Raw genomic sequence first — 227,467 nt, 5'->3', positions numbered from 1 at the left:
CCACGGTGGTGATGATCATCAATCTACGGTTCTCCAGCAGATCGCCCAGCGGCACCAGGAAGAACAACCCCAGCGCGTAGCCAATTTGCGTCAACGAAACGATGAAGCTGGCCATGGTGCTGGTCAGGCCGATGTCCGGCGCGATCAGGCCAATGATCGGCTGGGCATAGTAAATATTGGCGACGATGGCGCCGCAGCAGAAGGCGAAGAGCAGCACCATGCCTTTGGTCATTGTCGCGGCACCGTGGGGCGCCTGGGTCGTTGGATTCATAACGGGTCTCGCTGGACAAAAGGGAATGCGCGAAGGCTAAGCGGCAAGCCCAAACGGCGGAAGAGAGGTTGAAGTGATAGTAATCATTCCATTGCGGAATGAGTGACGCTGGCCATGTGCTGTTTGCCGATGCACCTTGCGTCCCAAAAAAGTGAGGTCCGATGATACATTCACTTACATCCTGTTCGATAGCGTGCTTATGTTCTCTCTCACGTTTCATAACCGGAAGGCACTGCCATGAATGCGATGATTCGCCACCTGATTCGCGGCGCTTCAGCCCTGACACTGATGACCTTGTTGACCACTGGCCTGGCCGAGGCCGCCGACGCGCCGGGTTTGCGCATCGGTGTTCGCGGCGAGATCACCGGGGTCAGCTCCGACGCGTTGAATGTCCACGCCAACAGTGGGGAAAACGTGGTCATCCACCTGACCAACGACACCAAAATCCGCGCCGTCACTTTGGCTAACATCGAAGACATCAAACCCGGCAGCTACATCGGCTCGGCGGCGATTCCTCAGGAAGATGGGACCCTCAAGGCGCTGGAAGTCCACGTCTTCCCGCCGGAACTGGCCGGCAGTGGCGACGGGCATCGGCCCTTCGACCTGGTCAAGGGCAGCAGCATGACCAATGGCAGCGTCGGTGATCTGGTGGTCAGCAATGGCCGGGTGTTGACGGTTAACTACAAGGGCGGGCAGCAGAAAATCCTGGTGCCGATGGACGTGCCGATTGTGAATCTGGTGCCGGGGGATCGCAGTTTGCTGAAGGTGGGGGTGAAGATCGTGACGTTTGTGACGCAGAGTGCGGACGGGACGCTGACGGCGCAATCGATCTCGGCGGGCAAGGATGGCGTGACACCACCAATGTGAAAGCAAGTCCCAATCCCGGTGAACTTTGGGTTTGTGTCCGGCAAAAAAAGGCGACCTGCTCAGGTCGCCTTTTTCATTTTGCTCAGGAATTACTGACCGGTGTAAATCTGATCAAAGATCCCGCCATCATTGAAGTGGGTCTTCTGCACCGTGCGCCAGTCACCAAAGGTCTTCTCAACCGACAGGAAGTCCACTTTCGGGAAACGATCGGTGTGCTTGGCCAACACCGCCGGGTCACGCGGACGCAGGTAGTTCGCCGCCGCAATTTCCTGACCTTCCGGCGACCACAGGTACTTCAGGTATTCCTCGGCCGCAGCACGAGTGCCTTTCTTGTCGACGACTTTGTCGACCACCGTCACCGGCGGTTCGGCTTCGGCGGAAACGCTCGGGTAGATCACTTCAAACTGGTCACGACCAAACTCGCGGGCAATCATTTCCGCTTCGTTTTCGAAGGTCACCAGCACGTCGCCGATCTGGTTGGTCATGAACGTGGTCGTGGCTGCGCGGCCGCCGGTGTCCAGTACCGGGGCTTGTTTGAACAGCTTGCCAACGAACTCCTTGGCCTTGTTCTCATCACCGCCATTCTTCAGCACATAGCCCCAGGCCGACAGGTAGGTGTAGCGACCGTTGCCCGAGGTTTTCGGGTTCGGCACGATCACCTGAACGCCATCCTTGAGCAGATCCGGCCAGTCTTTCAGGGCTTTCGGGTTGCCTTTACGCACGATGAAAACCGTGGCGGAGGTAAACGGCGCGCTGTTGTTCGGCAGGCGCGTGACCCAGTTGTCCGGCACCAGTTTGCCGTTGTCCGCCAGGGCGTTGATGTCGGTCGCCATGTTCATGGTGATGACGTCAGCCGGCAGACCGTCGATCACCGAGCGCGCCTGTTTGCTGGAACCGCCGAAGGACATCTGCAGGGTGATGTTTTCGTTGTGCTCGGCTTGCCAGTGTTTCTGGAAGGCAGTGTTGTAGTCCTTGTAGAAATCGCGCATCACGTCGTAGGAAACGTTAAGCAGGGTCGGGGCGGCTTGAGCCATGCTGGTCAATGCCAGGCCAGCGGCCAGAAGTGAGGCGCCAAAGAGTTTTTTCACTGCGCAGTCCTTGTTCTAATTTAAAAGTGAGGCAATTTGCCAGCGACTATAGCCGGGCTCGCATAGGCCTTTAAAGATTAAAAAGCTCTTTGCTTATTCCAGTTTCTTGAATAGTGCGTTGCCACATCGCGAGCAGAATGCCGCACCGTGTTCGTGGCTGTTTTTCTTGCACACCGGGCAGTCATGTTGCAGCTGTTCGCCACGCATCGCGTTAGCCAGTTCGGCGGTGAAAATCCCGGTGGGCACGGCGATGATCGAGTAACCGGTGATCATCACCAGTGACGAAATCACCTGGCCCAACGGCGTCTTCGGCACGATGTCGCCGAAGCCCACGGTGGTCAGCGTAACGATCGCCCAATAGATGCCTTTGGGAATGCTGGTGAAGCCGTGTTCCGGACCTTCGATCACGTACATCAAGGTGCCGAACACCGTCACCAGGGTGCAGACGCTGACCAGAAACACCACGATTTTCTGTTTGCTGCCGCGCAGCGCTGACATCAGGTAATTGGCTTGCTTGAGGTACGGGCCGAGCTTGAGCACGCGGAAAATCCGCAGCATCCGAATGATCCGGATGATCAGCAGGTACTGCGCATCGGCGTAATACAGCGCGAGGATGCCGGGCACGATGGCCAGCAAGTCCACCAGCCCATAGAAGCTGAACGCGTAACGCAAAGGCTTGGGCGAGCAGTACAGCCGCAGGATGTATTCGACGGCGAAAACGAAGGTGAAGCCCCACTCGATATACGCCAGCAGATCGGCGTAGTTCTGGTGAACCGCGTCGATGCTGTCGAGCATCACGATGACGATGCTGGCGAGGATGATCAACAGCAGGATGCCGTCGAAGCGTCGCCCCGCCTTGGTGTCGCTCTGGAAAACCATGACGTAAAGCTCTTCACGCCAGTTTTTGCTGCTGTCCATGGATACCGCCTGAACCAATGATCAGCGCAGCCTAGGTTGATTCTCCCCAGGAGCGCAAGGCGCAGTGGTCATCGTGGCTTTGCCGAGCACTTGAACAATCGTACGGATCAGCCAGCAACCGAGGATGAACGGCGCGGTCAGCGTGGGCAGGCCGATCGCGGCAAACACGGGTGTCAGCAGCAACGCGAGTGCAATAGCGAGCGGAGGCAGCCACAGTTGCTGGCGTTGCGAGCTGAAGGCGAGGGCGGCAAGCACGGCGTTATAGCCACCGAGGCCGATCAGGGCGGTGTAGAAGTCATGGTTCAGCAGGCTCCAGCCCATGCCCGCGACAGACGCGAACATCGCCCAGCAAAAAGCGCGGCGGTCAGCAATCAGCAATCCGGCGGCAATCAGCGCACCGGCCAGCGGATGACCGAGGAACATCACCTGGCCGAGGCCTTTGAGGGGGGCGGCGAGCATGTTCAGGGTGTTGATTTCGATCAGGTGCGCCTGGGTCGACGGCGTGGCGAAGCACAGCAGCAACCAGCCCAATCCCACGAAGGGCGCGGTGTAGGCGGGCAGGTATTGGCTGACCCGGGAGCGTTTTAGCCACTGTTGAGTCAGCATCGCGCTCAGGCCACCGCAGGCGATGATCATCAGCGGCAGCAGGGCAGACCAGGGGAAATAGAGGCTCAGCAGCAAGCCGAGCAAGACGCCGTTGTAGCTGAACAGTCCGGCCTGTCGATCCTCTTTGGCGTAGTTGCGACGTTGCGCGGTGAGCAACCCGGCGACACCGCCCAGCAGCGCACCGCCGAGCAGGGTGGGCGCGGTAAACAGAATCGCCAACAGGCACAGCAGGCCGCACAGCGGATTTCGCTGGAGGAAGATCTGACTGAAACCGTTGAGCAGGGCTGTCGCCCAGTCGGGGCAGTGGGTGTTGAAGTGATTGGCAGGCATTTTAAGGGTCATTCAGTGCAGATCGTTCCCACGCTCTGCGCGGGAATGCCTCGATGGACGCTCTGCGTCTGCTCTTGGGACGCAGAGCGTCCCGGGCCGCATTCCCACGCAGAGCGTGGGAACGATCATGGTATGGGGTTAAATCAGGGTTTCGATGCGCAATGAGTTAGTCGACCCCGGCTGCCCAAACGGCACACCCGCAGTGATCAATAACGTGTCGCCCCGCTGAGCCATGCCCTGGGCCTGGGCAATCTCCAGCGCTGTCGAACACACTTCATCCACCTGCCGCAGCCGATCATTGACCACCGAGTGCACGCCCCACGCCACGGTCAGGCGGCGAGCGGTCTGCAGGTTCGGCGTGAGGTTGAGGATCGGCACCGTCGGCCGTTCCCGCGCCGCGCGCAAACTCGAGGTGCCGGACTCGCTGTAGTTCACCAGCACCGCCACTGGCAGCACATTGCTGATTCGACGAATCGCACAGCTGATCGCATCTGAAACCGTCGCCTCGGCTTTCGGCCGGCTCACGTCCAGTTGCGCCTGATAGTCCGGACCGTTTTCCACCTGGCGGATGATCTTGCTCATCATCTGCACCGCTTCCAGCGGGTATTCACCGGAGGCGGTTTCCGCCGACAGCATCACCGCGTCCGCACCTTCAGCCACGGCGTTGGCCACGTCGGTGACCTCGGCGCGGGTCGGGGCCGGGGAGAAGCGCATCGACTCGAGCATCTGCGTCGCCACCACCACCGGTTTGCCGAGCTCACGGCAGAGGGTGATGATGTTTTTCTGAATCTGCGGCACGCTTTCGGCCGGCACTTCCACGCCCAGATCACCGCGAGCGACCATGATCGCGTCGCTCAATTCAGCGATTTCCCGCAGCTGAGTCACCGCCGATGGTTTCTCGATCTTGGCCATCAAAAATGCTTTGTCGCCGATCAACTCGCGGGCTTCGCGGATGTCTTCCGGACGTTGCACAAATGACAGCGCGACCCAATCCACACCCAGCTCCAGGCCGAAGCTCAAATCACGGCGATCCTTGGCGGTCAGCGGGCTCAGTTCCAGCACCGCTTGCGGTACGTTCACGCCTTTGCGGTCCGACAGTTCGCCGCCATTGAGCACGGTGGTGTCGATGGCGTCGGAATACTTGGTCACCACGCGCAGACGCAATTTGCCGTCGTCCAGCAGCAGGTCCATGCCTGGCTCGAGCGCGGCGATGATTTCCGGGTGAGGCAGGTTAACGCGGCGCTCGTCACCCGGCGTCGGGTCCAGGTCCAGGCGCAAGGCCTGACCGCGATGCAGTTGCACCTTGCCTTCGGCGAACTTGCCGACCCGCAGTTTCGGGCCTTGCAGGTCCATCAGAATGCCCAGCGGGTAATTCAGCTGGCGCTCGACTTCACGAATCCAGTGGTAGCGCTGAGCGTGGTCGGCGTGATCACCGTGGCTGAAGTTCAGGCGGAAAATATTGACCCCGGCCTGCACCAGTTCGCGGATGTCGTCGATCCCGTCGATGGCTGGGCCGAGGGTGGCGAGGATCTTAACCTTCTTGTCAGGCGTCATGTTTAGGGCTCTCGAGGATCAGGATGGCGCGGAAGTCGTTGACGTTGGTGCGGGTCGGCTCGGTGACGATCAGTGCGTCCAGCGCCTCGAAATAGCCGTAGCCATTGTTGTTGTCGAGTTCGTCGCTGGCGCTCAAACCGAGGGCGGCGGCGCGGGCGTAGCTGTCCGGGGTCATGATTGCGCCGGCGTTGTCTTCGGAGCCGTCGATGCCGTCGGTGTCCCCGGCCAGGGCGTAGACGCCGGGCAGGCCTTTGAGGCTGTCGGTCAGGCTCAGCAAGAACTCGGCGTTGCGCCCGCCACGGCCATTGCCGCGTACGGTCACGGTGGTTTCACCGCCCGAAAGGATTACGCATGGCGCGGCCAGTGGCTGACCGTGCAGCACGACCTGACGGGCGATGCCGGCGTGGACCTTGGCCACGTCGCGGGATTCGCCTTCCAGATCGCCGAGGATCAGCGGGCTGAAACCGGCCTGCCGCGCTTTCACGGCGGCGGCTTCAAGCGATTGTTGTGGACGGGCGATCAACTGGAAATGACTACGCGCGAGGCTCGGATCTCCGGGTTTGACCGTCTCCGATTCCGGGCTTTGCAGCCAGTTACGCACTGAGGCCGGAACTTCGATGCCATAGCGCTTGAGGATCGCCAGCGCTTCGGCGCAGGTGCTTGGGTCGGCCACGGTCGGGCCGGAAGCGATGACCGTGGCGAGGTCGCCCGGCACATCGGAAATCGCATAGGTATACACAGTGGCCGGCCAGCAGGCTTTGCCGAGACGGCCGCCCTTGATCGCCGAGAGGTGCTTGCGCACGCAGTTCATCTCGCCGATGGTGGCGCCGGATTTGAGCAGGGCTTTGTTGATCGATTGCTTGTCGGCGAGGGTGATACCGGCGGCGGGCAATGCGAGCAGGGCGGAGCCGCCACCCGAGAGCAGGAAGATCACGCGGTCGTCTTCGGTCAGGTTGCTGACCAGCTCAAAGACTCGCTTGGCGACAGCCTGGCCGGCAGCGTCCGGCACCGGATGGGCCGCTTCGACCACTTCGATTTTTTCGCACGGGGCGCCGTGACCGTAACGCGTCACCACCAGACCGGAGACTTCACCCTGCCAGCAACGCTCGACGACTTGCGCCATGGCGGCCGCAGCTTTACCGGCGCCGATGACGATTACCCGACCGCTGCGATCTTTGGGCAAATGGGCTTCGAGGACTTGCTGCGGATGGGCGGCGTCGATGGCTGTGGCGAACAGCTCGCGCAGGAATTGTTGCGGATCGACCGACATGGCGGGCTCCCGGAATTCTTGTTATTGGAGTAGGGCGAAAGCAGGTGTTTCGACTCGGTCCCTGTGGGAGCTGGCTTGCCAGCGATGCAGGCCCGCTCCCACAGGTATTGCGGCGAATGTTACTTATCGCGAATCGAGAAATTCGCCATGTGTTCCAGGCCCTTGATCAATGCCGAGTGGTCCCAGTTGCTGCCACCAATGGCCGCGCAGGTGCTGAACACTTGCTGGGTGTTGGCGGTGTTCGGCAGGTTGATGCCCAGTTCCTTGGCACCTTGCAGGGCCAGGTTCAGATCCTTCTGATGCAGGCTGATGCGGAAGCCCGGATCGAAAGTGCCTTTGATCATGCGCTCGCCGTGTACTTCGAGGATCTTCGACGAAGCGAAACCGCCCATCAGTGCTTCACGAACCTTGGCCGGATCGGCGCCGTTTTTCGAGGCGAACAGCAGGGCTTCTGCGACGGCCTGGATGTTCAGCGCAACGATGATCTGGTTCGCCACTTTCGCGGTTTGACCGTCGCCGTTACCACCGACCAGGGTGATGTTCTTGCCCATGGCCTGGAACAGCGGCAGGGCGCGTTCAAAGGCATCGGCATCGCCGCCGACCATAATGCTCAGGCTCGCCGCCTTGGCGCCGACTTCACCGCCAGACACTGGCGCGTCGAGGTACTGCGCGCCTTTTTCGTTGATCTTGGCCGCGAACGCTTTGGTCGCGGTCGGCGAGATCGAGCTCATGTCGATAACGATTTTGCCTTTGCCCACGCCGGCTGCAACGCCGTTTGCGCGGAACAGCACGTCGTCTACCTGTGGGGTATCCGGCACCATGACGATGATGAATTCGGCTTCTTGCGCGACTTCTTTCGGGTTGGCCAGGGCGACGGCGCCAGCGGCAATCAGGTCGGCAGGCGCGGCGTCGTGGTGCGCCGACAGGAACAGGCTGTGACCGGCTTTCTGCAGGTTCAACGCCATTGGGTGGCCCATGATGCCGGTGCCGATAAATCCGATTTTAGCCATGAGAAAATCCTCGTTTTATTTCGATGCTGCAATGCAGTCTTAGAGACGCAGCAGATTCATTGTGGGAGCTGCGGTGCGACGATTCGACTTGCCAGCGATGGCGGTGGGTCAGGCAAGCTATTTGTTTTGTGTGCTGCCGCCATCGTGGGCAAGCCCGCTCCCACAGAGTTTTGTGTTGTTCGTTCAGATCGCGTTATGGGTTTTCAACCAGCCCAGGCCCGCTTCGGTCGTGGTCAGCGGCTTGTATTCGCAGCCAACCCAACCCTGATAACCGATGCGGTCCAGGTGTTCGAACAGGAAGCGGTAGTTGATTTCACCGGTGCCCGGTTCGTTGCGTCCTGGGTTGTCGGCCAACTGGATATGGTTGATCTCGCCCAGGTGCGCAGCCATGGTGCGGGCCAGGTCGCCCTCCATGATTTGCATGTGGTAGATGTCGTATTGCAGGAACAGGTTGGCGCTGCCCACTTGTTCGCGGATCGACAGGGCTTGCGCCGTGTTGTTCAGGTAGAAGCCCGGGATGTCGCGGGTGTTAATCGCTTCCATCACCAGTTTGATACCCGCCGCTTGCAGCTTGTCGGCCGCGTACTTGAGGTTGGCGACGAAGGTTTTTTCCACGGTGGCATCGTCGACACCTTGTGGACGAATACCGGCCAGGCAGTTGACCTGGGTGTTGCCCAGCACTTGCGCGTAGGCGATAGCCAGGGTGACACCGGCGCGGAATTCTTCAACGCGGTCCGGCAGGCACGCGATACCGCGTTCGCCCTTGGCCCAGTCACCGGCCGGCAGGTTGAACAGCACCTGGGTCAGACCGTTGGCATCGAGCTTGGCCTTGATCTCGGCGGAGCTGAAATCATAAGGGAACAGGTACTCGACACCACTGAAACCGGCCTTGGCGGCCGCTTCAAAACGGGCAAGAAAATCCTGCTCAGTGAACAGCATGGACAGGTTGGCTGCGAAACGCGGCATGGTGGTCTCCCGTAAATATGTGCAGGCCCCTGTGGGTGCGAGCCTGTGTGGCGAGGGAGCTTGCTCCCGCTCGGCTGCGAAGCAGTCGCAAAGCTTTTGGGGCCGCTTCGCGACCCAGCGGGAGCAAGCTCCCTCGCCACACAGGCGCGCTCCCACAGTGGGAACGATCAGCTGTTAATCAAGCAACGAAATCGCCGTCGGTGCGTCGTTGCCGACCAGCGCCAGGTCTTCGAATTCGTTGACGGCGTTGATCTCGGTGCCCATGGAAATGTTGGTCACACGCTCCAGAATAATCTCGACGATCACCGGCACCTTGAACTCCTCGATCAGTTCCTGGGCCTTGCGCAGGGCAGGCTGGATCTGACCCGGTTCAAACACTCGCAATGCCTTGCAGCCGAGGCCTTCGGCGACCGCGACGTGATCGACACCGTAACCATTGAGTTCCGGAGCGTTCAGGTTATCGAAGGACAGCTGCACGCAGTAGTCCATGTCGAAACCGCGCTGGGCCTGACGAATCAGCCCCAGGTACGAATTGTTGACCACAACGTGGATGTACGGCAGCTTGAACTGCGCGCCCACCGCCAACTCTTCGATCATGAACTGAAAATCATAGTCGCCCGACAGCGCCACGACCTTGCGGGTCGGATCAGCCTTGACCACGCCCAGTGCCGCCGGAATGGTCCAGCCCAACGGGCCGGCCTGGCCGCAGTTGATCCAGTGACGCGGCTTGTAGACGTGCAGGAACTGCGCGCCGGCAATCTGCGACAGACCGATGGTGCTGACGTAGCAAGTGTCTTTGCCGAACACCTGGTTCATCTCTTCGTAAACGCGCTGCGGCTTGACCGGCACATTGTCGAAGTGCGTTTTGCGCTGCAGGCTGGCTTTGCGTTGCTGGCAGTCTTGCAGCCAGGCGCTGCGGTTTTTCAGCTTGCCGGCGGCTTGCCATTCACGGGCGACTTCGATGAACACGGTCAGTGCGGCCGCGGCGTCGGAGACGATGCCCAGGTCCGGGTTGAACACGCGGCCGATCTGGGTCGGTTCGATATCAACGTGAATGAACTTGCGGCCTTCGGTGTAGACGTCGATCGAACCGGTGTGACGGTTGGCCCAACGGTTACCCACGCCCAGCACCACGTCGGATTTGAGCATCGTCGCATTGCCGTAGCGGTGCGAGGTTTGCAGGCCGACCATGCCGACCATCAAAGGGTGATCGTCCGGAATGGTGCCCCAGCCCATCAGGGTCGGAATGACGGGGATGCCGGTCAGCTCGGCGAACTCGACCAGCAAGTCGCTGGCGTTGGCATTGATGATGCCACCACCGGCCACCAGCAATGGACGCTCAGCCTGATCGAGCATGGCCAGGGCCTTCTCGATTTGCACGCGGTTAGCGGTGGGTTTGGCCAGCGGCAGCGGTTGGTAAGCGTCGATATCGAATTCGATTTCCGCCATCTGCACGTCGAACGGCAGGTCGATCAGCACCGGGCCTGGGCGGCCGGAGCGCATTTCGTAGAAGGCTTTCTGGAACGCATAAGGCACCTGGCCCGGTTCCATGACGGTGGTTGCCCACTTGGTCACTGGCTTGACGATGGTGGTGATGTCGACGGCCTGGAAGTCTTCCTTGTGCATACGGGCGCGGGGGGCCTGGCCGGTAATGCAGAGAATCGGGATCGAGTCGGCCGAGGCGCTGTAGAGCCCGGTGACCATGTCCGTACCGGCAGGGCCGGAGGTACCGATGCACACGCCGATGTTGCCAGCCTTGGTGCGGGTGTAACCCTCGGCCATGTGCGAGGCGCCTTCAACGTGGCGAGCGAGGACGTGATCGATGCCACCGACCTTCTGCAAGGCGGAGTACAGCGGGTTGATCGCGGCGCCCGGGATGCCAAAAGCGGTATCTACCCCTTCACGGCGCATCACCAGAACGGCGGCTTCGATTGCTCTCATTTTGCTCATGGTTTTGTGCCTCTTACGTTTTGTAATTGTATACAAGTGGCTTTGCGCAGAGTGTATTCACGGCGGACGGCGCAGGTCAATCCATTTTCTCAAGCGACCGTTTCATTCGTCGAAAGCCTTATCTAGTGTGGCTTTTCGTCGCATGTGGCGCTTTTCGATAATTATTGTATACAAAAAAATAACTCATTGTGTTCTATTTGTTGCATCGGCCTGCGGCACAACGGCGCAGCCCAACGCCTTTCCGAAAAACAAAATGAGGACGGCACCATGAGCGCTTTAACCTTGAAAGTTGCAGTCAAACTGGTCAACGAAGCCATCAATGCAGGGCGGGGCATCAACGCCGCGCCGCTGACCGTCGCGGTACTCGATACCGGCGGCCACCTGATTACACTGCAACGCGAAGACGGCGCCAGCCTGCTGCGCCCGAATATCGCCATCGGCAAAGCCTGGGGCGCCATCGCCCTGGGCAAGGGCTCACGCCTTCTGGCACTCGACGCCCAACAACGCCCGGCCTTTATTGCCGCGCTCAATAGCATGGGCCAGGGCAGCGTCGTGCCGGCACCGGGCGGTGTGTTGATTCGGGATCAGGCGGGGAATGTGCTGGGAGCAATCGGGATTAGCGGCGATCTGTCGGATATCGATGAGCAGGTGGCTATTAAGGCGGTGGAGGCGTTGGAGTTGAAGGCGGATGCAGGGGTGGCTTCCTGATTTCTCGCGCCTGATCGATAGTCATCGCCGGCAAGCCAGCTCCCACAAGGTTTTGTGTTGAACAAAGATTTTTGAACGATACCAACCACTGTGGGAGCTGGCTTGCCAGCGATGGTGGCCTGACGGACACATCAAGAAAAAGACCCAACCAGCCAGATGGATCACTGAGGTCTAGCCTTCTGATGAACTCATCGTGAAGGGGCAATGGATTGCCTGATCTTCCCGCATCACATCGCCTGCGAGCCGGCCGCTATGCCGAGCCCAATAGAATCTATCTACTGACCACCAACACACTTGATCGAGACCCGATCTTTGCCGGTTTCGCTTTGGGCAGATTGGTGGCTCATCAATTTCGGCGGGCGCAAGAACTCGAATTAGCGAACTCACTGGCTTGGGTTGTCATGCCTGATCATTTTCACTGGTTGGTCGAACTGGAAAATTGCTCGCTCAAAAAACTGATGCGCGAAACCAAGTCATTGATTGCGCGAGAAGTGAATATTTCCATCAACAGGAAAGGACCGCTTTGGTAGCAGGGTTATCACGACCGGGCACTGCGGCGGGAAGAGGATCTGGTGAAAATGGCGCGATATGTGGTGGCTAACCCATTACGGGCGGGGTTGGTCGAAAAGATTGGCGACTATCCGCTTTGGGATGCCATTTGGATTTGATCTGACACTGAGTTGCCTCCATCGCTGGCAAGCCAGCTCCTACAAGTTTTTGCGTTGGACACAAATAGTGTGAACGACGCAAAACTCTGTGGGAGCTGGCTTGCCAGCGATGGCCGCAGCGCGGTGGTCAGTCCGGCTCACACCCCTTCAACACCAACCGAATGATCGTCTGCGCTGCCGCCTCATAATCGGCCTCATCCAGCTTGGCCTTGCCAGTAATCGCCGTGATTTGCCAGTCAAAGTCGGCATAGGTCTGGGTCGCGGCCCAGATGCTGAACATCAGGTGGTTGGGGTCGATGGCGGCGATCTGGCCGCGGTCGATCCAGGTCTGGATGCAGTCGATGTTGTGCTTGGCCTGGCTGTTGAGCTGTTCCACCAGGTCGGCGCTCAGGTGCGGGGCGCCGTGCATGATTTCGCTGGCGAACACTTTCGAGGCGAACGGCAAGTCGCGGGAGATGCGAATTTTCGAGCGAATGTAGCCGCTCAGTACTTCGCTGGGCTCGCCTTCAGGATTGAACGGTGTCGAGGCCTGCAGAATCGGCTCGATGATACTTTCCAGGACCTCGCGGTAGAGGTTTTCCTTGGATTTGAAGTAGTAGTAGACGTTGGGCTTGGGCAATCCCGCCTTGGCTGCGATGTCACTGGTTTTGGTCGCAGCGAAGCCCTTGTCGGCAAATTCTTCACTGGCGGCACGCAGGATCAGTTCTTTGTTGCGCTCGCGGATAGTGCTCATAAACCAGGGGGTTCCTTGCCTGTTCTGGCGGTTGCGCATGGTATCACCGGCCTCGCGCGGCGCTCAAGAATGCCCCGTGTGGCACTCGGCCGCGCTATGCTGCGCAGCATTCATTCAAGAAGGAAACCTGATTCATGGCAGGAAGCAGTTTGCTGGTGCTGATCGATGACATCGCCGCGGTACTCGACGATGTGGCATTGATGACCAAAATGGCCGCCAAGAAGACCGCCGGTGTGCTCGGCGACGATCTGGCGCTCAACGCCCAGCAGGTCAGCGGCGTGCGGGCCGAGCGGGAAATCCCGGTGGTCTGGGCCGTGGCCAAGGGCTCGTTTCGCAACAAACTGATCCTGGTGCCGTCGGCCTTGGCCATCAGCGCGTTCATTCCGTGGCTGGTGACGCCGTTGTTGATGGTCGGCGGCGCTTACCTGTGTTTCGAAGGTTTCGAGAAGCTCGCGCACAAATTCCTGCACAGCAAGGCTGAAGACCAGGCCGAACATGCGGAACTGGTCGAGGCTGTCGCTGATCCGGCGGTCGATCTGGTGGCGTTCGAACAGGACAAGATCAAAGGCGCGGTACGCACCGATTTCATCCTGTCGGCAGAAATCATCGCCATCACCCTCGGCACCGTGGCAGATGCCTCGCTGACCCAACAAGTGATCGTGCTCTCGGGCATTGCCATTGTCATGACCATCGGCGTGTATGGCCTGGTGGCGGGCATCGTCAAACTCGACGACCTCGGTTTGTGGCTGACCCAAAAGCCTGGGCAGATGGCGAAAAGCATCGGCGGCGGCATTTTGCGAGCCGCGCCTTACATGATGAAAAGCCTGTCGGTGATCGGTACGGCGGCGATGTTCCTGGTCGGTGGCGGGATCCTGACCCACGGCGTGCCGGTGGTTCATCACTGGATCGAAAGCGTCAGCGCCGGGGCGGGCGGTGCCGGGTTTATCGTGCCGACGTTGTTGAACGCGGTGGCGGGGATTGTCGCGGGTGCGGTGGTGTTGGCGGGCGTGATGGTTGCCAGCAAGGTCTGGAAAGCGCTGAAAGGCTAAAGCCAAACGCTGTCCAACTGTAGGAGTGAGCCTGCTCGCGATAGCGCTGGGTCAGTCAGTAGAGATTTTGACTGTGCTGACCTCATCGCGAGCAGGCTCACTCCTACAGGGGATTTGTGGTGTGGCGGGAATGTAAAAAGGCCATTCGACTCGCATCGAATGGCCTTTTTTGTTGCCGCCGGATTTACTCGGCGATCTGCAACTTGCGCGCCTCGGTGTACACGAACCGCACTTTTTCGTACTCGAATGGCGAGTTCAGCTGGCCATAACGGAAGTTGGTCTGGTTGCGTTTATCGATGCCGCGCAGGATCCAGACTTCCGGATGGTTGGAGCTGACTTCAGAGACGTTCAGGTAGTTGATCTCCGACTCGACGGTGAAGTCGACCGCCAGGCCACCGGTGTCGCGGATGTTCGACGGGCCGAGGATCGGCAGGACGAAGTAGGCACCGCCGGGTACACCGTAGAAGCCAAGTGTCTGACCGAAATCTTCGCTCTGGCGCGGCAGGCCCATGGCGGTGGCTGGGTCCCACAGGCCAGCGATGCCGATGGTGGTGTTGAGCAGCAGGCGCGCCGAGGTTTCCATCGAACGCTTGCCCTTGAGCTGCAGCAGGCTGTTCACCAGGTTCGGCACGTCGCCGAGGTTGTTGAAGAAGTTGCTCACGCCGGTACGCAGGAAGCTTGGCGTGACGTAGCGATAGCCATCGACTACGGGCAGGAACACCCATTGGTCGAAGCGGTAGTTGAAGTGGTACACCCGGCGGTTCCATTCTTCCAGCGGGTCATAGACGGCCAGTGCGTTGAGTGTCGAGCGTTCGAACTCGCGCTGGTCCAGCCCCGGGTTGAACTTGAGTTTGCTCAACGGCTCCTTGAAGCCGTCATTGTCGATCACGACGGGGGCGTTGGCCTTGCTGTTGTCGGCATTGGCGACGCCTGCACAGAGTAACGCAGCGATTAGCAGGAGATATTTAGCCACGGAAGAACTCCAGCATGGCGTCGCTGTTGACGCGGTAGTTAAGGTTGCCGCAATGGCCGCCGAGTGGATAAACGGTCAAGCGATCGCCGAAGGTCTTGCGCAGGAAACCGAGGTCGCCAGGGCCCAGGATCACGTCGTCGGCGTTGTGCATCACAGCGATTTTCGGGCTGTCGTGCAGGTAGTCCTTGAGTGCATAAAGACTGACCTGGTCGATCAGTTGCAGCAGGCTGCCGCCGTCGGTGCGGGCGCGCCACATCGGGATGACCTGTTCGGTGATGTAGCAGTCGAAGTCGCACTGCAGCGCACGCTTGAGGAACGGCGTGAGGCTGGTGCCTTCGGTGATCGGGAATTTCGGCGGGGTGATCAGGCCGCGACGGTTGATCAGGTCCGAGGTGAAGGCAATGTCGGCCGCCGAGAAGCGGAACGAGGTGCCGATCAGCATGGCCATCTGTTCGTTGGTCAGGTGCTGCTTGGACTGCTGGAAGTCATAGAGCAGGGCATCGTTGAGGTCGATGTAGCCTTTTTGCTGGAAGTAGCGGGTCAGTTTGTTCAGTACCAGCTCATAGAACGTGGTGCTGCTGGTGATGCCCTTGACCTCGGTCTGGACCAGCTTGTCCAGGTTGGTGATCGAGGTGTACAGGTTCACCGGCGGGTTGAGCAGCAGGACTTTCTTGAAGTTGAAGCTGCGGCGGGTCTCGTCCAGGTGCGCAACGAAGGCTGCGTCCAGTGCACCGAGGCTGTAGCCGGTCAGGTAGTAGTCGGTGACCGGCACTTTCGGGTTTTGTGCCCGCACGGCCTGCATCACCCGGTACATGTCTTCGGCGTCTTCCTTGGTGATGCCCGGTGTGGCGAAGCGTGAAGCGGCGCTGATGAAGTCGAAACTGGTCGGCGACGACAGTTGCACCACGTGGTAGCCGGCCTGGTAGTAGAGCTTTTTCAGGTACTCGTTGAGGCTGCTGTCATAGCGCGCGCCGGTACCGGCAATCAGGAAGATCAGCGGTGCGGCTTTGTCTTGTGTGGCGATGCGATAGGTGAGCTTCTTCACAGGCCAGAAATTGTCTGGCAGTTCGAATGCACGCTCCGGGCGCAGCGTGATGCTGCGGTCGCTCTGATTGATGTCCTCGTCCAGCGGCAATTTCGGACGCAGGTCCGGAGGCGTCGTGGCGATGGTCGCCTCGAACGGATTGCTCAAGGGGTAGCCATAGCTGGCGGCGTCGATATCGACCGCCAGTGCGGACGCACTCAAAATAAGGCCGCCAAAGAGGGCGGCGAAGCGCAAGAAGCGGAGCATGACTAGATCCCTTAGAGGAAGGTGCCGAATGAAGTTCGCAGGCTATGACCATCGGTGTTGCGCCAAAGTGCCACGCAGCGGCACCAAAGAGGCGTATTTCCGGATAATAGTCGCTGGACGATACACTTTGCAGCCATTTCGTTACCAGTTTTCTGTTACCCGCGTTTGCATCCCGCTGGCGGGGGATTAAGCTGGCCGCCGTTTTCGCTTATTGGAGTGTTTCATGTCCCGCCGTCTGCCCGTGGTTTTACTGCTCGTTTTGCTGCCGTTATGGCTGGCCGCCAGTTACGGCGCGCGTTATGGCTTCATGGAGGATGCGCAGTGGGTCGGCATCTGCGTGGACGAGGCGAGCCGTTGGGAATGTGGGGTTCGTTCGAACCTGGGCTTGATGATTCACTTCGCCGTGTTGGGTTGGGCGGCGATTGCGGCGGCGGTGCTCGGCTTCGTCCTTCCGGGCCGGGCCGGGTGGTGGCTGGCGGTGCTGGCGCTGGTGTTCGGGTTTCCGGCGTTGGCGTTGTACAACACGACTTTGGCGGTTTTTGCGGTGGTGATTGCGGGGCTTCGGTTGGTCCGGGCGTCTCGTAGCGCCTGATTAATGGTCATCGCGGGCAAGCCACGCTCCCACAGGGTTCTCCGGCGAATACAGCATTTGTATACGACAGAAAACCCTGTGGAAGCGTGGCTTGCCCGCGATGGGCCAGTAGCTTCTCTGAAGATTAAGCCTTGCGAACCCGCAAGCTGCGCCACAACGCCGCAACCATCAACACACTCACCAGCGCCCAGCCCCGGGCCTGCTGGTTCTGCAAGCCTTCACGGAACAGTTGCGGCGCAATGCCTGCACCAATGATGAAGGTCAGCAATGCAATCTCCCGACGTGGCACGCTCACCGGACGGCACAGGTAAACCAGTGCCGGCAGGATGAATGCCACGCTCGGGAAGCTGCGATAACGCGGATCGAATACCAGTTCCAGCATCATCACCGCTGCGGCGAACCCCGCCGTCGCGAGCAACCAGCCCGCCTGACGTTCCAGCATATTGAATGCCTGCTCACGCCAACCGGTGCGAGCGCTCAACGTCAGCGCGGCGTGGGCCAGCACTAACAGGTTCAACGCCGTCAGCAGCGCCACCCACAACCATTCGCTGGCAAACCGCGTGGTGACGCGAGCCAGGTCACCCCAGGCGCCAATCGAGCACGCCGCCAATGCGCCGAGCAGTGGTAGCACCAGCGCCGCGCGAGTGCTGCGAACGCGGCCACCGAGCATCAGCGTCACGAGAAAGATTACGCCGCCCACGGCCAGCCATTGCGACCAGTACGGCACGTTCGACACCGGCCCTGCCAGCACGCCTTTGTCCTGACGATCCGCGTCAAACAGCCCCCAGTAACCGCCGACCGCACCTTCGCTGGCACGCTTCCACGGCTGGTCAAACGCTTCGATCAAGTTGTAGTGCCAGCCTTGTTGCTCGGCCATGATCACAAAAGAACGAATGAACTTGGCTTCATTGACCCGGCTCGGCAGGGCGGTTTCACGTTGACGGCCTTCGCTCGGCCAGCCGGTTTCGCCAATCATCACGTCCTTGGGCGCGAATTTGTTGCCGAACACCTGACGCACTTCCGCCACATGTTGCAGGGCTGCGTCGATGTTCGAGGGATCATCTTCCCAGTACGGCAGCAAATGGATGGTCAGGAAATCCACTGCCGGGGCGATTTCCGGGTGCTTGAGCCAGAACTCCCAGACGTCGGCGTAAGTGACAGGCTGTTTGACCTGGCTTTTGACCTTGTTAATAAGCTTGGCCAGTTGCGCGCCGGTGACCTCTTTGCGCAGCAAGGTCTCGTTGCCGACGATGACGGCGGTCACCACGTCAGCGTTGGCATTTGCCGAGGCGATCAACAGGTCGACTTCTTTCTCGGTATCGACCGGGTTGCTGTTGACCCAGGCACCGATCATCAACTTCAAACCATGCTTGCGCGCCAGATCAGGCAGCGCCTCCAGGCCGGTCATGGAGTAGGTGCGGATGCATTCGAAGCTTTTCGCCAGCAGTGCGAGGTCGGCGTCCATGCGCTCGGGGCGCAATTTGAACGGCTGGTCGAACGGCGATTGATCCTTGTCGAACGGGGTGTAGGAGGCACATTGCAGCTTGTGCGTCGCGCTGGCCACGTCTGGCAGGATCACCGGTTTGCCGAGGCCGTACCAGAAGCCGCCGAAGGCAAACAACCCCAGAAGACAGGCGAATAGATAAGCAAAAAAAGGAAAGCGTGATGTCGCGGGCATGGTCAGGCCGTCTGGGAGCAAAGCCGCGCATGTTACCTGCATTTGTCCCGGGTCAGGAGACCTGCATAATTTTGACATGCAAAGTTCGGGCGGACTGGCCGGGGCGTTTCCGCCGCTCAAGATTAATGGCGTTCTGATGTCGTTTCTCGATGCCTTGAGGTCGCTGACAGAGCAGGTCGCGGTTGTCGTCAGGTTGATGATCGACGCATCAGTGCACCCATAGATAAATCACGCTGATGGTCGGACGAGTTTGCGGTGGGCGTGATGGGGGCGCTGTGCACCATAACAATACGTTGACGCGACTCGGCATCCGTCGAGCGCAGCACTTTCGGGGAAGTAACGATGAAGATGCGACGACTTTTAGGCGCAGGTGCCGCTCTGGTGCTTGCGATTGGCTCCACCATGGCCAGCGCCGAGAGCAAGACCCTGAGCATCGGTTACGTTGACGGTTGGTCCGACAGCGTCGCGACCACTCACGTAGCGGCCGAAGTGATCAAACAGAAACTCGGTTATGACGTTAAGCTGCAAGCCGTCGCCACCGGGATCATGTGGCAAGGCGTTGCCACCGGCAAACTCGACGCCATGCTGTCGGCCTGGCTGCCAGTGACGCACGGTGAATACTGGGCCAAGAACAAGGACCAGGTCGTCGATTACGGTCCGAACTTCAAAGATGCAAAAATCGGTTTGATCGTGCCTGAGTACGTCAAAGCCAAGACCATCGACGATCTGAAAACCGACGACAGCTTCAAAAAACGCATCGTCGGCATCGACGCCGGTTCAGGCGTGATGCTCAAGACCGAACAGGCCATCAAGGATTACGATCTGACCGGGTATCAACTCAAGGCCAGTTCCGGCGCCGGCATGATTGCCGAGCTGACCCGTGCCGAGAAGAAAAACGAATCCATTGCCGTGACCGGTTGGGTGCCGCACTGGATGTTCGCGAAGTGGAAACTGCGCTTCCTCGACGATCCGAAAGGCGTTTATGGCGCTGCTGAAACTGTAAACAGCATCGGCAGCAAAGAACTCGCCACCAAGGCACCGGAAGTGGCCAAGTTCCTGAAGAACTTCCAGTGGGCGTCGAAAGACGAAATCGGCGAAGTCATGTTGGCGATCCAGGATGGCGCCAAGCCGGAAGCCGCGGCGAAAGATTGGGTAGCCAAACACCCGGAGCGTGTGGCCGAGTGGACCAAATAATTTGAGCTGACGTGTCTGGTCAGCACCTCTGAAGGCCGCTTGGCATCACCGCCAAGCGGCCTTTTGCGTTTCTCTGCGGGCGTGTCTGCTGGAAAATGGCGATTCTGTCATGTCGTTCTAATACTAAGGTCGTCTGGAACCTGTTCCGCAGCCGCATAGAGTGGATAACGTTCCAACTTTAATCTGTGCTGCGAGGATAAAAACAATGAACGACAGCATTTACCTCTCGATTCAAAACAGCCCGCGCTTCAAGGAGCTGGTTAGCAAGCGAGAAAAGTTCGCCTGGATTCTTTCGGCGATCATGCTTGGGCTTTACTCCGGATTCATTCTTTTGATTGCTTACGGGCCGCATGTGCTGGGGGCGAAAATCGGCCCTGAGTCTTCGATTACCTGGGGGATACCGATTGGTGTCGGGCTGATTCTCTCGGCCTTTATCCTGACTGCAATCTACGTACGACGCGCCAATGGCGAATTCGACGACCTGAACAATGCGATTCTCAAGGAGGCTCAGCAATGATCCGGCGTCTGATGGCTCTATTGAGCATTGCGGCGTTTGCGCCGGGTGCGTGGGCGGCTGAAGCCCTGACGGGTGAAGTGCACAAACAACCGCTCAACGTTTCCGCGATCCTGATGTTCGTGGCGTTTGTCGGCTTGACCCTGTGCATCACTTATTGGGCTTCCAAGCGCAACAACTCGGCCGCTGACTACTATGCGGCGGGCGGCAAGATCACCGGTTTCCAGAACGGTCTGGCGATTGCCGGTGACTACATGTCCGCGGCGTCCTTCCTGGGTATTTCCGCCCTGGTGTTCACCTCCGGCTACGATGGCCTGATCTACTCGATCGGCTTCCTGGTGGGCTGGCCGATCATTCTGTTCCTGATCGCCGAACGCCTGCGCAACCTGGGCAAATACACCTTTGCCGACGTGGCGTCCTACCGCCTTGGGCAAACCCAAATCCGCACGCTGTCCGCGTGTGGTTCGCTGGTGGTGGTGGCGTTCTACCTGATTGCGCAAATGGTCGGTGCCGGCAAGCTGATCCAGCTGCTGTTCGGTCTCGACTACTACGTTGCGGTGATCCTGGTCGGTATCCTGATGTGCATGTATGTGTTGTTCGGCGGCATGCTGGCGACCACCTGGGTGCAGATCATCAAGGCTGTGCTGTTGCTGTCCGGTGCCTCGTTCATGGCGCTGATGGTGATGAAGCACGTCAACTTCGACTTCAACATGCTGTTTTCCGAGGCGATCAAGGTTCACCCTAAAGGTGAGGCGATCATGAGCCCCGGCGGTCTGGTGAAAGACCCGATCTCGGCGTTCTCCCTGGGCCTGGCATTGATGTTCGGTACCGCTGGCCTGCCGCACATTCTGATGCGCTTCTTCACCGTGAGTGACGCAAAAGAAGCGCGCAAGAGCGTGCTGTATGCAACCGGCTTCATTGGTTACTTCTACATCCTGACCTTCATCATCGGCTTCGGCGCGATCCTGCTGGTCAGCACCAACCCGGTCTTCAAAGATGCGGCGGGCGCGCTGTTGGGCGGCAACAACATGGCGGCGGTGCACCTGGCGAACGCGGTGGGTGGCAGTATTTTCCTGGGCTTCATCTCGGCGGTCGCGTTTGCAACCATCCTGGCGGTCGTGGCTGGCCTGACGCTGGCAGGTGCTACGGCGGTGTCTCACGACCTGTACGCCAGTGTGATCAAGAAGGGCAAGGCTAACGACAAGGATGAAATCCGCGTTTCGAAGATCACCACCATCGCCCTGGGCGTGTTGGCGATTGGCCTGGGCATTCTGTTCGAAAGCCAGAACATCGCGTTCATGGTGGGCCTGGCGTTCTCCATCGCGGCGAGCTGCAACTTCCCGGTGCTGCTGCTTTCCATGTACTGGAAGAAGCTGACCACTCGCGGTGCGATGATTGGTGGCTGGTTGGGTCTGGTGAGTGCCGTCGGTTTGATGGTGCTCGGGCCAACCATCTGGGTGCAGATCCTGCATCACGAGAAGGCTATCTTCCCGTATGAATACCCGGCGTTGTTCTCAATGGCGATTGCCTTTGTCGGGATCTGGTTCTTCTCGATCACTGACAAGTCGACCGCGGCTGATAACGAGCGCGCGCTGTTCTTCCCTCAGTTTGTGCGTTCGCAGACAGGGTTGGGGTCGAGCGGGGCGGTTTCCCACTAAGGCTTCAGGTTGGGTTATGTAAGTTGCGTTAAACAGAAATGCCCCGGTCGAGAGATCGGGGCATTTTTGTTTGTCCGCAGGTTGGGAGGCGTGGTGTCAGGGCTGACACCTTCGCGAGCAGGCTCGCTCCTACAGGGGATGTGTGTACGACACCTAACTCCTGTAGGAGTGAGCCTGCTCGCGATGGCGATAGTGCAGGCACAAACAAAAACGGCCTCTATATAAATAGAGGCCGTTTCCGGTGCAGCTTAAGACGTTATCGCAAGACGGGTCTTATTTGCGGTCTTCCAGCTTGGTGATGTCACGCGACTCGTAGCCGGTGTACAGCTGGCGCGGGCGGCCAATCTTGTACGGGCTGGAGAGCATTTCTTTCCAGTGGGAGATCCAGCCGACAGTCCGCGCCAGCGCGAAGATCACGGTGAACATGCTGGTTGGAATGCCGATCGCCTTGAGGATGATCCCCGAGTAGAAGTCGACGTTCGGGTACAGCGAGCGTTCGATGAAGTACGGGTCGGTCAGGGCGATCTCTTCCAGGCGCATGGCCAGTTCGAGTTGCTTGTCGTTCTTGATGCCCAGTTCCTTCAACACTTCGTCGCAGGTCTGCTTCATGACGGTAGCGCGTGGATCGCGGTTTTTGTAAACCCGGTGACCGAAGCCCATCAGTTTGAACGGATCGTTCTTGTCCTTGGCCTTGGCGATGTACTTGTCGATGTTCGAGACATCGCCAATTTCATCGAGCATGGTCAGAACGGCTTCGTTCGCACCGCCGTGGGCAGGGCCCCACAGTGCAGCGATGCCGGCGGCGATACAGGCGAACGGGTTGGCACCCGAAGAGCCGGCCAGACGAACGGTAGAGGTCGATGCGTTTTGCTCGTGGTCGGCATGGAGGATGAAGATCCGGTCCATGGCCTTGGCGAGCACCGGGCTGATCGGTTTGATCTCGCACGGGGTGTTGAACATCATGTGCAGGAAGTTTTCCGCGTACGTCAGGTCGTTGCGCGGGTACATCATGGGTTGACCCATGGAGTACTTGTAAACCATCGCTGCCAGGGTCGGCATCTTGGCAACCAGGCGGATCGCGGAGATTTCGCGATGCTGCGGGTTATTGATGTCGAGGGAGTCGTGGTAGAAGGCCGAGAGGGCGCCGACTACGCCGCACATGACGGCCATTGGGTGGGCGTCGCGACGGAAGCCGTTGAAGAAGGTCTTCAGCTGCTCGTGAACCATGGTGTGGTTCTTCACGGTGCTGACGAACTGGGCCTTCTGTTCTGCGGTCGGCAGTTCGCCGTTGAGCAGCAGATAGCAGGTTTCCAGGTAGTCCGACTTTTCAGCCAGCTGTTCGATCGGGTAGCCGCGGTGCAACAGAATGCCGTTGTCGCCGTCGATATAGGTGATCTTCGACTCGCAGGAAGCTGTCGACATGAAACCAGGGTCAAAGGTGAAACGGCCCGTGGCCGTCAGGCCCCGAACATCGATAACATCGGGACCAACGGTGCCGGTTAAAATGGGCAGCTCGACGGGGGCTGCGCCCTCGATGATCAACTGCGCTTTTTTGTCAGCCATGTGGCCTCCTATTTATGCTTGAAATCATCAGACAGACCCCCCACGCAGGGCCCGCACCACTATAGTGAGATAAATTCGAATGTCAATTTGCCTAAAGTCTTGCTCCAGAAGGCTTTAACCGGACTTTTTCCTCGAAATTGACTGCCGTTTACGCCTTTTATCCAACTTGTGCAATCAGCTATTAGGGGAAGGTGAACGCGTTGTCATTAGTAGCCTAACTGTCTATACTCGGCCTCCGACCGCCAGGGGCTTTTGGGCCTGCTTTATTGGGGGTCGCACTCCCTGGGTGGTGGGTACCTGACCAGTGCACTCCCCAACAACTTTGCCCTGATTGTTAGGGGCTCTTCAGTGTGAAAAAAAGCCGTGAATAGCCAACGACCTGTAAACCTAGACCTAAGGACCATCAAACTCCCAGTCACTGCTTACACGTCCATTCTTCACCGAATCTCCGGTGTCATCCTCTTTGTCAGCCTGGCCATCATGCTTTATGCATTGGACAAGTCGCTGAGCTCCGAGGAAGGCTTCGGTCAGGTGAAAGCGTGTCTGACCAGTCCGCTAGCCAAGCTAGTGATTTGGGGAATCCTGTCCGCCTTGCTGTATCACCTGGTAGCCGGTGTGCGCCATTTGATCATGGATATGGGCATCGGCGAGTCGCTTGAAGGCGGCAAACTGGGCTCGAAAATCGTTATCGCCGTTTCCGTGGTGGTAATCGTTCTGGCAGGAGTTTGGATATGGTAACTAACGTCACGAACCTGTCGCGTTCGGGCCTCTATGACTGGATGGCACAACGTGTGTCTGCGGTCGTTCTCGCGGCTTATTTCATTTTCCTGATCGGATACGTCGTTGCCCATCCAGGCATCGGCTACGCCCAATGGCATGAACTGTTCGCAAGCAACTGGATGCGTATTTTCAGTCTCCTGGCCCTCGTTGCCCTTGGCGCTCACGCCTGGGTCGGCATGTGGACCATCGCGACCGACTACCTGACGCCAATGGCGTTCGGCAAGTCCGCGACTGCGATACGTTTCCTCTTCCAGGCAGTATGCGGCGTCGCGATGTTCGCGTACTTCGTCTGGGGTGTGCAGATTCTTTGGGGTATCTGATTCATGTCTACTACAGTTAATACGCTTTCGTTCGACGCCATCATCATTGGCGGCGGCGGTGCTGGCATGCGCGCTGCGCTGCAGCTGGCACAAGGTGGTCACAAGACTGCCGTCGTTACCAAGGTTTTCCCGACTCGTTCGCACACTGTATCCGCCCAGGGTGGCATCACCTGCGCCATCGCCTCGGCAGATCCGAACGATGACTGGCGCTGGCACATGTACGATACCGTCAAGGGTTCCGACTATATCGGTGACCAGGACGCTATCGAATACATGTGTTCCGTAGGCCCGGAAGCGGTGTTCGAGCTCGAGCACATGGGGCTGCCGTTCTCCCGTACCGAACAGGGTCGCATCTATCAGCGTCCGTTCGGCGGTCAGTCGAAAGACTTCGGTAAAGGTGGTCAGGCTGCCCGTACGTGCGCCGCTGCTGACCGTACCGGTCACGCGCTGCTGCACACCCTGTACCAGGCCAACCTGAAGGCCGGCACCGTATTCCTCAACGAATACTACGGCGTCGACCTGGTGAAGAACGAAGACGGTGCCTTTGTCGGCATGATCGTCATCTGCATCGAAACCGGCGAAACCTCTTACGTCCGCGCTAACGCCACCGTTCTGGCGACTGGCGGTGCAGGCCGTATCTACTCGTCCACCACCAACGCCCTGATCAACACCGGTGACGGCGTTGGCATGGCTCTGCGTGCTGGCGTGCCGGTACAAGACATCGAAATGTGGCAGTTCCACCCAACCGGCATCGCCGGCGCCGGTGTACTGGTGACTGAAGGCTGCCGCGGTGAAGGCGGTTACCTGATCAACAAGCACGGCGAGCGTTTCATGGAGCGTTATGCTCCGAACGCCAAAGACCTTGCAGGTCGTGACGTTGTTGCCCGTTCGATGGTTAAAGAAATCATCGCCGGCAACGGTTGCGGTCCGGATGGCGACCACGTAATGCTGAAACTCGATCACCTCGGTGAAGAAGTTCTGCACAGCCGTCTGCCAGGCATCATGGAACTGTCCAAGACCTTCGCCCACGTCGATCCAGCCGTGGCGCCGATTCCGGTCGTTCCAACCTGCCACTATATGATGGGCGGCGTGGCCACCAACATTCATGGCCAGGCAATCACTCAAGACGCTGACGGCAAGGACCAGATCATTCCTGGCCTGTTCGCTGTAGGCGAAGTGGCGTGCGTATCGGTTCACGGTGCCAACCGTCTGGGCGGCAACTCGCTGCTCGACCTGGTGGTATTCGGTCGTGCCGCCGGCCTGTTCCTGGAGCAGACCCTGAAAGAAGGCGTCGACTACGCTCGCCCTCGCCAGTCCGACATCGACGCAGCCCTGGCGCGTCTCGATGGCCTGAACTCGCGTACCGAAGGTGAAGACGTCGCTACCCTGCGTAAAGAACTGCAAAGCTGCATGCAGAACTACTTCGGTGTGTTCCGTACCGGCGAATACATGCAGAAGGGTATCGCCCAGCTCGCTGACCTGCGTGGCCGTATCGCCAACGTCAAGATCAACGACAAGAGCCAGGCGTTCAACACCGCTCGTATCGAAGCGCTGGAACTGCAGAACCTGCTGGAAGTGGCCGAAGCTACTGCCATCGCTGCAGAGATCCGCAAAGAGTCCCGCGGCGCTCACGCCCGTGAAGACTACGAAGACCGCGACGACGAAAACTGGCTGTGCCACACCCTGTACTTCCCGGGTGACAAGCGCGTAACCAAGCGTGCTGTGAACTTCTCGCCGAAGACTGTTCCGACTTTTGAACCTAAGATTCGGACTTATTAAGGGTGGCCGCCATGTTGCAAGTCAGTGTTTATCGCTACAACCCTGATCAGGACGCCGCGCCGTTCATGCAGGAATTCCAGGTCGATACCGGTGGTAAAGACCTGATGGTGCTGGACGTGCTGGCCCTGATCAAAGAGCAGGACGAAGGTTTCTCCTATCGTCGCTCTTGCCGTGAAGGTGTTTGCGGTTCCGACGGCATGAACATCAACGGCAAAAACGGTCTGGCCTGCGTCACGCCGCTGTCTTCTGTCGTAAAAGGTAACAAGCTGATCGTTCGTCCGCTGCCAGGTTTGCCGGTTATCCGTGACCTGGTCGTCGATATGAGCATCTTCTACAAGCAATACGAGAAGGTTAAGCCATACCTGCAGAACGACACGCCGGCTCCGGCCATCGAACGTCTGCAGACCCCAGAAGAGCGTGAAAAGCTTGACGGTCTGTACGAGTGCATCCTGTGCGCTTGCTGCTCGACTTCTTGCCCGTCCTTCTGGTGGAACCCGGACAAGTTCCTGGGTCCAGCTGCTCTGCTGCAAGCGTATCGCTTCCTGGCCGACAGCCGCGACACCAAGACTGCCGAGCGTCTGGCTTCGCTGGATGACCCGTTCAGCGTATTCCGCTGCCGCGGGATCATGAACTGCGTCAACGTCTGTCCGAAAGGCCTGAACCCGACTAAGGCCATCGGTCACGTACGTAACATGCTGCTGCAAAGCGGCGTGTGATTCAGCTGCTGTAACTGCAAGACCGTTGTACCGAAGATGCTACGGCGCAGGCTTCAACCGGCGCCGTAGTCTTAACCTGAGCAGCAGCCCATAAAGCTGCGGCTCTTATTTTGAAGAAATGAGACAAGCAGGGGCATCCGGGCTGGTACCCGGACTATCAGCGTGATCCTAAGTGGCTTGTTTTGGTCGCTGCATTCGGACTTCTGCAAGTTTGCTCGGTGTCGACGCCGGTGGTGTTCCCCTAACCGAGGGTGACCAAGCATGCAAGAAAGCGTGATGCAGCGCATGTGGAACAGCGCCTACCTATCCGGTAGTAACGCTGCCTATGTGGAAGAGCTCTACGAGCTCTACCTGCACGACCCTAACGCTGTGCCAGAAGAGTGGCGCACCTACTTCCAGAAGTTGCCGGCTGACGGCAACACTGCCACCGATGTTTCGCACTCCACAATTCGCGATCATTTCGTCTTGCTGGCAAAGAACCAGCGCCGCGCACAACCGGTTTCCGCCGGCAGCGTGAGCAGTGAGCACGAGAAGAAGCAAGTTGAAGTGCTGCGATTGATCCAGGCCTACCGTATGCGTGGCCACCAGGCAGCCCAGCTTGATCCGCTGGGGCTGTGGCAGCGTCCTGCACCTGCAGACCTGTCAATCAATCATTACGGCTTGACCAATGCCGATCTTGATACGACCTACCGTGCCGGCGACCTGTTCATCGGCAAAGAGGAGGCGAGCCTACGCGAAATTCACGAAGCGTTGCAGCAGACATATTGCCGCACCATCGGCGCTGAATTTACGCATATCACCGATTCCGAGCAGCGCCAGTGGTTCCAGCAGCGTCTGGAAAGCGTACGCGGCCGTCCGACTTACTCCGCCGACATCAAGAGCCACTTGCTCGAGCGCGTCACCGCCGGCGAAGGTCTGGAAAAATACCTGGGCACCAAATACCCGGGTACCAAGCGTTTCGGCCTGGAAGGCGGCGAGAGCCTGATTCCAATGCTCGACGAGTTGATCCAGCGTTCCGGTTCCTACGGCACCAAGGAAATCGTCATCGGCATGGCCCACCGTGGTCGTCTGAACGTATTGGTCAACACCTTCGGCAAGAACCCGCGCGAGCTGTTCGACGAGTTCGAAGGCAAGAAGAAGGTCGAGCTGGGTTCCGGTGACGTTAAATACCACCAGGGCTTCTCGTCCAACGTGATGACCGCCGGCGGTGAAGTTCACCTGGCCATGGCGTTCAACCCGTCCCACCTGGAAATCGTTTCCCCGGTGGTTGAAGGTTCGGTTCGCGCCCGTCAGGATCGTCGTAACGACCCTACCGGTGAGAAGGTTCTGCCGATCTCCATCCACGGTGACGCTGCATTCGCAGGTCAGGGCGTGGTCATGGAAACCTTCCAGATGTCGCAGACCCGTGGTTTCAAGACCGGCGGTACTGTTCACATCGTGATCAACAACCAGGTGGGTTTCACCATCAGCAACCCGCTGGACTCGCGCTCCACCGAGTACGCGACCGACGTTGCGAAAATGATCCAGGCGCCGATCCTCCATGTGAATGGTGATGATCCGGAAGCCGTATTGTTCGTGACCCAGCTGGCCATCGACTACCGCATGCAATTCAAGCGTGACGTGGTGATCGACCTGGTCTGCTACCGTCGTCGTGGCCACAACGAGGCCGACGAGCCAAGTGGCACCCAGCCAATCATGTATCAGCAGATCACCAAACAGCGCACCACCCGTGAGCTGTATGCCGATCGTCTGACCCAGGCCGGCGTGCTGGACGTTGAGCGTGTTCAGGCGAAAGTCGACGAATACCGCAACGCGCTGGACAACGGTCTGCACGTGGTAAAAAGCCTGGTCAAAGAGCCGAACAAAGAGTTGTTCGTGGACTGGCGTCCGTATCTGGGCCACGCCTGGACCGCGCGTCACGACACGCGTTTCGATCTGAAAACCTTGCAGGAACTGTCCGCCAAGCTGCTGGAAATTCCGGAAGGCTTCGTGGTTCAGCGCCAGGTCTCGAAAATCTACGAAGACCGTCAGAAAATGCAAGCCGGCGGCCTGCCGATCAACTGGGGTTACGCCGAAACCATGGCGTACGCGACCCTGGCGTTCGAAGGTCACCCGATTCGCATGACGGGTCAGGACATCGGTCGCGGTACGTTCTCGCACCGTCACGCTGTCTTGCACAACCAGAAAGACGCGGGCACCTACATCCCGCTGCAAAACCTGTACAAGGGCCAGCCACGTTTCGACCTGTACGATTCGTTCCTGTCCGAAGAAGCCGTGCTGGCGTTCGAATACGGTTACTCGACCACCACGCCTGAGGCGCTGGTGATCTGGGAAGCCCAGTTCGGCGACTTCGCCAACGGTGCCCAGGTGGTTATCGACCAGTTCATCACCAGTGGCGAGCACAAGTGGGGCCGTCTCTGCGGTCTGACCATGCTGCTGCCGCACGGTTATGAAGGTCAGGGTCCGGAGCACTCGTCGGCTCGTCTGGAGCGTTACCTGCAACTGTGCGCCGAGCACAACATTCAGGTAGCCGTACCGACCACGCCGGCTCAGATCTACCACTTGCTGCGCCGTCAGGTGATTCGCCCGCTGCGCAAGCCATTGATCGTTCTGACTCCGAAGTCGCTGCTGCGTCACAAACTGGCTATTTCGACCCTGGAAGATCTGGCCGAAGGTTCGTTCCAGACCGTGATCCCGGAAATCGACGCCCTGGACCCGTCCAAGGTCGAGCGCATTGTTCTGTGTAGCGGCAAGGTCTACTACGACCTGCTGGAAAAACGCCGTGCTGAAGGTCGTGACGACATCGCCATCGTGCGTATCGAGCAGCTGTACCCATTCCCTGAGGACGACTTGAAAGAAGTCCTGGCTCCTTACACCAACGCCAAACATGCCGTCTGGTGTCAGGAAGAGCCGATGAACCAGGGTGCCTGGTACTGCAGCCAACACCACTTGCGTCGTAGCATCAGCAATCTCAACAAGTCTCTCGTACTCGAGTACGCGGGCCGTGAGGCTTCTGCTGCACCTGCTTGTGGTTATGCGTCGATGCACGCTGAGCAGCAGGAAAAACTGCTGCAAGACGCCTTTACTGTTTAACGCCTTCGCGCACCTGAAACCGAATTTAAGGACCCACAGATAATGGCTATCGAAATCAAAGCCCCCACCTTCCCGGAATCGGTTGCCGATGGCACCGTTGCCACCTGGCACAAAAAGCCGGGCGACGCTGTAAAGCGTGACGACCTGATCGTCGACATCGAAACCGACAAGGTTGTGCTGGAAGTGTTGGCGACTGCTGACGGCGTACTGGGCGCTATCGTCAAGAACGAAGGCGACACCGTTCTGTCCGACGAGGTCCTGGGCTCCATCGAAGCGGGCGGCGCTGCTGCTGCCCCGGCTGCCGCTGCTGCTCCGGCCGCTGCACAAGCTGCTGCTCCAGCCGCTGAAGGCGAAGACGATCCTGTTGCTGCACCGGCTGCTCGCAAGCTGGCTGAAGAAAACGGCATCAACATCGCTTCCGTTGCCGGTACTGGCAAAGGCGGTCGTGTGACCAAGGAAGACGTGGTTGCAGCGGTTGCTGCCAAGAAAGCCGCTCCGGCTGCCGCGCCAGCCAAGGCTGCTGCACCTGCTGCCGCTGCTCCTGTGTTCGCCGCTGGCGACCGCATCGAGAAGCGCGTTCCGATGACCCGCGTTCGCGCTACCGTGGCCAAGCGCCTGGTAGAAGCTCAGTCGAACATGGCGATGCTGACCACTTTCAACGAAGTCGACATGACCGAAGTCATGGCCCTGCGTTCGAAGTACAAGGACCTGTTCGAGAAGTCCCACAACGGCGTACGCCTGGGCTTCATGTCGTTCTTCGTGAAAGCGGCCACCGAAGCGCTGAAACGCTTCCCGGCTGTCAACGCGTCGATCGACGGTGCTGACATCGTTTACCACGGCTACGCCGACGTTGGTGTTGCTGTTTCCAGCGACCGTGGTCTGGTTGTACCGGTTCTGCGTAACGCCGAACTGATGAGCCTGGCTGAAATCGAAGGCGGCATCGCTACCTTCGGCAAGAAAGCCCGTGATGGCAAACTGTCGATGGACGAAATGACCGGCGGCACGTTCACCATCACCAACGGTGGTACCTTCGGTTCGATGATGTCGACTCCGATCGTCAACCCGCCGCAAGCGGCTATCCTGGGCATGCACAACATTCTGCAGCGTCCGATGGCGATCAACGGTCAGGTCGTTATCCGTCCGATGATGTACCTGGCTCTGTCCTACGATCACCGTCTGATCGATGGCAAAGAAGCTGTGACCTTCCTGGTTACCATCAAGAACCTGCTGGAAGACCCGGCTCGTTTGTTGCTGGATATCTGATAGAAGCAGCCGCGAGCTGCAAGCTTCAAGCTGCAAGAAATGGCAGTTTGGCTTGTAGCTTGCGGCTTGAAGCTTTTCGCTAAAGAGGATTTTTTGAATGTCGCAGAAATTTGACGTAGTAGTGATCGGCGCGGGCCCTGGCGGCTACGTAGCTGCCATCAAAGCAGCTCAGCTGGGTCTCACCACCGCCTGCATCGAGAAGTACACCGACAAAGAGGGCAAACTGGCCCTCGGCGGTACTTGCCTGAACGTCGGCTGCATTCCATCCAAGGCGCTGCTGGACAGCTCCTGGAAGTTCCACGAAGCCCAAGACGGCTTCGCGATCCACGGTATCAACCACGCTGGCGTGACCATGGACGTGCCAGCAATGGTCGGCCGTAAAGCCAACATCGTCAAAGGCCTGACTTCGGGTGTTGCCACCCTGTTCAAGGCTAACGGCGTGACCTCGATCCAGGGCCACGGCAAACTGCTGGCTGGCAAGAAAGTCGAAGTCACCAAGCCTGACGGTTCGGTAGAAATCATTGAAGCCGAGAACGTGATTCTGGCTCCAGGTTCGCGTCCGATCGACATTCCACCCGCTCCGGTTGACCAGAATGTGATCGTCGATTCGACTGGCGCGCTGGAATTCCAGTCCGTACCTAAGCGTCTGGGCGTGATCGGCGCTGGCGTGATCGGTCTGGAACTGGGTTCGGTCTGGTCCCGTCTGGGCGCAGAAGTGACCGTTCTTGAAGCGCTGGACACCTTCCTGATGGCCGCTGACGCTGCCGTTTCCAAGGAAGCGCTGAAAACCCTGACCAAACAGGGTCTGGACATCAAGCTGGGCGCTCGCGTGACCGGTTCCAAAGTGAACGGCGACGAAGTCGTTGTGAACTACACCGATGCCAACGGCGAACAGAACATCACGTTCGACAAGCTGATCGTAGCCGTTGGTCGCCGTCCGGTGACCACTGATCTGCTGTCCGCTGATTGCGGCGTGACCCTGGACGAGCGCGGTTTCGTGCACGTTGATGATCACTGCGCCACCACCGTACCGGGCGTCTACGCCATCGGCGACGTGGTTCGCGGCATGATGCTGGCACACAAGGCCTCGGAAGAGGGCATCATGGTCGTCGAGCGCATCAAGGGCCACAAAGCCCAGATGAACTATGATTTGATCCCTTCGGTTATTTATACTCACCCGGAAATCGCGTGGGTGGGTAAAACCGAGCAGGCCTTGAAGGCTGAAGGCGTTGAAGTTAACGTTGGCACCTTCCCGTTCGCAGCCAGTGGCCGTGCCATGGCAGCCAACGATACCGGCGGTTTCGTCAAAGTCATCGCCGATGCCAAGACTGATCGCGTATTGGGCGTCCACGTGATTGGCCCGAGCGCTGCAGAACTGGTTCAGCAGGGCGCGATCGGTATGGAATTCGGCACCAGCGCTGAAGACCTGGGCATGATGGTTTTCTCCCATCCGACCCTGTCTGAAGCCTTGCACGAAGCTGCTCTGGCAGTGAATGGCGGCGCCATTCACATCGCCAACCGCAAGAAGCGTTAAGACACAATAAGAAACCACGGCGGTATGGCCCGTCGTGAGCCTTGCATGCAAGTCTCACCGCGGAATATCCGCTGGACGCAGTCTTGCGTAGCTGCACCGGTTGTCCGGAAAGGCTACGCAAGCAGCAGTCACAGGTGGTGCGGCACTTGAACAAGTGCAGCACCGAATGCGCAGTACCTAACGAAGACGGTAATAAGCATGAATCTTCACGAGTATCAGGGTAAGCAGCTGTTCGCTGAATACGGCCTGCCAGTTTCCACCGGTTACGCAGTAGACACCCCGGAAGCAGCAGCAGAAGCTTGCGACAAAATCGGCGGCACCGAGTGGGTTGTCAAAGCCCAGGTTCACGCTGGTGGTCGCGGTAAAGCGGGCGGCGTTAAGCTGGTTCGCAGCAAAGAAGACGCTAAGGCATTCGCACAGCAGTGGCTGGGCAAGCGTCTGGTGACTTACCAGACTGACGCCAATGGTCAGCCAGTCACCAAGATCCTGGTTGAATCGTGCACTGATATCGCTAAAGAGCTGTACCTGGGCGCTGTCGTTGACCGTTCGAGCCGTCGTATCGTGTTCATGGCTTCCACCGAAGGTGGCGTGGACATCGAGAAAATCGCTCACGACACTCCAGAAAAAATTCTGAAAGCCACTATCGATCCACTGGTTGGCGCTCAGCCATTCCAGGGTCGCGAGCTGGCATTCCAGTTGGGTCTGGAAGGCAAGCAAGTTGCTCAGTTCGCCAAGATCTTCGTAGGTCTGGCCAAGCTGTTCAAGGATCACGACCTGGCTCTGCTGGAAGTGAACCCGCTGGTGATCAAGGCTGACGGCGATCTGCATTGCCTCGACGCCAAGATCAACATCGACGCCAACGCCATGTACCGTCAGCCTAAGCTGAAGACTTTCCACGATCCGTCGCAAGACGATCCGCGCGAAGCGCACGCTGCCAAGTTCGAACTGAACTACGTAGCACTGGAAGGCAACATCGGTTGCATGGTCAACGGTGCTGGCCTGGCCATGGGTACCATGGACATCGTCAACCTGCATGGCGGCAAACCAGCCAACTTCCTCGACGTGGGCGGCGGTGCTACCAAAGAACGCGTTACCGAAGCGTTCAAGATCATCCTGTCCGACACTAACGTCGCTGCAGTATTGGTCAACATCTTCGGCGGCATCGTTCGTTGCGACATGATTGCCGAAGGCATCATCGGCGCAGTGAAAGAAGTCGGCGTGAAAATCCCGGTTGTTGTTCGCCTTGAAGGCAACAACGCTGAGCTGGGCGCTAAAGTACTGGCAGAAAGCGGTTTGAACATCATCGCTGCTACCAGCCTGACCGACGCTGCTCAACAAGTCGTTAAAGCTGCGGAGGGCAAATAATGAGCGTCCTGATCAATAAAGACACCAAAGTTATCTGCCAGGGTATTACCGGTTCGCAAGGTAGTTTCCACACCCAGCAAGCGCTCGAATACGGCACCAAGATGGTTGGCGGCGTAACTCCGGGCAAAGGCGGCACCGAGCACCTGGGTCTGCCAGTGTTCAACACCGTGAAAGACGCTGTAGCTGCCACTGGCGCCACCGCCAGCGTGATCTACGTTCCGGCTCCTTTCTGCAAAGACTCGATCCTGGAAGCAGCCTTCGGCGGCATCAAGCTGATCGTTTGCATCACTGAAGGCATTCCTACCCTGGACATGCTGGACGCTAAAGTTAAGTGCGACGAGCTGGGCGTAGTCCTGATCGGCCCTAACTGCCCAGGCGTGATCACTCCAGGCGAATGCAAGATCGGCATCATGCCAGGTCACATTCACTTGCCAGGCAAGGTCGGTATCGTTTCCCGTTCCGGCACCCTGACCTACGAAGCTGTTAAGCAGACTACTGACGCCGGTTTCGGTCAGTCGACTTGCGTCGGCATCGGCGGTGACCCGATCCCGGGTTCGAACTTCATCGACATCCTGAAGCTGTTCCAGGAAGACCCGAAGACCGAAGCGATCGTGATGATCGGTGAGATCGGCGGTTCGGCTGAAGAAGAAGCGGCTGCCTACATCAAGGCACACGTGACCAAGCCGGTTGTTTCCTACATCGCTGGTGTGACTGCCCCTGCAGGCAAGCGCATGGGCCATGCTGGCGCAATCATCTCTGGCGGCAAGGGCACTGCAGACGAGAAGTTTGCTGCCCTGGAAGACGCAGGCGTTAAAACCGTGCGTTCGCTGGCAGACATCGGCAAGGCTTTGTCCGAGCTGACCGGTTGGGCGATGAAGTAAGCCTCGCGCTTAATTCACGCTTCACCAAACAAAGGCCACCTTCGGGTGGCCTTTGTCGTTTCCAGATGATCGTTCCTACGCAGAGCGTGGGAGCATCTGTCCTGAAGGATGAAATTTATATACGTAAACGCGACACAGAAACGTCGCGTATCGGATAGTTCGCCCTCTAACAGTGCGTTTTCAAGTCAAATTCGTTAGGCTAGCCGCCATTTTTGCGTGCGCGACCCACAAGGTTGCTACGCGCTAAAGGGTCAGTCTCATACGGACCGACAGCATTTCCCTCACCCCACAGGGAAATCCCTCTCTAAATTCCGATTCAGTAGTGTGGTATTTCCTTAATGAAAGTGTTGAAAGGCCAGGACATCCTGGCACTTGGTTTTATGACGTTTGCCCTGTTTGTCGGGGCTGGCAACATCATCTTCCCGCCTATCGTCGGTTTGCAGTCCGGGCCTAATGTCTGGATGGCGGCGCTGGGCTTTTTGATCACCGCAGTCGGTTTGCCGGTGATCACGGTTGTCGCACTGGCGAAAGTCGGTGGTGCGATGGATGCCCTGAGCAGCCCGATCGGTAAAATCGCCGGGGGCCTGCTGGCTGCCGCGTGCTACCTCGCTGTCGGCCCGCTGTTCGCCACCCCGCGCACCGCGACCGTATCGTTCGAAGTAGGCCTGGCGCCGCTGACCGGCGAGAGCCCATTGGCGCTGTTCCTCTACAGTTCGGTGTACTTCCTGCTGGTGTTCTTCATCTCGCTGTATCCGGGCCGTTTGCTGGATACCGTAGGGCGTTTCCTCGCACCGATGAAGATCATCGCCCTGGCCGCGCTCGGCATCGCCGCGTTCGCGTTGCCGGCCGGTGATATTGGCCAGGCCACGCCTGAGTACGTAGCAGCACCGTTTTCTCAAGGCTTCATTAATGGTTACCTGACCATGGATACCTTGGGCGCCTTGGTGTTCGGCATCGTCATCGTCAACGCGATCCGCTCCCGAGGCGTGGAATCGCCGGTGCTGATTACCCGCTACGCGATCATTGCCGGGCTGATTGCCGGCGTAGGCCTCGCGCTGGTTTACGTCAGCCTGTTCCGTCTCGGTTCGGGTAGCCATGAAGTGGCCGCCGGTGCAACCAACGGTGCGGCGGTATTGCACGCCTACGTTCAACACACCTTCGGTTCGTTGGGCAGCGGTTTCCTTGCGGTATTGATCTCGCTGGCCTGCCTGGTGACGGCGGTCGGTCTGACCTGCGCCTGCGCCGAGTACTTCAGCCGCGTGCTGCCACTGTCCTACAAGACCTTGGTGATCATCCTGGCGGTGTTCTCCTTGTTTGTGTCCAACCTGGGCCTGACCAAGCTGATTGCGTTCTCGATCCCGGTACTGACCGCGATTTACCCGCCCTGCATCGCTCTGGTAGCCCTGAGCTTCTGCAAGGACTTCTGGCACGAGCAGGGCCGCATTGTCGGTCCAGTGATGCTGGTGTCGTTCATCTTCGGCCTGATCGACGCGCTCAAGGGCGCAGGTCTGGCGGACTGGATGCCGACTCAGTTGTCGCACCTGCCGCTGAGCGAGCAGGGCCTGGCATGGCTGGTGCCTTCGGTCATGACCCTGGTGGTCGCGGTGGTTTGCGATCGTCTGCTGGGCAAGCGCGAAGAAGCGCTGGCTTGAGTCGCTGAACGGCCGGTCACAAGCGGGCCATCAAGCTGAAACTGAAATGCCCCGTATCAATCGATACGGGGCATTTTTTATGGGCGTGATGCAGTGTCTTTTCCCTTGAGCTAACGTCGAAGGGTTGCAAGTTTCCAATGTAGGAGTGAGCCTGCTCGCGATGGCGATTTTACGCTCAGCAGAGATGTTGACTGATCTACCGCTATCGCGAGCAGGCTCACGCCTACAAGGTTTCGAGTATTTCGCCCTTACATCACAAGGACCTGCATGTCGTTCATCCACGCCAACCTGATCCACATCCTCGCCGCGCTCTGGTTTGTCATCTGCTGGGGCGGTTACACCCGGTACGCCTCATGGAAGGGTCGCGACACCGCGTGCCTGGCCAGCGTGTTGCACCTGTACCGCGAAGACTGGATGCGCCGCATGCTGCTACGCGACAACCGCATCGCTGACGCCAGTGTGATCGGCAACCTGGAGCGCAACGCCTCGTTTTTCGCTTCCAGCACCTTGATCATCCTGGCTGGCATCCTCACCGTGCTCGGGGCGTCCGAAAGGGCGGTGTCGTTGCTGGCGGACATTCCGATGGTGCAACAGGCGTCCCAAGGGATGTCGGAGATCAAATTGCTGTGCCTGGCGCTGGTGTTTGTCTACGCGTTCTTCACGTTCAGCTGGTGCATGCGCCAGTACAACTTCGCGGCGATTCTGGTGGGCTCCGCGCCGATGGTGGGTGAGCGCCACGTGTCCGAACAGGAACGCAAAGCCTTTGCGGCTCGTGCGGCTCGGGTCATCTCGATGGCGGCCAACCAGTTCAACTTCGGCCTGCGTTCCTATTATTTCGGCATGACCATGTTGGCCTGGTTTGTCAGCCCGTGGCTGTTCATGCTGATGAGTGCCGGCGTCGTGCTGGTGTTGTATCGCCGGGAGTTTCATTCCGACGTTCTCGACGTGATGGTCTATACCCCTACAGAGGCACCCTTGCCCGAGGCGAACAGAGAGGCCGTTTGATGAGTATTCCGTTCTGGTGTGTGTTTATCAGCGCATTGCTGATTTACGTGGCCCGCATACCGGTGGCCAAGGCGATGAAAGAGCAGGGCGGTTACAACAACCACGCCCCGCGCGAGCAACAGGCGCACCTCACGGGCTTCGGCGCCCGTGCCGTGGCCGCGCATCAGAACTGTTTCGAGGCCTTTATATTGTTTGCGGTGGGGGTGTTGATGGCGCACACCACGCAAACGGCGGGGTGGCTGATCGACCTGCTGGCGATCATCTTTGTGATCACGCGCGTTATTTACTTACTGTGTTACTGGGGCGATTTGCCCTGGCAGCGCAGTCTCGTCTGGGTTGTCGGTTTCGTCTGTTCATTGTTGTTGATGATTAGTCCGACTTTTAGAACCGTTTTACTCTAACGGCGCAAATCACAGGCAAAAGAAAACCCGCACTTGGCGGGTTTTCTTTATCACGCTAAAAACTGATTTAGTTTTTAGGTGCTTCTTTTACGGCGGCTTCGTTCGATTCAGCCTGAGCTTTGGCAGCTTCGGCGTTTTCTTTCGCAGCGTCGTTCACTTTATCCTGAGCTTTGCTCATGTCTTGCTGAGCTTGCTCAGCATGTTTAGTCGCATCTTGAGCTTTGTCCTCGGATTTTTTATCGCAGGCAGCGAGACCGAGGGAAGCGGTCAACATCAAGGCAATAGCTAAAGTCTTACGCATGGGGTGTTTCTCCTTATGGATATAACTACTGGCCTTTCGAGCACAGCCCACAGCGTTAAGTTCCTCAATTCGTTCAGATATATAGTTTTGTGATGCGATGGAACTTTTGCCCGCAGACGAGCTACTTTGATCGAGCACTAAGAAGAGTTTTTTGAAATGGCCGAAAACCCCGTTTTTGAGCGTGCGACGCGATTCATATCGGCGTTGCGTCATTGTCAGGTCCTCGGACTGCGAGTTCACAGCGCCAGTAATGACGGACTAACGGTCATCTTGCCCTACAGCCCGCAAATCGTCGGCGACCCGCAAACCGGCGTCATTCATGGCGGTGCGCTGACATCGCTGATGGATACCGCGTGCGGCATGTCGACCCTGTGCGTGCTGCCCGAATTCGAGGTTTGCCCGACCCTTGATTTGCGCATCGATTACATGCACGCCGCCGAGCCACATAAGGACGTCTATGGCTTCGCCCAATGCTATCGAGTGACCACTGACGTGATTTTCGCCCGTGGTTTTGCCTATCAGGACGATCCCGAGCACCCCATCGCCCACGTCGTCGGCACGTTCATGCGCATGGGCAAAGCCATCAAAGGCACCAAAGGCTTTGGCGGCGTCATCGCCGGAGGTGCGCAATGACCTATTCCTTCAAGGAACAACTGCAACAGGCCCACGAGAAGGGCGACTACGCCTCGCTGTTGCACCTGATTCCCTATGCCAAACTGATCGGCGTCGAATGTTCGCGGGTGGGGGATGATCTGCTGTTTCGCCTGCCAGCCAACAAGGACAACATTGGTAACCCTTTACTGCCGGCGATTCATGGCGGTGTGATCGCCGGGTTCATGGAACTCTCGGCGGCGCTGCACCTGCTGATTTTCACCGGTTCACCGGGCGTGCCGAAAATCATCGACTTCTCCCTCGACTACCTGCGCGCCGGGCAGTTTCGCGATACCTGGGCCAAATGTCAGGTGTGCCGCCAGGGGCGCCGGGTCGCCAACGTGGCCGTTACCGCCTGGCAAAGCACCGAAGCCGAGCCCATTGCGACGGCTCGCGCCCATTTCAAAATCGAAGAGCCCTTGAAATCCTGAACACAGCCCCCAACTTTGATGACATCCCGCCGCCGACCCTCAAGGTCGCGGCTTAGCCATCTGATTGGAGTTTGATGACCATGAGTGTGGAAACTCAAAAGGAAACCCTGGGCTTCCAGACCGAGGTGAAGCAATTGCTGCACCTCATGATCCATTCGCTGTATTCCAACAAGGAAATTTTCCTTCGCGAATTGATCTCGAACGCCTCTGACGCTGTCGACAAATTACGTTTCGAAGCCCTGTCCAAGCCTGAGCTGCTGGAAGGCGGCGCCGAACTGAAAATCCGTGTGAGCTTCGACAAGGACGCCAAAACCGTCACCCTCGAAGACAACGGCATTGGCATGAACCGTGAAGAAGCGATCACCCACCTGGGTACCATCGCCAAATCCGGCACTGCCGATTTCATGAAACACCTGTCTGGCGATCAGAAGAAAGATTCGCACCTGATCGGTCAGTTCGGTGTGGGTTTTTATTCTGCATTCATCGTCGCCGACAAAGTCGACGTGTTCAGCCGTCGTGCCGGTGATTCGGCCAGCGAGGGCGTGCACTGGTCGTCCAAGGGCGAAGGCGATTTCGAAGTCGCCACTGTCGAGAAAGCCGAGCGCGGCACTCGCATCGTCCTGCACCTGAAGTCCGGTGAAGACGAATTCGCTGATGGCTGGCGTCTGCGCAACATCATCAAGAAGTACTCCGACCACATTGCCCTGCCGATCGAGTTGCCAAAAGAAGTGGCCGCTGCCGAAGGTGAAGAGCAGCCTGCCGCCGAATGGGAAACCGTCAACCGCGCCAGTGCCCTGTGGACCCGTCCTCGCACCGAAGTGAAGGACGAGGAATACCAGGAGTTCTACAAGCACGTTGCTCACGATTTCGAGAACCCGCTGAGCTGGAGCCACAACAAGGTCGAAGGCAAGCTTGAATACAGCTCGCTGCTGTACGTGCCGGCCCGTGCTCCGTTCGACCTGTACCAGCGTGAAGCGCCGAAAGGCCTGAAGCTGTACGTGCAGCGCGTGTTCGTGATGGACCAGGCCGAGTCGTTCCTGCCGCTGTACCTGCGCTTCATCAAAGGCGTGGTCGATTCCAACGACCTGTCGCTGAACGTGTCGCGCGAAATCCTGCAGAAAGACCCGATCATCGATTCGATGAAGTCGGCGCTGACCAAGCGCGTTCTGGACATGCTGGAAAAACTGGCGAAGAACGAGCCTGAGCAATACAAGAGCTTCTGGAAGAACTTCGGTCAGGTCATGAAAGAAGGCCCGGCAGAAGACTTCGCCAACAAAGAGAAGATCGCTGGCCTGCTGCGTTTCGCATCGACCAACGGCGATGAAGGCGAGCAAGTGGTTGGCCTGGCCGAATACCTGGCTCGCGCCAAGGAAGGTCAGGACAAGATCTACTACCTGACCGGCGAAACCTACGCGCAAGTCAAAAACAGCCCGCACCTGGAAGTCTTCCGCAAGAAAGGCATCGAAGTGCTGCTGCTGACCGATCGTATCGACGAGTGGCTGATGAGCTACCTCAACGATTTCGACGGCAAGAGCTTTGTCGACGTGGCACGGGGTGACCTGGACCTGGGCAATCTGGACTCGGAAGAGGACAAGAAAGCTGCGGAAGAAGTCGCCAAGTCCAAAGAAGGTCTGGTTGAACGTCTGAAAACCGCACTGGGCGACTCGGTGGCTGAAGTACGGGTTTCCCACCGTCTGACCGATTCTCCGGCGATCCTGGCGATCGGCGAGCAGGACCTGGGCCTGCAAATGCGTCAGATCCTGGAAGCCAGTGGCCAGAAGGTTCCGGAGTCGAAGCCGATCTTCGAGTTCAACCCGGCTCACCCGCTGATCGAGAAGCTCGACAACGAGCAGAGCGAAGAGCGTTTCGGCGACCTGTCGCACATTCTCTTCGATCAGGCGGCACTGGCTGCCGGTGACAGCTTGAAGGACCCGGCCGCGTATGTGCGCCGTCTGAATAAGCTGTTGGTTGAACTGTCGGTTTAACTGCGTTGTAAAAAAAACCCGCTTCGGCGGGTTTTTTTCATTCTGGTGTTTTTAAGCAGGAGTGAATCATGAGCCTGCGCACTGGACCTGGCCCGCACGGGTGCGCCGTTGAAAGCGGCAGTGTCGTTCCACGGCACGCTGGATTCACCTGATCCGGCGGACGCCAAAAACATCAAGGGCTCGGTGTTGGTACTGCACGGTGCTTCGCGAGCAGGCGGTGTAAGGTTCACCGAAGAGGCTACGGCAATTCGATCCGCTCACTTTCCCCCGGCACCGTCGGCCAATCCCCGGCCGCCCAGCGCCGCCGCGCCTCATCGATAACCGCCGGATCACTCGCGACAAAATTCCAGTTGATCCGCCGTGGCCCGTCCAGTGGCGCGCCGCCAAACAACACGGCGTGACAGTCGCTCTCGGCAAACAGCGTCATCTCTTCCCCCGCTGGCAACACCACCAGCGCATTCGGTTCCAGCGCCTCGCCATCCAGCTGCGCTTCACCGCTCAAGACATACAACGCGCGTTCTTCATGCTCGGTGGGAATCAGCAGCGTGGTCGCCGTCTGCAGGTTCAATTCCGCGTACAACGTAGGAGAAAGCACCGGCACCGGCGATTCCAGGCAAAAGCCTGACCCGGCAATCATGCGGATCTTCACGCCAAGGTTATCGCTGACCGGCAAGGTGCTCGCCGGATGATGGCTGTAGTGCCCCGGACCCTGTTCATGTTCCTTGGGCGAGGCCAGCCAGATCTGCAAGCCGTGCATCGTAAAGCCACTGCCTTTCAACGCTTCAGGTGTGCGCTCGACATGGGCAATCGCGCTGCCGGCGGTCATCCAGCTGACATCGCCGGCATTGACCACCTGATCGGAACCGAGGCTGTCCTTGTGTTGGATTTGCCCTTCAAACAGATAGGTGAGGGTCGACAGGCCGATGTGCGGATGCTGACGGATGTTCATGCCTTTGCCCGCCGGATAGCGGGTTTGCAGCATGTGGTCGAAGAACACAAAAGGCCCGACACTGCGGCATTTGGCAGACGGCAACGGGCGAAGAATCGGCTGGCCTTCGACATCTTCGGCGCGGGGGCGGATCACGAGCGGAGTGTTCATGCTGCATTCCAGGCTGAGCGGGTGATGCGTGGAGCATAACCCGCTTGCGCAGCCCTTGCCGCTATTGGCTGAATGCACCTTCGGACAGGTGGGTTTCGATGCTGACGTCGGTGGTGGTCATCAGTTTGTGGACCGGGCAGCGGTCGGCTACGCGGTGCAATTCATCGCGCTGCGCATCGGTGAGCACACCCTTGAGGGTCAATTTGACGTGCAGGGCGTATTTGCCTTTCAGCTCTTCGCTGTTGTCGCGTTTGACCTCGACGGTGACACCGGTCAGCGGGATGTCCTTTTTCTTCGCATACAGCTTCAGGGTCAAGGCTTTGCATGCGCCCAGGGCCGCATCGAAATAATCGTGGGGCTCTGGCGCCGAGCCCTCGCCGCCGGATGCGGTCGGCACATCGGCAAACAGTTCGTGGTCATCGATTTGAACGCTGTGGCGAAAACCTTCGGCGGAAACGGTATTGACGGTAACGGTCATGGAAAGCCTCCCAGGCTGGAAAAGTCGTTCGATCAAAAATGACCTTGAAGTTATAGAGCATTCCTCTGCGGTCGCGTTCCACTTTCTTGCGGGCTGATCCTCGTTCGCTGAAGGGGAACCGGATTACCGGCCGGCCGTGCGCGGTTGCGAATGAGGCAATCGCGGCCTATGGTCCAAGCGAGGTATTGCCTGCGACTGTCACACAATGACGCGCCGCAGGTTGGTGTCCATCCAGTGCGAAAACCATAGCAAGGTGAAGACATGCCAAACGACTCCCGCCCCGCCGTACTCGAACTGATTTGCAACACGCCGCTGGTGCGCGTCAGCCGCTTCGATACCGGCCCGTGCACGCTGTTTCTCAAACTTGAATCACAAAACCCCGGCGGTTCGATCAAGGACCGCATCGGCCTGGCGATGATCGACGCCGCCGAGCGCGACGGTCGCCTGCAACCCGGCGGCACCATCGTCGAGGCCACGGCTGGCAACACCGGCCTGGGCCTGGCGTTGGTCGGCCGGGCCAAGGGCTATCGCGTCGTGTTGGTGGTGCCCGACAAGATGTCCACCGAAAAAGTCCTGCACCTCAAGGCGATGGGCGCCGAGGTGCATATCACCCGCTCCGATGTCGGCAAGGGCCATCCCGAGTACTACCAGGATGTCGCCGCGCGGCTGGCCAAGGAAATTCCCGACGCGTTCTTTGCCGATCAATTCAACAACCCGGCCAACCCGCTGGCCCACGAATGCAGCACCGCACCGGAGATCTGGGCGCAAACCCAGCATGATGTCGATGCCATCGTCGTCGGCGTCGGTTCGGCCGGGACGCTGACGGGCTTGACCCGGTTTTTCAAACGCGTGCAGCCGAACCTGGACATGGTCCTGGCCGACCCGGTTGGCTCGGTGATGGCCGAATACAGCCGCAGCGGCACCCTCGGAACGCCCGGTTCGTGGGCAGTGGAAGGCATTGGCGAAGACTTCATTCCCTCGATTGCCGACCTGTCCAGCGTGCGCCACGCGTATTCGATCAGCGACGAAGAAAGCTTCGATCATGCCCGCCAACTGCTGCGCGCCGAGGGCATTCTCGGCGGTTCGTCGACCGGCACCTTGCTGGCGGCGGCGCTGCGCTATTGCCGCGAGCAAACCGAGCCGAAACGGGTTGTGAGTTTTGTCTGCGACACCGGCACCCGCTACCTGTCGAAGGTGTACAACGACCAGTGGATGAACGATCAGGGTCTGCTGCAATACAAACGCTACGGCGATCTTCGCGACCTGATCTCGCGCCGTTTCGAGGATGGCCGGGTGATCAGCGTCGGCCCGGACGACACGTTACTGACCGCTTTCCAGCGCATGCGTCTGGCGGACGTGTCGCAACTGCCGGTGCTGGTGGACGGCCAGCGGTTGGTCGGGGTGATCGACGAGTCCGACATTCTGCTGCGGGTGCATCAGGACGCCTCGCACTTTCGCTTGACGGTGGCCAGCGCGATGACCGACAAACTGCAAACCCTGCCGGCCGCTGCCAGCCTGGCTGAGCTGCAGGCGGAGCTTGATCGTGGGCTGGTGGCGATCATTGCCGATGCCTCGGGCTTCCATGGCCTGATTACCCGCGTCGACCTACTTAATCATCTACGGAGATCTCTGGCATGAGTCACGATAAAGATGCTGCGCCCCATGGCTTCGCCACTCGCGTGATCCATGCCGGGCAGGCGCCGGACCCGTCCACCGGCGCGTTGATGCCGCCGATTTACGCCAACTCCACCTATTTGCAGCAAAGCCCGGGCGTGCACAAAGGCCTCGACTACGGTCGCTCGCACAACCCGACGCGCTTTGCGCTGGAGCGTTGCGTGGCGGATCTTGAAGGCGGCACCCAGGCGTTTGCGTTTGCGTCCGGGCTGGCGGCGATTTCCACGGTGCTCGAACTGCTCGATGCCGATTCGCATATCGTCTCGGGCAATGATTTGTATGGCGGCACATTTCGCCTGTTCGACAAGGTGCGTCGGCGCAGCGCCGGGCACCGCTTCAGCTTTGTCGACCTGACGGACCTTTCGGCCTTCGAAGCGGCGCTGCAGGACGATACGCGCATGGTCTGCGTCGAGACGCCGAGCAATCCGTTGTTGCGCCTCACGGACCTTGCCGCCATCGCGCGCATTTGCCGCCAGCGCGGCATCATCTGCGTGGCCGACAACACCTTCGCCAGCCCGTGGATCCAGCGTCCGCTGGAACTGGGCTTCGATGTCGTGGTGCACTCGACCACCAAGTATTTGAACGGACACTCCGACGTCATCGGCGGCATCGCGGTGGTTGGGCAGAACGCCGAGTTGGCCGAACGCCTGGGCTTTCTGCAAAACGCGGTGGGCGCGATTGCCGGGCCGTTTGACGCGTTCCTCACCCTGCGTGGTGTGAAGACCCTGGCATTGCGCATGGAGCGTCATTGCAGCAACGCATTGGCGCTGGCGCAATGGCTGGAACAGCAGTCGCAGGTCGCGCGGGTCTACTACCCGGGGTTGTCGTCACATCCGCAGCACGAGTTGGCGCGGCAGCAGATGCGCGGTTTCGGCGGGATGATCTCACTCGATCTGAACACTGATCTGGTGGGTGCCAAGCGCTTTCTGGAAGGTGTGCAGATCTTTGCGCTGGCAGAAAGTCTGGGCGGGGTGGAAAGCCTGATTGAGCACCCGGCGATCATGACCCACGCCACGATTCCCGTCGATACCCGTGCGGAGCTCGGCATCGGTGATGCGCTAGTGCGGTTGTCCGTGGGGGTTGAGGACGTCGAAGACTTGCGCGCCGATCTGGCGCAGGCACTGGCGCGGATCTGACGGTTCAGCAGGCAAAAAAAATCCGGAACCCTTAGTGGATTCCGGATTTTCATTTCGATCGCGGATCAGCTGCCTTTGACAGACTTACCGTTGACCGTACCGTCGAGGAGCATGATGTTGTACTCCTTGCCGTCGGTCTCAACCTGTTGCAGGCGGACCAGCAGGTAATCCCAGTCCTTGGCGAACCACAGGACGGTGATGCGCTTGCTTTGTGTCGGGTCGCGCACGCGCTCGACCTTGATCGCATCGATCTGACCGGCCTTGGTGTCGACTTTTTCCGAACCCAGTACGCGGAAGTCATAGGTATCGACTTCACCACCGTCGACAACCTGATAGCTCATGCTTTTTTTGCCAGCGGCAACGTCGTGTTGCAGGGCCAGTTGATACGTGGACTTGTCGACCATGCCACGGTTCAGCGGCACTTTGACCGGGTCACCGCGATCGGTGCCAGTGACCATTTTGGTGGTCCAGTCGAAATCCAGATCAGCCTTTTTCGCTTTACCCAGGCCGCCACGTTCAAAGTGATAGGACTGAGGCAGCAGGGTGTCCTTGTCCAGGGTCAGGGTGCTTTCTTCAGTCAGGCTGGCAATCATCATCGATGCCTTGAAACTGAGTTTCCAGACGCCGTTGGCTTCCTTGGTCAGGCTGCGTTCAGCCGTGCCGCTCATGGGCAGCTGTTTCCAGTCGGCGGTGTAGCTGGCGGAGAAAGGTTGAAGTTCCGAAGCCTGTGCCAGAGGCAAGGCAAACAGAGCGCAAGCGAAGAGCAGGGCGCGACGCATAATATCTCCTAGTTTCGAATCAAGTGGCCGCTGGCCGCGAGTAACTTCCCATCCAGTAAAGCACCTTGTTCGCCGAGTGATAAACGACCTTCGGCAAACCAGCGTACAGCCAACGGGTAGATCAGGTGTTCCTGGGCATGGACTCGCTGCGCCAGACTCTGCGGCGAATCGTGCAACTCTACCGGTATTACTGCCTGTACGACCAGTGGTCCGCCATCGAGTTCCTCGGTGACAAAGTGCACGGAGCAGCCATGCTCGGTGTCACCGGCCTCCAGCGCGCGCTGATGAGTGTGTAACCCTTTGTATTTGGGTAGCAGCGACGGGTGGATATTGAGCAGGCGACCGGCGTAATGGCGCACGAAATCAGCGCTGAGAATGCGCATGAAACCGGCCAGTACCACGAGTTTGGGATTGAAGGCGTCGATCAGTTCGATCAGCGCAGCATCAAAGGCCTCGCGGCCTTCGAAAGCCTTGTGATCCAGGGAGCGGGTGTCGATACCCGCGTCCCTGGCGCGTTGCAGGCCGTAGGCGTCGGCACGGTTGGAAATCACCGCAGCAATGCGGACCGGGCTGTCGCCGGTCCGCGTGCTGTCGATCAAGGCCTGCAAGTTACTGCCGGTGCCGGACAACAGCACCACGACATCACAGGTCTTTGACATCAGTGAGCCTTGAGGTTCTTCAGTTCAACCTGGGCCGCGCCTTCGGCAGCGGTGGCGATCTGACCGATGACCCAAGGCTGCTCGCCCGCTTCACGCAATACATTCAGCGCGGTTTCAACGTGCTCTTGAGCCACGCAGATAACCATGCCGACACCGCAGTTCAGCACGCGGTGCATTTCGTTTTCGTCGACGTTGCCTTTCTCTTGCAGCCAGTCGAACACGGCAGGGCGGTTCCAGCTTGCCACGTCAACCACGGCTTGGGCGCCTTTTGGCAGAACGCGCGGGATGTTGTCCAGCAGGCCACCACCGGTGATGTGAGCCATGGCCTTGACCGCGCCGGTGTCCTTGATCAGCTTGAGCAGCGGCTTCACGTAGATACGGGTCGGGGCCATCAGCAGGTCGGTCAGCGGTTTGCCGTCGAGCTGGATGTTTTCGATGTCGGCACCCGACACTTCGATGATCTTGCGGATCAGCGAGTAGCCGTTGGAGTGCGGGCCGGAAGACGGCAGGGCGAGCAGGGCATCGCCGGCAGCGACTTTCGAACCGTCGATGATTTCGGATTTTTCCACGACGCCAACGCAGAAGCCGGCCAGGTCGTAGTCTTCGCCTTCGTACATGCCAGGCATTTCAGCGGTTTCGCCGCCGACCAGGGAGCAGCCGGACAGTTCGCAGCCCGCGCCGATGCCGGTCACGACCTGGGTCGCGGTTTCGACGTTGAGCTTGCCGGTGGCGTAGTAGTCGAGGAAGAACAGCGGCTCGGCGCCGCAGACCACCAGGTCGTTCACGCACATGGCCACCAGGTCGATGCCGATGCTGTCGTGCTTGTTCAGGTTCAGGGCCAGGCGCAGCTTGGTGCCCACGCCGTCGGTGCCGGAAACCAGCACAGGCTGCTTGTAGCCAGCCGGGATTTCGCAGAGGGCGCCGAAACCGCCCAGGCCGCCCATGACTTCCGGGCGCGCAGTGCGCTTGGCGACGCTCTTGATGCGTTCGACCAATGCTTCACCGGCGTCGATGTCTACACCGGCGTCCTTGTAGCTCAGGGAGGGTTGCTTGCTCATGATCCAGGCCTTTAGGGGGGATTCAGGGGTAACGACCGAGTCCAGCGGGGACGCCGAATTCGACGGGGGCGATTGCCTCACGCGAAATTCGAGCCGCCCGGCTGTTGCCGGTCTGCGAAGGCGCGCGATTTTATCAGGCTTGAGGGGCAGCGGCCATCCTCACGCCGACGGCAGGGGCATATCCCATTAAAAAAATTGATATTGGCCGTGTTAGTGGCCTCTCGCATGGCTGTATAAGGTATCCCGATTAACCGTCTATCGTTATGACAGTGCGAAAACTTATCGCGGCCGTGTGAATGTTTTGCGCAGGGATGTGGTCACAGCCCTGTTCGATCGTCTTCATGCGGTCTGTTCCAGCCGCTCTTGTCGTCAGGAATCTTCCATGCGTTTTCTTTCTAAATTTTTGTGTCTGAGCTGTTTTTCCCTTTTCAGCCTCGCGAGCCATGCCGAGAACGTGAAAGGTCTTTATCAGGTGCGCGAGCCTGTCACCAGTCAGTCGACCGAGGAGCGTGATCAAGCGACCCAGCGGGCACTGGACACGCTGGTGCTGCGCCTGACCGGCGATCCGAAGGCCGCGCAGAGCCCGGGGTTGGCGGCCTTGCGCAAAGATCCTCAGCAGATCATCAGTCAGTACGGCTTTGATGCCGGGCCGCCGGAAGTGTTGAAAGTCGATTTCGACCCGGCCACCACCGAGCAGGCGCTGCGTCGGGCGGGGTTGTCGTTGTGGGGCGTGAATCGGCCGTCGATCCTTGGCTGGTGGTTGAACGACTCCACCGAAGGTTCGAGCCTGGTGGGTGATGGTCAGGCCAGCGCTGCGCCATTGCGTCGTGCGGCGCAGCATCGTGGTTTGCCGTTGCGCTTGCCGCTGGCGGATTTGAGCGAGCAATTGGTGGCGACCGCGCCGACGCTTGAAGGCACGGATGCGACGCCGCTGCACAATGCCTCGGAGCGTTACAACGCTGACGCCTTGCTCGCGGTGCATGCCAAGGAAGAGGGCGGGCAGTGGCAGGCGAAGTGGAATTTGTGGCTGGGCGACAAGAAGGAAGCAGGCAGCGTGCAAGGCGCCGATCAGGCCGCTGTGGCCGATGCTGTGATGCTGGCGGTCAGCGAGCGACTGGCGCCGCGGTTCGTCGTCAAGGCCGGGGCTTCGGGCGAGCAATTGCTGGAAGTGCAGGGCATGAACCTGGAGCGCTACGCGGCGCTGGGGCGCTTGCTCGACCCATTTGGCGCGCGTCTGCAAAGTGTTGACGGTGATCGCATCCTTTATCGGGTGAACGGCAGCGCCGAGCAACTGCGCTCGCAGTTGTCTCTGGCCAAGTTGCAGGAAGTGCCGGCCGGTGAGGCGCCTGCGCCCGTCGCCCCGGTTCAGCCAGCGGCGCAAGGTTCGGCGCCTGTCGTAGCGCCGGCCGTGGCACCGACGCCGCAGTTGCGATTCCGCTGGTAGGGTTTTCTTTCTTTATATAGATGCATATGGAGTGGTACATGGCCGATACGCGCCGTTGGTTCTGGTTGGGTGGAGTGGTTCTGCTCTGCGCGTTTGTCTGGCTGTTGCATCCGATCCTGACGCCATTTCTGGTGGCGCTGCTGCTGGCCTATCTGTTCGATCCGCTGGTGGATCGGCTGGAGAAGGCCGGGCTTTCAAGGACGTGGGGCGTGGTGGCGGTGTTTGCGCTGTTCACCCTGATTTTCACCACGCTGATGCTGGTGTTGGTGCCGCTGCTGGCCAGGCAGTTGTTTCGTTTATATGAGCTGGCACCGCAGATGCTCGACTGGCTGCAGCACACCGCATTGCCGTGGGCACAATCGAAATTCGGGTTGTCCGAGGGCTTCTGGAAGTTCGACAAGCTCAAGGCCGCGATCAGTGAGCACATGGGCCAGACCAGCGACATTGTCGGTGTGGTGTTGAGTCAGGCCACGGCGTCCGGTCTTGCGTTGATTGGCTGGCTGGCGAATCTGGTGTTGATCCCGGTGGTGAGTTTTTACCTGTTGCGGGACTGGGACCTGATGATGGCGAAGATCCGCAGTCTGCTGCCACGTGATCGCGAAGAACGCGTGGTCGAGCTCGCTGGTGAATGTCATGAAGTGCTCGGTGCGTTTGTGCGTGGTCAATTACTGGTGATGGTGGCGCTGGGCGTGATCTACGCGTCGGGCCTGATGCTGGTCGGGTTGGAATTGGGACTGTTGATCGGCCTGATCGCCGGTTTGGCCGCGATCGTGCCGTACATGGGCTTCGTCATCGGGATAGGCGCGGCGCTGATTGCCGGTCTGTTCCAGTTCGGCGGCGACCTTTATCCAATGTTGGGCATTGTCGCGGTGTTCATGGTCGGGCAGGCACTCGAAGGCATGGTGCTGACACCATTGTTGGTCGGGGACCGGATCGGCCTGCACCCGGTGGCGGTGATTTTCGCCATTCTGGCGGGCGGCGAGCTGTTCGGTTTCACCGGCGTGTTGCTGGCGTTGCCGGTGGCGGCCGTAATCATGGTGCTGGTGCGCCATGTGCATGATTTGTATAAAGATTCTGAGATGTACAGTGGTGAGGATGAACCGCAGTTGTAAGGTTCGTTGAAAGGTCGTCTCGGCCAACCCGGATCATTGCCGGGTTGGCCTGCATCCCTCGCATGACTGTCACATGCACCGCCAACAAAACTGTCATAAAACCAGTGCGTTAACGCAAACCTTTGATTTTGCTTGTGGTCTGTCGCATTGTGCGACCAGCGTCACGGGTATAAACTTCGCAAACTTTACACAGAGGCCACTAACGGTTCCTTTGGAACTGTTCAGTCAGCATGAAACCGATTCAGCTGCCCCTAGGTGTGCGTCTGCGTGACGACGCTACCTTTATCAATTACTACCCAGGCGCCAATGCCGCTGCACTCGGCTATGTCGAGCGGCTATGCGAAGCCGACGCCGGATGGACCGAAAGCCTGATTTATCTCTGGGGCAAGGACGGGGTAGGGCGTACGCACTTGTTGCAAGCGGCCTGCCTGCGCTTCGAGCAGTTGGGGGAGCCGGCGGTTTACCTGCCATTGGCCGAACTGCTGGACCGTGGCATCTCGATTCTCGATAACCTCGAACAATACGAACTGGTCTGTCTGGATGATTTGCAGGCGGTTGCCGGCCGGGCGGATTGGGAAGAGGCGCTGTTCCATCTGTTCAATCGCCTGCGCGATAGCGGTCGGCGCCTGCTGATCGCCGCGTCGACCTCGCCGCGTGAACTGCCGGTTAAGCTGGCGGACTTGAAATCGCGCTTGACCCTGGCCCTGATCTTTCAGATGCGGCCGCTCTCCGACGAAGACAAATTACGTGCCTTGCAGTTGCGTGCGTCGCGTCGTGGCCTGCACCTGACCGATGAAGTCGGGCATTTTATTTTGACCCGCGGTACTCGCAGCATGAGTGCGCTGTTCGAGCTGCTTGAACGCCTCGATCAGGCCTCTCTTCAAGCTCAGCGCAAGCTGACCATTCCCTTCCTGAAAGAAACGCTGGGCTGGTAAAACCTAAGCCTGGCAGGGGTTTCGGCATATTTCAGGCGCCAGGAAATGCGCTTTCCTACAGGGTTGCAGGTGACGCAAGCGTCTAAAGTGGGCTTAAGCGCTTAGATGTTAACGAGAAACCGATAAGTCACATAAAGTTCGATTGAATTTGCAAATGAGGATGATAGCGGGCATAGTCTCGACTTCTTTACAACTATCAGCCACGGTCGTGCCCATGCTAAAGCGCTTCGCACCCCTCGTGCCTCTCGCACTCGTCACCCTGTTGTTCGGTTGCGCTGCTCACTCTCCAGTGTCCCAGCAAGAGCAACAACAGCAGGTTAAAAATTCAGTTACCGCGCAATCCTCTTCCGTTCTTTTCCAGGAAGAGCTGGCCACCGATAAAGAACTGGCTGACTTCGCCGACGGCAAGTCGTACCAGCTTCCGGTTCTGGCCGACAGCATCCTCGAACGTGGCATGTCCCTGATCGGTACCCGTTACCGTTTCGGCGGTACCTCTGAAGCCGGTTTCGATTGCAGCGGCTTCATCGGTTATCTGTTCCGTGAAGAGGCGGGCATGAACCTGCCACGCTCCACTCGCGAAATGATCAACGTGGACGCACCTCTGGTAGCTCGCAGCGCGCTGAAGCCGGGCGACCTGCTGTTCTTCGCCACCAACGGTCGTCGTGGTCGCGTCAGTCACGCCGGGATCTACCTGGGTGACAACCAGTTCATCCACTCCAGCAGCCGCAAAAGCGGTGGTGTCCGGGTCGATAGCCTGGGCGACAGCTACTGGAGCAAAACCTTCATCGAGGCCAAGCGCGCTCTTGCAATGGCCCCGACTGTGGTCACCGCTCGCAAGTAAACCTACAACTTGTAAGGTGAAGTTAAAGTCTTACTTGAACTTTGCCGCATAGCCGCTAGAATCCAGATCTAATATTGATGGCAAACCGCCTGCGTCCAACGCAGGCGGTTTTCTTTTCTGTCTTCCTGGCAGAAAAAGCCGCAGCCAGATCAGGATGTTCTGCTTATGACGATGTCGGCCCGCCTCGCACTCATGTTTTTCGCAGCGCTGCTCAGTGCCTGCGCCAGCCGCACACCGCCTCCTGCGCCGGTGGTTCGCGCGCCCATCGTCTTTGGTTCTTCTCAAGCATTCTCGCCCGAAGCGGAAGAGGTATTGTTCCGTGCGTTGGGGCTCGTGGGCACACCTTACCGCTGGGGCGGCAATACCCCCGATTCGGGGTTCGATTGCAGTGGGCTGATCGGTTACGTTTATCGGGATGCCGCCGGCATTTCCCTGCCGCGCACCACGCGCGAAATGATCAGCATGCAAGCGGCCAACGTGGGCAAGGAAGGTTTGCAAACCGGTGACCTGATTTTCTTCGCCACCAATGGCGGCTCTCAGGTCAGCCATGCCGGGATTTACGTCGGCGAAGGGCGCTTCGTTCATGCCCCAGCCACGGGCGGCACGGTGAAGCTCGACAGTCTGTCCAAGGCTTATTGGCAGAAGGCGTACCTGAGCGCCAAGCGCGTTCTGCAGCCTGAGCACCTGGCGCGTAACCCCTGACACACCGCTGTACCTGCTCGCGATAGCGGTGAGTCAGCCAACATCAGCGTGACAGATCCAACGCTATCGCGAGCAGGCTCGCTCCAACGGGGGATTGGGGGTTGCGGTTATTGGGTTGCAGACACGCGCCACACCTTGTTCCCTACATCATCCGCCACCAGCAAGCCTCCCTGCTGATCAATCACCACGCCCACTGGACGGCCCATGGCGTCCTCGTCCTTATTGAGGAATCCCGTCAGCACATCCACCGGTTGCCCGGTCGGTTTGCCACCCGAGAACGGCACGAAAATCACCTTATAGCCACTATGCGGATTGCGATTCCACGAGCCGTGCTGGCCAATGAAGGCGCCTTCCTTGAATTGCGCGGGCAAGGTGTTGCCTTCAGCGAACGTCAGGCCCAGCGAGGCGGTGTGCGGGCCGACCGCGTAGTCCGGTGCAATGGCCTTGGCCACCAGGTCCGGGTTTTGCGGTTCGACGCGAATGTCGACGTGCTGGCCGTAATAGCTGAATGGCCAGCCGTAGAACGCGCCATCCTTGACCGAAGTAATGTAGTCCGGCACCAGGTCGCTGCCGATCTCGTCCCGCTCGTTGACTGCGGTCCACAGCGCGCCGCTGCGAGGCTCCCAAGCCAGGCCGTTGGGGTTGCGAATGCCTGAGGCGAATATCCGGTGATTACCGGTGGCGCGGTCCACTTCCCAGATCGCCGCGCGGCCTTCTTCCTTGTCCAGGCCGTTTTCACCGACGTTGCTGTTTGAGCCCACCGTGACGTACAGCTTGCTGCCGTCCTTGCTGGCGATGACGTTTTTGGTCCAGTGATGATTCAGCGTGCCCCCCGGCAGATCGACCACCTTGATCGGCGGCGACTTGATCGCGGTGTCACCGCTTTCATAGTGAAAGCGCAACAAGCGGTCGGTGTCGGCCACGTACAGGTCACTGCCGACCAGCGTCATGCCGAATGGTGAATTGAGATTTTCCAGGAACACCGTGCGGGTTTCGGCGATGCCGTCATGGTCCTTGTCTCGCAGCAGCGTGATGCGATTCGGGCTGGGGACGGCGGCGCCGGCGCGGCCCATGGTTTTCTTCATGACCCAGCCACGAATCCCTTTGCCGTCATCGGGTTTGGCTGGCGCGTTGGTTTCGGCCACCAGCACGTCACCGTTGGGCAGCACGTAGAGCCAGCGCGGGTGATCGAGGTCTTCAGCGAAGGCCGCCACTTGGGTGCCGGCGGCAGCGGTGGGTTTCGCGCCGGCCGGCCAGCCGACCGCCGGGGCGATGTTCACCGTCGGGATCAGGGTTTTATTCGGTTCGGGCAACTTGGGTGACGGGCCGGTGCCGTCGGAGACTTGCAGGCTGGAGGTTTCACCACAGGCGGCAAGCCCTCCGGCGAGCACGATGACGAGAACGAGCGGGGGGTTGCGCATGCTGGTCTTCCCTATGAATGCAGTGTCTTAATTCATAGAGAAGTTAAACAGAGCGATGGTTCAACCGGTCAGCCGCGAGCTTCCTTGAGCAGCACCGCAATGCCGGGGTGATAGTTGCCGGCTTCATTGCGCAATTTGCGGTAGGCGTAAGGGAAGTACCAGGCCACGGCGCAGCAGTGTTCCTTTTGCAGGTCGTCGACCATGTCCTGAAGTTCTTCTGGGGTCGCGCTCTGCTGGGCTTTTTGTGGAGCCACGAACAGGCAGCCGAGTTTCAGGTCGCTGGCGTAGCTGATGCGTTTGGCATCGCTGGTGATGTCTTGCAGCGCCTGGGTCAGGTTCAGGCTGTTGACCTTGGGCCAGCGTTGAGTGGCCTGAAAGTAGGCGCGCTCTTCAGCAGTTGCAATAAACAGATCGGCACGGGCATTGCGCTCGCCTTCTTCGTTCTGTTTACGCGTCGTTGTATTTTGCAGAGTGACCATTTCCGCCATCCACGCAGCGGCATTGAGCAGGCCAAGGTTAGCCTTTTCGTCATGCCAGTAAGGCGCTTCGTTATCGCCGCGAACCGAGTTGTAGCGGTCGATACAGTCAAACCAGCGTTCCAGCACCGGTCGCAGGAATTCCAGCTTCGGATTGCTGATAATCATGCCTTGCATGTTGCTCACCCTTGTAATTGTGTTGTTGGGTTTGTGGCTCTTTGATATCACTGCTGACCGTGTGGTGCAAGATTGGCGTCAGTAAATTGAGCGGCGGCAGTATATCGCTCGCCGGGGCTTTGTCTTCATTTGACGCTCTACCCCCAACCCTCTAACCTTCGCGGCTTGTTTCAGGTGCTCTGTGGCAGTGGCCGACAGAGTGAAACAGGGAAGCCGGTGAGTGACTATCGTCAAGCGACGAAGCGTCACGATCCCGGCGCTGCCCCCGCAACGGTAAATGAGTGAAGACTGCGCCTTGAGCCACTGTGTCTGTTGTCGACATGGGAAGGCGCGCAGTCCGGCCAAAGCCGCTCATGAGCCCGGAGACCGGCCTGATTCATCCAGCGGCATCACGGTGGGCGATGCCAGGCTTCTTGCCGTCTATTTTTGTGCCTGCCCGCCGTTATCCAGCCTCAACGGAGAGCTCCCCCATGACCGATACCCCAGATCGTGACGAACGCCATTTGGCGCGCATGCAGCGCAAAAAAGCCGTGATCGACGAACGCATTGCCAATTCCCCGAACGAGTGCGGCTTGCTGCTGGTGCTGACGGGCAACGGCAAAGGCAAAAGCAGTTCGGCGTTCGGCATGCTCGCCCGCTCCATGGGTCACGGCATGCAGTGCGGTGTGGTGCAGTTCATCAAGGGCCGCAACAGCACCGGCGAAGAGCTGTTCTTCCGTCGCTTCCCGGAGCAAGTGCGCTTCCATGTCATGGGCGAGGGCTTCACCTGGGAAACCCAGGACCGCCAGCGTGACATTGCCGCCGCCGAAGCCGCTTGGGCGGTGTCCCGTGAATTGCTCAGCGATCCGTCCATCGGCCTGGTGGTGCTGGATGAACTGAACATTGCGCTCAAACACGGCTACCTCGACCTCGATCAAGTGCTCAGCGATTTGCAGGCACGTCCGCCGATGCAGCACGTGGTGGTGACCGGTCGTGGCGCCAAACCGGAAATGATCGAGCTCGCCGACACCGTCACCGAAATGGGTGTGATCAAGCACGCGTTCCAGGCCGGGATCAAAGCGCAAAAAGGCGTCGAGCTGTGAGTCAACCTCGTCATTGCCCGGCGGTACTGATTGCCGCGCCGGCCTCCGGTCAGGGCAAGACCACCGTCACCGCCGCGCTGGCCCGTTTGCATCGCAATCAGGGGCGCAAGGTGCGCGTATTCAAATGCGGCCCGGACTTTCTCGACCCGATGATTCTCGAACGCGCCAGCGGTGCGCCGGTGTATCAACTGGACATGTGGATGGTCGGCGAGCAGGAAAGTCGTCGACTGTTGTGGGAAGCCGCCGCTGAAGCCGACTTGATCCTCATCGAAGGCGTCATGGGCTTGTTCGACGGCACGCCGTCCAGCGCCGACCTGGCACGGCACTTTGGTGTGCCGGTGCTCGCGGTGATCGACGGCACCGCCATGGCGCAGACCTTTGGTGCGTTGGCATTGGGCCTGGCGAAGTATCAGCCGGACTTGCCGTTTGCCGGCGTGTTGGCCAATCGCGTCGGCACGCTGCGTCATGCGCAACTGCTCGAAGGCAGCCTCACCGAAGGCTTGCGCTGGTACGGCGCGTTGTCGCGGGAAACCGGGATCGAATTGCCGAGCCGTCATCTGGGCCTGGTTCAGGCCAGTGAGCTGAATGACCTCGATCTGCGCCTGGATGCGGCGGCCGATGCGTTGGCCAACAGTTGCGAGGTGGCGCTACCACCTGCGGTGGAATTTGCCGCCCCGGATGTGATCCCTGCCGAGCCGTTGCTCGCGGGTGTACGAATTGCCGTGGCCCGTGATGAAGCGTTTGCGTTCACCTACGGCGCGAGCCTGGATTTACTGCGAGCCATGGGCGCCGAGTTGCGGTTTTTCTCGCCGATTCGTGACCGCCAATTACCCGAGGCGGACAGCCTGTATCTGCCGGGCGGTTATCCGGAGTTGCACCATGTCGCACTGTCGCAGAACACCCCGATGCTCGACGCGATCCGCGCGCATCATGCTGCCGGTAAACCGCTGTTGGCCGAGTGTGGCGGCATGTTGTATTTGCTCGACTCGCTGACCGATGTCGACGGCACTCGTGCCGAACTGGTGGGCTTGCTGAAGGGCGATGCGGTGATGCAAAAGCGTCTGGCCGCGTTGGCGTTGCAAGCGGTGGAATTGCCGGAAGGTTCGTTGCGTGGCCACACGTATCACCATTCGCTGACCAGTACCGAGCTTGAGCCGATTGCGCGTGGCCTGAGCCCGAATGGCGGGCGCGGGGCGGAGGCGGTTTATCGTGAGGGGCGGATGACGGCTTCTTATGTGCACTTTTATTTTCCGTCCAATCCATCGGCGGTTGCCGCGCTGTTCGTGCCTGATCATCAGGACGCCATCGCGAGCAGGCCCACTCCTGCATTGGATCACCTCAACCCTGTGGGAGCGAGCTTGCTCGCGAAGAGGCCATGACTGACAACGCATTCTCCGAAGCCGAACGCGCAGCGGTCTACCGCGCCATCGGCGAGCGCCGCGACATGCGTCACTTCAGCGGCGGCACGGTCGAGCCCGAGCTGTTGCGACGCCTGCTCGAAGCCGCGCACCAGGCGCCAAGCGTCGGCCTGATGCAGCCCTGGCGTTTCATTCGCATCAGCGACCGAGCCCTGCGCGGCAAGATCCAGTTGCTGGTGGAGGAGGAACGCATCCGCACCGCCGAAGCCCTCGGCGAGCGCACCGACGAATTCATGAAGCTCAAGGTCGAAGGCATCAACGACTGCGCCGAGGTGCTGGTCGCCGCGCTGATGGATGATCGCGAGCGTCACATCTTCGGCCGTCGCACTTTGCCGGAGATGGACATGGCCTCGTTGTCCTGCGCGATCCAGAACCTCTGGCTGGCCTCCCGCGCCGAAGGTCTGGGCATGGGCTGGGTGTCGCTGTTCGAGCCGCAAGCGCTGGCGGACCTGCTGGGTTTGCCGGCCGGGGCCAAGCCGTTGGCGGTACTTTGCCTGGGCCCGGTCAAGGAATTCTATCCGGTGCCGATGCTGGTACTCGAAGGCTGGGCGCAAGCGCGTCCACTCAGTGAGTTGCTGTACGAAAATTATTGGGGAGTGAGTCAATGAGTGTGGCGTTATTGAGTGTCGCCGCCGTGGCGCTGGACGCGCTGCTGGGTGAACCCAAACGCTGGCATCCGCTGGTGGCGTTCGGTCGTTTTGCCGAGCGCATCGAACAACGTTTCAATGGGGAAGGTCGCGGCTGGCGCAGCCATGGCGTCACCGCGTGGGTGATGGCGGTGGTGCCGCTGACCTTGCTCGCCACGGCATTGTCCTGGGCGCCTTATGTCGGTTGGGTTGTCGAGATCCTCGCGCTGTACTGCGCCCTCGGCATGCGCAGCCTCGGCGAACACATCGAGCCGGTGGCCAAGGCGCTGCGCAGTGATGACCTGGGCGAGGCGCGCAAGCGTGTCGGTTATCTGGTCAGTCGCCAGACCAGCGAACTGGATAAAACCGAAGTCGCCCGCGCGGCCACCGAGTCGGTGCTGGAGAACGGCAGCGATGCCGTGTTCGCCGCACTGTTCTGGTTTGCCGTGGCCGGCGCGCCCGGCGTGGTGCTCTACCGATTGAGCAACACGTTGGATGCGATGTGGGGTTATCGCAACGAACGCTTCGAACGCTTCGGCTGGGCCGCGGCGAAGATCGACGACGTCCTCAATTACATTCCTGCACGGCTGGTGGCGTTGACTTACGCGCTGTTGGGAAAAACCCGGCTGGCGTTGAAATGCTGGCGGACCCAAGGCCCGACCTGGGACAGCCCGAATGCCGGCCCGGTGATGGCGGCAGGCGCCGGTGCATTAGGCGTCGAGTTGGGCGGGGCGGCGATTTATCACGGCGAGCTGCATCAGCGTCCGCAACTGGGCGAAGGTGTGCCGGCGGATGCCGACTCCATTGATCGCGGCTGGCAATTGGTCCAGCGCGGGGTATGGTTATGGTTGCTGATTCTCTGCGTGGGGGCTGAATTCTATGCTTGAGCACGGTGGCCGGTTGCGCAAGGCGGCGCTCGAATACGGCATTGCAGAAGCCGATTGGCTCGACCTGTCCAGCGGCCTGGCGCCCTGGCCATTTCCGGTCCCGGACATCCCGCTGCGCGCCTGGGCACGCTTGCCGGAAACCGATGACGGCCTGGAGCAGGCGGCCTGCGACTATTACAGCGCTGCACAAGTGCTGCCGGTGGCCGGTTCGCAAATGGCCATCCAGTTGCTGCCGCGTTTGCGCCGTGCCGGCAAGGTCGGCGTGCTGTCGCCGTGTTATGCCGAGCACGCCGAAGCCTGGCGGCGCTGCGGCTATATCGTGCGTGAAGTGCTGGAGCAGGAAGTCGACTTCTTTATCGACAGCCTCGACGTGCTGGTGGTGGTCAACCCGAACAACCCGACCGGCCTGAGCCTGACCCCGAGTCGGCTGCTCGACTGGCACACTCGCCTGGCCTCGCGTGGCGGCTGGCTGGTGGTGGACGAGGCGTTCATGGACAACACGCCGCAGTTGAGTGTGGCGCCGTTTACCCATCTGGTCGGCTTGATTGTGTTGCGTTCGTTCGGCAAGTTTTTTGGTCTGGCCGGCGTACGGCTGGGTTTCGTGCTGGCGGAGCGCAAGCTGCTCAAACTGCTCGCCGAGCAAGTCGGGCCGTGGGCGGTCAGTGGGCCGACCCGAGTGATTGGTCGGACCTGCCTGCTGGACACCGAAGGTCACGTCCGCCAACGTCAGCGCAGTGAAGAGGCCAGCGAACGTCTGGCGCGGCTGCTGGAGCAGTTCGGGTTCAAGCCGCAGGGCGGATGTGCCTTGTTCCAGTGGTTGATCACCGATCAAGCCGAGCAGTTGCATGAGTTCATGGCCCGTCAGGGCATCTTGTTGCGCTTGTTCCCACACAACAGCAGCCTGCGTTTGGGTCTGCCCGCTGACGAAGCGGACTGGACTCGCCTGGCGCAAGCCTTTGAAGCCTATGCCAAGGAAGCCCAATGACCACGTTAATGGTGCAGGGCACCACGTCCGATGCCGGCAAAAGCACGCTGGTGACGGCGCTGTGTCGCTGGGTGGTGCGCCAGGGCGTAAACGTCGTGCCGTTCAAACCGCAGAACATGGCGCTCAACAGCGCGGTGACGGCCGATGGTGGTGAGATCGGTCGTGCGCAAGCCGTGCAGGCCCAGGCCGCCAACCTTGAACCGCACACCGACATGAACCCGGTGCTGCTCAAACCCAACAGCGACACCGGCGCCCAAGTGATCATTCACGGGCGCGCGGTCACGACCATGAACGCGGTTGCCTATCACGACTACAAAACCATCGCCATGCAAGCGGTGCTGGCCTCTCACGAACGCTTGAGCGCGGCCTATCCGGTGGTGATGGTCGAAGGCGCGGGCTCACCCGCCGAGATCAATCTGCGGGCCGGCGATATCGCCAACATGGGCTTTGCCGAAGCGGTGGATTGCCCGGTGGTATTGATCGCCGACATCAATCGCGGCGGGGTGTTCGCGCATCTGGTGGGCACGCTGGAGTTGCTGTCGCCGACGGAGCAGGCGCGGATCAAGGGCTTCATCATCAATCGTTTTCGCGGCGATATCGCCTTGCTTCAACCCGGTCTCGACTGGCTCGAAGAGCGCACCGGCAAACCGGTGATCGGTGTCCTGCCGTATGTGATGGATCTGCATCTTGAGGCTGAGGATGGCATCGATCAGCGCCAGACTGACAAGGCCGACCAGGTACTGAAAGTCGTGGTGCCGGTGCTTCCGCGCATCAGCAACCACACCGATTTCGATCCGCTGCGTTTGCATCCGCAAGTCGATCTGCAGTTCATCGGTCCCGGCCAGGCGATCCCGCCGGCCGACCTGATCATCCTGCCCGGCTCGAAGAGCGTACGCAGCGACCTCGCGTATTTGCGGGCCAATGGCTGGGATTCGGCGATCAGTCGTCATCTGCGCTACGGCGGCAAAGTCCTCGGGATTTGCGGCGGTTTGCAAATGCTCGGCGAGCACGTACACGACCCGCTGGGTCTGGAAGGCGCACCGGGCTCAAGCGCTGGTCTGGGGGTGCTGGCGTTTGAAACGCAGCTCGAAGAAGAGAAGCAACTGCGCAATGTGCGCGGTCGTCTGGCATTGGAAGATGCGGCTGTCAGCGGCTACGAAATTCATGCCGGCGTGACCACCGGGCCGGCGTTGGAAAACGCCGCTGTGCAGTTGGACGATGGTCGCTGCGATGGCGCGCAAAGTGTGGATGGGCAGATTTTCGGCACGTACCTGCATGGCTTGTTTGAATCGCCGGCGGCGTGCAGTGCGTTGCTGCGCTGGGCGGGGTTGCAGAATGTACAGGAGGTCGATTACCACGCATTGCGCGAGCGGGATATCGAACGGTTGGCGGATCTGGTGGAGAAACATCTGGATACCGGGCTGCTGCGTCAACTCTGCGGGATTTGAGGTGGCTTAGAGGCCGCCATCGCGGGCAAGCCCACTCCCACAGGGGCCGTATTTGTGCCCAAGACTGTGAACAGTCCCGATCCTTGTGGGAGCGGGCTTGCCCACGATGAGGCAGTCGCCACGCCGACAATTAAAAGGTAATGAACCATGCTCCAACTGATCCTCGGCGGCGCCCGCTCCGGCAAAAGTCGACTCGCCGAAAAACTCGCCACCGACAGCCAGCTGGCCGTGACCTACATCGCCACCAGCCAACCGCTGGACGGCGAAATGGGCGACCGCGTCGCCCATCATCGCGCCCGTCGTCCCGTCGAGTGGGGATTGATCGAAGAACCGATTGAGCTCGCCCGCGTCCTGCGCGCAACCGCCAGTGCCAATCGTTGCCTGCTGGTGGATTGCCTGACGCTGTGGATGACCAATCTGCTGATGCTCGACGATACCGAACGCCTCAACGCTGAACGTGAAGCCCTGCTGGACTGCCTGGCCGCGTTGCCGGGTGAAATCATTTTTGTCAGCAACGAAACCGGAATGGGTGTCGTGCCGCTGGGCGAATTGACTCGCCGCTACGTCGATGAAGCCGGTTGGCTGCATCAAGCCCTGGCCGAGCGCTGCCAACGCGTCGTCCTGACCGTCGCCGGCCTGCCCCTGACTCTGAAAGGAACTGCGTTATGACTCAATCCTGGTGGCTGAACCCGTGCAAGCCGATCGATGCGCAAGCCGTCGAACAGGCGCAGGCGCGTCAACAGCAACTGACCAAACCCGCCGGCTCCCTCGGTCGACTGGAATCGGTGGCGGTGCAATTGGCCGGGTTGCAGGGGCAGGTCAAGCCGAGCCTGGACCATCTGTGGATCGCGATTTTTGCCGGTGACCATGGTGTCGTGGCTGAAGGCGTGTCGGCGTTTCCTCAGGAAGTCACCGGGCAGATGTTGCACAACTTCGTCACTGGCGGCGCAGCGATCAGCGTGTTGGCGCGGCAGTTGGGCGCCTCCCTGGAAGTGGTGGATCTGGGCACGGTGACCCCGACCTTGAATCTACCCGGTGTGCGTCACTTGAACGTTGGCCCCGGCACGACGAATTTCGTCAAAGGCCCGGCCATGACGACGGCCCAGGGCGAACTCGCCTTGCAGGCTGGTCGCGACAGTGTGCAGCGTGCCATCGCCGTCGGGGCGCAGTTGTACATCGGGGGCGAAATGGGCATCGGCAACACCACCGCTGCCAGTGCATTGGCCTGTGCCTTGCTCGATTGTCCGGTGGTGCATCTGGCCGGGCCGGGCACCGGTCTGGATGTGTCGGGTGTCAGCCACAAGGCTCGGGTCATCGAGCGAGCGTTGGCGCTGCACGGTGTTCAGCGCGAGGACGCGTTGCAGACGTTGTTCAATCTGGGTGGTTTTGAAATTGCTGCGCTGGTGGGGGCCTATCTGGCGTGTGCACAAGAAGGCGTGGCGGTGCTGGTCGACGGGTTTATTTGCAGCGTCGCGGCAGTGGTGGCGGTGCGCTTGAATCCTGAATGCCGTGCCTGGCTGCTGTTCGGCCATCGCGGTGCCGAGCCGGGTCATCGTCATGTGCTGGAAACCCTGAACGCGGAGCCGTTGCTGGACCTTGGTTTACGACTGGGCGAGGGCAGCGGTGCCGCATTGGCCGTGCCGTTGTTGCGTCTGGCCTGCGACCTTCACGGGCAGATGGCAACCTTCGCCGAAGCGGCGGTTGCGGACCGTCCGGCATGACGTTGCACTTGGACCTGTTGCGTCATGGCGAGACCGAGCTCGGTGGCGGATTGCGTGGCAGTCTCGATGACGCGCTGACCGAAAAAGGCTGGGCGCAGATGCGCGCGGCGGTGATCGAGCAGGGGCCGTGGGATCGATTGGTCAGTTCGCCGTTGCAGCGTTGTGCGCGTTTCGCTGAAGAGCTCGGTGTGCAACTGGGTTTGCCGGTGCAGTTGGACAAAGACCTGCAAGAACTGCACTTCGGTGCCTGGGAAGGGCAGAGCGCAGCGGCGTTGATGGACACCGATGCCGAGGCATTGGGGCTGTTCTGGGCTGATCCCTATTCGTTTACGCCGCCGGGCGGCGAGCGGGTGGCCGACTTTTCCGTTCGGGTACGGGCGGCCATTGAGCGACTGGTTATTGCTTACGCGGGCGAGCGGGTCCTGTTGATCAGCCATGGTGGGGTCATGCGTTTATTGCTGGCTCAAGCGCGGGGGATGCCGCGTGAGCAGTTGCTCAATGTTGAAGTCGGTCATGGGTCGTTGTTTTCATTGCGTGTCGAACCCGGTGTCATTCTCAAGGAAGCGATTTGACCATGCTGCCATTCTGGATCGCCCTGCAATTTCTGAGCAGTCTGCCGATTCGCCTGCCCGGCATGCCGACGCCTCAGGAGCTGGGCCGGTCGCTGCTGTTTTATCCGCTGGTGGGGCTGCTGTTCGGCGCGATTCTGTGGGCGCTGAATGGGTTTTTACTGGGAACGCCGTTGTTATTGCATACGGCGTTGTTGCTGACGGTTTGGGTCTTGCTCAGCGGCGGGTTGCACCTGGACGGTCTGGCCGATAGCGCCGACGCGTGGCTCGGTGGTTTTGGTGATCGGGAACGCACGCTGACGATCATGAAAGACCCGCGCAGCGGGCCGATTGCCGTGGTGACGCTGGTGTTGGTGTTGTTGCTGAAATTCGCGGCGTTGTTGGCGTTGATCGAGCAGCAGCACGGTATTGTCCTGATCATCGTTCCGTTGATTGGCCGCAGCGCGATGCTGGGCTTGTTCCTGACCACGCCGTATGTGCGTGCAGGCGGGCTGGGGCAGGCGTTGGCGGATCATCTGCCGCGATTGGCGGGTCAGCAGGTGTTGGCGGTCAGTGCGGTGGCGTGTGTGCTGATTGCGGGGCTCAGCGGTGTTTGGGCGGTGGTGCTGGCGGCAGTGGTTTTTGTGTGGTTGCGCCAGGTGATGGTGCGTCGATTGGGCGGGACGACGGGGGACACGGCCGGGGCATTGCTGGAATTGCTGGAGATGGTGGTGCTGGTAGGATTGGCGTTGATCTGATGGCTTTTGTGCAGGATGTGCTGGCCTCTTCTCAAGCAGGCTCACTCCTACAGTTGATCGCATTCCGCTGTAGGAGCGAGCCTGCTCACGATAGCGGTCTTTCAAGCACTGCCATTTCTATATCTATCCATAACTTGATTTAACACAACCGCGGGTATATACACGCACCATGCTCGACTCCCAATGTTTATGTATCAATCTGCGTCGCGCCGCACGTGGCGTCAGCAGGCATTACGACGGCGCTCTCGACGGCTTCGGGATCAACGTTGCCCAGTATTCTTTGCTGTGCAATTTGCAGCGCCTGGATCAACCGAGTATTTCCACCCTCGCCGAAGCCATGGGCCTGGACCGCAGCACCCTCGGACGCAATTTGCGCGTGCTGGAGGGGGAGGGGCTGGTGAAGCTGGTCGAGGGCGAGGACATGCGCAATCGCATTGTCCGCCTGACCGAGGCCGGTGCCGAGCGCTTGGCAGCGGCCCTGCCGGCCTGGGAAGCGGCTCAACAACGGTTGATTGACCGACTGGGCGCCGAAAAACGCGAAACCTTGTTGCGACTGCTGGACGAACTGGCCTGAAGCCGGTTTTTCCGATCTTAAGCGGGTATATACCCGCTACCGGAGAATAAGAAATGACATCGATGTGGCGTACGTGCGGTTGGGTGTTGGTGGGGAGTGCGCTGATCCTCGCGTTGTCGTTGGGCGTGCGCCACGGCTTCGGACTGTTTCTGGCGCCGATGAGTGCCGAGTTCGGCTGGGGGCGTGAGACCTTTGCGTTTGCCATCGCCTTGCAGAATCTGATCTGGGGCCTGGCGCAGCCCTTCACCGGCGCACTGGCCGATCGCTTCGGCGCGGCGAAAGTGGTGCTGGTCGGTGGTGTGCTGTATGCGCTGGGCCTGGCGTTCATGGGACTGTCAGATTCCGCCGTGACGTTGTCGTTGAGCGCCGGCCTGTTGATCGGCATCGGTCTGTCCGGCACTTCGTTCTCGGTGATCCTCGGAGTGGTCGGCCGTGCGGTGCCACCGGAGAAGCGCAGCATGGGCATGGGCATCGCCAGTGCGGCCGGCTCGTTCGGCCAGTTCGCGATGCTGCCGGGCACGTTGGGCTTGATCGGTTGGCTCGGCTGGTCCGCCGCGTTGCTGGTGCTGGGCCTGTTGGTGGCGTTGATCGTGCCGCTGGTGAGCATGCTCAAGGACAAACCGCTGCCGACGCTCGGTCACGAACAAACCCTCTCCGAAGCGCTGCGCGAAGCCTGCTCCCATTCGGGGTTCTGGCTGTTGGCGTTCGGCTTTTTCGTCTGCGGTTTCCAAGTGGTATTCATCGGCGTGCATTTGCCGGCGTATCTGGTGGATCAACACCTTCCGGCCACGGTCGGCACCACGGTGCTGGCGCTGATCGGGTTGTTCAACATCTTCGGCACGTACACCGCCGGATGGCTTGGCGGACGCATGTCCAAACCGCGTTTGCTCACCGGTTTGTACCTGTTGCGGGCGGTGGTGATCGCGCTGTTCCTGTGGGCCCCGGTCACGACGACCACGGCCTACCTGTTCGGTATGGCCATGGGGTTCTTATGGCTGTCGACCGTACCGCTGACCAACGGCACCGTGGCGACCCTGTTCGGTGTGCGCAACCTGTCCATGCTCGGCGGGATTGTGTTCCTGTTTCATCAGCTCGGTTCGTTTCTTGGCGGCTGGCTGGGCGGGGTGGTGTATGACCGGACCGGGAGCTATGACTTGATCTGGCAAGTGGCAATTCTCTTGAGCCTGTTGGCTGCTGCCCTGAACTGGCCGGTGCGTGAGCGGCCGGTGGCGCGCCTGCAAACACAGATGAGTGCGATATGAACAGTCTTTGGCCGCGAATCGCTGTAGCCGCTGTCTGCGCCTTGCTGCTGGCATTGTCATGGTGGGGCTGGCATCAGGGCGGTCTGGCGCTGATGCAATTGGGCATGGGTGCTTGCTAGGGAGCGGCGGGGGCGAGTAACTTCGTTTTTGACGACTTCTCAAGGATGCACCGACATGCTGATGCGCTGGATTGCAGTCCCCGCGTTGCTGATGGCAATGACCGGACTGGCTCAGGCTGAGTGCCCTGAACTGTTACAAGGCTCATTGCAAAAACTGCGGGCCAAGGAATCGATCGACCTGTGCCAACGGTTCGAAGGTAAACCGCTGGTAGTGGTCAATACCGCGAGCCACTGCGGTTTCGCCCCGCAGTTCAAAAGCCTTGAGGCGCTCAATCAGCGTTTCAAGGAAGAGGGGCTGGAGGTGATTGGCGTTCCGTCGAACGATTTCAAGCAAGAATCCAAGGACACCGCCGAGACGGCCAAGGTCTGTTACGTGAATTACGGCGTGACCTTCACCATGACCGAACCGCAAGCAGTGCGAGGTGAGGACGCGACGCACCTGTTCAAGGTCCTGGCCGCGCAGAGCAGCGCACCGAAGTGGAATTTCTACAAATACGTGGTCGATCGCAAAGGCCAGGTGATCGCCAGTTTCTCCAGCCTGACCAAACCCGATGATCCCGAGTTCATTGCCTCGGTGCAGAAAGCCCTGGCTTCCCAACCCTGATTCGCGCCCACCAAAAAGCCCCGCCTCTGTATAAGAGAGCGGGGCTTTTTTTGATTCAGCAGGCGAGCGGTTCAGCCTCGCCTTGAATCATCAGAAGCGGTAGGTCGCGCCGACACCGAAACCGTTCGCCCAGTTTTCATACTTGGCGTTGTAGGTTTGGCCACGGTCGTTGACGTTGTTGACCTTGACCGACTCTTCGTGCAGGTACGAATACGCCACGTCGATGGTCAGGTCGTCTGTCGGGCTCCAGCCAGCGCCCAGGCTGAAAATCTTGCGATCGCCAGTCGGGATGCGTGGGGAACGGTCGGCGTTGTTGGTCGGTGCCTGGTCAAAGGACAAACCGGTACGCAGTACCCATTCCTTGTTCAACTGGTAAGACGCGCCGATGGCGTGAGCCCAGGTGTCGTGCCAGTTCTGTTCTTCGGTGATGGTACCGAACTGACCGTTCAGTACGGCCGGAACACCTTTGCTTTCGACGGTGATGTCTTTCAGGCGGCTCCAGCGAGTCCAGGTACTGCCTGCGTAAAGAGTCCACTTGTCGTCGAGCTGGTGAGTGACCGAGAAGTCCACCGATTCAGGCGTGGTCAGGTCCAGCGACGCGTCGTATTTCTGGCTTGGGTTCTGGCCGATCAGGCCCAGCACGTTGTAGTTGACCTTGGTGTCGCCGTCGAGCTTGTACTTCACTTTCGAGTGGTAGGTCAGGCCGACGCGGGTGCTGTCGGTGGCTTGAACCAGTACGCCGATGTTGTAGCCCAGCGCGGTGTCGTCACCCTTGATCTTGACCTTGCCGTCTGGCGCGGCCTGGGTGATCGACAGGTTCGATTCCAGGGTGCCGTCGATGCGGTTGATGGTCGGGCCGAAACCGATGGACACCTTGTCGTTGAAGGCGTAGCTGACAGTCGGTTGCAGGGTGACGATCTTAACTTCGCTCTTGCTGCCGAAGTAACGACCGGCAAAGCCGTTTTCGTAGTCGGTTACCAGACCGAACGGTGCGTACACACCGATACCGAATGCCCAGTGGTCATCGATTGGCTTGACGTAGTAGCCCATCGGCACGCCCATGAAAGGGACCATGTCACCTTTGTTGGTGCCGCCATTCGGGCTGGAGCTGGCGTTGCTGATGTCAGTGTGTGCGTCGATGAATGCAACACCGCCGGTCACTTGTTCGCGCTTGATGCGGGACATACCGGCAGGGTTACCAACAATAGTGGATGCGTCGTCGGCAGAAGAAGATCGCCCGGCAAAACCTGTTCCCATCCCGCTGATGCTTTGTTCGTTAAGGGCAAAGCCACTTGCAAAGAGCTGGGTGGATGCCAGGGTAACGGCGAGGCTAAGGGTGGTTTTGAGCATTACTTTTTTCATTATTAGAACTCCTGGTGATCACCGGGGCGAAAATTACCAACATTTTCGTCCCAGCGCTATAGGCTGTATGGCTTGAGTTAGAGCGGTTTTGTAGGACAATCCGACCAGGTTCGCGGTCGGATGCACGAACTTGTGAAACCGATGGGTCAGCAGGCGACCTGATTCAGCGGTGAAACACAGGTTTGCCAGGCGCAAGTGAAGTCGCGCAGGCGTCCTTGAGGCTGAAAGGTCTGGCGCCAGATTCGGGCCATGCCCAACACATCATCGGCGGCGGGGAGGGGCGTGTTTTGTTCTTCGACCAGCAGCCAGGCAATGGCGGTGGCGTAACGCAGGTTAACGGTCAATTCCAGATGCGGCCCACTGAGAAACGCATGTTGGCTGGCCAGGCCGCGGACGAGACTTGCCCGTTCCGGGTCCAGCGCCAGATAGTGATCCCAGAGTGCCTGGTGGCGGGGTTCGGCGATTCGGTACAGGCCGTGTCCACGGCGGTCATGCAGGGCGGAACCAAGGGCTGACTGACTGGCGGCGATGCCCAGCAGCAAGGATTCGGCAGTTGCGCTATGGCGTCCCAGGTAGATCAAGGTCGGACGAATCACATAACGGCACAGTTCGCTGGCAGCGATACCCATAAAGCCCTCGAAACACGAAGTGGGCGGCGATACCTGAAGGGGGCCTTGGCAGCGGTGGATCGAATCAGGCTCGCCGGAAGCGGATCAAGCCGCTTGAGTTGAAGTGTAGTGTCATATTCGCGCTGTAAAGGACTGTTTTTAAAATATTTCCAGCTTCGAGTTATAACCGTTATATCGCTTTGTGCTTAACGAGTTGCAGCGAAAAGGGAAATATCAGGCAATAAAAAGCCCCGCTTTTTGAGCAGGGCTTTTGGTTTTTCAGTCTTTCTGGCGTCTCAGGCAATCAATGCCTGGCGGGTACGCTCGATCACGGCCTGCAGCGGCTCTGCGCTGGAGTATTGATCGGGGTACAGGCGTTCGCTGTGACGAGCGATGCCGTGTTCGTTGACCAGAGTGAAACTGAAGCAGCCTTTGCGAGCCGCCATGATCAGGCAGTTCATTGGAGCAAAAGCGTTGGTTAGGGTGCGAATGGCATCCTGAGTGTGGATTTGAGTAGACATAGTGTTGGTGTTCCTACAAGCGACACGGATAAGAGCCGTGCAAAATTTAAACGTTCCAGTGACGACGACCACCATTGGTCGAACGAAGAACCCGACTGGAACAAAGCAGCCAGTTTGAAGCGCTGATAATTGGCGCGCTTGGGCTGGCAGGTAGGTACTTAGGAGGGCAGGCAACACATCAAGGGCAAAGGTTCTGGGCCCGGGGTGAAGATCCTGATCAATTTGCAGGCTGGTTCGGCCAGAGTAAGTGAGCTTCGCGACACCCTTCGCTTTGTTCGAAGGCTGTGTTGGCGCAAGGTTTACCTGGAAACCATCGAGGTGGTCGATCCTGTTTTGTCGGTGGAGGCTTCTCTTGAGGGAAGGCTGACCGCGAGGATTTGTTCGACCAGAATTGACTTTCAGCTTGGTACTAACGCCGCGGATAGTAACGGATTGAATTTTAGAATGGAAGTGTGTTAGCAAAAAAGATCGATGAGCCTGGCCAGCGCACCCCGCAATCGCTCATATTCCGACCGGTGGTGGCTGTCATTCATCGGCTCGCGAACTGCCTGGATCAAGGGTTTTGCCGATTTATCCCCAGAGGTCATGCAAAAACGCGCCGAAAAAGTGCATCCATATAACCGCCGCCAAGGTACTTGTGCACATAAGTTGCGCAGACTGTAACCCACTGTCATCCAGGCCCCACCCGCAGTGGGTGCCTGTATTGAAAATTTAAGTCAATGAAAAACATCGCTTTTTTTTACTGGTGAAAAAATCGTCAGTTTGACTGCGAGCCCCATTCCACAGGGCTTTGCGCGAGTTCAAGGGCGGTTGTCCACTGAGTTATCCACAGCTTCTGTGGATTGTCCCGAGCGCTTGCTCTAGCACGGGCGTGCCGGGTTTTTTTAGGCTTTACCTGTAAGAAAAAAAGAGTACAGTTGCGCGCCTTCCGATCTGTCCCACAGTGCTTTATGAAGTTTCGCTCAGTATCAATCTCCGCTACCTCCACACCTTCACGTGTTACCCCACCCAAGCGTTTTTCGATGCGTGTCGCCGAATGGCTGCTGGACAGTCCGCGTCTTGGGGATAACCCCAACATCAAGCACTTCGCCGGGCGCTTGCTCAAGCAGCCTGCCCGTGAAGGCGTGGTGGCTGCGCAAAGCCGCCTCGGGCAATTGATGTGCCGTGAATGCGGCAATGCCCGTGATCGGCGCATTGGTCAGGACCTGCTGCGTCAGGCCGCGCGAGCAGGGGATACGCGGGCCCAGCAGGAACTGGGTCTGATCGAAGACTGAGCTGTCCAAGTCAGGTGGCCTTGGTTAACCTTCAAGCTTTATCTCATCGGCAGGAATCTTTATGGCTATGGACTTGACCAGCCTATTACTCGGTCTGGCAGGCGCGGGCCTGCCATTGCTGGTACTGGCCTGGCAAATTCAACGCCGTGCGAGCGGCTCGCAAGCCGAGGCGGCTCTGCTGGAAGAGCGCCTGGCCATGGCCCAACTGGCGCAGGACGGCCTGAATGCCCAACTCGACGCCTGTCGCGATGAAATCGGTGACCTGAGCCAGGCCAACGCCGCCAAGCAAGCGGACCTCGCTGCCACGCGCCGTGAAGTCGAACTGCTGCAAATCGAGCGCGACGACGCTCGCGATGCCTCTCACGCCTGGAACCTCGAGCGCGCCGGTAAAGAGGCAGAGCTACGTCGCCTGGACACGCTGGCGGCGTCACTTAACGCCGAGCTACGCGAGCAACAGGAAAGCCATCAGCAACGCCTCAGTGACCTGCAGGGTTCGCGAGACGAGTTGCGAGCGCAGTTCGCCGAACTGGCGGGCAAGATTTTCGACGAGCGTGAGCAGCGCTTCGCCGAAACCAGTCAACAGCGGTTGGGCCAGTTGCTCGATCCGTTGAAAGAGCGCATTCAGTCCTTCGAAAAACGCGTCGAGGAAAGTTATCAGGCCGAAGCGCGCGAGCGTTTCTCGCTGGCCAAGGAACTGGAACGCCTGCAACAGCTGAACCTGCGCCTTAGCGACGAAGCCACCAACCTCACTCGCGCCTTGAAAGGGCAGAAAACCCAGGGCAATTGGGGCGAACTGATTCTCGAGCGAGTGCTTGAACACGCGGGGCTGGAGAAGGGCCGCGAGTACCAGACCCAGGTCACTCTCAAAGGCCCGGATGGCGAGCGCTTCCAGCCGGATGTGATTATTTACCTGCCGGGCGACAAGCAAGTGGTGGTCGACTCCAAGGTCAGCCTGACGGCCTATCAGCAATACGTGGCGGCCGAAGACGACGCCATCGGCCAGATCGCCATCAAGCAACACGTGCTGTCGCTGCGCAATCACGTCAAAGGCCTGTCCGGCAAGGATTACAAACGGCTCGACGGCTTGCACAGCCTGGATTTCGTCTTGCTCTTCGTGCCAATCGAAGCAGCGTTTTCCGCGGCTTTGCAGGCGGAGCCAACGTTGTTCCAGGAAGCCTTCGACCGCAACATCGTGATCGTCAGCCCCACCACGTTGCTGGTGACTTTGCGTGTGATCGACAGCCTGTGGAAGCAAGAGCGCCAGAGCCAGAACGCCCGGGAAATCGCCGAGCGTGCCGGGTGGCTGTACGACAAGTTTGTGTTGTTCATTCAGGATCTGGACGAAGTCGGCAATCGCTTGCAGCAACTGGACAAAGCCTACAGCTCTGCGCGCAACAAGCTGACAGAAGGCCGGGGGAATCTGGTCAGTCGCAGCGAGCAGCTGAAGTTGCTCGGCGCGCGGGCCAGCAAGAGCTTGCCGGCGGACTTGCTGGAGCGGGCGATGACCGATGTGGATGGCTTGGCCGAGTTACCGGAATAACCGGAAAAGCATCGCGAGCAGGCTCACTCCTACAGGAACAGCGCTAAACCCTGTGGGAGCGAGCTTGCTCGCGATGGCGGCAGAAGCCTCCCTGCAAAGCTAAAACCCGCCGCGCTACAACGGCAAATGCCGACTCAACAACGCCCTCAACGCCGCCGGCTTCACCGGCTTGGCCAGATAATCCAGCCCCGCCGCATGCACCTGCGCCACCGTCTCCGGCCGGCCATCGGCGCTGATCACCACCCCCGGCACGGGTTCCCCCAGTTGAGTGCGCAGCCACGCCATCAGCTCGGTCCCGGTTTCGCCATGGTCCAGGTGGTAATCCACCAGCGCCAGTTGCGGACGAACGCCGTCGTTGAGCAGCGCTGCACATTCCTCTCGGTTACGCGCGGTCCAGACCTGACAACCCCAGCGCGTCAGCAGGCTGTTCATGCCGATCAGAATGCTGTCTTCATTGTCGATGCACAGCACCTGTGCGCCGCTCAATACGTGGCCGTTGAGTTCAGCGGTCTTGGGCGCCACCACGGTTTGTGCCCGAGCCAGCGGCACGCTGACGCTGAACACACTGCCGCGCCCCGGCCAGGAGCGAACTTGCAGCGTGTGTCCCAAGACGCGGCACAGCCCATCGGCAATCGCCAGGCCCAATCCCAGGCCTTTCTCCGCGCGGGTCTGATGACTGTCGAGGCGTTTGAATTCTTCGAAGATCACCTGCAGTTTGTCCTGCGCAATGCCCGGCCCGCGGTCCCAGACCTCCAGGCACAATTCATCCTTGCGCCGCCGGACGCCGAGCAGCACCGGCCCCTTGGCATAGCGGAACGCATTGGTCAGGAAATTTTGCAGGATCCGTCGCAGCAGTTTGATGTCGCTGTCGACCCGCAACGTGCTGCTCCGAACCCGGAAGCTCAGCCCTTGTTCCTGAGCCTGCGCCTTGAATTCGGCGCCAAGGGTGTCGAACAATTCGTTGAGTGCGAAGGGCTTCGGGTCGGGGTTGATCTTGCCATTTTCCAGGCGAGAAATATCCAGCAGGTCGCTGATCAAGTCCTCGGCCGAACGCAACGAACTGTCCAGGTGATGGACCAGTTTTTGCGCCTCGCCCGACAGACCATCGTCCTGGTGAGACAACGCGGCGGAGAACAGGCGCGCAGCGTTCAGCGGTTGCATCAAGTCATGGCTGACGGCCGCCAGAAAGCGAGTTTTCGACTGGTTGGCAGATTCGGCAGTGCTCTTGGCTTCTGTCAATGCAACGTTGAGTTGCGACAGCTCGTGGGTGCGCTCTGCCACCCGCTGCTCCAGGCCTTCGTTGGCTTCGGTCAGCGCTTGTTCGGCTTCGCGGAACGCGGTGATGTCGGTGAAACTCATGACGAAACCACCACCGGGCATCGGATTGCCGATCAGCTCGATTACCCGTCCGTTGGGGAACAGTCGTTCCGAGGTGTGGGCGCGGCCCTGACGCATCCAGTGCAGGCGGCGGGCGACGTGCACTTCGGCTTCACCGGGGCCGCACAGGCCGCGTTCGGCATTGTGGCGAATGATATCGGCAATCGGGCGTCCGACGCTGATCAGGCCGTCCGGGTAGTTGAACAGCTCCAGATAACGCCGGTTCCAGGCCACCAGTTTCAGTGACTGGTCGACCACGCTGATGCCCTGGGTGATGTTTTCGATCGCGCCTTGCAGCAGGGCGCGGTTGAACTGCAATACTTCCGACGCTTCGTCGGCGATGCGCACGACGTCTTCCAGCTGCATTTCCCGGCCTTCGATGGCGGCTTTCACCACCGCCCGCGTCGAGGAAGCACCGAGTACACCCGCCAGCAGGCGTTCGGTGTGGGCGATCCATTCACCGTCGGCGTTCTGATTCGGGTTGAAACCTTTGCCTTGGCGGTAGGCGAAACGGATGAAGCTCTGACGCGCCCGTTCTTCGCCGACGAAACGCGCGGCCAGTTGCAGCAAATCATCGATCTGCACGGCGAGCATCGAACGGGCGCTGGGGCGTGCGCTGATTTCCTGGCCGATGAAACGACCCGCCTGCCAGTGCTCGGAAACCCGCGTCCGGGACAACACCGAGACCCAGGCAAACAACGTGAAATTTCCGGCCAGCGACAGCACCACGCCTTGGGTCAGTGGGGTGATCGGCAGGTTCATCGGGTTGCTGTGCAGCCAGGCCAGGCCCGGGAAGCTCTCCAGCGGCCAGCCGAGGCTACGCGCCGCAATCGGCAGGATCAGCGTGTAGAACCACAGGAATGTTCCGGCGGCGAGCCCGGCGAATACGCCGCGACGGTTGGCCTGCTTCCAGTACAGCGCGCCGAGCATGGCTGGGGCCAGTTGCGTCACGGCGGCGAAGGCGATCTGGCCGATGGTTGCCAGGCTGGCGGTCGAGCCCAGCAGGCGATAGCTGACGTAGGCCAGGAGCAAAATCACCACGATGCTCACCCGGCGTACCGAGAGCATCCACTGGCGAAACACTTCGAACGGTCGCTCGGCGTTGTTTCGGCGTAGCAACCACGGCAACAGCATGTCGTTGGACACCATGGTAGACAGCGCCACGCTGGCGACAATCACCATGCCGGTCGCCGCTGAGGCGCCGCCGATAAACGCCAGCAAGGCGAGGGCAGGGTGCGCCTGGGCCAGCGGCAGGCTGATGACGAACGAGTCCGGCAACACCGAACTGGGCAGCATCATCTGACCGGCGAGGGCGATCGGGACGACAAACAGCGCGGCCAATGCCAGGTAGGCCGGAAACACCCATTTGGCCAGACGCAAATCCTGAGGATCAATGTTCTCCACCACCGTCACGTGGAACTGCCGGGGCAGGCAGATGATCGCCATCATCGCGACGCCCGTCTGCACCACCATCGACGGCCAGTTGATGGTTTCCTTCCAGTATTCTTCGAGGCGCGGGGCGAGCATGGCCTGGTTGAACAGGTCGTCGAAACCGTCGTACAGCCCAAAGGTCACGAACGCACCGACGGCGAGAAACGCGAACAGCTTGACCAGTGACTCAAACGCGATGGCCAGCACCATGCCACGGTGGTGTTCTGTGGCATCAAGGTTGCGGGTACCGAAGACAATGGTGAACAGCGCCAGCACCAGCGACACAATCAAGGCGGTGTCCTGGGCGCGAACCCCCATCGCGTCGGCGCCCGCGCCAATCAGCAGGTTTACCCCGAGCACAATGCCCTTGAGCTGCAAGGCGATGTAGGGCAACACGCCGACCAGACAGATCAACGCCACCACAATCGCCAGTGACTGGGATTTACCGTAGCGGGCGGCAATGAAGTCGGCGATGGAGGTGATGTTTTCCTGTTTGCTGATCATCACCATTTTTTGCAGGACCCACGGCGCGCCCACCAGCAGCAGAATCGGTCCGAGGTAGATCGGCAGGAACGACCAGAGCTGTTCCGCCGCCTGGCCCACGGCGCCAAAGAATGTCCAGCTCGTGCAATAGACCGCCAGCGACAGGCTGTACACCCACGCGCGCACGCGCGGTGGCAACGGCGTGCTGCGACGGTCACCGTAGAAGGCAATGGCGAACATGATGGCCATATAGGCCAGGGCGACGGCGGCGATCAGCCCGCTGGACAGCGACATGGGAACTCCCGACGAAAGACACCCGGGACTCCCGCCCGGTCAGACAGTCTCGCACGACCGCCCCGGTTAGTCAGTGTCGACCAAGGTCGTGGCGTGGCGGGGTGTCGCAGGCGGCGTATCAGGCGGATGTTGGTTGTCTGGGCCCTTACTGATTCAACGCAATCCCGATCAACCGATGCAACTCCTCAACCTCCAACGGCGCCTCGGAAAACAGGATGCGAAACACGATAGGCGCCGCCACCATGTTAATCAGCCGATCGACACTCGGTTTTGGCTCATTCGGATAACGATCCAGAATCATCTGCAACTGCCCGCCAATGATCGTGGCGCAATAGCTCGGCTTGAGGCTCGCTTGCACGTCGCGCAGCATGTTGCGGCCGGGTTCGGAACTCATCTCGTCCAGATACTGTTCCGCCCAGGCCTGCACATCACCGCGCAGGCTGCCGGTATCGGCCGATGCGGTTTCCGGCTGCATGCGGGCGAGGGCGACGTCCGCCAACAATGCCGACAAATCACCCCAGCGCCGATAGATCGTCGACGGTGTAACTCCTGCACGCGCAGCGATTTGCGGCACGGTCACGCTGGCGCGCTCCTGCTCTTCGAGCAATTCGCGCACGGCCTTGTGAATCGATTCCTGCACCCGGGCACTGCGGCCGCCGGGACGTAAGGTGGGGCCTGTCATTACCTGTTTCCTGTTCTCGCCGAGACTTGCCGTCAGGCAAACGCCCTGGCTCTAAAAGCCATGCATCGGACCTTAACACAAAGAATTTGCTTTAAGCGCCAGCCAGTAGCACACTCCGCAAAAGCGAAAAATTAGCTTTTGCGGAGTGTGCCGATGTCCAGTTCTCGTTCAAATCGTGCAAGCCTGTGGTTTCTGGCGATCACTTTACTCAGTTTTCTCGCGGCTTCCACGGCGCCGACGCCGTTGTATCGCTTGTACCAAGAGCAGATGCACTTCTCGGCCGCGACCCTGACCCTGATTTTCGGTGTCTACGCCTTCAGCCTGCTGGCGGCGCTGCTGACGGTTGGTTCGCTGTCGGATCACCTTGGGCGCAAGCCGGTGATTTTCACCGCCGTGGTGTTGAATGCCCTGGCGATGTTGCTGTTTATCAATGCTGACAGCGTCGCCTGGCTGATCAGTGCTCGAGTGCTGCAAGGGTTTGCCACCGGCATGGCGACCGCCGTGCTGAGCGCCACACTGCTGGACACCGACCGCCAACAGGGGCCGTTGATCAACAGCGTTGCGCCGCTGCTTGGCATGGCCCTGGGCGGATTGGGCTGTGGTTTGCTGGCCGAATTCGCACCCGCGCCGTTGCACCTGACGTATTGGCTGCTGTTCGTCCTGTTTGCGTTGCAGGCGCTCTATATCTGGCGTTTGCCGGAAAGTGTGTCGCGTCAACCGGGGGCTTGGGCTTCGCTGCGGCCGACCTTGCACGTGCCGGTTCAAGCGCGCTCGACCTTATGGCGGGTACTGCCGCTGAATACGGCAACGTGGGCGCTCGGCGGTTTTTATGCGTCCCTGGCACCCTCGTTGGTGCGCACGGCCACCGGTTCCACCTCGAACCTGATTGCCGGGTCGACCGTCGCGGCGCTGACGGTGACAGGCGCCTTGATGATTTTCACCCTGCGCAATCGTCCCGCTGCTCTGGCGCTGCAGTTGGGAGCAAGCTTGCTGCCAACCGGTATCGTCCTGGTTCTACTGGGCGTGCACAGCGCCAGCCTGCCGTTGTTTTTCCTCGGCACGCTCGTCGCTGGTTGTGGTTTCGGCGCCGGTTTTCTGGGTGCCGTGCGCAGTCTGGTGCCATTGGCTCTACCCCATGAGCGCGCGGGGCTGATGTCGGCGTTTTATGTACTCAGTTACCTGGCGTTCTGTCTGCCATCGCTGTTGGCCGGGAACCTGACGCGAAGCTTCGGCCTGGTCGCGACGACCGACGGCTACAGTGCCGTGCTGATCGTGCTCTCCGTTGGCGCTTTGCTGGCGTTGATCCGTCAGCGCTCGTTGAAAGTCTGTGGCACAGATGTGCGTTGATCGCTAGCCTTGGCCTCTTCATTCATTTCGACGGACCGCCCCATGAAGATCATCCGCAGCAAATCTTTCACCGCTGATCGCGCCTGGGGCGCACTCGACATCGCCAACATGAACGGCATCACCACCCGTTTGCACTGGACCGATCAGCCTTATAAATGGCACGTCAACGATGGCCAGGAAGTGTTCGTGGTGCTGGATGGGCAGGTGCAGATGCGTTATCGCGAAGAGGGCATCGAGAAGCAGGCGCTGTTGGATGTTGGCGACATCTTTTATGCCTCTGTCGGCACCGAGCATGTGGCGCATCCGCAGGGTGCGGCGCGAATTCTGGTGATCGAATCGCAAGGCAGTGTCTGAATCTATATCTGCAAAACAGATAAGTTATAGAGATATTACCCGTTATATAGATATTCGATTCAGTTCTACCATGGGCTCCACCTCACCAGAGGAGAGGAGTTCGCCATGACATGCCCTAACAGCGTCACAACCGGTATCAAACCGTTCAGCCATTTGCAGCACCCGCGTGAGGTCATCCGTCAATTCACGCCCAACTGGTTCGCCGCGACCATGGGCACCGGGGTGCTCGCGCTGGCGCTGGCGCAATTGCCCCTCGCCATTCCCGGTTTGCGCGCGCTCGCCGAAGGGGTGTGGCTGTTCAATATTTTCCTGTTCGCCGTCTTCACCGCCGTGTACACCGCGCGTTGGGTGCTGTTCTTCGACGAAGCGCGGCGAATCTTCGGCCATTCCACGGTCTCAATGTTCTTCGGCACCATTCCCATGGGCCTGGCGACCATCATCAACGGCTTTCTGGTGTTCGGTCTGCCGCGCTGGGGTGACGGCGTGATTCCTATCGCCGAAATGCTCTGGTGGCTGGATGTGGCGATGTCGCTGGCGTGCGGCGTGCTGATTCCCTTCATGATGTTCACCCGTCAGGAACACAGTATCGACCAGATGACCGCCGTCTGGCTGTTGCCGGTGGTGGCCGCGGAAGTCGCGGCGGCCAGCGGTGGCCTGCTGGCGCCGCACCTGGCGGATGCGCATTCGCAACTGGTGGTGCTGGTGACGAGTTACGTGCTCTGGGCGTTTTCCCTGCCGGTGGCCTTCAGCATTCTGACCATCCTGTTGCTGCGTATGGCGCTGCATAAATTGCCCCATGAAAATATGGCCGCTTCGAGCTGGCTCGCGTTGGGTCCGATTGGCACCGGGGCACTGGGCATGTTGCTGCTGGGGGCGGACGCGCCAGCCATCTTCGCCGCCAACGGTCTGCCGGGCATGGGTGAAATCGCCGCCGGCCTGGGGCTGGTAGCCGGGATCACCCTGTGGGGCTTCGGTTTGTGGTGGATGCTGATTGCGGTGCTGATTACCTTGCGTTACCTGCGCGCCGGCATCCCGTTCAACCTCGGCTGGTGGGGGTTTACCTTCCCGTTGGGCGTCTACTCGCTGGCGACGTTGAAACTGGCCAGCACCTTGAACCTGACGTTTTTCAGTGTGTTTGGCTGCGTGCTGGTGGCGTTGCTGGCGATGATGTGGCTGATCGTTGCCCGGCGCACGTTGCAAGGCGCGTGGCGCGGTGAACTGTTTGTCTCGCCGTGCATTGCAGGATTAAAGAAATAACCTGCAAAGATTAGGTAATGTGTGGCCTGGATCGACGTTCGGCATTCCAATAACCGTATCCACGCCACTCGCTACCTAACATCAGGGACACATGGAAGATGAGTCACCCCTCGCAGTTCACCTTGCTCCGCACCCGGCGCTTCCTGCCGTTTTTCGTGACCCAGTCCCTCGGGGCGTTCAACGACAACATCTTCAAGCAGTCGTTGATCCTCGCCATTCTGTACAAATTGACCATCGACGGTGACCGCTCGATCTACGTCAACCTCTGTGCGCTGCTGTTCATCCTGCCGTTCTTTCTGTTCTCGGCGCTGGCCGGACAGTTCGGCGAGAAGTTCGCCAAGGACCGCCTGATCCGCCTGATCAAGCTCGGCGAAATCGTCATCATGGCGGTCGGCGCGGTGGGTTTCGTCTTTGATCATCTGTCGTTGATGCTGGTGGCGCTGTTCGCCATGGGCACACATTCGGCGCTGTTCGGGCCGGTGAAATACTCGATCCTGCCCCAGGCCCTGCGTGAAGAAGAGCTGGTCGGCGGTAACGGGCTGGTGGAAATGGGCACCTTCCTGGCGATTCTCGCCGGGACCATTGGCGCCGGGATCATGATGTCATCCAGTCACTACGCGCCTATCGTTTCCAGCGCGATCATCGGCGTTGCCGTGCTCGGCTACCTGGCCAGTCGCAGCATTCCACGGGCGGCGGCCGCTTCGCCGGAAATGCACCTGAACTGGAACATTTTCAGCCAGTCCTGGGCCACGTTGAAGTTGGGCCTTGGACAGACGCCCGCGGTATCGCGTTCGATCGTCGGTAACTCGTGGTTCTGGTTTGTCGGGGCGATTTACCTGACCCAGATCCCGGCCTATGCCAAAGAGTGGATGCACGGCGACGAAACCGTGGTGACTCTGATTCTGACGGTGTTCTCGGTGGGGATCGCGCTCGGCTCGATGCTCTGTGAAAAGCTCTCCGGACGCAAAGTCGAGATTGGCCTGGTGCCGTTCGGCTCGTTCGGTCTGACGGTGTTTGGCTTGCTGCTGTGGTGGCATTCGGGCGGTATTCCGGACAGCGCGACCGGCCACGGCTGGGTTGAAGTTCTCGGCTTTGGTCACACCTGGCTGGTGTTGATCGACATCCTTGGCCTGGGGATCTTTGGTGGTTTCTACATCGTGCCGCTGTATGCGCTGATCCAGTCGCGCACCGCCGAGAACGAGCGGGCGCGGGTGATTGCCGCCAACAACATTCTCAATGCGTTGTTCATGGTGGTGTCGGCGATTGTCTCGATCATCTTGTTGAGCCTGGTCAAGCTGTCGATTCCGCAGCTGTTCCTGGTGGTGTCGCTGCTGAACATCGGCGTCAACGCCTACATCTTCAAGATCGTCCCCGAATTCAGCATGCGCTTCATGATCTGGCTGCTCAGCCACTCAATGTACCGCGTGGAGCATCGCAATCTGGAGCTGATTCCCGATGAAGGCGCGGCGCTGCTGGTGTGCAATCACGTGTCCTTTGTCGATGCGCTGCTGATTGGCGGCGCGGTGCGTCGGCCGATTCGCTTTGTGATGTACTACAAAATCTACAACCTGCCGGTGCTGAACTTTATCTTTCGCACGGCCGGGACGATTCCGATCGCGGGGCGTCAGGAAGACATTCAAATCTACGAAAGAGCCTTCAAGCGGATTGCGCAGTATCTGAAGGATGGCGAGTTGGTGTGTATCTTTCCGGAAGGCAAATTGACGGCTGACGGGGAGATCAATGAGTTCAAGGGGGGGCTGACGCGAATACTGGAAGAAACGCCGGTGCCGGTGATTCCACTGGCGTTGCAGGGGTTGTGGGGGAGTTTCTTCAGTCGTGATCCGGGCAAGGGGCTGTTTCGCCGGTTGTGGTCGCGGGTAACGTTGGTGGCGGGGCCGGCAGTGGCGGTTGAAGCGGCGGAGCCGGCCAAGTTGCAAGCGCTGGTTGGCGAGTTGCGCGGCACCGTCAGATAGTGGGTGAATGTGCTGGCCGTATCGCGAGCAGGCTTACTCCTACAGGTGATTTGTGACCAACATAGATCACCTGTAGGAGTAAGCCTGCTCGCGATGGCGGTCTAAAGTCAGGCGCTGACTTTGAGCCCAACCAACCCAGCGATGATTAACGCCACACTGGCCAGCCGAAACAGCGCCATCGACTCACCAAACAGAATGATCCCGGCAATCACCGTGCCGACTGCACCCACCCCCGTCCAGATCGCATACGCCGTGCCCAGCGGCAATTCCTTCATCGCAAGGCCCAGCAAGCCAAGGCTGATGGCCATGGCTGCAACAGTCAATGCGGTGGGCAGGGGACGGCTGAAACCGTCGGTGTACTTCAGGCCAACGGCCCAGCCGACTTCGAACAGGCCGGCGAAAAACAGGATGATCCAGGACATGAAAGACCTCCATCGATTGACGGGGTCGTCCCCAGATTAATGACTCGATCGAGCCGCGAGGTCGTCCTCGCGTTGCGCCATAGAGTGCCCATCATTAATCCGGGGATCAAGTTTGCGGCTTATTCGGTGGCCTGTCGCGCAGCGGTTTCCCGGTCTTGTTTCTCGCTCATTCGACGGAAATACGTCGAGAGCAGCGCCCCGGAAATATTGTGCCACACGCTGAACAACGCACTCGGCACCGCCGCCAGCGGCGAGAAGTGGGCACTGGCCAACGCGGCGCCCAGCCCGGAATTCTGCATGCCGACTTCCAGCGCCAGCGATTTGCGTTGGGCCAAAGGCAGCTTGAACAGGCGGCCGGTGAAGTAGCCCAGCAGATAACCGAAGCTGTTGTGCAACATCACCACGGCCATGATCAGCAGGCCGGACTCGGCAATCTTCGCCTGGCTGGCGGCGACCACGGCGGTGACGATGATCACGATGCTCACCACCGAAATCAGTGGCAACACTTCTACCGCGTGGCGAACCTTGGTACCGAGCACGCGTTGCGCCACCACGCCGAGGATGATCGGCAACAGCACCACTTGCAGAATCGACCAGAACAGCTCCATGAACGACACCGGCAACCAGGCCGAGGCCAACAGCCAGATCAGCGCTGGAGTCAGCAGCGGAGCGAGGAGGGTGGTGACGGCGGCGATGGCCACCGACAGGGCCAGATCGCCGCGTGCCAGCCAGGTCATCACGTTCGACGAGGTGCCGCTTGGGCAGCACCCGACCAGAATCACGCCGACGGCAATTTCCGGCGGCAGGTGAAACGCCTGGCAGAGCAACCACGCCACGCCGGGCATGATCACGAAATGGGCAACCACGCCTAACGCAACGCGCCACGGATGGCGGGCGACTTCGGCGAAGTCTTCAAGTTTGAGGGTCAGGCCCATGCCGAACATCACCAACCCGAGCAGTGGCACGATTGCGCCCTTGAGGCCGATGAACCACGCCGGTTGCAGGAAGGCCAGAACCGCGAAAATCAGTACCCAGTAAGCGAAGGTGTTCCCGACAAAACGACTCAATGCTGCCAATGCACGCATGGCTTGATCCTTATTATGAGTAACGATCCCAAGGTGGAATCCAATCAATGTGGGAGCCGGCTTGCCTGCGATGGCGGTGTGTCAGTCAGCTGATCTGTAGACTGACATAGCGCCATCGTCGGAACGCCGCCCGGAGCAAGCCCGGCTCCCACAGTTGATCCGGTTTCTTCAGGGGAAATCGGTTTTGCTTTAGATCCCCTGCGGAGTCTCTTCGCCGCCCAGCGCTTCAACCAGCGCCGGCAGGAAGTCGCCGAAGGTCAGCATCATCAGGGTGAAGCTGGCGTCCAGTTGGCCCAGGGCCTCTTCGCCGCCGTCCTGTTCCGCCTGATCTTGCAGCAGGTCTTCGAACTTCAGACGCTTGACCACCATCTTGTCGTCGAGGACGAAAGACAGTTTGTCTTGCCAGGCCAAGGACAGCTGAGTGACCACTTTGCCGGTGCTCAGGTGCAGCTGGATTTCTTCGCTGGTCAGGTCCTGACGCTTGCATCGCACGATGCCGCCGTCTTCGTGGGTATCACGCAGCTCGCATTCGTCCAGCACAAAGAAGTCGTCTGCGGCTTTCTGGGTGGTGACCCATTCGGTCATGGTGGCGGTTGGCGACATTTTTACGGTCAGTGGACGTACCGGCAGGGTGCCGATCACTTCACGCAGGGTGGACAGCAGGTCTTCGGCACGTTTCGGGCTGGCCGAGTTGACGAGGATCAGGCCTTGTTTCGGCGCAATGGCGGCGAAGGTCGACGAGCGACGAATAAAGGCGCGCGGCAGGAACGCCTGGATGATTTCATCCTTGATCTGGTCGCGTTCTTTCTTATAGACCTTACGCATTTGCTCGGCTTCGATCTCGTCGACCTTTTCCTTTACGGCGTCACGCACGACGCTGCCCGGCAGGATGCGTTCTTCTTTACGCGCAGAAATCAGCAGGAAGTCGCCGCTGACGTGGACCAGCGGTGCATCTTCGCCCTTGCCGAATGGCGCGACGAAACCGTAGGTGGTCAACTCCTGGCTTGCACATGGACGCGCCAGTTTGGTGGCCAGTGCAGTTTCCAACGCCTCGGCATCAACAGGCAGATCTTGGGTCAGGCGATAGATAAGCAGGTTTTTGAACCACATGGGGTAAGTCTCTCCTTATATACAAAGGGGGGCATTATTCTCTTAGCGGCGCCATAGGCCAACCCTTCGCTAAGCCTTTGGAAGGCCTGAGAAAATTATTTAAAAAAGTGCTTGCCAGAGGTGAGGTCGCTCCGTAGAATGCGCGCCACACCGAACGTGAAGGGTGATTAGCTCAGCTGGGAGAGCGTCTGCCTTACAAGCAGAATGTCGGCGGTTCGATCCCGTCATCACCCACCATTCGCATTCAGTGTTACGCGCAGCGGTAGTTCAGTCGGTTAGAATACCGGCCTGTCACGCCGGGGGTCGCGGGTTCGAGTCCCGTCCGCTGCGCCATATTCGGTTACCTGGAACGCTGAACGCCAGGTCACCACGGAAAAGCCCGCTCACGCGGGTTTTTTTCTGTCTGTAGATTGTCCGTTGTTCCTGCAGGTTGCATCGTTTCACCGGTTTTCGGATTTATTTGAAAAATAATTCAATTAAATCAACACTTTACGAAAACCTGTGGCATAATGTGCCCCGCAACGAAGGTAAAGGGTGATTAGCTCAGCTGGGAGAGCGTCTGCCTTACAAGCAGAATGTCGGCGGTTCGATCCCGTCATCACCCACCACTTTCAACGCTACGCGCAGCGGTAGTTCAGTCGGTTAGAATACCGGCCTGTCACGCCGGGGGTCGCGGGTTCGAGTCCCGTCCGCTGCGCCATATTCGGTTACCTGGAACGCTGAACGCCAGGTACCACACAGAAAGCCCGCTTAATGCGGGCTTTTTGCTGTCTGGCGTTTGGCAATTGCGTTTATTGCTCGGCGTTACGACTGTGTCGGTAGTCGCTTACGGCTTCATACACCGCTTTGCGAAGTCGGTTGATGCCGCCAATTGGCCGATGAGCCTCAAGACCAAACCATGGATTGAACGACTGGTTGTCGCATTGGATATTCAATGCCGGCGTGTCGAAATCTTGCGCGGGTACTTTGATTCGCGCCACGGTCTGGAATGGCGCCGCGTTTTCACGCCATTCGATGCTGGTGTCTTCTATGGGCATGTACTGGCTTGGGTCCTGACGCTGAATTTGCAGGACGAAGCAGGCCGGCACCCGGTCGGTCGACAATTGCTGGTTCAGCGCATTGCGCAGGAAGTTTGGCAACTTCTGGTTCTGCGCGGGCAGGGTGTAGGCCGGGCAGCTATCAGGGTCCGGCATCACTCGGAATTTGGCATTGGTGGCACCAAACTTGTAGGGCGAAACCGAAAAGTAAGTGGTCTTCGTCGGACTTTCCGGGGCGGGTGACAGGGTTGCCAAGGCGATAAACAGGTGCCGAACCTGCCAGGTCCGTGGGTCCCAACCCGGGAAAAACGCCATCAGCTTTTTGCCGTCAGCCTGGGCCGCTACATTCTGACGGTACTCGGCGACATCGCTGACGAAGAAATTCGCGTGGCTGAACATCACAAAATCCTGTTCGCCACGAGTCTGTTGATCGGCGAGCAGCTGTTTGCCGGGCACATCGAGCAATTTGATTGCCATGCCCCGGGCGTCTCGAATGCTGTCGAATTGCGGATACGCATTGCCATTGGACAGGCGCATTGTCGCTTGCCAGGTTTTGCCGGGTTGGCTGAACACGCCCTGGCGCAGTTCCTCGGTCAGATCCGCCAGCACTTGAACCTCGGCCTTCACGCAGCCATGGGCCTTGGCATGTGCATCGCGCAGGTAGCGGGTGTTCTCACGGTGTTGATCGACGATGCGCACCGCCGTCTGAATGACGTCCTGAGTCATGGCGGCTTCGCCATCCGGTATCACTTCTTGCGCTGAAACAGGTCCGCTGTGCTGCCAGGCGAACCACGCCATGGCTAGCGCATAACCGAGCACACCCAGGCCGATCAACCACAGGAGGGTCTTGCCAAGAAAAGCGCCAAGGCGCATCCAGAGTCTGCTCATGGCAATTGCGCCTCCAGCGGGCCGCCCAATACCTTCAGATATTCCAGCAGCGCCCAGCGCTCCTGCGGTTGCAGCAAGCGGCCAATCACGCCGTTGCCGCGCTGGCCGGCACGGAACTCGTGGCCGCTGTTGTGATTGCCGGTGATGCGCGTGTCGAACACAAAGCCATTGGTAAAGGCCTCGGTACGATAGCCAAGATGTTGCGGGTCGTACTCGAACGTACCTTTATAGAAGGTCGTTGCGCGTTCATCTTGAGGTGAGAGCAGCTGATAAATGCTCGGTACCGAACCGTTGTGCAGAAACGGCGCAGTGGCCCAGACGCCTGCCAGTGGCCGTGCCTTATAGGCCCGCAGCTCACGCACGCCAATTGGCAGGCCGAAGCCATTCATGGCCGGTTGTTCGGCGGCAGGAATGTTCGCGTCACGGTAAGCGCGGTTTCCGACGAAAGCCGTGATGTATGCCAGCCCCTTGGCCGATGACAGCTGGCTCAAATCCAGCGGTTCAGCGGGTGCTGGCTGCAAGTGCACGTCCAGCTGCTTGAGTTCCGCCAGGTCCCATTGCAAGGCGGAGAGGTCGAAGCGATGGTCGGCAATGTTGTTGGCGGCGCCCGGGTCGGTGCCAATGAAATCGACCGGTAGCATTTTCAAATGTTGCACCCAGCGCCCGTCACTCTCGACTGTGCGTGGCAAATGGCAACCGGCGCAGTTTTCGCGGAACAACTCGCGACCTTTGGCTGCCAACGGCTTGTCGACAGCGCCGAGTAACTCTTCAGGCCATGCGGGTGGTTTGAGCCGTTGCAGGGTTTCCTCGATCTGGTGCAGGTCGCGTAATCGCACACTCGACGGATAACGTCCGTCACCTTTGAGCGGTTGGCCGTTGGCATCGAAGAAACTCAGTGTGGCGCCCACACCCAGGGATTCGCCGATGTTGCGAGCCATGGGTTGTTGCGCCGAACCGTTCCACTGCACCCAGTCGAACGTCCACATGTCCCACAATTGCGGGTAATCCACCGGGGCATTGGCCACACGGTAGTTGTCGGCTGAAATCGCATCACCGAACGTGGCGTTGGCAATGCGTCCGAAGGCGTCGGTACGGCCCGGTCCTTCCTCGGTGGGGTAGAGCCCGCGATGGGTATCGTTCCAGGCAACTTTGACGAAGGTAACGAGGGACGCTTTGAACTCTTCACGCAATTGTGGGTGCCGGGCGTCGTAGTCATCGCCCAGCACGTTGCGGGCGAAGCGTTCGAATTTCCACGGGTTGAGGTAAGTCGAGGTCAGACTGGCGACCAACGCTTGTCCGAAACTGCCCCCTTTCAACGTAGGAACACTGGAAGGCAAAACGTGCTGCGCCGAACCGCCGTCAATGCGGATCGCCTGGCCGTTGAAGCGCAACTCACCGGTGTGGCAAGCGGCGCACGAGATGTCGAGAAATTCGTCCTGACTGCCGGGATTTTGGTGGCGGGCAAAACCTACCGGCAAATTCCCAGGGTTGTCTGGCGTGGCTTTCTGCCCGGGATCGATCAGGAAACCAAAGCGGGCGAGGTACTCGGGCGATGCGAATCGTTGTTGCGAGAAGGGCAGTTCGAGGGCGTTGAACCAGGCATAGCGCAAGCCTTTGACCTGGGTTCCCTGAGGCGTGAAGTAGTAAGTCTGGCGATCTTCGGCGCTCCATTGTTCCAGGTAATGCACCTGTTGCGCGGGCGACCAGGTCGGCAGTTTCGGATTGGCGACGTAATACAGAACCACGGCCAGGCCGAGTCCCAGCAGCACAGCCACCAGCATCAGCAGGCGAAATAAGAGGCGCAAGATAAACATCCTTGTCGAGTTGTGGCTCTCTTATGCCGCAGGGGACGGGGTGCGGCAAGTGGCCATTACGCCAGATGTTGTGGGATATAGGATCAGCTGCTGTAGGTGCCAGATGACAGATGCTTCATGATGCCAATCCTGAAATGCGTTAAAACACCTGAACTTATCAGAAGTTTCCAGCTCTCATGCCGGTAGCCATTGGTCGTGGCCGCCTGATAAGCTCGCGGCTTTACTCGATTGCCCTTTAGGCGCATGAACAAGGAAATAGCATGAAACAGCATCGGTTGGCGGCGGCGGTAGCCCTGGTTAGCCTGGTACTTGCGGGTTGTGATTCGCAGACCAGTGTAGAGCTGAAAACTCCGGCGCAAAAAGCTTCCTACGGCATTGGCCTGAACATGGGCAAAAGCCTGGCTCAGGAAGGCATGGATGACCTGGATTCCAAAGCCGTAGCCCAAGGCATCGAAGATGCCGTTGGCAAGAAAGAGCAGAAGCTCAAAGACGAGGAGCTGGTCGAAGCCTTCGCCGCACTGCAGAAGCGTGCGGAAGAGCGTATGGCCAAGATGAGCGAAGAGTCGGCGGCTGCCGGCAAGAAATTCCTCGAAGAAAACGCCAAGAAAGCCGGCGTAGTGACCACCGCCTCGGGCTTGCAATACGAAGTGGAAAAGAAAGCCGATGGCCCACAGCCTAAGCCGACCGACGTAGTGACTGTTCACTACACCGGCAAGCTGACCAACGGCACCGTCTTCGACAGCTCCGTCGAGCGCGGCAGCCCGATTGATCTGCCGGTCAGCGGTGTGATTCCGGGTTGGGTCGAAGGCCTGCAACTGATGCACGTTGGTGAGAAGTACAAGTTGTACATCCCTAGCGAACTGGCTTATGGCGCCCAAAGCCCAAGCCCGGCGATCCCAGCCAACTCGGTGCTGGTATTCGACCTGGAGCTGCTGGGGATCAAAGATCCAGCCAAAGAAGACGCCGCCAAGTAATCAGCGTCTGCTTTGACAACAACGCCTCGCTTATGCGGGGCGTTGTTGCATCCGGGGTTCGGCGCAGGTAAACAAAGCGAACGGTTGCTGTACGCTGGAGTCATAGCCATTGAAGACGCCCGTGCTAGCCGCGCCGGCGCGCCAAGTCAATGAAATCTTGGGTTTTTTTATGTGAGTAAAAAACGCCCGATCTGAGCCGGACCCTTATGAAACGGGGCTTTCAGCCGTGAAAAGCAGCTCTGTTCACAAGGTTATCCACAATTTGTGTGGATAACATTTCAGTGGGAGGAATGATGAAAGCACCCTGGAATTTCGCTCGATTCTTGCCCCTCGCCGGGCGCCTGCTCGCGCGCGGGCGCTTGCCGACGTTGCTGTTCGCCGTCGCCAGCAAAGGCGCCAGCCAAGGCAATCGCCTGGGCAAGGTCAAAGACGATTTGCGCCTGTTGCAGGCGCTGTGCCTGGCCTACTGGCGTGGGGAGTACCGTGCCGTCAGCCCGAAGGCGTTGGTCTCGGTGGTCGCCGGCCTGATGTATTTCCTCAGCCCGGTGGATGCCATCCCGGATTTCATTCCGGTGTTCGGCATGCTCGATGACATCGCGGTGCTGGCCTGGCTGATGAAAGTCCTCGACGACGAACTCAATGCCTTCCGCGCCTGGCGCAGGCGACAGGTGCCGGAGAAGCTGGCGGTGGTCGAACGCCTGCCCGATACCCCGGAGAAACTTCAGCTCCAGGGCCCCCAAAAAATGCGGGGTGATTGAAGGATGCAGATCAGCCAACCCGTTTTTGCCGCAACGCAATTCCTCTAGCAGCTGGCGCAGCCTGCATTCGGCTGCGCAGCAGTCGTAATATCTGTATTTATGGTCTTTCTGAAACACCGCGTCGCCTGATTTCACGACTGCTACGCAGCCGAACGCAGGCTTCGCCAACTGCTACCGATCGCGTCTTGGCTTGACTCATTGGCATAAGGGCGACTGAGGATCCAATTTATTGATACCCCCGCGCGACCTTGGCCGCTGTTAGGATTACACTTCTAGGGAAAAGTGCCGACTCGCAAAGTGTCGTTGTCCTACGGGGAAGTCATGGATATTCAGATAATCACACGCGAAGGCGAGCCCGAGTATGCAGTTTTACCGTGGGCTCAGTACCAGGCTCTACTGAAAGCAGCAGGCATCAACGAGAAACCGGCGCCAGACGCGCCAGTGCATCGCACGGCAACACCAGACCAGATTCTTCCAGGTCTGGATCAACTACGCAGTTTGCGCGAAGGGAAGGGCATCGCCATCGAGGCGCTGGCCCGCACGGTAGGCATCAGCCCGTCTTATCTGGCCTTGATCGAAAGTGGCGAGCGTCTGCCCGACGCTGCGATTCGCCGCAGCCTGGCCTGGGAATTGACGGTGCCAGGGTGGAGGGATGAATCGTGAGCGTACGCATCAGTCGTCAACATTGGGACGGGTTGCTGGGTGAACTGGATCAGGCGCGTCGTCAGCGTCATCTTCTGACCTATCGAGCGTTGCTGGAGCGTTTGCAATTGCCCACGCCGGCCATGCAAACCCTGACCGCTGCGCTCGAACATCTGGCTGCTCTGGATGCCAGGGCCGAGCAACCGTTGCGCAGCTCGCTGGTGATCAGCCAGGGCGCCAGTCGTTTGCCGCGCACCGGCTTCTTTGAATGTGTCGAGCGTCTGGGGCGTTTCTCCGGGCCATCTGACGGTGTCGCCGCCGCGTCCTGGCATGCTTCGGAAGTGGTGCGTGTGTTCGAATACGAATACCCCGAATCGGCCGAGGCCTGAGTGTTTTTAAAACTCAAGGCCCGGGCTGGTTACTGGCTGGCCCGCCGGTTGTTTCATTGGTCATGGTTCGTGCGCCAACCGCGCGGCTGGAGCTGGCTCGAAGGCCAGTTCGCGCGCATGGCGAATTTGGGTGACGTCGGTGCCCAGAGCTTCTATGGCCACATCCTGACCTTTCGCGGCGTCGGCCTTGGGGCTCGCGAGGAGGGCGTGCGATTGCTGCGCCTGGCGGCGTTGGCGGGGGATGGCAAGGCGGCGTATCAGGTTGGGGTGATCTGTCTGGCAGGAACGCCGAGCAAGGCGCCGGACCTGGTTGAAGCTGCGCGCTGGTGGGGCATGGCCGTGAAGGCGGGGCATCCATTGGCAGAGCTCAAGTTGAAAGAATTGGCGGCTCGGGGTGAGGGGCAATAACCCCAACCTGTGTTGACTGAGCGGACGCTATCGCGAGCCAGAATATTCAGCGCTGCCCTTCCAGCAATGCATTCTCTGCCCCAGACACCGCCAGACTATCAATCACATGCACGCTATACCCCTGCACATTCTTCGCATGGTGTTTAGCCTGCGATGCCATCTCCGCCAACTGGCTCGCATCGAGTTGTCCACAGGCCTGTGGATGCAAATGCACTACGCCGATCGACAATGACAACAACGGAAACTCCTGTCGCACCCCCTGACGGTTCGGCGCGATAAAGCACCCGGCTTCCAGGTGTTCGCTGCGGTAAAAGCGTCGGCATTGGCTCTGGAAGTCGTCCAGCAACTGGTTCAACCGTTTACGCCAGTCTTCCGGGCCGAGCACCAGCAGGAAGTCGTCACCGCCGATATGGCCGACGAAATCACGGGAAGGGTCGACGCGATCATTCAGGCATTGCGCCAGGCAGAGCAGGACTTCATCCCCTCGGCCGTAGCCGTAAATGTCGTTGAAGGGCTTGAAGCTGTCGATGTCGACATAACAGATCACTGACTCCCGTTCCTGTTGCAGCAAACGTGTCAGGCATTGCTGGATCGGTACGTTGCCGGGCAACAGGGTCAACGGGTTGGCGTAGCGGGCCTGCTGGATTTTCAGCTCGGTAATCAGCTTGAGGACATCCATCACCCGACCCAGTCCCAGATAGCTGCCATTGAGGGTGATGATGAAGTCTTCTTCAATGCGTTGGCGCGCGCGGCTGGTGATCAGGCGGCTGACCTGTTGCAGCGACTGGCTCATTTCCACGGCGAGAAAGTCATCGTTCATCAAGCGACTGATCGGTTTGCGGGCGAACAGGTCGGTGGCAAACGGTTTCAGCAGCGCGTCCGACAGCGAATGCCGGTGAACGATGCCACAGGGGTGGCCTTGATTGTCGAGCACTGCCAGGGAGTTCAGATTGGCCTGGCGGCGGAACGCTTCGAGCACGGTGGCGGTCGGTGTGTCGTGCGCAACGGCAGGTTGGTCGTTGAGCAGGGGGCAGAGGTCGCTGCCTTCGTCATTCAGCGCAACGGCGGTGCTGTCGTGTTTGGGCATCAGGGCGCGAGCATCCCGGGGCGGATGTTCCTGAGGACGGCACAGCAGATAGCCCTGGACCAGATCAACGCCCATCTCGGTCAGCACCGCGAGCTCTTCCTGCAATTCAATGCCTTCGGCAATCACTTGAGCTCGTGAGGCTTTGGCAATCTGCAGGATTGAACCGACAAACTCTCGCTTGAGTGCGTCCTGGTGAATACCGTCGATGAAGTGACGATCAATCTTCACGTAATCCGGGCGCAGCTCCGACCACAACCGCAAGCTGGAATATCCCGCCCCCAGATCATCCAGCGCAATGGAAAATCCCATCGCCCGATAGTGATGCAGCGCGTTTTGCAGCAACTGGAAGTCATCGGTCGGGGTTTGTTCGGTGAGTTCGATCACTACCTGGCTCGGCGGAATGCCGAAATCCTGCAGCAGTTGCAGGGTGCGGCCGGGTTGATGGGCCGCTTCAAGCAGGGATTCCGGGGAGACATTGAGGAACAGTTTGCCCGGCAGTTGCTGTTCGTTGAAACGTCGGCAAGCGCTTTCGCGGCAAGCAATTTCCAGCTCGCTCAAGCGACCGGCCTGGCGGGCCACGGAGAACAATGCGATAGGGGAGTGCAGCGGACTGTTGGACGGGCCGCGGGTGAGGGCTTCATAGCCGACAATGCGTCGCTCGGAGAGGGAAATGATCGGCTGGAACAGGCTGTGCAAGCCGCTTTGAGCCAGAATGGAACTCAAGGCACTCAGCTGTTCTGTCGTGGTCATGGCAATCTCGGGGCGATAAAAAAGGACTGGGAGCAGCCTCTTGTCAGAGGCGCTCCCAGTCCTTTATTTCACGACAGAATGATGACTGTTTGATGACGCTCCGGGGAGCGTCAGCATTAAATTGCCATCATGTTGCGTGTCACCACTTAGTGCTTGGCAACCGCGGTGTTGAGTTTCAGGTAGTCCAGCAGAATCCGACCGGTCTCGCTCAGGTAAGCGTCGTCTTCTGGCTTGGTCTTGTCCGGTTCGGCCGCAAGGGCGTCTTCGTCTTCTTTCTTCAGCTCTTTGAGCGGTTCTTCGCCTTTGGCTTTGCGACGGATGTTTTCCATCACCAGCTGCTTGGCTTCGATATCGGTGTGCTGCGCCCGACGGTCGGCTTCATTGAGGCTGACGGTTTTTTCTTCCATCAGTTTCTGCGCCAGGGCCAGCTTGTCGCGGATGAACACGAACTCCGCATCCTTGGACGAGCGCGTATCGTGCTCTGACTTGAGCTGCGCCAGGTACGGTTTGAACGGATCTACCGCAGGCTTGATGGCCGCATGGATGGTGTCCCATGGCATGGCTTCAGGCAGGGCGCTTTCGCCGATTTCCTTGGTGTCGATGATCGACGGGTAATCGATGTCCGGCAGCACGCCCTGATGCTGGGTGCTCTGGCCGGAAACCCGGTAGAACTTGGCCAGGGTCAGTTTCAGTTCGCCGTGGTTCAGCGGCTGAATGGTCTGCACGGTGCCTTTACCGAAGGTCTGGCCGCCGATGATCAGCGCACGGTGGTAGTCCTGCATGGCGCCGGCAAAAATCTCCGAAGCCGAGGCGGACAGGCGGTTGACCAGCAACGCCATCGGGCCTTTGTAGAACGCGCCTGGGTTCTCATCTTCCAGCACATCAACCCGGCCATCAGCGTTACGCACGAGAACGGTAGGGCCCTTGTCGATGAACAGACTGGTCAGCTCGGTGGCTTCCTGCAAGGAGCCGCCGCCGTTGTTGCGCAGGTCGATGACCACGCCGTCGACCTTGTCTTTCTGCAACTCGGTCAGCAGTTTCTTGACGTCACGCGTGGTGCTCTTGTAGTCCGGATCGCCGGCACGGAATGCCTTGAAGTCGAGGTAGAAGGCCGGGATCTCGATGACGCCGAGCTTGTAGTCCTTGCCATCCTGTTTCAGGTTGAGGACCGACTTCTTCACGGCCTGATCTTCAAGCTTCACCGCTTCGCGGGTAATCGGCACGATCTTGGTGGTCTGGTCGTTTGGCGCATTGCTGGCCGGAATCACTTCCAGACGCACCACGGTGCCTTTCGGACCGCGGATCAGCTTGACCACTTCGTCCAGGCGCCAGCCGACCACGTCGACCATCTCTTTGTTGCCTTGGGCAACGCCGATGATCTTGTCGGCCGGTGCAACCTGCTTGGTCTTGTCGGCCGGGCCTGCCGGCACCAGACGCACGACTTTCACCTGGTCGTTATCGCTCTGCAACACGGCGCCGATGCCCTCCAGGGACAGGCTCATGTTGATGTCGAAGTTTTCCGCGTTATCTGGCGACAGATAGTTGGTATGCGGGTCGTAGGACATGGCGAAGGTGTTGATGTACGCCTGGAAGATATCTTCCGCACGGGTCTGGTCCAGGCGCGCCAACTGGTTCTTGTAGCGCTTGGTCAGGGTTTCCTGGATCTGCTTGGAATCCTTGCCCGCGATCTTCTGCCGCAGCACTTCGTCCTTGACGCGTTTGCGCCACAGGTCGTCGAGTTCAGCGGTGGACTTGAGCCAAGGGGCGTCCTTGCGATCGATCAGCAAGGTTTCCTTGGTGGTGAAGTCGATCTTGTCGACGCCTTTGTTCAGCTCGGCAAGGGCGAAGTCCAGACGCGCCTTGACGCGGTCCAGGTAGCGCTTGTAGATGGTGAACCCGGCGTTCAGGTCGCCGCTTTTGAGGAAGTCGTCAAACTGGGTTTTCCACTTGTCGAATTCCGCAATGTCGCTGGCCATGAAGTAGCTGCGCGACGGGTCCAGCAGCTTGAGGTAGCTGTCGTAGATGATCACGGAGCGCGCGTCATCGAGCGGCGGCTTGCTGTAGTGGTGGCGCTTGAGCAATTCGACGACGTTCAGACTGGCGATTACTTCGTCACGATCAGGCTGAAGCTTGTCCCAGCTATTGGCTGCAAACGTATTGGTCGATATCGGTAACAGACCGATACCGATGAAAAGGGCTAGGGCGGTGCCAGGGAAAAAATGCTTCATGCTGATTCGACGCGGGGACAATTGATCACGCATATTAGGCCGTCTTTGAAGTCGCCGGATCCACGAGGGCCGGTCGCATAATGCAAGAAAGCCCGGCGCTACAGCTACGGGCTCAGTCCAGACTCACTATGGAGGCACTGTGAAAGCATTGCAAGGCGTTGAAGGTCAAGTGGAGTGGCTTGAAGAGCCCAGTCCTACATGTGATGTAGGACAAGTTCGTATCCGAGTGGCGGCAGCGGGGCTCAATCGCGCCGATTTATTACAGAAAGCGGGCCTCTATCCGCCACCGCCGGGAGCCAGTCACGTACTGGGTCTTGAGTGTTCAGGGGTGATCAGCGAGGTAGGCGCGGGGTCTTCCTGGCAGGTCGGTGATCGAGTTTGCGCCTTGCTGGCCGGGGGCGGGATGGCCGAAGAGGTAGTTGTCGACGGACGGCATGTGTTGCCGGTTCCTGAAGGTTTGTCGCTGGTCGAGGCGGCAGCGCTGCCGGAAGTGTATGCGACCGTCTGGCTGAATGTGTTTCAACTCGCTGCGCTCAAACCGGGTGAGAAAGTTCTTCTGCACGCCGGAGCAAGTGGAATTGGTTCAGCTGCCATTCAGCTGTGCAAGGCGTTTGGCAACCCGTGCTGGGTCAGCGTCGGTTCCACCGAGCGATTGGCTTACTGTGAAGCTCTGGGCGCGCAGGGTGGGGTGGTGCGAAAGGGCGATCTGGACAGTTTGAATGACCTTGGGCCATTCGATGTGATCCTCGACCCGGTGGGCGGTCAGTACGCCGCGTTGAATCTGAAGTTGCTGGCCCCTGATGGTCGTTGGGTGCTGATCGGCCTGATGGGCGGCCGTGAGGCACAGCTGGACCTGGCGCAGGTGCTGGCCAAGCGCGTGCAGCTATTGGGTTCGACCTTGCGCAGCCGCGACGATCAGTTCAAGGCGGATTTGTTCAGTGATTTGAGCCAGCACGTCTGGCCGCTGTTTGCCGAGGGGCGACTGAGCCCGCAGTTGGCCAGGACGTTCCCGATCAAGGATGCCGAAGCGGCGTTTGCCGAGTTGGCGAGCAATACCGTGGCGGGGAAACTGGTGTTGGTGATTGACGAAAGCCTGATCTGACAACACAAAACCTGTGGGAGCGTGGCTTGCCCGCGATTCAGGCGACGCGGTGTATCAGTCAGACCGCGTCATCGTTCATCGCGGGCAAGCCATGCGCCTACAGGCGCAATGCGTTACTTCCAGAGATGGATCGGCCAGCCGGCCGTTTCGGCGTGCTCAAGCAGCACCGGATCCGGGTTCACCACGTGTGGGAAATCCACCTTCAGCAACAACGGCAGATCATTGCGTGAGTCGGAATAAAAACTCGCGCCTTCGAGGTTTTCCTCTTCCGCATCCAGCCATTCCAGCAACCGGGCAATCTTGCCTTCGCGGTAGGTCAGGGTGCCGACGGTCTGACCGCTATAAACGCCGTGCATCACTTCCAGTTCGATGCCGAGAATCTCGTCGATGCCCAGACGGTCGGCAATCGGCTTGACCAGGTGAGTGCCCGAGGCCGAGATCACCAGAATCCTGTCTCCGGCCTTGCGATGGGCGGCGATGGCTTTGGTGGCGTCACTGAAGATGATCGGCTCGATGAAGTCTTCCACCCAGGGCCCGACCAAATGCTCGATCTCTTCCGGTGTGCGCCCGATCATCGGCTCCAGGCTGAAGGTCATGTACTCCTCCATCCGCAGCTTGCCGTGACTGTAGGCGTCCATCAGTTCGTTGTTCTGACGCATGAACGACTCAGGGTCGACCCAGCCCAGGCGGCCCATTTGCTCGCTCCAGAGGGTGGCGCAGTCGCCGTGGATCAGGGTTTCGTCCAGATCAAAAATTGCCAGGGCCATCAGTGCAGTTCTCTCTTCAACATCAGCAAAGGCATCAGGCTACCTCACAGAGGGCCGTCGGATCGATGGAAAGCGCCAGACGCTGACCATCGGGGTGCAGGTCGGCCGCCGAGCGGTTGAGCACATCCACCACCAATTCCACGCCGCGGGCTTCGACCCGGTAGCGAATCACATTACCCAGCAGGCTGTGACTGCGGATTTGCGCGTCGAGTTGGCCGTTGAGGCTCAGCTCGATGGCTTCCGGGCGAATCGCGATGCGGTGGCTGATCGGCCGTTGCAGCAGCTTCGAAGCGCTGTCGGCGTCCAGCAGGTTGTAGTTGCCGATAAAACCGGCGGCAAACACGTCGACTGGCGCGGTATACAGGGTTTCGGCGTCGCCACTCTGTACGATTTTTCCCTGATTCATCAGGAAAATTCGGTCAGACATGGTCAGCGCTTCTTCCTGATCGTGTGTGACGAAGATTGTGGTCAGGCCCAGTTCACGCTGGATCGCACGGATCTGTTCGCGCAAGTGCTTGCGAATCCGCGCGTCCAGGGCCGACAGCGGTTCGTCCAGCAATAATAGCCGTGGCCGGGTGACCAGTGAACGGGCGAGGGCTACACGCTGGCATTGGCCGCCAGAGAGTTGATGCGGATAACGGGAGGCGAAGTCGTTCAGCTCCACCAGTTTCAACACTTCGGCGACACGTTTGTGACTGTCGTCGGCGTTGACCTTTTGCATGCGCAATCCGAAGGCGATGTTCTGCTCCACGGTCATGTTGGGGAACAGTGCGTAGCTCTGGAACACCATGCCGATGCCGCGCTTTTGCGGGCTCATTGGCACCAGGTCGACACCCTCCAGCAGGATCTTGCCGCCATCGACCGAGGTCAGGCCGGCAATGCAGCGCAGCAGCGTGGATTTACCGCAACCGGACGGACCGAGCAGGGTGACGAATTCGCCCTTCTGGATCTCGCAGTTGATGTCGCTGAATACTGTTGTACCCGCGTAATTTTTTTGCAGATGTTGGACGCTGACATAGCTCATTCGCTTTTGTCCTTGTTCAAGATATTGGCCGCCCAGGTCAGAACCAGCACAAAGAAGAAATAGGAAATCACCAGCGCACTGGTGAAGTGGCCGCTGCTGTTACGCATGTTGTTGAGGTAGACCTGCAGGGTTTCGTAGCGGGTGCCGACGAGGATGTTGGCGAACACGAACTCCCCGAACAGGAACGAGAACGACAGCAGCAGCGCCACCATCAAGCCCTTGCGCAGGTTCGGTAGCACCACCAGGAACGCCGCTTGAAAGGTGCTGGCGCCGAGCAGTTGGGCGGCGTCCATCAGGTCGCGCAGGTTGATCGCTTGCAGGTTGTTGGTGATTGCCCGGTACATGAACGGCAGCGCAATGGTGAAGTAGCAACCAATCAGAATCCACGGCGTGCCGACCATCGCGAACGGCCCGGAACCGTAGAGCTGCAACAGCCCCACCGACGACACCACCGGCGGCACCGCAAAGGGCAGCAAGATCAGGATATTCATCAGCGCATCGAGTTTCGGGAAGTGGTAATGCACCACGAACAGCAGCGGCAGAATCAGCACCACCGACAAAATCAATGCGCCGACGCAGACCAGCAGTGACTGGCCAAACGCGTTGAGAAAGCGCGGATCGCTCCACAGCTGGATGTACCACTTGAAGGTAAAGCCGCTGGGCAGGATGGTCGCCGACCAACTGCTGGCAATCGAGTAGATCAACGTCCCGAACAGCGGCAACAACAGAATGGCAAACAGCAGGTACACCACGACGCGGTGGTAGACACCGGCGGGGCCCAGTTCAGCGCGAGACATGGTAGCTCCTCTTCAACAGCAACTGATGCACGATGGTCACCAGGGTCATCAACGCCACCAGCACCACGGCCAGGGCACTGGCGAGGTTCGGGTCGAGGGAAATATCACCGGACACCATCGCCGCGATGCGGATCGGCAGCACGTTGAAGTTGCCGGTGGTCAACGCATACACCGTCGCGTAGGCGCCAAGGGCGTTGGCCAGCAGGATCACGAACGTACCGAGCAGCGCCGGTGTCAGCACCGGCAAACCGATGTGCCGCCAGAACTGCCAGCCGTTGGCACCGAGCAGCTCGGCAGACTCGCGCCAGTCTTCGCGCAGGGCGTCGAAGGCGGGGTAGAGCAGCAACACGCCAAGTGGAATCTGGAAGTACGTATAGAGAATGATCAGCCCGGTCTTCGAGTACAGGTTGAAATCCTGAATGATCCCGGCCTGCTTGAGCATGATGGTGAAGCTGCCGTTGAAGCCCAGCAGGATGATGAAGGCGAAGGCCAGGGGCACGCCGGCAAAGTTGCTGGTCATGTTGGCGAAGGCGTTGACGAAGTTGCGCAGTTTCGAGTCGACCCGGCGCAAGGAGTAGGCGCCGAGCACCGCAATAATGATCCCGAATACACTGGACCAGAAACTGATCTCGAGGCTGTACTGGATCGCCTGCAAGTAGAACTTCGAATTGAAGATTTTGGTGAAGTTGGCCAACCCCCAGCCGAACTCTTCCGATTGCAGGCTGTTGATCATCACCCAGACCAGCGGGGCGATTTCGAACACGATAAAGAACAGGGCGAACGGTACGAGGCACAAGGCTGCCAGCCACTTGCTACGGGTATTGGCATTCACTTGAGCAGCTCCCGGCACACAGGTTTGTCGTGGGCCACGCCCAACAGTTCGCAGACCGTGCCGCAGATTTCAATCTGTTTCGGCGCAGCACTGGCGTTGAAGCTGAACGCGTCACCGAGGACAAACAACGGCACTTCGCGTTCTTCCGACAACAAGCCGTTGTGGGAGCGGTCGTTGTTCATGCCGTGGTCGGCAGTCACCAGCACCTGATAACCGGCGTCGAGCCAGGTGCGCAGGTAATCGGCAAGGATGATATCGGCCGAGCGCGCACTGTTGCGGTATTGCGGGGTGTCGAGACCGTGCTTGTGCCCGGCGTCGTCGATGTTCATCGGGTGGATCAACAGAAAATTCGGCGCATGCCGCAGGCGCAGGCTTTCGGCGTCGGCGAACAGGTGTGAATCCGGGTAGTGGTCGTTCCAGTAGAAGTGACCGTGCTGGATCGGCAAGGCTTCATCGTCGGTGTGACGATCCCGGGCCGCCACGAACGGTGAGCGGTTGTACAGCTCGCTGACCCAGTGATACGCCGCCGCAGCGGTTTTCAGACCGGCGTCCGTGGCGTAGTGATAAATGCTGCGCTGATTGGACAGACGCGAGACGTTGTTGTGAACGATGCCGCTCTCGATGGGCGGGACGCCGGTGAGAATGCATTCATAAAGGGGACGGGACAGGGACGGCAGTTCGCACTCCAGTTTGTAGAGTGCCGCGCGTCCTGCGCCGACGTAGGCCTGCAGGTGCCCCATGGTGTGGCGCGCGACCTCGTAATTGAGGCCGTCGAGCACGACAAGGATGACGTTGTGCTTCATAGGGGCAAAAACTCCGCGAACAGTTATTTCAAATACAAACCCATTCCCCCTTGTAGGAGTGAGCCTGCTCGCGATAGCGGTGGGCCAGTCAACATTGATGCTGAATGCTCAACCGCTATCGCGAGCAGGCTCACTCCTGCATTGGATTTCCGTTGGGTTATCCAATGTAGGGATCTACCGGGTTACTGCATGTTGACGATGACTTCTTCGTTCCACTTCTGAGGAAGGGCTTTGGAGGTCTTTTCCCATGCATCGGCGTCTTTGATCGGCGTGACTTTTTTGTACTGCTCGTTAGGCAGCAGCTTGGCCTTCACGTCTTCTGGCAGTTTGATGTGCTCTGCACGGATCGGGCGCGCGTTGCCTTTTGCCAGGTTGATCTGGCCGGCGTCGCTGAAGATGTATTCGCGGGTCAGCTTGGCGGCGTTCGGGTTTTTCGCGTACTTGTTGATGATGGTGGTGTAGCCGGAGATCACCGAACCATCGGATGGAATCAGCACGACGTAGTCATCCGGATTGGCCATCTTCGCTTTGTAGCTCAGACCGTTGAAGTCCCAGACCACGCCGACTTCGATTTCACCCTTTTCCATGGTGGCAATCGTCGGGTTGGCCATGGACAGGCGACCCTGTTTGGCGATGTCTGCGAACAGCAGCAGGGCCGGTTGCAGGTTTTTCTCGTCGCCGCCATTGGCCAGGGCCGCCGCCAGTACGCCGTTGGCCGCCTGGGCCGCGGTGCTCACGTCACCGATGGACACCTTGTATTTACCGGTCTTGAGGTCTGCCCACTTGGTGGGTGCTTCCGAACCGTGCAGCAGCTTTTTGTTGACGATAAACGCGATGGTACCGGTGTAGGCCAAAGCCCAGTTGCCGTCCTTGTCTTTAGCCCAGTCTGGCACCTGCGCCCAGGTCGTCGGCTTGTACGGTTGCACCACGCCTTGCTTGACCGCGATCGGGCCGAAGGCTGCGCCGACGTCGCCGATGTCAGCGCTGGCGTTGTCTTTTTCAGCGGCGAATTTGGCGATTTCCTGGGCCGAGCTCATGTCGGTGTCGATGTGCTTGAGGCCGTAGGTTTTAGCCAGGTCTTCCCAGGTGCCTTTCCAGTTGGCCCAGTCATCGGGCATGCCGACGCTGTTGACTGCGCCTTCCGCTTTCGCAGCGGCTTCGAGGGTTTTCAAATCATCAGCCGCCATGGCGGCGGTGCACATGGCGATGGTCGAGCCTAACAGTGATGCCAGGAAAAGCTTTTTCATCCGAAGCTCCTTTGGGCGTTTTCAACGCTGCGATTGCGGTTGTGTTGGTCTAGGTCAGCAATACCTGAGCCAATTTAGGCGGGCTCGATGACACTTTCATGTCGGTCGTCGCCCGGCAGCACAATTATTTGTCCGGTATTGGCAGGTGCCCGGTAAGCGTAGACCATGGGCAAAGGCCCGGCACACAAGGGACTTGGCCGATGTATTGCAGGGTTTGAGGCGAACGATCGGATGACCGTTGGGTAGCTTTGTCATCTATCAGTCATCTGCACTGCCTACGCTTGCAGGATGAAAAAAGAGCCGGCTTTCAGCGCGGTTCTGCCCCGAAACAGTGCTGGTCTAGTCCAGATAGGTAACGTTGATGCGTGATGAGGCAACGAAAGCGGTGACAGCCATCGGTCAGGTCCTGCAGGAACAGCTCGACCACGGCCTGTTGGCGCCCGGCAGCAAGCTACCGGCCGAGCGCAAGCTCAGTGAGTTGTTCGGGACCACACGGATTACCGTGCGCGAGGCGTTGTTACAGTTGGAGGCGCAAGGGCAGATTTATCGCGAAGAGCGCCGCGGCTGGTTCGTTTCGCCACCGCGCCTGGCTTACAACCTGATGCAGCGCAGCCATTTTCACGCGATGGTCAGCGCGCAGGGGCGGGTGCCGTCGACCGAGGTGATTTCAGCGCGGTTGCAACCCGCCTCGGCGGCGGTGTGCGCGTGGTTGCAATTGCCGGCGCTGTCGAGCGTGATCCAGATCTGCCGCGCGCGGCGCATTGATGAGCGGCTGGTGTTGTACGTGGAGCACTATTTGAATCCGCAGTATTTTCCGGGGATTCTCGAGTTTGATTTGAATCAGTCGATTACCGAGTTGTATGCACGGCATTACGATTTGCATTACGGGCGGGTGCGGTTCGAAATTGTGCCGACGTCGCTGTCGGTGGATGCGGCAGCGGCGCTGCGGGTGTCGGTGGGTAGCCCGGGGTTGCGGATTGCGCGGGTCAATTATGATCAGCATGAACGGCTGATCGATTGTGACCTGGAGTTTTGGCGGCATGATGCGATTCATGTCGGGGTGGATGTGGTTTAGCTCGCTGAAACCGCTTCGATCCTATCGCGGGCAAGCCCGATCCCACAGAGTTCAATGACTTCCTTGTGGGAGCGGGCTTGCCCGCGATGGCGGCCTTACAAACCCCCATTCTCTCGGGGCTATTTTTCCTTCTGCGCGTCACCCGCCGCCGTAGCCACCTGAACACTCATGCGTGGCATCGCCAGATCCAGCCCCGCCTCATCCAGATGCCGCTTCAGCGACAGGTTGAACGCCCGCGAAACCTCCCACTGCTTGATCGGTGCAGTCTTGAACCGCGCGCGCAGGATCGCATTACCCGACTCGAAACTCTCGACCCCCTGGAACTCCAGCGGCGACCAGATATTGCGCCGTTGCAGCGGGTCGGTGCGCATCTTCTGACCGACTTCGCGCATCAGTTTGATCGCGCTATCAATGTCCATGTCGGACGGCACCGCCACCCGGAAGATCGCGTAGCCGAATTCCCGGGAGTAGTTCTTGATGCTTTTGATTTCGCTGAACGGAATAGTGTGGACGATGCCGTCGATGTCCCGCAGGCGCACGGTGCGGATGGTCAACCCTTCGACGGTGCCCAGGTGGCCGCCGACGTCCACGTAGTCGTCGATGGCCAGGGAGTCTTCGATGATGATGAACAAACCGGTGATCAAGTCCGCGACCAATGACTGCGCACCGAAACCGATGGCCAGACCGATTACACCCGCACCGGCCAGCAGTGGCGTGACGTTCATGCCCATGTTCGCCAGCGCGACGATCAGCGCGACAATGAAAATCGCCACGAACAGCACGTTGCGGATCAGCGGCATCATCGTCTGCGCACGGGCATTGGCCAGGCCTTTGCGTGAGCGGGTGAGTGCGTGGTGCACGGCGGTGTCGCTGAGGATCCAGATCAGCCAGGCGAAAATCAGCGTGCCGGCAAGGCTGAACAGTTTGACGCTGACCTCATGGCCTTCACCTTCGGTGAACGTGATCAGCGACATGCCCCAGACGCGCAGACCGAGCTCAATGAACGCCAGCCACACCAGCAAGTGAGCGAGGGTGTAGAAAAAGTTTTTCAAGCGTTCCGAGTACAGCGCATGGCGCTTCACACCGCGTTGCGGTTTAAGGGCGTGACGGCGGACCAGTCCGTTGATGACCATGCACAACACCAGCAACACGGTGCAGATCAGCGACTGTCGCAGGGCAGTGCTGGTGTCGCCGGCCGAAACGAACGTGGCGAACAGCGAGACGCCCACCAGCACCAGTGCCGGGAGGTACCAATAGGTGCCGAGAATTTCGATGGTGTCGCTGAGGGCGCGGCGGGTCAGGCGCCGGGACAACGGCTGATTGCGGATCAAGTGTGCGATCGGCCGGCGGAACCGCAGGATGAACAACCCGGTAGAAATCGCCGCCAGCACATTGGCCGCCGTCGCCGCCGTATGCGCCAGGTGGCTGCCAAGCCCGGCGACCAGTCGCGGATCGCTCAGCGCTTCACCAAACGCGGCGAAACTGCCGATCAGCCACAACGGCCGAAACGCCTGGTGGCGCAGGATATACAAGGCGCGGTGACGATGCGGACCATCGAGCAGGGAGAACGCGATCACGCAGATCGCCGAGAAGCACGTGCCGACCACCAGCGCGTAAGCCAGCACCATCGCCAGGCTTTTGCCCAGCGACGAGGGCAGGGCGTAGCTCATATAGACCGTGATCACCAGGGCGATCAGCCAGGGCCCCAGCTTGCGCAGGGCGAAGCGCAACATGTCCACGGCCTTGGGGTGTTGCGGAAGTTCTTCGGTCAGGCCAAAGCGCATGCGCACCCGATGACCGACCCAAATCAGCGCCGCTGCCAGCAGGCTCCAGACCATCAGGATCATGGCGAACGCGAAGATGATCGGCAGCCACTCGCTGGCCGGCATGATCAAGGCTGACAGTTCGTCTCTCGCCAGTCCAAACTCTTCAGACCAGCGATTGATCGGGCTGTCGGCCCCGGAGAATTGTTTTTCGAACGAGGCCAGCGTGCCGCCGATCAAGCCGAGCACGCCTTCTTCGGCGGCCGGCTGAGCCTTTTTGGTGGCGTCGCGCAGCTTCTTCAGGTCGGCCAGCAGTTTGCTGCGCTGCTGGTCGTTTTCCAGCGACTTGATCACTTCGTCCAGCGATTGCCCCAACGGTTCTTGCGCCTCTGGCTGGGCTTTCGTCGAGCCGCTGAGCAAGCTTGGCAAACCGACTGCCTGGGCAGGCGCCATCGGCAGCAACGTCATGAGGCAGACAAGGAAGAAACACGGCAGGGCGAACAGACGAGCGAGCACTAGGCGGTCAACCTCGGGATGAGCGGATCGACCGAGTGTACGAGCCCGTCTAAATCAATGCGAGTCGGAGGTCGGATTTATTCGTTGAGTTTGGCGAGGATCTTGAAAACCACGGTGCCGAAAATGATCAGCATGCCAATCCACATGGCGAATACACCGGCGTTTTTGTCGCGAAAGTTGAAGCCGATGGCCAGCATGATCATCCCGACGAGGATCGGGATCAGCATGGCGTGAAACGAAGACATCGAGATCATGGAGACTGCCTTGTCTAAAGGAATAATTAAAGTTTAGGTGGCTTTGGGTGACCGAGAGTGATGTGAATCAAGCAAAGTACTTCGCGAGCAGGCTCACTCCTACAATTGAAATGCGTTCCAACTGTAGGAGCGAGCCTGCTCGCGAAGCTGTTGGGAATTACGGCAATTCCTGGCAGGCGTAGAACGCGCTCAGCACTTTGACCAGGTGCGCCAGGTCGTGGCTGCCGCACAGTTCACGGATCGAGTGCATGGCGAACGTCGGCAGGCCGATGTCCACGGTGCGCACGCCCAGGTGGCTGGCGGTGATCGGACCGATGGTCGAGCCACAGCCCATGTCGCTGCGCACCACAAAGCTTTGCACGGGCACTTCTTCGGCCATGCACAGATGACGGAAGAAACCGGCGGTTTCGCTGTTGGTGGCGTAGCGCTGGTTGCTGTTGACCTTGATCACCGGGCCGGCGTTGAGTTTCGGGCCGTGGTTGGCGTCATGCTTTTCCGCGTAGTTGGGGTGCACGCCGTGGGCGTTGTCGGCGGAAACCAACAGGGATTTCTGGATGGTGCGCACGAACTCGTCACCTTCAGGCAACAGGCGGCGCAGCGTCTGCTCGAGCATCGGGCCATCAGCGCCGCATGCCGAACAGGAGCCGACTTCTTCGTGGTCATTGCACACCAGCACGCAGGTTTCGTCGGTTTCTGCGGTCAGCAACGCTTGCAGGCCGGCGTAGCACGACAGCAGGTTGTCGAGGCGCGCACCGGCGATGAAATCACCGTGCAGGCCGATGATCGCAGCGCTTTGGGTGTCGTAGAAACTCAGTTCGTAATCCAGCACGACGTCGGCGTTCAAACCGTGTTCCAGCGCCAACTGGTTGGTGAGCACAGCGCGGAAATCCACGCGCTCGTCACCGGCGAATTGCGCGAGGATCGGCGGCAATTCGGTCTGTGCGTTGATCGCCCAGCCCATGTTGGCTTCACGGTTAAGGTGAATCGCCAGGTTGGGAATGGTCGCGATGGGCGCCTTGAAGTCGATCAACTGGCTCTCGACCTTGCCATCACGGCGGAAGGTCACGCGGCCGGCGAGGGACAAGTCACGGTCGAACCACGGCGCCAGCAATGCACCGCCGTAGACTTCGACGCCCAATTGCCAGAAACCCTGGCGCTGCAGTTCAGGCTGGGGCTTGACCCGCAGGCACGGGCTGTCGGTGTGCGCGCCCACCAGGCGAATACCGCCATGCAGCGGCGAATGACGGCCCATCTTGATCGCGACGATGGAGGAGTCGTTACGGGTGACGTAGTAACGGCCATTGGCTTCGGTGGTCCAGGGCTCGCGCTCATCGAGTCGCACGAAACCGGCCGCTTCCAGGCGCTGGACGAGGCTGGCAGTGGCATGGAACGGGGTAGGGGAGGCCTTGAGGAAGTCGATCAGGCCTTGGTTCAACTCTTCGCGCATAAGAAGCTCCAGACAGCAATGGCGCCAGTTTAACGTATTGGTCGGAGAATTGGCGGTGACTGATGTTGGGGTAGGCTCCGATATTGGGTTTGTCGGAGAACCCTGTGGGAGCGGGCTTGCCCGCTCCCACAGGGTTTGCGCTCAATCACTTAGAACGGTGCCGGGCACTCGAAACGCAAGCGTTCACCGGTTTGCGGGTGGGTGAAGCTGAGCATGCTGGCGTGCAGACACAGGCGCGGCCAGGCGGCCAGGGCCTGCTCGTGGGCGTAGAGCCCGTCACCCAGCAGCGGGTGGCCGATGGAAAGCATGTGTACGCGCAGTTGGTGCGAGCGGCCGGTGATCGGCGTCAGCTCGACACGGCACCAGTCGCCACAGCGTTCCAGCACACGCCAGAACGTCAGGGCATGCTTGCCGAATTCGTGGTCGACCACATGGCGTGGCTTGGTCGGCGGGTCATAGCGCAAGGGCAGGTCGATGCTGCCGCTGTCCAGTTCCGGCTGACCCCAGCACAGCGCTGTGTAGGCTTTTTCGGTTTCGCGGTCGTGAAATTGCCGAGATAACTCACGATGAGTGTCCGGGTCTCGGGCGAGAAGAATGATGCCGGAGGTTTCCCAGTCCAGGCGATGGACGATTCGCGCTTCCGGGTAGCCGTTTTCTTGCAGGCGGGTAATCAGGCAGTCCTTGTTGTCATCGGCCCGGCCAGGGACGGAGAGCAACAGGGTCGGTTTGTTCACCACCAGTACGGCGGCGTCCTGATGAAGGATGTGGACATTGGACAACGGCATTAAAACAGCCTCGTAACAAACGCCAACGGCGGCTCAAGTCCCTTCCAGTGTTAGAAGGGCCCTGAGCCGCCGTGGCTCCGACCGGATCGATTAACGATCCGGCAGGGTGATATTGAGTTCCAGAATCGAGCAGCTGCCCTGGTTTTCCAGAGCGACGTGCACGTCATCGGACCCGATATTGACGTACTTGCGGATCACTTCAACCAGTTCCTTCTGCAAGGCTGGCAGGTAGTCCGGCGTACTGCGTTGGCCGCGTTCATGCGCCACGATGATCTGTAGACGCTCTTTCGCTACCGATGCGGTACTTGGCTTCTTGTTGGCACGAAAGAAGTCAAAAATGTTCATTACCTACCTCCAAACAGGCGCTCGAAGAATCCCTTCTTCGTGACATCGAGGAAACGATGTTCCTTTTCTTTGCCCAGGAGGCGATCAACCGTATCGCTATAGGCCTGGCCCGCGTCGCTTTGGTCGTCGAGAATCACTGGCACACCCTGGTTGGAGGCTTTGAGGACCGCCTGGGATTCCGGGATCACGCCGAGCAATTTGATCGAGAGGATTTCCTTGACGTCTTCAACGCTGAGCATCTCGCCTTTCTCGACACGCTCCGGGTGGTAGCGGGTAATCAGCAGGTGTTCCTTGATCTGCTCTTCGCCACGTTCGGCGCGACGGGATTTGCTGGCCAGCAGGCCCAGCATACGGTCCGAGTCACGTACCGAGGACACTTCCGGGTTGGTCACGACAATCGCTTCATCAGCGAAGTACATGGCCAGGTGGGCGCCTTTCTCGATGCCGGCCGGAGAGTCGCAGACCACGAATTCGAAGTCTTCTTTCAACGCCATCAGGACTCTTTCCACGCCTTCCACCGTCAGCGCGTCTTTGTCGCGGGTCTGGCTGGCGGCCAGGACGTAGAGATTTTCCAGGCGCTTGTCTTTGATCAGGGCCTGTTGCAGGTTGGCTTCGCCGTTTACCACGTTGACGAAGTCATACACCACGCGACGCTCGCAACCCATGATCAGGTCGAGGTTACGCAGGCCGACGTCGAAGTCGACGATCACTGTTTTGTGACCACGCAGAGCGAGGCCGGTACCGATAGCGGCGCTGGTGGTGGTCTTACCCACACCACCCTTGCCGGATGTAACCACGAGAATCTTGGCCAAGGTGTTTCACCCCTAAGGAAAAAGGACTTTTAGCCCCTGAAAAACATCTCTTGAAAAACTACTGCAGTCGGACAGCCTTGGCTGGAATCCGGTCCTGGGCGGGGCTTACCTCCGGTAAACACTGCTTTTGGCCGTTTTCCTACTTCGTTTGAGCCGTTTTCGCTACGTTTTAGAGATGCTTGGAAAATGCGGCAGTATCCGTTAAAGCCGAATGATGTTCAACACGTCGCCGGACAGGCTGACTTGTACACCCGCGCCCCACAACGGGTCGCGACGCAGATCCTCGGAGACCTTGTAGTGGCCTGCGATGGACACCAGTTCAGCGCTCATTTGCTGACAGAAAATCCTGGCTTTCGTGTCGCCCTTGACGCCGGCCAGCACTCGACCGCGCATCGGGCCGTATACATGGATGTTCCCATCGGCGAGAAGTTCCGCGCCCGGGCTGACCGAGGAGATCACCACCAAATCGCAACCCTGGGCATAAATCTGCTGGCCACCCCGTACTGGCGACGTAATGATTTTCGTCGGTTTGATGGTCGGTTCCGGCGGTTTTTCCGGTTTTTTCTTCACCTGGCCTTCGAGAGGATCCAGCGCACGCTCACGGGCGCCGGACGGCGGCAGCACCGGCAGATCGACGGCAATGGCGGCCGCGATGTCTTCGATGCGGCTGGCGCGGATGGCCAGGGTGCGCAAGCCATGCTGGCGACAGACGCGCATCAGCCCCGGCAAATCTACCGAGCCTTCGCTGGCCGGGAGCTTGTCCAGGGCCAGCACCAGCGGGGCATTGCTGAAAAAGTTAGGCGCCTGTGCGACCTTGGCGGCCAATTGCCGATCAAGGTTCTCGAGGTCGTTGCGGGCCAGTTCCAGCACCGTAATGGCGAGCATGCTGCCCTTCAACTGGAACACGGGATCCTGGTCTTGCGGTTCGGTTTGGCTCATGGTCGGCATACAACGGCTTGTCACTAAAAGTGCCGAGACTTATAACGAGAACGCCCGCAAGCCGCAAGCCGGGTCGAACGATGTAGAATGCGCGGCCATTGTCTTTCCGGAACCTTTAATGGATCGCCCGCGTTTTCGAAAAACATTTCTAATGCCGCGTTTCTGGCCGCTGTGGTGTGGCTTGGGGCTGTTGTGGCTGATTGTTCAGTTGCCGTATCCGGCGTTGCTGTTTATCGGTCGCCTGCTCGGTGCCTTGATGTATCGGGTGGCCGGCGACCGACGGCGCATCGCCAAACGCAACCTTGAGCTGTGTTTCCCTGAAAAGTCGGCTGCCGAGCGCAAGCGCTTGCTCAAGGAAAACTTTGCCTCCACCGGCATCGCCTTCTTCGAAATGGCCATGAGCTGGTGGTGGTCGCGTCAGCGCCTGGCCAGACTGGCCCATGTCGAAGGCCTGGAACACCTGAAAAAGGCCCAGCACGACGGCAAGGGCGTGATCCTGATGGCGTTGCATTTCACTACGCTGGAAATCGGCGCGGCACTGTTGGGGCAGCAGCACACCATCGACGGCATGTACCGTGAGCACAAGAACCCGCTGTTCGACTACGTCCAGCGCCGGGGGCGCGAACGGCACAACCTCGATTCGCTGGCGGTCGAGCGCGACGATGTGCGCGGCATGCTCAAGCTGCTACGCGCCGGCCGCGCGATCTGGTACGCACCGGATCAGGACTACGGCGCCAAGCAAAGTATTTTCGTGCCGCTGTTCGGCATTCAGGCGGCTACCGTGACCGCTACCAGCAAATTTGCGCGGCTGGGCAAGGCGTTGGTGGTGCCGTTCACTCAGGAGCGTCTGGCGGACGGCAGTGGCTATCGACTGGTGATCCATGCACCGCTCGAAGGTTTCCCCGGCGAGACCGAAGAGGCCGATTGCATCCGCATCAATCAGTGGGTCGAAGGTGCCTTGCGTGAATGTCCGGAGCAATACCTCTGGGCCCATCGCCGCTTCAAGAGCCGGCCACCCGGCGAGCCCAAGTTGTACAAAAAACGCGGTTGACCCCTTTAAGCGCCATGGAGTGTTGCGATGAGTCCTGCTGAACCGGTTACAGGGTTGATTCTTTCCGGCGGCGGGGCTCGAGCGGCGTATCAGGTGGGCGTGCTGGCGGCGATTGCCGAGTTGCTGCCGATGGGCGCGGCGAACCCGTTTCCCGTGATCGTCGGTACTTCGGCCGGGGCGATCAACGCGGTCAGCCTCGCCAGTGGCGCGATGGATTTTCGCGGCGCCATCGAGCGTTTGACCGCGTTCTGGCAGGGCTTTCGCAGCCATCTGGTGTTACGCAGTGACTGGCCCGGCGTCATCCATCAGGCCAGCCGGTTTGTCAGTCACAGTTTGCTCGGGCTGGGCGCTCATGTGCCGGTGGCGTTGCTCAACAGTTCGCCGCTGCGCGGTTTACTCAATGACAAACTGAACATGGCCGGCATTGCCGAATCCATTGCCCACAAGCAATTACAGGCGGTCGCGGTGACGGCGTTCGGCTACGAGTCCGGTCAGGCGGTCACTTTCTATCAGGGCGGCGGCACCATCGATTCGTGGCTGCGCCATCGCCGCATCGGCGTTCCGACTCAATTGAGTGTCGAGCATTTGCTGGCCAGTTCGGCCATTCCGTTGTTGTTCGCCCCGGTGAAAATTGGCGAGGAATACTTCGGCGACGGTGCGGTGCGCCAATCCGCGCCGATCAGCCCGGCCCTGCACCTGGGCGCCAGTCGCGTGCTGGTGGTGGGTGTCAGCGGCAACCCGCGTGGTGTCGACCCGCAGCAGCCGCTGCAACGCGCCTACACCGGGCAACAGCCGACGCTGGCGCAGATCGGTGGGCACCTGCTCAACAGTACATTCATTGACAGCCTGGAAAGCGATATCGAGTTGTTGCAGCGTCTGAACCAGTTCAGCCACTTGATGCCCGCGGGTACGCCGACCCGTGCGCTGGGCGTGGCGCCGGTGGAGGTGTTGGTGATTTCGCCGAGTCAGCCGATCGATGAGATTGCGGCGCGGCATCGGCAGGAATTGCCGGCAGCGTTGCGCCTGTTTCTGCGTGGGCCGGGGGCAACGAAGACGAGCGGGGCGGGGGTGTTGAGTTACCTGCTGTTCGAGGCGGGGTATTGCAGCGAATTGATCGATCTGGGGCGGCGGGATGCGTTGGCCAAGCGTGAAGAGCTTTGCCGGTTTCTCGGGTTGGCGGAGTCTGTGGTTACGGCTTGAGATTGGCGGTGCGGCTATCGCGGGCAAGCCACGCTCCCACAGGGGTTTGTGTCGTTTACATCATTTGAGAACGACCTGAAACCCTGTGGGAGCGTGGCTTGCCCGCGATGGCGTCCTTGCAGACGCCACTTACAGCCGGATCAGAAGTGAACCTTGACCAGCAAGCTGGTCGCGCTCTGATCGGTCTTGAAGCCCTGGCTGTCTTCGATACCGTATTTGTTTTTCCAGTAGTCATACTCGACGCCGACGTACAACTGCTTCTCGCCCAGCTTCAGTGCCTTGCCCAGGTCATATTTGATCTGTGGGTTGAAGTGCAGGTTGGCGTGGTACTGACCTTCCTTGTTCACGTCGTTGTCGACCACCCAGTCCATGAACCCGTCGATCACGACGTCCGAGCTGCCCATCGGGATGGTGTAGGACCAGACCGGAGTGATCTGCCAGACGTTGTCACCCGCGCGGCCGCCTTCGGTGTGACGGTTGTAGAAGTTCAACTGGAAGTAGTCGAAGCCCGGGATGGACAGGTCGAAACCCGGACCGATCAGGTACGACTCGGTGTCGTCTTCGCCGAACTCATAGGTCATCGCCAGCAGGACGTCCTTGATCGGGCCGAACTCCAGCTTCTGGTCGAAAATCTTGCCGAACGACAAACGCGGGCTGAATTCACCGTAGTGGGTGTTCTTCCCCGCGAAGGCGTCTTCCTTGCCGTTGTAGAAGATTTTGTCGATGAAGAAGAAGTTGTCGCCGTACTTCCAGCCATCGGCGTGCTCGAAGGTCACTGTCTGCTGGATGTTCGGGTTGACCTGGAAATCCTTACCGTACAGGTAAGTCAGGCTGTTGGTCTGCCATTGCAGCAGGTCGCCGGCCATGGCCTGGCCGCCGGCCAGTAAAGATCCCGCGAGCATCAGGCTAGTGCACGTACGTTTCATTCGGTTGCTCCCAAAAAGTAGGTGGTTCCACGTTATTTTTTTAAGATCGGCGCTCTGGTGTGGCGCCTGTTTCTGTAGCGGTAAAAAATCATCCAATCGGTCAGCTTTAATGCTGTTAGCAAGAGCTGCGCCAAGGCTTTCAAAAAGCAAAAAAACGCCCGCTCGGCTGCTCAAAAACAGTCGATTGAGAGGGGGTGTGGAGTGCCTTGGTACCGTCCAGAGCCGGGATAAACTGGCTTTCTGGTCAGGAATTAAATCCGGGCTTTTTTTTAAAGCGGATTCAGGCGGCCGCGGAGAATACTGACTACTCGGCCAGGTCTCAAGTGCCCCGCAACAGCGCACCGACGACAGGTGTGGGGCACGGTTGGCGGAGGTTGGTCGCTCGTCGCAAAACGAGCGGCTTGAGTCGTTAGAAACCATCTGTTGCTTCCTCTTGTTTTTATTGTTGAGGCGCAGGCAGCCATGGGCTGCCAGAAGGCAGCCCTGTTCATGGGGGTTGATCAGTGCGTGTGTGCGGTGCAGTCGTTCATGGCCGCGCGCTCGGCGCCACCCAGAATGTTGAACAGCAGGTTCAGCGTCAGGGCGCTGATCGTGGCCATGGCGATACCGCTGTGGGTAATCGGGCTCATCCATACCGGCAGGTGGGCAAAGAACTCGGGGCGCACCACCGGGATCAACCCCATGCCGATGCTGACGGCCACCAACAGTTGATTCCGCCGGTCACCGATGTCGGCTTCCTGAAGAATCTTGATCCCGGTCGCGGCAACCATGCCGAACATCGCAATCGCCGCACCGCCGAGGACCGCTGGCGGAATCGACGCCACCAGGAAGGCGGCTTTGGGCAGCAGGCTCAAGACGATCAACAAGCCACCGGCGACGATGGTCACCGAACGGCAGCGCACACCGGTCATCTGCACCAGGCCGATGTTCTGCGCGAAAGAGGAGTGGGTGAAGGTGTTGAAGAACCCGGCGAAGAACGAGGCGCCGGCATCACACAGCAAGCCGCGACGCAGCATCCGTGGGCAGACTTCCTGGCCGGTAATCTTGCCAAGGGCGAGGAACATCCCGGTGGACTCGACAAAGATGATCACCACCACCAGGCACATCGACAAAATCGGCGCGAGTTCAAACCTGGGCATGCCGAAATGCAGCGGGGTGACGAATTGCAGCCACGGCGCTTGCGCCATGCCGCTGAGGTCGACCATGCCGATCAGGCCGCAGAGCACGTAGCCCAGGCACATGCCGATCAGCACTGAAATATTGACCCAGAACCCGCGCATGAAACGGTGCACCAGCAAAATGGTGCCCAGCACCAGCGCGGCAATGGTCAGGTAAATAGGTGAACCGAATTGTGTGGCGCCCGCACCGCCACCAGCCCAATTGACGGCCACGGGGAACAGCGACAAACCGATGGAGGTGATGACCGTGCCGGTCACCAGAGGCGGGAAGAAGCGCACGACTTTGGACATGAACGGCGCGATGATCATGCCGAAGAACCCCGCGGCGATGGTCGCGCCGAAGATCCCTTGCAGACCGATCCCGGGCATGCCGGCCATGGCGACCATGCTGCCGACGGCGGCGAAACTGGCGCCCATCATCACCGGCATACGGATGCCCATCGGGCCGATGCCCAGCGATTGCACGATGGTCGCGATCCCGGCCACCAGCAAGTCGGCGTTAATCAGAAAGGCGATTTCTTCACGACTCAGGCCTGCGGCCTGTCCGATGATCAGCGGCACCGCGATGGCGCCGCCGTACATCAGCAAAACATGTTGCAGACCGACCAGGATCAGCTGCAAAAGGGGCAAACGCTGAATGGCGGGTGCGTCGGGGATGCGCGCTTCGGATAGCTCGGACATGCAACACCTCGGATCTTTTTTATTCTTGTGATTGAACAGCTGCCGGGTTGCTCACAGCTGTTTTTGCATCAGGGAAACCGCGTTGCGGCTATTCGCGAGCAGGCTCGCTCCCACAGGTATTGCACTACCCATGTGGAAGCGAGCCTGCTCGCGAAGCTTTTCAACGATTAATTGGTCTGGGCTCCCTGCACAATCCACGCACCGATCAGGTCACGTTCCTGCTGGGTCATCTGCGTGATGTTGCCCAGTGGCATGATCTGGCTGGTGACAGCCTGCGCCTGGATGCGCGGCGCGTTCTGGCGGATCTGCTCGGGGGTATCGAACATCACACCGGCAGGGGCGGCACTGAACAGCGGGCTGGTCGGTTTGGCCGAGTGGCAAACCGCGCAACGCTCCTGAATCACACTGTGGACCTTGTCGAAACCAGGGCCGGCGTTAGAGGCCTGAGCCGGTGCCGCGGCGGGTGCTTCTGCGGGTTTGGCTTCAGCGGGTTTCAAGCCACCGCCCACAGCCGTTTCCGGCAGCGGTTGGTATTCGATCTTCGCCGGCGCCTTGGCCACGTCCGGGCTGGTCATCGGCGCAGGGCCGGTGACGTAAGCCAGGCTGATCATGCCGACCGCTGCCACGGGCAAGGTCCAGGCAAATTTGTGGCTGTCGTGGCGGGTGTTGAAGTAGTGACGCACCAACACCGCCAGCACTGCGATCCCGGCCAGGATCAGCCAGTTGTATTGGCTGCCGTAGGTGCTCGGGAAGTGGTTGCTGATCATGATGAACAGCACCGGCAAGGTGAAGTAGTTGTTGTGACGCGAACGCAGCAAGCCTTTGGCTGGCAGTGCCGGATCCGGCGTGCGGTTCTCGGCAATCGCCGCGACCAGTGCGCGTTGCGCCGGCATGATGATGCGGAACACGTTGCCGACCATGATGGTGCCGATGATCGCGCCGACGTGCAGGTACGCGCCACGACCGCTGAACACTTTGCTGAAGCCGTAGGCCGCACCGATGATCAGCACGAACAGGATTGCGCCTAGCAGGGCAGGGCGTTTGCCCAGGGCCGAGTCGCACAGGAAGGAGTAAATGAACCAGCCGGCGAACAACGAACCGATACCCAGCAGGACCCCTTCAGGGCCGGTCAGGCTGCTGCCCGGTGCCAGCAGGTACAGCGTCGGGTTGGAGTAGAACACCACACACAGCAGCGCGATGCCTGACATCCAGGTGAAGTAGGCTTCCCATTTGAACCAGTGCAGGTTGTCCGGCATGGTCGGCGGAGCCAGTTTGTATTTTTCCAGGTGATAGATACCGCCGCCGTGGATCGCCCACAGATCGCCCGCCAGACCACTTTTCGGGTTGACCCGATTGAGGTTGTTTTCCAGCCAGACGAAATAGAACGACGCACCGATCCAGGCCACGCCAGTAATCATGTGAACCCAGCGCACGCTCAGGTTCAGCCATTCCAACAGATGTGCTTCCACAGTCTTTACCTCTCGCCTGTCACTCTGTTGTCGAGTGATCAGACCTTCTCTTATTGGTGGGGGGCGAGGATCAAACGCTCATCCTCTTTGAAAAAATGCTCATCGCAGTTATTGCCTGTGCCACTGCGATCAACCACCAGGAAGTCATCCCGCTTTTCGATCGTCAGCACCGGGTGGTGCCAGACGCCGCGATGGTAATTAATGCCCTGCCTGCCGTTGGTGACGAAGGCGCGGACCAAGCCTGATACAGGTTCATCGCCAAGTGGCGCGACCACGATCAGAAAAGGGTTGCCGAGCAGCGGAATAAACGCCTGGCTGCCCAGCGGGTGACGCTCCAGCATGCTGACGGTCAGCGGCATGTCCTGCGCGTCGGCGCGGAAGATGCTGATGATCGCGTTGTCCTCTGGTTTCGCGGTTTCCACCGTGGCCAGTTTATGGAAGCGCATGGTCGAACCGTTGTTGATCATGAAGTGATCGCTGCCGTCGGTTTCGATCACGTCACCGAAAGGGGCGAAGGCTTCTTTGGTCAGCGGTTCAATCGTCAGTGTGCGCATGCTGTTCTTATCCGAATTCTGTGTTGTTGGTTCTATCGTCATCGCTGGCAAGCCAGCTCCCACAGGTTGTGTGTACACCACAACTCCTTGTGGGAGCGGGCTTGCCCGCGATTAGAGGCGGCGCTTATTTAGCGACCTTGCCGAGAATACGCAGGCGGCTCACACCCCCATCCGGGAACACGTTCAGGCGAATGTGGGTGATCGGGCCCAGCGCCTTGATCTGCTCGGCGAAGGTGTGTTCGGCGTGCATTTCCAGTTTCTGCGCTGGCAGCAGTTCGCGCCAGAACAACGATTGGGTTTCGATCTGGCTGTCGGTGCCGCCTTTGACGAATGCGCCCTGGATCGAGCAGGTGTCCGGGTAGTTGCCCTTGAAGTGCAGGGTGTCGACGATGACTTTCTCGACTTCACCGGCATGGCCCAACGCGACAATCACCCAGTCATTGCCCGGGGTACGACGACGTGCAGTTTCCCAGCCGTCGCCCATGTTGATGCCACGGCCAGGGTTGAGGATGTTGCTCATGCGACCGAAGTGTTCGTCGGAGCAGGCGAGGGCGCGGCCACCATTCAGGGCAGCGGCCAGGTCGATTTGCTCATTGTCGCCCACCGCGGACCAGTCGCGGTGCGGCACGCCGTACACGCGCAGACGGGCCACGCCGCCATCCGGGTAGATGTTGAAACGCAGGTGGCTGAACGCCTGATCGTTGTTGATTTCGTGGAAGTGGTGGCTGTTGCCTTGCAGCTCGACGGCCGACAGCACTTCAACCCACTGGGTGTTTTCAGTCGGCTCGCCTTCAGCCAGGAAACAGGCTTCCAGGGAGGCCGACGGCGGGAAGTTGCCGGTGAAGAATGAAGTGTCGATGTCCACGCCTTTGATCGAGCCCGGTACACCGAGGCGAATCACGGCGCTGTCGTAGCCTTCGAAGCGCTTGCGGCGCGACTCCCAGCCGTCCATCCACTTGCCGTTGTCATCGAACACGCCTTCTTTCCACACAGCCGGGGTCGGCTGGAACAGGCGGTTGGCATCAGCGAACCAGTCATCGGTGACCGAGATGATTTTGGTGCCCAGGCGGGCGTCGGCCAGGTTGACGAACTTCTCGAAAGGTACGGCGTAAGCTTTCATTCTTCTTGTCTGCCTTTAATAAGTTGGCTTGGGATGCTTGCAGCGCCTTGGGCGATTGCTGCGTTCAATTTCGCCCGGGCTTTTTACAAGGGCTGCTCGCTATAGGGTCAGTAAACGGAACAACGCAATCTTGTTGATCTCTGCCAGCGCGCATTTGAATTCGGTCTCTGCCGAGTTGTGAATGCGCGTTTCGAACGCCGCGAGGATCTGATGCCGGTTGCTGCCTTTTACCGCCATGATGAAGGGAAACTTGAACTTGGCTTTGTAGGCGTCGTTCAGCTCGGTGAAGCGCTGGAACTCTTCGGCCGTGCATTGGTGAATACCGGCGCCAGCCTGTTCGTTGGTGCTGGCTTCGGTCAGTTGGCCCTGGACGGCGGCTTTGCCGGCCAGGTCCGGGTGAGCGTTGATCAAGGCCAGTTGGCTTTGATGATCGGCGCTCAACAGGATGTCGCTCATGCGCTGGTGCAGGGTTTCGATTTCGTCGATCGAGGCGTCCTGGCCCAGGTCGAAGGCCTTTTCGGCCACCCATGGCGAATGTTCGTAGATGTCGGCGAAGGCGGCGACGAATGCATCGCGGCTCAGGCTCGATGGCTTCAGCGTTTGAAAGGTGCTCATTGGGCAGCCCCTTGGTACGGGTGGGTTTCGTGCCAGTGGCGAGCGATGTCGACGCGACGGCTGAACCACACCTGTTCATGACTTTTAGCGTATTCGATAAAGCGCTTGAGCGAAGCCAGACGCGCCGGACGGCCGATCAGGCGGCAGTGCAGGCCGATCGACAGCATCTTCGGTGCTTCGGCGCCTTCGGCGTACAGGACGTCAAAGGCGTCCTTGAGGTATTCAAAAAAGTCGTCGCCCTTGTTGAAACCCTGAACCTGGGTAAAACGCATGTCGTTGGTGTCCAGCGTGTACGGGATCACCAGGTGCGGCTTGCCGGTCGGATTGTTGGGTTCCCAGTAGGGCAGGTCGTCGTCGTAGGTGTCGCAGTCGTAGAGGAAACCGCCTTCTTCCATCACCAGGCGACGGGTGTTCGGGCCGGTGCGGCCGGTGTACCAGCCCAGCGGGCGTTCACCGGTGATTTCGGTCAGGACGCGGATCGCTTCAAGCATGTGCTCGCGTTCCTGCGCTTCGTCCATGTACTGGTAGTCGATCCAGCGGTAACCGTGGCTGCAGATTTCATGGCCGGCATCGACCATCGCGCGGATCACGTCCGGGTGGCGCTGGGCGGCCATGGCGACGGCGAAGATGGTCAGCGGAATATCGAATTCCTTGAACAGTTTCAGAATCCGCCAGACGCCGGCACGGCTGCCATACTCGTAAAGGGATTCCATGCTCATGTTGCGCGCGCCTTGCAGCGGCTGCGCCGAAACCATCTCGGAGAGGAAGGCTTCAGATTCTTTGTCGCCGTGCAGGATATTGCGTTCGCCACCTTCCTCGTAATTGAGCACGAAAGACAGAGCGATGCGGGCATTGCCCGGCCAGTGTGGGTGAGGAGGGTTACTGCCGTAACCGATCAGGTCGCGTGGGTAGTCAGCGCTCACTGCAGTCTTCCTTCTTGTTCGTTGACAGGTTGTGTGGCGCCTGGCGGTGAAATGACAGGCTGGCGTCACAGCGATGGGCTGATTGTATACAACTTTATATTCGATTTGTAAGCCTGAATTTCTGCATTTTTCGCGAACTGTCATGAATAGTTGGTATTGCAAGAAACCTGCCTGACTGGTCAGCTATAGGATAGAAGCTCCGCTGATCGTATGGCGTGGCCATAAATTTGCCGCAGATTCCCGACTGGCGGGCATGGCGGGAAATATGTCGTTTTTATTGTGTACAATTTTTTTGAAAAGTGTCTTAATCAGTCGCTCGCCGCAGTGATTCGTGCTCCGAATCGGTGCGGTCTCCTTTTCAACTGACTTCGGGAGGCGCGAGGCCTGACTGCTCCACGCAGGCAGGCGCGCAGAATCAATGGGACGTTTGACTACACACGTTTTAGACGCTGCACACGGTTGCCCGGGCAACTCGATCAAGGTCGAGCTGTACCGCGTTGAAGGTTCGCACCTGGAATTGGTCGCCAGCGCGACAACCAACAGCGATGGCCGTGTCGATGCACCGCTGCTGCAAGGCGATGACTACCGCACCGGGGTCTATCAGGTTCAGTTCCATGCGGGCGATTACTATCGCGCCCGTGGCGTTCAGTTGCCGGAGCCGGCGTTTCTCGATGTAGTGGTGCTGCGTTTCGGCATCTCTGCGGAACAGGATCACTACCATGTGCCGCTGCTGATTTCGCCATACAGCTATTCCACGTATCGCGGCAGCTGATCCCCCAAGCAGCTGCCTCAACCTGGAAGCGACTGCGCATATAGCTTCTTTGGTCTTTCGCCCGCTCACACTGCGGGCTTTTTTTATCTTGTGTTCGGCACGGATACCTTTGGGCTGCACCCCGCTGTCGGAAGGCGAGGTGCGTACGTTTCGCTATCAGCGTTCCTTGATGATAAACACCGAAGGACGTCCAGCGAGCAGGTGCTGGACACCGCCTATGAGCCATACCACATCACCCTTCGCATCGGCGGCAACCAGCGACTGGTGGGCTTCGGCGCCGACTCGCGTCTTCAGCAGAGGGTCGTCAAGCTCTGGAATGGACGGCGGCAGGATTTCAATCGCATCGGTCTTCACACGTCCCAGTTTCAAAAAGTACACCTTGTCGTGATTAGGCCTTTTAAATACCAGTGTTGGGGGCGTGAGCTGAACACTCTCTACGTGTGCGGGAAGAAAGACCTTGTAACCGCTGTGGCCCAGTATCGAAGCGAGCAACAACGAAAGTCGCCCCGGCGCGTTGGGCAACTCGACGTAGAACTGCCAGGCATGAGTGCCCTCGGGGTTGAAGTTCAACTGCTGTAAGGGCGTCACGGAATCCGGAGCGTGTAATTCGACGATTCGTCTGGCGCCATCATTGCCGGACGCCACAGGCAACATGTCCAAAGGGTCGCCGAGCCGCGGCACGCCCAGTGTCGAGTTGCCCTCCCAGTAGCGAAAGGTCTGCTTCATTCGGGCCAAACCGCTGCCGTTGAACTCCGCCGACTCGCTGGATAGCTCGAATAGTCGCTTGGCGACAGCGCGGGATGTCGGCTCGGTGAAGCCTTTGTAAACATCCGCAACCTGTTGCGTCAGTGTTTTTTCGAAGAGCCGAGCAGCACCGTCGACTTTCCGGGTATTTGTACCGGCGTGGTAGCTGGTGGCGACGGGTTGCAACGAAGGTGCTTCCTGCAACATGCGCTCGAAGGCCTCGAAGCGCGAGGGCGCAAATCCCGGGTGTTGAATGAAAACGAGGGGGAGCTGATCGGCCATCGGCCCCTTTGGCACGATCGGATAATGCAGTTGGCCGATCATTATGGATTCCACCGAATCAGGCTTGGTTATTTTCCCCCAGGAGGCCCATAAATACGGGTTGTCATTCAAGGTGGCAGCAGGAGGGTTGTTATCGGCCACGGGATTGGCCGCCTCGACCTGTTCGTCCAGGCGAGGGCGCTTGCCTGGCATGGGGCCTGACTCTTCGGCGTCTGAGGCTGGTGTGTTGGTTGCCTTGCGTTGCCAAAGTGTCATCCCTTCAATATTTTCGAGTAACGGGCCCGAAGGGATCAATTCGCTCGTCGAGGAGGCCTGATAGTGGCCGTCCGTATTTTTGCGGACCATGACCGCGCCTTCTTCCGTCACGTCGACATAGGTTCTTTTCAGCTTGTCGTAACGAAGGCCTTTGGCGTCGGGCTGCGTCAGTTTGTCGGCCAGGTGCCGAGGAATGATCTCCAGCGTTTCCGACCTCGCGGGTACGCTTGCGATGGGAAGGACCATGCCCTCGCGAGTGATTCTCCACTGTGGCTGGCCAGGCACCTTCGTGAGGACCGGGCCGGGTTGGCCCGGGGCAAATGGAAGGGGCACCTGGTAGTCGCCCCTCGCGTTTGCCCTGATCAGAAAAATGCCTTCCTCTCCAATATCGGCGTAAAGCTGTTGCTGGCGGCTCATGAAAAGCCCGGTGTCGGCGATGTTGAATAGTTCGTCGACCTTGTTCCGAGGCCAGGAAATCATGCGGGTAGCCATCTCGGCATCGCTTGTAGCGTTAGCCGGCATGTCGTGAACGACGACAGGCTGACGAGGCAAGGTACTGTGCGACGAACCTGGCACGTTGACGTCGGAAACGGGATTGGCGTCTCCCCGCGATGTGCCAACCGTTGCGGCGTGATTGTCTCCTCGTACCCGGCTGTCTTCTGACGAAGACCTTGGAAGTGTTGTCGAGGAGTCAGGCGTATTGGACGTTGAAACTCTTTTTGGCGGTTTGGCCATCGGACGTATTCCTGGATGTTTATATAAGTGGGTAATGTTTAAACAATAAGTATCGGAGGCCCGATAACGGGCGTTTAATAATGGGGGCCGGCCGACCCTGGCCACATCATCCTCAGGAGCGCGTCTGGGGGAAGACGATGAAGTGCCAGGCGCATTGGGGCTGGGGATTTTCTCTCTTGAGAAGGCACGGCCCCGGAAAACACGGTGGTTAGTTTTGATTGGATCAGCCGTCGAGAGGCTATAGATATGTATAGGGTGTGGCGGTATTTGCTACAAAAGACGTCCGCCTGATCCTGAGGTTTGATGTCTTGTGCTAGTGCTATAAACGTTTGCAGTTGTCTAAAAGTATCCGCAGATCGGCGGCGCTTACCGGAGGGGTGGAACGGGTGCCTAACTCTATCAACTCATAACAGTGTGCGAGTTGGTGGGCGCACCGGTGTAAAGGCACCAGGTCGGCGTAAAGGATCGTGCGGGACTTGTCTGTATCAAGTATCCAGCGACGGTCCGTCACGTTGTAAGACAGACTGCCGGCAGTACCGTCTCTCAGGGCTATGTTTCGAACGATGAGGTCTTCCATTTCCAAGGCCCTCAGTTCTGCGAATAGGGCGCCTTCGTTCAGAACGTCACCTTTGAAGTACCGGCCATCCAGTGAGTCAATGTAGACCTCGTCGAAATCCAGATCGATTTTATAGACAACGCCATCGGGCGTGATGACCCGTATTTGATCGATCAAATCTTGTGGGTCGTTGTAGCGCGGAAGGTGGATAACGGTATGTCCGATCAGCAAACAGTCTTCCACCCGTTTGATTCTGGTGTAAGCGAGGCTCGTTGCATCGAATTCCCAGGTAGACGCCGAAGGCGATTTGAGGATGGCGTTCGCTCGAGCACCTGGCGTTGAAATGCCTAGCGTCATTTCGGAGCTGAGGTGGACAAGGTACGTCGAGCCGCCACCCTCCAGATGTTCGATGGTTGTTTGTTCAGGGTAAGCGACCAGTTTGACGCACTTCTCTCGGTCGCCCAGCTGATGGGCTTCGTTGTCCAGGGGCTGACAATAAATAGACGTTCCATCTCTGGCCGCCAGTGGCAGCGGCACTTGGCGGGTGCGCTCCATTGGACCGTTTATCTCGAACTGATCGTTGGAAAAAACCGAATCGGGCAGGGAGGGGGGGCGACTCTATACGAAACACCGTCATTCATGATCAGAAGAACAGGTTGGTTCAACACGTTGGTGGGGCGCGTCAGTCGGCTTGTGATTCTCTGGTCGCCGCCCCCGATAGAACTGGCGAGGTTGTTGATAGTCAATCGCTGACTGTCAAAGTGAAAGGTCACAGCGCATTCTTTATACAGGATGCGATCAAAGTCACGTTGGCGTATCAGGTCTACCTTGAAGTAAGCCTCGACCCGCGTCAGTTCATGGCTGGCATATTCCAGATAAAGGGTTGCCAGCGTATTTATGCTTCGTTGTTTTACTGTCAGGACCGTATGGTTATTGAGTCGCGAAACAAAATAACTCGTGTTCTTGTCATGTGCGATCGTGTATTCGCGGTTGTAAAGTATCACCGGGTTTTGAGTTTTTCCCTGCTGGGTAATGACTGTTTCAATTTCGAGGGAGCCAGCAGTCTCGATGGTTTCGGGGAGTTCAGGCATCAAATGAAACCCGTCCTTTGTAACGAACGTCAGTTTCCTGTTCTGCAGTTGCCGTCGATTGTTGGCTGTTTTATAGACGCCCTTGATGTAGACATCCCTCTCTTTAAGATCGTCGAGATCAAAGCCTGAAGTGATGACCAGTTCGTGATTGTCGATTTTCCAGCTTTTTATCAGGTCCATTCTCCAGTCAAGTGCAATGACGCTCTCGTCCACGCCATCTTCAGTAATGAATACGTTGCCGGACTTATGGGACACCGTGTAGTGATCCTTTCCGGGACCACCAGAGGCACTACCTTCATTGTTCAGGAGATAGATTTTGTCATCCCCGGCGCCCGCCTCAATGGTGTCGCGCCCGCGCGATTTGATGACATTCGGACCGCCTGTACCGATGACCCTGTTTTGCGCACCGGCCAGGGTTTCAACGTTCTCGATGCTCTCCAGAAGCGTGTGCCGATAGTTGAAATGGCCCTCGTTGGCCTGGTCACGGGTAATGATGGACAGTCGTCCATCGTTCAGATCGATGAAATACCCGAATCTTTGCCGGTTGCCCTCAAGGTAGCTTCCGGTAACGACTAGCGTATCGCTGCCCAAACCACCTTTCAGAAGCGTGGGCAGAGGGTCTTTTGGACCGTTTTTGAGAAGTTCGGCGGCGCCTTCGAAGATGAACTCATCGTCTTTCTCACCCCCGGTCAGTTGCTTGATGCCTGCGCCGTAATAGAATCTGTTTGGCTTTTTTTCAACACCCACGATGGTGTCGTCGCCGCCCCCCATAAACCACACCGCACCTTTGTTTTCTCCTGGCGTTCCGAACTCGGTGCCGGGCATGTCGTCAGTCACACCGTCCCGAGCATCAATCGTGTCGTTACTATCAATGACGTGCGGTTTCTGTACGGTTTTATATAGGTACTGTTGCGCCTCCCAATCGAAGCTAGGCACCTGTGTCGGCTTTAACTCGACCTTGAACTTGCCGTTTACAATGACTTCTGTACTGTCTTTTAATTTTCCTTCCAGTAATTTTCGAGCGGTCGCTTGTAACAGTCTCGAATGCTCAACGGTTGATTTGGCAATTGCATGGCGGGTTTGTATGTTGTCGTCCGGGGTGATTCCCCAAAAGGCGAACCAGCCCGTGCGCAGGCGCTCATGGGTAGTAAGTTCAATGTAATCATCGATATCGTCGACAACGCGTACCGCCGCATAGACCTGAGAACCTGCCACCAGCAGAAGTCCGGCCGTCAGCCCCACCGGGCCGATAAAGGAGAAGCCTGCCAATGCGGCAGCACCCAGAATCAACGTCATGGCCGCGCTGGTCACGCTCAAGCCAGCGGCGACATAGTGATCAATGGCTTCTTTGCCTGTGGTTGCCGCGGCGCTATTAAAGGATTTGATGGCGGACATGACATCGAAGGGCAATGTCAGTGCGCTCGCGATCAGACCCGCGCTACGCCCCAGTCGAACGCCGAAGCTGGTTTTGGCAAAATCCCCGTAGGCTTTTTGCCCAGCGTCGATCATGTATTTTGCTTGCTTGGTGACCGCCACTTCGACGGCTAATGAAGTGACTTCCGCTGAAGTGCTGAGGCTGTTGAATACGACTTCGCCATGATCTTTTCTTGCAATGGCGTCTTGCAGGCCGCGCAGACCGCTGTAAATGCCGAAGGCCTGAAGCCCGGTCCCCATGCTGACCATGCTGCTACTTTTGATCCGATTCACCCAGGGAGGTGTGGTTTTGGACAAGTGCGCGTGGCGTATATCAAGCCTCTGCGCCGCGTTCAGCAGCTTGTCCAGTTTCTGGCGGTACTGTTCAGGATCGGCAAGTAGATCAGGTAATTCTCTTAACAGGGGCGGAGCCGTTAGTGGGCGTTGAGACGCCATTTCAAACAGCAAGGAAGGCAGGGCGTAATCATCCCTGGCGCCGGTGAAACGCATACGCGCTTCAATAAACACAGGGTCAAATTGCAAGGCGTTGATAAAAGACCGCTTGGGGTGCCGAAAGAACGTGTTTTGACCGTTCAATCCCTGACCATTTGAGGTCGCGCCCAGTGCATCCAGTGCGCACCGGGTGATCGAATGGGCGCCTATTTTTATAGGGCCGAACAACTCATCAATGACGCGTAGCTGGCTTTTATTGGCGTTTGTTTGTTGCGGGGCGGAGGCGATGCTTACTTTGTCGAAATCAATAGTGGTTGGGGAGTGCTCATTGGCCTGCAGGTTAATATCCGTCACTTCGACAGCATTGTAGTGATCGGGATCGGGGGATTGGAAAACCATTGCCATAGGAACTTCCTTTTCCTGGCGTTGTGTGCAAAATCGCAGTGCTATGGTAGGAGGAGTTCTGAAAAGACAACGATATATATGTATATCGCGTGTTGCGGTTTGTTGCGGGGCGTGGTTGAAGTGTTGCCATCCTTGGCAATCAATTCTTAGTGCGGTGGTGTTAATAAGCGCCTGTTGAGTTGAATCGCCGGGTTAATACGATCCGATCAGTGGTTGCTTAATAAGGAGGCCGCGCCCGCTCCACTGAAAAGTCCTGCGCTCACCCGGTTAAACCAACTTTGTCCTTTGCCACTGCGTAAATACCTGGCTGCACCATGAGCGCCCAGCCCATAAGCCAATTTGCACAACAGATCGAGCACGGTCCAGGTCGCAATCATCACCAGCAACTGCGGCAAAAACGCTTGTTCCGCGTTCAAAAACTGCGGTAAGAAAGCGGCAAAAAACAGAATGTCTTTCGGATTGCTCGCACCCAGCACAAACGCTCGGCCGAACAGCGCACGAAAACGTGGCACCGGCGCCGCCTGAGGCACTTCGGCACCCACCGATGGCTGACGCGATTGTTGCCAGCTCTGCCAGGCGAGGTAGAACAGGTAGAGCGCGCCGACGATTTTCAACGCGCTGAACAACTGTTCCGACGCCAGCAGCAAGGCGCCCAGACCCAGCGCGGAAGCACTGAGCAAGCAGATCGAAGCAATCACGCCACCGAGAAATGCCGGGTAAGAACGGCGCAAACCGTAATTCAGACTGTTGCTGATCATTAGCAATGACAGGGGCCCAGGGATCAGGATTACCACCAGCGCAGCGCCGCTGAACAGCAGCCAGGTTTCCAGACTCATCACTTTCCTCCATTTGTGCAAAAGCCCCACCCGGTGGGGTGAGGCTGCTTTGAAACACTGTTTGTGAAGCGTAGGCGGCTTACAAGAAAATGAACTTGGCGATGAAGATCGCGCAAAGCACCCACAAGCTGACGGAGATTTCCTTGTACTTACCGGTGCCGGCCTTCAACGCCACGTAGGTGATGAAACCCAGCGCAATACCGTCAGCGACCGAGAAGGTCAGCGGCATCATGATCGCGGTCACGATGGCCGGAATGCTGTCGGTTGCTTCGTCCCATTCGATGTGCTTCATACCGCCCATCATCAGCATCGCCACATAAATCAGCGCGCCGGCGGTGGCATAGGCGGGAATCATGCCGGCCAGTGGTGCGAAGAACATCGCCGCAATAAATAGCACACCCACGGTCACGGCGGTAAGACCTGTCCGACCACCCGCGGCAACACCCGCGGCACTTTCAACATAACTGGTGACCGGCGGAACACCCACAATCGCACCAAAGACGCTGGATGCACTGTCGGCTTTCATGGCGCGGGAGAGGTTTTCGATCCGCCCGTCGGCGCCGACCAGGTTGGCGCGCTGGGCTACGCCCATCAGGGTGCCGGCGGTGTCGAACATGTGCACGAAGAGGAACGCCAGGACCACGCTGATCATGCTGACGTTGAACACGCCGGCCAGGTTCATCGCCATCCAGGTCGGGGCCAGGCTCGGCGGGGCCGACATGATGCCCTCGTAGTGCACCAGGCCCAGGCCCCAACCGGCCAGGGTCACGGTGATGATGCTGATGAGGATCGCGCCGAACACTTTGTGGTAGCTGAGAATGGCGATCATCAGGAAGCAGATGGCGGCGAGCAACGGGCCGGGTTCGCGCAGGGAGCCGAGTTTGATCAGGGTGGCCGGGCTATCGACGACGATGCCCGCAGTCTTCAGGCCGATCAGCCCCAGGAACAAACCGACGCCGGCGCCCATGGCGAAGCGCAGGCTCACGGGAATGCTATTCAGCAGCCATTCGCGAATCCTGGAAAAGGTCAGGATCATGAACAACACACCGGAGACAAACACCGCGCCGAGGGCGGTTTCCCAGTTGTAGCCCATGGTGCCGACCACGGTGTAGGTAAAGAAAGCGTTCAGGCCCATGCCTGGTGCCAGGCCGACCGGCCAGTTGGCGTAGAGGCCCATCAACAGGCAACCCAGTGCGGCGGCGATGCAGGTCGCCACAAATGCGGCGCCGTGATCGATCCCGGCGTCGGCCATGATGTTAGGGTTGACGAAGATGATGTAAGCCATGGTGATGAAGGTTGTCAGACCGGCAATCAGCTCGGTCTTCACCGTGGTGCCATGCAAGGTGAGTTTGAAGATGCGCTCAAGCAAGCCATTGCGTAACGGCGGCGAGAGTTCCAGCGTCGATGCTTCGGATTTGCGGCTTTCCACAGCGAGTACTCCTCAAGAGTTTTATTGTTATTTCCAGGACCGGACCCATGAGGGTGGCAGCGGACCTTTGAGGCACTTGCGAATATGTTGACCGGCTGGTCAGGAACTCGCACGAAGTGGATTATGCTTTTGTATACAAAGAAAGCAAATAATGTTTTTGATTTTGTTTACGAAAATGTTGGCGATAGGGATATATCGCCTGTGCGGACCCCTTCGCGAGCAGGCTCGCTCTCACAGTTAATTGCATTTCCCTGAAAGAACTCGGTCACCTGTGGGAGCGAGCCTGCTCGCGAAGGGGCCAGACCCGCCACTAAAAGTGGGCGGCTGAAGCGGTCTGAGGGGAGGGCAGAAACAAATAAACCGGCGCAAGGGCCGGTTTATTTTTGACTGGGGGTTGTGGTGACTGTATCGGCGCCATCGCGAGCCTGCTCGCGATGGCGTCAGTCAGCTCACCACAAAGCCATCAAGCAGCCGCAAACCGCTTGTCCAGATAATCAATGATCACCTTGGACTCATACATCCAAGTGGTCTGGCCATTTTCTTCAATGCGCAGGCACGGCACCTTGATCTTGCCACCTTGCTCCAGCAGGGCCTGGCGATCCTGTTCGTTGTTCTTTGCATCACGCAGTGTCACCGGCACATTCAGGCGACGCAGGCTGCGGCGGGTTTTCACGCAGAACGGGCAGGCGTGGAATTGGTACAGGGTCAGGTCCTTGGCAGCGGAGTTGACCTTGGCCTGAGCCTCGGCGGGGCGCTGCTTCTTGCCCGGACGGGTGATGAAGTCGATGAAGATGATCAGTTGGCCAAGGCCGACACGAAGCGCTTTTACGAACACGTTGAAAGCCTCACGGTGCGAATGAAGAAGGGCGCGCAGCTTACCTGATTTTTTCAGACGAAAAAAAACCGGCGATGAATGCCGGTTTTCTTCGTGCCGCACGTTACTTGATCAGGCTGAGAAACTCGCTGCGGGTGGCGGCGTTTTCGCGGAACTCACCGAGCATCACCGAAGTGATCATCGACGAATTCTGTTTCTCCACACCGCGCATCATCATGCACATGTGCTTGGCCTCGATCACCACCGCAACGCCCAGGGCGCCGGTGACTTGCTGGACCGCATCGGCGATCTGGCGGCTGAGGTTTTCCTGGATCTGCAGGCGGCGAGCGTACATGTCGACGATTCGCGCCACTTTCGACAGGCCCAATACTTTGCCGCTCGGGATGTAAGCGACGTGTGCCTTGCCGATGAACGGAAGCAGGTGGTGTTCGCACAACGAGTACAACTCGATGTCCTTGACCAGCACCATTTCGCTGTTGTCGGAGCTGAACAAGGCACCGTTGGTGACTTCTTCGAGCGTCTGTTCATAACCGCGGCAGAGGTACTGCATGGCTTTGGCGGCACGTTTTGGCGTGTCGAGCAGGCCCTCGCGGGAGACGTCCTCGCCCAGTTGGCCGAGAATCGCGGTGTAATTCTGTTCCAGGGACATGAAACTACCTGTGGGGATTTTCGCAAAGGGCAAGGGTACGGTGGCAAACACGGCGCTGCAAGCATGACGCGACAGCTTTACTCGTCGCGACCTTCCATCATGGTGCGTTTGAGCATCACATAAACCGCCCCGGCGCCGCCATGTTTAGCCTGGCACGAGGTGAAGCCGAGCACCTGTGAATGCTGGCGCAACCACGTGTTGACGTGACTCTTGATCATCGGCCGCTTGCCGTCCAGACGCACGGCTTTGCCGTGAGTGACGCGCACGCAGCGAATTTCGAACCTGGTCGCTTCGGCCAGAAACGCCCAGAGGGTTTCCCGGGCCTTTTCCACGCTCATGCCGTGCAGGTCGAGGCTGCCCTCGAACGGAATCTGCCCGATCTTGAGCTTGCGCATCTGGCTTTCCTGGACACCGTCACGGGCCCACATCAATTCGTCTTCCGGGCCGACATCGATGACGAACTGATCGGACAGCCCATCCACGGTGGTGGCATCGGTACGAATGGTTGCGGCTTGACGCAGCTTGGCGATTTGCGCGCGGTCGGCCTTGGGTTTGCCGGTTTCGGCGCGATCGTGCTTGATCGGCTTGACGCCTTGGATCGCACTTTTGAACAGGGAAAAATCGTCGTCTTGCATGTCAGCCTCCGCGAAGGTCGGCCAGTTTACCCAAGTCGAGGCGCTATCCATAACAATTGAGGCCCGGCAGATGCCAGGCCTCGGTTCAATCGTGTTTTTTCATCAGGTGCGGGGACATGTTCAGCTCACGCGACTGACGCGACCGGCGTCGGCAGCGACGCCACAGCCACACGCCGAGGTACAGCACGAACAGGCCGACCGCCAGGACCACTGCCGCACCGGTGCGGCTGGTATTCAGTTCGCCCAGCGCAGGTGCGTGGCCGAGCAGGCTGGCGGCAGCGGCCATGGCGAGCAATACACCGCACGTTGCCAGCAACGCGGCAAACGCCGCGCCAATACGAAAACGCCAGTTGCGTTGGCCTTTGGGCCGCAAGCGGCGAGCGTCAAAACCATCGGATAACTTCATTCCGACCTTCCTCAATGGGTATCGGCCCTTCGACCGGGAGTTGACCGGGATGTTCCTGAGGCTAAGACAATTGCGGCAAACGAGAGGCTTTTGCAGATGAGCGGCGCTATTGGCCGCTCATCACGGGCCGATCAAATCAGATCGTGAGTGAGCGCGAGGGTGGCGAAGTTGTCCGCCATGATCGCCATTTCGGTCTGCTGAACGTGCTCGGCACTCAGTACGCCGCCCTTGTAAGGCAAGTCGCGCGTGGCGCAGGCGTCTTCCACCAGCGTGCAACGGAAACCCAGGTTCTTGGCGGCACGCACTGTGGTGCTGACGCTGGAGTGGCTCATGAAGCCGCAGACGATCAGGTCAAGGGCGCCGAGGTCTTCCAGGCGTTTGGCCAGTTCGGTGCCGTGGAACGCACTTGGCAGCAATTTACCGAGGATGGTTTCGTCGGCCTGTGGTTCAAGGCCGGGGATGAACTCACCGCGCTCGCCTTGTGGGTCGAACAGCCCGCCGACCGTACCGAGGTGGCGTACATGCACGATGGGGCGGCCGGCCGCACGGGCAGCCGCCAGCAATTGCTTGATGTTCGCGACGGCAGCGTCCATGCCGCTCAGGGCCAGTGGACCGCTGAGGTATTCCTTCTGGGCATCGATGATGACGAGGGTCGCATGGCTCAGATTGGCTGCTGCGTAACCGCGGCCGCTGAGTTGAAACATCGTTTTTGGAACGGACATTCTGGGGCTCCTTGGAGTGGGGCTTTTGCGACATTGTCCTCTGGCTGAGCGGTTCTGTGAATCGCTACTATCGTAGACGCCGTCATTACTGGCTCTCAGCCTTGTCAAGTTGCGGGTTTTGTTCAATAGCCAGCGGCAAAAAGGGATCGATCCTACATTCGGCCCGGTGTTTTTCCTGCGTCGTCGTGGCGCGTTTTGGCTGTTAGAATCGCCAGTCGTTTTTTCTGGAGTTTGCCGTCGTGATCACTTCCCGCCTTCGTACCCTGCGTGACCATATCCGTTGGGCCGTCAGCCGCTTCCATGGGGAGGATCTGTTTTTCGGCCATGGGACCGACAACGCCTGGGACGAAGCCCGTCAACTGGTGTTGGGTGCCTTGCACTTGCCGTGGGAAATCGCCGACAGCTACCTCGACTGTGCGCTGGAAGATGATGAGCTGGTCAATCTGCAGCGCTTGCTCAAGCGCCGCATCGAAGAACGCATTCCGACCGCTTACCTGTTGGGCGAAGCGTGGTTTTGCGGCATGTCCTTCATCGTCGACGAGCGCGTGCTGATCCCGCGTTCACCGATTGGCGAACTGATTGAAAAACGCTTCGAGCCATGGTTGGGGGCCGAGCCAGCGCGCATTCTCGACCTGTGCACCGGTTCCGGTTGCATCGGTATCGCCTGCGCCTACGAGTTCCAGAACGCCGAAGTAGTGCTGGCCGATCTGTCGTTTGAAGCGCTGGAAGTGGCCAACCAGAACATCGAGCGTCACGGTGTCGATGAACGGGTGTACACGGTTCAGGGCGATGGCTTTGATGGTTTACCGGGTCAACGTTTCGACCTGATCGTGTCGAACCCGCCCTACGTCGATGCGGAAGATTTCGCCGATATGCCGGACGAGTATCAGCACGAGCCGGAGCTGGGCCTGGCCTGTGGCGATGACGGTTTGAACCTGGTGCGCCGCATGCTGGCGGAAGCGGCGGATCATCTGACCGAGAAGGGCTTGCTGATTGTCGAAGTGGGCAACAGTCAGGTTCACGTCGACGCACTGTACCCGGAAGTCGATTTTGCGTGGCTCGATTTCGAGCGCGGCGGGCATGGGGTGTTCATGTTGACGGCTGAACAGTGCCGCGATCATCAGGCACTGTTCGCTTCTCGCGTCTGACTTTAGAAAGCCATCGCGGGCAAGCCTCGCTCCTACAGGTTCAGAATGTGTCGCACCATTCGGGTACGACACAGAACCTGTGGGAGCGTGGCCGCGATGGCCGCACGTCGGTCTCAGACGTTTACCGATGCGTAGCAATCCAGATCAACAACCCCGCCTGAAACATCGCAAACGCCACCAGACACGTAATGGTAAAGCGCAGCCCGGCGTCTTCCCGCTTGTACTTGCTGACTTTTTCTTCGTGCGTCTTCAGCTTTACTTCTTGCTCGGCCAGGTTCTGCTCGGCCTGCTGAAGCATCTGCGCCGCTTCGAGAATTTCCACCAGTTGCAGCTTTTCAGTGTTCCACTCGCCCGACAGGTCACCGACCTGCACGTCTTTGACGCTGCCCTTCAAATGCTGGGCATCGGCATACACCACCTCAAAACCATGGGCCTTGAGGAAGTGATCACGGCGCAGGCGGGTGTCTTCGTTCAGCGCATCTTTATTGTTCAGGTCCGTGCCGTCGACGGTGTAACCGGACCAGCGCTTCTTCGCCCACGTGATGCCTTGAGCGGCCATGAAGCGGCCGATGCCACGGTTCATCGGTTCAATCTGCAAGCCGCTGTCGGGGCCGAAATGCACACGCTTGGTGGTGTGATCGACCCACACGTCGAGGTGATTCTGTTCTTTGCGCACGCGCTGACCGGGCAGGGTGATGCTCATGCGCATCAGGCTCTGCTCCTTGCTGTTGCGTTCGGCATAGCCGAATTCGACAAAGCGCAGCGGTCGCCCGCCGGTGTTGCGGTCGGTTTTCAGCGGCGCCAGACGGAGCATCTTGTGGTGCTCGACGTGGACGTCCGCCCACGGCAGCTCAACCGCTGGCGGTGCGTCTTTTTCAGCGGTGGTGTCGGGTGAAGTCTGGGTATCAGTCATAACGGCGAGATCCTGTCCAAGCCCTGCCGCCAGCCATTGCGCTGGCGACAAAGGCTTATCGGCCGTTTTTGACAGGACTGGAGGGCCAACAGCGCTTAACTGGGGCGAAGTCCGTCAATAAACCCGAGGATGCGGGTGCCAAGCTCGGCCGCCAGTGGCAATTGCGGGTCTTTATAAGAGGCCAATTGCCGTTTGACGTCGTTGGGCACAATGCGCATGACGTGGTTCATGCCTTCGATCAGCGCCAGCTCGGCGTCCGGTTTGGCGGCCTTCAGCAGCCTGGCGTCACCGACTCCAACCTGAATGTCGTTGCTGCCCTGGATGATCAGCGCTGGCATCTTCAACCTGGCGAACGCTGCCGCCGGGTCCTGCCGGAACAGAGAAATCAGGTATGGCTGCACACTCGGACGGAAAATCGTCTGAAGCTGCGGCGGCACGTTGTCGTCGGTGTGACCGGCCTTGAGGCTGTCGAGCAGCTCATTGCTGCGCAGCATCAGCGCCGGTGGCAGTTGATTGCTCAACTGTTGACGCAACACCTGATCAACCGGGCGAGCGCTGCCGGACAGCGAGATGACCGCCGCGGCGTTTACACTTGGCGCCGCCAGGGTGGCGATCAAGGCGCCTTCGCTGTGGCCGAGCAGAATCAGCGGGCCGAAACGCGGATCACTTTTCAGCTTCTGGCCCCAGGCTTCGGCATCGGCCACATAGGCCTCTACCGACAGATTGCGTTCATCCGGCGTGGCGGCAAGGCTCGCTGCCACACCGCGTTTGTCGTAACGCACGCTGGCGATGTTGTGTTTGGCCAGCACCCAGGCGAGCCGTTTTAGGCTGTCATTGCGTCCGCCGTCGGTGTTATTGCCGTCACGATCTGTAGGACCGGAGCCGGAAATGATCAGGACGACTGGCACAGGATTGTCGGATTTTGGCAGCAACAGCGAGCCGAAAAGCTCACCGGTGCCGGTATCCAGCGTAATAGGTCGTTGCAGGACGGTGGCCTGCACGTAGCCGGTAAACAAGGTCAGGCTCAAGGCTAAAACTCGCAGCATCATCACGCCATCATTCACAAAGGTGCCGGTTGGACTCGCGGGCACCCATAAGGTTCGAGGATGAACTACTTGGGTAGCCTGCGTATACTGGCGCGCATTCGTATTCAGGTTCTATTTCACGGAGCGTCCTGCATGTCCGGCAATACCTACGGCAAGCTGTTCACTGTCACCACCGCGGGCGAAAGCCATGGTCCGGCGTTGGTCGCCATTGTCGACGGCTGCCCGCCGGGGCTGGAGATTTCTCTGGAGGATTTGCAGCGTGACCTGGATCGCCGCAAGCCGGGCACCAGCCGTCACACCACGCAACGCCAGGAAGCCGACGAAGTCGAAATCCTCTCTGGCGTGTTCGAAGGTCGCACCACCGGGTGCTCTATTGGTCTGCTGATCCGCAACACCGACCAGAAGTCCAAGGACTACTCGGCGATCAAGGATCTGTTCCGCCCGGCCCACGCCGACTACACCTACCACCATAAATACGGTGAGCGTGATTACCGTGGCGGCGGTCGCAGCTCGGCCCGGGAAACCGCGATGCGCGTAGCGGCTGGTGCAATTGCCAAGAAATACCTGGCCACCCAGGGCATCGTCATTCGCGGCTACATGAGCCAGCTCGGCCCGATTGAAATTCCGTTCAAGACCTGGGATTCGGTGGAAGAGAACGCTTTCTTCAGCCCTGACCCGGACAAAGTCCCGGAGCTGGAAGCCTATATGGACCAGTTGCGTCGCGACCAGGATTCGGTCGGCGCGAAGATCACCGTGGTGGCTGAAGGCGTGATGCCTGGCCTCGGCGAGCCGATTTTCGACCGCCTCGATGCCGAGCTGGCCCATGCGCTGATGAGCATCAACGCGGTGAAAGGCGTGGAAATCGGCGCCGGTTTCGCCAGTGTTGCCCAGCGCGGCACTGAACACCGCGATGAAATGACCCCGGAAGGTTTCCTCAGCAACAATGCCGGCGGCATTCTCGGTGGTATTTCGTCCGGCCAGCCGATCGTCGCGCACCTGGCGCTGAAGCCAACGTCGAGTATCACCACGCCGGGCCGTTCCATCGACATTCATGGCAACCCGGTGGACGTCATCACCAAGGGCCGTCACGACCCATGCGTCGGCATCCGCGCTACGCCCATCGCTGAAGCGATGATGGCCATCGTGTTGATGGATCACCTGTTGCGTCACCGTGGTCAGAACGCCGATGTGCGCGTGAGCACACCGGTGCTGGGTCAGCTTTAATGGCTGACCTTAACGCCGCTGCGGTCTGACGAGCGTGGCGGCGCTCCCGTACTGGCGGCTCTCCAGTTTCTATCTGTTCTATTTCGCCTTGCTCGGTTCGACGGCGCCGTTTCTGGCGCTGTACTTCGATCACCTGGGGTTTTCCAGTGCGCGCATCGGCGAACTGGTGGCAATCCCGATGCTGATGCGCTGCGTCGCGCCGAACATCTGGGGCTGGCTGGGGGATTACACCGGCCGGCGCCTGGCCATCGTGCGCTTCGGCGCGGTGTGTACGCTGCTGACGTTCTCGCTGATTTTTATCAGTAAGACCTACGCCTGGCTGGCGATGGTCATGGCGTTGCACGCGTTCTTCTGGCACGCGGTATTGCCGCAGTTCGAAGTCATAACCCTGGCGCACTTGAAAGGCCAGACCTCGCGCTACAGTCAGATTCGCCTTTGGGGCTCTATCGGTTTCATCATCACCGTGGTGTTACTGGGCCGATTGTTCGAATGGCTCAGCCTCGACATCTATCCGGTGGCGTTGGTGTTGATCATGGCCGGTATCGTCGTCAGCAGCCTGTGGGTGCCGAATGCCCAACCAGTTCAGGGCCTTCGTGAAGCGGGGGACGGGTTTCTCAAGCAATTGCGCAGCCCCGGTGTGTTGGCGTTTTATGGCTGCGTGGCGCTGATGCAGATGAGCCATGGCCCGTATTACACGTTTTTGACCTTGCACCTTGAACGGTTGGGCTACAGCCGCGGCGTCATCGGCATGCTCTGGGCGGTCGGCGTGGTTGCTGAAGTGCTGATGTTTTTGGCCATGAGTAAAATCCTCGCGCGCTTCTCGGTGCGCCGGGTGCTGCTGGCGAGTTTCCTGTTGGCCGCCCTGCGTTGGGTGCTGCTTGGTTCGTTTGCCGAATTTCTCTGGGTGTTGCTGTTTGCCCAGGTGCTGCACGCGGCCACGTTCGGCAGCTTTCACGCGGCTGCCATCCAGTTCGTGCAACGTAGTTTCGGCGCACGCCAGCAAGGGCAGGGCCAGGCGCTTTACGCCGCGCTGGCCGGCACCGGCGGCGCATTGGGCGCGTTGTATTCCGGTTACAGCTGGAATGCCCTCGGCGCACCGTTGACCTTTAGTATTGCAAGCCTCGCAGCCCTGGCGGCTGCCGTTATCATTGCCACACGACTGCAAGAGGACAGGCCATGAGCCTTACCCGTGAACACCTCGCCCAGGAAATCATCGACGCCGGGCGTTTTCTGTATGGCCGCGGCTGGTCACCGGCCACCAGCAGCAACTACTCGACGCGTCTGTCGCCGAGCGAAGCGCTGCTGACGGTGTCCGGCAAGCACAAAGGTCAGTTGGGGCTCGACGATGTGCTCGCCACCGATTTGTCGGGCAACAGCCTGGAACCGGGTAAAAAGCCGTCCGCCGAAACCCTGCTGCACACTCAGCTCTACAGCTGGCGCGCGGACATCGGCGCGGTGCTGCACACCCATTCGGTGAACGCCACGGTGCTGTCGCGCCTGACCCCGGAAGATTTCATCGAGTTCGAAGACTACGAACTGCAAAAAGCCTTCAGTGGCGTATCGACCCACGAGTCCCGGGTGCGCGTGCCGATTTTCGACAACGATCAGGATATTGCGCGCCTCGCCGCCAAGGTTCAGCCTTGGCTGGACGCCCATCCCGATTGCGTCGGCTACTTGATTCGCGGCCATGGCCTCTACACCTGGGGCGCGCGCATGAGTGATGCGCTGCGGCAGATCGAGGCCTTTGAATTTTTGTTCGAGTGCGAGTTGAAGATGCGCGCGCTCTTCAACCGTAACGCATGAACCGTTAAGGAGTTGCCCTGATGAGCAGCCTGTCCGTTTACCACGTCTCAAGCCCTGACCTGCCGAACAAGGTACTGACCCATTTTGAAGACATCGCCTCGACCCTGGCCGAACAGGGCGTGCGTTTCGACCGCTGGCAAGCGGCGGCGAAGATCCAGCCCGGCGCCAGTCAGGAAGAAGTGATCGCCGCGTATCAGGAGCAGATCGACAAGCTGATGACCGAGCGCGGTTACATCACGGTCGACGTCATCAGCCTGAACAGCGATCACCCGCAAAAAGCCGAACTGCGCGCCAAGTTCCTCGACGAACACCGTCATGGCGAAGATGAAGTGCGATTTTTCGTGGCGGGTCGTGGCCTGTTTACCCTGCACATCGACGATTACGTCTACGCGGTGCTGTGCGAAAAGAACGACCTGATCTCGGTCCCGGCCGGCACGCCGCACTGGTTTGACATGGGCGAGCATCCGCATTTCGTCGCGATCCGCCTGTTCAACAACCCTGAAGGCTGGGTGGCCAATTTCACCGGCGAAGACATCGCCAGCCGCTTCCCGCGTCTTGAGGACTGAACCGATGCCGATCAAAGCGATTCTCACCGACATCGAAGGCACCACCAGCGCGGTGAGTTTTGTGTTCGACGTGCTGTTTCCCTACGCCGCGAAACACCTGCCGGAGTTTGTCCGTCAGCACGCCGCGCGCGCCGATGTGGCGGAGCAACTGTCGGCCGTGCGTCGCGACAGCGCCGAGCCGGATGCCGACGTTGAGCGGGTGATCGCCATTCTGCTGAGCTGGATCGCCGAAGACCGCAAAGCCACGCCGCTCAAGGCGTTGCAAGGCATGGTCTGGGAACAGGGTTATCAGGCCGGGCAGTTGAAGGGCCACGTTTACCCGGACGCCGTTGAAGCGCTCAAGCGCTGGCATCAGGAAGGCTATCAACTGTTTGTGTACTCCTCGGGCTCGATCCAGGCGCAAAAACTGATCTTCGGTTGTTCCGAGGCTGGGGATTTGTCGCCACTGTTCAGCGGCTATTTCGACACCACGTCGGGGCCCAAGCGGGAAGCGCAGTCTTACCAACGCATCACTCAGGCCATCGGGCTTGAGCCTGCGCAGATTCTGTTTCTGTCCGACATCGTCGAAGAGCTGGACGCTGCACGCACGGCCGGGATGGCGACCTGCGGGCTGGCGCGAGAGGGTGGGGAGTTGGCAGGCCATCTGACCGTCGACAGCTTCGCGCGAATCAACCCCTCCACCTTATAAAGCACACCACATAACAACGCAGGCCGTGAAGCGAAAGCTCACGGCCTGTTTGTTTTCAGCACTGCAACGATTTACGCCGTGTGATAAGTCGGCAAGGCAAATCGTTGCTGGCTTTGCAGCATGGAGATCTGCGGCAGTTCACTCGCCTGTTCGGCAAGGTCACGGCGAATCGCACTGATCACCCAGGTCAACTGATCACCCGCGTGCAATTGCTGGTAGGAAATCGAACGCTTGAACACACGGCCTTCGCTACTGCGCAAGGTCAGCAAAATTCCGCCGTCAGGACGCGCTTGGGTGGTGACTTCGAAGTTGGAGAACAGGGAGGTAAATTTTTCTTGGATCAGGCTCATGTCTATCAGCTCCGTTTGCACGAGATTGGCAAGCATGGAGAGGTAGTTGCAGCGATTGTGCCAGTATTTGAATTTAATAAAATCCTTATAAATCAATAAGTTAATTTTATGTCGGGTTTTCGCTTTCGTGCAATCTGCATGAATGGCCATCGTGCATCCTGCATTTTGAAAGATTGTTGCTGCTTCGATGGAACCAATCCGCACCTCGAGGTTCATCGTTCGTTTATCCGGGTTGCGGATACAAAACATTGCAAAATCCGCGTGTACAGGCCAAGAACCGCTGACGTATTTTCGAGCTCATGGAACGCCGCCCGACAATAAAAAAATCAGCGGGAGCACAGATGAAACGCAGGCCAAACGACACGATTACCTGGGGCATGATGCTCCGCAAACTGCCGACGATCGCCAGAACCATTCCCCGTGTGGTGAAGGGCCTGAAAGTCGCCAACGTCAAGGATCCGACCCAACCGTGTGGCCTGGGCTGGTGTTTCGAGCAGGCGACGTTGCGCAATCCCGATGGCCCCGCGTTACTGCAGGGCGACGTGACGCTGACCTATACGCAGGTCAATCAGTGGGCGAATCGCATTGCTCATCATCTGATTGCCCAAGGCATCGGCAAGGGTGACGTGGTCGCGGTCTTCATCGAGAACCGTCCAGAACTGCTGGTGACGATTCTGGCCGTGGCCAAGGTCGGCGCGATCAGCGCGTTGCTCAACACCTCGCAAACCCGCGATACCCTCGCGCACAGCCTGAATTTGGTAGCCCCCGTGGCGATCATTGTCGGCGGCGAACTGGTCCCGGCGTTTTCCCAGGTCCGCGAGCGGGTGTCCATCGCGCCGGCGCGAACCTGGTTCGTCGCCGATCAAGACACCTGCAACCATCCGGGCGTTGCCCCCGACGGTTTCATCAACCTGATGGCGGCGAGTGCCGACGCGTCCGAGGAAAACCCTGTCAGCAGCCAGCAGGTTTTTTTCGACGATCCTTGTTTCTATATCTACACCTCGGGCACCACCGGATTGCCCAAGGCCGGCGTCTTCAAGCACGGACGCTGGATGCGCAGCTCCGCCAGCTTCGGCCTGATCGCCCTGGACATGCAGCCGCACGACATCGTCTATTGCACCTTGCCGCTGTATCACGCCACTGGGCTCTGCGTGTGCTGGGGCTCGGCCATCAACGGTGCTTCGGGCTTTGCCATCCGCCGCAAATTCAGCGCCAGCCAGTTCTGGAATGACGTACGCAAATACCACGCGACCACCCTCGGTTACGTGGGCGAGTTGTGCCGCTATCTGGTGGATCAACCTACCAGCGCCGAAGACAGCCAGCACGGCGTGACGAAGATGATCGGCAACGGTTTGCGCCCCGGCGCGTGGGACACCTTCAAGACCCGCTTCGGCGTCGAGCATATCTGTGAACTGTATGCGGCCAGCGACGGCAACATCGGCTTCACCAACATTCTCAATTTTGACCACACCATCGGTTTCTCGCTGATGGCCTGGGAGCTGGTGGCCTACGACCACGACAGCGGCCAGCCGATTCGCAACGCCAAGGGTTTCATGAACAAAGTGCCCAAGGGCGTGCAGGGTTTGTTGCTGGCGAGAATCGACGACAAGGCGCCGCTAGACGGCTACACCGATCCGCAAAAGACCGAAAAAGTCGTGCTGCATGACGTGTTCAAGAAGGGCGATCGGTACTTCAACACCGGTGACTTGCTGCGCAACATTGGTTTTGGCCATGCACAGTTCGTCGACCGCTTGGGCGACACCTACCGCTGGAAGGGCGAGAACGTCTCGACCACGGAAGTGGAAAACATCCTCCTGCAACACCCGCACATCGCGGAAGCCGTGGCGTATGGCGTGGAAGTCCACAACACCAACGGGCGTGCCGGCATGGCGGCGATTACTCCGGCCGAATCCCTGGCTACCCTGGACTTCAGCGAACTGCTGGAGTTTGCTCGCCAGCAAATGCCGACCTATGCGGTGCCGCTGTTTTTGCGGGTGAAAGTGAAAATGGAGACCACCGGGACCTTCAAATACCAGAAGACCCGGCTCAAGGACGAAGCCTTCGACCCTGGCAAGACCGGCGATGACCCGATCTACGCCTGGTTGCCCGGCACCCAGACTTATGTGCAGGTTACCGAGCAGGTGCTGGCGGATATTCACAGCGGCAAGTACCGCTATTGAATGTGCCTATGGCGGCCCTTGAGAAAAAACAAGTGACAGCGCGGGGGCTGCTCGGGAAACTGTCGGCTTTACGAATAACCGAACAGGGAGCCCCCGATGTCAGATCAAAGCCGCCAGATGACCCCCGAAGAAGCCGCTGAATTTGCCGAACAGGTATTCAACAAGGCGCGCGAGGGCGATGCGGCCATGATGGCAGCGCTGTTGACCAAAGGCCTGCCGCCCAACCTGCGTAACCACAAGGGCGACACCTTGCTGATGCTGGCCGCCTACCACGGCCACGTGGACACCGTGAAAGTCCTACTCGAACACAAGGCCGACCCGGAAATCCGCAACGACAACGGCCAAAGCCCGATTGCCGGTGCCGCGTTCAAGGGCGACCTGGCGGTGGTCACGGCCTTGGTCGAGGGCGGCGCGCAAGTGGAAGGTTCGTCGTTTGATGGCCGTACCGCGCTGATGATGGCGGCGATGTTCAACCGCGTCGCCATCGTCGACTACCTGATCAGCAAAGGGGCCGATCCGAAAGCCAAGGACGCCAACGGCGTGTCGGCCCTCGATGCCGCTAAAACGATGGGCGCCGTCGACACCACCGCGCAGCTGGAAAAACTGCTGGGCTGATGCTTTGTGGTGAGGGGCATGCTCCCTCGCCACAGGTCTCCTCACGCTCGGTAACTTTCTGCGAATGCGCTATCCTTCGCGCCCTCAAAATTCACTCGCTACAGGATCCGCCTCATGAAAGCCGCACTCGTCGAACTCATCAGCAAAATCAGCTCCGGGTGCATGAGCGATGACCAAATCCTGAAAGTTGCTGACGAAGCGGCTCAAGCCTACGCCGATCCGCAGGCTTTTCTCACGGCCAACCCGGATATCAACTACGACGACACCTTCCCGATCCCGTTGGGTGAATGGGTGGTGGTCGGCAGTCTGCCGGAGACGGTGCTGTTCCAGGCCGACACCTACATGGACCTGTTCGCCCAGATCGTCGCCTCGTTCGGCCCTGGCGTTGATTTCAATATCAAACCCAAGCAGCTGGCCAAGACCGAAGCCCTGACCGCACTCAATCGCATTCAGGTGCAAATGGGTAGCATGAATAAGGAAAACGGTGGTTACACGCTGATGAACTTCAGCCAGCTGCTCGACGACGAGCTGCAAGTGGTGCTGGTCTACGGCAACGATGTGCCGCGTGTGCTTGAGCTGTGTGCCAAAGTTGGCATCGCCGCTGCGCCGTCGCTGGAAGCGCTGAAGATCGCGATTCACGTTTAAAAAGCGGAACCCTCGCAAGGCCCGGCTATCCTAAGGGTGCATATCACTCTTAGGGAGCGTCACCATGGGTTCTACGTTCAACAGCCTGGTCGCCTTGATCATTTTCGTGCTGGATATCTGGGCCATCATCAACGTGATAAAAAGTGGCGCCACCACCGGGATGAAAATCCTCTGGGTGCTGTTGATCGCGTTCCTGCCGGTATTGGGCCTGATCATCTGGGCCATCGCCGGGCCACGGGGCAACGTCCGCATCTGAGTGCGTCCTCACAACCGACACTGAACCTGTGGGAGCGCGGCTTGCCTGCGATGGAATCGCTGCGGTCTACCTAGACCGAGCCGTCCGCATCGCAGGCAAGTCGAGACGTCGCACCGCCGCTCCCACAGAGGAATGTGTCGACTTATCAAGTGAGGTTCGACCTGTCATCTTCCGCGACGTAGAATGCGCGCCTTTCCCGGTTAATCGAGCTGCTCGATTGGCCATCATGGGCGGGTAACCGTCCGTTGCCACCCGCATTCATCGGAGCACTTCCCATGAGCACTACCCCTGCCAGCGAATACCTGGAAACCCTCTACGAAGGCTATGGCCAGCGTTTTCGCATGGAAAAACTGCTGCACGAAGTGCGCACCGAACACCAGCACCTGGTCATCTTCGAAAACCCGCGCATGGGTCGGGTGATGGCGCTGGACGGCGTGATCCAGACCACCGAAGCCGACGAATTCATCTATCACGAAATGCTCACCCACGTGCCGATTCTGGCGCACGGCAGCGCCAAGCGCGTGCTGATCATCGGTGGCGGCGACGGCGGCATGCTGCGTGAAGTGGCCAAGCACCGCAGCATCGAACACATCACCATGGTCGAGATCGATGGCACCGTCGTCGACATGTGCAAGGAATTCCTGCCAAACCACTCCAAAGGTGCGTTCGAAGATCCTCGTCTGAACCTGGTGATCGACGACGGCATGCGTTTCGTCGCCACCACGACTGAAAAGTTCGACGTGATCATTTCTGATTCCACCGACCCGATCGGTCCGGGTGAAGTGCTGTTCTCGGAAAACTTCTACCAGGCCTGCCGTCGCTGCCTGAACGAAGGCGGCATCCTGGTCACCCAGAACGGCACCCCGTTCATGCAGATCGAAGAAGTCAAAACCACCGCCGGGCGTCTGCGCAGCCTGTTCCCGGACTGGCACTTCTATCAGGCGGCCGTGCCGACCTACATCGGTGGCTCGATGACATTTGCCTGGGGCGCGACCGATACCGCTTATCGCAAATTGTCCCGTGAAACCCTGCAACAGCGTTTCGCCGGCAGCGGCATCATCACCCGCTACTACAATCCAGAGATCCACATCGGCGCCTTCGCCTTGCCGCAATACGTGCTGCAAGCGGTGAACAAGCCAAGCAACGACTAAGGGTTGTACACACCCCCTGTGTAGGAGGGAGCCTGCTCGCGATAGCGGTGTGTCAGTCACATGATTATTGACTGACAGATTGCTATCGCGAGCAGGCTCACTCCTACAAAAACGGCAACCGGTTTCCTGTCAGAACACCGCAATTCGTTTGAACGATCAGTCAGCGCAAAAGTCCAGATGCATGTAGGCCCATCCATGGGCTTTATCGAGGAGGCACTGATGCAAAAGTGGAAAATCACTTTCGTGGATGATCACGGTGAAACAGTCGATGAAGTCTTTGAGTGCAACGAGTGTCCGGATAACGAGCACGCCGCCAAACTCATCAAGGCCCGACTTCTTCCCGTCGCTGCCAAACTGGATCTGAATGATCTGGAAGGGCGAACCGCTGATGCGAGCGTCAAAAGTCTCAAAGCCCAGAACAGCATACAAATCCTCGGCATCACGCCAATCTGAACCTCTCCTGTCTCATTCTCATTCAGGCCTTGGCAGCGGCTCTCTCTTGAGGCTACTCTGCAATCGAGATCAGCGAACGGATCGCTAAGGTCTGGTCTTGTCAGCTACATGCTTGCTTCCCACCGGCAACGAGGTTGCCGCATCGCGCGCACCACTCGGTTGCGCGTGCCGGGAATACGGAAAGTCTATCCATCACTATATGAGGGGGACGTTTCATGAGCACAGCCTATCAAGAAGACATCAGCAGCTCAGTGCTGCGCCGCATGAAAGAAGGCGGTTTCGACTTTTCAAGATTCCACCCCATCGAGTTCTACGCCATTTTTCCCGACGAGGAGCGGGCCCGCAGAGCAGCAGGTCATTACCGTGGCGAATCCCTGAATGCGCAAATCAGTGTGCGCGACGACGGGGCATGGGCGCTCGAACTGAGCAAAGTCATGTACGCCACTTACGATGACATCGGCGATTTCGAGCAAGGCTTCGAGGCGGTGGTCGAGCCTCTGGGCGGCATCATCGAAGGATGGGGCGTCAAGCAGGAGGTACGAGGGCTACTCGCATAATCCTATGAACAGTGACACGCACTAACGGCTGACCTTCGGGTTGGCCGTTTTAGTTTGCGGAGGGTCGTAAAACACGTCCGGCAAAACCCTGAAACAAGAATCCGGCGCAAAAAAAAGCCGCCTGAGCAGGCGGCTAAAGGGAAGTTCGGGCTGTTTATCCAGCGAATGCGCGGATTATCCCCGCCGGCGCCCGGGCAGTGAAATCAACTCTGACTATGCTGGTGATAGGCGACAACGTCGCCTTGCAATGAAGCGGGGGCTGTCAGGTTGGGGCGTTTGCTGCACAGGAATGGTGCGGTGAAAACGGAGCGATTATCCAACCGATTGATATCAAAGCGTTTCTGCCGCTGGCACGGGCCTTGCGAAGCCTAGATGTCCGGGTGACAAGGAGTACGGCATGATCCGCACCTATTTTGATGAAATGTACGATGCCGGCGGCCAGGTCCGCCCGCATTATCGGGAGTTTGCCCGTTGGCTGGCCGAAACGCCTGACGAGCTTCTGGCACAACGGCGACGCGAGGCCGATCTGTTATTTCATCGCGCCGGGATAACCTTCACGCTCTACGGGGACGAGCAGGGGACAGAGCGCCTGATTCCCTTCGACACCATCCCCCGCAGCATTCCTGCCAGCGAATGGCGGGTCGTCGAGCGCGGCTGCATTCAGCGGGTCAAGGCACTGAACATGTTCCTTGCCGACCTCTATCACGAGCAGCGCATCATCAAGGCCGGCATCATCCCGGCCGAGCAAGTGCTGGCCAACGAGCAATACCAGTTGGCGATGCAAGGGCTGGATCTGCACCGGGACATCTATTCGCACATCTCAGGTGTCGATCTGGTGCGCGACGGCGACGGCACGTACTACGTGCTCGAAGACAACCTGCGTACACCGAGCGGCGTCAGCTACATGCTCGAAGACCGCAAGATGATGATGCGCCTGTTCCCCGAACTGTTTGCGGCGCAACGCATTGCGCCTATCGATCACTATCCGAATCTGCTTCTGGATACCCTGAAAAGCTCCAGCCCGATCGATAACCCGAGCGTGGTGGTGTTGACGCCGGGTCGCTTCAACAGCGCATTTTTCGAGCATGCCTTTCTGGCTCGGGAAATGGGGGTTGAACTGGTGGAGGGCGCGGACCTGTTCGTGCGCGATGACAAGGTGTTCATGCGCACCACGGACGGGCCGAAAGCTGTCGACGTGATCTACCGTCGCCTCGACGATGCGTTCCTCGATCCGCTGGCGTTCAATCCGGATTCGATGCTGGGTGTTCCGGGGCTGCTGTCGTCGTACCGTTCCGGCAACGTCGTGCTGGCGAATGCCATCGGCACCGGGGTGGCGGACGACAAGTCGGTGTACCCGTTTGTCACCGACATGATCCGTTTCTACCTCGACGAGGAGCCGATCCTGAAGAACGTGCCGACGTTCCAGTGTCGCAATCCCTCCGAACTGTCCCACGTGCTGGCCAATCTTCCGGATCTGGTGGTCAAGGAAACCCAGGGCTCTGGCGGTTACGGAATGCTGGTGGGGCCGGCGGCGACGGCGGCGGAAATCGAATCGTTCCGTGCACGGATCAAAGCCAAGCCCCACGCGTACATCGCGCAACCGACGTTGTCCCTGTCGACCTGTCCGACCTTTGTCGAAAACGGCATTGCGCCACGCCACATCGACCTGCGTCCGTTTGTATTGTCTGGCCGCGAAACCCGGGTCGTGCCCGGCGGTTTGACCCGTGTTGCTTTGCGTGAAGGCTCTCTGGTGGTGAATTCCTCCCAGGGTGGCGGAACCAAGGACACCTGGGTGGTCGAGGATTGAAGGAAGCCTGCCATGTTAAGTAGAACTGCCTCGGATTTGTATTGGATGTCGCGTTACCTGGAGCGGGCGGAAAACCTCGCACGGATGCTCGACATCAGTTATTCGCTGTCGCTGATGCCGCAGGATGGTCGCGGCAACGGGCTGCACGAACTCGCCATGCCGCTGCTGATCACCGGCACCCTGGACGATTACCTGGAGCGCCACGGCGAGTTGCATGCCGAACGGCTGTTGCATTTCTTCGCCCTCGATGCGGCCAACCCGGCGAGCATCTACAGCTGCCTCGGTTCGGCGCGAGCCAGTGCCCATGCGGTGCGTGGGCGAATCACCGCCGACATGTGGGAAAACATAAACGCCACCTGGCTGGAAATTCGCGGGATCGCCGAACAGGGCTTGAGCCGCTATGGCATGAGCCGTTTTTGCGAGTGGATCAAGGAACGTTCCCACCTGTTCCGGGGCGCGTCCTACGGCACCATCATGCGTAACGATGCGTTCCGCTTCATTCGTCTGGGGACGTTTATCGAAAGGGCCGACAACACGCTGCGCCTGCTCGATGCACGCTACGAAATGGCCGGCGATCAAGCCGAAGCGGTCAGTGACAGCACGGCGCACGCCTATTACCAGTGGAGCGCCTTGTTGCGAGCGCTGTCGTCGTTCGAGGCGTACACCGAGATCTACCGCGACGCCCCCGGTGCCCGGCATGTGGCCGAGTTGCTGTTGCTGCGCGCGGATGTACCGCGTTCCTTGCGCGCGTGCACCGAAGAAATCGACCAGATTCTCGCCAGCCTGCCGGGGGCCAACGGCCGCCCCGCGCAGCGCCTGGCCGCCGAGATCGACGCACGCCTGCGCTACACCGGCATCAACGAAATTCTCGACGAAGGCCTGCATGCCTGGCTGACCGAATTCATCCCGCTGGTGCGCCAGTTGGGCAACGCCATTCACAGTTCTTACCTGGAGGCTGCATGAGACTTTCCATAAGCCACGAAACCACCTATCACTATGAAGATCAGGTGCGGGCGAGCATCCAGTATTTGCGACTGACACCCCATGACAGCGAGCGTCAGCACGTGCTCAGTTGGCAACTCGACCTGCCGCGCCCGGTGCGCGCGCAACTCGATCCGTTCGGCAACATCCTGCATGTACTGACCATGGACGAGCCGCACGAGGCGATCATCATTGGCGCCCGTGGTCAGGTGGATATCGATGAACTGCGCGAAGCCGAACATGAGAGCCAGTCGGCGCTGCCGTTCCTGCGTTTCACCCGGCTGACCGAAGCCGACGAAGCCTTGCGAGCGTTCGCGCAAAAGGAATGCAAGACCCGTCGGGATCGCACCGCACTGATCGACTTGATGCATGGCCTGAACCAGCACATGACCTACACGCCAGGCTCGACCGAAGTCGACACCAGCGCGGCCCAGGCCTTTGCCGGACGTTCCGGCGTCTGTCAGGACCATACCCATGCGTTTCTCGCCTGTGCGCGAAGCCTGGGCATTCCGTCGCGTTATGTGTCGGGTTATCTGTACAGCGAGAACAGCGAACACCTGGCCAGTCACGCCTGGGCGGAAGCCTGGCTCGATGATGCGTGGTACAGCTTTGATGTGACCAATGAATTGGCCCGGCCCGAGCGCCATTTGAAGCTTGCCGTGGGCCTGGATTATCTGGACGCCTGTCCGGTACGCGGAATGCGCCGGGGCGGTGGGTGTGAGCAGATGCATGCGAAGGTGTTTGTGTCGCCGACGCCGATGCCGGTTATCTCCGTCCAGCAACAATAATCAGGCGCCTTACAAATCCCTTGTAGGAGTGAGCCTGCTCGCGATAGCGGTCTGCCAGTCAGCAAATCTGTAACTGACGCACCGCTATCGCGAGCAGGCACTCCTACAGTGGGGGATGGGTATCAGGGCTTAATTTTGCGCCCGGCCATGTGCTTCAAATACCCCACCAGCATGTCCAGATCCGCATCTGGCAATACCTGCGCCGTAAACCCCGGCATCTTCGCCTGCGGCCACTGGCGCAAGCTCTGCGGATCACGGATATAGCGCTTCAAGAACTCCGCCCCGAAATACTCGGTCGGACTAAACGGAATATTCAAATCCGGCCCGAACTGCGCATCCCCGGCACCGTTCAATCGATGGCAAGCCAGGCAGTTCTTCTGAAACAACGCAAAGCCTTGATTCACCGGATCGCCCGCCTTCAACGCCGGATCAGGCAGCAGGGCAGGGAAGCGCGCAGCGACCGGCGCCAGGCGCTTGATGCTGGACAGCTGAAACGGCCATTGCTCCGGGCTGATATTGCCGGCCTGCGGATCCGTCCAGACCAGATAAAACGGCCCGGCCCCCGGCTTGCCTTCTGACAATGCCGGCCAAGGTTTGGCCGGGTCTTCAATCGCCAGCCACGCCCGCGCACCTTGAGTGTTGAGCAAAGGCGCTGCGGCCAACTCGGCGGCAAATCCGTCCAGCGCCACGGCTTGCAAATGGTCATCGAGCTTGATGCCGGTCAACAGCGCCGCCAGCGGCACCGCTTGATAACTCATGTCCCGTTTGTAGGAAACGTCGTCGGCAATATGGAGGGTCTGGACTTGCGGGTGCTTGAGCAGTTCTTCGGTCTGCCAGGTGCGAGTGGTCGCGCCCAGCTCGAGGTTCAGCTGTGCGGCAAACAGAGGCGTGCTGAGCAGCAAGGCCCCGAACAGAATGAGCGTTTTCAATAGATCGCCGTCCATGTCGTGGAAGTGCCCAAAGGTTGGCACACCCACGCTGGCCCGGGTAGCGGGCCAGTCACATTTTTAGAATGACGATATAAATACCTGACACCGTTTTCTTTTACCGACTAGCCAATCACCTTGGTCAGATTCGGCAAAATCAACAACAGCGTGGTGGCGAAAAGAATGAGCCCGGCTTGACGTACTTTCGAATGTTTGAACATGGCTTGACCGCCTTTTTTGTTATTTCCTGATGCCTGCCTGCATATCTCCATGACGGCAGAGCGTTGCACTTCCTGTCAGACGAGTGCCTCGGCAAAACCCGACGACAACTTCGTACACTTCACCTTAGAGCCCGCGTCACTCGTGACTTAGATCCATTTCGTATGGAACTATCGACAAATGCTCTTAAAAAGGCATGAGGCCTATTGCCAGCTTCTTGGGCGCCCTTTTGCTAGACAGCTCCGTGTCCTGAATCGGTTAATCCCATCGCTCACTACCGTCCGTCTGAGCACGTCAGTCAACGTCAGTGAGCACTGCGGTCATTGAATCCGCGGCGGCCCGGCATAAGAGTGAGCACTCAGTATTTACTCACCGCCCAGGTTCGAGGACGTCATGACCCAAGCTTTGATTTTCGACGCGTTACGCACGCCCCGTGGCAAAGGCAAGGCCGATGGCGCCTTGCACAGCGTCAAACCGGTCAATCTGGTGGCCGGCTTGCTCACGGCGCTGCAACAGCGCACGTCGCTCGATACCAGCCAGGTCGATGACGTGGTGCTCGGCTGCGTGACGCCGATTGGTGATCAAGGCTCCGATATCGCCAAAACCGCGACCCAAGTGGCGGATTGGGACGTCAGCGTCTCGGGCGTGCAGATCAACCGCTTCTGCGCTTCGGGGCTTGAAGCGGTGAACCTCGGCGCGATGAAGGTGCGCTCCGGTTTCGAAGACCTGGTGGTGGTCGGCGGTGTCGAGTCGATGTCTCGCGTGCCCATGGGCAGCGACGGTGGGGCTTGGGCGCTGGACCCGGAAACCAATCTGCACAGCCATTTCACACCGCAAGGCGTGGGCGCCGACCTGATTGCCACCCTCGAAGGGTTCAGCCGTCAGGACGTGGATGCCTACGCGCTGCACTCGCAACAGAAAGCGGCGCGGGCACGGGCGAACGGTTCGTTCAACAAGTCGCTGGTGCCGGTGCAGGATCAGAACGGCATCATCTTGCTCGATCACGATGAGTTCATTCGCGCCGACTCCACCCTGGAAGGCTTGGGCAAGCTCAAGCCGAGTTTCGAGATGATGGGGCAAATGGGCTTCGACGCCACGGCGTTGCGCGTCTACAGCCATGTCGAACGGATCAATCACGTGCACACGCCGGGCAACAGCTCCGGGATCGTCGATGGTGCGGCGCTGATGCTGATTGGTTCCGAAGCCAAGGGCCGGGCGCTTGGCCTGCAGCCACGGGCGCGGATCGTTGCCACGGCGGTCACCAGCACCGATCCGACCATCATGCTCACCGGCCCGGCGCCGGCTACCCGTAAAGCGCTGGCCAAGGCCGGGCTGCGGGTGGAAGACATCGACCTGTTCGAGGTCAACGAAGCGTTCGCCTCGGTGGTGCTCAAATTCATCAAGGACATGGCCATCGATCCGGACAAGGTCAACGTCAACGGCGGCTCCATCGCCATGGGTCATCCGCTGGGCGCCACGGGCTGCGCGATTCTCGGCACGCTGCTCGATGAGCTGGAAACCCGACGCCTGCGCTATGGCCTGGCGACGTTGTGTGTCGGTGGCGGCATGGGCATTGCCACCATCATCGAACGCCTCTGAGCCCCCGACTTCCAAGGAAACATGTTCATGACTGAAGCCATTCGTTACGAAAAGGGTCAGGACCGGATCGTTGTCCTGACCATCGACATGCCGGGCCAGAGCGCCAACACCATGAACGCGGTCTACCGCGAAGCCATGGCCGCCTGCGTCGCCCGTCTGGTCGCTGAAAAAGACAGCATCGCCGGGGTGATCATCACCTCGGCGAAGAAGACGTTCTTCGCTGGCGGCGACCTCAATGAACTGATCAAGGTTGGCAAGCCAGAGGCCAAAGCGTTCTACGACATGGTGCTGACCCTAAAAGGTCAATTGCGCACCCTGGAAACCCTCGGCAAACCGGTGGTGGCCGCGATCAACGGCGCCGCATTGGGCGGTGGTTGGGAAATCTGCCTGGCGTGTCATCATCGCGTGGCGCTGGACAATCCATCCGTGCAACTCGGCCTGCCGGAAGTCACCCTCGGCTTGCTGCCGGGCGGCGGCGGGGTGGTGCGCATGGTGCGGATGCTGGGCATCGAGAAAGCCTTGCCGTATCTGCTCGAAGGCAAAAAAGTCCGGCCACAACAGGCGTTGCAGGCCGGGTTGATTGACGAGTTGGCGAAGGATCCTGATGAACTGCTGAGCAAGGCGCGGGCCTGGATTCTGGCCAATCCGACGGCGGTACAACGTTGGGACGTGAAGGGTTATCAGATCCCCGGCGGCACCCCGTCCAGCCCGAAAGTCGCGCAGATGCTCGCTATTGCGCCATCGATCCTGCGCAGCAAGACCCAAGGCTGCATGCCTGCGCCGGAGAAAATCCTCTGCGCGGCGGTTGAGGGCGCCCAGGTGGATTTCGACACTGCGCACCTGATCGAAACCCGCTACTTCACTGAGCTGACCACGGGCCAGGTCTCGAAAAACCTGATTGGCACTTTCTGGTTCCAACTCAACGAGATCAATGCCGGCGGTTCGCGGCCGCAAGGTTTTGCGCCTTGTGTGACGCAAAAAGTCGGGGTACTCGGCGCCGGGATGATGGGCGCGGGCATCGCGTTTGTCAGCGCATCGGCAGGCATCGAGGTGGTGCTCAAGGACATCACGCTGGCGGCGGCGGAGAAGGGCAAGGCCCATTCGGCAGCGTTGCTGGACAAGAAAGTCGCGCGCGGCCAGATGATTGCCGAGCAGCGTGAGGCGATTCTGGCGCGGATCCGTACCACGGAAAACGATGCCGACCTGGCCGGTTGCGACCTGATCATCGAAGCGGTGTTCGAAGATCGCGAGCTCAAAGCCAGGGTCTCATCGGCTGCGCAAAAAGTCGTCGGGCCGGATGCGGTGATCGCTTCCAACACCTCGACGTTGCCGATCAGCGGCCTGGCCACCGCGGTGCCGGACCAGAGCAAATTCATCGGCCTGCACTTCTTCAGTCCCGTGGAAAAAATGCCGCTGGTGGAAATCATCAAAGGCGCCAATACCAGCGATGAAACCCTGGCTCGAGGCTTCGATTTCGTCCTGCAAATCAAGAAAACCCCGATCGTGGTCAACGACAGTCGCGGCTTCTTTACCTCGCGGGTGTTTGGCACCTTCACCAACGAAGGCATCGCCATGCTCGGCGAAGGCGTCAGCGCGCCGATGATCGAGACCGAAGCACGCAAGGCCGGCATGCCCATCGGGCCGCTGGCGATTTCTGATGAAGTTTCCCTCAGTCTCATGAGCCATATCCGTCAGCAAACGGCCAAAGACCTGCAAGCCGAAGGGAAACCGCTGATAGAGCATCCGGCCTTTGCGGTGATCGACTTGCTGCTCAACGAATACAAACGCCCCGGTAAAGCGGCAGGAGGCGGTTTTTACGAATACCCGGCCGCTGGCCAGAAGCATCTGTGGCCAGAGCTGAAAAGCCGTTTCGAAAAGCCTGACGGGCAGATTTCGCCCAAGGATGTGCGTGATCGCCTGCTGTTCGTGCAAGCCATCGAAACCGTGCGCTGTGTGGAGGAGGGTGTGCTGACGTCGACGGCGGACGCCAACGTCGGTTCGATCTTCGGCATCGGTTTCGCGGCCTGGACCGGCGGTGCACTGCAATTCATCAATCAGTACGGCGTGCAAGACTTCGTCGCCCGCGCCCAATACCTGGCCGCGCAGTATGGCGAACGCTTCAATCCGCCAGCGTTGTTGCTGGAAAAAGCCGCCAAAGGGGAGACGTTTTAAGGGACCGGTGACGCTTCGCGGGGCTTGCCTTGGAACGGTGTTTCGAGGCAGGCTCTGGGGTGTGCATTATTCCCATCACGTGTCAGGTATTTTTTATGTCGTTACGCATCTGCATTCTGGAAACCGACATCCTGCGTCCAGAATTGGTCGACCAATATCAGGGCTACGGGCAGATGTTCAAGCACCTGTTTTCGCAGCAACCTATCGCGGCCGAGTTCACGGTCTACAACGTGATGCAGGGCGAATACCCAAGCGATGACCTGACCTTCGACGCTTATCTGGTCACCGGCAGCAAGGCCGATTCCTTCGGCACCGACCCGTGGATCGAAACCCTCAGGAAATACCTGCTGACCCGCTACGAACGCGGCGACAAACTCTTGGGCGTGTGTTTCGGCCATCAGTTGCTGGCGTTGTTGCTGGGCGGCAAAAGCGAACGTGCCACCCAAGGCTGGGGTGTCGGCACCCACAGTTACAAACTCGCGGCCAAGGCGCCGTGGATGAGCCCGGTCAGGGAAGAGTTGACCTTGTTGATCAGCCACCAGGACCAAGTGACGTCGCTACCGGAAAACGCCACGGTCATCGCCTCCAGCGATTTCTGCCCGTTCGCGGCTTATCACATCAATGATCAAGTGCTGTGCTTCCAGGGTCATCCGGAATTCATTCACGACTATTCGCGAGCGCTGCTGGACATTCGTCAGGAAGCGCTGGGCGAGCAGATCTACTCCAAAGGCGTGAAGAGCCTTGAGCATGAGCATCATGGCGCTACGGTAGCGGAGTGGATGATGCGGTTTGTGGCGCACAAGCCAGAAACGGTTTAAAACCTGATTCAAGCTCGCACCCACAATGGAGATACCCTTGTGGGAGCGAGCTTGCTCGCGATTGTCACTGACACCTGGGTAGTGGCTACAACCACCCCGACTTCTTGAAACTCGCCCACAAACTTGTGCATCCCACCGCAATAAACCCCAACACCCCGAAGTACCCGTAGTGCCACGCCAGCTCCGGCATGTTTTGAAAGTTCATCCCGTAAATCCCGGCCACCGCCGTCGGAAACGCCAAAATCGCCGCCCACGCGGCAAATTTGCGCTGCACCACGCTCTGGCGTGAAGCCTCCAGCAACACCCCCACCTCAATCGTCTGGCTGGCAATGTCGGCCAGGGTCGTCAGGTCTTCCATCTGCCGCGTCACGTGAATCTGCACATCCCGGAAGTACGGGCGCATGTTCTTGTCGATGAACGGGAAGCTCAGTTTCTGCAATTCCTCACCAATCTCCACCATCGGCGCCGCATAACGACGCAGGCGCAATACGTCCCGGCGCAGGCCGTGCAGTTTCTGGATGTCATGTTCATTCAACGCACTGCACAACACGTTGCGCTCCAGCTCATCGATCTCGGCGTGGATCGCTTCGCCCACGGGCTGGTAGTTTTCGATCACAAAGTCGAGGAGGGCATAGAGAACGAAGTCCTCCCCGTGTTCAAGCAACAATGGGCGCGCCTCACAGCGTTGCCGGACATAGGCATAGGACGCCGAATGACCATTGCGTGCAGTGATGATGTAGCCGTTACCGGCAAAGATATGCGTCTCGATGAACTGCAGTTTGCCTTCGTTACGAATGGGCGAATACGTGACGATAAACAATGCGTCGCCAAAGGTTTCGAGTTTCGGCCGGCTGTGTTTTTCCAGGGCATCTTCGATGGCCAGTTCGTGCAGGTTGAACTGGCGTTGCAGGTTGGCCAGCTCCTGGGCGTCCGGCTCTTCGAGGCCGATCCAGACAAAGTGGCCGGGTTTTGCGGCCCAGGCTGCGCCCTCGTCGAGGGTGATGTTGGTGACTTTCTTACCGGCGCTGTAAACCGCAGCAGCAACAACTCTACCCATGATTCAGGTTCACTTCTTATTAGCAGGTGGCAGTGGCAGGCAATCTTCAGCTTAGCCTTGTCTGATGCTTCAGAGTGAGCGAACTCTGCAGAGTTCGAAGGTGAAAGTTCGAAGGCAAAAGAAAACCCGCACCAGGCGGGTTTCTTTTTTAAGCGGCTTGCAGTTGCCGATCCATCGAAGCGATGCACTCGCGCATCTGTTCGCGGCACTGGGCCATCAGCAGGGGCATGTCGTCCAGACTCAATCCTGCTGTCGGAATCGCCGGCAGCGAGCGAATCAGAATTTTCCCACTGCGCCAGCGGTTCAATCGCATGTGTTTGACGTAACTGCTGACGCACACGGGCACGATTGGTACGCCGGCAGCAATCGCCATTTGGAACGCGCCTTTCTTGAACGGCAGCAACTCTTCGCCCAGGTTGCGCGTGCCTTCCGGAAAGACCCAGATCGACGTGTCTTCATGCTGCAAGGTGTGCGTGGTGGTCAACATCGACTGGCGCGCCTTGTGCGCATTGCCGCGATCGATCAACACGTTGCCGGCCAGCCAGAACAACTGCCCGAACAGCGGCACCCACTTCAGGCTCTTTTTGCCGATGCACACGGTACGGCGGGGCACCACGTTACCGAATACAAACAGGTCGTAGTTGGATTGGTGATTGGCGATGATCACGCAGCTGTCAGGCTTGTTCATCAACGGCCCGACATCGGCCTTCACCCGTAAACGCAAAATACACATCGCCGGCCACGCATAGAGACGTGCGCACAAACGGCTGTTGTCCGGGTTGAACGGGCGACACAGGCCCAGAATCACCCCAAGCACACCGGCCAGAATAAAGTGCAGGCCCATCAAGAACATACGAAACACAAACAGCATTTACAGGCCCCACCGGGACAAAAGGTGGCGCAGTGTACGGATGTGCACTGTTTTCGGCAATTGCCGCTATAGAGGAGGGAGATAGGCGATGTTTGTGCGCATGTTTCCGACTTGTGGGTCAGACGCGTTCTAGAGCGGTTACAGACTTTTCAACACCATGGGTAAGAAAAAGCCCGACACGACGGTCGGGCTTTTCAACGCTGCGAGTCTGGGCTTAACCCAAGTGTTGCTGATCGAGGATGATTGCGTTATCCAGCGTCTCCAGCAGCGCCTTGCGTACTTTCAACTTGGTGTTCTTGTGCGCGGTCATGTTGATCTTCTTCAATTGACGAGCGGCCGCCAGCGCGGCGCCCTCCAGCTCTTCGGCCGAGACCACCACGTCGAGGAAACCTGCGTCTACGGCGCTCTTCGGAGTGAACATCTCGCCATTGATCACCGAGCGATGCAGCGCAGCCTTGCTCAGGCGATCACGGGCAATCTCGATACCGGCGTGGTGCATGGTCATGCCGATCTGCACTTCGTTCAGACCAATGCTGAACGGGCCATCAACCCCAATGCGGTAATCCGCCGACAACAGCAGGAACGCACCCTTGGCCACGGCATGCCCAGGGCACGCCACGATCACCGGGAACGGGTGCGACAGCAGGCGACGGGCCAGTGTCGAACCGGCAGTGACCAATGCCACGGCTTCTTTCGGACCGGACGTCATCACCTTCAAGTCATAACCACCGGACAGAATCCCCGGCGTACCGGTAATGATCACCACCGCACGATCAGTCACTGCCTGATCCAGCGCAGCGTTAAACGCGGCAATCACGTCGGGCGAGATGGCATTGACCTTGCCATTGCTCAGGGTCAGGGTCGCGATACCGTCTTCGAGATGGTAGGAAATCAACTCACTCATGACGCTATTCCTTGTATGAAAGTTGGGGCAGACGTTACCCACCGCGACAGGCCAGGTAAAGCGCCGTGACTGACCCGCCAGTCACCCTTTCCCCGCCGCACAAGCGTAGCCCGCCACATCCGCGGCGCGTTCCCTTCTATATAGAAGCAGGCGCGAAGCCGGAGATTGGCAGGTTTGCCATGACGCCAAACCCGGTGGAACGACTAAAACGCTAAGCGCATGAAAATTCTGCAAAAAAAATTTGCCATCGGAAAAGGTTTCGACTACATTAGCGCGCCTCGACAGACAGAACTTGTTTGACGAGATACGGTGAAGTGTCCGAGTGGCTTAAGGAGCACGCCTGGAAAGTGTGTATACAAGAAATTGTATCGAGAGTTCGAATCTCTCCTTCACCGCCAAATTCGATGTAACCAGAACCCCTGATTTCGAGAGAAATCAGGGGTTTTGTGGTTTCCGGGGGCTGAAAAAGAGTCTGGCCAGTGACCCATCGAAAGCGCACGACAAACAACTGCCGAATGGCTAACTGCGCCCACCTCACTCTTGCCCCTGATACGAATAGGCAATGCTCGAAGACAAATCGGTATAGGTTGCCTGGTTTGCGATAGCTACCATGGCACCACACCTACTTGTCGGAGATGGCCATGATCAGCAGAAAAACCCTCTTCATCACCGGGGTCAGCAGCGGCTTCGGCAACGCCCTGGCGCAAGAAGCGCTTGCAGCGGGCCATCGCGTCATCGGCACCGTTCGCAGTGAAAGCGCGTTGCAAGCTTTTCAGGCTCTTTCCCCGGACAGTGTTCATGGGGTCATCCTGGATGTAACGGACTTTGATCGCATCGACAGCGTCATAGCGGAGGTTGAAGCAAACCACGGCCCGGTCGATGTATTGGTCAACAATGCCGGCTACGGACATGAGGGCATCCTCGAGGAGTCGCCGCTGGATGAGATGCGTCATCAGTTCGACGTCAATGTCTTCGGCGCGGTAGCGGTGATCAAGGCCTTCCTGCCTTATTTCCGCAAGCGTCGGGCCGGTCACATTCTCAATATCACGTCCATGGGCGGCACCATCACAATGCCGGGTATCGCCTACTATTGCGCCAGCAAGTTTGCTCTCGAAGGTATCTCGGACACGCTCAGCAAAGAGCTACGGCCTTTCAATATCTTCGTCACGGCGGTGGCACCTGGCTCGTTTCGCACTGACTGGGCAGGACGTTCGATGCAACGCACGCCGCGAAGCATTGCCGACTATGACGCCAGTTTCGACCCCGTACGTAAGGCACGCGAAGAGAAGAGCGGCAAACAGCTGGGCGACCCGCGAAAAGCAGCACAAGCGATGTTGCAGGTCATTGCCAGTCCGACGCCGCCTGCGCACGTGTTGTTGGGTAGCGATGCATTGAGCCTGGTGCGTGACAAGCTTGCCAGCGCTGCCAGTGAAATAGATCAATGGGAAGCGGTGACCCGTTCAACCGATGGCTGATCGGCAAGTACAGGGAGCATTAATGACTCAGGTCGACTCACGCACCTCGCGCATGGTGCAGTTGATGGAAAAGCTCGCTCCAGTTGAAGGCTACAACCTGAGCGCGCTGGAGGACGTGCGCTTTTTGCGTTCAAACCGCCCGCTGACCCGCACTCCGGTGTTGTACGACCCCGGCATCGTGATCCTGTGCCAAGGACGCAAGCGCGGGTATCTGGGCGATGATGTCTACCTTTACGACGCCCAGCATTATCTCGTGGTCTCCGTCCCCGTTCCGTTCACCATGGAGACCGATGCCAGCGAAGCGGAGCCGATGCTGGCGGTTTACATGCGCCTGAACTTCCAGCTGGCCAGCGAGTTGCTGCTGCAAGTCGATGAAGCACTAGGACCCAGTGATGCCCAGCCCAAAGGCATGTACGCGTCGCCAATGGACGACTTGTTACGTACCTCGACGCTGCGTTTCCTTGACGCCATGAGTCGACCGGGTGATGCGCACATACTCGGCCCGTCGCTGATGCGGGAAGTCTACTACCGCATCCTGACGGGCGAGCAGGGTGGCTCAATGCGCGCTGCGCTTAATCGCCAGGGGCACTTTGGCAAGGTCACTCGGGCCATCCGCAAGATCCACAGTTGCTACCACGAGCACCTGGATGTGGAGTCCCTTGCCCAGGAAGCAAGCATGAGCGTGCCCAGCTTTCACCTGCATTTTCGTAGCGTGACGGACTCGTCTCCGATGCAATACCTCAAGTCGACACGCTTGCATCAGGCTCGATTGCTGATGTTGCACAACGCGATGACCGCTTCGGCTGCGGCGTTCAATGTGGGCTACGAAAGCGCCTCGCAATTCAGTCGGGAGTTCAAACGCTTCTTCGGCCGAACGCCCCAGGCTGAGATTGAGTGGATGAAGGCGACCTATGCGTTGCCTGCGCCGTCCACGCCGTCCTTTTATGTTTCGTCGCATTAGTGATAAGTCGGGCCTGCTAGACTGCCGAACCCCTCGAATGGAATCGACACAATGCCTCACCTTCGCGCTGTTCACCGCCGCACTGTCAGGTCCATCACTGCGGTGTTGGCATGCGCCCTGTCACCACTCGTCACCGCAACCACATTCCCCGACGCCGAAGCCAGTGACCCCGCCAAACTGGGCTGGATGGTCGGTTCGCCACCTCCTGCCGATCGCACCGTGCGCTTCGAGGACGGCAGTTACTTCCAGTTCCCGGCTATGCGCTGGAGCGTTTCGAACTTCCGGCAGCTCATGCCGACAATCAACGTTTCACGAGGCCTCGGCGCCCCGGTCCCGCTGACTTCTGCGCTGCGCAACGATATCGATGCCGTCAGCTTCACGCCGCTTGGCGCAACGCAGGCGATGACCTGGAATCAATCCCTCGCCGCCACTTACACCGACGGAATTGTGGTGATGCACAGGGGCAAGGTGGTCTATGAGCGCTACTTCGGTGTGCTGAAACCCGAAGGTCAGCACGCGGCGATGTCAGTGACCAAATCCGTGGTCGGCACGCTGGGTGCAATGTTGGTGGCTGAGGGGCGAATCGATGCGAACAAGCCTGTCGCCGATTACGTTCCCGAACTGGCGGCCTCCGCGTTCGGCAGCGCCACGGTACGTCAGGTCCTCGACATGACCACCGCACTCAAATACAGCGAAGACTATGCCGACCCGAACGCCGAAGTCTGGGCGCACGCAAAGGCTGGCAGTCCATTGCCCAAGCCCAAGGACTACACCGGGCCGCGGAGTTACTACGAGTTTTTGCAGACCGTTCAACTGCAAGGCGAACACGGCAGCGCGTTTGGCTACAAGACCGTCAACACCGACGCCCTCGGCTGGATCATCGCCCGAGCGACCGGCCGCAACGTTGCGCAGTTATTATCGGAGCGCATCTGGAGTCGTTTGGGCGCCGAGCAGGATGCCTATTTCACCGTGGACGCCATCGGTACGCCGTTTGCTGGCGGTGGCTTGAACACCGGCTTGCGAGACCTCGCCCGGTTTGGCGAGATGCTGCGCAATGACGGCCAGTTCAACGGCCAGCAGATCGTGCCCAAAGCCGTCGTGGATGACATTCGTCGTGGTGGCGACAAACAGGTTTTCGCCAAGGCCGGTTATGACTTGTTGAAGGGCTGGAGTTACCGCTCGATGTGGTGGGTGACGGGCAAGGAGGACGGGGCATTCATGGCGCGCGGCGTTCATGGCCAGCGCATCTATGTCGATCCGAAAGCCGAGATGGTGATTGTTCGTTATGCCTCGCACCCGGTTGCCAGTAACTCGGCGAATGATCCGGTGACGCTGCCGGCGTTTGATGCGTTGGCCGCGTTTTTGTCCAAGTTGCCTTGATTCGCTGTTTATAAAGAAGGAATTCCTATGATCACCACCACAACCCACGCCATCGAAGGCCGTCAGATCACCGCCTACCTGGATATCGTCAGTGCCGAGTCAGTGCAGGGCGTGAACGTTATCCGCGACGTGTTTGCCGGGATGCGGGATTTTTTCGGTGGGCGTTCCCAGACGTTGGAGCGGGCGTTGAAGGAAGCGCGGATTCAGGCGACTGACGAGATCAAGGAGCGGGCGCGAGCGCTTCAGGCGGACGCCGTGGTAGGGCTCGATTTTGAGATCAGCATGCCGGCTGGCAAGGGCGGGATGGTCGTGGTGTTTGTGACGGGGACAGCGGTCAGATTGAAGTGATTCGATTTGTTTGATCGCGAGGTGTTTTATCGGTCGCAGCGCGGGCCATTCGTCGGGCACGCAACAATCTGAATTACAAGTCCGGTAATGACCGACTAGTCTCAAAAGCCTTGGTGGTCGATATTTTTCAGGCAAATGGCTTTGCCGGTGTCGACCCTTTTTGAGAGGGGAAGAGGTATGGCTGATCCGTATATCGAAGACGACGGGGCTGAATTTCCAATCAACAATTGCGTTAAATGCGGCCAGACAGAGTATGTGGCGGGCTTCGGGGAAGACCCGGTCCAGGTCGGCAAAGTGAAATCCACCGTGCCCAGAGGGCCGAAGTCGAAATTTCTGCCGAGAGTGGCAGCGCCTTCCAGGAAGTAACCGTTAACCGCACAAACCCCGCCATTCAGCGGGGTTTTTCGTTGTTGCAGCACCCATTGTCGGTTGAAAACCCGGCGGCAGACGCTCGGTGGTGTTGGTCGTTTGTTTTTTCACAAACTTTTCACAGCATCGCCCGTAGGCTCAAACCATCCGTTAGAAAGCAGTACCTGGCCCGTTCCCCAGCGGGCTTTTTTTTGCCTGCCATAAAACCTTTTCCATAAACGCTGTCCAACCGTCGCTAATTGCGAGGTGCGGAGGTTTTTGTGTGGACGTTTCGTGCGCTAAAGCATTCAATCCCCGCCTTTCATTTATCTCCCTATTTTTGAGGTTTTCGTCATGCGTTTAACTCTGCCTGCACTGGTTCTTGGGCTTCTGGTTGCTCAAGGTGCGATGGCTGCCAGTGATGGCACCGCGGCAATTGGCGGCGGTCTGGGCGGTGCGCTGGGTAATGTGGTCGGCCAAAGCATGGGCGGCAGCACCGGCGCAGCGATTGGTGCGGGCGTAGCGGGCGCAGCCGGCAGTGCTGTTACAGCACGCAAAGGCCACCGTACTTCCGCTGCCATTGGTGGTGGCGTTGGCGCGGCCGGCGGTTCGGTGATCGGCAACAGCCTGGGTGGCAAGAGCGGTTCCACCATCGGCGCTGGTTTGGGTGGTGCTTTGGGCGGCGGCGTTGGCAGCAACCTGGCCAACGGTCACAAGCGTCACTGATCCTGATCGATCAGCATCGAAGAGCCCGGCTAAACGCCGGGCTTTTTCGTTAATGAACGATTCTTTGACCCAAGCCTCAAAGGTCGTATACCCCCGTAGAATAAGAGGCTTCCCATGACTCCGGTTAACAACGGCAAAAAGTGTAGAAACATCATTGCTCGACGTTTGGTGCTGTCTGCGTTTGTGGTTGGACTGTTCGCGGCTCAAGGTGCAATGGCGGCCGGCGACGGCACCGCTGCAGTGGGCGGCGGTCTGGGTGGTGCGTTGGGTAACGTCGTCGGCGGACAATTGGGCGGCAGCACAGGCGCCGCTATTGGCGCGGGCGTTGGTGGTGCGGCCGGTAGCGCAGTCGGGGCGAGTAAAGGCAATCGCAACGAGGCGGCTATTGGCGGTGGTTTAGGTGCAGCAGGTGGCTCAGTGGTTGGCAACAGCCTCGGCGGCTCGACCGGTTCGACCATCGGCGCGGGCCTTGGCGGTGCCGCGGGTGGTGCAGTCGGGAACAACCTGGGCGACGACGGCAACAATGGCAGCTCACATTCCGGCCACGGGAACGGTCACAAGCATAAGCACAAAAACAAGCATCACTAATACGCTCTCGAATAGAAACCCGGCCTGGTGCCGGGTTTTTTGTGTCTGCAATTCGCAAACCGGAACGATTGGCCACAGGCGGTCTCGAACTTCATACACCCCCCAATAATGCGAGGCATGCCATGACGCCAGAAACCGAAGGCAAAGAACAAAAAGGCCCAAGCGGACTTCCATTCATCAACGACCCTGGCAATGAAGATCCGGGTTCACTCATGGACGACGCCACGGTGCCCCTCAACGACTCTGATGACGCGGGCGATGTGGGGAACCTCGAGTACGAAGAAGAGGATGAAGACGTAGATTGATGTGTTTTGTTTAACCGATCGTCTCTCTGATCGAACACCACCCTGCATCACCCCTCGAACTATCAGGGCCTGCTTTTCAGGCCCTTTGAGAGGTGCTTATGAACGCTGATCCGAAAGACACCGACACCGACGACACACCTGAATATCCGCTGCCGTCACCGACCGATTCGTTGAGTCGTGATCAACGTCCGCCCGATGACGATACGGCGGTGGAGCAAGTGCCTGACGATGATGTGAGGCGCGGTGATGTCGAGGCGGACCCTGAAGATCCGGACATTGCCGGTGAGGATTACTCAGGCGAGCCGAGCTGAGTCAAGCCGCTCGTCGGTTGTGTGGCACCTTTAAAAACAGAGCGCTGCCAGATCAGGTATGCACCTTTTTTAAAGGAGATGCGTCATGGTCAGTTCAAAACTCACAGCCCTGATCATTTCGGGGCTGTTGTCTGTCTGCTCATTCAGTGCGTTTGCTCAATCCAATGGGAATGATGCGCCTGTGGATAAAGGGGGGATGCCTCCGTCGACTGAAATGAATGCGAATTCTGCTGATGGTGATGCGTTGCCGCCGGGGAGTATTAATGGTGGGAATGGGGGGGATGCGAATGGGAGTAGTACTAGTCCGGGGAAGGGGAGTGGGGCTGTGAGTGGAGGGGATTCGATGGGGAGTGGTGGGGCTGGAAAGTCTGGTAGTGCTGGTGATGCCAGCGCTGGCGATGCCGAAGATGAGAAGGGTGGCTAGTTCGATAATGCATTTAAGTATCAAAGCCCAGCTATTTGTTGGGCTTTTTGATAGTCATTGCTTTCAGGAACTTGGCAACCTTTGCGCTACAAACAGCTATTTTGACACCTGTTCGCTGGCGACTTGATCCAGCGTTTGTAGAACGCCTGTTATAGCTGGATGTTGTTTGTGATGTCATTTTCCTCGTAGTCAAAAATTCTCACTACGTCCTCAAGATCCGTAGGCCTGCCTAGTTGAAGCTCGTATGCGACTAGGCCAGCAGACATTTGCGATGACATTCTCGAATGTGTAAACATTGATTTTAGCGCCTTTGCATAGAAATTTTGTTGTCGGATAATCTGCTCTTAATAAACCAAAGCTTTGGAGCAGGTCATGCGCTTTATATGTTTTCTCCGGATTGAACTTGGTTCGTAAGGTTAATAGCGCCCCCTCGCGCTGATATTCAATTATAGTACTGGCAAAGGTGCCATCGGAGAGTGTGGTTATTTCAAATGCTTTCATGAGCACCTTTTTGGGTTTAAGGTTGTTTTTTTTGTATTGACTATTTTTTGATTGATTCTAACCAACGATGGAAGAAATCGGTTTGCATTTGTGGGTCGTGAACAATGTCTTGATCATCATACTGAAAGATATTGACCAGATCCTTTCTAGATGCTCGGACTCCTAATTTGTGCTCGTAGGCCATAATCCCACAGCTCATCTGCGACGACATACTGGAGGGTCGCACGTTTATTTTTGCTCCTTTGCATAGAAATTTAATTTCAGGAAACGACTTGATTATTTTTCCAAGACATTCATAAATATCAAGCCCTGAGAATTTTTGTGTTCGACCGCTCTCCAATGTTATTTGGATGGATGGTGTGTCTTCATCACAATCGAGTACAGCAATCTCTTGTTTGTTATCGATCAAGATAGAAATTTTTTCAATTGTCATTATCGTTTCCTTTGAGGGTTTGGTATTGAGTATCCAATATAGCTTCCGTCTTTTTTAGGGGGGTAACACCTATAATGTCTCCGGTTTTTACCCTGCTAGGAATAGCTATCTCATCTTCATAGTCGTAAGGAATGTCATCAGGGTGTAACTCCTTGTTGACGTCATGGCCAAAAACTCGCCTGAGGGTGTACATATAACCATTTTTGGTCCTGTACTTGGTGCCGAAATCTATAGCTATCTCTGGGTCAGTAGATGTGCTTATAAAATTGCTCGGCGGGTTCTTGTTATCCCAAACATGAAGTAATAAATCATTACTATCTCCTCTACTCAAGAACCCAGTATCAAAAATTTCATCTGGCTTACGCAAATCACCACGATATAGATACTCGTTTTCCCCTGTCGAGGAGGGAAGTGAAGGCTCTCCCTCATCAACCTTAACCTTCCCCGCCGGATCCTCCTCCCCAAACGCCGGCCTCTTACACCCATCCCCCCAGGACACTCATTCAACCCCAACGGATCAACCCATCCTGTCGGGTTCCGCGTGTACTGATACCCGTTCAACCCACCCGCTAACCCACTCGGGTCCGGAGTCAAATACCGTCCCAGATCCGGGTTGTAATAACGATGCCGGTTGTAATGCAGCCCCGTCTCCGCGTCGAAATACTGCCCTTGAAACCTCAACGGTTGATCCAGCACCTGATGGGTATCGCGATTCAACCGGGTCAGGCGGCCGTAGGCGGTGTATTGCGCGGCCCAGATGATGTCGCCGCTGTAGTCGGTGAGTTCTTGGGGGGTGCCAAGGTGGTCGAGTTGGTAGTAGAACGGGCAGGCCTGGCGTGGGCCTTTGCCGTCGAGCATGGCGAGTGGGCGGAAGGTGCCGGGTTCGTAGAGGTAGCTGCGGTGGTGGTCCTGGCTGTGTTCGGCGATGAGTTGGTCGCCTTGCCAGAAAAACTCGGTGGTTTTGCCGTCGACGGTTTTGCGGATGCGGGGGCCGAAGGCGTCGTAGCGGTAGGTCGCGCAGGTGCCGTTGGGCAGCGTGGCGCTGATTAACCGGTGTTGGCAGTCGTAGTGGTATTCGGTGACGAGTTTTTGCCCGGTGCCGCGGCGTTCGCGGATCAGGTTGCCGAAGGCGTCGTAGTCGAAGTGGCGGTCGCCTTGCATCAACAGGCGATTGCCTTTGACGGCGGCCGGGCCGGGGCGATCCTGCATCAGCAGGTTACCGGCGGGGTCGTGGAAGAAGCTTTCGGGTTGTTGGTCGCGGGAGTGACGGACGCGGATCAGGCGGTTGAGCGGATCGTATTGGTAGTTGCGTTGGCCATGGCGGGTGTCCGCGAGGGTGTCGAGGTTGCCGTTGGCGCTGTAGGCATAATCGCGTCGATACAGCGATTGCGGGTGTTGGCTGACGGCATGGGCCTTCAGACGACCTTGTTCGTCGTGGTCGTACTGGCTGTGTAACAAGCCTTGCTGGCGCTTTAGTTCGCGGCCGAATTGATAGGTGTGGCTTGTGAGCCGGGTGCCGTTGAGGTCGATGGCTGTCAGTGCACCACCCTTGGCGCGGTGGTAATCGATTTTGCTGTTGTCTGGCAGGCGCAGGTGGTTGAGTCGACCGCACGCGTCGTAGCCATAGCGCAATGTGGCCCAGCTCTGGTGTTCTGTGATCAGCCGGTTCTGAGTGTCGTATTCGAATTCCAGTGGGTGATCGTGGTTGTCGTCGACACTGACCAAGCGGCCCAGGCTGTCGTAGTGGTATTCGACGTTGTTGCCGTCGGGCAGGGTTTTGATCAGCAGGCAACCGGTTGAGTCCCGTTGGTAACGGGTCATCAGTTGCGAGCCGTCATCGCCGAACTCGATTTTTTCCAGCAGATGACCATTGAGGTCGTAGGCATACGCAGTACGTCGACCGTCAAATCCGACTTCCTGTCGGATCAATCCACTAGCTGTGTAGTCCAGTCGATAGTGTTCGCCGGACTCGTTCTCGATTTCGGTCAGCAGAAGCCGTGCGTTGTCGTAGCGATAGTGCAGATGCGTGCCGTCGGGGTTGATCCGGCGGCTGACCAGGTGCAGGTCATCGTCGTACTCAAAGCGCGTGACACGCCCCAATTCATCGCGTTCGGCGGTGATTTTGCCGTAGGCGTTGTAGCTGAAGGCTCGGCTGGCACCAGTAGGAAGAGTCGTCTGGAGCAGTCGGCCAACGGCGTCCCATTGGTAGTGAGTGACAGCGCCATGTTCATCCTGACGGGTAATCTGCCGTCCCAGAGCGTCGTAGGAAAACCGTCGCTGACCGCCGTCCGGCAGGGTCTCCTCGATCAGTTGCCCGATAGCATCCCGAACGAAAACATGACGACTGCTGTCCGGAAAACGGATCGATGCCAGTTGTCCTTGAGTGTCGTAGTGGTAGTGAGTGACCTGGCCGTCGGGGTCGATGGATTCGGTGACATCACCCTGAGCATTGCGTTGATATTTCCATACCGCCTGACCGCGATAACGCGCATGCAGGAAACCGTTGCGGTATTCGTAGGACGTTGGCTCATCTTCAGGTGGAATCAGCGCAATCAGCCGCCCGAGATCGTCGTAGCGGTATTGAGTAATGGCCCCCAACGGCCCCTGTTCGGCAATCAGCTGACCCTTGTGGTCATAAGTCTTGAGGTGCTCGGCGCCATCCGGCCCGACCCGGCGCACCAACCGCGCCGTATCGTCATGGACGTAAACCTCCTCGCTGCCATCGACGTTTTTAACCAGCACTGCGCCGTTGTCGTCCCAGGCATAGCGCGTATCCATTTGCGCGAACGTCGCCCAGTGCCTTGTGCATCGGGCCGCTTTGCCGGACCGCTCCCACTCCCAAAAAAAACTGGCCCCACCGGCCAATTGCCGTTGGAGAATCACGTGTCGGTCGTCGTAGTCGTACCGTTCGCTTTCCCCGGCGGCATTGGTCGCTTCGATCAGTCGCTGTCGGGCGTCGTAGCGGTAGGCAATCAGCGTTTGCTCGGTACGCCAGGCGTCAGCCGCCGTATCGGCGGGGTGAAACGACTGGTACTCGACGGCGACGATGTGCCGGCGCTCGTAGCGCAACAGCAGCGAACGACCGGCGCCGTTGTCGAGGCGCTGAATGCGATCCTGCCGGTCACGGGTGATGTGCAGCCTGTTGTTATAGGCATCGCTGATCGTGGTCAGCCGGCCATTGCGAAAGTGATAGAACAGCGCGGTTTCGCCAGCGAGGGCGAGCACCAGTTCTTCTGGTTGATCCCCTGAATAAATCGCCGCCCGCGACAGGCTGTTGTGAATGGCCGGGCGTTTCTGGCTGGGCAGCGGAAATGTCGTGCGGCGGTTTTCATGGTCGATCCAGACGACGTGCTCTGCGTTCAGCTCCAGCCGATGCGCCAGTGAATGACTCCAGCCCCAGCCCAGCCCGCAATCGATTTCCACCGCGCTGCTTCGGTACAACCGGGTGAACGCAAACGGCAACAAACCGTTGAGCGATCCATCGTCCAGAGTCAGCAACTCTTCGCCGGTGACCATCGACACCGGGCAGCCATTGGTGCAGGTCAGTGGCCCGCAATCGGCGCTGTCGCCGTTGGGGTTTTTCGCCTGCTCGGGGGCGTCGTCGCGCTGTTCGTGCCGGCTCAGGCGAGTCTTGGGTGCGGATTTGTTGCGAGCAATGGCGACCGGGTTGTTCACCCATACAACCGGTGCAGAGCCTGCACTGATCTGTAGCGGCACCGCAGGCGCAGGGTTCAGCGGAACAGTGCGGATGTTGACCGCGAGGGGTTTGAATACGCCCGTATGGGGCGTCAAGTCGGATAGAGTGGCCAGGCGCAAACTCGCGGCTGCCAGCCATTTACGCGCTCGCTCCGATTTGATTTTGCCCAGCACCTTCGCACTGATACCGAACCTCAGCCCTAAAGGCCCCGTGAAGCGTGCCAGCAGGAATGCAATCAATACCCCTGTACGAATTTCCGCCACAACTTCGGCGATGTGCTGCGGTGGCATCATCCGCAGCCAACTGGTGAACGCTGCCAGATGGATGAACATCAACGGCTCGTCACTCAACACCAGCAACAGATTGGCAATCGATTCAGCCGAGGCCTGCAGCAGCGTTTCAAGTTCTACTTCGGTCAGGTACTCAAGGAGTTTTTCGCTGTTGGCCTGCAGGTCGGTGATCAGCTCGTAAATCTGCTTCACGTCATCCCACAAACCGTTCAGCGACGTCTCAACACCGAGCCAGTCAGCTTGTTGCAACAGGCCGTAGCGCTTGAGGAATCCGGCTTGTGCATACTCGGCCCATGGCGCTTCGAATTCAGTCGTCCACTCATTGCGCAGCCAGTCTTCCAGGCCGTCGATGACGCCTTGATAGGAGGCGTAGAGTGCTTTGACATGATCGGTGGAAACATTCGGAAAGAAGGTGATGCGGTAACGTTGGCCGCGTTCGCACTTGGGGATTTCGAGAATGCCGCTGGGGCCGATCTCGTGGTTGACCGGCTCGCCATAGGTGCCATCAGCATTCAACGGCTCGAGCATCACCGGCGTATTGCCGATGGGGACGAATTGCGCCGCGTCGAACATGTGTACCAGCGTCAACGAGCCGCTGGCCGGGCACGCCCCGACGGTGGAGCTGACAGGCGCAGTGGAATGCTTTGGCGCGACCAGCCGGACTTCGTTGCCGACCTTGAACACCTGCTCGATATCCAGCGCCTTGCCGGTCCAGAAACTCTCCGCCCAGGCATCGTAGTCGTTGAGGCACAGTCGAAAGTCAGCCAGCAACCCTTCGACATTCGGCTGCTCAGGGTCCATGGCAGCGACCACCAGCAGTCCGATGGTGTTGTTCAAGGCCAGAACCTTGTCAGGTTCGAACATTCGCAGTCCCTCGCGCAGATCAAATGTGAGCGCGAGACTTTGCTTGGGATCAGCGGCTAAAGAAGTCGGGAAAAGAGGCGTTTTATGTAGGGAAAGTCGCTAAATGACGGTCAGCACTTTTTGTAACGGTCGGGCATTGCCCGTTGCTCAATGTCAGCCGCGCTCGCTATGCTGCTGAATCCTTTAATCGATCACGGACCCGGCCACACCTGAGCCGCGTCTGGGATGTCATTAGAAAACGGATCCGATGCGATGAATGCACCGCTCAATCAGTTCGGCCCGATCAAGGCTGTGATTTTCGACATGGACGGCTTGTTGCTGGACACCGAGGGCATTTACACCGAGGTCACGTCGCTGATTGCCGCGCGTTACGGTCGGGTTTTCGACTGGAGCATCAAGCAAAACATCATTGGCCGTGGGGCCGGTGATCTGGCGCGATACGTGGTCGAGGCGCTCGATTTGCCGATTACCGCCGAAGAGTTCCTGGTGATCCGCGAACCATTGATGCGCGAGCGTTTTCCTGCCGCGCTGGCGATGCCGGGTGCTGAGGAACTGGTGCGGCACTTGAAGGCCAACAACATTCCGATTGCCGTGGGTACCAGTTCCTCGCGTCAGTCGTTCGGGCAGAAGACCACGTTGCACCGTGACTGGTTTGCGCTGTTCGATTTCGTTGTGACGGCCGATGACCCGGAGGTCGGCGCAGCTAAACCGGCGCCGGATATTTTCCTCACCGCAGCGCGGCGCCTGGGCGTTGCGCCTGAGGACTGCCTGGTGTTTGAGGATTCGCCGTTTGGCGTCACCGCGGCGAAAGCGGCGGGGATGACCGCGATAGCGATCCCGGATGCAGCCATGGCGGATGAGAAATACGCACATGCCGATGGCATTCTTCGTACGCTGAAAGCGTTCACACCGAGCGCGTGTGGTTTACCCGCCCTCGAATGGGCTTAACGCACCCGTAAGCAAAAGTGGGAGCGAACAGGCTCGCTCCCACATTTTGTTTATGTCTAGCGCATCAGGCGCCGAAACCACCGTCGATGGTCAGGCTGGCCCCGGTGATGTAACCGGCTTCCGGACCAACGAGGTAGGCCACGAAGCTGGCGATCTCTTCGGCTTTGCCGTAGCGACCCACTGCCATCAACGGGATCAGGCTTTCCGCAAAGTCACCGTCAGCCGGGTTCATGTCGGTGTCGACCGGGCCGGGCTGCACATTATTAATGGTGATGCCGCGCGGGCCGAGGTCGCGGGCCAAGCCTTTGGTCAGACCTACCAGCGCTGATTTGCTCATGGCGTAAGGGCCGCCACCGGCGAAGGGCATGCGGTCGGCGTTGGTGCTGCCGATGTTGATGATGCGACCGCCTTCAGTCATGTGTTTGGCGGCGGCCTGGGTGGCGATGAACACGCTGCGCACGTTGATGGCCAGGGTCTGGTCGAAATCTTCGAGTTTGAAATCCTCCAGTGGTGCAACGGCCAGCACGCCAGCGTTGTTGACCAGGATGTCCAGGCGACCGAAGGCTTTAACCGTAGCGCTCACGGCGTTGCGGATGGCTTCAGCGTCGGCGCTGTCCGCCTTGATGGCCAGGGCTTTGCCGCCGCTGCCGGTGATGCTGTTTTGCAATTCTTCGGCTTTGGCCGTGGAGCTGACGTAGGTGAAGGCAACGGTTGCGCCTTCAGCGGCCAGACGTTTGACGATGGCGGCGCCGATACCGCGGGAACCGCCTTGAATCAAAGCCACTTTGCCGCTGAGGTTCTGAGTAGTCATAACGATCTCCAAAATCCCGAGGCGAAATGCCTCGGTTGATGGAGCCTAGTATCGATTGAGGATCAGGCGATGAGTAGCCGGCAATTGCGATAGTCTGTGTAAACCAAAAGTTTATAGTGGCACCTATGGAAACCTTCAGCAGTATCGAATGCTTTGTGCGCAGTGCAGAGGTCGGCAGCTTTGCCGAAGCCGCGCGGCGCTTGAGTTTGACCCCGGCCGCCGTAGGCAAGAGTGTGGCAAAGCTCGAGGCACGGCTTGGTGTGCGGCTATTTCAGCGCAGCACCCGCAGCCTGACGTTGACCGAGGCCGGTCAGCTGTTCCTTGGCGAGGTCAGTTCCAGCCTGCACACGATCCAGAATGCGGTGGCCAATCTGGCCAGCGCCGAAGGCCGACCGGCGGGGACACTGAAGGTCAGCATGGGCACGGTGTTTGGGCGCTTGTATGTCGTGCCGTTGCTGGGGGAGTTTTTGCGGCGCTTCCCCGCGATCAACCCGGACTGGCATTTCGATAACCGTCAGGTCGATTTGATTGCGCAGGGGTTCGATGCGGCCATTGGCGGTGGTTTCGAACTGCCCCAAGGGGTGGTGGCGCGCAAACTGGCGCCGGCGCATCGGGTGTTGGTGGCGTCAGCCGGTTATCTGGAGGCGCATGATGCGATCGCCGAGCCCGATGATCTCAAGCACCACGACGGCATTCTGATTCGTTCGCCGCAGACCGGCCGGGTGCGTTCCTGGCAGTTGACCAGTCGCAGGCAGCAACACAGTCCGCTGACATTGAAGGCGCGGATGACCATGAGTGATTCGGAAGCCGCGTGCGCGACGGCGGCCCAGGGGCTGGGGATTGCGCTGGTCAGCATGCCGTTCGCCTCGGGGTTTCTGGAGAGCGGGAAGCTACAGCGGGTGCTGCCGGACTGGTATGTCGACGATGGCAACATTTCGATCTATTACGCGGAACACAAACTGTTGCCGGGCAAGACCCGGGCGTTTGTGGATTTCATCATTGAGCAGTTTGCGGAGCAGGGGCTGGGGCAGCGGTTTAGTGCGGTTTGAGTTCGGCTTGAGGCCGAGTTGCTGTCATCGCGGGCAAGCCCGGCTGCCACCGGGGATTTGTGAGCGCCGCCAATCCACTGTGGGAGCGTGGCTTGCCCGCGATGAACGATAACGCGGTCTGCCGCTCCCACAGGGGATCTCACAAGGCTCGGGATCAGGCCTTGGATTTGCTGATGATGTTGCCTGCATGCAACCCGCATTCTTTCTGCGTCGCCTCTTCCCACCACCAGCGACCTTCGCGCTCATGCTGGTTCGGCAGCACCGGACGGGTGCACGGTTCGCAGCCAATGCTGATGAACCCGCGCTCATGCAGGCTGTTGTAGGGCAGCTCCAGCATGCGGATGTAGCCCCAGATCTCTTCGCTGGTCATTTGCGCCAGCGGATTGAATTTGTACAGGGTGCGCTCGGGCGTCGAGAACGCGGTGTCGATTTCCAGCACCGCGACGGCGCTGCGGGTGCCGGGGCTCTGGTCCCGGCGCTGGCCGGTGGCCCAGGCGCTCACGCCGGACAACTTGCGGCGCAGCGGCTCGATCTTGCGGATGCCGCAGCATTCGCCATGGCCGTCCTTGTAGAAACTGAACAGGCCTTTTTCCTTCACGAAGGGTTCAAGTTTCGTGTAGTCCGGCGACACCAGTTCGATGTCGATCTTGTAGTGCTCGCGCACCTGATCGATGAAACGGTAGGTTTCCGGGTGCAAGCGGCCGGTATCGAGGCTGAACACCTTGACGTTCTTGTTCAGCTTCCAGGCCATGTCTACCAGCACCACGTCTTCGGCGCCGCTGAAAGATATCCACAGGTCATCGCCAAACTCGGCGAAGGCGAGTTTCAGGATGTCCTGGGCGGACTTATTGGCATAGGTCGTGGCGAGTTCCACGACGTCGAACGTTGGGCTCATCAGGGCGGCTTCCTACAGGTCGGTGGCGCTGGGCGCTCTATATGGCTGCGATGGTAACAAAATCCTGCAGCCGCTGGCGCGCCCTCTGCGTTGCGCCGGTCAGCCCGAATCGCTAGAGTTCGGCAGTCTTTTTGCTCGCTCGACTCAATAATCAATACAAATGGGAGTGTCTTGTGGAAATTGCCTGTCTGGATCTTGAAGGTGTACTGGTCCCGGAAATATGGATCGCGTTTGCCGAAAAAACCGGAATCGAATCCCTGCGGGCTACCACCCGGGACATTCCTGACTATGACGTGCTGATGAAGCAACGCCTGCGAATTCTCGATGAACACGGCCTGAAACTCGCCGATATCCAGGAAGTGATTGCCACGCTCAAGCCGCTCGATGGCGCCATCGAGTTCGTTAATTGGCTGCGCGAACGCTTCCAGGTGGTGATCCTGTCAGACACGTTCTATGAGTTTTCGCAGCCGTTGATGCGCCAGCTGGGTTTTCCGACGTTGCTGTGCCATCGCTTGATTACCGATGATTCCGGTCGGGTGACCAGCTATCAGCTGCGTCAGAAAGATCCCAAGCGTCAGTCGGTTCTGTCCTTCAAGAGCCTCTACTATCGGGTGATCGCGGCGGGGGATTCGTACAACGACACGACGATGCTGGGTGAGGCGGATGCGGGGATTCTATTCCATGCGCCGGACAATGTGATTCGCGAGTTTCCACAGTTCCCGGCGGTGCATACGTTTGAGGCGCTGAAGCAGGAGTTCATCAAGGCTTCTAATCGGGCGTTGAGCCTTTAGTCGTCTGGAAGGGCCCCATCGCGGGCAAGCCCGGCGCCTACAGGTATTGCGCTAAACCTGTGGGAGCCGGGCTTGGTCCGGGCGGCGTTCCGACGATGCTTTTAAAGGTTTTGCAGGGTATCGAGCAGGACTTTGACCTTGGTTATCGATTCCTGATACTCGGCCTGCCACTCGGAGTCAGCGACGATTCCGCCACCGCCCCAGCAACACACTTGCCCATCCTTGACCAGCAAGCTGCGAATCGCGATGGAACTGTCCATCTCGCCGCGCACATCCAGATACAGCAATGACCCGCAGTACAATCCACGCCGGGTCGGCTCCAGCTCATCAATAATCTGCATCGCCCGAATCTTCGGCGCACCAGTGATCGAGCCGCCGGGGAAGCTGCCGGCAATCAGGTCCAGCGCATCGCGGTCATCCGCCAGTTCACCGGTCACGCTGCTCACCAGATGATGCACGTTCGGATAGCTTTCCAGGCTGAACAACTCCGGCACTCGCACCGAACCAATGCGGCAGGTGCGCCCGAGGTCATTGCGCAGCAGGTCGACAATCATCAGGTTTTCCGCGCGATCCTTGGGGCTGGCGAGCAGTTCGGCGGCATTCGCCGCGTCTTCGGCAGCGGTCAGGCCGCGAGGGCGGGTGCCTTTGATCGGACGGGTTTCCACCTGCCGTTCGCTGACTTTGACGAAGCGCTCCGGCGACAGGCTCAGCACCGCGCCGCCCTCGGGCAGGCTCTGGAAACCGGAAAATGGCGTCGGGCACGCGGCGCGCAACGCGACGTACGCTGCCCATGGATCGCCTTGGCACTCCGCCCGGAAGCGCTGGGCGAAGTTGACCTGGTAGCAGTCACCGGCCTGGATGTAGTTCTGAATGCGTTCCAGCGCCTGGCGATACTGGTCGGCGCTCAGGTCGGCACGCATCGGCGCTTTCAGGGTGAAAGGTTCAAGGGTTTCGGCCGGCGGCTGACTGAACAGTGTGATCAGACGCTGGCGTTCGCTATTGACCAACGACGGGTGAAACACCAGTTGACTGGTCTTCACGTGGTGATCGCTGATCAAGGCCCAGTCATATAACCCGAAACGCGCATCGGGCAATTGCAGATCGTCTTGCGCCTGGCTCGGCAGGTTTTCCAGGTGCCGACCGAAGTCGTAGCTCAGGTAACCGATCAGGCCGCCGGCGAAGGGCAGTTCATCAGGCACTTGCGCTTTACCGAGTCGTGTCAGGTTTTCGCGCAGGCGTTGCAGGAAATCGCTGCCGCTTTCGTCGGGTAATACAGCCAGTTGCGCCAGCGGCCAGGCGCTGAGCAAATCAAAACGCCCACGCTCGGCACTTGGCCGGCCACTGTCGAGCAGCACAGCGCCGGGCGCGTGACGAATCGCCGCGAAGTAGTCGGCGGGGTTGGCGCGATAAGGGAGCGGGTGTACGGAACAGGTCAACATGGGCGGGGCGGGTCAGCCATCGAGGCGGGGTGGCGATTGTAGTCCTCTGCAGGATTTGCTCCTAGAGGGGATGTCGGGGATTGGCAAGTTGAGTGCTTTAGTGACTGTCAGTCCGCCATCGCGAGCAAGCTCGCGATGGCCGCGACTCGGTTTCAGATCAGCCCTCAACCGCCGGAATATGCCCAAACATCTCCTGAACAAACTCCACGCGCTCTTTCACCGTCTCGGTAACCCCGCGAGCCTTCAACTCTTCCAACCGCGCTTCAACCGCATGTGTACGCAAGGTCAGCCCGCAATCGTTGGCGATCTGGATGTTCAACCCAGGGCGGGCATTGAGCTCGAGGATCAACGGGCCTTTTTCCTGGTCCAGGACCATATCAACGCCGATGTAACCCAACCCGCACAGCTCATAACAGCCGGCCGCGAGTTTCATGAAACCGTCCCAGTAGGGCAGTTGCACGCCATCGACGGCGTTGGTGGTGTCGGGGTGTTTGGTGATGATGTTGTTCAGCCAGGTGCCGCGCAATGTTTCCCCGGTCGCGAGGTCGACACCGACGCCGATGGCGCCCTGGTGCAGGTTGGCCTTGCCGCCGGATTGCCGGGTCGGCAGGCGCAGCATGGCCATCACTGGATACCCCATCAACACGATGATGCGAATGTCCGGCACGCCTTCATAGCTGATGCTCTTGAAGATCTGGTCCGGGATCACCCGGTATTCGATCAGCGCGCGGTCGCGATGACCACCCAGGGAATACAGGCCGGTGAGGATACTGGAGACATGGTGCTCGATTTCCTCATGGCTGATGATCTTGCCGGACACCGTGCGATAGCGGCCCTCGAAACGGTCGGCGACCACAATGATGCCGTCGCCACCCGCGCCCTGCGCGGGTTTTATCACGAAGTCGGTACGGTCGCCGATGATGGAATCGAGGTTGTCGATTTCCTTCTCGGTGGAGATCACGCCATACAGTTGCGGCACATGAATGCCAGCGGCAATGGCGCGCTCCTTGGTGATGATCTTGTCATCGACAATCGGGTACAGGCTGCGCTTGTTGTACTTGAGCACGTAGTCGGCGTTACGCCGGTTGATGCCCATGATGCCCCGGGCTTCCAGGGCCTTCCAGGTTTTCCAGAAACCGAACATCAGACGTCCGCCTTCAGGAACGCCTTGAATCGCACCAGTTCGGTCAGGCGGTAGCCGCGATAGCGACCCATTGCCAGCATGAAGCCCACCAGGATCAGCAGGATCGCCGGGAACGTGAACACGAAGTACACCAGCTCCGGCACGGTCATGATCAAGTGCGCCAGGGACGCGGCGAACAGCGTGCCGATCGCCACTTTCATGGCATGGCCCGAACCGCGTTCTTCCCAGGTAATCGACAGGCGTTCGATGGTCATGGTCAGGATCACCATCGGGAACAGCGCCACCGACAGCCCGCGTTCGAGGCCAAGTTTATGGCTGAACAGGCTGATCGCCGCGATCAGCACCACCACGAAGGTCAGCACCACCGACAGCCTTGGCAGCATTTGCAGCTTCAGGTGTTCAAGGTAGGAACGCAGCGACAGCCCCAGCGCGGTGATGATCGTGAACAGCACGATGCCGAAGCCGAGCCCGGTTTCGCGGAAGGCGAGGGCGATCAGCACCGGGGTGAAGGTGCCGAGGGTCTGGATGCCGATCAGGTTGCGCAGGATCAGGATCACCAGCACGCCAATCGGGATCATCACCATGATCATGAACGTCTGCTGGGTTTGCAGCGGCAAACCGTACAGCGAGTATTCGAGGAAGTTGGCGTCGGTGTTTTCGTCGGTCAGCTTGGCCAGGCGAATGGCGTTCATTTCGCTGTTGTTGAGGCTGAAGGTCACGTTGGCTTTTTTGCCGCCATCGACGGTGATCAGGTTTTCGTCGCCGGTCCACCACAGCAGGCGATCGGTCGGCAGGCCTTGCTCACCGGTTTCCGGGTTGAAGTACAGCCAGTCAGTGCCGTTGAAGCTGCGCAACCAGAGTTCAGGCAGTTGCGGCTGGTCGGCCACCAGACGAATGGTGTGGACCTTTTCCACCGGCACGTGGGCGATGGACAGGACCAGCTCGACGATTTTGGCTTTGTTCGCGGTGGACGGATCGCCGGCCAGCAGCAGTTTCACATTGTCGTCGCTTAAATTGTTGACCCGCTTGATCGCTTCGCCAATGAAGGTCTCGACGTCAGCCGAGTGCTGGCGAATCGGTGCGAGCAGGGCTTCGGCGGCGATTTTTTCCGGGCCTTCGACGGCGATACTGTCACGGAAGGTCGGGCCCTTGACCTTGGATTTTTCGCCGGAGTAACGCTTGGTCAGCACCAGACGGTAATAAAGGGTTTGATTGCCCTTGGCCCGACGCGCCGACCAGGTGACCTTGCGGTTGCCGTCGACCCGATTCACTGCCACGCCGTAGTTATTGGAGATGAAGCTCTCGTTGAGGCTGACGAAGTCGCGGCTCAGTGGCGGCACGAACATCTGGATCTTGACCGGGTCCTTGGCACTGGCGACGAACTCGACCTTGGCGTCGATGTTCCACAAGTCGTCGGTGGCGTCTTCGGTCACGGGAATGCCGAGCACGAAGATCTGATAGGCCGTAACTGAAATGCCCAGCACCACCAGGATGGCGATCAGCATTTTCAGATGGAGGTTAAGAGAGCGCATTGGAATTACTCTGCGGTATGAGCGGCGGTGGCGCAGGCGGGTTTGCCAGCAGCGTATTTAAGACTGGGGTCGACCAGCGCGTCGAAGCGTTTGAGCGCTTCGGAGCCGATCAACAGCGGGTATTGGAAGGCGCTGCGGTCGGTCAGGTTCACTTCGATGCTGCGTAATGCCGAACCCATGCAGATGTCCAGCTCGATTACCGGGCGGGCCGTGTACTTCTTGCCTTCTTCCGGGTCGTAGTCACCGGCCCGGCGCTTGATCTTGCTGACACGGGCCAGCGGCCGTTCGATCGGGTGCGAATGGGCGGCGTCGATGGCCAGGTAAAAGCGTACCCAGGACTCGCCGTTGCGTTTGAAGCGTTTGATGTCGCGGGCACTCAGTGAGGCAGTTTTCGCCCCGGTGTCGAGCTTGGCCGCGACTTCCAGGTCGATGCCATCCAGGGAGGCGTACTCGTTGAGGCCGTACACCGTCTTTTCCCCCGCCGCGGCAAAACCGGGCAGACACAGTAGATAAAGGAATGTCGGGAAGGGCTTGAGTCTCATAAATCCTGGCGCGCAGCGGTCCGTACGTCGATTCAAGGCCCTGGCATTGCTGCGCAAGCTCCCTCGTATGCCTATCAGCTATTTGTGACAAACAGTGCAGATGTCACAAACAAATGCGGGCGGCATTCTAGCACGGTGGTTTGCTGGCGCCACCGCTGGCGGGCGGCTATAAACCACTGTGCTGCTTTGTTATGGTGCGGCGGGTTATTAGACGATTGTCGACAATATCGAATTATCCTTTGACTGTGGCGCCTGTTTTCGCTAGTTTTTGCGGCATCAGCTTTCAAGGTGTCGACAATATGTTGGATCAACTGGATCCCCCGCTCATTACCCAAGACGATTCGGAGACACTTTCCGAAAACGTCTTCCGGCGTATTCAGGCGGCCATCGTCAAGGGCGAGATCGCCCCGGGCAGCAAGATCTCCGAGCCAGAGCTGGCGCGCACCTACGGCATCAGCCGCGGGCCGCTGCGTGAAGCGATCCACCGCCTGGAAGGTCAGCGCCTGCTGGTGCGCATTCCGCATGTCGGGGCACGGGTGGTCTCGCTCAATCATGCAGAGCTGCTTGAGCTCTACGAAATCCGTGAATCCCTTGAAGGCATGGCCTGCCGCCTGGCCGCCGAGCGCATGACGCTCGAAGAAATCGACGAACTGCGCCGCGTCCTCGAAACCCACGAGCGTGACGAAGCGTTCCAGGCTGGCCGAGGCTACTACCAGCAGGAAGGTGATTTCGACTTCCACTACCGGATTATCCAGGGCAGCGGTAACCGCACCCTGACGCAAATGCTTTGCGGCGAGCTGTATCAACTGGTGCGCATGTACCGCATCCAGTTTTCCACCACGCCCAATCGTCCACACCAGGCATTTGCCGAGCACCACCGAATTCTCGATGCCATCGCCGACCGTGACGGTGAACTGGCCGAGTTGTTGATGCGCCGCCACATCGGCGCCTCCAAACGCAATATCGCCCGTCATTACCAGGACGGCGCTAACCCGACAGCCAAACGAGGTGAGTCATGAGTTTGAACAAGAGCACTCCAGGCCAGCGTTTCCGCGATGCGGTCGCCAGCGAGCATCCATTGCAAGTGGTCGGCGCGATCAACGCCAACCACGCGCTGTTGGCCAAGCGCGCCGGTTTCAAGGCGATTTACCTGTCCGGTGGCGGTGTGGCCGCGGGCTCCCTCGGCGTGCCGGACCTGGGCATCACTGGCCTGGATGACGTGCTGACTGACGTGCGTCGCATCACCGATGTTTGCGACCTGCCGCTGCTGGTGGACGTGGACACCGGTTTCGGTTCCTCGGCGTTCAACGTCGCCCGTACCGTGAAATCGATGATCAAGTTCGGCGCTGCCGCCGTTCACATCGAAGACCAGGTCGGCGCCAAGCGTTGCGGCCACCGTCCGAACAAAGAAATCGTCTCGCTGCAGGAAATGGTCGACCGCATTAAAGCCGCGGTGGATGCGCGTACCGATGACAGCTTCGTGATCATGGCGCGTACCGACGCCCTGGCGGTCGAAGGTCTGGAATCTGCCCTGGATCGCGCCGCTGCGTGCATCGAGGCCGGCGCCGACATGATCTTCCCGGAAGCCATCACTGAACTGGACATGTACAAGCTGTTCGCCAGCCGTGTGAAAGCGCCGATCCTGGCCAACATCACCGAATTCGGCGCAACACCGCTGTACACCACCGAGCAACTCGCCGGTGCCGATGTATCGCTGGTGCTGTATCCGCTGTCCGCGTTCCGCGCGATGAACAAAGCCGCGGAAAACGTCTACACCGCCATCCGCCGCGACGGCACGCAACAGAACGTCATCGACACCATGCAGACCCGCATGGAGCTTTACGATCGCATCGACTACCACACCTTCGAGCAGAAGCTCGATGCGTTGTTCGCTGCGAAAAAGTAAGTCGAATAACTCCCTAATAAATTCAAGAAACTGGAGGCAGAAATGGCCGAAGCAAAAGTACTCAGTGGCGCCGGGCTCCGTGGTCAGGTTGCCGGGCAAACCGCACTGTCCACCGTGGGGCAATCGGGCGCAGGCCTGACCTATCGTGGCTACGACGTTCGCGAACTGGCGGCTGACGCGCAGTTCGAAGAGGTCGCCTACCTGCTGCTGTACGGCGAACTGCCGAGCAAAGCGCAACTGGATGCCTACGTCAGCAAGCTGAGCAAGCTGCGTGACCTGCCACAAGCGTTGAAAGAAGTACTGGAACGCATCCCCGCCGACGCCCACCCGATGGACGTGATGCGTACCGGCTGCTCGTTCCTGGGCAACCTGGAGCCGGAGAACAACTTCTCCGAGCAACACGACAAGACCGACCGTCTGCTGGCCGCATTCCCGGCGATCATGACCTACTGGTATCGCTTCAGCCACGACGGCAAGCGCATCAACTGCGTGACTGACGAGCCGACCATCGGCGGTCATTTCCTGCACCTGCTGCACGGCGAGAAGCCAAGCGAGTTGCACGTCAAGGTGATGAACGTTTCGCTGATCCTCTACGCAGAGCACGAGTTCAACGCGTCGACCTTCACCGCACGTGTTTGCGCATCCACACTGTCGGATCTGTTCTCCTGCATCACGGCGGCCATCGGTTCGCTGCGCGGTCCACTGCACGGCGGCGCCAACGAAGCGGCAATGGAAATGATCGAGCGCTTCAGCTCGCCGCAAGCGGCGATCGAAGGCACCCTCGGCATGCTCGAGCGCAAAGACAAGATCATGGGCTTCGGTCACGCGATCTACAAAGACAACGATCCGCGCAATGAAGTGATCAAGGGCTGGTCGAAAAAACTCGCTGACGAAGTGGGCGACAAGGTGTTGTTCCCGGTTTCCGAAGCCATCGACAAGACCATGTGGGAGCAAAAGAAACTGTTCCCGAACGCCGACTTCTACCATGCCTCGGCGTACCACTTCATGGGCATCCCGACCAAGTTGTTCACACCGATTTTCGTCTGCTCGCGCCTGACCGGCTGGGCTGCCCACGTGTTCGAACAACGCGCCAACAATCGCATCATCCGCCCGAGCGCCGAGTACGTCGGCGTTGAACAGCGCAAGTTCGTGCCAATCGAACAACGCTGAATGGTGGGGGTCGACACAGGGATCTAAATGCAACGCAGATCCCTGTAGGAGCGAGCCTGCTCGCGATGACGGACTGACATGCGACATCAGTGTCGGCAGTTACATCGCTATCGCGAGCAGGCTCACTCCTACAGTGGATTGTGTTCAGTTCAAGTCTTGCGTCTGGCCCCGCCTTTTGAAACTACCGTGACCCGAGTCCTGACGATGAACACAGAATTTCGCAAACAGCTGCCCGGCAGCCATCTGGATTACTTCGACGTCCGCGCGGCTGTCGAAGCCATTCATCCTGGCGCCTACGACACCCTGCCGTACACCTCCCGCGTGCTGGCGGAAAACCTTGTGCGTCGCTGCGACCCGGCCACGCTCACCGAATCCCTGAAGCAATTCATCGAACGCAAACGCGACCTCGATTTCCCGTGGTTTCCGGCCCGTGTGGTGTGCCACGACATTCTCGGCCAGACCGCACTGGTCGACCTCGCCGGCCTGCGTGACGCCATCGCCCTGCAAGGCGGCGACCCGGCGCAAGTGAACCCGGTGGTGCCGACGCAATTGATCGTCGATCACTCCCTGGCCGTCGAACGCGGTGGTTTTGATCCTGAGGCGTTCGAGAAGAACCGCGCCATCGAAGACCGTCGCAACGAAGATCGTTTTCACTTCATCAACTGGACCAAGAAAGCGTTCAAGAACGTCGACGTGATCCCGCCAGGCAACGGCATCATGCACCAGATCAACCTGGAGAAAATGTCTCCGGTGATCCAGGTGCGTGACGGCGTGGCGTTCCCCGACACCTGCGTCGGCACCGACAGCCACACCCCGCACGTTGATGCATTGGGCGTGATCGCCATCGGCGTGGGGGGGCTCGAAGCCGAGAGCGTGATGCTCGGTCGTGCGTCCTGGATGCGTCTGCCAGAAAGCGTCGGCGTCGAGCTGACCGGCAAGCTGCAACCGGGCATCACCGCCACCGACATGGTGCTGGCGCTGACCGAGTTCCTGCGCAAGCAAAAAGTCGTGGGCGCATGGCTGGAGTTCTTCGGTGAAGGCGCCGCTGCGCTGACCCTCGGGGACCGCGCAACCATCTCCAACATGGCACCTGAATATGGCGCTACCGCGGCGATGTTCTACATCGACCAGCAGACCATCGACTACCTCAAGCTCACCGGTCGTGAAGACGATCAGGTGCAGCTTGTGGAGCAATATGCCAAGACCACCGGCCTGTGGGCCGACAGCCTGAAGGGCGCGCAATACGAGCGCGGCTTGACCTTCGACCTGTCCACCGTGGTGCGCAACATGGCTGGCCCGAGCAACCCGCACGCCCGTGTCGCGGTTTCCGATCTGGCCGCCAAAGGCATCTCCGGCAAGTGGGATGACGTGCCTGGCCAAATGCCGGATGGCGCCGTGATCATCGCCGCCATCACCAGCTGCACCAACACCAGCAACCCGCGCAACGTGATCGCTGCCGGCCTGCTGGCGCGCAACGCCAACAAGCTCGGCCTGACCCGCAAGCCATGGGTCAAATCGTCCCTGGCACCGGGTTCGAAAACCGTCGCGCTGTACCTGGATGAAGCCGGTCTGACCGACGAGCTGGAACAGCTCGGTTTCGGCGTCGTCGCCTTCGCCTGCACCACGTGCAACGGCATGTCCGGCGCACTGGACCCGGTGATCCAGCAAGAGATCATCGACCGCGACCTGTACGCCACTGCCGTGCTGTCCGGTAACCGCAACTTCGACGGCCGGATTCACCCGTACGCCAAGCAAGCGTTCCTCGCTTCGCCGCCACTGGTGGTCGCTTACGCCATCGCCGGGACCATCCGTTTCGACATCGAAAAAGATGTGCTGGCCGTGGTCGATGGCAAGGAAATCCGCCTGAAAGACATCTGGCCGAGCGACGAAGAAATCGACGCCGTGGTCAAGGCCTCGGTGAAGCCTGAGCAGTTCCGTCAGGTCTACATCCCGATGTTCGCCATCCACGAAGACACCGGCCCGAAAGTAGCGCCGCTGTACGAGTGGCGCGAGATGAGCACCTACATCCGCCGTCCGCCGTACTGGGAAGGCGCGTTGGCCGGCGCACGTCCGCTCAAGGGTATGCGCCCGTTGGCGGTGCTGCCGGACAACATCACCACCGATCACCTGTCGCCATCGAATGCGATCATGCTGGACAGCGCCGCCGGTGAATACCTGGCGAAAATGGGCCTGCCGGAAGAGGACTTCAACTCTTACGCGACTCACCGCGGTGACCACCTGACTGCACAGCGCGCCACCTTCGCCAACCCGAAACTGTTCAACGAAATGGTTCTGGAAAACGGCAAGGTCAAACAGGGTTCGCTGGCGCGCGTCGAACCGGAAGGCAAAGTGATGCGCATGTGGGAAGCCATCGAAACCTACATGGAACGCAAGCAACCGCTGATCATCATTGCCGGCGCCGACTACGGTCAGGGTTCGTCCCGCGACTGGGCGGCGAAGGGCGTGCGCCTGGCTGGTGTGGAAGCGATTGCCGCCGAAGGTTTCGAGCGCATTCACCGCACCAACCTGGTGGGCATGGGCGTGTTGCCGCTGGAGTTCAAGGCTGGCACCAACCGTCATACCCTGGCCATCGACGGCAGTGAAACCTACGACGTGATCGGCGAGCGCACACCGCGCGCCGAGCTGACGCTGGTGATCCATCGCAAGAACGGCGAACGCGTCGATGTGCCGGTGATGTGCCGCCTCGACACCGCCGAAGAAGTGTCGATCTACGAAGCCGGTGGCGTGTTGCAACGCTTTGCCCAGGACTTCCTCGAAGAGTCGGCAGTCGCCGTCTAACACACGCTGTACAGACACGGGACTTCAAGTCCCGTGTCTGTTTTCAAGGTAAGGAGTAACGAGCACATGGCTCACGCAGCTCAGATCAAAATCCCTGCCACCTACATGCGTGGCGGCACCAGCAAAGGCGTGTTTTTCAGCCTCAAAGACTTGCCTGAATCGGCACAAATTCCAGGCCCGGCCCGCGACGCTTTGTTGCTGCGCGTGATCGGCAGCCCCGACCCGTACGACAAGCAAATCGACGGCATGGGCGGTGCGACCTCCAGCACCAGCAAAACCGTGATCCTGTCGAAAAGCCTCAAGGCCGATCACGACGTCGATTACCTGTTCGGTCAGGTGTCCATCGACAAGCCTTTCGTGGACTGGAGCGGCAACTGCGGCAACCTGTCGGCAGCGGTCGGTTCGTTCGCGATCAGCAACGGTCTGGTCGACGCCAGCCGCATTCCGCACAACGGCGTGGCCGTGGTTCGTGTGTGGCAGGCCAACATCGGCAAGACCATCATCGCCCATGTGCCGATCACCAACGGAGAAGTGCAGGAAACCGGTGATTTCGAACTCGATGGCGTGACTTTTCCGGCCGCCGAAGTGCAGGTCGAATTCATGGACCCGGCGGCGGAAGAAGAGGGCGGCGGTGGTTCGATGTTCCCTACCGGCAACCTGGTGGACGACCTCGAAGTACCCGGCGTCGGAACCTTCAAGGCGACCATGATCAACGCCGGCATCCCGACGATTTTCGTCAATGCCGAAGACATCGGTTACACCGGCACCGAGTTGCAGGGCGCGATCAACAGCGACCCGAAAGCGTTGCTGATGTTCGAAACCATCCGTGCCTACGGCGCATTGCGCATGGGCCTGATCTCGAACATCGACGAAGCGGCCAAGCGTCAACACACCCCGAAAGTGGCCTTCGTGGCCAAGCCGGCGGACTACGTGTCGTCCAGTGGCAAAGCCATTGCAGCAGGGGATGTCGACTTGCTGGTTCGGGCGTTGTCGATGGGTAAATTGCACCACGCGATGATGGGCACGGCGGCGGTGGCGATCGGCACGGCAGCAGCGATTACCGGGACGTTGGTGAACCTCGCCGCGGGCGGTGTCGAACGCAATGCAGTACGTTTCGGTCATCCATCCGGCACGCTGCGTGTGGGCGCAGAAGCCAGCCTGGTCAACGGTGAGTGGACCGTGAACAAAGCCATCATGAGCCGCAGTGCGCGGGTGTTGATGGAAGGTTATGTTCGCGTACCAGGTGATTCCTTCTGACGTAAATTCAGAAATCACCGAAAACCCTGTGGGAGCGGGCTTGCTCGCGATGAGGCTTACACATTCAACATCTTTGTTGGCTGACTCACCGCTATCGCGAGCAAGTCGAATCGTCGCACCGTCGCTCCCACAGTTGACTGCATTTCAAAATAAGAAAGCTTTACTCGACTGAGATTTACCCTGAACCGAGGTCCCATCAACGAACCACTTCAAGAGTGAATCGAACATGAGTGCCAACGTCGACCAGAACATTCGCCCCGAGTACGACCGTGTCCTGCAGGACATTGCCGACTACGTCCTCACCTTCAACATCCAATCCCAAGAAGCCCTCGACACCGCCCGCAACTGCCTGATGGACACGCTGGGCTGCGGTCTTCTGGCGCTGCGATTTCCCGAATGCACCAAACACCTGGGCCCTATCGTCGAAGGCACCGTCGTGCCGTTCGGTGCCCGCGTGCCCGGCACCAGCTATCGCCTTGATCCGGTCAAAGCCGCGTGGGACATCGGCTGCATCGTACGCTGGCTCGATTACAACGACACTTGGCTCGCCGCCGAGTGGGGGCATCCGTCGGATAACCTTGGCGCCATTCTCGCGGTGGCCGATCACCTGTCGCAAAAGAGCCTGGCCAATGGCGAGGCTCCGCTGACCGTTCGCGCGGTGCTCGAAGCGATGATCATGGCCCACGAAATTCAAGGCGTGATTGCCCTGGAAAATTCCTTCAATCGCGTCGGCCTCGATCACGTCATCCTGGTGAAAGTCGCCTCGACGGCGGTCACCGCCAAACTCATGGGCGCCAGTCGCGAGCAGTTGCTGTCGGCGTTGTCCCATGCGTTCGCCGACGGCCAGGCGCTGCGCACGTATCGGCATGCGCCCAATGCCGGCTCGCGCAAATCCTGGGCCGCCGGCGATGCGACCAGTCGCGGCGTCCGATTGGCAGACATCGCCATGCGGGGCGAGATGGGCATTCCCGGCGTGCTGACGGCCAGACAGTGGGGCTTTTACGATGTTTTGTTCAGCCACACCAACAATGATCTGGCGCTCAAACCCGAAGACAAACGGGCCTTCAGTTTCTCGCGGCCGTACGGCAGTTATGTGATGGAAAACGTGCTGTTCAAAATCAGTTTTCCGGCGGAGTTTCATGCGCAAACCGCCTGCGAAGCAGCCGTGACATTGCACCCGCAGGTTCGCAATCGGCTGCATGAAATCGACCGCATCGTCATCACCACTCACGAGTCGGCGATCCGCATCATTTCCAAAGTCGGTCCGCTGGCCAATGCCGCGGATCGCGATCACTGCATCCAGTACATGACCGCCGTGCCGCTGGCGTTCGGCAATCTGGTGGCTGAGTACTACGAAGACGACTTCCACGCAGCGCATCCGATCATCGATGTGCTGCGCGAGAAAATGGTCATCGTCGAAGACCCGCGCTTCACCCGCGAATACCTCGAAGCCGACAAGCGCTCCATCGCCAATGCGGTGCAAGTGTTCTTCAAGGACGGCTCCAGCACCGAGAACGTGGTGGTCGAATACCCGATCGGCCATCGCCGCCGTCGCGCCGACGGTATCCCGCTGCTGGAAGACAAATTCAAGGCCAACCTGGCCACGCGTTTTACCGCCCAGCGCAGTGCGCAGATTGTTGCGTTGTGCACAGATCAGGCTGCTCTGGAAGCTACTCCGGTCAATCGCTTCGTGGACCTGTTCGTGCTCTGAGCCACTTTTCCATCGGCAATTTGGTGATCGCAAACCCGGTCAGCAGAATCGCCGAATACATCATCAGTTCCTGGGACAAGGGTTGCCCCTCGTACCAGGCGCCGATGATCACGGCGAACACCGGAAAGATGATAAACACGAAGGACAAAATGATCGGGCTCAGGCGTTTGAGCAGCAGGAAATAAACGATGAACCCGCCCACCGATGCGACCAGCCCCAGATAGAGCAGGGCACTCCACGACCGCGCGCTGATAGCCGTAAAAATCGGCGCCTCAACCTGCAAACCAGCGAGAAACAACATCACCCCGGCGATGCCGATGGGCAGCGTGTTGTAGGTGATCACGCTGATCGCGGTGCCGTGTTTTTTGGTCACCACGTAACACAACGCATGCATCACCGCCGCGCAGAGAATCGCCAACACCCCGAACAATTCGGCATGGTCCAGATGCAGGCCCTGGCTGCGGATAATCATGAACAGACTGCCAAAGCCGATGGCGATACCGAGCACTTGCGACGGGTAGATTTTCTCGCGCAGAAACAGCGCCGAAAACAACAGGATGAACACAGGCATACAACTGAACAACAGCGCTGTCAGCCCCGACGAAACGTGCATCTCGCCGTAGTTGAGCAAGTAATACGGCAAGCTGAAATACGACAGGGTGACGAACACAAAAAACCAGCGGCTTTCCTTGGGAAACAATAGCGGTTCACGCCGCATCAGGGCGAAGCCGAGGAACAACGGAAACGCGATCAAAAAGCGCAGGCCGGCAGCCGTCAGCGGCGGCACGGTTTCGACGGCAATCTTGATCCCCAGCCACGTCGTGCCCCAGCTCAGGCACACGATCAGGAACAGCACGCTGGTGACCAATGCCGCCAGCCAGGGTTTTCTAACACTTGAAGAGGCACTGATGGCGATGGACATGACTCGGCTCCCTTGTCGTCGGAATTGACCTGCAACCGCAAAAGGTCTATCCCTGATTGCACCTGTTTCAAGCACGCTATTCGGGGATTCAATGACTGTCAAAGCAAGTATTGCCATGGTGTCAATCCTGCGCGATGGCCTCGCCAGCGGGGTGGGCGTGAAGTACAAGCGTCTGGCGGATGCCGTCGAAAAAGCCATCGTCGAGGGGGTGATCGAACCCGGCAGCAAGTTGCCGCCTCATCGGTTGTTGGCGGACAGCCTCGGCGTGACCATCGGTACCATCAGTCGCGCGTATGGCGAGCTTGAGCGCGTGGGCCTGGTCCTCGCTCGTGTGGGTGACGGCACCTATGTGCGTCAGCGCGGAATGGAGCGTCCGCGTGACGGTGGGTTTCGCAATGTCAGCGATGAGCCGCAGGGCTTTTTTGACATGAGCCGCAACCAGCCGATTCCAGGGCAAGAGGCGCTGTTTCTGAGTCAGAGCCTGCAAGCGCTGGCCCTTGATCCGGGGGCGTTGCAACACCTCTGCGGCTATATCGCCGACGCCGGATTACCGCGTCATCGTGTCGCGGGTGCGCACTGGTTGCGGCACCAGGCATTCGAGCCGAATGCCGAGCAGATCGTTTGCGTCAACGGCGGTCAGCACGGTCTGTTGTGTGCCTTGATGGCGTTGCTCAAAGCGGGCGATACCGTGGTCACGGAACATTTGACGTATCCGGGTTTGATCAGTGTCGCGCGCATGCTCGGAATCAAGTTGATCGGTGTCGCGATGGATGATGAAGGGTTGATGCCGGATGCGCTGGAGGACGTTTGCCGTAACCATCGTGTGTCGGCGTTGTATTGCACGCCGACGATCCAGAATCCTACGGCGGCGGTGATGTCCGTTCCACGGCGCGAGGCCATTGCGGCGGTCTGCCGACAACACAATTTGCTGATTTTTGAGGATGAAGCTCACGCGGTTTTGGCGCCGCAGCGACCGCTGCCCCTGAGCCATTTTGCCCCGGAGCGTTCGGTGTTGATTGGCAGCTTGAGCAAGGCTGTTTCTGCGGGTTTGCGCGTCGGTTATCTGCATGCGCCGCAACCGTTGATCGGACGCTTGAGCGCAGCCGTGCGCGGGACGTGCTGGATGGCCAGTCCGCTAACGCTGGAAGTGGCGAGTCAGTGGATCGAAAACGGCGTTGCCGAGCAGTTGTTGGGGCAGCAGAGGGTCGAGATCAGTCGACGTAAGTCACTGGTCGCGGGATTGCTGGATGGGTTGGTTTACAAGACTCATTCCCACAGCCCGCACTTCTGGATCGAAGTGCCCGAGCCATGGCGAGCGTCGCAGATTGCAGCGGAACTCAAGGAGAATAATTATCGGGTGGCGACTGCCGAGGCGTTTGCGGTGGGGCATGGGGCGGTGCCGCAGTTCATTCGGGCGAGTGTGTGCAATTCGGCGGGGGATGATCGGTTGTTGCTGCGAGGGTTTGAAGCATTGGCCGGGGCGCTGGCCGAGACCGCGTAATCGTTCATCGCGGGCAAGCCACGCTCCCACAGTGGATCTTCAGTGAACACAACGTTTGTGCACGACAAAGATCCCCTGTGGGGGTGTGGCTTGCCCGCGATGGCGACAGCACAGGCACTGGGGGGCTACTTGAACCGCCGCTCCACACCCTTCTCAACAAGAATCTTCGCCGAAATCTCTTCCACCGAAAAATGCGTGGAGTTGATGTGCGGAATGTTCTCGCGGCGGAACAGATTCTCCACCTCGCGCACTTCAAATTCGCACTGGGCATAGCTCGAATAACGGCTGTTGGGTTTGCGCTCATTGCGGATCGCAGTGAGGCGGTCCGGGTCGATCGTCAGGCCAAACAGCTTGTGCTGGTGGGCGCGCAGGGCGCTGGGCAGGGTCAGGCGTTCCATGTCGTCTTCGGTCAGCGGGTAGTTGGCCGCGCGGATACCGAATTGCATGGCCATGTACAGGCAGGTCGGGGTCTTGCCGCAACGCGACACGCCGACCAGGATCAGATCGGCCTTGTCGTAGTAGTGCGTGCGGGCGCCGTCGTCGTTGTCGAGGGCGAAGTTCACCGCCTCGATGCGTTCCATGTAATTGGTGTTGGCACCAATGGAGTGGGACTTGCCGACGGTGTAGGAAGAATGCTCGGTCAATTCCTGCTCAAGCGGCGCCAGGAAGGTCGAGAAAATGTCGATCATGAAACCATTGGAAGTCGCGAGGATCTCACGAATGTCCTGATTGACGATCGTGTCGAAAATAATCGGCCGGAAGCCGTCGGTTTCGGCGGCTTTGTTGATTTGTTGTACCATGGCCCGCGCTTTATCCACGTTGTCGATGTACGGTCGCGTGAATTTGCTGAAGGTAATGTTTTCGAACTGCGCCAGGAGGCTTTGACCCAGGGTTTCGGCCGTGATGCCGGTACCGTCGGAAATAAAGAAAGCAGATCGTTTCATTTGCACCTTGGGCCTTAAGCTAATGACGAATCTTGGATATGATAGGCGCGGTTTGTCGGCCGCCAGTGGCCCGCATTCTCACTTATTTTCCAGGTCCAGGCCATACAGCTGGCAAACGCTCCCCCGAGCAGCCGGCTTCTGAGCTTTTCCAACACAGTTAGTGGAGAGATCACCTTGGTAGAGTACGTAGTTTCCCTCGATAAGCTCGGCAAACACGATGTTGAGCATGTGGGGGGCAAGAACGCATCCCTGGGCGAGATGATCAGTAACCTCGCAGGTGCCAGTGTATCGGTGCCCGGTGGCTTCGCCACGACAGCTCAGGCTTATCGTGATTTTCTGGAACTGAGCGGTCTCAACGATCAGATCCATGCCGCCCTCGACGCCCTGGATGTCGACGATGTCAACGCCCTGGCCCGTACCGGTGCCCAGATTCGTCAATGGATCATGGAAGCCGAGTTCCCCGAGAAGCTCAACGCCGAAATCCGCACCGCGTTCGCCACGCTGTCGGCCGGCAACCCTGACATGGCCGTGGCCGTGCGCTCTTCCGCTACCGCCGAAGACTTGCCGGACGCTTCTTTCGCCGGTCAGCAGGAAACCTTCCTGAACATCCGTGGTGTCGAAAACGTCATTCGCGCCGCCAAAGAGGTGTTCGCTTCGCTGTTCAACGACCGTGCGATTTCCTACCGCGTGCACCAGGGCTTCGACCACAAGCTGGTGGCCCTGTCGGCTGGCGTTCAGCGCATGGTCCGCTCCGAAACCGGCACCGCCGGCGTGATGTTCACCCTCGATACTGAATCAGGCTTCCGTGACGTGGTGTTCATCACCGGCGCCTACGGCCTGGGTGAAACCGTCGTACAAGGCGCGGTGAACCCAGATGAGTTCTACGTCCACAAAGGCACGCTGGCCGCTGGTCGCCCAGCCATCCTGCGCCGCAACCTGGGCAGCAAAGCCATCAAGATGATCTACGGCGAAGTCGCCACGGCCGGTAAATCGGTCAAGACCATCGACGTCGACAAGGCTGATCGCGCACGTTTCTGCCTGACCGACGCCGAAGTCAGCGAACTGGCCAAGCAAGCGATGATCATCGAGAAGCACTACCAGTGCCCAATGGACATCGAATGGGCCAAAGACGGTGACGACGGCAAGCTCTACATCGTTCAGGCCCGTCCTGAAACCGTGAAGAGCCGCACCCAGGCCAACGTCATGGAACGTTACCTGCTGAAAGAAACCGGCACTGTGCTGGTTGAAGGTCGCGCCATCGGCCAGCGCATCGGCGCCGGCAAGGTCCGCATCATCAAGGACGTGTCCGAGATGGACAAAGTCCAGCCAGGCGACGTTCTGGTCTCCGACATGACCGACCCGGACTGGGAACCGGTCATGAAACGCGCCAGCGCCATCGTCACCAACCGTGGCGGTCGTACCTGCCACGCGGCGATCATCGCTCGCGAGCTGGGCATCCCGGCCGTGGTCGGTTGCGGCAACGCCACCCAGTTGTTGAAAGACGGCCAGGGCGTGACCGTTTCCTGCGCTGAAGGCGACACCGGTTACATCTTCGAAGGCGAACTGGGCTTCGACATCAAGAAGAACTCCGTTGACGCCATGCCGGACCTGCCGTTCAAGATCATGATGAACGTCGGCAACCCGGACCGCGCCTTCGATTTCGCACAGCTGCCGAACGCCGGTGTGGGCCTGGCCCGTCTGGAATTCATCATCAACCGCATGATCGGTGTTCACCCTAAAGCGCTGTTGAACTATGACGGTCTGCCGCAGGACATCAAGGACAGCGTCGACAAGCGCATTGCCGGTTACAACGACCCGGTCGACTTCTACGTCGACAAACTGGTCGAAGGCATCAGTACCCTGGCTGCAGCGTTTACACCGAAAAAGGTCATCGTGCGTCTGTCGGACTTCAAGTCCAACGAATACGCGAACCTGATCGGCGGCAAGCTCTACGAGCCGGAAGAAGAAAACCCGATGCTGGGCTTCCGTGGTGCTTCGCGTTACATCAGCGAATCGTTCCGTGACTGCTTCGAACTCGAGTGCCGTGCCCTCAAGCGCGTGCGCAACGAGATGGGCCTGACCAACGTCGAAATCATGGTGCCGTTCGTCCGTACTTTGGGCGAAGCCAGCCAGGTGATCGATCTGCTGGCCGAAAACGGTCTGGCTCGCGGCGAAAACGGTCTGCGCATCATCATGATGTGCGAACTGCCATCCAACGCGATCCTCGCTGAAGAGTTCCTCGAATTCTTCGACGGCTTCTCGATCGGTTCCAACGACCTGACTCAGCTGACGCTGGGCCTGGACCGTGACTCCGGGATCATCGCGCACCTGTTCGACGAGCGTAATCCGGCGGTCAAGAAGCTGCTGGCGAACGCCATTGCCGCGTGTAACAAGGCAGGCAAGTACATCGGCATTTGCGGTCAGGGTCCTTCGGACCACCCGGACCTGGCCAAGTGGCTGATGGAGCAGGGCATTGAAAGCGTTTCGTTGAACCCGGACTCCGTACTGGAAACCTGGTTCTTCCTGGCTGAAGGTCAAGCCTCGGCGTGATGTGAATGAAGCCCCGGTCAAGTGGCCGGGGCTTTAAGAATTGAGTAGGGCGGGCTCCTCTGGATGCCGCCCTTTTTTGTGCAAGAGCATTATGCAAAGCAGCAGCAACCTATTTCCTGTCGCCCTGATCAGCGCCGAACGGCGCGGTGATCTGAGCGAAGATGTTTACCGTTTGAAGCCGGCAAACAGTCCCGACGTCAGCGTCGAGCTGGCCGTTACCCGGTTGGGCATGGCCGATGAGCCGGCGGTACGTGGCGTGCCGGTGATCCTGTTGCACGGCAGCTTCTCCAATCGCCGCTTCTGGTTTTCCCCGAAAGGGTTGGGGTTGGGCGCCTATCTGACGCGTCTGGGATTCGATGTGTGGATTCCCGAAATGCGCGGCCATGGCCTGTCCCAGCGTAACCAGAACTACCGCAAGAACCGTGTCGCCGACTACGCGCGTTACGATCTGCCCGCCATTGGCGCGTTCGTGCGTGAGCAAAGTGGCCAGGTCCCGCACTGGATCGGTCACTCGCTGGGCGGAATTACGTTGGCGGCAGCATTGGGTGGTGAGTACATCGGTGAACCTGTGGTGGCGTCTGCGGCGTTTTTTGGCACGCAGGTCAGCCGCACCTATTGGCCGTTGAAGATTCCCCCGGTGGAGTGGAGCGGGCGCTTTATTCTCAAGCGTTTTGCGCAACTGTCGGGATCACGGCTCAAGCGCGGACCGGAGGACGAGCCGATTGGCCTGGCCCTGGAAAGCATGCGTTGGTACGGATTGTTCGGGCGTTTTGGCGATGCCGACAAAGACTGGTGGGCCGGATTGGCCAATGTGGCGATGCCAGTGTTGGCCGTGAGCGCTGTTGGCGATCATCAGGACCCGGCGTGGGCGTGCCGCAAATTGTTCGAGCAGATCGGTTCCGAGCACAAGCAGTTCATCAACCTTGGCCGCGAACAGGGCTTTGGCGATAATTTTGGCCACGTAGAGATGCTGGTCAGCAAAGCGGCTCAAGCCGAGGTCTGGCCGTTGGTGGCGCGGTGGTTGGGTGACCAACAGACGCCCTTGTTGGGCGATAAGCCGGATCTGGCGACGGCAGTTTGAGCCTGGTGCTCTAACAAGGGCATTTCGCTCTGATCGGCTTGCGGCTAAGATATGACGCATTGAGCAGTTTTGGTCACGTTTCGACACCCTCGATTGTCTTCCTCTTTACAGGAGTTTCTCGATGAATCATTACCTCACGCCTGACCTGTGCGACGCCTATCCGGAGCTGGTGCAGGTGCTGGAACCGATGTTCAGCAATTTCGGTGGCCGTGATTCTTTCGGCGGCGAAATCGTGACCATCAAGTGCTTCGAAGACAACTCGTTGGTCAAGGAGCAAGCCGAGCTCAAGGGCAATGGCAAGGTGTTGGTGGTCGACGGTGGTGGTTCGCTGCGTCGTGCGCTACTGGGCGACATGATCGCCGAGAAGGCCGCGAAAAACGGTTGGGAAGGGCTGGTGATCTACGGTTGCATCCGTGACGTCGACGTCATTGCACAAACCGACCTGGGGGTTCAGGCCCTGACCAGCCACCCGATGAAAACCGACAAGCGCGGCATTGGCGATCTGAACGTCGCGGTGACCTTTGCCGGCGTGACGTTCCATCCAGGCCATTACATTTACGCGGACAACAACGGCGTGATCATCTCGCCAAGCCCGCTGAAAATGCCTGAATAACCAGAAACCAACAAAGGGATGCGGATGTTCGAGGAAGAAAACGCGCAGTGGGGCCTGGTGCATGCCCTGGTACTGGACGGTAAAGGCAGTGCGCGTTCGATAGCCCGGACTGAACTCGATGACTTGCAGCTTCAGGCCCATGAGAGCCTGTGGCTGCATTGGGATCGCAGTCATCCGCAAACCCAGACCTGGCTGCGTAAAACCAGCGGGCTGAGTGAATTCAGCTGCGACCTCCTGCTCGAAGAAAATACCCGACCGCGTCTTCTACAGCTTTCGGACAGCGAACTGCTGCTATTTTTGCGTGGGGTCAATTTGAATCCCGGCGCAGAACCGGAAGACATGGTTTCGGTGCGGATTTTCGCCTCGGCCAAGCGGGTTATTTCCCTGCGTTTGCGTCCATTGCGCGCCACCGATGAATTGTTGGTGCAGCTCGCCGACGGCAAAGGGCCGAAAACCGCGTCCGAACTCGTCCTGTATATGGCGCAGTACCTCACCAATAAAGTGCAGGATCTGGTCAGTTGCCTCTCGGAAGTGGTCGATGAGGAAGAAGAAAAACTGGATGCCGACGAACGGTATACTCCCGAGCACGGCGCCATATTGCAGATCCGTCGCAGGGCAGCGGCGCTGAAACGTTTTCTTGCACCTCAGCGGGATATTTTCGGGCAACTGACGCGTATAAAATTGCCCTGGTTTGTCGAAGACGATGGTGATTACTGGAACGAATTGAACAACAGCCTGACCCGCTACCTTGAGGAGCTGGAATTGACCCGGGAGCGGGTGGGGCTGGTCCTCGAGGCTGAAGACAGACGTTTGAGCGTGCGCATGAACCGCACGATGTACCGCTTCGGGATCATCACCGGGATCTTTTTGCCGATGAGTTTCCTGACCGGTCTTTTGGGGATCAACGTCGGTGGTATTCCGTTCTCGGCGAGCCCGTATGGCTTCCTGATTGCGTGCCTGATGATGGTCTCGGTGGCGCTCGGGCAGTGGTGGTTATTTCGACGTTTGCGTTGGGTGTGAGCATGCGTCATGTGACCCGGGCAAATTTGATCGCGTCTTTCACAGACATCACGAGAGGTGCGTATGCACGATCCGTTTGAACAGTCTTTGCGCGACATGCTCAATGCATCACCGTCCACCCGGGACGACGATGCGTGCCTTGGGCGTGTACTGAAAACCGCCAATCGCCAGGTCGGCGCTGGCGATCTGTTCAGCCTGCTGGGCCGCTGGTTGCCCGCGCTGATGATTGCCCTCAACAACGGCTCGGCCCACGTCGCGCCGGTCTCCCGCCACCGTAAACCTACCGTTCGCACTGCTGATAAGGCTGATTGAATATGGAACTTGATCTCTGGACTCAGAGCCTCGTCACTGCAATGACTGCGTTATGGACAAAGGTTGCGAACTTCATTCCGAACCTGTTCGGCGCACTGGTTGTGCTGCTGTTGGGTTTTGTCGTGGCGAAACTTTTGGACACTTTATTGTCCAAGCTGCTCGCCAAGCTGGGTCTCGATCGCTTGATGGGCGGCACCGGTCTGACTAAATTATTGTCCCGGGCCGGCCTTCAAGTACCGATATCGACCTTGATCGGCAAGATCGTCTATTGGTTCGTCCTGCTGATTTTTCTGGTTTCTGCAGCAGAATCCCTTGGACTTGAACGAGTTTCAGCTACGCTGGATATGCTGGCTTTGTATCTGCCCAAGGTATTTGGCGCAGCGCTGGTGTTGCTGGTGGGTGTGTTGCTGGCGCAATTGGCCAATGGGCTGGTGCGCGGCGCGGCAGAAGGCGTAGGGCTGGACTATGCTTCGGGGTTGGGACGAATTGCTCAGGGCCTGGTGATAATCATCAGTATCTCGGTAGCGATCAGCCAGTTGGAGGTCAAGACAGACCTGCTCAACCATGTGATTGTCATCGTATTGATCACCGTTGGTCTGGCGGTTGCGCTGGCCATGGGGCTGGGAAGCCGGGAAATTGCCGGTCAGATTCTTGCGGGAATCTATGTGCGTGAGCTGTATCAGGTTGGGCAACAAGTGCGTGTTGGCGAGGTCGAAGGTCAGATCGAAGAGATCGGCACGGTTAAAACCACATTGCTGACCGATGAGGGTGAGCTAGTCTCTCTCTCCAATCGGATTCTCTTGGAGCAGCATGTGAGTAGCCGCTAACCCGGCAAACCCTGCTAATGTATGCCGCCGCGAATTGCCCCGAAAGGGCAGCGGCGGACATTGACCTGACTGTCGGCCCGACTTGTTTTGAATAAAGCTCAATCGCTCTCCACGCGCTACGACCCCCGCGAGCTCTCTGATGAGGAGTTGGTCGCGCGCTCGCATACCGAGCTGTTTCACGTAACGCGCGCCTATGAAGAACTGATGCGGCGTTACCAGCGAACATTATTTAACGTCTGTGCCCGATACCTTGGGAACGATCGCGACGCAGACGATGTCTGTCAGGAAGTGATGTTGAAGGTGCTGTACGGCTTGAAGAACTTCGAGGGGAAATCGAAGTTCAAGACATGGCTATATAGCATCACGTACAACGAATGCATCACACAGTATCGGAAGGAACGGCGAAAGCGTCGCTTGATGGACGCTTTGAGTCTGGACCCCCTTGAGGAAGCGTCTGAAGAAAAGGCGCCGAAACCCGAGGATAAGGGTGGACTTGATCGCTGGCTGGTGTATGTAAACCCGATTGACCGTGAAATTCTGGTGCTACGTTTTGTCGCAGAGCTGGAATTTCAAGAGATCGCGGATATCATGCATATGGGTTTGAGTGCGACAAAAATGCGGTACAAACGTGCTCTTGATAAATTGCGTGAGAAATTTGCAGGCATTGCTGAAACTTAGTTCAGCGCAAATATCTCTTACGTGTAGGCTAGTTCTGATAGACTAGCCGCCGAGTTGTCCCCCGGTTTGAGGGACTGCTTTACAATCACCAGATGGGGATTTAACGGATGAAACTGAAAAACACCTTGGGCTTGGCCATTGGTACTCTTATTGCCGCTACTTCGTTCGGCGTTCTGGCACAAGGCCAAGGCGCAGTTGAAGGCGAGCTCAACTACGGGAAGAAGTACAACGACAGCGTTAAGAACGTTGAAGACGGCTACACTCCTGGCGCCTCCATCGGTTACTTCTTGACCGACGACGTATCGTTGAACCTGACCTACAATGCTGACGACCACACCCGTTCGAACAACGGTACCGGTTCTCAGAAAATTGAAGGCGACCAGTTCGGTCTGAACGCTCAGTACCACTTCAACAACGCTGGCGACGCTCTGCGTCCTTACGTTCAAGGTGGCGTTAAGCACGGCAGCATGACCAACGTAGCCGCTGATGGCCACACCGGTCGTGACCAGTCGACTTTCCTGACTGCTGGCGCTGGTCTGAAGTACTACTTCCTGGAAAACGTCTACGCTCGTGCTGGCGTAGAAGCTGACTACAAACTGGACAACGGCAAGTGGGACTACATCCCATCCGTTGGTCTGGGCGTGAACTTCGGTGGCGGCAACAAGCCAGTCGCTGCTGCTCCAGCTCCAGAAGTCTGCTCCGACAGCGACAACGATGGCGTTTGCGACAACGTTGACAAGTGCCCAGACACCCCAGCCAACGTAACTGTTGACGCTGATGGCTGCCCGGCAGTTGCTGAAGTTGTTCGTGTTGAGCTGGACGTGAAATTCGACTTCGACAAGTCGGTAGTCAAGCCAAACAGCTACGGCGACATCAAGAACCTGGCTGATTTCATGAAGCAGTACCCATCCACCACCACTACTGTTGAAGGTCACACTGACTCCGTCGGTCCTGACGCTTACAACCAGAAACTGTCCGAGCGTCGTGCAAACGCCGTTAAACAAGTTCTGACCAACCAGTACGGTGTTGAATCGTCCCGCGTTCAGTCGATCGGCTACGGCGAAACTCGCCCAGTTGCTGACAACAAAACTGAAGCTGGCCGCGCTGTAAACCGTCGCGTAGAAGCGCAGGTTGAAGCCCAAGGTAAGTAATTACCCGCCGCTCTGAGAAAAGCCCGGCTTAGGCCGGGCTTTTCTTTGTCTGCGATTTGGTGAACCGGGATGTGTCAGGCGCGTTGATATCCGACGTTAATGTCGACGGACAGGGCCTCTTCGCGAGCAGGCTCGCTCGCACAGTTGCCGGCAACTGCTCCAATCACCAGGATGGCCGGGCTTTTCAACGCGAAGGCCAAGGCATCTTCTTCCATCGCCATCAGGCTGCTCCGACATTCCCGTTGATGCGGCAACGATGCATTTTCGATCATCGCCACCGGCGTATCTGCTGACATTGCGCCCGCCAGCAGTTGCTCACGGATCTCGCTGAGCTTCGCAACACCCATGTAGATCACCAGCGTCGTGCCACCTTGAGCGAGTGCTTGCCAGTTCAGGCTGCTGCCATCCTGAGTGTGGGCGGTCACCAGCGTCACGCCTCGCGCGACACCGCGCAGGGTCAACGGAATATCGCATTGAGTCGCGCCAGCCAGGCCGGCGGTGATGCCATTGACCAGCTCGGCCTCGACCCCGCGCTCACGCAACCACTGCGCTTCTTCACCGCCACGCCCGAAGATGCACGGGTCACCCCCCTTGAGCCGCACGACGCATTTGCCCTGACGGGCATAACGCAGCATCAAACGATGAATGAATTCCTGTGGCGTAGAGCGGCAGCCACCGCGTTTACCCACCGGAATAATGCGCGCGCCGGGGCAGTGCTCAAGCACCGCGTCGTTGACCAGATCGTCGATCAGCACCACATCCGCTTCTCTCAACGCTCGAACAGCTTTAAGGGTCAGCAATTCAGGGTCACCGGGACCCGCGCCCACCAGCCAGACTTTTGCGTTCATTGTGTTTTCCTCACGAGATGATGGCGACCGGCTGCGCGGTGGCGGCCAGCAAACGCTTGATTTCCGGGACGCAGGAGCCGCATTGCGTGCCGCAACCCAATTCCTGTTTCAAACCCTGCAAGTCCAGGCCGCGGCGGATGCCGGCGCAGACCGCGTTTTGGCTGACGTTTTTGCAGTTGCACAGGGTTTTGTTGCCGATGGCTTCGGCGTCGACCTGGCCCGGCGGTGCACTCAGTGGGGCGAGCAGCCAGCGTCGCAGTTGTTCATCGGCGCGACCTTCGAGCCAGAGGTTTTGCAACCAGTGCCGGGCAAGGGTTTCACCCGCCAAGCGGATCGCGGTGATCCGTCCGTTCTCGATCCGCACGCGTTTACCGATGGAACGCCGTGGATCGTCGTAGGCCAGCACCGGACCGTCGTTGAGCCCCAGGCCTTGATCGATATCGCGCAGCAGTTGTGGGTCTGGCGCGGTGGCGTTGGCAGCGCGTATCAGCAGTGCAGGGCGCTCACGGCCTGCCAGGCTGAGACTGACGTAGGAAAACGCCTCGCAAAGGGGTCGTAGCGTCTCAAAATGCTGTTGGACATCACCCTCTACCAGCGCGAAAAGGTGCCAGGGCAACTGCACTGGCTCGAGGCGCACGCCACTGTGCTTGAGCTCAGGTTGTTTCGACAACGGGTCGAAGGCGGGCAGGGTGAGGCTGTTCACCCCCCCTTGAAGAAACGGTCACCAAAATGCATCGGCAAAAAGGCTTGGCCCGGGCGCACGCTGTCGTCACTGGCGACCGGCACGATCACCGCGCCGCGGCGGCTTTTCAGGCTGATCAAATCCCCGGATTGCAGGCGATGCCGGCGCAGTTCATCCGGGTGCAGGCCCAACACGGCTTCGCTGACATGACCGAACAGCTGCGCCGAAGTGCCGGTGCGGCTCATGCCGTGCCATTGATCGCGCAGGCGACCGGTGATCAGCGTCAGCGGGAAACGTGCATCGCGCTGTTCCTTGGCGGCGCGATATGGATCAGCCACGAACTGCGCGCGGCCGCTGACAGTCGGGAAAACACCGTCGAGATAGAGACGTGCAGTGCCTGCGCTGGCGCCCGCAGGAAAGGGCCATTGTTGCGGGCCGAGCTTGTCGATCAATGCGTGGCTGATCCCGGACAAATCCAGATCCCGACCACGGGTCAGTTGTTTGTATTCGTCGAACACCTGCGCCGGGGTTTCAAAGGCGAACAGGCTGGTGGCTTCCGGGCGTAGACGTTTTTCCAGACGCTGTGCGAAATCCACGGTGATCGCCCAGTCCGGACGTGCTTCACCCGGTGCGACGATTGCTTGACGGACGTGGGAAATGCGCCGCTCGGAGTTGGTTACCGTACCGTCCTTCTCGCCCCAACTGGCGGCGGGCAACAACAGGTCGGCAAACCTCACGGTTTCAGTGGTGCGAAAGGCCTCCTGCAACACCACGAACGGGCAGGCTTGCAGTGCCGCGCGCACGGCCGTCTGATCGGGAAGCGACTGAGCGGGGTTGGTGCAGGCGATCCACAAGGCTTTGATCTTTCCGCTGCCCACCTGCTCAAACAACTCAATGGCCGTCAGCCCCGGGTTTTCCGGCAGTTGATCGACACCCCAATAAGCCGCCACGTCAGCGCGGTGCTCGGCATTGGCGGCATCGCGATGGCCCGGCAACAGGTTCGACAGACTGCCGGTTTCCCGGCCGCCCATGGCGTTCGGCTGACCGGTCAAAGAGAAAGGTCCTGCACCAGGACGGCCGATTTGTCCGGTCGCCAGGTGCAAATTGATCAGTGCGCTGTTCTTTGCACTGCCGGCGGTGGACTGGTTCAGCCCCATGCACCACAACGACAGGAAACTCGGTGAAGTACCGACCCATTCGGCGCATTGCTGCAGTTGCTCAACGCTGATTCCGCACAGTTGCGACACCATCTGCGGGGTGTAGTCGCGCACCAGAGTCTTCAGCTCGGGCAAGCCGTCGGTGTGGGCCTTGATGTAGTCGCGGTCGATCCAGTCTTCCCACAGCAGCAGGTGCAAAATCCCATGGAACAAGGCGACATCGGTCCCCGGAAGAATCGCCAGGTGCAGGTCAGCCAAATCGCAGGTGTCAGTACGACGCGGGTCGATGACGATGACTTTCATCTGTGGTCGGCGGGATTTGGCTTCTTCGAGGCGGCGAAAAAGTACCGGGTGGGCGTAGGCCATGTTGCTGCCGACGATCATCACGCAGTCGCTCAATTCCAGGTCTTCATAGCTGCACGGTGGTGCATCGGCGCCCAGGCTGCGCTTGTAGCCGACCACCGCCGACGACATGCACAGCCGCGAATTACTGTCGATGTTATTGGTGCCCACCAGCGCCCGCGCCAGTTTGTTGAAGGCGTAGTAGTCCTCCGTCAGCAACTGCCCGGAGATGTAGAACGCCACGCTGTCCGGGCCATGTTCGGCAATGGTTTTGGCGAAAACGCTGGCGGCGTGATCAAGTGCGGTGTCCCAGTCGGTGCGGCTGCGCGCCAGGCCTTTGCCCAGGCGCAGTTCCGGGTACAGCGCCCGTGCCGTCAAGTCGCCGGTCAGATGCAGGGTTGATCCCTTGCTGCACAATTTGCCGAAGTTTGCCGGGTGCGCCGGATCGCCGCTGACGCCGAGGATGCGCTCGCCGTCATGTTCGATCAGCACGCCGCAGCCGACCCCGCAATAACAGCAGGTGGACGCGGTGATCTGGCGGTCCATCAGCCTGCGTCCCGCAGGGCCAGCATCACTCGGCCATTTTCGACCCGCGCCGGGTGGTGATGGGCGCAGCCGATGTCCGGGGCCTGGGCTTCGCCGCTTTCCAGGTCGATTTGCCAGTTGTGCAGCGGACAGGCCACTCGCTTGCCGTAGATCAAACCTTGGGACAACGGTCCGCCCTTGTGTGGGCAACGGTCATCGAGGGCGAACACTTCATCATCGCTGGTGCGAAAAATCGCGATGTCACCTTTGGGGCCGGCAATGATCCGCGAGCCCAGGGCGTTGATTTCTTCCAGTGCGCAGATATCTAGCCAGTTCATGCCAGCACCTCCAGGTTCTTCACGGGAATGACGTCGAATTCTTTTTTCAGCAATGGCTGCGTCAGGCGTTCTTTCCACGGATCCTGTTCGAACGACAGCGAGAATTGCAGCCGGTCATTGAGCGCCTTGCGTCGTTCCGGGTCTTCCAGCACGGCTTTCTTGATGTGGTCCATGCCGACCCGTTGCAGGTAATGCACGGTGCGTTCGAGGTAGAAGGCTTCTTCGCGATAGAGCTGCAAAAACGCGCCGTTGTATTCGCGCACCTCTTCAGCGGTTTTCAATTTGACGAAAAACTCGGCGACTTCGGTTTTGATCCCACCGTTGCCGCCGATGTACATCTCCCAGCCGGAATCCACGCCGATGATGCCGACGTCCTTGATGCCTGCTTCCGAACAGTTGCGCGGGCAACCGGAGACGGCCAGTTTGACTTTGTGCGGCGACCACATGTTGAACAGGTCATGCTCCAGTTCGATGCCCAGCTGCGTGGAATTTTGCGTGCCGAAACGGCAGAACTCACTGCCGACGCAGGTCTTCACGGTGCGGATGGATTTGCCGTAGGCGTGGCCGGACGGCATGTCGAGGTCTTTCCAGACGCCCGGCAGGTCCTGTTTCTTGATCCCCAGCAAGTCGATGCGCTGACCGCCGGTGACCTTGACCATCGGCACGTTGTATTTGTCGGCGACGTCGGCGATGCGGCGCAATTCCGAAGGGTTGGTCACGCCCCCCCACATCCGTGGAACCACCGAGTAGGTGCCGTCTTTCTGGATGTTGGCGTGGGCGCGTTCGTTGATCAGGCGCGATTGCGGATCATCCTTGGCTTCGCCCGGCCAGGTGGAAATCAGGTAGTAGTTCAGCGCCGGGCGGCAGGTGGCACAGCCGTTCGGGGTGCGCCAGTTCAGGTAGCTCTGGGTGCCGGCGATGGTGAGCAGATGTTGTTCGCGAATGGCCTGGCGGATTTGCCCGTGGTTGAGGTCGCTGCAACCGCAGATGGCTTTTTCGCTTTTCGGCTTCACGTCTGCCGCGCCGCCCACGGTGTTGATCAGGATCTGCTCGACGAGGCCGGCGCAGGAACCGCAAGAGCTGGCAGCCTTGGTGTGTTTTTTCACCTCGTCGACACTGAACAGCCCGTGTTCCTGAATCGCCTTGACGATGGTGCCTTTGCACACGCCGTTGCAGCCGCAGACTTCGGCGGTGTCGGCCATGCTCATGGCCTTGTCCTGGCCCTGATGTCCTACGTCGCCTAATGCGTTTTCACCAAACATGAGGTGATCGCGGATCTCGCCAATGGCGTGATTCTCACGAATCTGCCGGAAATACCAACCGCCATCTGCCGTATCGCCGTACAGACAGGCACCGACCAGCACGTCATCCTTGATCACCAGTTTTTTGTAGACGCCACCGATCGGGTCGGAGAGGGTGATGGTTTCGGTGCCTTCGCCACCCATGAAGTCGCCGGCGGAGAACAGGTCAATGCCGGTGACTTTCAGTTTGGTCGACGTCACCGAACCTTGATAACGGGCGAAACCCAATTGGGCGAGGTGATTGGCGCAAACCTTGGCTTGCTCGAACAGCGGTGCAACCAGGCCGTAGGCGATGCCGCGATGGCTGGCGCACTCGCCGATGGCGTAGACCCGTGGGTCGTAGGTTTGCATCGTGTCGTTGACCAGAATCCCGCGATTGCAGGGAATGCCGGATTTTTCCGCGAGTTCGGTGTTGGGGCGGATGCCGGCGGCCATGACCACCAGGTCGGCGGGAATGATGTCGCCGTTCTTGAATTCAACCGAGCCGACCCGGCCATTGCCGGCATCGTGCAGGGCCTGGGTTTGTTCGCAGAGGCGAAAGTGCAGGCCACGCGCTTCAAGGGCGGTTTGCAGCAACTGGCCGCTGGTCTTGTCGAGTTGTCGTTCCAACAACCATTCACCGAGGTGCACCACGGTCACGTGCATGCCGCGCAGCATCAAGCCATTTGCGGCTTCCAGACCGAGCAATCCGCCGCCGATGACCACGGCGTGCTTGTGGGTCTTGGCGGTGTTGATCATGGCCTGGGTGTCGGCGATGTCACGGTAACCGATCACGCCCTGCAAGGTGTTGCCCGGGATCGGCAGGATGAACGGGGTCGAGCCGGTGGCGATCAACAGGCGATCGTATTCGGCCTCGGTGCCGTCTTCGGCGATGACCCGGCGTTTGACCCGATCGATCTCCACCACTTTGCGGTTGAGCAGCAGCTTGATGTTGTTATCCAGGTACCAGTCGAGGTCGTTGAGCACGATCTCTTCGAACGTTTGTTCGCCGGCCAGTACCGGCGACAACAGGATGCGGTTGTAGTTGGTGTGGGGTTCGGCGCCGAAGACCGTGATGTCGTACAGCTCGTTGCTCAACTTGAGCAGTTCTTCCAGGGTGCGAACCCCGGCCATGCCGTTGCCGATCATCACCAGTTTTAATTTTTTCATCAGGTTCTCCGGGGGAGCGGTGACCCGCCTCATCAGGGCTTCAGGTCTGGCTCGACAAATTTTGCGCAAACAAAAAAAGGCGTCCCGCTAGTTGCCTAGCGAGGACGCCTTTGTCCTGGTCCCGTTCTCTCGGGAAGCGCAGTCTTCATCGTTGAAGGCTGGGCTTTATGTGTGGTGGAAAGGGTAATGCAGTGGTTGTGCCAAGTGCTTCAGGTGGCCGGATTTACTGGGTTTGGTCGAAGACTTGGAATGTGAAATAGGTTTTTTCGCACCGAATCAATGCGCGATGCCCGCATTTGGCGCGGATTCTGTAGCAGCAGACTTCGCCAGCGGCTACAGGGGATTTGAATCAGCGATGAAATACAAGAACCAGCAGCACCAGATTCAGCAGCAATGACATCAGCGCCAATGTCCGCCAAACCTTCAACGGCTCACGCTCCATCAACGGTCTGGGCCGCACGCTCAAGCTGCGCCGCTCGCCCTGTTCCAGCAGCAGCAACCATTCTTCCGCCGTTTCAAACCGCTGACCCGGATCCGCCACAACGGCACGTTCCAGGCATTGCGCAATCCATTCCGGCAAATCCGGACGATAGCGACTGGCGCTGACCGGTACACCAAACCGTGGTCGCTGGAACGCTTCGATTTCACCGTAGGGATAATGCCCGGTCAGCAGGAAATACAGGGTCACGCCCACCGCGTACAGGTCTTGTTGCGGCGTCGGGATGTCCCCGCGAAAGGCTTCCGGCGCAAGGTAACTGGGCGTTCCAGGCAGGGCAGAGGTTTGATCCTCTGACAAGCCTGGGCAATACGCGAGGCCGAAATCCAGCAGACGTAATTCGCCGTCGTCACCCAGCAGCAGGTTTTCCGGCTTGATGTCGCGGTGCAGAATCTGCCGTCGATGCAGGAGGCCAACCGCGCGAAGCAGGCGCTCGGCCAGATCTTGCCATTGCGCCAAAGGCAGAGGTCCGACACGGGTGTGCAGAGCTGCCAGCGTCGTTCCGGAATATTCGCGCATCACGTAGTACAAATGCTGACGCTGACTGGCGGCATGGACTTCAGGAAAATGCCGTCCCGCCACGCGCTTGAGAAACCATTCCTCCGACAGCAACGCTTGCCCGGCCAGGTGATCGTCGTGCAGCGCGGCGGGCAAGGTTTTCAATAGCCAGGGTTGCTGTTGTCCGTCGCGAACCCGATAGAGCAGCGATTGCTGGCTCTGGCCGAGTATCCCGTCAACGTGCCAGCCTTCGAAGGATTGACCGGGTTTCAGCGCCGGTGGCAACGGCCATTGCTGTAAGTGAATCAGCGCATCACCAATGCTCGTTTCACCCAGGGCATCGACTCGTACCAGCAAGGCACTTGCGTTGTCCTGGCTGCCGGCCAGGTGCGCAGCGTTGACGAGGGTCTGTGCCGCGCTCTCCAGATCGGGCTGATCTCGCAGAATGGCGGCAATCGCGGTGTCACCCAGCACAGCCCAGATGCCGTCGCTGAGCAGCACGAAACTCTCATTCAGGCGCAATTCGCCATCGAGAAAGTCCAGCACCAGATGCTGATCCAGTCCCAGTGCCCGTTTCAGCACGTGCTGCATGCCCGGCTGGTCCCAGACATGGTCCTCGCTGACGCGCTGCAATTGATCCGCGTGCCAGCGATACACCCGGCAATCGCCGACATGGGCCAGGGTAAAACGCCTGCCGCGCATGACCAATGCACTGACCGTGGTCAGCAGCGGTTGCCCGCCACCATTGGCCTGCAGCCAGCGATTTTGCGCCAGCAGCAGGCGGTCCAGTGCCTGAGCGACACCCCAGGTTTCCGGGGTGGCGTAATAGTCCAGCGCCAGCGCCTGCAAGGTCGAGCGGGCGGCGAGACCGCCGTCGGCGCATTGGCTGACGCCGTCGGCAATGGCGAATAAGTAGCCTTTGCTGGCCGCCAGCGCCGGGGCGGGCGTCACGAGGCGCAGGGCGTCCTGGTTTTCCTCGCGCGGGCCAATGGCGCTGGCTTCGGCAAAGCTCAGTTGCAGGCTCATTGAGGCCTCAGACCCGCGCCGCCGTCACAGCGGCCGAACCCCAGGTGGTTCTCCAGCGACGTTTTACCCCGTGCAGACCGAACCAGGCCAGGACGCCGAGGCTGGCGAACAACCACAGGGCCAGTTGATAACTGCCAGTGCTCTGTTTGATCGCGCCCATGCCTGCCGCCAGCGCAAAGCCACCGATACCACCGGCCATGCCGATCAAACCGGTCATCACGCCGATCTCGCGACGAAAACGCTGCGGCACCAACTGGAACACCGCGCCGTTGCCTGCACCCAAACCGAGCATGGTGCAGACGAAAAGCGCCAGCGCCGCGTAGGAATTCGGAAGATTGAAACCCACCGCTGCAATGCAGAGCGCCGCCACCGTGTACATCGCCAGCAGCGTGCGTATCCCGCCGAAGCGATCTGCCAGGGCACCACCCAATGGGCGCATCAGGCTGCCACCGAACACACAGGCCGCCGTGTAGTAACCGGCCGTCACCGGGCTCAGGCCGTACTGGTCGTTGAAATAGCCGGGCAGGGCGCTGGCCAGGCCGATGAAGCCGCCGAAGGTCACGCTGTAGAAAAACATGAACCACCAGCTGTCGCGATCGCCCAGGGCCTTGAAGTAGTCGGCCATCGACTTGGCTTTCGGCCGTTCCGGCGCGTTTTTCGCCAGCCAGGCAAAAACGATGAGTGTCAGGATCAGCGGGATCAGGGCGAAGCCGAACACGTTGCTCCAGCCGAACGCAGCGGCCAATACCGGAGCAATCAGTGCGGCAAGCACGGTGCCCGAGTTACCGGCACCGGCGATGCCCATGGCTTTGCCTTGATGCTGTGGCGGATACCACTGCGAGGCCAGCGGCAGGGCGACGGCGAAGGACGCCCCGGCCATGCCGAGGAACAGGCCCAGCACCAGCGCTTGCTCATAGCTGTGAATCCCGAGTTTCCAGGCGCCGAACAGCGCGCAGATGACAATCACCTGGCCTATCAGTCCGGCGGTTTTGGGCGATAGACGATCCGCCAGCATGCCCATGATAAAGCGCAGCACGGCCCCGGCCAGGATCGGCGTGGCCACCACCAGCCCGCGTTGTTGGGTGGTCAGGTGCAGGTCGGCGGCGATCTGCACGGCCAACGGGCCGAGCAGGTACCAGACCATGAAGCTCAGGTCGAAATAGAGGAAGGCCGCAAACAGTGTCGGCGTATGGCCGGATTTCCAGAAGCTTGAATTCATCGCGCACCTCAGCTGTGAAGAGTCTCGAGAAGGAGTCATGAGCTAGCAGGTGGGGCGCCTGTGGGCCGCACCACCGGCCCCGGGCTGTGGGGCCAAAACGAAAAAACGCCGCTACCGGATTCGCCAAGGGCAAATGAGGTGAGCGACGTCTTTGTCGTAGGTGGGGCAACCGCCGTTGGTTACCTGTGGTGATTACTTAGCCAGATTTGTGCCAGTTTCAGGAGATCGTTCCCACGCGGAGCGTGGTAATGCCGCCATGGACGCTCCACGTCCGCTTCAAGCTGTAACGAGGAGCGTGGGAACGATCGGTTACCCGAGCAACTCACTCATGGCAATGATCTGCTCGGCAACCTGGATCAACTTCTGTTGCCGGCTCATCGCCTGCCGGCGCATCAGGGTGTAGGCCTCTTCCTCGTTGCAACTTTTCATCTTCATCAACAGCCCCTTGGCCAGTTCGATGCGCTTGCGCTCGGCCAGTTGCTGGTCGCGGGCATACAGCTGGGCGCGCAGGGCCTGGTCACTTTCAAACCGCGCCATGGCCACGTCGAGAATCGGCTGCAGGCGCTGTGCGTGAATGCCTTCGACGATGTAGGCACTGACCCCGGACTTGATCGCCTGACGCATCACGCCGGGGTCGTGTTCATCGGTAAACATGACAATCGGTCGTGGCTGGTCACGGGTCACCAACACCACTTGTTCCAGCACATCGCGGCTCGGTGACTCGGTATCGATCAGGATCACGTCCGGACGCACCGTTTCGACGCGTTCGGGCAGGTCGATGGTCAGGCCCGATTCGTCGATTACCTCGAACCCGGCTTCGGTCAGGGCGGCTTTCAGTCGACCGACTTTTTTCGCAGTGTCGTTGATCAGCAGGATACGCAGCATGTTCGCAGTCTCCTGTCAGCGCTGGGCGAATCGGTGCGAGCTGTCGCTCAGGGCGTGTAACTTGAAGCTGCGGGCATAACCGGCCGGGTCGGAACCGTCCCAGACTTTGCCGTCGATCAACTGGCTGCTGCGCATGTCCTGCCCCCGGATATCGACACCGACGGCACTGGCGGCTTCGCGGTACAGATCCAGTTGCTGGACCTGACGGGCCACGCCGAGGTAATCCGGATCGTCGCGCAACAAGCCCCAGCGCCGGAACTGGGTCATGAACCACATGCCGTCGGACAGGTACGGCACGTTGACCTCGCCGCCCGCATGGAAGCGCAACGCGTGCGGGTCCTGCCAGCGATGGCCCAGGCCGTCGGCGTAGTCGCCCAACAGGCGCGGTTCGATGCAGTCGAGGGGGGCGTCGAGGTAGTCGGGCGCGCTCAACAGCTGCGCGGTGCTGCGGCGGTTTTCCGTGCTTTGTTCAATGAACCGGCTGGCTTCCAGGATCGCCATCACCAAGGCCCGCGCGGTGTTGGGATACTGCTCGACAAACGCACGGGTGCAGCCGAGGACTTTTTCCGGGTGATCGGGCCAGATGGTCTGGGTCGTCGCCAGGGTAAAGCCGAGATTCTGTTGCACTGCGCTGGCGGACCACGGTTCACCCACGCAAAAGCCATCGATACGCCCGGCTTGCAGGTGCGCGACCATTTGCGGGGGCGGTACCACCACGCTGTCGACATCTTGCAGCGGGTGGATGCCCTGACTCGCCAGCCAGTAATACAGCCACATGGCGTGGGTGCCGGTCGGAAAGGTCTGGGCGAAGGTGAGTTTCGGGCGAGATTGGTGCACGTGGCGCTCGAGTGCATCAGGACTGGTCACGCTCAGCGCCTGCAAACCGTGAGAGAGATTGATGCTCTGGCCATTCTGGTTCAGGCCCATCAGCACGGCCATGTCGGTCGAGGCCACGCCGCCGATGCCCAGATGGACGGCATAAATAAGACCATACAGGCTGTGGGCGGCGTCGAGTTCGCCGCTGACCAGTTTGTCCCGCAGGTTGGCCCAGGACGACTGGCGCTTGAGGTTCAGGGTCAGGCCGTAAGGCTGGGCGAACCCCTGAGTGGCGGCGACCACCACCGAGGCGCAGTCGCTCAGGGCCATGAAACCGAGGTTGATGTCGGTCTTTTCCGGGGCATCGCTGCCATTGACCCACGCCAGAGGGTTGGCTGGAACTTCAATCATCGATAAGCACCTTGCATAAAAAACGCCGTACCAGGCGCCTTGCCAGAGCAAGGGCCAGTGACGACGCCGTTGTCTTTCGACCCATTCCGCCGTTGGCATGAGTGCTGATACCGGTGGTGGTGCAAGGCATATGCCATCGCTCGCTGATTTTGTCGCGCGCCTCGCCTGCGGCCCCGATGCGCGGCTATAATTGCCGCCACTTTTCGTAGCCCAGAGTCAAACCCGCCCATGTACACCCTGGCCCGTCAGCTGTTGTTCAAACTTTCCCCGGAAACCTCCCACGATCTGTCTCTGGACCTGATCGGCGCGGGCGGACGTTTGGGCCTCAACGGCTTGCTGTGCAAGGCCCCGGCGAAAATGCCGGTGTCGGTCATGGGCCTGGACTTCCCGAACCCGGTGGGCTTGGCGGCGGGTCTGGACAAGAACGGCGCGGCCATCGACGGTTTCGCCCAGTTGGGTTTTGGTTTTGTCGAAATCGGCACCATCACCCCGCGTCCGCAACCGGGCAACCCGAAACCACGGATTTTTCGCCTGCCGGAAGCCGAGGCGATCATCAACCGCATGGGGTTCAACAACCTTGGCGTCGATCACCTGCTGGCGCGTGTAGCCGCCGCCAAATACAAGGGCGTGCTGGGCATCAACATCGGCAAGAACTTCGACACCCCGGTCGAGCGCGCGGTCGATGATTACCTGATCTGCCTGGACAAGGTCTACGCCCACGCCAGCTACGTGACGGTCAACGTCAGCTCGCCGAACACCCCGGGCCTGCGCAGCCTGCAGTTCGGCGATTCGCTCAAGCAGTTGCTCGCTGACCTGGCCACGCGCCGCGCCGAGTTGGCGTTGCGTCACGGTAAACATGTCCCGCTGGCGATCAAGATCGCACCGGACATGACCGACGAAGAAACCGCGCAGGTCGCACAAGCGCTGATTGAAACCGGGATGGACGCGGTGATCGCCACCAACACCACCCTGAGCCGCGTCGGTGTAGAAGGCATGGAGCACGGTGACGAGGCGGGCGGTCTGTCCGGCGCACCGGTTCGTGACAAGAGCACCCACACCGTGAAGGTGCTGGCCTCGGAGCTGGCCGGTCGCTTGCCGATCATCGCCGTGGGCGGGATCACCGAAGGCAAACACGCCGCAGAGAAAATCGCTGCGGGTGCGAGCCTGGTGCAGATCTACTCCGGCTTTATCTACAAAGGTCCGGCGCTGATTCGTGAGTCGGTAGACGCCATAGCCGCCCAGCGCTGACGTGTAGCAGCTGTCGAGCCTCGCAGGCTCGACAGCTGCTACACGTTTCGGCGAAAGACAGGCATAAAAAAGGGCTCCTCGAAGGAGCCCCTGGGCCGGAGCCCGCCGTCCGGATGGGACGTGCGTGGTTAATTCATTCAGTCATCAGATTGTCGTGTCGGAGTGTTAGGCCCTGTAAATTAGCCGACGGCGTGAAGTTCGTTGAGTCTGTGGATTCCCGCAGTGCCGGTCATACCGTCCCAGTTGTCGCCGCGTCCCTCGCGCCAGCCGTTAATCCAGGCTTGGCGTACTGACGGTAGAGTAAATGGGCAAAGCTCACGGGATTTGCCACCAACGCCATATTGATATCCGCGCAAAAATGCTCTTTCCAACGGATCACGCTTAAGTCTTCTCATAGGGTGTTGCCCTCACTTGTTGACTGTATTTATCGCGTAGACCTCAATCGAGGTCTGGCAGAAAAAAACTTCTGCCGTTGGGGCCCGCTGCCGGCGTCGCGAGCCAAGGTGTCGACGTCGTTGCGGCGTCAACCTGTGTTGAGTTCTAACCAATGCGTCACATCGAGGGAATGATCGTTTTGTCATAAGGACGTAACCATAAAGATGCTATGGCCATAAGTAACACGATGTTTGCCCGTGTTTATTGGCCAAAGCCCTGTATGATCGGCCCCCCGCAGGATGACGGGGTTAATCCTTTAGTGAGAATGACTTCTGTTGCGCAGAAGCATTATTCGACGAAGGGTCGACTTATGACATTTTGTTGCATCAACTTTTTTATCTGCCTGTGCATCTAAGCTCTTCTAACCTGAGCAGCACAGGTGGGACGGCACACCTTCGTGCCACGCGGGCGCTCTTTTAGAAAAGCGCCTGATTGAAAACCGGATCGGCAATGCGTTGTCGGTTCACTTAGCTAAAGGCTCTGAAATTCCAATGTCCGATCAATTCGAAATCTTCCTCACTTGCCCCAAAGGCCTTGAAGGCCTGCTGATCGAGGAAGCCGTCGGGCTTGGCCTTGAAGAAGCACGTGAGCACACCTCTGCCGTGCGCGGCATGGCGACCATGGAAACCGCTTATCGCCTGTGCCTGTGGTCGCGTCTGGCGAACCGGGTGTTGCTGGTGCTCAAGCGTTTCCCGATGAAAGACGCTGAAGACCTGTACCACGGCGTGCTGGACATCGAGTGGCAAGACCACATGCTCAACGACGGCACCCTGGCCGTCGAGTTCAGCGGTCATGGCTCGGGCATCGACAACACTCACTTTGGTGCCCTGAAAGTCAAAGACGCCATCGTCGACAAACTACGCACCCCGCAAGGCGACCGTCCGTCGATCGACAAGCTCAACCCGGACCTGCGTATTCACCTGCGCCTGGACCGTGGCGAAGCGATTCTGTCCCTCGACCTGTCCGGTCACAGCCTGCACCAGCGTGGTTATCGCTTGCAGCAAGGCGCGGCGCCGCTGAAGGAAAACCTCGCGGCCGCGATCCTGATCCGTTCCGGCTGGCCACGCATTGCGGCCGAAGGCGGCGCGCTGGCTGACCCGATGTGCGGTGTCGGTACGTTCCTCGTTGAAGCAGCGATGATCGCCGCCGACATGGCGCCGAACCTGCGTCGCGAGCAATGGGGCTTCACCGCCTGGCTCGGTCACGTCCCGGCGCTGTGGAAAAAACTTCACGAAGAAGCCACCGAGCGCTGTGCGGCCGGCCTGGCCAAGCCACCGCTGTGGATTCGCGGTTACGAAGCCGACCCGCGCCTGATTCAACCGGGCCGCAACAACGTCGAGCGTGCCGGCCTGAGCGAGTGGATCAAGATCTACCAGGGCGAAGTCGGTACGTTCGAGCCGCGTCCGGACCAGAACCAGAAAGGCCTGGTCATCTGCAACCCGCCGTACGGCGAGCGTCTGGGCGATGAGGCGAGCTTGCTCTACCTCTACCAGAACCTCGGCGAACGTCTGCGTCAGGCCTGCCTGAACTGGGAAGCCGCGGTGTTCACCGGCGCCCCGGACCTGGGCAAGCGCATGGGCATTCGCAGCCACAAACAGTATTCGTTCTGGAACGGCGCGTTGCCGTGCAAGCTGCTGCTGATCAAGGTCACACCCGACCAGTTCGTCACCGGCGAACGTCGCACCCCGGAACAGCGTCAGGTCGAGCGCGAGCAGGCTGAAGTCGAAGTCGCCGACAACGACGTGGCACCGGGCAAGTACGAGAAGTACAACAAGAACGGCAATCCGATCAAACCGGCCCCGGTGGTGATCGAGCAACCGCGCTTGAGCGAGGGCGGGCAGATGTTTGCCAATCGCCTGCAGAAAAACCTCAAGGCGTTGGGCAAGTGGGTCAAGCGTGAAGGCATCGACTGCTATCGCGTGTATGACGCCGACATGCCGGAATACTCCATGGCCATCGACCTGTATCAGGATTGGGTCCACGTCCAGGAATACGCCGCGCCGAAATCCATCGATCCGGAAAAAGCCTCGGCCCGCATGTTCGATGCCCTGGCCGCGATTCCGCAGGCCTTGAACATCGACAAGAGCCGTGTGGTGGTCAAGCGTCGCGAACGCCAGAGCGGCACCAAGCAGTACGAGCGTCAGGCTGCGCAGGGCAAGTTCGTCGAAGTCAATGAAGGTGGCGTGAAGCTGCTGGTCAATCTCACCGACTACCTCGACACCGGGCTGTTCCTCGACCACCGCCCAATGCGCATGCGCATTCAGAAAGAGGCGGCCGGCAAGCGCTTCCTCAACCTGTACTGCTACACCGCAACGGCCAGTGTTCACGCGGCCAAGGGCGGCGCACGCACCACCACCAGCGTTGACCTGTCGAAAACCTACCTCGACTGGGCGCGTCGTAATCTGTCGCTGAACGGTTTCTCTGACAAAAACCGCCTGGAGCAGGGCGACGTGATGGCCTGGCTCGAGGCCTGCCGTGACGAGTACGACCTGATCTTCATCGATCCGCCGACGTTCTCCAACTCCAAACGCATGGAAGGGATCTTCGACGTGCAACGCGATCAGGTGCAGTTGATCGACCTGGCCATGGCGCGTCTGGCACCCGGTGGGGTGTTGTACTTCTCCAACAACTTCCGCAAGTTCACCCTTGAGGAAAACCTCGCCGAGCGTTACGCCGTTGAAGAAATCACTGCCCAGACCATCGATCCGGATTTCGCCCGTAACGGGAAGATCCACCGTGCCTGGAAAATCACCGCGCGTTGACACTTGAGCTGATTGGATCCACAGAGCCTTGATTTTTAAAGGCTCTTGGGTCATTTCAGTGCTGGCCAAATTAGTGGCTAATGGCTATAACTCACTCATGGCCAATGGGCTTTTCCGGCACCTGGCATTGTGAGTTGCCTTTATGTCGTTTCAGGCCGTACGCCCCAAGATCCTGGGTTTTATCAGCGAAGATGTGTCGGCCTGGCTGGTCGCGTTGCTGGTATTGCTCATGGGCGGCGTGCTCACCGGGTTACTGGCCTGGTCGACGGTCAATGTGTTTCACCATCAACTCAAACAACGCTTTCAACTGCTGGCCAGTGAGCGTTACAGCCGCATTGAAGAACGTTTCGAAGACCAGGAGCAGCGCCTCGACGGTCTGCGCCGGTTCTTCGTCAATTCCGACTCGGTCTCCCGCGAGGAGTTCGACGGTTACACCCAACCCCTGTTGCACCGAACCCAGGCCTATTCCTTCGCGGCCCGAGTGACTCGTGCCGAGCGCGCGGCATTCGAACAAAAGGTGCGGGACGAGGGCTTCAGCAATTTCACCCTTCGTGAGCTCGACGGCAACGGTCAACTGCAATTGGCCGCCGAGCGCGATGAATACGTGGCGGTGCTGTACAGCCAGACGCAAAGTCGACTGGGCTCGCCGCTGGGGTACGACTTGCTGGCCCAGCCGATGCGCCGCGCCACCCTTGAGCGGGCGGACAAACTGGGCACCATGGCGGTGTCGCAGCCCATGCATCTGGTCAGCATCGAGCCGGCCTATGCGCGCGGCGTGCTGTTGGTGGCCCCGGTGATGCCGCGTAACTCATCCAGCGCAGCGGGGGTAAAACCCTCCGGTTATGTGATGGCGGTGATCAGCATGCGCCAGCTGTTGGCCGATGGATTGCCGGACGCCAACTACGACTATCTTTCGGTGCGCATTCTCGATTTGTCGATCGACGAGCAGCACGAAGTGCTCTACGAGTCTTTCAACTCACCGGCGGCCAGTGATTTGTCCGCGAGCCGGCTGTTGCGATTGGCCGATCACGATTATCAGGTTGACATCACGCCGAGCGAAGCCTTTACAAAAGCCAATCATTCCTCGGTGATGCCCCTGATGGTGCTGGGCGGTTTGCTCAGTCTGCTGCTCAGTGCGTTGCTGTATGTGCTGGTCAGTCAGCGTCAGCGCGCACTGAAAATGGTGGAGCAACGCACCCAGGAACTGCGGGCCCGTGAGCAAGAGTTGCGTGGCACCCACGGCCAGTTGCGCGGCGTGCTGAATGCGGCGACTCAGGTGGCGATCATCGCCACCGACCTGCGCGGGGTCATCAGCACGTTCAACGCCGGCGCCGAGCAGATGCTGGGTTACGCCAGCGTGGACGTCGTGGGGCATATGACCCTGGAAAACCTGCACTTCCCCCGGGAACTGGTAGCGCGGGCCGCGGAGTTGAGTGCGCGGTATGGCAAACCGATTCCGACCTGTCAGGCGATGTTGGTCGAAGGGGACGAAGAGGGCGGTAGCGAGGCGCGGGAGTGGACGCTGGTACGCAGCGACGGCAGCCATTTGGCGGTGAACATGCTCGCCACCCCGGTGCTCGACGAGCAGGGGTTGTGGGTCGGTCACCTGGCGATCTGCATCGACATTACCGAGCGCAAGCGTGTGCATGAGGCGCTCGCGGCACGGGACCTGTTGTTGAAGAAACTCAGCGCCCATGTGCCTGGTGGCATCTACCAATTCAAGATGGAATTCGACGGCCGCTTCAGTGTGATCTATGCCAGCGACGGTATTCGCGAGATCTACGAGCTGGAACCGGACGTGCTGCTGCTCAATGCCGAAGCGATCTTCACGCGCATTCACCCACAGGACACGACCCGGGTCCGTGCCTCGATCCGCGCCTCGGCGGACACCCTCAGTCCGTGGCGCGAGGAATACCGCGTGCAACTGCCCATGCGCGGCCTGCGTTGGGTTCGCGGTGAGGCAACGCCCGAAGAGCTGCCCGGTGGCGGGGTGCTCTGGCATGGCTACATTTCCGACATCTCTGACCTGAAACGAGTGGAAGAGGAGCTGCGGGCGCTGTCGATTACCGATTCGCTGACCGGGATTCACAACCGCCGTTATTTCCAGGAGCGCCTGACCACCGAAATGGCGAGGGTCCAGCGTGGCGTGGGCGAGTTGTCGGTGATCATGCTCGACATCGACCACTTCAAACGCATCAATGACCAGCATGGCCACGCCGTGGGGGATCGGGTGTTGCAAGCCGTGTGTGAGCGCATTGGTCATCGGCTGCGGCGCACGGACGTGTTCTGTCGCCTTGGGGGAGAAGAATTCATGGTGCTCTGCCCGGACACCGACCGCGAGCAGGCGCACGTGCTGGCCATGCAGTTGTGGCAAGGGCTGCGCAGTTCACCGATTGACTGCGTGGGGTTCGTTACCGCGAGTTTCGGGATCGCCAGTTGGCGCGTCGGGGAGGGCGCGGATGCGCTGTTGCTGCGAGCGGATTCGGGGGTGTATGCGGCGAAGCAGGCGGGACGTGATCGGGTCGAGGCCCAGAAAACCTAAGGCCTGACACACAACCCTTGTAGGAGTGAGCCTGCTCGCGATAGCGGTTTATCAGTCAACATCTGAGTTGAATGTTAGACCGCTGTCGCGAGCAGGCTCGCTCCACAGGTGATCTCCAGTGTCTGGAGGATCGGGTTAGAGCACCGACGCCGTGTCTGGCAGTTTCGGCTGGCGATAGAGGTCCAGCAGCACTTGATCCAGTACCGACGACGCGCCAAACGGTGCCTTGTCATTGAGAATCGCCACGACTGCCCACGTGTTGCCATTGACGTCGCGGCTGAAGCCGGAGATGGCGCGTACGGTGTTCAGGGTGCCGGTCTTGACGTGGGCTTCGCCGCGCATCGCGGTGGTCTTCAGGCGTTTGCGCATGGTGCCGTCGGTGCCGGCAATCGGCATCGAACTGATGAACTCGGCAGCATACGGGCTATGCCACGCGGCTTGCAGCATCGCTCCCATTTCACGGGCGCTGACGCGTTCTGCGCGGGACAGGCCGGAACCGTTCTCCATCACCAGGTGCGGTGCGGTAATGCCTTTCTTCGCCAGCCACTGACGTACTACGCGCTGGGCAGCCTTGGCATCGTCACCATCGGCATCGGTACGGAATTTCTGGCCCAGGCTCAGAAACAGCTGCTGCGCCATGGTGTTGTTACTGTATTTGTTGATGTCGCGGATGATTTCCGCCAGATCCGGCGAGTAAGCCCGGGCCAGAAGTTTTGCATTGCCCGGAGTGGCCGCCAGCACGTCCTTGCCCTGAATGCTGCCACCGAGCTCCTTCCAGATGGCGCGCACGGCGCCGGCGGTGTAGGTCGCGTGGTCAAGCAGCGACAGATAGGTCTGCGAGCTGCAGCCATCGCCCAACTGGCCGCCGACCGTTACGGTCATGCTGCCATCCGGCTGGGTCACCGGGTTGTAGCGCACACCGCCAGTGCACTGCTTGGAATTGACGGCCTTGACCTGGTTTTCGATGCGAATGCTGGCAATCGGCGGTTCCACCGACACCAATACCCGACCGCCGTCGTTACGCGCGACAAAACGCAGGGCCTTGAGGTTGACCATCAGCGAGTCGGGTTTGACCAGGAACGGCTTGTTCTCGTCATTGCCGTCGTCATTGAATTCGGGCAACTGCGGTTGTACGAAGAAACCGCGGTCCAGCACCAGGTCGCCGGTGATTTGCGTCACGCCGTTGGCGCGCAGGTCACGCATCAGCAGCCAGAGCTTCTCCATGTTCAGCTTCGGATCGCCGCCACCCTTGAGGTAGAGGTTGCCATTGAGAATGCCGCCGCTGAGGGTGCCGTCGGTGTAGAACTCGGTTTTCCACTGGTGGTTCGGGCCGAGCATTTCCAGCGCGGCATAGGTGGTGACCAACTTCATGGTCGAGGCCGGGTTGACCGAAACGTCCGCGTTGTAAACGGTCGGCGTGCCCGGCCCGGTGAGCGGGATCATCACCAGTGACAGGGCGTTGTCCTGCAACTTGCTGGCCTTGAGGGCTTTTTCGACGTTAGGCGTGAGCGCAGTGTTGATCGGGGCGGCGGAGACGGAGAGGGCCAGCGGAAGAATGAAACTGGCCAGCAACAATGGACGCAAAGACTTGATCATGTGTAATAAAACCCTACAGCCGAGGGGGAAAAAGACGAGGGCATGGCGATAAAATCCCTCAGTGGTCATGAAAGTGTCGGCATTATGCCCCAAGGCTTGAAAGTGTGTGCCGTGCCATGGCCTTCTAATCTGCTATTTTTTTACCGGCGGTCAGCGATGCCCCCCAGAGAGTCGGGCAATTAGCGGCTTAAACTGCTAAAGTGCCGCCCGTTATTACTTATGAGGATTGTTCCAATGGCGACTAACCGTTCCCAGCGTCTGCGCAAAAAACTGTGCGTCGATGAATTTCAAGAGCTGGGTTTCGAACTGAACCTGGATTTCAAAGAAGATTTGGCTGATGAAGCCATTGATGCTTTCCTCGACGCGTTCCTGAAAGAAGCCATGGAAGCCAACGGTCTGGGTTATGTTGGCGGCGACGACTTCGGTCTGGTTTGCCTGCAGAAGCGTGGCTCGGTGTCCGAAGAGCAGCGCGCAGCTGTTGAAGCCTGGCTCAAAGGCCGCAGCGAACTGACCGAAGCAACCGTCAGCCCGCTGATCGACGTCTGGTACCCGGAAAAGCCGATCAATCCGGTAGCTTGATGTCATAGCTTTTTGTCTAAAAAAAGCGGCGACCCAAGGGTCGCCGTTTTTTTATGCCTGCTTTTTGCAGGTGCATGGCTTGGCCTGCGAAGTCGATGTCGGGTCTCTCAGCCCTTGCGCCAATTCAGAATCACCAGCGTCAACACCCCCGCGACAATCCCCCAGAACGCCGACCCAATGGAAAACAGCGTCAGCCCCGACGCCGTGACCATAAAGGTGATCAGCGCCGCCTCCCGTTCCTTCACCTCGGTCATGGCAATGCTCAAGCCATTGATGATCGAGCCAAACAGCGCCAGCGCCGCAATCGACAGCACCAGTTCTTTCGGCAGCGCGGCAAACAACGCTGCCAATGTCGCGCCGAACACCCCGGCAATCCCGTAGAAAATCCCGCACCAGACCGCCGCCGTGTAGCGCTTGTTGCGGTCTTCATGGGCATGCGGCCCGGTGCAGATGGCTGCGCTGATGGCCGCCAGGTTGATGCCGTGGGAGCCGAACGGTGCGAGCAGCAATGAGGCGATACCGGTGGTGGTGATCAATGGCGAGGCCGGCACGGTGTAACCGTCGGCGCGCAGGACGGCAATGCCCGGCATGTTCTGCGAGGTCATGGCCACCACGAACAGCGGAATGCCGATGCTGATGGTCGCAGCCAGCGAGAAGTGCGGCGTGGTCCAGACCGGCGTCGCCACTTCCAGGTGGAAACCACTGAAATCCAGCAACCCCATGAACCCGGACAATGCAGTGCCGATCAACAACGCGGCCAGCACGGCGTAACGCGGCGACAGGCGCTTGATCACCAGATAGGTGAAGAACATGCCCAGCACCAGCCCGGTGCGATGCTGGGCGGCGACGAAAATTTCGCTGCCGATCTTGAACAGAATCCCTGCCAGCAACGCAGCGGCCAGGGAGGCTGGAATCTTCTTCACCAGCCGTTCGAAGCTGCCGGTCAGGCCGCAGATCGTCACCAGCACTGCGCAGGTGATATAGGCGCCGATGGCTTCGCCATAACTGACACCGCCGAGGCTGGTGATCAGCAAGGCCGCACCGGGGGTCGACCAGGCAATGGTGATGGGCGTGCGATAACGCAACGACAGGCCGATCGAACATACCGCCATGCCAATCGAGATCGCCCAGATCCACGAGGAGATCTGCCCACTGGTCAGGCCCGCCGCTTGGCCGGCCTGGAACATCAGCACCAGGGAGCTGGTGTAACCGGTCATCATCGCGATGAAGCCGGCGACGATGGCCGACGGCGAGGTGTCGGCCAGTGGTCGGAGCTGCGTATGCGTGGCGTCGTTCATGACAGCGCTGTTCCTTTTATAAAGATGTCCGAAACGCCGGTGAACCCTGTGGGAGCCGAGCTTCCTCGCGATGGCGGTGGATCAATCGACACGTGTGTTGACTGCCCGGACGCCATTGCGAGCAAGCTCGGCTCCCACAGGGATTGTGTTCGAGCGGCAGATTTCAGGTTCAAGCCTAAACTCAAACGTAAGGGATCGTTGCAATACAGCGGAAGCGACAAACAGCCGTACAGTCGTGTTGCCACCCTCCATTGTGTACAATCGCGGTGTTTTTTACGCGATACTTGCCAGCGACCCACTGTGCCGTATTACAGTCACCGTCAATTCGCCGCAGTTCTCCCGACTCGAGTGCCCATGAACGAACAGTTGCAGCCCCTCAAAAAACAACCGCGAGCAGGTAAAGCCGGCCGCAGCGGGACCCAGGACGATATTGTCTACGCGCATATCTTCGAGGCCATCCTCGAACAGCGTCTGGCGCCCGGCACCAAGTTGAGCGAAGAAGCGCTGGGGGAAATTTTCGGGGTCAGTCGCACCATCATCCGCCGTGCGCTCTCGCGCCTTGCCCATGAAGGCGTCGTGCTGCTGCGTCCGAACCGTGGCGCGGTCGTCGCCAGCCCAAGCGTCGAAGAGGCCCGTCAGGTGTTCCTCGCGCGCCGTCTGGTGGAACGAGCGATCACTGAACTGGCTGTCCAACACGCGACCGCCGAGCAGATCGCCGAATTGCGCCAGATGGTCAACGACGAGCGCGACAGCTTCTCCCGCGGTGATCGCGGTGCCGGCATCCGTCTGTCGGGCGAATTTCACCTGAAACTTGCCGAAGCGGCGAAGAATGCGCCGCTGATCAGCTTCCAGCGCAGCCTGGTGTCGCAGACGTCGTTGATTATTGCCCAGTATGAAAGTGGCAACCGTTCGCACTGTTCCTACGACGAACACACCCAGCTGATCGACGCCATCGAAGCGCGCAACGGTGAGCTGGCGGTGAATTTGATGATGCATCACATGGATCACATCGACAGCAAACTCAACCTCGACGAAGAAAGTGCGTCGGATGATTTGCATGCGGTGTTCTCGCATTTGTTGCAGACCAAGAAGCCTGGGCGGCCAGCGGTCAAACTCTAAGGTAGACCGAGTCGAACCATCGCGGGCAAGCCCGCGATGACGGTCTCAAGAGCAATAAAAATCCCCCGCAACCATCGATTGCGGGGGATTTTTTATGCCCGGAAGATTTAGCGCTGATGCACCTGATTCCCCGCCGCATACGTCTGCAGAACAGCCCGGTCATCCCCCAGCGTCATCAACACAAACAACGTCTCGGCAATGTTGTTCGCCTGCTTCAAGCGATAGCTCAGCAACGGCGTGGCGTTGTAATCCAGCACGAGGAAGTCGGCATCGGTGCCCGGTTTCAAGGTGCCGATCTTGTCTTCCAGACGCAACGCGCGAGCACCGCCGAGTGTCGCCAGGTACAGCGATTTGAATGGGCTCAGACGCGCACCTTGCAGCTGCATGACTTTGTACGCTTCGTTCAAGGTTTGCAGGATCGAGAAGCTGGTGCCACCGCCAACGTCCGTGCCCACACCGACATTCAGTTTGTGCTTCTCGGCCATCGGCAGGTTGAACAGGCCGCTGCCGAGGAAGAAGTTCGACGTCGGGCAGAACGCGATGGCCGAACCGGTTTCCGCCAGTCGCGCGCACTCGTCGTCGCACAGGTGCACGCCGTGGGCAAACACCGAACGCTCGCCGAGCAATTGATAGTGATCGTAGACGTCCAGGTAGCCTTTACGCTCCGGGAACAGCTCTTTGACCCATTCGACTTCCTTCAGGTTTTCGCTGATGTGCGTCTGCATGTACAGGTCAGGGAATTCGCTGAGCAACTGGCCGGCGAGGGTCAGTTGTTCCGGGGTGCTGGTCGGGGCGAAACGCGGGGTGACTGCGTAGTGCAAGCGACCCTTGCCGTGCCAGCGCTCGATCAGCGCCTTGCTTTCGACGTAGCTGGATTCGGCGGTGTCGGTCAGGTAGTCCGGCGCGTTGCGGTCCATCATCACCTTGCCGGCGATCATCCGCAGGTCGAGCTGTTCGGCAGCCTCGAAGAACGAGTTCACCGATTGCGGATGCACGCTGCCGAACACCAGCGCAGTGGTGGTGCCGTTGCGCAGCAGTTCCTTGATGAAAATATCGGCGACTTCGTCGGCGTGTTTCTTGTCGGCGAACTGGCTTTCACACGGGAAGGTATAGGTGTTCAGCCAATCGAGCAGTTGCTCGCCGTAGGCGCCGACCATGCCGGTTTGCGGCAAGTGAATGTGGGTGTCGATGAAGCCGGGGGTAATCAGCGCGTCCTGATAATGAGTGATTTCGATGTCGGCCGGCAGGGTCGGCAGCAAGTCGCTGGCGTGACCGAGCGCGCTGATCTGGCCGTTGTCGACCACCAGCAAGCCGTCTTCGAAATACTCGTACGAGGCTTCAATACCGACTTCGGCGGGGTCGGCAAGGCTGTGCAGGATGGCGGCGCGGTAAGCTTTGCGAGTCAAAGGCATGAGGGTTCTCGGTTTCTAAGGCTTATCAATGAGAGGCTTGGCTGCGGCGTGAAGCGGGCAGCAGTTTGGCAATCGATGATCCGGCGCTGGCGGTCTGCTGGCCGAAATTCGCGTTATAGGTGGCGATGATTTCGCCGGCGATGGAGATGGCGATTTCCACAGGCAACTTGCCTTTGACTTCGCCGATGCCCATCGGGCAGCGCATGCGTTGCACGACGCTGTTGTCGAATCCGCGGTCGCGAAGGCGGTGTTCGAACTTCACCCGTTTGGTCTTCGAGCCGATCAGGCCGAAGTAGGCGAAGTCGTTGCGCTTGAGGATCGCGGCGGTGAGTTCGAGGTCGAGCTGGTGATTGTGGGTCATGACGATGCAGTAACTGCCGGCGGGCAGCTCGTCGATTTCGTCCACCGGTTCTTCGCTGACAATCTTGCGCACGCCGTGAGGGATCTGTTCCGGGAATTCGTCGTCCCGCGAATCGATCCAGCGTACCCGGCAGGGCAGGCTGGCGAGCAGCGGCACCAAGGCGCGGCCGACATGACCGGCACCAAACACGGCGATCTGCGCCTGGACCTGGCCCATCGGTTCGAACAGCAACACGGTCGCGCCTCCGCAGCACTGGCCGAGGCTGGCGCCGAGGCTGAAGCGCTCCAGGTGGGTGTCCTGTTTGCCGCTGGCAAGCAGGTCGCGGGCGATCTGCATGGCCTTGTATTCCAGATGCCCGCCACCGATGGTGTCGAAGGCCTGGGTGGCGCTGATGACCATCTTCGAACCGGCATTGCGCGGCGTCGAGCCAAGCTCTTCGATGATGGTCACCAACACGCAGGGCTCACCCCGGGATTGCAGGTCGGCGAGGGCGTCGATCCAGTTGTACATAGTCACCTCGACATCGTTGTTGTTTGTACCGGCCTCTTCGCGGGCAAGCCCGCTCCCACAAGGATTGCATCGTACCTGTGGGAGCTGGTTTGCCTGCGATGGCCGCGACGCGGTCTTAGAGCGAAGCCAGTTCGGTTTCAGCTTCCACGGCTTTCACCGCCTTCAACTGCCGCATCTGCTCACACCCCCACAACACACGCTCCGGGGTCGCCGGCGCATCGATTTTCGGTTGATGCTTGTAGTCGCCAAGGCTCGCCACGGCGTCCTTGATCGCACACCACGAGGCGATGCCGAGCATGAACGGTGGCTCACCCACGGCCTTGGAATGGAACACCGTGTCTTCCGGGTTCTTGCGGTTTTCCACCAGCTTCACCCGCAGGTCCAGCGGCATGTCCGCCACGGCCGGAATCTTGTAGCTGGCCGGGCCGTTGGTCATCAGCTTGCCCTTGTTGTTCCACACCAGTTCTTCCATGGTCAGCCACCCCATGCCCTGAATGAAACCACCCTCGACCTGGCCGATGTCGATGGCCGGGTTCAACGAGGCGCCGACGTCGTGGAGGATGTCGGTGCGCAGCATCTTGTACTCGCCGGTCAGGGTGTCGACGATCACCTCGCAGCACGCTGCGCCAAACGCGTAGTAGTAGAACGGACGGCCACGCGCCTGACTGCGGTCGTAGTAGATTTTCGGGGTCTTGTAGAACCCGGTGCTCGACAGCGACACCTGAGCGAAATACGCCTGCTGGATCAGTGCTTCAAAGGTCAGGATGTGATCGCGAACCCGCACGTGACCGTTGTGGAACTCCACGTCTTCTTCGCTGACCTTGTAGTGCCGCGCGGCGAATTCGACCAGACGCTGCTTGATGATTTCCGCTGCGTTCTGCGCCGCTTTACCGTTGAGGTCAGCACCGCTGGACGCGGCGGTCGGCGAGGTGTTTGGCACCTTGTCGGTGTTGGTTGCGGTGATCTGTACACGGTCCATTTCCACCTGGAACACTTGCGCCACGACCTGCGCGACTTTGGTGTTCAAGCCCTGGCCCATTTCGGTGCCGCCATGGTTCAAGTGGATGCTGCCGTCGGTGTAGACGTGAATCAGCGCACCGGCCTGGTTGAGGAAGCTCGCGGTAAACGAAATACCGAATTTCACCGGGGTCAGCGCCAGGCCTTTTTTCAGGATCGGACTGTTGGCGTTGTAGCGACGAATTGCTTCACGACGCTCGGCGTACTGGCTGCTTTCTTCCAGCTCGGCGGTCATTTCTTCGAGCATGTTGTGCTCGACGGTCTGGTAATAATGCGTGACGTTGCGCTCGGTCTTGCCGTAGTAGTTGGCCTTGCGCACCGCCAATGGATCGAGGGCCAGATGACGGGCAATCGCGTCCATCACTTCTTCGATGGCGACCATGCCTTGCGGGCCGCCGAAGCCACGATACGCGGTGTTCGACGCGGTGTTGGTTTTGCAGCGGTGACCGTTGATGGTCGCGTCGCCCAGATAGTATGAGTTGTCGGCGTGAAACATCGCACGGTCGACAATCGACGCCGACAAGTCCGGCGAGCAACCGCAGTTGCCGGCCAATTCCAGGGCGATGCCGTGCAGGCGGCCGGTGCTGTCGAAGCCGACGTCGTACTCGACGTAGAACGGGTGACGCTTGCCGGTCATCAACATGTCTTCGACACGCGGCAGGCGCATTTTGGTCGGCTGGCCGGTGAGGTGCGCGATCACGGCGCACAAACAGGCCGGGCTGGCGGCTTGCGTTTCCTTGCCACC

General features: G+C 59.2%; 204 protein-coding genes, 5 tRNA genes, 4 pseudogenes and 1 riboswitch (2 of these 214 running past the window's edge). Of the genes and pseudogenes, 117 read left to right on the top strand and 96 right to left on the bottom strand.

Features of this window, described 5'->3' with window-relative positions:
- On the bottom strand, positions 1-271 hold the 5' portion of the coding sequence (locus AB4N43_RS08505) for an MFS transporter (RefSeq protein ID WP_027922392.1). It extends 935 nt beyond the left edge of the window; only the first 271 of its 1,206 coding nucleotides appear in the window; it begins with the start codon at positions 269-271; its stop codon lies off the left edge, out of view.
- Positions 272-508: 237 nt separating this feature from the next.
- On the opposite strand from AB4N43_RS08505, the gene AB4N43_RS08500 reads away from it, so the two are divergent.
- On the top strand, positions 509-1,138 hold the full coding sequence (locus AB4N43_RS08500; RefSeq protein WP_027922393.1) for a DUF5666 domain-containing protein: 630 nt from the start codon (positions 509-511) through the stop codon (positions 1,136-1,138).
- An 89-nt stretch (positions 1,139-1,227) separates the two neighbouring features.
- On the opposite strand, the gene AB4N43_RS08495 is transcribed toward AB4N43_RS08500, so the two are convergent.
- The 8 genes from AB4N43_RS08495 to gcl all read right to left on the bottom strand — a co-directional run bounded on the left by AB4N43_RS08495 (position 1,228) and on the right by gcl (position 10,830).
- Positions 1,228-2,226: a sulfate ABC transporter substrate-binding protein gene (locus AB4N43_RS08495; protein WP_059181368.1), complete on the bottom strand. Its 999-nt coding sequence runs from the start codon at positions 2,224-2,226 to the stop codon at positions 1,228-1,230.
- Positions 2,227-2,319: 93 nt separating this feature from the next.
- Entirely contained in the window at positions 2,320-3,144 is an 825-nt protein-coding gene (locus tag AB4N43_RS08490; RefSeq protein WP_027922395.1) for an ion transporter, read from the bottom strand.
- A gap of 21 nt (positions 3,145-3,165) precedes the next feature.
- Positions 3,166-4,080 carry an urea transporter gene (locus tag AB4N43_RS08485; RefSeq protein WP_460154206.1) on the bottom strand — a complete coding sequence of 305 codons (915 nt, stop codon included), beginning with the start codon at positions 4,078-4,080 and terminating at the stop codon, positions 3,166-3,168.
- A 138-nt stretch (positions 4,081-4,218) separates the two neighbouring features.
- Complete coding sequence (gene pyk, locus AB4N43_RS08480) at positions 4,219-5,634, bottom strand: pyruvate kinase (protein WP_027922397.1); 1,416 nt, start codon at positions 5,632-5,634, stop codon at positions 4,219-4,221.
- Positions 5,624-6,904, bottom strand: coding sequence for a glycerate kinase type-2 family protein (locus AB4N43_RS08475; RefSeq protein ID WP_027922398.1), 1,281 nt, complete (start codon positions 6,902-6,904; stop codon positions 5,624-5,626). The genes pyk and AB4N43_RS08475 overlap by 11 nt, the downstream gene beginning before the upstream one ends.
- Positions 6,905-7,023: 119 nt before the next feature.
- A complete protein-coding gene (locus AB4N43_RS08470; protein WP_460153761.1) occupies positions 7,024-7,914 on the bottom strand; it encodes a 2-hydroxy-3-oxopropionate reductase in 891 nt (296 codons plus the stop codon).
- 183 nt (positions 7,915-8,097) lie between these two features.
- The gene (gene hyi / locus AB4N43_RS08465; protein ID WP_027922400.1) at positions 8,098-8,880 is read right to left on the bottom strand and encodes a hydroxypyruvate isomerase; all 783 of its coding nucleotides are present in this window, start codon (positions 8,878-8,880) and stop codon (positions 8,098-8,100) included.
- Between the two features lie 174 nt (positions 8,881-9,054).
- Entirely contained in the window at positions 9,055-10,830 is a 1,776-nt protein-coding gene (gcl, locus tag AB4N43_RS08460) for a glyoxylate carboligase (protein ID WP_460153760.1), read from the bottom strand.
- Between the two features lie 267 nt (positions 10,831-11,097).
- On the opposite strand from gcl, the gene AB4N43_RS08455 reads away from it, so the two are divergent.
- Positions 11,098-11,538, top strand: a complete 441-nt coding sequence (locus AB4N43_RS08455) for a GlcG/HbpS family heme-binding protein (RefSeq protein ID WP_027922402.1) — start codon at positions 11,098-11,100, stop codon at positions 11,536-11,538.
- Positions 11,539-11,747: 209 nt separating this feature from the next.
- Positions 11,748-12,206, top strand: a pseudogene (locus tag AB4N43_RS08450) (REP-associated tyrosine transposase).
- Positions 12,207-12,333: 127 nt separating this feature from the next.
- On the opposite strand, the gene AB4N43_RS08445 reads toward AB4N43_RS08450, so the two are convergent.
- On the bottom strand, positions 12,334-12,939 hold the full coding sequence (locus AB4N43_RS08445) for a TetR/AcrR family transcriptional regulator (RefSeq protein WP_027922404.1): 606 nt from the start codon (positions 12,937-12,939) through the stop codon (positions 12,334-12,336).
- 134 nt (positions 12,940-13,073) lie between these two features.
- Between AB4N43_RS08445 and AB4N43_RS08440 the strand changes: the two genes are divergently transcribed.
- A complete protein-coding gene (locus AB4N43_RS08440; RefSeq protein ID WP_027922405.1) occupies positions 13,074-13,988 on the top strand; it encodes a DUF808 domain-containing protein in 915 nt (304 codons plus the stop codon).
- 184 nt (positions 13,989-14,172) lie between these two features.
- Here AB4N43_RS08440 and AB4N43_RS08435 read toward each other — a convergent pair whose 3' ends face one another.
- Positions 14,173-14,961 carry an MlaA family lipoprotein gene (locus AB4N43_RS08435; RefSeq protein ID WP_027922406.1) on the bottom strand — a complete coding sequence of 263 codons (789 nt, stop codon included), beginning with the start codon at positions 14,959-14,961 and terminating at the stop codon, positions 14,173-14,175.
- Positions 14,954-16,252 (bottom strand): serine/threonine protein kinase, encoded by a 1,299-nt coding sequence (locus tag AB4N43_RS08430; protein ID WP_027922407.1) that lies wholly within the window; start codon positions 16,250-16,252, stop codon positions 14,954-14,956. The genes AB4N43_RS08435 and AB4N43_RS08430 overlap by 8 nt, the downstream gene beginning before the upstream one ends.
- 223 nt (positions 16,253-16,475) lie before the next feature.
- On the opposite strand from AB4N43_RS08430, the gene AB4N43_RS08425 reads away from it, so the two are divergent.
- Complete coding sequence (locus AB4N43_RS08425) at positions 16,476-16,844, top strand: hypothetical protein (protein ID WP_027922408.1); 369 nt, start codon at positions 16,476-16,478, stop codon at positions 16,842-16,844.
- A gap of 124 nt (positions 16,845-16,968) precedes the next feature.
- Here the strand turns inward: AB4N43_RS08425 and AB4N43_RS08420 are convergent, their stop codons facing one another.
- Positions 16,969-18,564: a glycoside hydrolase family 17 protein gene (locus AB4N43_RS08420; protein ID WP_460153757.1), complete on the bottom strand. Its 1,596-nt coding sequence runs from the start codon at positions 18,562-18,564 to the stop codon at positions 16,969-16,971.
- A gap of 300 nt (positions 18,565-18,864) precedes the next feature.
- On the opposite strand from AB4N43_RS08420, the gene AB4N43_RS08415 reads away from it, so the two are divergent.
- The 3 genes from AB4N43_RS08415 to AB4N43_RS08405 all read left to right on the top strand — a co-directional run bounded on the left by AB4N43_RS08415 (position 18,865) and on the right by AB4N43_RS08405 (position 21,888).
- Positions 18,865-19,716: a glycine betaine ABC transporter substrate-binding protein gene (locus AB4N43_RS08415; RefSeq protein WP_027922410.1), complete on the top strand. Its 852-nt coding sequence runs from the start codon at positions 18,865-18,867 to the stop codon at positions 19,714-19,716.
- A 205-nt stretch (positions 19,717-19,921) separates the two neighbouring features.
- Complete coding sequence (locus AB4N43_RS08410) at positions 19,922-20,233, top strand: DUF485 domain-containing protein (protein WP_027922411.1); 312 nt, start codon at positions 19,922-19,924, stop codon at positions 20,231-20,233.
- Positions 20,230-21,888, top strand: a complete 1,659-nt coding sequence (locus AB4N43_RS08405; protein ID WP_059181365.1) for a cation acetate symporter — start codon at positions 20,230-20,232, stop codon at positions 21,886-21,888. The genes AB4N43_RS08410 and AB4N43_RS08405 overlap by 4 nt, the downstream gene beginning before the upstream one ends.
- Before the next feature lie 273 nt (positions 21,889-22,161).
- Here AB4N43_RS08405 and gltA read toward each other — a convergent pair whose 3' ends face one another.
- On the bottom strand, positions 22,162-23,451 hold the full coding sequence (gltA, locus tag AB4N43_RS08400) for a citrate synthase (protein ID WP_007945132.1): 1,290 nt from the start codon (positions 23,449-23,451) through the stop codon (positions 22,162-22,164).
- A 363-nt stretch (positions 23,452-23,814) separates the two neighbouring features.
- Here gltA and sdhC point away from each other — a divergent pair, with 363 nt between their 5' ends.
- The 12 genes from sdhC (at position 23,815) to AB4N43_RS08340 (ending at position 38,240) form a co-directional block, all read left to right on the top strand.
- Positions 23,815-24,189: a succinate dehydrogenase, cytochrome b556 subunit gene (sdhC, locus tag AB4N43_RS08395; protein ID WP_027922413.1), complete on the top strand. Its 375-nt coding sequence runs from the start codon at positions 23,815-23,817 to the stop codon at positions 24,187-24,189.
- On the top strand, positions 24,183-24,551 hold the full coding sequence (gene sdhD, locus AB4N43_RS08390) for a succinate dehydrogenase, hydrophobic membrane anchor protein (RefSeq protein ID WP_027922414.1): 369 nt from the start codon (positions 24,183-24,185) through the stop codon (positions 24,549-24,551). Before sdhC ends, sdhD begins: the two co-directional genes overlap by 7 nt.
- 3 nt (positions 24,552-24,554) lie before the next feature.
- Positions 24,555-26,330, top strand: coding sequence for a succinate dehydrogenase flavoprotein subunit (gene sdhA / locus AB4N43_RS08385; RefSeq protein ID WP_027922415.1), 1,776 nt, complete (start codon positions 24,555-24,557; stop codon positions 26,328-26,330).
- An 11-nt stretch (positions 26,331-26,341) separates the two neighbouring features.
- Positions 26,342-27,046 (top strand): succinate dehydrogenase iron-sulfur subunit, encoded by a 705-nt coding sequence (locus AB4N43_RS08380; RefSeq protein ID WP_010456852.1) that lies wholly within the window; start codon positions 26,342-26,344, stop codon positions 27,044-27,046.
- 261 nt (positions 27,047-27,307) lie between these two features.
- Positions 27,308-30,139 (top strand): 2-oxoglutarate dehydrogenase E1 component, encoded by a 2,832-nt coding sequence (locus AB4N43_RS08375; protein ID WP_027922416.1) that lies wholly within the window; start codon positions 27,308-27,310, stop codon positions 30,137-30,139.
- A 42-nt stretch (positions 30,140-30,181) separates the two neighbouring features.
- Positions 30,182-31,402, top strand: a complete 1,221-nt coding sequence (gene odhB, locus AB4N43_RS08370) for a 2-oxoglutarate dehydrogenase complex dihydrolipoyllysine-residue succinyltransferase (protein ID WP_010456848.1) — start codon at positions 30,182-30,184, stop codon at positions 31,400-31,402.
- A 97-nt stretch (positions 31,403-31,499) separates the two neighbouring features.
- The gene (lpdA, locus tag AB4N43_RS08365; RefSeq protein WP_027922417.1) at positions 31,500-32,936 is read left to right on the top strand and encodes a dihydrolipoyl dehydrogenase; all 1,437 of its coding nucleotides are present in this window, start codon (positions 31,500-31,502) and stop codon (positions 32,934-32,936) included.
- A gap of 198 nt (positions 32,937-33,134) precedes the next feature.
- Positions 33,135-34,301 (top strand): ADP-forming succinate--CoA ligase subunit beta, encoded by a 1,167-nt coding sequence (sucC, locus tag AB4N43_RS08360; protein WP_007898980.1) that lies wholly within the window; start codon positions 33,135-33,137, stop codon positions 34,299-34,301.
- Positions 34,301-35,182, top strand: coding sequence for a succinate--CoA ligase subunit alpha (sucD, locus tag AB4N43_RS08355; protein WP_027922418.1), 882 nt, complete (start codon positions 34,301-34,303; stop codon positions 35,180-35,182). The genes sucC and sucD overlap by 1 nt, the downstream gene beginning before the upstream one ends.
- Before the next feature lie 338 nt (positions 35,183-35,520).
- On the top strand, positions 35,521-36,834 hold the full coding sequence (gene brnQ / locus AB4N43_RS08350; RefSeq protein ID WP_027922419.1) for a branched-chain amino acid transport system II carrier protein: 1,314 nt from the start codon (positions 35,521-35,523) through the stop codon (positions 36,832-36,834).
- A gap of 267 nt (positions 36,835-37,101) precedes the next feature.
- Positions 37,102-37,839 (top strand): DUF599 domain-containing protein, encoded by a 738-nt coding sequence (locus AB4N43_RS08345; protein ID WP_027922420.1) that lies wholly within the window; start codon positions 37,102-37,104, stop codon positions 37,837-37,839.
- Positions 37,839-38,240: an MAPEG family protein gene (locus tag AB4N43_RS08340; protein ID WP_027922421.1), complete on the top strand. Its 402-nt coding sequence runs from the start codon at positions 37,839-37,841 to the stop codon at positions 38,238-38,240. Before AB4N43_RS08345 ends, AB4N43_RS08340 begins: the two co-directional genes overlap by 1 nt.
- A gap of 67 nt (positions 38,241-38,307) precedes the next feature.
- On the opposite strand, the gene AB4N43_RS08335 is transcribed toward AB4N43_RS08340, so the two are convergent.
- On the bottom strand, positions 38,308-38,541 hold the full coding sequence (locus AB4N43_RS08335; RefSeq protein WP_027922422.1) for a hypothetical protein: 234 nt from the start codon (positions 38,539-38,541) through the stop codon (positions 38,308-38,310).
- A gap of 156 nt (positions 38,542-38,697) precedes the next feature.
- Between AB4N43_RS08335 and AB4N43_RS08330 the strand changes: the two genes are divergently transcribed.
- The 4 genes and pseudogenes from AB4N43_RS08330 to AB4N43_RS08315 form a co-directional block, all read left to right on the top strand.
- Positions 38,698-39,174, top strand: a complete 477-nt coding sequence (locus tag AB4N43_RS08330; protein ID WP_410921305.1) for a PaaI family thioesterase — start codon at positions 38,698-38,700, stop codon at positions 39,172-39,174.
- On the top strand, positions 39,171-39,623 hold the full coding sequence (locus AB4N43_RS08325; protein ID WP_027922424.1) for a PaaI family thioesterase: 453 nt from the start codon (positions 39,171-39,173) through the stop codon (positions 39,621-39,623). Before AB4N43_RS08330 ends, AB4N43_RS08325 begins: the two co-directional genes overlap by 4 nt.
- A gap of 80 nt (positions 39,624-39,703) precedes the next feature.
- A complete protein-coding gene (htpG, locus tag AB4N43_RS08320) occupies positions 39,704-41,608 on the top strand; it encodes a molecular chaperone HtpG (protein ID WP_460153751.1) in 1,905 nt (634 codons plus the stop codon).
- A gap of 75 nt (positions 41,609-41,683) precedes the next feature.
- Positions 41,684-41,815: pseudogene (locus tag AB4N43_RS08315) on the top strand (dienelactone hydrolase family protein); the annotation flags it as partial.
- A gap of 31 nt (positions 41,816-41,846) precedes the next feature.
- On the opposite strand, the gene AB4N43_RS08310 reads toward AB4N43_RS08315, so the two are convergent.
- Both AB4N43_RS08310 and AB4N43_RS08305 read right to left on the bottom strand, forming a co-directional pair.
- A complete protein-coding gene (locus AB4N43_RS08310) occupies positions 41,847-42,707 on the bottom strand; it encodes a pirin family protein (protein WP_027922426.1) in 861 nt (286 codons plus the stop codon).
- 61 nt (positions 42,708-42,768) lie between these two features.
- Positions 42,769-43,185 (bottom strand): OsmC family protein, encoded by a 417-nt coding sequence (locus AB4N43_RS08305; protein WP_059181362.1) that lies wholly within the window; start codon positions 43,183-43,185, stop codon positions 42,769-42,771.
- Positions 43,186-43,446: 261 nt separating this feature from the next.
- On the opposite strand from AB4N43_RS08305, the gene AB4N43_RS08300 reads away from it, so the two are divergent.
- The gene (locus tag AB4N43_RS08300; protein WP_460153748.1) at positions 43,447-44,823 is read left to right on the top strand and encodes a pyridoxal-phosphate dependent enzyme; all 1,377 of its coding nucleotides are present in this window, start codon (positions 43,447-43,449) and stop codon (positions 44,821-44,823) included.
- Complete coding sequence (locus AB4N43_RS08295; RefSeq protein ID WP_460153746.1) at positions 44,820-45,995, top strand: trans-sulfuration enzyme family protein; 1,176 nt, start codon at positions 44,820-44,822, stop codon at positions 45,993-45,995. Before AB4N43_RS08300 ends, AB4N43_RS08295 begins: the two co-directional genes overlap by 4 nt.
- Positions 45,996-46,060: 65 nt before the next feature.
- On the opposite strand, the gene AB4N43_RS08290 is transcribed toward AB4N43_RS08295, so the two are convergent.
- Genes AB4N43_RS08290 through purM form a run of 3 tightly spaced genes read right to left on the bottom strand, consistent with a single transcriptional unit; the run spans position 46,061 to position 48,491 of the window.
- On the bottom strand, positions 46,061-46,774 hold the full coding sequence (locus AB4N43_RS08290; RefSeq protein WP_027922430.1) for a DUF3108 domain-containing protein: 714 nt from the start codon (positions 46,772-46,774) through the stop codon (positions 46,061-46,063).
- Between the two features lie 8 nt (positions 46,775-46,782).
- Complete coding sequence (gene purN / locus AB4N43_RS08285) at positions 46,783-47,433, bottom strand: phosphoribosylglycinamide formyltransferase (protein WP_027922431.1); 651 nt, start codon at positions 47,431-47,433, stop codon at positions 46,783-46,785.
- On the bottom strand, positions 47,433-48,491 hold the full coding sequence (gene purM / locus AB4N43_RS08280; RefSeq protein ID WP_027922432.1) for a phosphoribosylformylglycinamidine cyclo-ligase: 1,059 nt from the start codon (positions 48,489-48,491) through the stop codon (positions 47,433-47,435). The genes purN and purM overlap by 1 nt, the downstream gene beginning before the upstream one ends.
- Before the next feature lie 382 nt (positions 48,492-48,873).
- On the opposite strand from purM, the gene AB4N43_RS08275 reads away from it, so the two are divergent.
- From AB4N43_RS08275 to AB4N43_RS08255, 5 genes are all read left to right on the top strand, one after another.
- Complete coding sequence (locus AB4N43_RS08275; protein ID WP_027922433.1) at positions 48,874-49,935, top strand: DUF2066 domain-containing protein; 1,062 nt, start codon at positions 48,874-48,876, stop codon at positions 49,933-49,935.
- Positions 49,936-49,973: 38 nt separating this feature from the next.
- Positions 49,974-51,047 (top strand): AI-2E family transporter, encoded by a 1,074-nt coding sequence (locus AB4N43_RS08270; RefSeq protein WP_027922434.1) that lies wholly within the window; start codon positions 49,974-49,976, stop codon positions 51,045-51,047.
- Positions 51,048-51,277: 230 nt separating this feature from the next.
- Positions 51,278-51,982 (top strand): DnaA regulatory inactivator Hda, encoded by a 705-nt coding sequence (hda, locus tag AB4N43_RS08265; protein ID WP_010456804.1) that lies wholly within the window; start codon positions 51,278-51,280, stop codon positions 51,980-51,982.
- A 214-nt stretch (positions 51,983-52,196) separates the two neighbouring features.
- Positions 52,197-52,823, top strand: a complete 627-nt coding sequence (locus AB4N43_RS08260) for a C40 family peptidase (RefSeq protein WP_027922435.1) — start codon at positions 52,197-52,199, stop codon at positions 52,821-52,823.
- A gap of 165 nt (positions 52,824-52,988) precedes the next feature.
- Positions 52,989-53,525: a C40 family peptidase gene (locus tag AB4N43_RS08255; protein ID WP_027922436.1), complete on the top strand. Its 537-nt coding sequence runs from the start codon at positions 52,989-52,991 to the stop codon at positions 53,523-53,525.
- 107 nt (positions 53,526-53,632) lie between these two features.
- Here AB4N43_RS08255 and AB4N43_RS08250 read toward each other — a convergent pair whose 3' ends face one another.
- Positions 53,633-54,946: a PQQ-dependent sugar dehydrogenase gene (locus AB4N43_RS08250; protein ID WP_059181359.1), complete on the bottom strand. Its 1,314-nt coding sequence runs from the start codon at positions 54,944-54,946 to the stop codon at positions 53,633-53,635.
- 68 nt (positions 54,947-55,014) lie between these two features.
- Complete coding sequence (locus AB4N43_RS08245) at positions 55,015-55,599, bottom strand: hypothetical protein (RefSeq protein ID WP_027922438.1); 585 nt, start codon at positions 55,597-55,599, stop codon at positions 55,015-55,017.
- Between the two features lie 155 nt (positions 55,600-55,754).
- Positions 55,755-55,988: riboswitch (cobalamin riboswitch) on the top strand.
- Positions 55,989-56,069: 81 nt separating this feature from the next.
- Between AB4N43_RS08245 and cobO the strand changes: the two genes are divergently transcribed.
- The 14 genes from cobO (at position 56,070) to AB4N43_RS08175 (ending at position 67,631) form a co-directional block, all read left to right on the top strand.
- Positions 56,070-56,681 carry a cob(I)yrinic acid a,c-diamide adenosyltransferase gene (cobO, locus tag AB4N43_RS08240; RefSeq protein ID WP_027922439.1) on the top strand — a complete coding sequence of 204 codons (612 nt, stop codon included), beginning with the start codon at positions 56,070-56,072 and terminating at the stop codon, positions 56,679-56,681.
- Entirely contained in the window at positions 56,678-58,060 is a 1,383-nt protein-coding gene (locus AB4N43_RS08235) for a cobyrinate a,c-diamide synthase (protein ID WP_027922440.1), read from the top strand. The genes cobO and AB4N43_RS08235 overlap by 4 nt, the downstream gene beginning before the upstream one ends.
- The gene (bluB, locus tag AB4N43_RS08230; RefSeq protein WP_460153740.1) at positions 58,057-58,707 is read left to right on the top strand and encodes a 5,6-dimethylbenzimidazole synthase; all 651 of its coding nucleotides are present in this window, start codon (positions 58,057-58,059) and stop codon (positions 58,705-58,707) included. Before AB4N43_RS08235 ends, bluB begins: the two co-directional genes overlap by 4 nt.
- Positions 58,704-59,612 (top strand): adenosylcobinamide-phosphate synthase CbiB, encoded by a 909-nt coding sequence (gene cbiB / locus AB4N43_RS08225; protein ID WP_460153738.1) that lies wholly within the window; start codon positions 58,704-58,706, stop codon positions 59,610-59,612. The genes bluB and cbiB overlap by 4 nt, the downstream gene beginning before the upstream one ends.
- Complete coding sequence (gene cobD, locus AB4N43_RS08220; RefSeq protein WP_027922443.1) at positions 59,605-60,597, top strand: threonine-phosphate decarboxylase CobD; 993 nt, start codon at positions 59,605-59,607, stop codon at positions 60,595-60,597. The genes cbiB and cobD overlap by 8 nt, the downstream gene beginning before the upstream one ends.
- The gene (locus tag AB4N43_RS08215; RefSeq protein ID WP_410921294.1) at positions 60,594-62,045 is read left to right on the top strand and encodes a cobyric acid synthase; all 1,452 of its coding nucleotides are present in this window, start codon (positions 60,594-60,596) and stop codon (positions 62,043-62,045) included. The genes cobD and AB4N43_RS08215 overlap by 4 nt, the downstream gene beginning before the upstream one ends.
- Before the next feature lie 147 nt (positions 62,046-62,192).
- Positions 62,193-62,714, top strand: a complete 522-nt coding sequence (cobU, locus tag AB4N43_RS08210) for a bifunctional adenosylcobinamide kinase/adenosylcobinamide-phosphate guanylyltransferase (RefSeq protein ID WP_059181355.1) — start codon at positions 62,193-62,195, stop codon at positions 62,712-62,714.
- Positions 62,711-63,766 carry a nicotinate-nucleotide--dimethylbenzimidazole phosphoribosyltransferase gene (cobT, locus tag AB4N43_RS08205; RefSeq protein WP_027922446.1) on the top strand — a complete coding sequence of 352 codons (1,056 nt, stop codon included), beginning with the start codon at positions 62,711-62,713 and terminating at the stop codon, positions 63,764-63,766. Before cobU ends, cobT begins: the two co-directional genes overlap by 4 nt.
- Entirely contained in the window at positions 63,763-64,338 is a 576-nt protein-coding gene (gene cobC, locus AB4N43_RS08200; protein ID WP_027922447.1) for an alpha-ribazole phosphatase family protein, read from the top strand. Before cobT ends, cobC begins: the two co-directional genes overlap by 4 nt.
- Before the next feature lie 2 nt (positions 64,339-64,340).
- Positions 64,341-65,072: an adenosylcobinamide-GDP ribazoletransferase gene (locus tag AB4N43_RS08195; RefSeq protein ID WP_027922448.1), complete on the top strand. Its 732-nt coding sequence runs from the start codon at positions 64,341-64,343 to the stop codon at positions 65,070-65,072.
- Between the two features lie 169 nt (positions 65,073-65,241).
- Positions 65,242-65,646 carry a MarR family winged helix-turn-helix transcriptional regulator gene (locus tag AB4N43_RS08190; protein ID WP_027922449.1) on the top strand — a complete coding sequence of 135 codons (405 nt, stop codon included), beginning with the start codon at positions 65,242-65,244 and terminating at the stop codon, positions 65,644-65,646.
- A gap of 53 nt (positions 65,647-65,699) precedes the next feature.
- Positions 65,700-66,908 carry an MFS transporter gene (locus AB4N43_RS08185; RefSeq protein ID WP_027922450.1) on the top strand — a complete coding sequence of 403 codons (1,209 nt, stop codon included), beginning with the start codon at positions 65,700-65,702 and terminating at the stop codon, positions 66,906-66,908.
- On the top strand, positions 66,905-67,027 hold the full coding sequence (locus AB4N43_RS08180; protein ID WP_007977581.1) for a hypothetical protein: 123 nt from the start codon (positions 66,905-66,907) through the stop codon (positions 67,025-67,027). The genes AB4N43_RS08185 and AB4N43_RS08180 overlap by 4 nt, the downstream gene beginning before the upstream one ends.
- A gap of 55 nt (positions 67,028-67,082) precedes the next feature.
- A complete protein-coding gene (locus AB4N43_RS08175) occupies positions 67,083-67,631 on the top strand; it encodes a glutathione peroxidase (RefSeq protein WP_027922451.1) in 549 nt (182 codons plus the stop codon).
- Positions 67,632-67,721: 90 nt separating this feature from the next.
- On the opposite strand, the gene AB4N43_RS08170 is transcribed toward AB4N43_RS08175, so the two are convergent.
- From AB4N43_RS08170 to AB4N43_RS08160, 3 genes are all read right to left on the bottom strand, one after another.
- The gene (locus tag AB4N43_RS08170) at positions 67,722-68,993 is read right to left on the bottom strand and encodes an OmpP1/FadL family transporter (protein WP_027922452.1); all 1,272 of its coding nucleotides are present in this window, start codon (positions 68,991-68,993) and stop codon (positions 67,722-67,724) included.
- 146 nt (positions 68,994-69,139) lie between these two features.
- Positions 69,140-69,622 (bottom strand): hypothetical protein, encoded by a 483-nt coding sequence (locus AB4N43_RS08165; RefSeq protein WP_027922453.1) that lies wholly within the window; start codon positions 69,620-69,622, stop codon positions 69,140-69,142.
- A 275-nt stretch (positions 69,623-69,897) separates the two neighbouring features.
- The gene (locus tag AB4N43_RS08160; RefSeq protein ID WP_019407963.1) at positions 69,898-70,122 is read right to left on the bottom strand and encodes a hypothetical protein; all 225 of its coding nucleotides are present in this window, start codon (positions 70,120-70,122) and stop codon (positions 69,898-69,900) included.
- Between the two features lie 950 nt (positions 70,123-71,072).
- Here AB4N43_RS08160 and AB4N43_RS08155 point away from each other — a divergent pair.
- Positions 71,073-71,396, top strand: coding sequence for an SEL1-like repeat protein (locus AB4N43_RS08155; RefSeq protein ID WP_081743915.1), 324 nt, complete (start codon positions 71,073-71,075; stop codon positions 71,394-71,396).
- Positions 71,397-71,571: 175 nt separating this feature from the next.
- Positions 71,572-72,936, top strand: a complete 1,365-nt coding sequence (locus tag AB4N43_RS08150; RefSeq protein WP_460154205.1) for a DNA recombination protein RmuC — start codon at positions 71,572-71,574, stop codon at positions 72,934-72,936.
- A 114-nt stretch (positions 72,937-73,050) separates the two neighbouring features.
- Here AB4N43_RS08150 and AB4N43_RS08145 read toward each other — a convergent pair whose 3' ends face one another.
- Together AB4N43_RS08145 and AB4N43_RS08140 are read right to left on the bottom strand one after the other, a co-directional pair.
- A complete protein-coding gene (locus AB4N43_RS08145; RefSeq protein ID WP_027922456.1) occupies positions 73,051-76,521 on the bottom strand; it encodes a hybrid sensor histidine kinase/response regulator in 3,471 nt (1,156 codons plus the stop codon).
- Between the two features lie 145 nt (positions 76,522-76,666).
- Entirely contained in the window at positions 76,667-77,203 is a 537-nt protein-coding gene (locus AB4N43_RS08140) for a TetR/AcrR family transcriptional regulator (RefSeq protein WP_027922457.1), read from the bottom strand.
- A 153-nt stretch (positions 77,204-77,356) separates the two neighbouring features.
- Here AB4N43_RS08140 and AB4N43_RS08135 point away from each other — a divergent pair, with 153 nt between their 5' ends.
- The 4 genes from AB4N43_RS08135 (at position 77,357) to AB4N43_RS08120 (ending at position 82,134) form a co-directional block, all read left to right on the top strand.
- Positions 77,357-78,550 (top strand): MFS transporter, encoded by a 1,194-nt coding sequence (locus AB4N43_RS08135; protein WP_059181352.1) that lies wholly within the window; start codon positions 77,357-77,359, stop codon positions 78,548-78,550.
- A 42-nt stretch (positions 78,551-78,592) separates the two neighbouring features.
- Positions 78,593-78,904 (top strand): cupin domain-containing protein, encoded by a 312-nt coding sequence (locus AB4N43_RS08130; protein WP_027922459.1) that lies wholly within the window; start codon positions 78,593-78,595, stop codon positions 78,902-78,904.
- 105 nt (positions 78,905-79,009) lie between these two features.
- Complete coding sequence (locus AB4N43_RS08125; RefSeq protein WP_059181351.1) at positions 79,010-80,161, top strand: TDT family transporter; 1,152 nt, start codon at positions 79,010-79,012, stop codon at positions 80,159-80,161.
- Positions 80,162-80,259: 98 nt separating this feature from the next.
- Complete coding sequence (locus tag AB4N43_RS08120) at positions 80,260-82,134, top strand: MFS transporter (protein WP_027922461.1); 1,875 nt, start codon at positions 80,260-80,262, stop codon at positions 82,132-82,134.
- A gap of 107 nt (positions 82,135-82,241) precedes the next feature.
- On the opposite strand, the gene sugE is transcribed toward AB4N43_RS08120, so the two are convergent.
- The 3 genes from sugE to rdgC form a co-directional block, all read right to left on the bottom strand.
- Positions 82,242-82,556, bottom strand: a complete 315-nt coding sequence (sugE, locus tag AB4N43_RS08115) for a quaternary ammonium compound efflux SMR transporter SugE (RefSeq protein WP_027922462.1) — start codon at positions 82,554-82,556, stop codon at positions 82,242-82,244.
- Positions 82,557-82,675: 119 nt separating this feature from the next.
- Complete coding sequence (locus AB4N43_RS08110) at positions 82,676-83,641, bottom strand: bile acid:sodium symporter family protein (RefSeq protein ID WP_027922463.1); 966 nt, start codon at positions 83,639-83,641, stop codon at positions 82,676-82,678.
- A gap of 189 nt (positions 83,642-83,830) precedes the next feature.
- Positions 83,831-84,751, bottom strand: a complete 921-nt coding sequence (gene rdgC, locus AB4N43_RS08105; protein WP_007945202.1) for a recombination-associated protein RdgC — start codon at positions 84,749-84,751, stop codon at positions 83,831-83,833.
- 161 nt (positions 84,752-84,912) lie between these two features.
- On the opposite strand from rdgC, the gene AB4N43_RS08100 reads away from it, so the two are divergent.
- The 4 genes from AB4N43_RS08100 (at position 84,913) to AB4N43_RS08085 (ending at position 85,451) form a co-directional block, all read left to right on the top strand.
- Positions 84,913-84,988: transfer RNA gene (locus AB4N43_RS08100), tRNA-Val, on the top strand.
- Between the two features lie 19 nt (positions 84,989-85,007).
- A tRNA-Asp gene (locus AB4N43_RS08095) sits at positions 85,008-85,084 on the top strand.
- Between the two features lie 199 nt (positions 85,085-85,283).
- Positions 85,284-85,359, top strand: a tRNA-Val gene (locus AB4N43_RS08090).
- Between the two features lie 15 nt (positions 85,360-85,374).
- A tRNA-Asp gene (locus AB4N43_RS08085) sits at positions 85,375-85,451 on the top strand.
- 91 nt (positions 85,452-85,542) lie between these two features.
- Here the strand turns inward: AB4N43_RS08085 and AB4N43_RS08080 are convergent.
- A complete protein-coding gene (locus tag AB4N43_RS08080; RefSeq protein ID WP_460153730.1) occupies positions 85,543-86,676 on the bottom strand; it encodes a catalase family protein in 1,134 nt (377 codons plus the stop codon).
- On the bottom strand, positions 86,673-88,481 hold the full coding sequence (locus AB4N43_RS08075; protein WP_027922464.1) for a di-heme-cytochrome C peroxidase: 1,809 nt from the start codon (positions 88,479-88,481) through the stop codon (positions 86,673-86,675). The genes AB4N43_RS08080 and AB4N43_RS08075 overlap by 4 nt, the downstream gene beginning before the upstream one ends.
- Before the next feature lie 269 nt (positions 88,482-88,750).
- Here AB4N43_RS08075 and AB4N43_RS08070 point away from each other — a divergent pair, with 269 nt between their 5' ends.
- The 5 genes from AB4N43_RS08070 to AB4N43_RS08050 all read left to right on the top strand — a co-directional run bounded on the left by AB4N43_RS08070 (position 88,751) and on the right by AB4N43_RS08050 (position 91,661).
- Positions 88,751-89,464 (top strand): FKBP-type peptidyl-prolyl cis-trans isomerase, encoded by a 714-nt coding sequence (locus AB4N43_RS08070; protein WP_027922465.1) that lies wholly within the window; start codon positions 88,751-88,753, stop codon positions 89,462-89,464.
- Between the two features lie 293 nt (positions 89,465-89,757).
- Positions 89,758-90,222, top strand: a complete 465-nt coding sequence (locus AB4N43_RS08065) for a YkvA family protein (protein ID WP_460153727.1) — start codon at positions 89,758-89,760, stop codon at positions 90,220-90,222.
- A gap of 321 nt (positions 90,223-90,543) precedes the next feature.
- The gene (locus AB4N43_RS08060; RefSeq protein WP_027922467.1) at positions 90,544-90,885 is read left to right on the top strand and encodes a helix-turn-helix domain-containing protein; all 342 of its coding nucleotides are present in this window, start codon (positions 90,544-90,546) and stop codon (positions 90,883-90,885) included.
- Positions 90,882-91,253, top strand: coding sequence for a hypothetical protein (locus tag AB4N43_RS08055; RefSeq protein ID WP_007898892.1), 372 nt, complete (start codon positions 90,882-90,884; stop codon positions 91,251-91,253). Before AB4N43_RS08060 ends, AB4N43_RS08055 begins: the two co-directional genes overlap by 4 nt.
- Positions 91,254-91,661 (top strand): SEL1-like repeat protein, encoded by a 408-nt coding sequence (locus AB4N43_RS08050; RefSeq protein WP_027922468.1) that lies wholly within the window; start codon positions 91,254-91,256, stop codon positions 91,659-91,661.
- Between the two features lie 46 nt (positions 91,662-91,707).
- Here the strand turns inward: AB4N43_RS08050 and AB4N43_RS08045 are convergent, their stop codons facing one another.
- On the bottom strand, positions 91,708-93,498 hold the full coding sequence (locus AB4N43_RS08045) for a bifunctional diguanylate cyclase/phosphodiesterase (protein ID WP_027922469.1): 1,791 nt from the start codon (positions 93,496-93,498) through the stop codon (positions 91,708-91,710).
- Positions 93,499-93,644: 146 nt separating this feature from the next.
- Complete coding sequence (locus AB4N43_RS08040) at positions 93,645-95,726, bottom strand: carboxy terminal-processing peptidase (RefSeq protein ID WP_172825913.1); 2,082 nt, start codon at positions 95,724-95,726, stop codon at positions 93,645-93,647.
- 139 nt (positions 95,727-95,865) lie between these two features.
- On the opposite strand from AB4N43_RS08040, the gene AB4N43_RS08035 reads away from it, so the two are divergent.
- The gene (locus AB4N43_RS08035; RefSeq protein ID WP_059181347.1) at positions 95,866-96,828 is read left to right on the top strand and encodes a zinc-binding dehydrogenase; all 963 of its coding nucleotides are present in this window, start codon (positions 95,866-95,868) and stop codon (positions 96,826-96,828) included.
- Between the two features lie 113 nt (positions 96,829-96,941).
- Here the strand turns inward: AB4N43_RS08035 and AB4N43_RS08030 are convergent, their stop codons facing one another.
- The 6 genes from AB4N43_RS08030 to AB4N43_RS08005 all read right to left on the bottom strand — a co-directional run bounded on the left by AB4N43_RS08030 (position 96,942) and on the right by AB4N43_RS08005 (position 102,298).
- Entirely contained in the window at positions 96,942-97,595 is a 654-nt protein-coding gene (locus tag AB4N43_RS08030; protein ID WP_027922472.1) for an HAD family hydrolase, read from the bottom strand.
- Positions 97,596-97,629: 34 nt separating this feature from the next.
- The gene (locus AB4N43_RS08025) at positions 97,630-98,619 is read right to left on the bottom strand and encodes an ABC transporter ATP-binding protein (RefSeq protein ID WP_027922473.1); all 990 of its coding nucleotides are present in this window, start codon (positions 98,617-98,619) and stop codon (positions 97,630-97,632) included.
- On the bottom strand, positions 98,616-99,416 hold the full coding sequence (locus AB4N43_RS08020) for an ABC transporter permease (RefSeq protein ID WP_027922474.1): 801 nt from the start codon (positions 99,414-99,416) through the stop codon (positions 98,616-98,618). The genes AB4N43_RS08025 and AB4N43_RS08020 overlap by 4 nt, the downstream gene beginning before the upstream one ends.
- The gene (locus tag AB4N43_RS08015; protein ID WP_027922475.1) at positions 99,403-100,248 is read right to left on the bottom strand and encodes an ABC transporter permease; all 846 of its coding nucleotides are present in this window, start codon (positions 100,246-100,248) and stop codon (positions 99,403-99,405) included. Before AB4N43_RS08015 ends, AB4N43_RS08020 begins: the two co-directional genes overlap by 14 nt.
- Entirely contained in the window at positions 100,245-101,051 is an 807-nt protein-coding gene (locus tag AB4N43_RS08010; protein WP_027922476.1) for an alkaline phosphatase family protein, read from the bottom strand. Before AB4N43_RS08010 ends, AB4N43_RS08015 begins: the two co-directional genes overlap by 4 nt.
- A gap of 182 nt (positions 101,052-101,233) precedes the next feature.
- Positions 101,234-102,298 (bottom strand): ABC transporter substrate-binding protein, encoded by a 1,065-nt coding sequence (locus AB4N43_RS08005; protein ID WP_027922477.1) that lies wholly within the window; start codon positions 102,296-102,298, stop codon positions 101,234-101,236.
- 361 nt (positions 102,299-102,659) lie between these two features.
- On the opposite strand from AB4N43_RS08005, the gene AB4N43_RS08000 reads away from it, so the two are divergent.
- Positions 102,660-103,373 (top strand): UTRA domain-containing protein, encoded by a 714-nt coding sequence (locus tag AB4N43_RS08000; protein ID WP_027922478.1) that lies wholly within the window; start codon positions 102,660-102,662, stop codon positions 103,371-103,373.
- Between the two features lie 119 nt (positions 103,374-103,492).
- Here AB4N43_RS08000 and AB4N43_RS07995 read toward each other — a convergent pair whose 3' ends face one another.
- The 7 genes from AB4N43_RS07995 to minC all read right to left on the bottom strand — a co-directional run bounded on the left by AB4N43_RS07995 (position 103,493) and on the right by minC (position 110,234).
- Entirely contained in the window at positions 103,493-105,652 is a 2,160-nt protein-coding gene (locus tag AB4N43_RS07995) for a mechanosensitive ion channel family protein (RefSeq protein ID WP_194939811.1), read from the bottom strand.
- 77 nt (positions 105,653-105,729) lie between these two features.
- On the bottom strand, positions 105,730-105,906 hold the full coding sequence (locus AB4N43_RS07990) for a hypothetical protein (RefSeq protein WP_172825912.1): 177 nt from the start codon (positions 105,904-105,906) through the stop codon (positions 105,730-105,732).
- A 157-nt stretch (positions 105,907-106,063) separates the two neighbouring features.
- Complete coding sequence (locus AB4N43_RS07985; RefSeq protein WP_027922480.1) at positions 106,064-107,353, bottom strand: M18 family aminopeptidase; 1,290 nt, start codon at positions 107,351-107,353, stop codon at positions 106,064-106,066.
- 149 nt (positions 107,354-107,502) lie between these two features.
- Positions 107,503-108,138 carry an RluA family pseudouridine synthase gene (locus AB4N43_RS07980; protein WP_027922481.1) on the bottom strand — a complete coding sequence of 212 codons (636 nt, stop codon included), beginning with the start codon at positions 108,136-108,138 and terminating at the stop codon, positions 107,503-107,505.
- Between the two features lie 90 nt (positions 108,139-108,228).
- Complete coding sequence (minE, locus tag AB4N43_RS07975; protein ID WP_007944431.1) at positions 108,229-108,483, bottom strand: cell division topological specificity factor MinE; 255 nt, start codon at positions 108,481-108,483, stop codon at positions 108,229-108,231.
- A complete protein-coding gene (gene minD, locus AB4N43_RS07970) occupies positions 108,483-109,295 on the bottom strand; it encodes a septum site-determining protein MinD (protein ID WP_027922482.1) in 813 nt (270 codons plus the stop codon). The genes minE and minD overlap by 1 nt, the downstream gene beginning before the upstream one ends.
- A gap of 201 nt (positions 109,296-109,496) precedes the next feature.
- Positions 109,497-110,234, bottom strand: a complete 738-nt coding sequence (gene minC, locus AB4N43_RS07965) for a septum site-determining protein MinC (RefSeq protein ID WP_027922483.1) — start codon at positions 110,232-110,234, stop codon at positions 109,497-109,499.
- Positions 110,235-110,352: 118 nt separating this feature from the next.
- Here minC and AB4N43_RS07960 point away from each other — a divergent pair, with 118 nt between their 5' ends.
- On the top strand, positions 110,353-111,285 hold the full coding sequence (locus AB4N43_RS07960) for a lipid A biosynthesis lauroyl acyltransferase (protein WP_027922484.1): 933 nt from the start codon (positions 110,353-110,355) through the stop codon (positions 111,283-111,285).
- A gap of 27 nt (positions 111,286-111,312) precedes the next feature.
- The gene (locus AB4N43_RS07955; protein ID WP_027922485.1) at positions 111,313-112,485 is read left to right on the top strand and encodes a patatin-like phospholipase family protein; all 1,173 of its coding nucleotides are present in this window, start codon (positions 111,313-111,315) and stop codon (positions 112,483-112,485) included.
- Positions 112,486-112,625: 140 nt separating this feature from the next.
- Here AB4N43_RS07955 and AB4N43_RS07950 read toward each other — a convergent pair whose 3' ends face one another.
- The 7 genes from AB4N43_RS07950 to puuE all read right to left on the bottom strand — a co-directional run bounded on the left by AB4N43_RS07950 (position 112,626) and on the right by puuE (position 119,951).
- Positions 112,626-113,411: an outer membrane protein OmpK gene (locus AB4N43_RS07950; protein ID WP_027922486.1), complete on the bottom strand. Its 786-nt coding sequence runs from the start codon at positions 113,409-113,411 to the stop codon at positions 112,626-112,628.
- 500 nt (positions 113,412-113,911) lie between these two features.
- Positions 113,912-115,270, bottom strand: coding sequence for a nucleobase:cation symporter-2 family protein (locus tag AB4N43_RS07945; protein ID WP_027922487.1), 1,359 nt, complete (start codon positions 115,268-115,270; stop codon positions 113,912-113,914).
- A 167-nt stretch (positions 115,271-115,437) separates the two neighbouring features.
- A complete protein-coding gene (locus AB4N43_RS07940; RefSeq protein ID WP_027922488.1) occupies positions 115,438-116,739 on the bottom strand; it encodes a urate hydroxylase PuuD in 1,302 nt (433 codons plus the stop codon).
- A gap of 50 nt (positions 116,740-116,789) precedes the next feature.
- The gene (locus AB4N43_RS07935; RefSeq protein WP_008146154.1) at positions 116,790-117,293 is read right to left on the bottom strand and encodes an ureidoglycolate lyase; all 504 of its coding nucleotides are present in this window, start codon (positions 117,291-117,293) and stop codon (positions 116,790-116,792) included.
- Between the two features lie 124 nt (positions 117,294-117,417).
- The gene (gene alc, locus AB4N43_RS07930) at positions 117,418-118,413 is read right to left on the bottom strand and encodes an allantoicase (RefSeq protein ID WP_027922489.1); all 996 of its coding nucleotides are present in this window, start codon (positions 118,411-118,413) and stop codon (positions 117,418-117,420) included.
- Between the two features lie 99 nt (positions 118,414-118,512).
- The gene (gene uraD / locus AB4N43_RS07925; RefSeq protein WP_027922490.1) at positions 118,513-119,028 is read right to left on the bottom strand and encodes a 2-oxo-4-hydroxy-4-carboxy-5-ureidoimidazoline decarboxylase; all 516 of its coding nucleotides are present in this window, start codon (positions 119,026-119,028) and stop codon (positions 118,513-118,515) included.
- Positions 119,025-119,951, bottom strand: coding sequence for an allantoinase PuuE (gene puuE / locus AB4N43_RS07920; RefSeq protein WP_008031461.1), 927 nt, complete (start codon positions 119,949-119,951; stop codon positions 119,025-119,027). The genes uraD and puuE overlap by 4 nt, the downstream gene beginning before the upstream one ends.
- A 418-nt stretch (positions 119,952-120,369) precedes the next feature.
- Between puuE and uraH the strand changes: the two genes are divergently transcribed.
- Positions 120,370-120,723: a hydroxyisourate hydrolase gene (gene uraH / locus AB4N43_RS07915; protein WP_194939810.1), complete on the top strand. Its 354-nt coding sequence runs from the start codon at positions 120,370-120,372 to the stop codon at positions 120,721-120,723.
- A gap of 156 nt (positions 120,724-120,879) precedes the next feature.
- Here the strand turns inward: uraH and AB4N43_RS07910 are convergent, their stop codons facing one another.
- The 10 genes from AB4N43_RS07910 to AB4N43_RS07865 form a co-directional block, all read right to left on the bottom strand.
- Positions 120,880-122,739: a hypothetical protein gene (locus AB4N43_RS07910; protein WP_460153716.1), complete on the bottom strand. Its 1,860-nt coding sequence runs from the start codon at positions 122,737-122,739 to the stop codon at positions 120,880-120,882.
- 319 nt (positions 122,740-123,058) lie between these two features.
- Positions 123,059-123,850 (bottom strand): hypothetical protein, encoded by a 792-nt coding sequence (locus AB4N43_RS07905; protein WP_460153714.1) that lies wholly within the window; start codon positions 123,848-123,850, stop codon positions 123,059-123,061.
- 8 nt (positions 123,851-123,858) lie between these two features.
- Positions 123,859-126,657, bottom strand: a complete 2,799-nt coding sequence (locus tag AB4N43_RS07900) for a calcium-binding protein (protein WP_460153712.1) — start codon at positions 126,655-126,657, stop codon at positions 123,859-123,861.
- 206 nt (positions 126,658-126,863) lie between these two features.
- Entirely contained in the window at positions 126,864-127,493 is a 630-nt protein-coding gene (locus AB4N43_RS07895; RefSeq protein ID WP_027922493.1) for a LysE family translocator, read from the bottom strand.
- Positions 127,494-127,572: 79 nt separating this feature from the next.
- Entirely contained in the window at positions 127,573-128,922 is a 1,350-nt protein-coding gene (locus tag AB4N43_RS07890; protein WP_027922494.1) for an NCS2 family permease, read from the bottom strand.
- 463 nt (positions 128,923-129,385) lie between these two features.
- Positions 129,386-129,757 (bottom strand): glutathione S-transferase N-terminal domain-containing protein, encoded by a 372-nt coding sequence (locus tag AB4N43_RS07885; protein ID WP_027922495.1) that lies wholly within the window; start codon positions 129,755-129,757, stop codon positions 129,386-129,388.
- Between the two features lie 103 nt (positions 129,758-129,860).
- The gene (gene folE / locus AB4N43_RS07880; protein WP_003204506.1) at positions 129,861-130,406 is read right to left on the bottom strand and encodes a GTP cyclohydrolase I FolE; all 546 of its coding nucleotides are present in this window, start codon (positions 130,404-130,406) and stop codon (positions 129,861-129,863) included.
- Between the two features lie 77 nt (positions 130,407-130,483).
- On the bottom strand, positions 130,484-131,041 hold the full coding sequence (locus AB4N43_RS07875; protein ID WP_027922496.1) for a Smr/MutS family protein: 558 nt from the start codon (positions 131,039-131,041) through the stop codon (positions 130,484-130,486).
- Between the two features lie 85 nt (positions 131,042-131,126).
- Complete coding sequence (locus tag AB4N43_RS07870) at positions 131,127-131,447, bottom strand: hypothetical protein (protein ID WP_027922497.1); 321 nt, start codon at positions 131,445-131,447, stop codon at positions 131,127-131,129.
- Between the two features lie 131 nt (positions 131,448-131,578).
- The gene (locus tag AB4N43_RS07865; RefSeq protein WP_027922498.1) at positions 131,579-132,169 is read right to left on the bottom strand and encodes a cysteine hydrolase family protein; all 591 of its coding nucleotides are present in this window, start codon (positions 132,167-132,169) and stop codon (positions 131,579-131,581) included.
- Between the two features lie 239 nt (positions 132,170-132,408).
- On the opposite strand from AB4N43_RS07865, the gene prmB reads away from it, so the two are divergent.
- Entirely contained in the window at positions 132,409-133,317 is a 909-nt protein-coding gene (gene prmB, locus AB4N43_RS07860; RefSeq protein WP_027922499.1) for a 50S ribosomal protein L3 N(5)-glutamine methyltransferase, read from the top strand.
- A 121-nt stretch (positions 133,318-133,438) separates the two neighbouring features.
- Here prmB and AB4N43_RS07855 read toward each other — a convergent pair whose 3' ends face one another.
- Positions 133,439-134,230 carry a hypothetical protein gene (locus tag AB4N43_RS07855; RefSeq protein WP_059181341.1) on the bottom strand — a complete coding sequence of 264 codons (792 nt, stop codon included), beginning with the start codon at positions 134,228-134,230 and terminating at the stop codon, positions 133,439-133,441.
- A 95-nt stretch (positions 134,231-134,325) separates the two neighbouring features.
- Positions 134,326-135,279: an alpha/beta hydrolase gene (locus AB4N43_RS07850; RefSeq protein WP_027922501.1), complete on the bottom strand. Its 954-nt coding sequence runs from the start codon at positions 135,277-135,279 to the stop codon at positions 134,326-134,328.
- 129 nt (positions 135,280-135,408) lie between these two features.
- Between AB4N43_RS07850 and aroC the strand changes: the two genes are divergently transcribed.
- The 5 genes from aroC to mtnC are packed head-to-tail and all read left to right on the top strand — an operon-like array spanning position 135,409 to position 139,557.
- On the top strand, positions 135,409-136,500 hold the full coding sequence (aroC, locus tag AB4N43_RS07845) for a chorismate synthase (protein WP_007914036.1): 1,092 nt from the start codon (positions 135,409-135,411) through the stop codon (positions 136,498-136,500).
- Between the two features lie 34 nt (positions 136,501-136,534).
- On the top strand, positions 136,535-137,680 hold the full coding sequence (locus AB4N43_RS07840; protein ID WP_410922420.1) for an MFS transporter: 1,146 nt from the start codon (positions 136,535-136,537) through the stop codon (positions 137,678-137,680).
- Positions 137,677-138,303, top strand: coding sequence for a methylthioribulose 1-phosphate dehydratase (locus AB4N43_RS07835; protein ID WP_194939804.1), 627 nt, complete (start codon positions 137,677-137,679; stop codon positions 138,301-138,303). Before AB4N43_RS07840 ends, AB4N43_RS07835 begins: the two co-directional genes overlap by 4 nt.
- 20 nt (positions 138,304-138,323) lie before the next feature.
- On the top strand, positions 138,324-138,869 hold the full coding sequence (locus tag AB4N43_RS07830; RefSeq protein ID WP_123434165.1) for a 1,2-dihydroxy-3-keto-5-methylthiopentene dioxygenase: 546 nt from the start codon (positions 138,324-138,326) through the stop codon (positions 138,867-138,869).
- Between the two features lie 4 nt (positions 138,870-138,873).
- Positions 138,874-139,557 carry an acireductone synthase gene (gene mtnC, locus AB4N43_RS07825; RefSeq protein WP_410922418.1) on the top strand — a complete coding sequence of 228 codons (684 nt, stop codon included), beginning with the start codon at positions 138,874-138,876 and terminating at the stop codon, positions 139,555-139,557.
- A 71-nt stretch (positions 139,558-139,628) separates the two neighbouring features.
- Here mtnC and AB4N43_RS07820 read toward each other — a convergent pair whose 3' ends face one another.
- Complete coding sequence (locus AB4N43_RS07820) at positions 139,629-139,907, bottom strand: DUF3509 domain-containing protein (protein WP_027922506.1); 279 nt, start codon at positions 139,905-139,907, stop codon at positions 139,629-139,631.
- A gap of 341 nt (positions 139,908-140,248) precedes the next feature.
- Between AB4N43_RS07820 and AB4N43_RS07815 the strand changes: the two genes are divergently transcribed.
- The 10 genes from AB4N43_RS07815 to AB4N43_RS07770 all read left to right on the top strand — a co-directional run bounded on the left by AB4N43_RS07815 (position 140,249) and on the right by AB4N43_RS07770 (position 149,340).
- A complete protein-coding gene (locus AB4N43_RS07815; protein ID WP_460153706.1) occupies positions 140,249-142,087 on the top strand; it encodes a long-chain-acyl-CoA synthetase in 1,839 nt (612 codons plus the stop codon).
- Between the two features lie 96 nt (positions 142,088-142,183).
- The gene (locus tag AB4N43_RS07810) at positions 142,184-142,702 is read left to right on the top strand and encodes an ankyrin repeat domain-containing protein (protein ID WP_027922508.1); all 519 of its coding nucleotides are present in this window, start codon (positions 142,184-142,186) and stop codon (positions 142,700-142,702) included.
- Between the two features lie 114 nt (positions 142,703-142,816).
- Complete coding sequence (locus tag AB4N43_RS07805) at positions 142,817-143,347, top strand: hypothetical protein (protein ID WP_460153704.1); 531 nt, start codon at positions 142,817-142,819, stop codon at positions 143,345-143,347.
- A gap of 64 nt (positions 143,348-143,411) precedes the next feature.
- Positions 143,412-143,603: a PLDc N-terminal domain-containing protein gene (locus AB4N43_RS07800; RefSeq protein ID WP_027922510.1), complete on the top strand. Its 192-nt coding sequence runs from the start codon at positions 143,412-143,414 to the stop codon at positions 143,601-143,603.
- A gap of 275 nt (positions 143,604-143,878) precedes the next feature.
- A complete protein-coding gene (speE, locus tag AB4N43_RS07795) occupies positions 143,879-144,754 on the top strand; it encodes a polyamine aminopropyltransferase (RefSeq protein ID WP_027922511.1) in 876 nt (291 codons plus the stop codon).
- Positions 144,755-144,973: 219 nt separating this feature from the next.
- Complete coding sequence (locus AB4N43_RS07790) at positions 144,974-145,207, top strand: hypothetical protein (RefSeq protein ID WP_059181336.1); 234 nt, start codon at positions 144,974-144,976, stop codon at positions 145,205-145,207.
- Positions 145,208-145,422: 215 nt separating this feature from the next.
- Positions 145,423-145,764, top strand: coding sequence for a ribonuclease E inhibitor RraB (locus AB4N43_RS07785; RefSeq protein ID WP_027922513.1), 342 nt, complete (start codon positions 145,423-145,425; stop codon positions 145,762-145,764).
- 397 nt (positions 145,765-146,161) lie between these two features.
- Positions 146,162-147,571 carry a circularly permuted type 2 ATP-grasp protein gene (locus AB4N43_RS07780; protein WP_027922514.1) on the top strand — a complete coding sequence of 470 codons (1,410 nt, stop codon included), beginning with the start codon at positions 146,162-146,164 and terminating at the stop codon, positions 147,569-147,571.
- Positions 147,572-147,583: 12 nt separating this feature from the next.
- A complete protein-coding gene (locus AB4N43_RS07775; RefSeq protein WP_027922515.1) occupies positions 147,584-148,534 on the top strand; it encodes an alpha-E domain-containing protein in 951 nt (316 codons plus the stop codon).
- Entirely contained in the window at positions 148,531-149,340 is an 810-nt protein-coding gene (locus tag AB4N43_RS07770) for a transglutaminase family protein (RefSeq protein ID WP_027922516.1), read from the top strand. The genes AB4N43_RS07775 and AB4N43_RS07770 overlap by 4 nt, the downstream gene beginning before the upstream one ends.
- Positions 149,341-149,462: 122 nt before the next feature.
- Here AB4N43_RS07770 and AB4N43_RS07765 read toward each other — a convergent pair whose 3' ends face one another.
- Positions 149,463-150,284 carry a c-type cytochrome gene (locus AB4N43_RS07765; RefSeq protein WP_460154204.1) on the bottom strand — a complete coding sequence of 274 codons (822 nt, stop codon included), beginning with the start codon at positions 150,282-150,284 and terminating at the stop codon, positions 149,463-149,465.
- Between the two features lie 594 nt (positions 150,285-150,878).
- Between AB4N43_RS07765 and AB4N43_RS07760 the strand changes: the two genes are divergently transcribed.
- The 3 genes from AB4N43_RS07760 to AB4N43_RS07750 all read left to right on the top strand — a co-directional run bounded on the left by AB4N43_RS07760 (position 150,879) and on the right by AB4N43_RS07750 (position 155,074).
- Complete coding sequence (locus AB4N43_RS07760; RefSeq protein WP_027922518.1) at positions 150,879-152,084, top strand: acetyl-CoA C-acetyltransferase; 1,206 nt, start codon at positions 150,879-150,881, stop codon at positions 152,082-152,084.
- 27 nt (positions 152,085-152,111) lie between these two features.
- On the top strand, positions 152,112-154,256 hold the full coding sequence (locus AB4N43_RS07755; protein WP_460153702.1) for a 3-hydroxyacyl-CoA dehydrogenase NAD-binding domain-containing protein: 2,145 nt from the start codon (positions 152,112-152,114) through the stop codon (positions 154,254-154,256).
- A gap of 95 nt (positions 154,257-154,351) precedes the next feature.
- Complete coding sequence (locus tag AB4N43_RS07750; RefSeq protein WP_027922520.1) at positions 154,352-155,074, top strand: amidotransferase; 723 nt, start codon at positions 154,352-154,354, stop codon at positions 155,072-155,074.
- A gap of 85 nt (positions 155,075-155,159) precedes the next feature.
- Here the strand turns inward: AB4N43_RS07750 and AB4N43_RS07745 are convergent, their stop codons facing one another.
- The 3 genes from AB4N43_RS07745 to AB4N43_RS07735 form a co-directional block, all read right to left on the bottom strand.
- Positions 155,160-156,131, bottom strand: a complete 972-nt coding sequence (locus AB4N43_RS07745; RefSeq protein WP_027922521.1) for a magnesium and cobalt transport protein CorA — start codon at positions 156,129-156,131, stop codon at positions 155,160-155,162.
- 148 nt (positions 156,132-156,279) lie between these two features.
- The gene (locus AB4N43_RS07740) at positions 156,280-157,002 is read right to left on the bottom strand and encodes a 1-acylglycerol-3-phosphate O-acyltransferase (RefSeq protein WP_027922522.1); all 723 of its coding nucleotides are present in this window, start codon (positions 157,000-157,002) and stop codon (positions 156,280-156,282) included.
- A 214-nt stretch (positions 157,003-157,216) separates the two neighbouring features.
- On the bottom strand, positions 157,217-157,906 hold the full coding sequence (locus tag AB4N43_RS07735) for a crotonase/enoyl-CoA hydratase family protein (protein ID WP_027922523.1): 690 nt from the start codon (positions 157,904-157,906) through the stop codon (positions 157,217-157,219).
- Between the two features lie 308 nt (positions 157,907-158,214).
- On the opposite strand from AB4N43_RS07735, the gene AB4N43_RS07730 reads away from it, so the two are divergent.
- From AB4N43_RS07730 to AB4N43_RS07685, 10 genes are all read left to right on the top strand, one after another.
- Positions 158,215-158,304, top strand: a tRNA-Ser gene (locus AB4N43_RS07730).
- 243 nt (positions 158,305-158,547) lie between these two features.
- Entirely contained in the window at positions 158,548-159,381 is an 834-nt protein-coding gene (locus tag AB4N43_RS07725; protein ID WP_027922524.1) for an oxidoreductase, read from the top strand.
- Between the two features lie 22 nt (positions 159,382-159,403).
- Entirely contained in the window at positions 159,404-160,342 is a 939-nt protein-coding gene (locus AB4N43_RS07720) for an AraC family transcriptional regulator (RefSeq protein ID WP_027922525.1), read from the top strand.
- A 51-nt stretch (positions 160,343-160,393) separates the two neighbouring features.
- Positions 160,394-161,722 carry a serine hydrolase domain-containing protein gene (locus AB4N43_RS07715; protein ID WP_460153699.1) on the top strand — a complete coding sequence of 443 codons (1,329 nt, stop codon included), beginning with the start codon at positions 160,394-160,396 and terminating at the stop codon, positions 161,720-161,722.
- A gap of 27 nt (positions 161,723-161,749) precedes the next feature.
- Positions 161,750-162,070, top strand: coding sequence for a YbjQ family protein (locus tag AB4N43_RS07710; RefSeq protein WP_027922527.1), 321 nt, complete (start codon positions 161,750-161,752; stop codon positions 162,068-162,070).
- Between the two features lie 177 nt (positions 162,071-162,247).
- Complete coding sequence (locus AB4N43_RS07705) at positions 162,248-162,436, top strand: hypothetical protein (RefSeq protein ID WP_027922528.1); 189 nt, start codon at positions 162,248-162,250, stop codon at positions 162,434-162,436.
- Between the two features lie 336 nt (positions 162,437-162,772).
- A complete protein-coding gene (locus AB4N43_RS07700; protein WP_027922529.1) occupies positions 162,773-163,144 on the top strand; it encodes a hypothetical protein in 372 nt (123 codons plus the stop codon).
- A gap of 114 nt (positions 163,145-163,258) precedes the next feature.
- Positions 163,259-163,732 (top strand): glycine zipper domain-containing protein, encoded by a 474-nt coding sequence (locus tag AB4N43_RS07695; protein ID WP_050590149.1) that lies wholly within the window; start codon positions 163,259-163,261, stop codon positions 163,730-163,732.
- 122 nt (positions 163,733-163,854) lie between these two features.
- Positions 163,855-164,037 (top strand): hypothetical protein, encoded by a 183-nt coding sequence (locus AB4N43_RS07690; RefSeq protein WP_027922531.1) that lies wholly within the window; start codon positions 163,855-163,857, stop codon positions 164,035-164,037.
- A 98-nt stretch (positions 164,038-164,135) separates the two neighbouring features.
- Positions 164,136-164,348, top strand: a complete 213-nt coding sequence (locus AB4N43_RS07685; protein ID WP_059181332.1) for a hypothetical protein — start codon at positions 164,136-164,138, stop codon at positions 164,346-164,348.
- A 634-nt stretch (positions 164,349-164,982) separates the two neighbouring features.
- Here AB4N43_RS07685 and AB4N43_RS07680 read toward each other — a convergent pair.
- The 3 genes and pseudogenes from AB4N43_RS07680 to AB4N43_RS07670 all read right to left on the bottom strand — a co-directional run bounded on the left by AB4N43_RS07680 (position 164,983) and on the right by AB4N43_RS07670 (position 170,557).
- The gene (locus AB4N43_RS07680) at positions 164,983-165,273 is read right to left on the bottom strand and encodes a hypothetical protein (protein WP_460153696.1); all 291 of its coding nucleotides are present in this window, start codon (positions 165,271-165,273) and stop codon (positions 164,983-164,985) included.
- A 40-nt stretch (positions 165,274-165,313) separates the two neighbouring features.
- Positions 165,314-165,706 carry a hypothetical protein gene (locus AB4N43_RS07675; protein ID WP_460153694.1) on the bottom strand — a complete coding sequence of 131 codons (393 nt, stop codon included), beginning with the start codon at positions 165,704-165,706 and terminating at the stop codon, positions 165,314-165,316.
- Positions 165,706-170,557: pseudogene (locus tag AB4N43_RS07670) on the bottom strand (RHS repeat-associated core domain-containing protein). The gene AB4N43_RS07675 and the pseudogene AB4N43_RS07670 overlap by 1 nt, the downstream one beginning before the upstream one ends.
- Positions 170,558-170,809: 252 nt before the next feature.
- Between AB4N43_RS07670 and AB4N43_RS07665 the strand changes: the two are divergent.
- On the top strand, positions 170,810-171,505 hold the full coding sequence (locus AB4N43_RS07665) for an HAD-IA family hydrolase (RefSeq protein WP_027922536.1): 696 nt from the start codon (positions 170,810-170,812) through the stop codon (positions 171,503-171,505).
- 64 nt (positions 171,506-171,569) lie between these two features.
- On the opposite strand, the gene AB4N43_RS07660 is transcribed toward AB4N43_RS07665, so the two are convergent.
- Positions 171,570-172,316, bottom strand: a complete 747-nt coding sequence (locus AB4N43_RS07660; protein WP_027922537.1) for a 3-oxoacyl-ACP reductase family protein — start codon at positions 172,314-172,316, stop codon at positions 171,570-171,572.
- 125 nt (positions 172,317-172,441) lie between these two features.
- On the opposite strand from AB4N43_RS07660, the gene AB4N43_RS07655 reads away from it, so the two are divergent.
- Positions 172,442-173,365, top strand: coding sequence for a LysR family transcriptional regulator (locus AB4N43_RS07655; protein ID WP_460153692.1), 924 nt, complete (start codon positions 172,442-172,444; stop codon positions 173,363-173,365).
- 154 nt (positions 173,366-173,519) lie between these two features.
- Here AB4N43_RS07655 and AB4N43_RS07650 read toward each other — a convergent pair whose 3' ends face one another.
- The gene (locus AB4N43_RS07650) at positions 173,520-174,260 is read right to left on the bottom strand and encodes a phosphoadenylyl-sulfate reductase (RefSeq protein WP_460153690.1); all 741 of its coding nucleotides are present in this window, start codon (positions 174,258-174,260) and stop codon (positions 173,520-173,522) included.
- A gap of 173 nt (positions 174,261-174,433) precedes the next feature.
- Between AB4N43_RS07650 and thrH the strand changes: the two genes are divergently transcribed.
- Positions 174,434-175,051 (top strand): bifunctional phosphoserine phosphatase/homoserine phosphotransferase ThrH, encoded by a 618-nt coding sequence (gene thrH, locus AB4N43_RS07645; protein WP_027922539.1) that lies wholly within the window; start codon positions 174,434-174,436, stop codon positions 175,049-175,051.
- Between the two features lie 101 nt (positions 175,052-175,152).
- Here thrH and pabB read toward each other — a convergent pair whose 3' ends face one another.
- The 4 genes from pabB to rloA all read right to left on the bottom strand — a co-directional run bounded on the left by pabB (position 175,153) and on the right by rloA (position 179,708).
- Positions 175,153-176,490: an aminodeoxychorismate synthase component I gene (pabB, locus tag AB4N43_RS07640; RefSeq protein ID WP_027922540.1), complete on the bottom strand. Its 1,338-nt coding sequence runs from the start codon at positions 176,488-176,490 to the stop codon at positions 175,153-175,155.
- 157 nt (positions 176,491-176,647) lie between these two features.
- Positions 176,648-177,634 carry an alpha-L-glutamate ligase-like protein gene (locus tag AB4N43_RS07635; RefSeq protein WP_027922541.1) on the bottom strand — a complete coding sequence of 329 codons (987 nt, stop codon included), beginning with the start codon at positions 177,632-177,634 and terminating at the stop codon, positions 176,648-176,650.
- Positions 177,634-179,166 carry an osmotic stress tolerance membrane protein RloB gene (rloB, locus tag AB4N43_RS07630; RefSeq protein ID WP_027922542.1) on the bottom strand — a complete coding sequence of 511 codons (1,533 nt, stop codon included), beginning with the start codon at positions 179,164-179,166 and terminating at the stop codon, positions 177,634-177,636. The genes AB4N43_RS07635 and rloB overlap by 1 nt, the downstream gene beginning before the upstream one ends.
- 5 nt (positions 179,167-179,171) lie before the next feature.
- Positions 179,172-179,708 carry a retropepsin-like aspartic peptidase RloA gene (gene rloA, locus AB4N43_RS07625; protein WP_027922543.1) on the bottom strand — a complete coding sequence of 179 codons (537 nt, stop codon included), beginning with the start codon at positions 179,706-179,708 and terminating at the stop codon, positions 179,172-179,174.
- Positions 179,709-180,010: 302 nt separating this feature from the next.
- On the opposite strand from rloA, the gene AB4N43_RS07620 reads away from it, so the two are divergent.
- The 6 genes from AB4N43_RS07620 (at position 180,011) to prpD (ending at position 188,551) form a co-directional block, all read left to right on the top strand.
- Positions 180,011-180,727, top strand: coding sequence for a GntR family transcriptional regulator (locus AB4N43_RS07620; protein ID WP_172825947.1), 717 nt, complete (start codon positions 180,011-180,013; stop codon positions 180,725-180,727).
- Entirely contained in the window at positions 180,724-181,614 is an 891-nt protein-coding gene (gene prpB, locus AB4N43_RS07615) for a methylisocitrate lyase (protein ID WP_027922545.1), read from the top strand. The genes AB4N43_RS07620 and prpB overlap by 4 nt, the downstream gene beginning before the upstream one ends.
- A gap of 42 nt (positions 181,615-181,656) precedes the next feature.
- Positions 181,657-182,784: a bifunctional 2-methylcitrate synthase/citrate synthase gene (gene prpC, locus AB4N43_RS07610; RefSeq protein WP_027922546.1), complete on the top strand. Its 1,128-nt coding sequence runs from the start codon at positions 181,657-181,659 to the stop codon at positions 182,782-182,784.
- Positions 182,785-182,988: 204 nt separating this feature from the next.
- Positions 182,989-185,583, top strand: coding sequence for a Fe/S-dependent 2-methylisocitrate dehydratase AcnD (acnD, locus tag AB4N43_RS07605; RefSeq protein WP_460153686.1), 2,595 nt, complete (start codon positions 182,989-182,991; stop codon positions 185,581-185,583).
- A gap of 66 nt (positions 185,584-185,649) precedes the next feature.
- The gene (prpF, locus tag AB4N43_RS07600; protein ID WP_027922548.1) at positions 185,650-186,840 is read left to right on the top strand and encodes a 2-methylaconitate cis-trans isomerase PrpF; all 1,191 of its coding nucleotides are present in this window, start codon (positions 185,650-185,652) and stop codon (positions 186,838-186,840) included.
- Between the two features lie 226 nt (positions 186,841-187,066).
- Positions 187,067-188,551 carry a 2-methylcitrate dehydratase gene (prpD, locus tag AB4N43_RS07595; protein ID WP_027922549.1) on the top strand — a complete coding sequence of 495 codons (1,485 nt, stop codon included), beginning with the start codon at positions 187,067-187,069 and terminating at the stop codon, positions 188,549-188,551.
- On the opposite strand, the gene AB4N43_RS07590 is transcribed toward prpD, so the two are convergent.
- Positions 188,520-189,428, bottom strand: a complete 909-nt coding sequence (locus AB4N43_RS07590; RefSeq protein WP_460154203.1) for a DMT family transporter — start codon at positions 189,426-189,428, stop codon at positions 188,520-188,522. The genes prpD and AB4N43_RS07590 overlap by 32 nt on opposite strands.
- A 136-nt stretch (positions 189,429-189,564) precedes the next feature.
- Here AB4N43_RS07590 and AB4N43_RS07585 point away from each other — a divergent pair, with 136 nt between their 5' ends.
- Entirely contained in the window at positions 189,565-190,974 is a 1,410-nt protein-coding gene (locus AB4N43_RS07585) for an aminotransferase-like domain-containing protein (RefSeq protein ID WP_460153684.1), read from the top strand.
- Between the two features lie 125 nt (positions 190,975-191,099).
- On the opposite strand, the gene ppsR is transcribed toward AB4N43_RS07585, so the two are convergent.
- On the bottom strand, positions 191,100-191,918 hold the full coding sequence (gene ppsR, locus AB4N43_RS07580; RefSeq protein WP_027922552.1) for a posphoenolpyruvate synthetase regulatory kinase/phosphorylase PpsR: 819 nt from the start codon (positions 191,916-191,918) through the stop codon (positions 191,100-191,102).
- Positions 191,919-192,092: 174 nt separating this feature from the next.
- Between ppsR and ppsA the strand changes: the two genes are divergently transcribed.
- From ppsA to AB4N43_RS07540, 8 genes are all read left to right on the top strand, one after another.
- Positions 192,093-194,468 carry a phosphoenolpyruvate synthase gene (gene ppsA, locus AB4N43_RS07575; RefSeq protein WP_460153682.1) on the top strand — a complete coding sequence of 792 codons (2,376 nt, stop codon included), beginning with the start codon at positions 192,093-192,095 and terminating at the stop codon, positions 194,466-194,468.
- A 91-nt stretch (positions 194,469-194,559) separates the two neighbouring features.
- Positions 194,560-195,549, top strand: a complete 990-nt coding sequence (locus AB4N43_RS07570) for an alpha/beta fold hydrolase (protein ID WP_059181325.1) — start codon at positions 194,560-194,562, stop codon at positions 195,547-195,549.
- Positions 195,550-195,670: 121 nt separating this feature from the next.
- Positions 195,671-196,162: a ribonuclease E activity regulator RraA gene (rraA, locus tag AB4N43_RS07565; RefSeq protein ID WP_460153680.1), complete on the top strand. Its 492-nt coding sequence runs from the start codon at positions 195,671-195,673 to the stop codon at positions 196,160-196,162.
- Between the two features lie 24 nt (positions 196,163-196,186).
- Positions 196,187-197,182: a zinc transporter ZntB gene (locus AB4N43_RS07560; protein ID WP_027922556.1), complete on the top strand. Its 996-nt coding sequence runs from the start codon at positions 196,187-196,189 to the stop codon at positions 197,180-197,182.
- Between the two features lie 63 nt (positions 197,183-197,245).
- Complete coding sequence (locus AB4N43_RS07555; RefSeq protein ID WP_027922557.1) at positions 197,246-197,494, top strand: hypothetical protein; 249 nt, start codon at positions 197,246-197,248, stop codon at positions 197,492-197,494.
- A gap of 2 nt (positions 197,495-197,496) precedes the next feature.
- On the top strand, positions 197,497-198,321 hold the full coding sequence (locus AB4N43_RS07550; RefSeq protein WP_008048604.1) for a mechanosensitive ion channel family protein: 825 nt from the start codon (positions 197,497-197,499) through the stop codon (positions 198,319-198,321).
- Between the two features lie 87 nt (positions 198,322-198,408).
- Positions 198,409-198,999 (top strand): RNA polymerase sigma factor SigX, encoded by a 591-nt coding sequence (gene sigX, locus AB4N43_RS07545; RefSeq protein WP_008146300.1) that lies wholly within the window; start codon positions 198,409-198,411, stop codon positions 198,997-198,999.
- Between the two features lie 107 nt (positions 199,000-199,106).
- Positions 199,107-200,150 carry an OmpA family protein gene (locus AB4N43_RS07540; protein ID WP_027922558.1) on the top strand — a complete coding sequence of 348 codons (1,044 nt, stop codon included), beginning with the start codon at positions 199,107-199,109 and terminating at the stop codon, positions 200,148-200,150.
- 74 nt (positions 200,151-200,224) lie between these two features.
- Here the strand turns inward: AB4N43_RS07540 and cobA are convergent, their stop codons facing one another.
- From cobA to AB4N43_RS07500, 8 genes and pseudogenes are all read right to left on the bottom strand, one after another.
- On the bottom strand, positions 200,225-200,998 hold the full coding sequence (cobA, locus tag AB4N43_RS07535; protein WP_027922559.1) for a uroporphyrinogen-III C-methyltransferase: 774 nt from the start codon (positions 200,996-200,998) through the stop codon (positions 200,225-200,227).
- 10 nt (positions 200,999-201,008) lie between these two features.
- Positions 201,009-203,725: pseudogene (locus AB4N43_RS07530) on the bottom strand (nitrate reductase).
- Positions 203,725-204,042, bottom strand: a complete 318-nt coding sequence (nirD, locus tag AB4N43_RS07525; protein WP_027922561.1) for a nitrite reductase small subunit NirD — start codon at positions 204,040-204,042, stop codon at positions 203,725-203,727. Before nirD ends, AB4N43_RS07530 begins: the two are co-directional and overlap by 1 nt.
- A complete protein-coding gene (gene nirB / locus AB4N43_RS07520) occupies positions 204,039-206,492 on the bottom strand; it encodes a nitrite reductase large subunit NirB (protein ID WP_027922562.1) in 2,454 nt (817 codons plus the stop codon). Before nirB ends, nirD begins: the two co-directional genes overlap by 4 nt.
- Positions 206,493-206,841: 349 nt before the next feature.
- The gene (locus AB4N43_RS07515; RefSeq protein ID WP_027922563.1) at positions 206,842-208,512 is read right to left on the bottom strand and encodes a bifunctional protein-serine/threonine kinase/phosphatase; all 1,671 of its coding nucleotides are present in this window, start codon (positions 208,510-208,512) and stop codon (positions 206,842-206,844) included.
- Between the two features lie 7 nt (positions 208,513-208,519).
- On the bottom strand, positions 208,520-209,731 hold the full coding sequence (locus AB4N43_RS07510; RefSeq protein ID WP_027922564.1) for a nitrate/nitrite transporter: 1,212 nt from the start codon (positions 209,729-209,731) through the stop codon (positions 208,520-208,522).
- A gap of 309 nt (positions 209,732-210,040) precedes the next feature.
- Positions 210,041-210,616 (bottom strand): ANTAR domain-containing response regulator, encoded by a 576-nt coding sequence (locus tag AB4N43_RS07505; protein WP_027922565.1) that lies wholly within the window; start codon positions 210,614-210,616, stop codon positions 210,041-210,043.
- A gap of 15 nt (positions 210,617-210,631) precedes the next feature.
- Positions 210,632-211,843, bottom strand: a complete 1,212-nt coding sequence (locus AB4N43_RS07500; RefSeq protein WP_027922566.1) for a CmpA/NrtA family ABC transporter substrate-binding protein — start codon at positions 211,841-211,843, stop codon at positions 210,632-210,634.
- Between the two features lie 228 nt (positions 211,844-212,071).
- Between AB4N43_RS07500 and AB4N43_RS07495 the strand changes: the two genes are divergently transcribed.
- Complete coding sequence (locus AB4N43_RS07495; protein WP_059181321.1) at positions 212,072-213,091, top strand: quinone-dependent dihydroorotate dehydrogenase; 1,020 nt, start codon at positions 212,072-212,074, stop codon at positions 213,089-213,091.
- A 179-nt stretch (positions 213,092-213,270) separates the two neighbouring features.
- Here AB4N43_RS07495 and rmf read toward each other — a convergent pair whose 3' ends face one another.
- Positions 213,271-213,486 (bottom strand): ribosome modulation factor, encoded by a 216-nt coding sequence (gene rmf / locus AB4N43_RS07490; protein WP_003223300.1) that lies wholly within the window; start codon positions 213,484-213,486, stop codon positions 213,271-213,273.
- A gap of 531 nt (positions 213,487-214,017) precedes the next feature.
- Between rmf and rlmKL the strand changes: the two genes are divergently transcribed.
- Positions 214,018-216,288, top strand: coding sequence for a bifunctional 23S rRNA (guanine(2069)-N(7))-methyltransferase RlmK/23S rRNA (guanine(2445)-N(2))-methyltransferase RlmL (gene rlmKL / locus AB4N43_RS07485; RefSeq protein WP_027922568.1), 2,271 nt, complete (start codon positions 214,018-214,020; stop codon positions 216,286-216,288).
- Positions 216,289-216,430: 142 nt separating this feature from the next.
- The gene (locus tag AB4N43_RS07480; protein ID WP_027922569.1) at positions 216,431-218,830 is read left to right on the top strand and encodes a sensor domain-containing diguanylate cyclase; all 2,400 of its coding nucleotides are present in this window, start codon (positions 216,431-216,433) and stop codon (positions 218,828-218,830) included.
- A 135-nt stretch (positions 218,831-218,965) separates the two neighbouring features.
- On the opposite strand, the gene dacB is transcribed toward AB4N43_RS07480, so the two are convergent.
- A complete protein-coding gene (gene dacB / locus AB4N43_RS07475) occupies positions 218,966-220,426 on the bottom strand; it encodes a D-alanyl-D-alanine carboxypeptidase/D-alanyl-D-alanine endopeptidase (RefSeq protein WP_059181320.1) in 1,461 nt (486 codons plus the stop codon).
- Positions 220,427-220,660: 234 nt separating this feature from the next.
- Between dacB and AB4N43_RS07470 the strand changes: the two genes are divergently transcribed.
- On the top strand, positions 220,661-221,005 hold the full coding sequence (locus AB4N43_RS07470; protein ID WP_007896965.1) for a YggL family protein: 345 nt from the start codon (positions 220,661-220,663) through the stop codon (positions 221,003-221,005).
- A 107-nt stretch (positions 221,006-221,112) separates the two neighbouring features.
- Here the strand turns inward: AB4N43_RS07470 and AB4N43_RS07465 are convergent, their stop codons facing one another.
- Positions 221,113-222,303 (bottom strand): benzoate/H(+) symporter BenE family transporter, encoded by a 1,191-nt coding sequence (locus AB4N43_RS07465; RefSeq protein ID WP_027921749.1) that lies wholly within the window; start codon positions 222,301-222,303, stop codon positions 221,113-221,115.
- 354 nt (positions 222,304-222,657) lie between these two features.
- Between AB4N43_RS07465 and AB4N43_RS07460 the strand changes: the two genes are divergently transcribed.
- Positions 222,658-223,422, top strand: a complete 765-nt coding sequence (locus tag AB4N43_RS07460; RefSeq protein ID WP_010456474.1) for a GntR family transcriptional regulator — start codon at positions 222,658-222,660, stop codon at positions 223,420-223,422.
- Positions 223,423-223,529: 107 nt separating this feature from the next.
- Here AB4N43_RS07460 and guaD read toward each other — a convergent pair whose 3' ends face one another.
- The 3 genes from guaD to xdhB all read right to left on the bottom strand — a co-directional run.
- Positions 223,530-224,834, bottom strand: a complete 1,305-nt coding sequence (gene guaD, locus AB4N43_RS07455; protein WP_027921748.1) for a guanine deaminase — start codon at positions 224,832-224,834, stop codon at positions 223,530-223,532.
- A gap of 25 nt (positions 224,835-224,859) precedes the next feature.
- Positions 224,860-225,705, bottom strand: coding sequence for a xanthine dehydrogenase accessory protein XdhC (gene xdhC, locus AB4N43_RS07450; RefSeq protein ID WP_027921747.1), 846 nt, complete (start codon positions 225,703-225,705; stop codon positions 224,860-224,862).
- Positions 225,706-225,820: 115 nt separating this feature from the next.
- Positions 225,821-227,467: the 3' portion of a xanthine dehydrogenase molybdopterin binding subunit gene (xdhB, locus tag AB4N43_RS07445; RefSeq protein ID WP_059181318.1), read on the bottom strand. It continues 753 nt past the right edge of the window; the window shows 1,647 of its 2,400 coding nt (coding positions 754-2,400); its start codon lies off the right edge, out of view; the stop codon is at positions 225,821-225,823.

Source organism: Pseudomonas sp. S2_B07, from assembly GCF_054668435.1.
This window is presented reverse-complemented; position numbering and strand designations above follow the sequence as displayed.

What these genes read in the sequence shown, in the direction of transcription:
- purM (WP_027922432.1), bottom strand. Translation starts at nt 48,491, where the DNA reads ATGAGCAAGCAACCCTCCCTGAGCTACAAGGACGCCGGTGTAGACATC.
- AB4N43_RS07725 (WP_027922524.1), top strand. Translation starts at nt 158,548, where the DNA reads ATGATCAGCAGAAAAACCCTCTTCATCACCGGGGTCAGCAGCGGCTTC.
- AB4N43_RS08455 (WP_027922402.1), top strand. Translation starts at nt 11,098, where the DNA reads ATGAGCGCTTTAACCTTGAAAGTTGCAGTCAAACTGGTCAACGAAGCC.
- AB4N43_RS07655 (WP_460153692.1), top strand. Translation starts at nt 172,442, where the DNA reads ATGGAAACCTTCAGCAGTATCGAATGCTTTGTGCGCAGTGCAGAGGTC.
- hda (WP_010456804.1), top strand. Translation starts at nt 51,278, where the DNA reads ATGAAACCGATTCAGCTGCCCCTAGGTGTGCGTCTGCGTGACGACGCT.
- AB4N43_RS07460 (WP_010456474.1), top strand. Translation starts at nt 222,658, where the DNA reads ATGAACGAACAGTTGCAGCCCCTCAAAAAACAACCGCGAGCAGGTAAA.
- AB4N43_RS07805 (WP_460153704.1), top strand. Translation starts at nt 142,817, where the DNA reads ATGAAAGCCGCACTCGTCGAACTCATCAGCAAAATCAGCTCCGGGTGC.
- AB4N43_RS08470 (WP_460153761.1), bottom strand. Translation starts at nt 7,914, where the DNA reads ATGGCTAAAATCGGATTTATCGGCACCGGCATCATGGGCCACCCAATG.
- AB4N43_RS08410 (WP_027922411.1), top strand. Translation starts at nt 19,922, where the DNA reads ATGAACGACAGCATTTACCTCTCGATTCAAAACAGCCCGCGCTTCAAG.
- AB4N43_RS07555 (WP_027922557.1), top strand. Translation starts at nt 197,246, where the DNA reads ATGCACGATCCGTTTGAACAGTCTTTGCGCGACATGCTCAATGCATCA.
- AB4N43_RS07635 (WP_027922541.1), bottom strand. Translation starts at nt 177,634, where the DNA reads ATGTTCGGTTTCTGGAAAACCTGGAAGGCCCTGGAAGCCCGGGGCATC.
- AB4N43_RS08130 (WP_027922459.1), top strand. Translation starts at nt 78,593, where the DNA reads ATGAAGATCATCCGCAGCAAATCTTTCACCGCTGATCGCGCCTGGGGC.
- rloB (WP_027922542.1), bottom strand. Translation starts at nt 179,166, where the DNA reads ATGCGCTCTCTTAACCTCCATCTGAAAATGCTGATCGCCATCCTGGTG.
- gltA (WP_007945132.1), bottom strand. Translation starts at nt 23,451, where the DNA reads ATGGCTGACAAAAAAGCGCAGTTGATCATCGAGGGCGCAGCCCCCGTC.
- xdhC (WP_027921747.1), bottom strand. Translation starts at nt 225,705, where the DNA reads ATGTACAACTGGATCGACGCCCTCGCCGACCTGCAATCCCGGGGTGAG.
- AB4N43_RS07870 (WP_027922497.1), bottom strand. Translation starts at nt 131,447, where the DNA reads ATGAAGTTATCCGATGGTTTTGACGCTCGCCGCTTGCGGCCCAAAGGC.
- AB4N43_RS07470 (WP_007896965.1), top strand. Translation starts at nt 220,661, where the DNA reads ATGGCGACTAACCGTTCCCAGCGTCTGCGCAAAAAACTGTGCGTCGAT.
- AB4N43_RS08145 (WP_027922456.1), bottom strand. Translation starts at nt 76,521, where the DNA reads ATGTCGCTGTCCAGCGGGCTGATCGCCGCCGTCGCCCTGGCCTATATG.
- AB4N43_RS07685 (WP_059181332.1), top strand. Translation starts at nt 164,136, where the DNA reads ATGAACGCTGATCCGAAAGACACCGACACCGACGACACACCTGAATAT.
- AB4N43_RS08490 (WP_027922395.1), bottom strand. Translation starts at nt 3,144, where the DNA reads ATGGACAGCAGCAAAAACTGGCGTGAAGAGCTTTACGTCATGGTTTTC.
- AB4N43_RS08010 (WP_027922476.1), bottom strand. Translation starts at nt 101,051, where the DNA reads ATGAAGCACAACGTCATCCTTGTCGTGCTCGACGGCCTCAATTACGAG.
- AB4N43_RS07815 (WP_460153706.1), top strand. Translation starts at nt 140,249, where the DNA reads ATGAAACGCAGGCCAAACGACACGATTACCTGGGGCATGATGCTCCGC.
- AB4N43_RS08065 (WP_460153727.1), top strand. Translation starts at nt 89,758, where the DNA reads ATGAAAGCACCCTGGAATTTCGCTCGATTCTTGCCCCTCGCCGGGCGC.
- AB4N43_RS08135 (WP_059181352.1), top strand. Translation starts at nt 77,357, where the DNA reads ATGTCCAGTTCTCGTTCAAATCGTGCAAGCCTGTGGTTTCTGGCGATC.
- sucD (WP_027922418.1), top strand. Translation starts at nt 34,301, where the DNA reads ATGAGCGTCCTGATCAATAAAGACACCAAAGTTATCTGCCAGGGTATT.
- AB4N43_RS08345 (WP_027922420.1), top strand. Translation starts at nt 37,102, where the DNA reads ATGTCGTTCATCCACGCCAACCTGATCCACATCCTCGCCGCGCTCTGG.
- AB4N43_RS08415 (WP_027922410.1), top strand. Translation starts at nt 18,865, where the DNA reads ATGAAGATGCGACGACTTTTAGGCGCAGGTGCCGCTCTGGTGCTTGCG.
- AB4N43_RS07955 (WP_027922485.1), top strand. Translation starts at nt 111,313, where the DNA reads ATGAGTCCTGCTGAACCGGTTACAGGGTTGATTCTTTCCGGCGGCGGG.
- uraD (WP_027922490.1), bottom strand. Translation starts at nt 119,028, where the DNA reads ATGAGCACCTTTCAAACGCTGAAGCCATCGAGCCTGAGCCGCGATGCA.
- prpC (WP_027922546.1), top strand. Translation starts at nt 181,657, where the DNA reads ATGGCCGAAGCAAAAGTACTCAGTGGCGCCGGGCTCCGTGGTCAGGTT.
- AB4N43_RS07935 (WP_008146154.1), bottom strand. Translation starts at nt 117,293, where the DNA reads ATGCGCACACTGACGATTGAACCGCTGACCAAAGAAGCCTTCGCCCCT.
- AB4N43_RS08300 (WP_460153748.1), top strand. Translation starts at nt 43,447, where the DNA reads ATGCCAAACGACTCCCGCCCCGCCGTACTCGAACTGATTTGCAACACG.
- AB4N43_RS08190 (WP_027922449.1), top strand. Translation starts at nt 65,242, where the DNA reads ATGCTCGACTCCCAATGTTTATGTATCAATCTGCGTCGCGCCGCACGT.
- gcl (WP_460153760.1), bottom strand. Translation starts at nt 10,830, where the DNA reads ATGAGCAAAATGAGAGCAATCGAAGCCGCCGTTCTGGTGATGCGCCGT.
- AB4N43_RS07790 (WP_059181336.1), top strand. Translation starts at nt 144,974, where the DNA reads ATGCAAAAGTGGAAAATCACTTTCGTGGATGATCACGGTGAAACAGTC.
- rloA (WP_027922543.1), bottom strand. Translation starts at nt 179,708, where the DNA reads ATGAGACTCAAGCCCTTCCCGACATTCCTTTATCTACTGTGTCTGCCC.
- nirB (WP_027922562.1), bottom strand. Translation starts at nt 206,492, where the DNA reads ATGAAAAAATTAAAACTGGTGATGATCGGCAACGGCATGGCCGGGGTT.
- AB4N43_RS08325 (WP_027922424.1), top strand. Translation starts at nt 39,171, where the DNA reads ATGACCTATTCCTTCAAGGAACAACTGCAACAGGCCCACGAGAAGGGC.
- AB4N43_RS07750 (WP_027922520.1), top strand. Translation starts at nt 154,352, where the DNA reads ATGTCGTTACGCATCTGCATTCTGGAAACCGACATCCTGCGTCCAGAA.
- cobA (WP_027922559.1), bottom strand. Translation starts at nt 200,998, where the DNA reads ATGAACGCAAAAGTCTGGCTGGTGGGCGCGGGTCCCGGTGACCCTGAA.
- AB4N43_RS07505 (WP_027922565.1), bottom strand. Translation starts at nt 210,616, where the DNA reads ATGCTGCGTATCCTGCTGATCAACGACACTGCGAAAAAAGTCGGTCGA.
- AB4N43_RS07665 (WP_027922536.1), top strand. Translation starts at nt 170,810, where the DNA reads ATGAATGCACCGCTCAATCAGTTCGGCCCGATCAAGGCTGTGATTTTC.
- AB4N43_RS07660 (WP_027922537.1), bottom strand. Translation starts at nt 172,316, where the DNA reads ATGACTACTCAGAACCTCAGCGGCAAAGTGGCTTTGATTCAAGGCGGT.
- AB4N43_RS07560 (WP_027922556.1), top strand. Translation starts at nt 196,187, where the DNA reads ATGTTCGAGGAAGAAAACGCGCAGTGGGGCCTGGTGCATGCCCTGGTA.
- htpG (WP_460153751.1), top strand. Translation starts at nt 39,704, where the DNA reads ATGAGTGTGGAAACTCAAAAGGAAACCCTGGGCTTCCAGACCGAGGTG.
- AB4N43_RS08335 (WP_027922422.1), bottom strand. Translation starts at nt 38,541, where the DNA reads ATGCGTAAGACTTTAGCTATTGCCTTGATGTTGACCGCTTCCCTCGGT.
- AB4N43_RS08125 (WP_059181351.1), top strand. Translation starts at nt 79,010, where the DNA reads ATGACATGCCCTAACAGCGTCACAACCGGTATCAAACCGTTCAGCCAT.
- AB4N43_RS08440 (WP_027922405.1), top strand. Translation starts at nt 13,074, where the DNA reads ATGGCAGGAAGCAGTTTGCTGGTGCTGATCGATGACATCGCCGCGGTA.
- AB4N43_RS08250 (WP_059181359.1), bottom strand. Translation starts at nt 54,946, where the DNA reads ATGCGCAACCCCCCGCTCGTTCTCGTCATCGTGCTCGCCGGAGGGCTT.
- cobT (WP_027922446.1), top strand. Translation starts at nt 62,711, where the DNA reads ATGACTCAATCCTGGTGGCTGAACCCGTGCAAGCCGATCGATGCGCAA.
- AB4N43_RS07990 (WP_172825912.1), bottom strand. Translation starts at nt 105,906, where the DNA reads ATGATCTCGATGTCTTCGTTTCACGCCATGCTGATCCCGATCCTCGTC.
- AB4N43_RS07905 (WP_460153714.1), bottom strand. Translation starts at nt 123,850, where the DNA reads ATGGAGCGCACCCGCCAAGTGCCGCTGCCACTGGCGGCCAGAGATGGA.
- AB4N43_RS07720 (WP_027922525.1), top strand. Translation starts at nt 159,404, where the DNA reads ATGACTCAGGTCGACTCACGCACCTCGCGCATGGTGCAGTTGATGGAA.
- AB4N43_RS07465 (WP_027921749.1), bottom strand. Translation starts at nt 222,303, where the DNA reads ATGAACGACGCCACGCATACGCAGCTCCGACCACTGGCCGACACCTCG.
- rmf (WP_003223300.1), bottom strand. Translation starts at nt 213,486, where the DNA reads ATGAGAAGACTTAAGCGTGATCCGTTGGAAAGAGCATTTTTGCGCGGA.
- AB4N43_RS08485 (WP_460154206.1), bottom strand. Translation starts at nt 4,080, where the DNA reads ATGCCTGCCAATCACTTCAACACCCACTGCCCCGACTGGGCGACAGCC.
- cobU (WP_059181355.1), top strand. Translation starts at nt 62,193, where the DNA reads ATGCTCCAACTGATCCTCGGCGGCGCCCGCTCCGGCAAAAGTCGACTC.
- purN (WP_027922431.1), bottom strand. Translation starts at nt 47,433, where the DNA reads ATGTCAAAGACCTGTGATGTCGTGGTGCTGTTGTCCGGCACCGGCAGT.
- AB4N43_RS07515 (WP_027922563.1), bottom strand. Translation starts at nt 208,512, where the DNA reads ATGAGCCTGCAACTGAGCTTTGCCGAAGCCAGCGCCATTGGCCCGCGC.
- AB4N43_RS07495 (WP_059181321.1), top strand. Translation starts at nt 212,072, where the DNA reads ATGTACACCCTGGCCCGTCAGCTGTTGTTCAAACTTTCCCCGGAAACC.
- AB4N43_RS07800 (WP_027922510.1), top strand. Translation starts at nt 143,412, where the DNA reads ATGGGTTCTACGTTCAACAGCCTGGTCGCCTTGATCATTTTCGTGCTG.
- AB4N43_RS08290 (WP_027922430.1), bottom strand. Translation starts at nt 46,774, where the DNA reads ATGCGTCGCGCCCTGCTCTTCGCTTGCGCTCTGTTTGCCTTGCCTCTG.
- AB4N43_RS08375 (WP_027922416.1), top strand. Translation starts at nt 27,308, where the DNA reads ATGCAAGAAAGCGTGATGCAGCGCATGTGGAACAGCGCCTACCTATCC.
- AB4N43_RS07740 (WP_027922522.1), bottom strand. Translation starts at nt 157,002, where the DNA reads ATGCTGTTTGTGTTTCGTATGTTCTTGATGGGCCTGCACTTTATTCTG.
- AB4N43_RS08380 (WP_010456852.1), top strand. Translation starts at nt 26,342, where the DNA reads ATGTTGCAAGTCAGTGTTTATCGCTACAACCCTGATCAGGACGCCGCG.
- brnQ (WP_027922419.1), top strand. Translation starts at nt 35,521, where the DNA reads ATGAAAGTGTTGAAAGGCCAGGACATCCTGGCACTTGGTTTTATGACG.
- AB4N43_RS08140 (WP_027922457.1), bottom strand. Translation starts at nt 77,203, where the DNA reads ATGACAGGCCCCACCTTACGTCCCGGCGGCCGCAGTGCCCGGGTGCAG.
- AB4N43_RS07710 (WP_027922527.1), top strand. Translation starts at nt 161,750, where the DNA reads ATGATCACCACCACAACCCACGCCATCGAAGGCCGTCAGATCACCGCC.
- AB4N43_RS08030 (WP_027922472.1), bottom strand. Translation starts at nt 97,595, where the DNA reads ATGGCCCTGGCAATTTTTGATCTGGACGAAACCCTGATCCACGGCGAC.
- prpF (WP_027922548.1), top strand. Translation starts at nt 185,650, where the DNA reads ATGGCTCACGCAGCTCAGATCAAAATCCCTGCCACCTACATGCGTGGC.
- cobD (WP_027922443.1), top strand. Translation starts at nt 59,605, where the DNA reads ATGCTTGAGCACGGTGGCCGGTTGCGCAAGGCGGCGCTCGAATACGGC.
- AB4N43_RS07510 (WP_027922564.1), bottom strand. Translation starts at nt 209,731, where the DNA reads ATGAATTCAAGCTTCTGGAAATCCGGCCATACGCCGACACTGTTTGCG.
- AB4N43_RS08025 (WP_027922473.1), bottom strand. Translation starts at nt 98,619, where the DNA reads ATGAGCTATGTCAGCGTCCAACATCTGCAAAAAAATTACGCGGGTACA.
- AB4N43_RS07865 (WP_027922498.1), bottom strand. Translation starts at nt 132,169, where the DNA reads ATGTCCGTTCCAAAAACGATGTTTCAACTCAGCGGCCGCGGTTACGCA.
- aroC (WP_007914036.1), top strand. Translation starts at nt 135,409, where the DNA reads ATGTCCGGCAATACCTACGGCAAGCTGTTCACTGTCACCACCGCGGGC.
- AB4N43_RS08270 (WP_027922434.1), top strand. Translation starts at nt 49,974, where the DNA reads ATGGCCGATACGCGCCGTTGGTTCTGGTTGGGTGGAGTGGTTCTGCTC.
- AB4N43_RS07875 (WP_027922496.1), bottom strand. Translation starts at nt 131,041, where the DNA reads ATGCAAGACGACGATTTTTCCCTGTTCAAAAGTGCGATCCAAGGCGTC.
- AB4N43_RS08430 (WP_027922407.1), bottom strand. Translation starts at nt 16,252, where the DNA reads ATGCTCCGCTTCTTGCGCTTCGCCGCCCTCTTTGGCGGCCTTATTTTG.
- AB4N43_RS08120 (WP_027922461.1), top strand. Translation starts at nt 80,260, where the DNA reads ATGAGTCACCCCTCGCAGTTCACCTTGCTCCGCACCCGGCGCTTCCTG.
- AB4N43_RS07945 (WP_027922487.1), bottom strand. Translation starts at nt 115,270, where the DNA reads ATGTCCGAGCTATCCGAAGCGCGCATCCCCGACGCACCCGCCATTCAG.
- AB4N43_RS08000 (WP_027922478.1), top strand. Translation starts at nt 102,660, where the DNA reads ATGCGTGATGAGGCAACGAAAGCGGTGACAGCCATCGGTCAGGTCCTG.
- speE (WP_027922511.1), top strand. Translation starts at nt 143,879, where the DNA reads ATGAGCACTACCCCTGCCAGCGAATACCTGGAAACCCTCTACGAAGGC.
- AB4N43_RS07910 (WP_460153716.1), bottom strand. Translation starts at nt 122,739, where the DNA reads ATGGCCAAACCGCCAAAAAGAGTTTCAACGTCCAATACGCCTGACTCC.
- sdhD (WP_027922414.1), top strand. Translation starts at nt 24,183, where the DNA reads ATGGTAACTAACGTCACGAACCTGTCGCGTTCGGGCCTCTATGACTGG.
- lpdA (WP_027922417.1), top strand. Translation starts at nt 31,500, where the DNA reads ATGTCGCAGAAATTTGACGTAGTAGTGATCGGCGCGGGCCCTGGCGGC.
- uraH (WP_194939810.1), top strand. Translation starts at nt 120,370, where the DNA reads ATGGGACGTTTGACTACACACGTTTTAGACGCTGCACACGGTTGCCCG.
- rlmKL (WP_027922568.1), top strand. Translation starts at nt 214,018, where the DNA reads ATGTCCGATCAATTCGAAATCTTCCTCACTTGCCCCAAAGGCCTTGAA.
- AB4N43_RS08255 (WP_027922436.1), top strand. Translation starts at nt 52,989, where the DNA reads ATGACGATGTCGGCCCGCCTCGCACTCATGTTTTTCGCAGCGCTGCTC.
- AB4N43_RS07715 (WP_460153699.1), top strand. Translation starts at nt 160,394, where the DNA reads ATGCCTCACCTTCGCGCTGTTCACCGCCGCACTGTCAGGTCCATCACT.
- ppsR (WP_027922552.1), bottom strand. Translation starts at nt 191,918, where the DNA reads ATGAAACGATCTGCTTTCTTTATTTCCGACGGTACCGGCATCACGGCC.
- sugE (WP_027922462.1), bottom strand. Translation starts at nt 82,556, where the DNA reads ATGTCCTGGATCATCCTGTTTTTCGCCGGCCTGTTCGAAGTCGGCTGG.
- AB4N43_RS08170 (WP_027922452.1), bottom strand. Translation starts at nt 68,993, where the DNA reads ATGAAAAAAGTAATGCTCAAAACCACCCTTAGCCTCGCCGTTACCCTG.
- alc (WP_027922489.1), bottom strand. Translation starts at nt 118,413, where the DNA reads ATGAAAGCTTACGCCGTACCTTTCGAGAAGTTCGTCAACCTGGCCGAC.
- cobO (WP_027922439.1), top strand. Translation starts at nt 56,070, where the DNA reads ATGACCGATACCCCAGATCGTGACGAACGCCATTTGGCGCGCATGCAG.
- AB4N43_RS08195 (WP_027922448.1), top strand. Translation starts at nt 64,341, where the DNA reads ATGCTGCCATTCTGGATCGCCCTGCAATTTCTGAGCAGTCTGCCGATT.
- AB4N43_RS08295 (WP_460153746.1), top strand. Translation starts at nt 44,820, where the DNA reads ATGAGTCACGATAAAGATGCTGCGCCCCATGGCTTCGCCACTCGCGTG.
- AB4N43_RS08420 (WP_460153757.1), bottom strand. Translation starts at nt 18,564, where the DNA reads ATGCAGGTAACATGCGCGGCTTTGCTCCCAGACGGCCTGACCATGCCC.
- nirD (WP_027922561.1), bottom strand. Translation starts at nt 204,042, where the DNA reads ATGAACTGGCTAGATATCTGCGCACTGGAAGAAATCAACGCCCTGGGC.
- bluB (WP_460153740.1), top strand. Translation starts at nt 58,057, where the DNA reads ATGACTGACAACGCATTCTCCGAAGCCGAACGCGCAGCGGTCTACCGC.
- AB4N43_RS08475 (WP_027922398.1), bottom strand. Translation starts at nt 6,904, where the DNA reads ATGTCGGTCGATCCGCAACAATTCCTGCGCGAGCTGTTCGCCACAGCC.
- prpB (WP_027922545.1), top strand. Translation starts at nt 180,724, where the DNA reads ATGAGTTTGAACAAGAGCACTCCAGGCCAGCGTTTCCGCGATGCGGTC.
- AB4N43_RS07680 (WP_460153696.1), bottom strand. Translation starts at nt 165,273, where the DNA reads ATGAAAGCATTTGAAATAACCACACTCTCCGATGGCACCTTTGCCAGT.
- AB4N43_RS08080 (WP_460153730.1), bottom strand. Translation starts at nt 86,676, where the DNA reads ATGAGCAGACTCTGGATGCGCCTTGGCGCTTTTCTTGGCAAGACCCTC.
- AB4N43_RS07755 (WP_460153702.1), top strand. Translation starts at nt 152,112, where the DNA reads ATGACTGAAGCCATTCGTTACGAAAAGGGTCAGGACCGGATCGTTGTC.
- minC (WP_027922483.1), bottom strand. Translation starts at nt 110,234, where the DNA reads ATGAGCCAAACCGAACCGCAAGACCAGGATCCCGTGTTCCAGTTGAAG.
- AB4N43_RS08110 (WP_027922463.1), bottom strand. Translation starts at nt 83,641, where the DNA reads ATGCGTGCATTGGCAGCATTGAGTCGTTTTGTCGGGAACACCTTCGCT.
- AB4N43_RS07850 (WP_027922501.1), bottom strand. Translation starts at nt 135,279, where the DNA reads ATGATGCTGCGAGTTTTAGCCTTGAGCCTGACCTTGTTTACCGGCTAC.
- folE (WP_003204506.1), bottom strand. Translation starts at nt 130,406, where the DNA reads ATGTCCCTGGAACAGAATTACACCGCGATTCTCGGCCAACTGGGCGAG.
- AB4N43_RS07500 (WP_027922566.1), bottom strand. Translation starts at nt 211,843, where the DNA reads ATGATTGAAGTTCCAGCCAACCCTCTGGCGTGGGTCAATGGCAGCGAT.
- AB4N43_RS07960 (WP_027922484.1), top strand. Translation starts at nt 110,353, where the DNA reads ATGGATCGCCCGCGTTTTCGAAAAACATTTCTAATGCCGCGTTTCTGG.
- AB4N43_RS07745 (WP_027922521.1), bottom strand. Translation starts at nt 156,131, where the DNA reads ATGGGTAGAGTTGTTGCTGCTGCGGTTTACAGCGCCGGTAAGAAAGTC.
- AB4N43_RS08045 (WP_027922469.1), bottom strand. Translation starts at nt 93,498, where the DNA reads ATGACCACGACAGAACAGCTGAGTGCCTTGAGTTCCATTCTGGCTCAA.
- AB4N43_RS07985 (WP_027922480.1), bottom strand. Translation starts at nt 107,353, where the DNA reads ATGCGCGAAGAGTTGAACCAAGGCCTGATCGACTTCCTCAAGGCCTCC.
- AB4N43_RS08310 (WP_027922426.1), bottom strand. Translation starts at nt 42,707, where the DNA reads ATGAACACTCCGCTCGTGATCCGCCCCCGCGCCGAAGATGTCGAAGGC.
- dacB (WP_059181320.1), bottom strand. Translation starts at nt 220,426, where the DNA reads ATGATCAAGTCTTTGCGTCCATTGTTGCTGGCCAGTTTCATTCTTCCG.
- guaD (WP_027921748.1), bottom strand. Translation starts at nt 224,834, where the DNA reads ATGCCTTTGACTCGCAAAGCTTACCGCGCCGCCATCCTGCACAGCCTT.
- AB4N43_RS08330 (WP_410921305.1), top strand. Translation starts at nt 38,698, where the DNA reads ATGGCCGAAAACCCCGTTTTTGAGCGTGCGACGCGATTCATATCGGCG.
- AB4N43_RS07775 (WP_027922515.1), top strand. Translation starts at nt 147,584, where the DNA reads ATGTTAAGTAGAACTGCCTCGGATTTGTATTGGATGTCGCGTTACCTG.
- AB4N43_RS08070 (WP_027922465.1), top strand. Translation starts at nt 88,751, where the DNA reads ATGAAACAGCATCGGTTGGCGGCGGCGGTAGCCCTGGTTAGCCTGGTA.
- AB4N43_RS08245 (WP_027922438.1), bottom strand. Translation starts at nt 55,599, where the DNA reads ATGCAAGGCATGATTATCAGCAATCCGAAGCTGGAATTCCTGCGACCG.
- AB4N43_RS07980 (WP_027922481.1), bottom strand. Translation starts at nt 108,138, where the DNA reads ATGCCGTTGTCCAATGTCCACATCCTTCATCAGGACGCCGCCGTACTG.
- AB4N43_RS07690 (WP_027922531.1), top strand. Translation starts at nt 163,855, where the DNA reads ATGACGCCAGAAACCGAAGGCAAAGAACAAAAAGGCCCAAGCGGACTT.
- AB4N43_RS08180 (WP_007977581.1), top strand. Translation starts at nt 66,905, where the DNA reads ATGAACAGTCTTTGGCCGCGAATCGCTGTAGCCGCTGTCTGCGCCTTG.
- AB4N43_RS07820 (WP_027922506.1), bottom strand. Translation starts at nt 139,907, where the DNA reads ATGAGCCTGATCCAAGAAAAATTTACCTCCCTGTTCTCCAACTTCGAA.
- sdhA (WP_027922415.1), top strand. Translation starts at nt 24,555, where the DNA reads ATGTCTACTACAGTTAATACGCTTTCGTTCGACGCCATCATCATTGGC.
- AB4N43_RS08500 (WP_027922393.1), top strand. Translation starts at nt 509, where the DNA reads ATGAATGCGATGATTCGCCACCTGATTCGCGGCGCTTCAGCCCTGACA.
- AB4N43_RS08275 (WP_027922433.1), top strand. Translation starts at nt 48,874, where the DNA reads ATGCGTTTTCTTTCTAAATTTTTGTGTCTGAGCTGTTTTTCCCTTTTC.
- AB4N43_RS08165 (WP_027922453.1), bottom strand. Translation starts at nt 69,622, where the DNA reads ATGGGTATCGCTGCCAGCGAACTGTGCCGTTATGTGATTCGTCCGACC.
- AB4N43_RS07770 (WP_027922516.1), top strand. Translation starts at nt 148,531, where the DNA reads ATGAGACTTTCCATAAGCCACGAAACCACCTATCACTATGAAGATCAG.
- AB4N43_RS07950 (WP_027922486.1), bottom strand. Translation starts at nt 113,411, where the DNA reads ATGAAACGTACGTGCACTAGCCTGATGCTCGCGGGATCTTTACTGGCC.
- AB4N43_RS08040 (WP_172825913.1), bottom strand. Translation starts at nt 95,726, where the DNA reads ATGAAGCATTTTTTCCCTGGCACCGCCCTAGCCCTTTTCATCGGTATC.
- AB4N43_RS07760 (WP_027922518.1), top strand. Translation starts at nt 150,879, where the DNA reads ATGACCCAAGCTTTGATTTTCGACGCGTTACGCACGCCCCGTGGCAAA.
- minE (WP_007944431.1), bottom strand. Translation starts at nt 108,483, where the DNA reads ATGAACATTTTTGACTTCTTTCGTGCCAACAAGAAGCCAAGTACCGCA.
- rdgC (WP_007945202.1), bottom strand. Translation starts at nt 84,751, where the DNA reads ATGTGGTTCAAAAACCTGCTTATCTATCGCCTGACCCAAGATCTGCCT.
- AB4N43_RS08215 (WP_410921294.1), top strand. Translation starts at nt 60,594, where the DNA reads ATGACCACGTTAATGGTGCAGGGCACCACGTCCGATGCCGGCAAAAGC.
- AB4N43_RS07650 (WP_460153690.1), bottom strand. Translation starts at nt 174,260, where the DNA reads ATGAGCCCAACGTTCGACGTCGTGGAACTCGCCACGACCTATGCCAAT.
- AB4N43_RS08305 (WP_059181362.1), bottom strand. Translation starts at nt 43,185, where the DNA reads ATGACCGTTACCGTCAATACCGTTTCCGCCGAAGGTTTTCGCCACAGC.
- AB4N43_RS08260 (WP_027922435.1), top strand. Translation starts at nt 52,197, where the DNA reads ATGCTAAAGCGCTTCGCACCCCTCGTGCCTCTCGCACTCGTCACCCTG.
- AB4N43_RS07895 (WP_027922493.1), bottom strand. Translation starts at nt 127,493, where the DNA reads ATGAGTCTGGAAACCTGGCTGCTGTTCAGCGGCGCTGCGCTGGTGGTA.
- AB4N43_RS08060 (WP_027922467.1), top strand. Translation starts at nt 90,544, where the DNA reads ATGGATATTCAGATAATCACACGCGAAGGCGAGCCCGAGTATGCAGTT.
- AB4N43_RS08160 (WP_019407963.1), bottom strand. Translation starts at nt 70,122, where the DNA reads ATGTCTACTCAAATCCACACTCAGGATGCCATTCGCACCCTAACCAAC.
- cbiB (WP_460153738.1), top strand. Translation starts at nt 58,704, where the DNA reads ATGAGTGTGGCGTTATTGAGTGTCGCCGCCGTGGCGCTGGACGCGCTG.
- AB4N43_RS07705 (WP_027922528.1), top strand. Translation starts at nt 162,248, where the DNA reads ATGGCTGATCCGTATATCGAAGACGACGGGGCTGAATTTCCAATCAAC.
- AB4N43_RS07675 (WP_460153694.1), bottom strand. Translation starts at nt 165,706, where the DNA reads ATGACAATTGAAAAAATTTCTATCTTGATCGATAACAAACAAGAGATT.
- pabB (WP_027922540.1), bottom strand. Translation starts at nt 176,490, where the DNA reads ATGTTGACCTGTTCCGTACACCCGCTCCCTTATCGCGCCAACCCCGCC.
- AB4N43_RS07835 (WP_194939804.1), top strand. Translation starts at nt 137,677, where the DNA reads ATGAGCCTTACCCGTGAACACCTCGCCCAGGAAATCATCGACGCCGGG.
- AB4N43_RS08445 (WP_027922404.1), bottom strand. Translation starts at nt 12,939, where the DNA reads ATGAGCACTATCCGCGAGCGCAACAAAGAACTGATCCTGCGTGCCGCC.
- sucC (WP_007898980.1), top strand. Translation starts at nt 33,135, where the DNA reads ATGAATCTTCACGAGTATCAGGGTAAGCAGCTGTTCGCTGAATACGGC.
- AB4N43_RS08340 (WP_027922421.1), top strand. Translation starts at nt 37,839, where the DNA reads ATGAGTATTCCGTTCTGGTGTGTGTTTATCAGCGCATTGCTGATTTAC.
- AB4N43_RS08005 (WP_027922477.1), bottom strand. Translation starts at nt 102,298, where the DNA reads ATGAAAAAGCTTTTCCTGGCATCACTGTTAGGCTCGACCATCGCCATG.
- AB4N43_RS08405 (WP_059181365.1), top strand. Translation starts at nt 20,230, where the DNA reads ATGATCCGGCGTCTGATGGCTCTATTGAGCATTGCGGCGTTTGCGCCG.
- AB4N43_RS07765 (WP_460154204.1), bottom strand. Translation starts at nt 150,284, where the DNA reads ATGGACGGCGATCTATTGAAAACGCTCATTCTGTTCGGGGCCTTGCTG.
- AB4N43_RS07480 (WP_027922569.1), top strand. Translation starts at nt 216,431, where the DNA reads ATGTCGTTTCAGGCCGTACGCCCCAAGATCCTGGGTTTTATCAGCGAA.
- AB4N43_RS07855 (WP_059181341.1), bottom strand. Translation starts at nt 134,230, where the DNA reads ATGACTGATACCCAGACTTCACCCGACACCACCGCTGAAAAAGACGCA.
- AB4N43_RS07735 (WP_027922523.1), bottom strand. Translation starts at nt 157,906, where the DNA reads ATGAGTGAGTTGATTTCCTACCATCTCGAAGACGGTATCGCGACCCTG.
- AB4N43_RS07695 (WP_050590149.1), top strand. Translation starts at nt 163,259, where the DNA reads ATGACTCCGGTTAACAACGGCAAAAAGTGTAGAAACATCATTGCTCGA.
- AB4N43_RS07540 (WP_027922558.1), top strand. Translation starts at nt 199,107, where the DNA reads ATGAAACTGAAAAACACCTTGGGCTTGGCCATTGGTACTCTTATTGCC.
- AB4N43_RS07700 (WP_027922529.1), top strand. Translation starts at nt 162,773, where the DNA reads ATGCGTTTAACTCTGCCTGCACTGGTTCTTGGGCTTCTGGTTGCTCAA.
- AB4N43_RS07830 (WP_123434165.1), top strand. Translation starts at nt 138,324, where the DNA reads ATGAGCAGCCTGTCCGTTTACCACGTCTCAAGCCCTGACCTGCCGAAC.
- pyk (WP_027922397.1), bottom strand. Translation starts at nt 5,634, where the DNA reads ATGACGCCTGACAAGAAGGTTAAGATCCTCGCCACCCTCGGCCCAGCC.
- AB4N43_RS07780 (WP_027922514.1), top strand. Translation starts at nt 146,162, where the DNA reads ATGATCCGCACCTATTTTGATGAAATGTACGATGCCGGCGGCCAGGTC.
- prpD (WP_027922549.1), top strand. Translation starts at nt 187,067, where the DNA reads ATGAGTGCCAACGTCGACCAGAACATTCGCCCCGAGTACGACCGTGTC.
- AB4N43_RS08175 (WP_027922451.1), top strand. Translation starts at nt 67,083, where the DNA reads ATGCTGATGCGCTGGATTGCAGTCCCCGCGTTGCTGATGGCAATGACC.
- AB4N43_RS07785 (WP_027922513.1), top strand. Translation starts at nt 145,423, where the DNA reads ATGAGCACAGCCTATCAAGAAGACATCAGCAGCTCAGTGCTGCGCCGC.
- AB4N43_RS07810 (WP_027922508.1), top strand. Translation starts at nt 142,184, where the DNA reads ATGTCAGATCAAAGCCGCCAGATGACCCCCGAAGAAGCCGCTGAATTT.
- AB4N43_RS07550 (WP_008048604.1), top strand. Translation starts at nt 197,497, where the DNA reads ATGGAACTTGATCTCTGGACTCAGAGCCTCGTCACTGCAATGACTGCG.
- mtnC (WP_410922418.1), top strand. Translation starts at nt 138,874, where the DNA reads ATGCCGATCAAAGCGATTCTCACCGACATCGAAGGCACCACCAGCGCG.
- AB4N43_RS07900 (WP_460153712.1), bottom strand. Translation starts at nt 126,657, where the DNA reads ATGGCAATGGTTTTCCAATCCCCCGATCCCGATCACTACAATGCTGTC.
- AB4N43_RS08185 (WP_027922450.1), top strand. Translation starts at nt 65,700, where the DNA reads ATGACATCGATGTGGCGTACGTGCGGTTGGGTGTTGGTGGGGAGTGCG.
- hyi (WP_027922400.1), bottom strand. Translation starts at nt 8,880, where the DNA reads ATGCCGCGTTTCGCAGCCAACCTGTCCATGCTGTTCACTGAGCAGGAT.
- odhB (WP_010456848.1), top strand. Translation starts at nt 30,182, where the DNA reads ATGGCTATCGAAATCAAAGCCCCCACCTTCCCGGAATCGGTTGCCGAT.
- rraA (WP_460153680.1), top strand. Translation starts at nt 195,671, where the DNA reads ATGAATCATTACCTCACGCCTGACCTGTGCGACGCCTATCCGGAGCTG.
- AB4N43_RS08020 (WP_027922474.1), bottom strand. Translation starts at nt 99,416, where the DNA reads ATGTCTCGCGCTGAACTGGGCCCCGCCGGTGTCTACCACCGCGTCGTG.
- AB4N43_RS08155 (WP_081743915.1), top strand. Translation starts at nt 71,073, where the DNA reads ATGAAGTTTCGCTCAGTATCAATCTCCGCTACCTCCACACCTTCACGT.
- AB4N43_RS07570 (WP_059181325.1), top strand. Translation starts at nt 194,560, where the DNA reads ATGCAAAGCAGCAGCAACCTATTTCCTGTCGCCCTGATCAGCGCCGAA.
- AB4N43_RS08425 (WP_027922408.1), top strand. Translation starts at nt 16,476, where the DNA reads ATGTCCCGCCGTCTGCCCGTGGTTTTACTGCTCGTTTTGCTGCCGTTA.
- cobC (WP_027922447.1), top strand. Translation starts at nt 63,763, where the DNA reads ATGACGTTGCACTTGGACCTGTTGCGTCATGGCGAGACCGAGCTCGGT.
- acnD (WP_460153686.1), top strand. Translation starts at nt 182,989, where the DNA reads ATGAACACAGAATTTCGCAAACAGCTGCCCGGCAGCCATCTGGATTAC.
- AB4N43_RS07585 (WP_460153684.1), top strand. Translation starts at nt 189,565, where the DNA reads ATGACTGTCAAAGCAAGTATTGCCATGGTGTCAATCCTGCGCGATGGC.